The sequence below is a fragment of the Shewanella schlegeliana genome (assembly GCF_016765635.1).
GTDB classification, from domain to species: Bacteria; Pseudomonadota; Gammaproteobacteria; order Enterobacterales; family Shewanellaceae; genus Shewanella; species Shewanella schlegeliana.
The window spans coordinates 57,672-239,978 of sequence record NZ_JAESVD010000009.1; the positions used below are offsets into that span (position 1 = coordinate 57,672).

The window sequence follows — 182,307 nt, forward strand, 5'->3', positions numbered from 1 at the left end:
TCGGTAAAGCTTTGCTTATCTGCCACCGCTTTGAATGCCATAAACCAAGATAACTGCGGTAAGCGGGCACTTGCTGAACTAACTTGAGTTGTATTCATAACATCCTGCGATAGTAATACCAATCAGTATAAAGATTTGGTCGCTCAGCGAGAGTTTAGCGGCACTGAGACAAGGTCATTAAGTGCTCCTGCTTTAATGACATTCACCACATCCATGTGGTTTGCAACGAGTGAAGAGCATAGTTATTCTACGTTTTAGCTCGTTAACGCAGTATCAGAGTCGCTAAAACTCGCCATTCTGGAGCGTTTTTGGCTGCCTACTTCTGCGTTGAATAACTTCACAAGGGGGCAACCATTCTTTCAGTTATTCGCCTTGAATTAGTTTGCCATAAAACGCTCTGAGTAACTCAACTTCTTATACTGATTGGTATGAGCCCTTAGCGCAACCTTGGTGGCTAAGGGCATTGCATGGTTAACCGCTAAAATAACGGTTAACCATATTGATAAACTGATAAACAATGGTGTTAGCAACTAATATTTAGCACTTAGAAGCTGATGCTTAACAGCCCGGCTTAAAGCGTAATACAGTCTCTAAGCGTTGGTCTTTTTGGTACAAGCTGCAATAGCTGTAACCCACTTCTTCAATATTAGTCTGCTGACCTTGAGCAACACTACCGACTTTGGCCACGATGCGCTCAGCGACACTTTCTACACCTTCTTCGGCGCGCATGATACCAGAAGCGTCAATATCTATATCTTCATTTAATAAATATTGGTTACCGCTCACACGGATCACTGGCACGATAGGGTTATTGAAACCTGCGCCGCCGGTTGTCCATAAAATCAGATGCGCGCCCAGTGCCGCAAAGTGCATGCCTGCGCTGCCACATAAATGAGTAGCTTCCGACAGATAGAAACCAGGCGTTGTTGGTTTTTCATGGACTAGATGATTTATCTGTAACACGCCTTGAATTGGACGAGTACCGGTTTTGCTCAGTGCACCAAAAGACTTTTCTTCTAGTGTGGTTAAGCCGCCAACACTGTTGCCAATGCTCATGGTTTCCACTTCTGCGCCATCAACGTGCCAACGAGCTTCTTCTTGGTGAATAAGACGCTCTAATTTATCGGCAACCTCAACACTCACTGCGCGCTGACGTAAAATCGTTTCGCAGCCAACCAGTTCAATAAGCTCACCGGCAATGGCGGTAGCGCCCATATCGACTAACTTGTCGACCGCGCGGCCAACACTTGGGTTAGACGCGATACCAGAACTGGTATCTGAACCGCCACATTTTACCCCAATAATCAGTTCAGAAATCGGCGTTTCAACTCGCGGTGCGGCATTGGCGGCTTGCTGTAGTTGTTGGGCTAACTCTTTACCTTGGTTAATAGTAGCGCGTGTGCCTTGCTGCTTCATGCACACCAATGAAAACGCTGGGCGGCCGCTAACACGGATTGGCGCAGCAACGATTTCAGGATCGATACTGCCACAACCCATCGCCAGTACCAGAACACCGGCCACATTCGGATTATTGCCCGTATGTATCATGGTGTTGATCATCTCTTCGTTACCACCATACATACAAGTGTTGTAGTTAGTGACCACAATACCGTTATCGATACTGTCGGCAATTGCGCGCGCGATGCCGTCGCAACATTCATCAACTGCCATAATCAGTACATGATTACGAATACCCACACTGCCGTCGCTGCGGCCAAAACCCATAAAAGTGCTCATCATGCTTGCTCAATCCGCATCTGTTTAATAATTTCTTCAATGATGTTGTCGGGAATATCTAATCGTTGGCTACGCACATTTTGTACATGGGCCAATTCACCACGAGGGATAGTCATAATGGCAACGCCTACTGGGTAGCTAGCTTTAGTAATCAGCTGCTGGTCGGCGATATCGGTTAATGCCACCTTATTACCAAAAGTAATGGCTTGTAGGCAGGTCACCACATCAATGACTTGGTTATTAGTTGAGATAATTTCTATCTCATCGCCTTTAACGGCATCAACAAGTAGCGTGGCTACGTTGTCGCTAGGGTCGAGCTGAATGGCTTTTTTCATTCTGATTAGCGTAAAATTGTCAGACAATCCTACAATTTAATTGTTTTTTAGTATTTTTCAATCCACAAATAACCATATTGAGCCCTCAAATAGGGTTCGTTTATATGAAATGTGATGCAGCATCCATTTTAGGAGGTATCTCATTTGCTAATAACAGCGCTTATTGACCCTGCGCATGCATGGCTATTTGGAGTCAATCACTACCCAGTGCTCAGGCTTTTTCCTTCAAATAGCTAAAGCGCCCCACACAAGTCACCAGCAAGCAAAACAAGTTAGCAACAGGACTCACACAGCATCAACCTGACCTCAGAAATAACCACATTTAGCTTAATGATTCAGCAATCACAGTAGTAAAAGTCACAAGGTGACCAACCTCTAAGTATTACATTTGCTAATGGCTAAATTAGTTTTTATTGTTGTCACTCAGCATCCATCTCGCTCAAAATCCGCCCGAATAAAAATCCCCTGTGTGGTTTGCGCTAAGACGCAAATCGCACTACCACCTTTGTAAGGATGTAGTCGTGACTGATATAACAGCGGCACCGGTAACAGACGAAACTGTTACCCAGCAATCCCCAGTTCAAAATGATAAAGTTCAAAATGACAAACTACTGATCTCTGTGAGCTTAGCGGTTGTATTTGCTGTAGTCATGATGCTGATCTTTAACCCTGATCAAGTACAAGCTAGCGGTAAGGCGGCTTTTGCAGCATTAACCAATACCTTTGGTTCTTTTATCCAGCTGTTTGCCTTTGCATCTGTATGTACCATGCTGTACATCGCTGTAAGCCGTTACGGCACTATTAAGCTGGGCGAAGGTGCACCTGAATACACCAATATGAGCTGGTTATTCATGTTTATCTGTGCTGGTTTAGGTTCGGCGACCATGTACTGGGCGTTTATGGAGTGGGCTTACTACTACAACGGTATTGGTCTGAACATTGATGCGCAAAGCAACGAAGCGTTACGCACTAGCTTGTCTTACGTGATGTTCCACTGGGGTATTACCCCTTGGGCTATCTATGGTCTTGCGTCTATCGCAATGGCTTACCACTTCCATGTTAACCGTGCAAAAGGTCTTAACCTATCATCGCTAATGGTATCTATCCTTGGCATGAAAGAAGACAGCACGGCTAGCCGTATCATGGGTCGCACGCTAGATCTAATCTTCCTATTCGCGACGTTTGGCGGTCTAATCTTAACCACTACCGTAACGGTAAACACGGTTTCAACTGGTTTCGCTGAGCTGTTCGGCATGGAAAATACCTTCGCATTGAAGACTATCCTGCTAGCACTGATCACCCTAACCTTTACCCTTAGCTCTTACATCGGTATTGCTGAAGGTCTACAAAAAATCGCTCACGCAGCATGTGGTATGTGTTTTGTGTTTGCTGTGATTGTATTGGTGCTAGGCGACACTGGCTTCATCGTTGATTTCTTTGTTAACTCTCTAGGTCTTACTCTAAGCAACTTCGTTGAGATGAGCCTGTTCACTGACGCGACAAATGAAGGCACCTTCAACAAAGATTGGACTGTGTTCTACTGGTTGTACTGGTTCACTTACACACCAGCGGTAGCTATCTTCGTAACCCGTATCTCTAAGGGTCGTACTATCCGTCAGGTGGTATTGGGTCTGATTGCAGGTGGTTGTGCGGGTTGTTGGTTCTTCTTCGGCGCGCTAACTGGCTACTCAGTTGACGCTATGGTTGACGGCGTAGTGAATGCACCAGCTCTACTAAATAGCGCTAATGGCGACATCGCAGTGGCTCAGCTAATTGCTAACCTGCCATTTGGTACTATCTTGTCAGTATTCTACTTCGTACTAATGATGCTATTCCTAGCTTCTCACTTAGATGCGACTGCGTTCACCGTAGCGGCAGTAAGTACTAAGAACCTTAAGCAAGGTCAAGATCCAACTCGTGAACTACGCGTGTTCTGGTGTGTGATGCTAAGTCTGCTACCGCTAGCAATGCTATATATCAATGCGTCGTTAGACACCTTGAAAACAGCGGTAACCCTAACTGCGGCTCCGTTCGTAGTGGTACTGATTCTGTGTATGTACGGCCTAAAGAAATTCCTGTCAAACCACAAGTTTGATGACTGTTCTGAGAAATAAATCATGTTAAAAATTACCGATATTGAAGTGATCCACCTACGCGTACCTGCAATGGATGCCGATTGTGAATGGGGCGAAGACGCCGTCATCGTTAAGGTGCATACTGATAAAGGTATCGTGGGTGTTGGCGAAGCCGACTCTAGCCCGCTAGTGGTTCAGGCTTGTATCGAAGCGCCACAAACAAACTTCTACTGCAACGGCCTTAAGCGTCTGTTGATCGGTGAAAACGCGCTGGAAATTGAGCGTCTGTGGAACAAGATGTACTGGGGTTCTAACTACATGGGTCGTCGCGGTGCTGGCATCCACGCCATTAGCGCTATAGACATCGCCCTGTGGGATATCGCAGGTCAGTTCTACGGCGTGCCAGTGCACACGCTATTAGGTGGTAAATACCGCGACAAGATCCGCTGTTACGGTACCTTCATTCCGGCTGATAAGCCTGAAGACAACGTAGCAATTGTGCAGGGTTTGAAGGACCAAGGCTTCACTAGCATTAAGTTTGGCGGCGGCGTGATGGGCGACGACCCAGACACAGATTACGCTATTGTTAAAGCGGTACGTGAAGCGGCAGGTCCAGAGATGGAAGTGCAGATCGACTTAGCGTCTAAGTGGCACACTTGTGGTCATTCAGCCATGATGGCAAAACGTCTAGAAGAGTTTAACCTGAACTGGATTGAAGAGCCTGTATTAGCAGACAGCTTGATCAGCTATGAAAAGCTATCGCGCCAAGTGTCGCAAAAGATTGCTGGCGGTGAGTCTCTGACTACTCGTTACGAGTTCCAAGAGTTCATCACTAAGTCTAACGCCGATATCGTTCAGCCAGACATCACCCGTTGTGGTGGTATCACTGAAATGAAGAAGATCTACGACATCGCACAGATGAACGGTACTCAACTGATCCCGCATGGTTTCAGCACAGGTATTTTGTTGCATGCTTCGGTTCACTTCTTAGCGGCTTGCGAGCAAGGCACGCTGATGGAGTTTTCGCAAAGCAGCAGCCCACTATTCACTAGCTTAGTGAAAAACCAACTGCAGTTCGACAACGGCTATGTCGCTGTATGTGACGCACCGGGTTTAGGCATCGAGCTAGACGAAGAGTTGATTGCTAAATATCGAGTGAATTAGCACCATGTAAATTAGCATCGTGTGAATTATATCGCTTAATTAATAGCGACTGATTTACCCGCTAAACAACAATGCCAGTAAGTTAAGCTTACTGGCATTTTTTTATCTCTGTTTTTATTATTGGCGGTTTAACATCATTTATAGAACCAAAGAAAAGCTCCTGCTTATGGTATTACTCGTGAGGCCATAATTGGTGCTCTATTGCTATCAACTTCAACATGCCAATTTGTCGCAGTTTATCTCAGGCTGAATCGGCTAAAATTCTCTACTTCTGTGCCACTCAATTAAATAGCTGGGAAACTGGGGCATCTCCAACGGCAGAAAGCCTAAACGTCATAAAAACCGACAATTTTTCATACTCCAAAGCCTTCCTCAAGTAGGTCCAAAACTCGCAAACGTCTATTTCTTCATTTCGATAGTATTGAAGCCGTATTCACGGCACCAGTAGAGCAACGGAGCAGAGTCGAGAGGAGCGGGCAAGAAAGGCTAGATGAGTACGAGAAATATTAACGTTAACGAAAAAAATAGGCTACAACCAACCCAGTTAAATATCATTACTTACGCAAGATGAACACATGCAACATACCAGCAATACAATAATCAGCAGCTGATACAGATATAGGAGGCGAGCACAATACTATGTTTGATATAGTAAAATGCACATCAATAGCAGTTCTTGCTAATGCAATATACGAAGGTTTTGATTATGGAACACAGTCTCAGTGATCTCGTTATTCATTTATTCTCTACGTTTGGAAATATGGTTTGGCAGATATACTGGCCTCTGGCATTTGGCCTGATATTATCATCTTGGATACGTAATATTATACCGGTATCCAGTGTGGTTAAGCACCTAGGTAAAACCAGCCTGACCAGCTTAACCTTAACGACCGTTCTCGGTATGGTGTCATCTTCATGCTCCTATGCCGCCGCTTCACTTTCTCATACCTTACTGGAAAAAAAATCAACAGTAGCCAATGCGATGGCTTTTTTAGTTTCCAGCACCAACTTAATTTTAGAGATGTTTATTGTATTAGTGGCCTTAATGGGCTGGACCTTTTTATGGGGAGAGATACTCGGCGGTCTGATATTAATTGTTACCGTTGGCTTTCTATTTCATCGCTTCTACCCTAAAGATGTTGAACAAGAACTACGTCAACACTTCAATGCTAGTCAACAAGCTACTGCCAACACCGCCATGGATATGTCCAAAATGAAAGAAGGTAGCTGCGGTGCTGACATGGATATGTCCAAAATGAAAGAAGATAGCCACGGTGCTGACATGGATATGTCCAAAATGAAAGAGGGTAGCTGCGGTGCTGACATGGATATGTCCAAAATGAAAGAGGGTAGCTGCGGTGCTGACATGGATATGTCCAAAATGAAAGAGGGTAGCTGCGGTGCTGACATGGGCATGTCGAATATGAAGCAAGGTGGTTCCGGCGCCAATATGTCAGCTCCAGAACCGGTAGCGGGCTTTATGGCAAAAGTATCTAAGTCAGCCGGATTTTTTCACATGGATATTGCCATGATTGGCAAAGAGATCTTAATTGGCGTGGTCATCTCCTCCATTCTTATAGCTATTGTGCCACTCGATGGCTGGCGAAGCTTATTTATCAGCAACGATGTAGCTTTACCAATCTGGCTACACTCAATGATTGATGTCCTTATTGGTATTTTTGTCGCGATGCTTGCTTATGTGTGCTCAGTGGGTAACCTGATTTTGGCCGCAGCATTGTGGCACGGCGGGATCTCGTTTGGCGGGGTCATAGGTTTCATCTTATCGGATGTTTTGACAATCCCGATGATCCGCGTTTATACAAAGTACTATGGCGTTCGTCCTACCAAATGGATCGTAGGTTTACTATTTATCGCCATCTTTTTCACTGCGCTTTGTATCGACGCCATCTTCAATGGCTTCGGATGGATAATAGCCAGTGGCGGCGAACGTACTATTAATCAAGCAGGCTTAGGCTGGAACTTCACCACCATAATGAACCTGCTCTTTATCCCACTCTCTATTTGGTATTACTATTTAGGCAAAAAAACCAACGCTAACATGCATATGAGCATGTAACATTTAGCCTTTATTAACGATAAACCTTGGAGCGAATGTTTCTAATTAGGCAATAAGCCCATAGATACTTCAAGGGATAACTTAACCATAAACCGCCTATTACTCGTCAGTAACAGGGCGGTTTTAAATGATGACTAGGTCACTACGCCTAGGTCTTTAGCTACGCAACTTGCAGCTTATTCGTATCACTCAAGCCACTATATATTTTACCCACTACAAACTCTGCAATTAGGATGGTAAACACAACGGCAAAGAAAGCGACGACGCCATTGAACGGCCCGGAAAATTCAACCTTTTCACCAAACATCACATTTACCGCTTCAAGGATCATAAACTTACTACCCACCAAGATAATGTAGGTGCTGATGCCTCGATATACTTTTACTGCCCTGCCCGGTTTAGCCTTAAAAAAGGCGGCCACTTTATGCTCGGTTTTAATCGACAGTTTAAGTAGCGTCAGCAAAAGTAATGCTGCAACAAGTGAAATGCTAAAGGACTCGATAGAAACCCAGTGCCAATACTCATTAAAGAAATTGAGCACAGTTAAATAAACCAATACCGCTAGGCTATAACCTACAAATCGTTGCTGAGTCATACTTCCTCCACTCTCTTTGCTCGTTGAATGAATAACGTTAAACCGACTGAGGCAGTAACGCTTTTTCGATGTTAAACGCTTCAATGATCTTATTTGCCGAAATATCAATATCCTCTATCGACGTATGATAATTCAGCACAGAGAACAGCATGGTCTTTAAGCCTTTGTAGCCAGATGTTGAGGGATAAAGGTATCCATCTTGCTGCAGTCTATGTACCACACGTGCGGTGAGCTCGTTGCGATACTCCACATCACCTGTGCCAAACTGCGCAGAGAATCGATTCGACACCACATCATTAAGAATGGTAACGCCCTCAACTTCTCTCAAAATATCGGCCATGCGTTTCGCTAGGGCGCAGCAGTTATCTAAATGATTCACAATGCCTTGCTTACCCAGCGACTTAAACGCGGCGTAGACAGGCAGGCCACGGGCGCGTCTTGATGCGGCAATACCAAAATTAATCGCGTTACGATCCGGCTTATCCATGGCATCATTTAGGTAATCCCCCATATTACCGCCGCCCATTGCTGAGGTGATTTTGGCAGGATCTTTTACAATCACCATGCCGCAGTCATAAGGCATGTTGAACCACTTATGGCCGTCAGTATCGATAGAGTCGGCTCGCTCAATCCCTTTCAATAAGTGCTTCTGCTTATCGCTCGCTGCAGCCCAAAGCCCTATCGCACCGTCAACATGCAGCCAAGCATTGCCATGCTTAGCAACCGCGTCAGCTATCTCATCGAAAGGATCGAAGGCACCAGAATCGATACAACCCGCTTGGGCACAAACCAGTGTTGGGCCGCTTATGTCGGCTAACACCCGCTCAAGCTCTTGTGGGATAAGGCGAAGATTATCGTCTGTCGGCACTTTAACTATGGTTTCAATACCCAAACCTATCATTGAAAGCGCGCGCTTAATGGTTGAGTGAATTTGGTCACTCACAACCACATTGACCTGCGGCGCACCATACAGACCTTTGGTGGCCACATCCCAACCCGCATTTTCCAGCAGTGAATTACGCGCAGTAATTAACGAGGTATAAATCGCTTCTTGAGCCCCAGAGGTAAAGCCCACCGCAGAGCCCTTGGTTAATCCCAGCAGCTCTACCATCCATTCGGCTGCCGTTTCTTCGGCTACTGCCATTGCCGGGCTAGATACGTAGTACGGCACATTTTGATCCCAGGCGCTAACTAACCAGTCTGCTGCTAATGCCGCAGGAAAAGTACCACCGATGGCGTAACCAAAAAATCGTGGTCCACCCGATGCGACCAAACCAGCATCGAGCGCATATGCCATTTCATCGATAACCCGTTCTGGTGCTAATCCTTGTTGTGGTAATTCCCCAGCAATCAATTGTCGCAACTGTTGCGATGTGATCTCTTTGGCAACAGGACGCTCATCTAGCGACTCCAGATACGAGGTCGCGTGCTCTAAAGAACGCTCCAGTGAACCGCGGTAATCTTTAAAATGATGTGACATAGTTAATACTCTTCAAGTAGGAATGTCCGTCTAATATACCAGCGATATTTTTATAAAATGGCCATTTGATGACAGTCAGAATAAAAGGTCGTCACTGGCAAAAAGTGCAATATCGCAGATAGTAAAACGGCGCCTAGTTATATGAACTAAGCGCCGTTCCAAGGTGTTTCAGCAGCGATTACAGTGTGTTTTTGTAGATGACACCGTCTTTCATAATCATTTTTTGCTTATTGAGATCAGCAACGCACTCGACGCCTTGCAGTGGATTACCCTCAATAATCAATAGGTCAGCATAAGCCCCCTCAATGACTCGGCCTAACACGCCTTGCTGGTAAGGGTGCTGATAAGTCGACATTTCGAATAAACGTCCGCAGTTCGAAGTCGCCATACGCAAAGCGGTTATCGTGTCAAAGGTGTGCTCAATAGCCGCAAGCTCATTGAGCTGGGTGGCGTGTACGCTGGCTTCACCGACGCAGTCGGTACCAAAGGCGATATTGTCGATCTGATATTTCTTAATCAGTTCGGCAGATTTGAGCATCGCCTTACCTACCCGCTCAGTTTTACGATAGGTCTCTTCGTTAGGTAGCGGGATCTTGCGCTCGGCAATCAGCGACGAGGTAAAGTAGGATGGGATCATCCAAATACCTTTGTCTTTAATGGTTTTGGCAATGTCATCATCCATAATGGTGGCATGTTCAAACGACATCACTCCCGCCTCTGCGGCTCGGCGCATTGCGTCTGCAGTATGGATATGCGCCGCAACATAAGTGTCATAATCCGTTGCCGCCTCGACGGCCGCTTTCATCTCATCGAGGGTAAATTGCAGTGTATCGAGCGGGTCAAAGGTGGATGATGCGCCGCCACCGGCCATGATCTTAATTTGCGATGCGCCCATAAACAGCTGCTCACGCACCGCTTTTAATACTTCAGATCTGCCGTCTGCTACCTTCATTGCGCCGAGCTTCATCATAGGCGAGTCTTCATGCAGGCCGATCCGCTCCTGCGCTTGATTTTGGCGATAATCCGAGTGACCACTAGTTTGAGAAACCGCTGCCATTGATGGCAGAATGCGTGGCCCCTTGGCATAACCATTATCGATACTCTTTTTAAGCCCTAGTGTGTTACCAGCGACATCGCGAATGGTGGTAAACCCGCGCATCAACATCTCTTCAGAAATACGCGCAGAACGAATCGCCACCTCTTCACGGGTCATGGTGTCGATAACATTAAATGGGGCTGACAAGGTAATATGAACATGTGCGTCCATTAGACCCGGCATCACTGTGCCACCTTTGGCGTCTATCACCTCATCCGCAATAGACAAATCGATGCCATCTTGGCGGCTAATTTTACTGATCAAGTTATCTTCAATAAGTACTGCAACGTTCTCTAGCAGTTGGTTATCCGTGCCGTTAAAAACATTTGCGTTGATAATGAGTTTTTTCATCGTTGATTCCTCGGTAGCATTGCTTCACTAAAATGATTTCATCTAACTGATGAACAAATCTTACCAACAGCCTCCTCAATTAAATTGCCATTAAGTGACAACTACAAACTTAACGATTGGTTAATAGCGACAGATTTACAATGCATAGAAATAGAGGATTCAACGAGGAAGGTTCGATATAAACCTATGTAAGAATTTGAACGATGCTTGGCTTAACCCGACTAACAGCAGGTAGAGGTGTTTGATTATTGCCACGACTATTATTCCTAACGAATATGTCGCTGAGAAAAGCGCTTAATTAGGATAAGCGTTTAATATCCTGGGTATGGATACTCTCCTCAGCAACAAAAACAGTTAAGCGATTAAACCGTTAGGCCCCACATATCAAAAGTTTCTCGGCAGAGCTGCTCCCTAAAGTCTGGGTGAGCGATATCGATCAGTGCTCGCGCTCGTTCACGCAGGGACTTGCCTCGCAGATTGGCAATACCAAACTCCGTCACTATATAGTGCACATGGGCACGTGTGGTCACCACTCCAGCGCCTGGCGACAATACCGTGGCGATTCGCGATACCGAGCCCCTAGCTGCAGTGCTGGGTAATGCAATCACTGAGCGCCCCCCTTCTGATAGCCCCGCTCCGCGAATAAAGTCCATCTGCCCTCCCACTCCAGAGTAAATACGCGTGCCCAGAGAATCTGCACAGATCTGCCCTGAAATATCCACCTGCAGCGCTGAGTTAATGGCCATTACATTGGGGTTTTTACGAATGATAGCGGTGTCATTAACCTGTTCGATGTCCATAAAGATCACCGAAGGATTATCGTCAACAAAGTCATATAGTCGCTGGCTACCGAGGGCAAATCCGGTGACAGTTTTTCCTGGATGCACTTTTTTAAAGCGATTGGTGATCACTCCAAGTTCGACTAAGTTAAGCACACCATCGGAGAATAATTCAGTATGTACACCTAGATCTTTATGCTCGGTTAAACATGAGAGTACTGCATCAGGAATTGCCCCAATTCCCATCTGCAGGCAATCTCCATCACGCACTAACTGGGCTACATTTTTACCGATAGCAATACTCGTTTGATCGCTCGCAGATAGAGGGTGTTGCGGCAGTGGCATGCTCTGCTCATAAACAGCAGTAAATTTACTGTAATGGATAAAGCCATCACCGTGAGTTCTTGGCATCTGAGGGTTGATATGAGCAATAATCTTTCCCGCCATTTGACAGGCTGCTAAGGTCGCTTCAACCGAAATCCCCAATGAACAGATCCCATGCTTATCGGGAGGAGAGACTTGAATAATTGCGGTATCGATTGGCTGCTCACCCGAACGAAATAGCTTAGGTACTTCAGAGAGAAAAATAGGCACATAATCGGCATCACCCTGCTGCAATAGCAAACGTGTTGGCAGGCCGCCAAAGAAACAGCGATGTCGTAGGTGCCCCTTAAGCTTTTCATCACTTAATGACTCTGCACATTCGGTATGTAACTGTAATAGAGTAAGATCTTTTTTTGTTAAAGCATGCTCAGCGAGGGCATTGAGTAATAGGGTCGGAGTCGCTCCCATTGAGTGAGTCCATAACGTCTCACCACTCTCAATTAAAGATACAGCCTCTAGAGCACTGCCACAGATAATTGGCGCCATAAATGATACCTAATATGATTAATCTGTTCGCAGTGTATGAGGTTACGTCTTGCTTTAACAGCGTTTAAACACCCAATTAACTTAAGTTTGATCTCATACCAATTACATTAAATATTTAATCAATTCAGAATCGCTCAAGCTTTTCAATTCAAGGCGCATGGACGACAGAATGGTTATTCCCTTATGAGTCAATGCAAAGCAGAAGTGGAATGCTTGAGCGCTTCCCACTGGGTGGGTTTCAAAGCACTGCATGCTGCGCTGGAAATTTTTGATATAGAATAACTATTACCTTCAAGTTCCCAGCTTGCCTTCAGCGCTTTGAATTCCCACTGAATGAACAGATACTTAATGCAATTGGTATTACCAAAATAAAAGCTTAATTCGGTTGCCAAAAAGCAGCCTGAGTCGGTCACTTTCTTAATACTGATGGGGATAAAAAGGGGAAGAACTCCCCTGATTATTTAAGACTATAAAAACTTGCTGAGCACTTCTTGTTGGCTCAGTAAGCTTTGATACAAGGTGAACTGATTAGCAGCACGCTCTAGATTATGGCCTGCATGATGAATTTGAAAATAGACATCACCATTAAGATGATCGGTTAGGAATCTCACCCCAATCATCAAGCAGATCACTCTTGCCCCTAGCCATAAGCTCTTGCGCTCAGCATCAGATAAAACAGAGCCTAACTCACTCAGATAACCTTTGCAGATGGCACCAAAGATAGACTCTCTGACCTGCACTTTATCTAACGCGATTGAGTCTTCCTCTTCAGGGCTACAGAAAGTACGCACCATGTCGCCAAAATCATACATCAGATAGCCTTTCATGCAGGTATCTAAGTCAATAATCGCAAGGCTAGACATGTCTCGTTTATCGAACAACATGTTGTTGATCTTAGTGTCGTTATGACAAATACGGTGTGGCAGCTTACCCTCAAGCTCGGCTAACTCTTGTAAAAGTTCGGTTTGCGACATGACAAAATCGACCCACTGCAGGCACTCCGCAAGGCGTCCATAGCTATCGGCTTCCACGGCTTGAGTCAGTAGTTCGATGCGTCCTGGCAGATGGTGGAAATTTGGGATCACATCCTCTAATAATTCGGCGTCCAGCCCGGACAAGGCCGATGAGAAGTGACCAAATGCCTTAGCCGCCATCTCTGCATCGGCTTCGCAGCCCACCACATCGATGCTATGACTGTGGGGTAGATAATTGATCGCTCGCCAGAATCCATGTTCACCCAGATCAACAAAAAGCTCGCCATCGAGCGTTAGCTCAGGGGAAACCACCTGTAAACGATACTCATCGGCCGCCACTTGACCTTGTAAATGCTGGCTGATCTTATGGGCATTGTTAACCAGAGCCGTCGGTGTTTTAAATACCTCGGTATTGATTTTTTGCAGTACAAATTCTCTATCAACACTAAGAACCAAAAAGGTATGGTTAATATGACCATTCCCTAGTGGTGATATTTTGGCGCTACCTTCGTTAACCCCAAAATGCGACAAAACATTTTGTCTTATAAAATCAATCACCCAACACTCCAGTTATCTCTATATCTCTGCTATCTGGGCTTGATCATCCAGACTTTCCATGCAGCTTAATTATTAAAAAAGGAATTAACTTACTGTTATTTATTTTTGCAAAGCGTCTGCTGTAGCTTTTCTCTTACCCAAGCAACATCTTCTGGATAAGTCACGCCGTACCATGATTCTTGAGCAACGCTAACCTTTACCACCTTGTCAGCCTGAGTAGCTGATGGAGCATCGAGTCGAGCCTGCACCACAGTAGGCAAGTAACACTCGGCTTTGGGATGCTGACCGTTCTGTTCAAGGAACTGACTAAACTGCTGCTCGAGCACCGCGAAAATATCGGGCTTGAAACCCCAGCAGGTCATCGAAACTACGGCATCATCGGCAATTGCTAAACGCTGTTCATCTAACGTACCAGTTAAGCCCGATGGTTCACAGCGAATATCGAGCCATTCGGCGACATCGACAAGTCTCCCCGCCTCAACCTGACATAGACCTCGGTTCACGCCACCATTTTCAGACAGGGTCAAACCGATTGGATAAGCCACCATCATCCAGTCTTCATCGGCTGTCGATAATCCTTCCGCAAGCAAGGTAAAGGCGCTGTCACCATAAAAATCATCGGCATTAATCACCGCCATAGATCCATGGACATGATTTCTAGCGCTCCATAGCGCATGGGCTGTTCCCCAAGGCTTTTGGCGTTGCGCGACATCGGCAAACTCACGTGCCGATGTAGGTAAATCCTCTAATGACTGAATGCAATACTGACAAGAGAAATCGTCGCTAAGCTTACCCGCTAAGGCGTCATCTAGCATGCTGGCTAGCTCAGGTCGAATGACCAAGACCGCACGAGAGAACCCCGCTTTATAGGCGCTCTGTAACGATAGTTCCAACATGGTTTCACCATTTGGACCAAGCTGTGCCAACTGCTTGTCGCCACCAAATCGGCTGCCTAAACCCGCGGCAAGGATCACTAAGGTTAAATCCTGCTTGCTATTACCCATGACTCTCTCTCAAACAATGAATATCTCAAACAACGGCGCTCTCTCAAACGATTAAAGTACCGCCGCGTGATAAGGCGAAGCAGTTTAATGAGTCTATAGGCTAATTTCCAGCGCTATTCGCCTTGAATTAGTTTGCCAAAAAACGTTTTGAGTAGATCAACTTCTTATACTGATTGGTATTATAAATAGGTGCGGAAAGCCGCGACCTTACCAAGAGCGGCTTGGCTACCCTTCAAACTAAAGTTATAACCGCAAAGGCTAACGTTACCGCGCCTCGCCATATCGACAATAATGGCTTCGGTATCTAAAGGAGAGAATCGTGCTTCTGTGCCAGTATCCGCTAGCAAATCAACCATAAGCGGACGATATTCGGTACCATTATTAAAACGCATCAGTGAACAGGTTTTATCGCCCTTTGCTGTGGCCAAAGACCAGAGGTTAACTGGCGACCCCGTTTCTCCGAGCCAGCGCATAATCAACACATCATCTTCAAGCGCCAAGCTAAATCCATCAGGCATCGCCGTCGAGATCCGCTCAGCTTGAGGCGCACTCTCAATCGGATTTTCAGCTAACGCTGCCGTTTCAACTTCAACGTCAGCCTCAGAAGTTGGAATCAGTGACCAGATACTAGCAATCAGCATGACACTAACTAGCACACCAGAGATAGCAAATAACCACTTTTGATTGACCTTTAACACCTGCTGCAACTGAGCCAGATTAAATGTCGTGGTTTTATTTCCTCTTGGTAAAGGCCGCTGACTCGCGCCAGCTCTAGTGTTAATGTCTAAGTTATCGCCTGTATTAGCGTCTAGGTTAGCGCGATAGCCACCCTGAGCGGGCTCAGCTCTATCAGACTCGACTCTTTCAGGGTCTGCAAACTCACTAGCGTTAGCTGCAAAGTTTGGAGGTGTGGCATTCTCGCCGCCTAGGGTCGGCTCGACTCTGACTCGCTGAGCAGTTGTGCGGCTTGCCGCGTTACTTGCAGTCATATCCACAGGCCCTGCATAGCCCTGCACATAATTTGCCCCAGAGGTTGCAGGTAAAATCGCCAAATAACCAATACCTAACCCCGCAATCACCAGCAGTGTCAGCAACAACATCATGTTATGGATATGCACGAGCGTGATCAGCACCAACAAGAATGGCAATAGCGTTAACAAAACAAACTTTGGCGATTTACCGCTATCACGTAATCGACGCATACTGGTTAAGGCCAAGATTGGCATGAGAAACAAGGCCACAAGATATAGGGCTGCAGAGGGGCTAAAAAGCACAACAGCTAACAATAAAACGAAATAAATCAACCCACTGACGGCAGCAAAACGCTGCCCATTATCTAAACCATTAACACACAAAAGCGACTTAAGTTGCATACCCTTCCGACCTTAAATAATAATCTATGACTCGGCTGTTTCCCCCAACTTGATGTTGTAACAGCACCCCATTTCCATGCTCAGGCGAAAGCATAAAAAGTAAAGAAGTAGCCTACCGAATTTACCCCTCAATGTCAGTGTTTTCGGGCAATATAATCATTAAAGATAAATTATTATGGCAGGCGTTCCTACCATAATAATTACTCACAACAGCTGGATTTCCCCTAACTGCGACTAGCGCAAATATCACCCTAGGCTGTATAATGGCTCGCTTAACCTTTTATCGCCCCATTCGAGCTAGTAGCTAGCTCTTATTGGTACAAACATCGGATATGCAGCAAATGACCGCTCGCGGAAACCTATTTATCGTCTCAGCGCCAAGTGGCGCAGGTAAATCATCGCTTATTTCGGCCCTGTTACGAGACCAGCCTGTAGATATGCAAGTTTCAGTTTCGCACACCACAAGGCAACCACGCCCAGGTGAAGAGAATGGTCAACACTATCACTTCGTTAATCAAGACGAATTTAAGAGCTTAATTGCCGATGGCGCTTTTTTTGAGTGGGCAGAGGTCTTTGGTAACTACTACGGCACCTCTCGTGTCACGATTGAGCAGACGCTAGAGAAAGGTATCGACGTATTTCTCGATATCGACTGGCAAGGTGCCCAGCAAGTTAAAAAGTTAATGCCTGAATCAATTGGTATTTTCATTCTTCCACCGTCGAGAACTGAGCTAGAACGCCGCCTGACTGGCCGCGGACAAGACAGCGAAGAAGTGATTGCAGGCCGCATGGCACAAGCGGTTTCAGAGATGTCACACTACAATGAATATGACTTCGTTTTAGTGAACGATGATTTCGACAAGGCACTGGCCGATCTATTAGCGATCATTCGCAGTCAAAGATTAACCTCTGCTAGCCAAATTCATACGCAAAATGGTATGATTAAAGATCTGTTGGCAGGCTAACTGTCTTCATGTACAATTTTGCGTCATTTTTTCAATCGATAAAACACTGGAGTTTCCAAACATGGCTCGCGTAACTGTAGAAGATGCCGTAAACCAAATCGGCAACCGTTTTGATATGATTCTGGTTGCAGCGCGTCGTGCTCGCCAAATCGCTGTGCAGGGTAAAGACCCTATGGTTGAAGAAGAGAACGACAAGCCAACGGTTATCGCCCTGCGCGAAATCGAACTAGGTTTAGTCACAGCTGATACTTTGGATGCCGATGAGCGCCAAACAGTTCGTGAACGTGAAGCAGCTGAAATCGCTGCTGTTGCTGCCATCGCTGAAGGCCGCAACGCTATATAAGGAGTAGAGTCACTTGTATCTGTTTGAAGGTCTCAAGGAGTCTGCGTCAGGTTATTTAGAACCTGAACAGGTAGAATTACTCAAGCAGGCCTATCAGGTGGCGCGTGATGCCCATGAAGGTCAGATGCGCACGAGTGGCGAACCTTATATTACCCATCCGGTTGCGGTTGCCCGCATCCTGGCCGATATGCGTCTCGATCATGAGACGCTTATGGCCGCACTCTTGCACGACACTATCGAAGACACCCCTGTCACCAAAGAAGAACTAGCTGAAATATTCAGTGAGTCTATTGCTGAATTGGTTGAAGGCGTCTCCAAGCTCGATAAGCTCAAATTCCGCGACAAGAAAGAAGCACAAGCCGAAAACTTCCGCAAAATGATGATGGCGATGACCCAAGATATTCGAGTCATCCTGATCAAGCTTGCCGATAGAACCCATAATATGCGCACCTTAGGTGCACTACGGCCCGATAAGCGCCGTCGCATCGCCCGAGAAACCCTCGAAATTTACGCACCGATCGCCAACCGTCTTGGTATTCATAATATTAAGAGTGAGTTAGAGGAGTTAGGTTTTCAAGCCTACTACCCTATGCGATATCGCGTACTTAGAGAGGTAGTGAAAGCCGCTCGTGGTAATCGTAAAGAGCTTATTCAAAGCATTGAAGCTGCAATTAATACCCGTCTTGAAGATACTGGCCTAGAAGGCACGGTAAAAGGACGTGAGAAGAACCTTTATTCCATCTACAACAAGATGCGCAATAAGGAGCTGCAGTTCCAGGAAGTGATGGATATCTATGCCTTTAGGGTCATCGTTGACTCTATCGATACTTGTTATCGCGTCATGGGGGCCATGCATGGCCTTTATAAACCGCATCCTGGTCGCTTCAAAGATTATATCGCTATCCCTAAAGCTAACGGCTATCAGTCGCTGCATACTTCACTTTTTGGTCCTCACGGCGTGCCAGTTGAGATCCAAATTCGTACCGAAGATATGGACCAGATGGCTGACAAAGGGGTGGCGGCTCACTGGCTGTACAAGAAAGGCAGCGCAGCAGAGCAAGGTACGACGACACAAGTACGTGCCCGTAAGTGGATGCAGAGCTTGCTGGAACTTCAGCAGAGCGCAAGCACCTCTTTCGAATTTGTTGAAAACTTTAAGACCGAACTCTTCCCAGAAGAGATCTATGTCTTTACTCCTGAAGGTCGTATTTTAGAACTGCCAGTGGGGGCAACTCCTGTCGACTTCGCCTATGAAGTCCATACCGATGTGGGTAACACCTGTGTCGGCGCTAAAGTTAACCGTCAGGCTTACCCACTGAGTCAACCATTGATCTCCGGTCAAACCGTTGAGATTATTACGGCTAACGGCGCACGCCCAAATGCAGCATGGCTGAACTTTGTGGTGACGGGTAAGGCGCGGGCTAAAATCCGTCAGGTTCTAAAGAGCCTAAAAGAAGACGATGCCGTACTGCTTGGCAAGCGTCTACTTAATCACGCTCTAGGTGAGACTAAACTAGATGGCTTATCTCAAGAGCAGATAGATAAAGTTGTTCACGATACTAAACATGACTCACTCAATTCACTACTTGCCGATATTGGTTTAGGTAATGCTATGAGTATTGTTATCGCCCAGCGACTGCTTGGCGATCAAGTCGATCATGAAGAGCAAAAAGAAGTACCAACCATGTCGATCCGCGGCGCCGAAGGCATGCTAGTAACCTTTGCTAACTGTTGTCGCCCAATTCCAGGGGATGCAGTAATTGCTCATGTCAGCCCAGGAAAAGGCCTAGTGGTTCACATGGAAAGCTGTGCCAATATTCGTGGTTATCAGGGCGAGCCAGACAAGTATATTCCTGTCCAGTGGGATAGCGCAGAAGGCGTTGAATACCAAGCCAACCTTAGAGTTGAGATAGTGAACCATCAAGGTGCACTAGCAAAAATCACCTCAATTGTTGCCGCAGCAGGTTCAAACATTCATAACTTAACCACTGAAGAACGTGATGGGCGAGTATTCCTCATCAATCTACGTATTTCAGTGAGAGACCGAATTCATTTAGCTAACGTGATGCGTCGGATCAGGGTTCTTCCGGAAGTATTACGTACATCGAGAAACCGTTAACTTACTTCAAATAAACAAGGAAAGAGCATGGCAGAAAAGATCATCATCGCAACCAATAAAGCACCCCAAGCGATAGGCACATACTCTCAAGCTGTTAAAGTCGGTAGCACTGTGTATTTATCTGGCCAGCTCCCACTGGTTCCAGAGTCAATGCAGATAGTGAGCGATGAATTTGAAGCTCAGGTTGTTCAAGTATTTGAAAACCTGACAGCGGTTTGCCAAGCGGCAGGCGGTTCTCTTGGTGATATTGTAAAGTTAAATATCTTTATGACTGACCTAAGTAACTTTGCGACGGTTAATGAAATTATGGGTCGCTACTTTGAGCAGCCTTATCCAGCACGTGCGGCTATCGGTGTGAAGCAACTACCGAAAGACTCACTTGTTGAGATGGATGGAGTTATGGAGATCTAATCTCCGCATAACTTTATCAATTGGGCGCTACGGCGCCCTTTTATTATTAAAACGTCTTACTAATTAGAAGCCTATCATGAGTCCTGAACGTTTCGCCCGTATCAACCAGATGCTAGACAACCGCCAACCCGACCTTACCGTGTGCCTCGATACCGTGCACAAGGGTAACAACATCGCCGCCGTACTAAGAACGGCCGATGCAGCAGGCCTACATGAAGTGCATGCTGTCTGGTCCGATATTGAGATGCGCGTTTCAGGTAACACCGCCTCGGGTAGCCAACAATGGGTCAAGACCTGTGTGCATCACAGTATGAAAGATGCGATCAGCGATTTCCGTAATAAGGATATGCAGATCTTAGCCACTACCTTCTCCGATACTGCAGTGGATTTTCGTGAAATTGATTACACTCGCCCAACCGCTATCATCTTAGGCAATGAGCGTGATGGCGTAAGCCCAGAAGGTATTGCGAGCGCCGACCAACATATCATCATCCCAATGATAGGTATGGTGCAGTCGCTCAACGTCTCTGTTGCTGCGGCGCTTATTATGTATGAAGCCCAACGCCAGCGCACTGAAGCAGGCATGTATGGTACTCGTAAACTCGATGAAGCCTACTGCCAAGTGAAACTCTTTGAGCAAGGTCATCCGATTTACGCCAAGGCCTGTCGCCGTAAAAAATTGCCTTACCCAGCGATAGATGAAAGCGGGCAAATTGTTGCCGATGAAGATTGGTGGCAGAAGATGCGCGCCCCTTCAGACTAAGCGTAAAGCTCAATCGAAATACCAGCACTTATACCAATCGATATAAATGCTGGTATTTTTTTATCTAAATTTTTTATCTAAATCATCAGCACTTACACCAAGTGGTATAACCAAGTCCTCTCCTTAGGGTGTTTTATTAAAATTGTAACACCTGTTTGAAAAAGTTTGTCTTAGATCACATTTTTCGCCATACTCATTAATTATACCGTCTGTTAAACGAACGATTAAAACAAAAATAGATAACTAGGCTGAACTGAAATTAACTACTATCAATATGGAATTGCAATGGAATCCTCTATGAAAACCCCGATTGAGATGCTAGAACATTGGGTGGAAAAACAAGGCGATCAAGTTTATCTAAAGCAGCCTATTGAGGGCCAATATAAGACCTTTACTTGGCGCGATGTGCAAACCAAGATGCAGCAGATTGCAGGCGCACTCAGACACCTGGGGTTAAATCCCGGGGATAAAGTTGCCGTACTTTCTAAAAACTGCGCCGAATGGTTTATTACTGACTTAGCCCTTATGCACGGTGGCTATATCAGCATCCCTATCTACCCTACCGCCAATGCCGACACCATTCGCTACACCTTAGAACACAGTGAAGCCAAGGCCATTTTCATCGGTAAGCTAGATTACTGGGCCGACCAAGAAGCCGGCGTTGGCGGTGATATTTTACGTCTCGCCATGCCGTACGACACCATGCCAGCTCAGTATCACTGGGATAAGATGCTCACCTTAGGTCAACCATTAATCGATGCTCCGCTGCCGACTCCTGAGCAGGTAATGACCATCATCTATACCTCTGGCTCAACCGGTAAGCCTAAAGGGGCGATTCAAAACTTTGCCAGTTACGCCTGGACCTGTAATGCGGTTGTGCGCGACCTTAAAACCGATGTTCAAGACAGATTGTTGTCTTATCTGCCGCTGGCGCATATTACTGAACGCGTCGCCATTGAAGGTTCATCCTTCTACTCTGGCAGCAGTGTCGCCTTCGTGGAAAGTCTAGATAGCTTCGTTGCCGATGTGCAGCGCGCAAGACCGACGGTATTCTTCTCGGTGCCACGCCTGTGGAGCCTATTCCAGAAGAATATTATCGATAAGATCGGCTACAGCAAGCTCAACTTCCTATTAAAAGTGCCGATCATTAGCAGCATTGTGAAGCGTAAAATCCATCAAGGCTTAGGCTTAGAGCACTGCCATCTATTAGGTTCTGGTTCGGCACCAATCCCGCCATCACTGGTTGAGTGGTATCACAAGATAGGTCTCGATATCAGTGAGGCTTGGGGCATGACAGAAAACTGTGCCTACTCAATTATCAATCATCCGTTTGATCCCAGAAAGATTGGCTCTGTTGGCCGCGCAGTAGAAGGCTGCGAGGCTAAGCAATCTGATACAGGCGAGCTTTTAGTTAAGAGCCCAGGTTTAATGCAAGGTTATTATAAGCAAGAGGAAGAGAGTGCTAAGTGCTTCGATGAAGACGGTTTCTTCCATACAGGTGATCTCTGCTCTATCGATGATGAAGGTAACGTCAGCATTACAGGCCGTGTTAAAGACAACTTTAAAACCGCTAAGGGTAAGTACGTTGCGCCGGTACCGATTGAGCGCAAGCTCGCACAAGATCCTCATGTAGAGATGATCTGTGTTATCGGCTCAGGCCTGCCCCACCCTATCGCTCTAGTTCAACTGTCTGAAGGTGCGGCAGTGCAACCAAGAGAAGAGGTCAGGCTATCACTTAAAAACACTATCGATACAGTGAATCCACACTTAGAGTCTCATGAAACGGTCGATGCCATTGTCATTGTCAGTGAGCCATGGGATGTAGAGAATGACGTATTAACGCCTACATTAAAGATCAAACGACATGTACTAGAGAAGAAGTTTAGCGACAAGGTTGACGGCATTCGTGGCGGTAAAGTCTGTTGGGAAGATGAAATCTAGCAAAAGCTATAGATTTCTCTCCTAAGACGGCACACTCTTCAGTGTGCCGTTTTTCTATTTTGGACGAAAAACACCCAATTAACTAAATTTAATGATGGATGAACAGTTTTTGATTGCGCAATTTTTGAAAGAAACTATTCTTGCCATCCTTTCAAAGAAATCCAATTTATAGAGTTAATCATGTTTATTTTATTGTCGATACTCGGCGGCTTTTTAATTCTTACTTTAGGTGCAGAAGCCTTAGTAAGAGGCGCGAGCCAAATCGCGCTTAGATTAGGGCTTACCCCTTTAATTATTGGCCTAACCATTGTTGCCTTCGGTACCAGTGCACCTGAACTTGCGGTGAGCGTAAAATCTGCCATCGCCGGAAATAGTGGTATCGCATTAGGTAACGTCATCGGCTCAAACATTGCCAATATCGGTCTTATCTTAGGTATTACAGCGCTTATTCGCCCGATTAAGATTGAGTCTCAGATGGTGCGCCGTGATATTCCAATCATGATTGCTGCGTCGCTATTGTTCTGGAGCCTACTACTCGATGGTGGCTTGAGCTTCTGGGATGGTGCGATTCTATCTGCATTGCTTGTAGCCTACTTAACCTTCAGCTACTTCACTGCAGAGAAACAAACAGACGATGATGTTGAAGATACCAAGCAAAACCCAATGTTATCGGTACTGTTTATCGTAATTGGTATTAGCATGCTAGTTGGCGGTGGTATTTTATTCGTCGATGGCGCAGTTGCTATGGCTCAGTCATTTGGCATTAGTGAAGTCATTATCGGCCTAACGATTGTAGCTATCGGCACCAGCATGCCAGAGCTTGTGACTTCAATCGTTGCAGCGCTCAAAGGTCAGAGCGACATCGCGATTGGTAACGTGGTCGGCTCAAACCTATTCAACATTTTAGGTATTTTAGGTGTTACCGCACTTATTCACCCGATTGTTGGCAGCGAAATTAGTAACCTAGATTGGGTTGCTATGATTGCCTTTGCAGTGATCTTACTGCCATTTGCTTACACAGGCCTACGTATTGGTCGCCGTGAGGCTGCGCTACTTGTACTTGGTTATGTCGTGTACATCGGCTACTTGGTAGCTCAAGTTTAAGCGATAAGTAAAGTGTATTTTAAAGACCTAAATTGCTATCGCAGTTTAGGTCTTTTTTTGTTTCTATCCATCGCTAACCGCCAGACATGTTTCGCCACAGTCACCACTCTTAGCAATTAAATAGCAGCTTGACTCTCAAACGAATAAACGCCAAATTTGCGTAAACCTATAACTCTGATAATATATGTATAAATTTACAGTGTTTGAGCGCTAACAGTTTGCAAAGACTCGATCTTGTTCCGATAACCGATCTCAAAGGCGTTGCCAAGAAAATGGCCGAGAGATTAGCAAAGCTAGGGATTACAACAGTGCAAGATCTGTTGTTTCATCTGCCGCTGCGCTACGAAGATCGTACTCAAGTCTATCCTATCGCCTCACTCTATCCTGGCAGCTACGGCACTATCGAGGCCGTGATTCAGTCCAGCCAAATTATTCAAGGGCGTAAGCGCATGCTCACCTGCACGGTGCGCGATGATACCGGCAGCTTAACCCTACGCTTTTTTAACTTCTCGGTGGCCCAACGTAATGGCCTAGAGATCGGCATGACTATTCGTGCCTACGGTGAAATTCGCCGTGGTAAACACTTTGCCGAAATTATCCACCCAGAATATAAGCTGATCTCACCGGGTGAAGATCTGCAGCTAAGCGACACGCTCACGCCAGTTTACCCCACAACCGAAGGCTTAAAACAAGCAAGCTGGATCAAGCTAACTGAACAGGCGTTGGCGATGTTAGAAAATGGCGGTTTACAAGAGTTACTGCCGCCACACCTGCAGCCAAACAACTTAGATTTAAAGCAAGCACTGCAGATCCTTCATAGACCCAATAATCAGGTATCACTATTTGAGCTAGAGCAAGGCACACATCCAGCGCAGCAGCGCCTGATTCAAGAAGAGTTAATGGCCCACAATTTAAGCATGTTACGCCTACGTCAGCGCAGTAATCGTGACAGTGCGGTAAGCATGCACGCCACAGGTCAGCTATTGAATCCTTTTCTAGCCGCACTGCCCTTTAAACCGACTGGCGCCCAGCAGCGAGTCGTCGCCGATATTACCCAAGACTTAGCCAAAAACGAGCCGATGATGCGCCTAGTACAAGGTGACGTGGGTTCCGGTAAGACCTTGGTCGCCGCCTTGGCAGCATTGCAGGCAATAGAGAGTGGCTATCAGGTCGCCATGATGGCGCCAACTGAGCTACTGGCCGAACAGCATGCCATTAACTTTGCCGCTTGGTTCGAGCCCCTAGGACTAAAAGTCGGCTGGCTCGCTGGTAAACTCAAAGGCAAGGCTAGAGCCCAGTCGTTAGCCGATATCGAATCTGGCGAAGCCCACATAGTGATTGGTACCCACGCTATCTTCCAAGAGCAGGTGGTATTCAATAAGCTGGCACTGATTATTATCGATGAGCAGCATAGATTCGGCGTGCATCAGCGTTTAGGTCTGAGGGAAAAAGGCATTAGTCAGGGATTTCATCCACACCAGTTGATTATGACTGCCACACCGATCCCGCGTACTCTGGCAATGACTGCCTATGCCGATCTCGACACTTCGATTATCGATGAGCTGCCACCGGGGCGAACACCTGTCACTACGGTCGCAGTGTCTGATCAGCGCCGAGAAGAGGTGATTGACCGCGTCCGTAAGGCCGCCATTAATGATAAACGCCAAGCCTACTGGGTCTGTACCCTGATTGAGGAATCGGAAGTGCTTGAGTGCCAAGCCGCCGAAGATACCGCCGAGGAGCTGAAACGAGCGCTACCCGAGCTAAAAATTGGTTTAGTTCATGGTCGTATGAAACCTGCCGAGAAACAGCAGATCATGGCAAGCTTTAAGGCTGGAGAACTCAACTTACTAGTGGCAACGACAGTGATCGAAGTGGGCGTGGATGTGCCCAATGCCAGTTTGATGATTATCGAAAACCCCGAGCGCCTAGGTCTAGCGCAATTGCATCAGCTTAGAGGTCGAGTCGGCCGTGGTGCAGTAGCCAGTCACTGTGTGCTGCTATACAAGGCACCTCTGTCGGCAACGGCTACCAAGAGGCTCGGCGTACTCAGACAGAGCAACGACGGCTTTGTGATTGCTCAGCAGGACTTAGAGATCCGTGGACCGGGTGAAGTATTAGGCACTAAGCAGACGGGAATAGCCGATATGAAGATAGCCGATCTGATGCGCGATCAAGCACTTATCCCCCATGTACAGAAGCTCGCCGCCCACGTTATGCAACAAGCACCCGCGAGTGTGGACCCTATAATTGAGCGCTGGCTCGGCGACCGCGAGCAATTTGTACAAGCGTAAACGACTGCTTTAGTCATCTTTCGAAATTAAATATCCTTAATAGAGCTTCTGCCTATAGACAATCCGTTGGATTTTTGCAGAATGGATTGACGCTATACTTTTATTATTAGTCCTATCACTGCGCGGTAGCAGAGGAGTTAAAATGCAACTCAGTCAAGAAGATAGAATTTCCCCTCAGGAAAAGAGTTCTGGCACTAATGGTCTGGCAATTTTAGCTATAGTTGCTGTTGTGGCACTATCTGCTGGCGGCTACTACTATCTCAGCGGCAATGAAGAAATCGAAGAGCTGCAAGTCATTGCGCCTGTAGTGATCCCAGATCCTGTGCCTGAACAGCCACTTGAAACAGAAGCGGTTCCCGAGCCTGAAGTGATCATAGAGGCAGAACCTGTACAGTTGCCAGAAGTCGATCCCGTTCCACAAGTCGAGCCACTGCCAGCACTGGCCGATAGTGATGAATTCGTTCACCAGAAAGTCACCAATGTTGCCGATGGCATGGCGATTGAACCACTATTGATTGAAGATAATCTCGTGCGTCAATTTGTGGTGTTTATCGATAACCTAGCTCAAGGCGAACTCGCCCGCAAAGTGAGCCCGCTCAAAGCGCCAAACAATAGTTTCACCGTATCGGAGATCGCCAACAAGACCTACATCAATCCTGATAGTTACCATAGATATGATCTCTATGCCGACTTCTTAGCTAGCCTAAATGATGAAGAGTTAGCGAAAACCTATAAGGAGCTGACGCCATTACTGAGCGAAGCATTTGTCGAGCTTGGCTACAACGACATCTCGTTCGATGAACGTATGCAGCAAGCGATTGAGGTGATGTTAGATGCACCGATTATCGAGCAGCCTATCGAGCTAGATGGCGTGAGTGTGAACTACCAGTTTGTCGATCCAAAACTGGAAGCACTGCCCAATGCCCAGAAATTAATGGTGCGCATGGGACCTGAAAACTCACGCAAAGTAAAATCTGCGCTGCGCCGGTTACAGAAGCACCTAAACTAGCCACTCAATCGAGTGAGTTCGTCTCTCGAGAGCCCTGAATTAACAGGGCTCCCTCGCAAATCCAACATTTTCTCACCGATAGCTCACCTTTGAGCGACATCTGTATCGAAAGAGCTTATTAAGCTCACCATTTATGATGTAGAATAGCCGCTCTAAATGACGTTATATTTGACCACTAGCAAACATAATTGCTTTCGTCGGTCAGAAATATCTTTCTACTAGTCAAGGTGATACGAAAGGATATTCGGATTTGAGGCGATGCATTTGAAGTTCAGCATTCTTTCATGGGGCGCATGGTCGCCACAGTACCAACAAGCCAATGAATGGTTAAGTTGGCCAACTATCGCCTCAGACGATTCTGCACTGCAGTCTGCTGTGCCCAAATTGGCTCATGTACCTGCTATGCAACGCAGAAGACTCAGTAAACTTACCAAAATCATCCTTGAAGCCGCCTCTCAGTGCACTCCACCTGAGCAGTGCCGCAGTATTTTTGCCTCGCAACACGGTGAGATTAATCGCACTATCGGCTTACTTAAGGATATCGTTGTCGAGTCACCACTATCACCTACAGGCTTTAGTCAGTCGGTACACAATACCGCCAGCGGCATTTTCAGCATTCTAACGGGTAATCAAGCAGCATCGACCTCCATTGCAGCGGGAAAAAATAGCTTTTCTCAAGCTTTCATCGAAGCCTATGGGCAGCTACACGCCGATCCACAACCGCTGCTATTGGCCTACGCAGATGAGCCTGTGCCACAAGTTTATCGACAGTACTCTTCAGAGCCTGAGTGGCCTATCTCTGTTGCCTTTATGCTTGCTCCAGCAAATTGTCCGCAACCCGCTATAGCAAGCTTAAACTTAACCGCAGACACCCGTGAGCATAAGAGTGACGATGAGCAGCTGAGTTTTGGACTGTTACTCTCATCTATTGCGGCTAAGCAGAATACCTCTGGCTATTTGGCTGGTTGGCACTGGGAGCTAACCTGCAGTGACTAAATCCGTCGCCAATAAGCAGCCGCTAGCGCCAAAATTAACAGGCCTAGCTTATATTCCACGCTGGCTTGGTGGTACCGCCTGCTATATCGCCTTCGGGCTTGGCGGCCTATTGAGCTCGCTTACCATACTACCGATACTTAGGTTTTGGCCCGGCACACCACAGCAGCGGATCGAGCGCGTACAGCGCGCCGTGCATATCATGTTTAAGGGCTTCGTAAAGATGCTAACCTGGGCAGGCGTGATTAACCTCAGCCATGGAGACCTAAGTCGACTTCGTGATGCGAGAGGCATGATAGTCACGGCAAATCACCCAACCTTAGTCGATGTGGTCGTGCTTATCAGTTTAATGCCTAATGCTGGCTGCATCGTTAAGCAAGGACTATGGCGTAACCCCTTTTTACGGGGCGTAGTCTCTTGCGCAGGTTACATCCCTAACCGCGGAGCAGAGCTGCTGTTAGAGGACTGTAAATTGGTTCTTGAGCGTGGCACCAATTTAATTATTTTCCCAGAAGGCACCCGCACCGTCATCGGTGAGAAAATTAACTCCTTTGCACGTGGCGCTGCCAATATAACTCTGCGAACCCATAGCGATCTATTGCCTGTATTTCTGAAAACCAATACTGTTGGACTCAGTAAGCAGCAGGCTTGGTATCAACTACCGAGGCGAACCATAGGCATGCATATCGAAATAGGCGAAACACTGCCCTATTTGCGCTATGATGCCAATGCAGGCGGCGATGCAAAAATGGCACGGCAAATGACTCGTGACCTAGAAAACTATTATAAACAACAATTAGATAGATACTTATGAGCCTAGATAACGAAGTAAAACAACTGATCATCGACTGTCTCGACCTTGAAGACGTCAGCATTGAAGATATTGACTCACAGGCGCCACTATTTGGTGAAGGCCTTGGACTCGACTCTATCGATGCATTAGAGCTTGGCCTTGCCATCAAGAAACAATTTGATGTGAAGATTGAAGCAAACTCAGATGCGACAAAACAGCATTTCTATAGCGTTGCTAGCTTAGTCAGTTTTATTGAGTCACAGCGAGCCTAGGGGGAATTATGCAAAGTCGTGAACAGATCCTTGAAATGCTGACTCAAATCCTCGTAGAAGAGTTCGAGATTGATGCCGAAGATATCACTCTAGAAGCTTCGCTATACGAAGAGCTAGATCTAGACAGCATCGATGCCGTTGATTTGGTGATTAAGCTGCAGCAGATGACGGGCAAGAAGATTAAGCCTGAAGAGTTTAAAGCGGTGAGAACCGTAGATGACGTTGTTACGGCTATCGAAGGTTTAGTTAAAGAGTAATGCGGCTATTCCTGCAAATAGTGACGACCCTTGTGGTGATAGGCTACCCACTGGCGGTCTATTTTGGTCTGCACTATTTGCCAGCAGGCAGCATAGCACTCGCCTTGTGCGCCATTTTAGTCCTACGACTAATGCTGCAGCAGCAAAAATTAAAGGCGCTCATGCTGCCGCTTCTTGTGGGTATAGGGCTGACGGCCGGTAGCTTTATTGCCAAACAAAATCACTGGTTGCTGTTTTATCCTGTGGTAATAAACCTCACCATGTTGGCGCTTTTTGGTTATTCACTAAAACGCGGTCCCAGCATGATAGAGAGACTGGCAAGATTAAAGGAGCCTGAGCTGCCCGATGAGGCGATCGGCTACCTCAAGACCGTCACCCTGATTTGGTGCGGCTTGTTTATCTTTAATGGCACTATGGCGCTTTATACCGCACTCTATACCAGCATTGAAACATGGACGCTTTATAACGGGCTGATCGCCTATCTGCTTATCGGGTCGCTACTGGGTGGCGAATGGTTATACAGAACATTTTGGTTGAAAAAGTCATGACGGATCTACTTAAATCTTGGCTCCGCCAAGGCCCAGCTGCACAGCAGCTAATTAGCTTCAATCATCACGATATCGTGACGGGTTCTGCATTTACCGCCCAAGTCGCCCAGTTACAGCAGCAACTCACAGACTCAGACTCCCAACGCTGGCTGCTATGTTGCGATAGCAGCGACCTGTTTGCCGTTGGATTGTGTGCAGGTTTACTTGCAGGTAAGCAGGTCATACTACCCGCGAACCGACAAGCGGGAACCTTGAGTGAGCTGACCCACGAATTCGATGGCGTACTCTCCGATATGCCCATCTGTGAGGGCAAAGCATTTTTACGTCTCGATAAAGATCTCAACCCAGCCACTAGTGATTGGCCGCAAGCTGACAGCTGGGGCGAACTCGTCCTATTTACTTCTGGTAGCAGCGGTAAACCTAAGCGAGTCGTCAAGTCTATTGAGCAGCTCGATGCCGAAGTGAGCGTACTAGAGCAGACCTTTGCCGAACACCTGCCCCACTGTAGCGTCATCTCCACCGTCTCTCACCAGCATATTTACGGTCTACTGTTTAAGATCCTCTGGCCTCTGGCCGCGAGCCGCCCATTCTTAAGCGATCTGGTCGAATACCCTGAGACCTTAAACTACTATGCCAACCTGTTTCCAAACCTGTGTTTGATCAGTAGTCCTGCGCAGCTTTCTCGATTGCCCGATGCCCTAGATAACGAGCGTCAACTGCGCGCACCTAGCCTGGTATTTAGTTCAGGCGGTCCCTTGAGTTTTGATGCATCCAAAGCCGTGGCGAACTGTTATGGCCAAGCACCGATAGAGGTCTTTGGCAGCACAGAAACTGGTGGTATCGCCTATCGTCGTCAGCACCAGCCTAATGCTGACTGGCAAGCTTTTGCGCCGATTGAGATCCAGCAAGATCCAAGCGATGGCGCCCTACTACTGAAATCGCCCTACCTGCCAGATAGTGAATGGCTAAAGTGCGATGATAAGATTGCCCTGCACGCCGATGGAAAATTTACCCTTCAAGGCCGCTTAGACCGAATTATCAAGGTCGAGGAAAAGCGCCTGTCGCTGGTGCAGATGGAGTCACTATTGGAGAGCCACCCCTATGTGACTAAAGCCGCGCTGGTGATGCTTGAGCAACCTAGAGTGCAGCTCGGTGCTGCCATTGAGCTATCTACTCAGGGGTTAGAGCAACTTGAAGCAAACGGTAAGTTGGCCCTCAATAACCAATTAAAGAATCATCTATTGTCACAGTTTGAGCGGGTCACCCTACCAAGACGCTGGCGCTATGTAGAACAGCTGCCACAGGATCAACAAGGGAAGCGCGTTCAGTCTCGCATGTTAGCCCTATTCGATATCGATAAGTTTAAGAGCAAATGATTAAATCTAAATTGCCCACCATCATCAGTTGCAGCAAAGAGCAAGACTCAGTGACTTGGCGGCTCGATATTGCAGCCGATCTCGACTACTTCAATGGCCACTTTCCAGAGCAACCGGTTCTGCCCGGTGTGACTCAGCTCGATTGGGCAATAAAACTTGGCTGTGAGCATTTCGGTTATCCCATCGATGTCGCAACCTTAGAGGTATTAAAGTTTCAACAGCTTATGCTGCCCGGAACTCAGGTCGATCTCAACGTTAGCCACAATGCGGCCAAGGCTAAACTGACCTTTGCCTACAGCGATGGCGAAAAGCGCTTTGCGTCGGGTCGCATTGCACTCAATGGTGCTCCTAACACGGCGGATGCAAACTAATGCGTCTGGCCCTGATTATTCCCAACTACAATCATCGCGGCGCAATCGAGAAGACATTAGAGCGCCTTGCGGCCTTTGAGCTTCCCTGTTATCTGGTCAATGATGGCAGTGACGATGACACCCGCTTTCTACTTATTGAGCTGGCAGAGAAGTATGATTGGGTGACACTGATCCACCACCCATTTAATCGCGGCAAAGGCGCGGCGGTGATGACAGGCCTGCGCAGAGCCTACGCAGATGGTTTTACCCATGCGTTGCAGGTCGATGCCGATGGTCAGCACGATTTAAACGATATTCCGGCAATGATCGCCCGGGCCGAATCTGCGCCTGAAGCGCTGATCTCAGGACTACCACAATATGACGAATCCGTGCCTAAAGGTCGCTTATATGGCCGCTATATCACCCACTTCTGGGTGTGGATAGAGACCTTAAGTTTCGATATTCAAGACTCCATGTGTGGCTTTCGAATTTACCCTCTGGCGGCAACAGAGAAGCTATTTTTAAGCCACGCCTTAGGCGAGCGCATGGATTTCGATATCGAAGTGCTGGTGCGCCTATATTGGCAAGGCGTCCCCGTTATCCATCTGCCAACACGGGTGATCTACCCCGAAGATGGGGTGAGTCATTTCCAAGGCCTTAAAGACAATGTACGCATCTCACTGATGCACAGCAAACTCTTCTTTGGCATGTTGTTGCACCAACCCAAAAAACTATGGCACAAGTTCACCAGACCCAGTCAAAACAAGCACTGGTCAAGCATGAGTGAGCGTGGCAGTTACTGGGGGATTAAGCTGTTAGCCCAAAGCTACCGTTTTGGTGGGCACTGGCTGTGCCGCGCGATTATGTATCCGGTGATCTGCTATTTCTTTATCACCGGAACCACGGCGCGCACCGCATCGAAGCAGTTTTTAACCCATGTTAAGCACCAGCGTCCTAATCACCCACAGCTAGGTGAGCCACTCAGTTGGCGCGATAGTCTAAAACACTTTTTCGCCTTCGGTAATGCCGCCCTCGATAGGATCGATGCTTGGTGCGATCGCATCAAGCTTGAAGAGGTGGATTTTCCTAACCGCGAGATGCTCGCCAGCGAACTTGCTGCCGGTAATGGCGCCGTATTACTGGTGTCACACCTAGGCAATTTAGAGCTGTGCCGCGCAATCTCAATCCACCAGCGCCAAGTCAAAGTCAATGTCATGGTGCTGACGCAAAACGCCGAGAACTTTAACAGGGTGCTTAAGCAGCTTAACCCCGACAGCTCACTGAATCTTATTCAGGTGACCGAGCTTGGCCCGAGTACCTCGATGTTACTACAGCAAAAGATTGAAGCGGGTGAACTGGTAGTGATTGCCGGAGACAGAACCTCATCTCAAACCACTGGACGGGTTATCTATCAAGAGTTTTTAGGTGAACAGGCCGCATTCCCACAGGGGCCGTTCATTCTGGCAGGGCTGCTCGATTGCCCAGTTTATACCATGTTCTGCCTACGCCAAAATGGTCGATATCATGTTCATCTTGAGCACTTCGCCGATACCTTAAAAGGCCCTAGAGCGGGGCGCGCCGAGAGGCTCGAGCAAGCCGTAAACGAATTTAGCAGTCGCTTGGAGCACTTTGCTCTGAGTGAACCACTGCAATGGTTTAATTTTTATGATTTCTGGCGCAAGGATGAAGAGTTCCAACGTGCCGATGCGCAAAGCAGTAGCTGCAGCAGTAAAGGACAAGCAAGCAAATGACCCAACACAATACCTATAACCTTAGCCAGCAAACCGTTGAGTTTGGCTATAACAGCCTATCGCTTGAAGATGTGGTGGCTATCGCCAAAGGCGCAACAGCTAAGCTAAATCAGACTGAAGAGTATCGAGCCTATATCCAAAAAGGCGCCCAGTTTATCGATAGCTTACTTAAAGAAGAGGGCGTGGTTTACGGCGTTACCACAGGTTATGGCGACTCCTGTACTGTGACTGTGGGCTTAGATTTAGTCCATGAGCTACCTCTTCACCTAACCCGTTTTCATGGTTGCGGCATGGGAGAGATCTTATCGCCGATGCAAGCCCGCGCCGTAATGGCATGCCGACTCAGCTCACTGGCCGTAGGTAAATCTGGCGTGAGTTACGAGTTACTCGCGCGTATCGAAACCCTGCTCAACCTCAACATCACCCCAGTGATCCCTGAAGAGGGTTCGGTCGGTGCCAGTGGTGACTTAACACCACTGTCTTACCTAGCTGCTGTGCTTGTTGGCGAGCGTGATGTCATCTATCAAGGTGAGCGACGCCCAACCAGTGACGTGTACAAAGAGCTGAATATCGTACCGCTTAAGCTACGCCCGAAAGAGGGCTTAGCACTGATGAACGGCACCGCAGTAATGACGGCCCTCGCCTGCCTTGCCTATGATCGCGCTCAATATATGGCACGCCTTGCTAGCCGCATCACCGCTATGGCTTCACTCACACTCAAAGGAAACTCGAATCACTTCGATGACATCCTGTTTGCCGCCAAGCCACACCCAGGGCAAAACCAGATCGCGGCGTGGATCCGTGAAGATCTGAATCATCATATTCATCCACGCAACTCAGATAGACTGCAGGACAGATATTCTATCCGCTGCGCCCCCCATGTGATTGGCGTACTGCAAGATGCGCTGCCATTTATGCGCCAGTTTATTGAGACGGAGCTGAACAGTGCCAATGACAATCCTATTGTCGATGGTGAAGGCGAGCATATCCTGCACGGTGGTCACTTCTATGGTGGTCACATCGCCTTTGCCATGGATGCGATGAAAAACGCGGTGGCCAATATTGCCGATCTGATCGATCGTCAGATGGCGCTAGTGATGGATCAAAAGTTCAATAACGGCCTACCCGCTAATCTTTCTGGTGCTCAAGGCAAGCGTAAGGCGATTAACCACGGCTTTAAAGCGGTGCAGATTGGCGTGTCGGCTTGGACGGCTGAAGCCCTTAAAAACACTATGCCTGCTAGCGTGTTTTCGCGCTCTACCGAATGTCATAACCAAGATAAAGTTAGCATGGGCACCATCTCTGCTCGCGACTGTATGCGCGTACTACAGCTAACCGAACAAGTGGCCGCTGCGGCGCTGCTCGCCATGTCACAAGGCATTCGCCTGCGTATCGCACTGGAGGAGCTCGTGCCGAGCTCGATTACCCCATCGCTGGGTAAAACCTTGGCCCAAGTCGAAGCAGACTTTGAGCTACTGACCGAAGACAGACCATTAGAGCAGACCCTGCGCTCAACGGTGGATAAGATCCAAAATGGCTACTGGGAAGTGTGCAGCTAATGAAAGGCGTTCTACATACTGAACTGGAAGTAGAGATCCCGTTTCATGATGTCGATTTGATGGGCTATAACTGTTGGCATGGCTTACCTGTGCCAAAAGTTGAGCTGACTTCCGAACTAGGAGCCTGCCAATGAAAGGTATCTTATTCACAGAACTGGAAGTAGAGATCCCGTTTCACGATGTCGATTCGATGGGCTATAACTGTTGGCATGGCTTACCTGTGCCAAAAGTTGAGCTGACTTCCGAACTAGGAGCCTGCCAATGAAAGGTATCTTATTCACAGAACTGGAAGTAGAGATCCCGTTTCACGATGTCGATTCGATGGGCTATAACTGTTGGCATGGCTTACCTGTGCCAAAAGTTGAGCTGACTTCCGAACTAGGAGCCTGCCAATGAAAGGTATCTTATTCACGGAACTGGAAGTAGAGATCCCGTTTCACGATGTCGATTCGATGGGGATCACTTGGCATGGTAACTACCTCCGTTACTTTGAACTGGTGCGCTGTAAGCTGCTCGATAAAATCGGCTACGGCTACCGCGCCATGCAAGACTCAGGGTTTAGCTGGCCGATTGTCGACGTACAGATAAAATACGTGCAATCGAGCACCTTCGAGCAGACGGTGATCGTTAAGGCTGCTCTGGTCGAATGGGAAAACCGCCTCAAGATAAATTATCAGGTGGTCGATGCTCAAACGGGTAAGCGTATCACTAAGGGCCACACCATTCAGGCTGCGGTCGATATGCAAACTCAAGAGCTGTGCTTTGTGACGCCTGAGGTCTTCCAGCAGAAGATAGCCCATCTACTGCCCCAGCTATCCAGTAATGAGCAAAGCGAATGAAACGTCTCTTTCCCCTAACACAAGCTCGAGCACTCGCCCTAACACAAGCCCTACTGCTGTCAGTGCTGCTCAGCAGCAGTTACGCGCAAGCTGATACAGACGCCAATTACTCAGAGCTGTTTCAGCATGGGGCGAGCAGTGCAGAGCTAACAAAGCTAACGACCCAGCTATCGCCAAGTGCGCAGGCCAAAGGGGATTTCAGCCAGTATCGCTACCTCAAGGTGCTTAAAAAGCCGTTAGTGAGCCAAGGTGAGTTTGTCTTTGCAAAAGATTTCGGCGTAATTTGGCAGCAAAATACCCCGTTTGCCAGCACACTGATCTTAAAAGATAAGCAGCTTATCCAGATAGACAGCCAAGGCAATATCAACATCAATAACGCCGATCAAGCTGGCAGTGGCAATCAGATGAGTGAGCTGATGCCAAAGCTGTTAAATGCCCTGTTAAGCGGTGATATTCAGCAGTTAGCGCAGCATTTTAGCCTCAGTCTGCAGCTAGACTCGAACGCTGAAGGCCAAGCGCCTCAACAGTGGCAACTGGGGCTAAAACCCACAGACCCATTGCTAGAGAAAGCAATGCCGCAGATGGTGCTGGCTGGCAATGAGCAGATCCAAACTCTGGTGCTGTTTAGCCGTAATGGCGATCGCAGCCGCATCGAATTTTCAGCCATCGATGAAAGCCCATTAACGGCAGCGGACAAACAGCGCTTTAGCCCCGCTCCGTTACCAGAAATATCGCCAAATACCGCCCCTCAGATCGAGGGCAAATAGCCATCATGAAGCCGAGCTTGAATCGATTTCTAAGCCACAATACCGCCAAGTTAAGACTCTTTATTTGGCTAACCCTAATCGCTATTACCTTAGCGACAGGTCTTGTGCTGTGGCAGGGCGGCGCTCGGGTACAAAGCGATATTCTCGCCATGCTCCCCAAGGTGAGTGAAAGCCCTATGACCCAGCGTGCAATGGCACAGGTCGAGCAGCAACTGGCTAACCGTATCTACCTAGGCTTCATTAGTGGCAATGAGCAGTCAGCAATTGATGCGGCCAAGACTGCAATGGCAAAGCTTAAGCTGCCCTCGCAACATAATACGAAAAAAAGTACTCAAAACACGGCTCGAAAAAGTGCCTTTATCGACATTAGCAGCGCCGATATGGCGCAGGCCGAGGCACTAAACCGTTATTACTTTAATCATAGATTTCAGCTACTCACCAATGAGCAGCAGCAACTGCTTGAGCGGGGACAATGGCAGCAGCTCACGCAAGCCGCCCTCGAAAAGCTTTATAACGCCTTTAGTTATGCTAACAGCGACTTGCTGACTCATGACCCACTGCTGCTCTACCCTGACAATCTGATCGCATTGGCACCATCGCAGCAGCTTAGCGTTAAGCAGGGAGTACTGCTCAAGACTATCGCCCCAAAAGCGCTAAACCAGAGTCCAAGATTTGCCGCTATCGTGATGGCTAAAGGCCGCGATAGCGCCTTTAACCCTAACGCACAACAGCTACAACTCTCGGCACTGACAACGGCATTCGATGCGGTAAAGCAGCAAGACAGTGATATTGAGATCATCAAGGCGGGCGCACTATTTCATGCAATGGCGGCAACCGAAAACGCCAAGAGAGAGGTCTCGAGTATCGGCCTTATCTCACTGTTAGGTGTTATCGCCTTGGTCTGGTTCGCGTTTCGCTCCTTTATGCCGCTCACTATCGCCTTGGTCACCGTCAGCAGCAGCTTCCTATTTGCAGTGGTAACAACAACGGCAGTATTTGGAGAGCTACACCTACTGACACTGGTATTTGGCACTAGCCTTATCGGGATCTCAATTGACTACTGTTTTCATTACTACTGTGAGCGTTTAAATCACCCAAGTCATAGTAGCGACCGAGTCATCCAGCAGATTTTTATCGCCATATCACTGGCGCTACTGACCAGTGTTATCGCCTACAGTGCCATAGGCCTCGCCCCTTTCCCTGGGATGCAGCAGGTCGCAATATTCTGCGCCTCTGGCTTAGTCGGTGCCTACTTAACTTTGCTACTAGCCTACCCAACTCTTGCCGCTCGACCATTGCGAGATGGAAATAGGGCCCTAGATTACGCCAGCAGCTATCAAGGCTTTATGCTTAGCCTAATGCCTGCTGGGTCGAGTAAGCGTCTACTGCTAGCAGTTGGAACCTGCGTGTTTATCACCATAGGTTTTACCCAGCTGGCCGCGAATGACGATATCCGCCAACTACAGCATACACCTGCAGATATTCAAGCCGAGGAAGATGAGCTACGCACCCTACTTAGTGGTGGCACCGACAATCAGTTTCTACTGGTGACCGGAGATTCCGAGCAGCAGGTTACCGATGAGCTCGCTCAGTTGGAGCCACTCCTCAAACAAGCTGAGCAAGATAACTTAATAGGTAACCACCTGAGCCTAAGCCGCTTTCTGCCAAGTCAGTCAGCGCAGGAGCGACACTACCAACTACAGGGGCTGATCTATCGAGAGCATTTAGATGAGATCCTTGCCAGCTTAGGCTTAGATCCCAGCATTAAAGGCGCGCTTATAGAGCAATACCAAGCGGCAAAGGGAAACTTCATCACTGCCGATAGCTTATTAAATCATGCTGCGGGCGAAAGTTTTAAGCCGTTATGGTTATCGCCACAAGAGGGCGAAAGCGGTTACGGCGCTATCGTGCTGCTTGGCGGGATCACACAGTTAGAGGCGCTGACTCAACGTTTTGATGCTCTACCTCATGTTGAGTTGGTCGATAAAGTCGGCGATATCTCAACGGTTATGGGCCACTATCGCCAGATTACCTTAGGATTGTTAGCACTAGCGCTACTTATCGCCGGGATCATCTTCACCTTTAGATTTGGCATAAGGCTCGCCGCAGTTGTCGTTGCGGTTCCAGCCCTGTCGGCCCTACTGACCTTGGCCTGCTTAGGCATCAGCCATAATCCGCTAACCCTATTTCATGCATTGGCACTGATCTTAGTCTTCGGCATCGGCATCGACTACAGCCTGTTTTTTGCCGAGTCTAAGCAGCAGACTCGTGGAGTGATGATGGCGGTGTTTATGTCAGCCATGTCGACCCTACTCGCTTTTGGCTTGCTTGCCTTTAGCCAAACACCAGCAATTAATGCGTTCGGCCTAACCCTAATGCTAGGTATTGGCTTTACCTTCTTGCTCTCCCCTTTTATTCAAATTTTTACAAGGAAGTCTATTGATGTCGACTGATCAAGCTGTTCAGTATGAGAGTGAATCTGGTGTAACCGAAGCGGTCGATGTTGCCATTATTGGCGCGGGGCCATCGGGTAGCATTGCCGCTAGCTTGCTACATGCTCAAGGTAAAAAAGTATTAGTGTTAGAGAAACAGCATTTTCCGCGCTTCTCTATCGGTGAGAGCCTACTGCCTTGCTGCATGCAAGTTATCGATGAAGCCAATATGCTTGAGGCAGTCAATCAAGCGGGATTCCAGTTTAAAAACGGCGCCGCTTTTCGCTACCAAGATAGCTACACCAGTTTCGATTTTACCGATAAGTTCACCCCCGGCCCCGGCACGACCTTTCAGGTAGAGCGCGCTAATTTCGATAAACTGCTAGCCGATGAAGCTGTCAGTCAAGGCGTGGAGATCCGTTACGGTCACAGGGTCGAGTCGATAGATTTAAGCGCCGAACCAAGCCTTAGCGTGATTAATGACAAAGGCGAAAAGCAAACCATCAATGCCAAGTTTGTGCTCGATGCCAGTGGCTTTGGTCGTGTGCTACCTAAGCTACTCGGCTTAGAAAAACCCTCGACACTGCCGACTCGAAGCGCCGTGTTTAACCATATTCACGACAACATCACAGACCCAAGCTTTGACCGCAATAAGATTTTGATCAGTGTCCATCCAGATAATCAAGATATCTGGTATTGGCTCATTCCTTTCAGCGATGGTCGCTGCTCGGTCGGCGTTGTGGGGGAGCCTGAACAACTCTCCTCTCTAAGCGGCTACGCTAGTAATGGCTTTAGTGATGAGATCGGCAATAGTGACTTAGATAAAATTCTTAAGACCATGATTAACCAAGAGCCGGGATTAAGAGCGTTACTCGCAGATGCAGAGCTGATAAACGAGTCGGGGCTACTCAAAGGCTACTCGGCAAATGTGAAGACACTAGCTACCGATAAGTTTGCCCTGCTGGGTAATGCTGGCGAGTTTCTCGATCCGGTATTTTCATCGGGGGTAACCATAGCGATGCAGTCTGCATCCATGGCGGCTAAAACACTGATAAGACAGCTGGATGGAGAGCGGGTCGATTGGCAGCAAGACTATGCCCAACCGCTAATGAAAGGGGTCGATACTTTCAGAACCTATGTCGAAGCTTGGTACGACTGTCGTTTCCAAGAAGCGATCTTCTTCGATAAGCCCGACCCGAAAATCAAGCAGATGATCTGCTCAATTCTTGCTGGATATGCTTGGGATGACAACAATCCTTTCGTTAGCGAATCGAAGCGCAGACTCAATATGGTTGTAGAGCTATGTCGAAGTTAACTATAGCGTTAGCCTTTACGGGCCTATGCCTGTTAATTACTGGCTGTAGCCAAACCCTGCAGCGTCAAACCTGTGTCGAACTGGCAGCGGATGTAAGCTACTGCTTAGCGCCTATCACTCAACAAGTCTTGGGAGCTAAGCTCATCGATGATAGCCTTTTGGAAGAAAATCAAACAGCAGTCAGTGCCACTCAAAAGGTCAGCATCCAGACTCAAGATAGCCAACACGAGTTGCTCAGTCAGTTGGAGCTTGAGCCACAGCAGCTCACTCTAGTGGGTCTCGCTCCACTTGGGCAGGCGCTGTTTACCCTCACCTATGATGGTAACACCTTGATCAGTGAGCAGAGCCAGCTACTCGGCGATCAATTTAAGGCAGAATACCTGTTGGCGATTATGCAACTTATCTATTGGCCCGATGCCAGCGTCAACCCGAATTTACAAGGCGCCAAGATGCAGAGCTATGACTGCGATAGCGCTTTGTGTCGCGGGCTATTCTTTGCTAACAATAAGGCTAAAAATGGGACTATTGACTCGGCAGCTGACAAGCAGCCGATAATAGCCATACGCTATAGTAATTTAGACAAGTGGCAGGCTCATGTTAGCCTAAGTATTGATGCTGCAAACTTTAAGTTGAGCATTAGCCCGTTATAAACCTGATTTAGTGGAAATTTAAGTGAACTCAACAACACAAATCGCGATAACCCATTTAGGTTTATGCTGCCCTCTAGGCCAGTCACCGCAAGCAGTGCTCGATAACTTACTCCAAGCCAGTATCGCTGGCATGCAGTGGCGTGACGATCTGCTATTTGAACGCCCAGTGTTGGTTGGCCAAGTCGATGCCGAGCTGCCAGTGATCCCATCAGCCTTAAAGCGGTTTGATACCCGTAATAACCAGCTGACGCTGTTGATTGCTCGGCAGATAGAGCAAGCCGTTGAGCAAGCTAAGGCACGCTACGGATGTGAACGAATCGGTATCATTATCGGCACCAGCACCTCGGGCATTGCCACCGGCGAAGCTGCGCTTAGTGAGTATGAAACTCGCGGCGAATTCGCTAAAGAGTATGACTATGCCAAGCAAGAGCTTGGGGATACGAGCCAGTTTTTGCAGGCCTACTTTGAGTTAACTGGCCCTTGCTATACCGTATCAACTGCTTGCTCCTCTAGCGCCAAGGTCTTTGCCAGCGCCAAGCGCCTTATTGATGCCGAGATCTGTGACATGGTGATTGTCGGTGGTATCGATACCCTGTGTAAGCTTACCCTTAACGGCTTTTACTCACTTGAATCCATATCTAGCGGCCATTGCCAACCCTTTAGCGTTAATCGTGACGGCATCAATATCGGTGAAGGCGGCGCGCTCTTTCTTTTAGAGAAAGTTACCCTAGAGAAGCTTGCTGCTGAAAAAACAGCGCAAGAAGATGAGGAGAAAGCGATAATTCTCAGTGGCATTGGCGAGTCTAGCGATGCCCACCATATCTCGGCACCGCATCCAGAAGGCAGAGGTGCCGTCAATGCGATGCAAGCCGCCCTTACCATGGCAAACCTCAAGCCTGAGCAGATCGATTACCTCAACCTGCATGGCACAGCGACACCAAAAAATGACGCCATGGAGAGCCGCGCCGTACATCAAGTATTTAGCAATAACTTGCCTGCAGCGAGTTCAACCAAACCACTCACGGGCCATACTTTAGGCGCTGCGGGTGCGATAGAAGCGGCGTTTTGTTATCTACTGCTCAGTGATTACAATACTCACCAGCAATTGCCACCGCAGGTGTGGGACGGGGAGCAAGATCCTAACGACCCAAGCCTTCCGCTAGTCACCAAAGGGCAACAGGCCAATATTAATCACGTAATGAGTAACTCTTTTGCCTTTGGTGGCAGTAATGCTAGCCTGATCTTGAGCCGTATCAGCTCAAGTCGCGAAGCGAAAATATAGATAATGACTCAACAGAGACAAACTAAGATGCTTAACGTACCTCAGTGTGATGCAAACAAGTGTGATGTGACTAAGTTCGATGTCACTAAGCTTGCCGAGCAAGAGGTGGAGAAGTTTATTCCCCATCGCCAGCCAATGATCTTAATCAGCCAGCTACTGCACTATAGCCATGATAGCTTGCTGACTCAGACTGATATCTCGGCCTCTAGTCCCTATTTCGATGCCAATCTCAACGGCGTGCCTAACTATGTCGGCATCGAGTATATGGCACAAAGCATCGCGGCACTGGCAGGCGTAGAAGCCCATCTACGCGATGACATTATTCGAGTGGGATTCTTGCTGGGAAGCCGTAAGCTAAAGATGCACATCCCACAATTTGAGCTTGGACAAAGCTATCAAACCCGAGTGACTCGCCTCTACCAAGAGGAATCGGGGTTGGCGGTATTTGACTGCCAAATTTTACATAACCAAGAGGTGGTGGCCGAAGCCAATGTGAATGTATTCCAGCCACAAGACGCCTTAGCCTACATTGCCGAGTCTACTCAGTAATTTATCGATAAAAATACCAAGGTGCAGCGTCCCCACTCAGTCACAACTAGCCCCACAAAGGCAACCACAAACAACAGACTAACTAGGGCGCTACGCAGGGAGCCATAAGATGACAAAAAGAGTATTAATTACCGGTTCAAGCCGCGGCATAGGCAAAGCTATTGCCCTAAAACTTGCCGCCTCCGGCCATGACATTGCGATGCATTTTCATAGCAATCAAACCGCCGCCGATGCCACCAAGGCGGAGCTTGAGCAGTTAGGGATTAAGGTCAGCTGTCTGCAGTTTGATATCGCCGATAGATCCGCAGTCAAACAAGCGATTGAGCAAGATATCGAGCAATACGGCGCCTATTACGGCGTGGTGCTCAATGCCGGCATCAATGCCGACACCGCCTTTCCTGCGATGACAGAGTCGGAGTGGGACAGCGTGGTGCATACCAACCTAGATGGTTTCTATAACGTTATCCACCCAACCGTTATGCCTATGGTACAGGGCCGTCAAGGCGGACGTATTATCACCCTTGCATCGGTATCGGGCATCGCAGGCAATCGTGGTCAGGTTAACTACAGTGCCTCTAAGGCTGGGATTATTGGCGCAACCAAGGCGCTCTCCTTAGAGCTCGCTAAACGTAAGATCACCGTAAACTGCATCGCCCCTGGGCTTATCGAAACGGACATGGTCAGCGATATTCCAAAAGAGATGGTCAACACCATAGTGCCGATGCGCCGCATGGGTAAACCCTCGGAGATTGCGGGCCTAGCAAACTACTTGATGTCAGAAGATGCCGCCTATATCACTCGCCAAGTGATCTCGGTAAATGGAGGCATGATATGAGCCAAGCAGCTTTTCCTCGCCGCGTAGTGATCACTGGCGTTGGCGGTATTTCAGCCCTCGGCCATGATTGGCCAACGATTGCTGACAGCTTGAAAGCACAGAAAAACTGCGTGGTGCGTATGGACGAATGGGACAGGTTTGCTGATCTGCATACCCGTTTAGCCGCCCCTATTACTGACTTTGAAGTGCCAAGCCACTACAAGCGTAAAAAGATCCGCTCCATGGGACGGGTGTCGATTATGGCCACCCGTGCCAGCGAACTTGCACTGATTGATGCTAACTTGCTTGATGATCCTGTGGTGACATCTGGCGCGATGGGCATTGCTTACGGCTCATCCACGGGCAGTACCGATCCTATTATTGCTTTTGGTGACATGCTTAAAGATGGCGATATGTCAGGTGTTACCGCCACCAGCTATATCCGTATGATGGCACACACCACGGCAGTTAACGTTGGGGTTTTCTTTGGCCTAAAAGGCCGAGTGCACACCACCAGCAGCGCCTGCACCTCAGGCAGCCAAGGCATAGGTTACGCCTATGAAGCCATCAAGTATGGCCAGCAAGATCTCATGCTTGCCGGCGGCGGCGAAGAGCTTTGCCCGACAGAGGCTGTGGTTTTCGACACGCTATTTGCCACCAGCACCAAAAATGACACGCCAACCGAGACGCCGCGCCCATTTGATAAAAGCCGTGACGGCCTAGTGATTGGCGAAGGCGCCTGCACGCTAGTCTTAGAGGAGCTTGAGCATGCTAAGACCCGCGGCGCAAAAATCTATGCCGAAATCGTCGGTTTTGGTACCAATGCCGATGGTCTACATGTGACGCAGCCCAATAGTGAAACCATGGAGATCGCGATTCGCTTAGCACTGAAAGATGCAGCCATCGACGCCGATAAGATTGGTTATGTAAATGCCCACGGCACCGCGACCGATCGCGGCGATATCGCCGAGACACAGGCCACGCATGCGGTGTTTGGTGCTGAGCAGCCTATCTCTTCACTTAAGAGCTACACCGGCCATACATTGGGCGCCTGCGGCGCGCTAGAAGCTTGGGTGAGCATAGAGATGATGAACGAAGGCTGGTTTGCACCAACACTGAATCTGACCGATATCGACCCTGAATGCGGCGAGCTGGACTACATCAAAGATGAGATCCGTCAACTTGAAACCGATTATGTGATGAGTAATAACTTCGCCTTTGGCGGCATCAATACATCGCTGATCTTTAAGCGGTTTAAAAGATAGGACCTAGGCATAGTAGGTACTAGGTTCTAGGAAAAGCAGGTTCTAAGATCTTTAAAGCAAAGACGAGTGGCCTGTGGCCTTACGAACGTGACTACGTCACTTACGGAACGCTGCGCTTACGGAAAAGATGGGACAGGCCGAAAAAACTAAGAAGCGGCAAAGATGGTGCTTTTGGCTTTTGCTGTTCCTAGCAGGGCGCAGCCCGTCCTCAAAGCGCAGCGTCCTAGAGCCTAGTACCTTCTTTTTTCTGTAGGTTGGGCTTTAGCCCATCAAGCTTGGTTTTTATAAAGAATTTGTCGGCATAAATGCCGACCTACAGAAAGCCGAAAAGCTAACAAAGACGCTTGCTTTTGCTGTTCCTAGCAGGGCGTAGCCCGTCCTCGAAGCGCAGCGTCCTAGAATCTCGTACCTTGTTTTAAAACGCAGCGCCCTAGAACCTAAATCCTTTTTTATAGCTGATTTTCATTGCTAGTTTTCATGTTCTAGCCATAAATGATTTACATACTAAAACAGCATTAGAAAAAACTTATTGAAATTAATCTAATTAAAGGTTTAAATATCTGCACAAGTTTTGTTCAGCCAAAGAACATTATAAATAGAGGTGGCTATGTTAAACACTCAGATTTCAGAATTATCAACCAAGCCGGCTAGTAGCCAATGCTGGCAGCTGATAGAGGAAGGTGCGATCGTGATCGATGTGCGCTCGCCACAAGAGTTTGCTGGCGAGCATCTGCCACAGGCGATCAATGTACCACTAGATACTTTAGCGACTTGGCTGCACAAAGTTGAAAACCGTCAGCAAGTGTTTGTGCTCTATTGCGGTGCAGGCATTCGCGCGCAAAAGGGCTGCGATATTTTAAAAGCTAATGGCTTAGAGTGCGTGATTAACGGCGGTGCATTAAAAGATCTACTCTGCTGTCAGCCAAAGCGCTAATACCGTTCGGAATAAGCTTACTTGCCCTTACTGACATATAGCCCTGAAAAGCTGGCACATAGCAGATCATTGCAATAGAGTTCGACCTCTAGCCGTACCTTTACACGACGGCCTAAGGACAATTTTGATAGATCGCAATCAGGCCAATTAACCTTAGCAATTGGCTGACTGTCGATGGGGGCGAGATAACGCACATTGGCGTCGGCCAAGACGATATCACCCTCTTGCTCGGCTAGCTTTTGCTGCAACCACAGCATTCCCCACCCCGTTAAGGTCATAAGCGTGTAAATACTGCCTGCAAACATGGTGTTATGCAGGTTTATATTAGGCTCAAGTGGAGCTGAAACCTCGAAAGTCTCACCATCAAATGCCAACGGCGCTATCTGCATAAACTCACTAACAGGTATGGTTTGATGCCAAGTCTGCTGCAGTTGCTGAAGTAAAATGTCATGGTTTGAGATTGTCATCGGCTTATCCAAAATAATCCGCTGCTTACCAGAAAAGCCCTAGACTTGCAGGTTAAAGGTCACTGGACCGTCGTTGACTAAGGAGACTTTCATGTCTGCGGCAAATTGACCAGTTTGGGTGTTAACCCCTTTGGATTTGCAAAAATCGACAAAAGCTTCATAGAGTTCGCGGGCTTGTTCTGGCGTGCCAGCACCGGAGAAACTCGGGCGCAAACCACGGCCCGTATCAGCAGCTAAAGTAAACTGCGATACCACTAACAGGCTGCCACCCGCCTGCTCAAGGTTCAGATTCATCTTGCCATTCTCATCGGAAAACACCCGGTAGCTCATCACCTTAGTGGCCAATTTTTGCATCTTCTCAATGTTATCCTCACGCTCAACACCGAGTAACACCAACAGGCCTTTATCTATCTCACCGATAGTCGCGCCATCAACGACAACTTTTGCTTCACTCACACGTTGAATTAGGGCAATCACGTACAACACTCTCCGATAAAAAAATAAATACTTAAAAAAAGGACCTAGGTCCTAGGACGCTGCGCTTTAAAACAAGGTACTAGGTTCTAGGACGCTTCGCTTCTAGGACGGGCTACGCCCTGCTAGGAACAGCAAAATTGATGGGCTAAAGCCCAACCTACAGAAGAGAGTATGCTTTATCGGCTTTGCCTTTCCTAGAACCTAGCTCTTTCTTAGCTTTTCCTAGCACCTAGGACCTTTCTTAGCTTTCCGATCTTTTCCGTAAGCGCAGCGGTCCGTAAGTGACGCTGTCACGTTCCCGAGGCCGCAGGCCGTTCGTCTTAGCTTTCCCTGCTTTCCGTCTTAGCCTTTCCTAGCACCTAGAATCTTTCTTTGCCTTTCCTAGAACCTTCTTTTAAATCGCCTGCATCACTGGAATTGGCTTAATCACGTCTTCTGAGCCTTTTGGTAGAGACTCACCAACTTGACGCAAACCTTCATCAATCCATAGGATGAAACGACGGATCTCTTCCATAGAAATCGTGTCGACAAAGGTTGCCGCACCTTGTACTTGGATCACCGCACCTTGGTCACGGATAACAAACTTGGCGAAATTTAGCTTTTGGTTCAAGGTGCCGATCATTAGTAGCATCTCTTTGCTACCCACATACTTAGGATGAATGGCGTAGAAGCGATTCATCATGATGCGATCGATACCATCAGGGTTGATACTCGGCTGCAAAATAAACTGGCTGTTATCAAAATTGACCGCCACCCCATTCGGTCCGGCGCGAGATGCCAAATAGCCCTTATTTAACAGTGCTTCTAGTAATTTAGTAGTGGCTTCTTCGTTAGATAAACCACCCAAATCCACACTATCAGGCGCTTTAGCAGCAACTTCTGCCTCAGCTGTTTTTTCAGTTGAAGCACAAGCCGTTAGCCCCATAGTTAAGCCCAGAGTTAAGCCTGCAACAATCAGTTTTTTCATAGCGTCTATATTTCCTTGTTTATTGTTTGGCCATTTCCTGTATGGCATCGATTACCGCTCTGGCCATCTTAACATCGGCTAAAGCATGATACCCACCTTTAATCTCTGTCACTTCGATCAACTGACTCGCCCTAGCTTTAAAGAAATTTTGCAATACTTTAAATGGACAGACCCAGTCCATCTCACCTTGCAGCACACGCGTTTGGCACTGAATCAAAGGTAATTGAACGATGAGTTTTTCAAATGCACCAAAGTACTCATTAGCTACATAATAAAGCTCTATGCTTGCTAGAGACTGACTGAAAGGCACATTGACCTCACCGAGCATACACCCGGGATAGGCTAAAGCCATCTCCCAACTGAGCCAACGCTCTGCTGCAGAGTGACGAACCTCTTGGCACTCATCTTCTAATCTGGAGCGGTAATCGGCGAATAACGCCTTTAAAGGTTGTGGGCTTTTACTGCCTTTAGTAAAGGTTGTATATTCCTCTTTAAACAAACGGGCAGCACCGCTATTACCGTAGAGCCATTCGATGCCAGTGGAATTGGGAACAAACAGCCCCCATAGCACTTGTGAGATCACCCGATTTGGGTAGCATGCCGAATATAACAGGGCCAAGGTGGCGCCAAATGAGCCCCCGGCCAACATCCATTGAGGAACGTTGAGCCAACAGCGAACTCGCTCGATATCGGCCAGCAAACTTGAAAGGTTATTATGCTTAAGCTCTCCACGAGGACGGGAGCGTCCAGCACCTCGCTGATCGAGTAAAATCACCTGATAAATAGACAGATCGAACAGCTTTAACTCTTCAACGCTACAGCCTGCGCCAGGCCCACCATGCAGGTACAGCAGAGGGATCCCCTCGGGATTACCATACAATGCCACATGCAACTGATGACCATCGCCAACATCGATCCAAGTTCGACGAACAGCTTTGGGCAGCGCATTAGGCATTAGCCCTGCCTGTCCCTATCGGCAGACTCGGCCTGTTTATCAGAGGCTGGCTCACTCGTTTGTTCACTCGTTCCCTCGAATTGGCTAGCACTCTGTTTTGGCTCCTGCTCCAACTCCTCAGCCTCGGCAGATACTTTTTCTCGGATCAGCTGACACTCGTGCAGGTACTCGGGCAATCCAGCAGTAATCTCAGCTCCCACCAGCACGATAACCCAAGACACATAAACCCACACAAATAAAATGGGTATTGTTGCTAGTGCGCCGTAAATAGCCTCGTAGCTAGGGAACTGAGTCACGTAGTATGCAAAGCCCTTCTTGCCCAGCTCAAACAACATGGCTGCGACTAGTGCGCCCAGTAGAGCGTGCAGAAACTTAACCTTTTTAACGGGCACCACCATATAAAGCAGTAGGAAAGCCGCGACAGAAAACAGCATAGGTAGGCGCTCTATCAGTATTGGCACCACCCCTGAGAGCTCTGAGGTATTGAACACCTTTAATGACACTATGTAAGATGTTGCGACTAAACTTGCCCCCACTAGCACTGGCCCTAAGGTCAGCACCATCCAGTACATGGAAAAAGAGACCGCAGCCTGGCGCTTCTCTTTAGTACGCCAGATACTATTTAGTGCCTTGTCGATAGCCGAGATCAGCAGCAGTGCCACCACCACTAAGGCGGCGATACCGACGCTGGTGCCCTTAGAGGCATTGGCGACAAATTCATTAATGTAGATCTGCACTGTATCACCGGCGGCCGGCAGAAAGTTATCGTAAACGAACGCCTCTAACTTTTCGCGAATGCCTGAAAAAACTGGAAACGCCGACAACATAGAAAACATCACCGCCACAATAGGCACCAGTGACAACAGGGTGACGTAGGCTAAGTGTCCAGCCTTGATATTGACTTGGTCCTCTTTAAAACGACTGAGTAGATGTAAGAAAAATGCCCAAATGCTCAGTAAAAAAGAACGAACCTGATTTATAACAATCTTATTTTTCACTTGTTACTCTTGATTCTGTTAAAGTTAGTCTTAATCTATTAGACGATAATACTCATTATCTTGGTACAATAAAGCTTATAACCTTCTCTTTACAAGCATAAGGATTGATTTGATGTCTCAACAAGGATCAGCAGGCAATGTTATTGCTGCAATCGCGAGCTTTTTCTTCCCTGGCCTTGGACAGCTTGTTCAAGGGCGTATTTTAGCGGCTTTGCTTTTCTGTGTTATTGCCGTGGTCGGTTATGCCCTGTGGTGGCTTATTGTTCCGGCGATCATTGGCGGTATTGCCCACCTGTGGAGCATTATCGACGCCGCTAAGTATCGTTCAGAGTAACTTTTGAATTTTCAGGGATAAAAGAAGATGAAAAAATTGATCACCACCGCCATTATTGGCACGAGTTTACTATTAGGTGGCTGTCAGAGCGCTTATTACGGTGCAATGGAGAAAGTGGGTTACCACAAGCGCGATATCATGGTCGATCGCGTCGAAGATGCTAAAGAATCACAAGAAGAAGCCCAAGAACAATTCAGCTCGGCGCTTGAAGAGATGCAAGCACTTCTCAACCATGATGGCGGCGATCTAGAGAGTGCCTATAACAAGGCCAAGGACGAATATGAATCGGCGCAAGATGCGGCCGACGATGTCACCAATCGTATCGATAAAGTTGAAGATGTTGCAGAGGCACTATTTGACGAATGGCAGACCGAGATAGGAGAAATCAGCAAGGCCAGCCTACGTCGTAACAGTGAATCTAAGCTCAAAGAGACTCGCCGCGCATATAACCAGCTAGTTAAAAGTATGCGCCGCGCCGAGAGTAAGATGGAGCCGGTACTCGTCGCAATGAAAGACAATATGCTGTACCTGAAGCATAACCTCAATGCTCAAGCCATTGGCGCGATCAAAGGTGAGTTTGCTAGCCTGCAGACTGATATCTCTGGTCTAATTAAAGAGATGAACAAGTCTATCGACGAGTCAAACAAGTTTATTGCCTCGCTAGAAGGTAAATAAACAACCGCTAAAGTGGGGTTCCTGAGCATCATAACTTGGGAACCTAACTTGTGAGCTAGCACATCATTTTCAACGCTATTCCCCTCATTTTTAGATCTCCTCCACAAGCTAAGCGCTCTAGCAGAACTAATCCTCAAACAAAGTTTCACAATAGTATCAATCCTATTTTTACTGACGCTATCTATGAGCTTTATCGAATCCTTAACTCTTGCCTTAGCGCTGACCTATAGCATCAGCCTGCTTTATTGGAGTGGCAAAAAGTGGGGGGCACTAATTACTGGGCTATTAGTTACAGGAGCCATTATTTCCAGCCTGTACTGGCCCCTAATCGCTGCCCTTGCCCTTGCCGTCATCATTATCGGCCTAGTTACCAAGTTTCAGCCTGAAGTCGCTCATGGCGATCTGAGAGCCAATCATCTTCGTGACGGCATACAGCATCTTCTGGCACTTTCAATACTATTGGTTGGTGTACAGTTTGCGGTGAATGCCGCGTTATTAAAATCAGGGATCACCCCATGGCTGATGCGCCCCGATGTCGGTGATGCCTTTCTGCCGATTGCTGGCGGCATCGAGATCAAGGCGATTCTCAGTTTAGGGATCTGGGATCAAAACCACCCTGCAGCAGCAGTCATGTTAACCGTGGTGTTATTAACAGGCCTACTGTGTAAGCGCGCCTTCTGCGGTTGGGCCTGCCCACTAGGGCTTGCTGGTGAATACCTATACAAACTCAGAAAGCGTTTTATCAAGCAGGAACTATTACCACCCGCTTGGATAGACTGGCCGCTACGCATGATCAAATATCTGCTGTTACTGGCCTTGTTATACATCATCATTGGCATGCCAACTCAGAGTATTCCCGGCTATTTAAACAGTAATTATCACAAGATAGCCGACCTTAAGATGGCACTGTTCTTTATTACTCCGGGGCTTGTAACCTTAATCTGTTTTGGCTTTATTCTTGGGCTTGCCGCCTGGCGCCGTCAAGGTTTCTGCCGCTACATCTGCCCTTATGGCGCGCTGCTTGGACTCGTCAGTTTCTTTAGCCCATTTAAGATCCGCCGTAACACTCAGCACTGCTTGATTGAAACCAAAGGGATGAACTGTGATAAGTGCAGCCGTGCCTGCCCGGCTAATATCGAGGTGCATAACCAAATCAACATTCGTTCGGACGAGTGCCAAGCCTGCATGCGCTGTGTATCGGCCTGCCCTAAGAAGGAAGCATTAAACTTTAGCACGCGCAACGGTTGGAAACTCTCTGCCCGCGGTCTCAGCATCATGCTGCTAATCATCATGTTCCTGCTACCGCTTATCGCTTATCTAGGCGGCTTCTGGCACAGCGAAACGCCTGTAGAAGCACGAATGTATTTGATTCAACATCTGGATAAGATTGGGCATTAACGGAAGGTGCTAGGAATAGAAGGTTATAGGAAAGCAGGGAAAGGCTAAGACGGTACAAGACGAACGGCCTGCGGCCTTACGGAACGCTGCGCTTACGGAAAAGATGGAAAAAGCCGGAAAGCTAAGCAACGGCAAAAGCGGTGCTTTTGGCTTTTGCTGTTCCTAGCAGGGCGTAGCCCGTCCTCGGAGCATAGCGTCCTAGGGACTAGCACCTTGTTTTAAAGCGCAGCGTTCTAGAACCTAATCCCTTGTGTGAAATCCAAATAAGCTAATGAATATTCCTCATTTTCATTGTGTTTAAATAATGTACTCAGGTTGATAAACTGCGTCAAAATAGGACATTAAAAGGGTCAACATGGAACTGTCGACACAAACACACTCTCAAGCAGCATCTACATCATCTTCAACAAACTCAACAAAGCGTAACGCCAACCTTGATGCCATTCGTGGCTTGGCGGTACTGGGCATTTTGTTTATCAATATCTACTCTTTTGGTAACGGTTTTTCCGGTTACGTAAACCACGCGGTAATCCCGTGGTATGACACGGCAATAGATATCTTCAATAGCTTTTTTATTGAAGCACGGTTTTTGAGTTTATTCGCGATACTTTTTGGCGCGGGGCTCGCTACTCAATCGGAGAAAATACTCAATTCAAACCAAGCTAACCAGATGAAGTCACGGCTTAAGTGGCTGATGTTATTCGGTGCTTTACATGCCACTTTCATTTGGTTTGGCGACATTTTGTTTGCCTATGGCGTCAGTGGCTTATTAACCCTTTGCTATATTTCACTGTCACAGCAAAAAATACTCCGCAAAGCCGGTCTATTTTGGGCCATAGGCTTAATCAGTTTAATTCTTATGACTGTATTTCTCTCTGAGCCTTTTCCGCTTCGAGAGAGCCCTGAAGCTGCGTTTCAATATCAACTGTGGACAGGCCCATATTTAAGCCAGTTAATTGAACAAGTTATTTTATTCTTAGCTATTGCCGTCACAACCCCTTTAACATCCATGTGGTTTGCCTCGGGACTGATGTTGTTAGGGGTATATCTGTATCGAGCAGGGGGATTTGAGCAAGGCTTTAACCGCAAGCAGTTGTTACGCTTAATCATTGCAGCATTAGTGTTTTCTGGCATAGATAGCTTTTGTAGCTTGTCTAGCTCTGAGCTATTGCAAAACCTCAGCCCGGCGATAGTGGTTTTCAGCGCGCTGCCCACTGCATTAATCTACATCCACATTGTGGTTAAACTATGCCAAAACCGAGCAAACTTCTTCAAACCATTGCAAAATGTTGGTCGCTTAGCCTTGAGCTTATACATTTTGCAATCAATCGTGATATCTCTACTATTTAGATACTTTGCTCCAACGCTGCTATTAGCCTTAGATAGGCCAGGCTATATGGCTATTGCTATTGGTTTTTCACTGATACAGCTGCTGATTGCTAGCCTGTACTTAAAGTATTTTAATCAAGGACCACTAGAGTGGCTATGGCGAGCACTGAGTAGCAGAAAAACGATAGAGCCGAGTAGCAAGCCTATTACTAGTAGCTAGATGTTAGCTCACTAAAGCTAACCGAGGATAGGTAATGGAAACGAGCAATGAAAGCCCCAAGCAGAATAAGGCCTTTGCTTGCATTTGGTTTGTTGCAGCATTGGCGTTAGTGGCCTTAGCGCTGCATTTCGCACTTAATGGTGGGTTACAGTTGGTGCCGAGTTGTCTTGGTCTTGCGGTGATACAGCTCTTTATCGCTCGGCAGAGACTGACTCAATATCAGCTTCCTGAGCAAGAGTTTAAAAAGTTAATACGTAAATCGGGACTTGTGGTAGTTCTAATGTCGAGCTTAGGCGTGGTTTTCTCTTCAAGAGTGAACTAATACTCCATTCTCGACAAACAACACCTAATAAGCAAAAGCCCTGAAGCTGTGGTAGCTACAGGGCTTTTTCATGTTCATCGATGAGCACATTTAGCTCAAGTTAGCACTAGTTAACTTTTTTAGCCTGCTGCTTAATCACTGGCGCAGCAATGGCTTCTTGAGCGCGGATTAATTGCAGCTCATAAGCGCCTTGGTTAAAGGTTTCGAGCAGCACGGCATCAACTGAGGCGTTGGTGCGCTCGAATGCGTCAACAGGGCTAAAACCCGCTTGCAAGTTAGCTAACATCAAGCCACTGATTAAGTCACCCACGCCCACAGGTTGCTTATCAAATTCATATAAAGGACGACAGATTAAGTAACTGCCGGTCTTGGTCACCAACAACATCTCAAACTGTTCTTGGCTAGTGGCAGCTTTAGCAAGGTGCTTCACCACTACCATCTCAAGGCCTTTTTCTAATAAGCACTCACACGCATTTATCACCTCGTCCAGATTATGCAGCTCTCTGTCTGTGAGTGTTTCCAGTTCTAACAGGTTAGGCGCGATAATGTCTGCTTCGGCTAAAGCTTGAGTTTTTAGAAACTCTTGCACGCCCGGCGCAACAATACAGCCCTTCTCTGGGTGACCCATCACAGGATCACAGAAGTAGATCGCCTGAGGATTGAGGGCTTTCATCTTTTTCACGGCAGCGACAATTTCACCACCTTGTTCAGCACTGCCTAGGTAGCCACTGAGGATGGCATCACAGGTTTGCAGTTTACCGATATTATCTAACCCTTGTACCAGCTCGGTGATCTGCCCCGCTGGCATGATCGTTCCCGTCCATCCTTGCACATACTGAGTATGGTTGGAGAACTGCACCGTGTTAATTGGCCACACCTCCATACCTAGGCGACGCATTGGGAATACGGCGCTACTGTTTCCTGCGCAGCCAAATACCACATGGGATTGAATGGATAAGATCCGCTTCATTGGTCACTACCTTTAATTTTATTAGCGATGTTAATAGAGGGCGCTCTATAGCGATTTGTTTATGGCTACTTGAGGTTTTCGAGGATTATACCAATTAGATTCATACCAATCAGTATAAAGTTCTGTTTGCTCGGCGAGAGATTATCGCTTTTGAAGTAAGACCATTAATTGCCGCTGCATTAGTGGCATTCACCACTTAACCAAAGGTGAGCTTAAGAGAGACGAAGGCATTAAAAAAGCCCTTAACGATTAATTAAGGGCTTTATATTCTCATAGCAATTTATACAAGTTATAAGTGATTAATGCTGAACTGAGTAGAAATTGACGCGATTCTTCCCTTCAACCCCATCCAATACCGCAAGCTGACCATTCACTAACGTGATTGCCTGTGGATTGTTAAGCTCGGCAATATTGCTTGCAGCGACAACGCTGTTGCTGGCCAAATCCATGGTCAGTACTTGCTGTGCAGAATGGCTTAGCAAGTAAGCTTTATCATCGATAATGCTAATACCTGTGACATTCGGGTAAGCCTGAGCGTCGATACTAATAATCGCTTCGCTGTTTAGCTCAAAGTCTTTACCGCTTAGGCGTGAAACGACGAAGTTATTACGCTTAGCGACTGGCAGAGTTACCATTAAGTACTCTTGGGTATTCGCATCCCAAGCAACGCTTGCCACGTAGTTGTACTTAGCACGAGCAGTGGAAAAACGGCTACGCTTAAGTTCGCGAACACCATCTGTACCTTCGATAAATCGTCCATAAGTATCGTCAAACTTAACGCTTGGGTCATACTCGACACGAACAAAACTCTTGTGGTCAGCCGTCACTAACACCGAGGTTTCACCATCAAAAGTCACACCTGCTAGGTTCGAAATTTCAGCAGAGAATGCCGCATCAATCTGCACTTTTGCCAAAATTGTTGTTAGCGTTTCATCTAAGAAGTACACCCAGTTATTACTGGTTACGACAGCAAACAGTTTGCTTTGAGGGTTATAGCTCATACCCGTTGCCAAACCGAAGATTTCTGCTGGTAGCTCAACACTGTTAAGTAGGTGAAGTTCTTCACTCGTCGCCACTTTGGTCGCATCATTTTGCGTCATAGTCGCAAAGTTAGGCTTCTCAATCGAGTAGGCTCCACGTGCAGACAACTTTGATAGCTCTGGCCAGTTAGCCGTTGACCAAATGGTTTTCTCTGAATCAAATGTCATACGAACTGGATCGCTTTGACCTATATATGGGAAGGGGCCCGTTTGCGTAAAGGCTTGAACAATGTTGAAAGCAATAATCACTAAGAACACATTTACAGTGACTTTGTTTAGCAAGCTCCATTCACTGCTATCGCTCTTCTCAACAAGCTTATCGCCTTGTAGCAGCATTAATACGCCGGCAAACAGTAAGATAATCGCAAAAACAACAATCACCCACACATAGGTGTGTACACCCAAAATAGCTGGGCCAAAGCCTTGGCCAATATCACGAAGAATATGTGCCGAGCTATGACGATAGCCTGCCCACAGACCATACACGGCAGTAATGATCAACGCGCCAATATACTTTGGCTTTAAGCCGTAACGCATAATGAAAATGGCTATCAGTGATACCAGCACCATAGCTGTACGCTCTTGCCAGCAAAGAATACATGGGGTGTCACCCATGCCAAAACCTAAAATGATACAAGCAATGCCAACAGGCAGAGCGATTAGCGCCAATGCCGCTAATGATACAATTCTATTTACTGTTAATTCATTCATCTTCGTGTTCTCACAAGTTACCGGCAGGTACTAACATGCCCCAAGTGGCGATCAACCAAATCCCCATACTCATTAAAATGCTCAGAGCTAAAAAAATATGCGCCAGCTTCTGCTTGTGAGGTTTAAAAGCAACCAAGAAGCAAGCAATAAAAATTAGGCAAAATAGTAGAAATTCCACGACGTTCTCCAATAGCGTTCACTAGAACTTAATTCAAAAATGCGCTTAGCAAGCCATATATCGGCTCAAAAATGTCTGCAGCATTCGCTGCAATTCTTTGTAGGTTTGCAGTGCAAGTTACTAAAGCGCAGACTAAATTACGGTAAATTGAATTATAAAAATGTGTCGTAACCGCCATACCTCAAAATGAGTATTAGCGTATTCTTATTTTTGCCAACTAGCTTCATTTATCGCTGAATTAGTGAGATTTAACGCTCTGCATCTCATCAAGCCCCCGCTATATTCACACTCCACAACAAGTTGTGAGCCAGAGTTAAAAGCACTGATTAATGTGATTCAAAACAGCAGATTAAATGTTCTCAATACTAGTAGACTGTTACCAAGGATGAGCTAAATACGAGTTTGTGTAGCGTCAAGATAACGCTTAATAGAGAGGCAAATGCCATGAACAAGGTGCAGCTTGAGTCGTTAAGATTAACGCTTGCTAGAACAGCCGAAAAATCTTCAATAGTGGCGATAAATGAGTGAGCCATATTCGAATAGCTTCATAAAAAAGTCGGTGCTTTAGCACTTAAGATTTGAGGTTTAACAAAAAAGCCCTGAACACTTTCATGTTCAGGGCTTTCAAATACTTAACCCGGTTACAGGTTGAAGCTAAACGCGGTCATTACTTACGGTTATGACGCTTACGTTCGTTTTCAGTCAAGTAACGCTTACGAACACGAATGCTCTGTGGAGTTACTTCTACTAATTCGTCATCATCGATGAACTCAAGAGCTTGTTCTAGAGTCATTTCGATATGCGGAGTTAGTACCTGAGCTTCGTCAGTACCAGATGCACGCATGTTAGTTAGCTGCTTACCTTTCAAACAGTTAACTGTAAGGTCGTTAGCACGTGCGTGAAGACCAACAACTTGACCTTCGTATACTTCTGCAGCGTGAGTAATAAACAGACGACCACGCTCTTGTAGACCGAATAGTGCGAATGTTAGTGCTTTACCAGTAGCGTTAGAGATCAATACACCACGTGCACGTTGACCAATATCGCCGCCTTTCAATGGACCGTAGTGGTCGAATGAATGGTAAATTAGACCAGTACCAGAAGTCGCTGTCATGAATTCAGTTTGGAAACCGATTAGACCACGGCTAGGGATAACGAAGTCGATACGTACACGACCCTTACCGTCTAACTGCATGTCCTTCATGTCACCCTTACGAGTACCAAGCTTCTCGATCACTGCACCTTGATGTTCTTCTTGAACGTCAACGGTTAGTGTTTCGAATGGCTCACACATCTCGCCATCGATCTCTTTCATGATAACTTCTGGACGAGAAACGGCTAACTCGTAACCTTCACGACGCATGTTTTCAATCAAGATAGATAGGTGAAGTTCACCACGGCCTGATACGCGGAAACGATCTGGGCTGTCAGTCTCTTCAACGCGAAGTGCTACGTTGTGTACTAGTTCCTGCTCAAGACGCTCAAGGATGTTACGTGAAGTCACGTACTTACCTTCTTTACCAGCAAACGGAGAAGTGTTTACTTGGAAAGTCATTGTTAGTGTTGGTTCATCAACAGACAATGGAGGTAATGCTTCTACAGTTGTAGTTGCACAAACAGTGTCAGAAATCTTTAGCTGACCAAGACCTGTAATCGCAACGATGTCACCAGCGTTAGCATCAGTTACTTCGTGACGCTCTAGACCCATGTAACCTAATACTTGGCCTACTTTACCGTTACGCTTGTTACCTTCAGCATCAATCACTGTTACTTGCTGGTTAGTCTTAACGCTACCGCGCTTAATACGACCAACACCGATAACACCTACGTATGAGTTGTAATCCAGCTGCGAAATCTGCATCTGGAAATCACCTTCAGCGTCAGCATCTGGTGAAGAAACTTTTTCAACGATCGTTTCGAATAGCGGTGTCATATCTTCGCTAACTTCGTCTGGATCTAATGAAGCAAAACCGTTTAGTGCAGAAGCATAAACGATTGGGAAGTCTAGCTGCTCATCAGTAGCGCCTAAGTTGTCAAACAAGTCAAATACTTGGTCGATAACCCAATCTGGACGCGCGCCTGGACGGTCAATCTTGTTAATAACAACGATTGGCTTTAGGCCTTGAGCGAAAGCTTTCTTAGTCACGAAGCGAGTCTGTGGCATTGGACCATCTACTGCGTCAACTAGTAGTAATACTGAGTCAACCATAGATAGAACACGCTCTACCTCACCACCGAAATCGGCGTGACCTGGGGTATCAACGATGTTGATACGGTAATCGTTCCACTTGATGGCAGTGTTCTTGGCCAGAATCGTGATACCACGTTCCTTTTCAAGATCATTTGAATCCATCACCCGCTCAGTGGCTTCTCCTCGAGACTCAAGGGTTCCTGACTGCGCCAGCATCTTATCAACCAAGGTAGTCTTACCATGGTCAACGTGTGCAATAATGGCGATGTTACGTAAATTCTCTAACACGGCTAAACCTCTTACCATCGGTATATAAATAGGGGGGGATTTGCAACTCACTAAAGCCAGTTTAGTATAGTAGTTGCAATAAAAAGCGTGACATTCTACTCTAGCTCGGCGCTATCTCACAGGATTATTTTTAACCAATCGTTAAAAATAACTCTTTCGCATTCATTTTTTTCGTCTTAACGTCCGCTTTTTATACACTTTTTTATAGTTTTCGAAATAAAGCGATTAGAGTCCGACTAAATAATAAACAACGTTTTTTATTGGAACTTTTGCGTTTCCCTAGCTAAATTGCACTGCTTTTCCCTCCGAAACGACTCAAAAAACTCACTGTCTTTAATCTGAATAACACTTATCGAGTATTTGATGCTAATTCCTTGAGTTAGCTCCTATAAAAAAACTAATAGCTTAGTTAATGTGTATCAGTTGTAAGTGAGACGAACGTAAATCAGCTAAGGTCAGGCTGGCATTGCACAACAATGGCGCGTGCACCACATAGATCCACTGAGCGCACCAAAATAGTGCAATAGCAACACCCCCAACCTAGCACACAAACAACTTATTATTACTATTCAGTAGGTTACATTGTTGGCACGAGTCTCGCTATATGAATACCAGAATCGCGTTAAGCGTAAAATATTAAAGATAAAACCAAGGGATAATCCTTTACCCTACTCGGAGACTCTAGAATGTCAGCAGAATCAGTTTTAAAACAACTAGTAGAATTAGAAGTTAAGTTCGTTGATTTGCGCTTTACCGATACTCGCGGTAAAGAGCAGCACGTTACAATTCCAACTCACCAAGTTGATGCTGACTTCTTTGAAGACGGTAAAATGTTTGACGGTTCTTCAATCTCTGGCTGGAAAGGCATTAACGAATCAGACATGGTATTGATGCCTGATCCTGCAAGTTTCGTACTAGACCCTTTCACCGCTGAAACAACAGCGAACATTCGTTGTGACATCCTAAACCCTGGCACAATGACAGGTTACAACCGTGACCCTCGCTCAATCGCAAAGAAAGCGGAAAATTACCTACGCTCTACTGGTATTGCTGACACAGTATTAGTCGGTCCAGAGCCAGAATTCTTCCTATTTGACGATGTGAAATATGGCGCAGACATGTCAGGTTGTTTCTACAAAGTTGATGCAGAAGAAGCTTCTTGGAACTCAGGTACTAGCTATGAAGATGGCAACACTGGTCACCGTCCAGGTGTTAAAGGTGGTTACTTCCCAGTCGCTCCTGTTGACTCTTCGCAAGATATCCGTAGTGCAATGTGTTTAGTACTTGAAGAGATGGGTCAAGTTGTTGAAGCGCATCACCACGAAGTGGCAACTGCGGGTCAGAACGAGATCGCAACTCGCTTTAACACCCTAACACTGAAAGCCGATGAAGTTCAGGTACTTAAGTATGTTGTTCATAACGTTGCTCACGCATACGGTAAGACAGCGACATTTATGCCTAAGCCAATCGTTGGCGACAACGGTAGCGGCATGCACGTACATATGTCACTAGCTAAAGATGGTACTAACCTATTTGCTGGTGATAAGTACGGCGGATTAAGCGAAGCGGCATTATTCTTCATCGGTGGTGTAATTAAGCATGCTCGCGCAGTCAATGCATTCTCTAACCCATCAACAAACTCATACAAGCGTTTGGTTCCACACTTCGAAGCGCCAGTAATGCTTGCTTACTCAGCGGCTAACCGCTCTGCATCTATCCGTATCCCAGTGGTACCAAGTGCAAAGGCACGTCGTATCGAGCTACGTTTCGGTGACCCAGTGGCTAACCCATACTTGGCGTTCTCTGCAATGCTAATGGCGGGCCTTGACGGTATTCAAAACAAGATCCACCCAGGTGAAGCGATGGATAAAGATCTATACGATCTTCCAGCTGAAGAAGCAGCTGAAATCCCAACAGTTGCAACGTCACTAGAAAATGCACTTGAGTGCCTAGATGCTGACCGTGAGTTCCTAACTCGTGGTGATGTATTCTGTAATGACTTTATCGATTCATACATCAAACTTAAGTCTGCAGACGTTGAGCGTATCAACCAAACAACTCACCCAGTAGAATTCGAGCTTTACTACAGCTTGTAATCCTTTGAGTTGACTCGCTGACCAGAATGATTGGTTAGCATTAAAGCCCTAAACAGCAATGTTTGGGGCTTTTTTATTGCCCAATACTGATAGGTATCATATCCAATCAATACTTTTCCAAACCTCAACATCGAATGCATCAACTTCCCACGCTACAAATAAAATCAGTAATTACAATCAATTAAGATATGACATGTTAAGTGTCATATGCCCTTTTTACGCCTGTCACATCCATGACGCCGTCACCGAACAAAATTTATGCTGAACTTGCTCTCATCAAACACTGCTGTCAACATAGCAAGGAGCAAGTATGGAACACTCAAGCACTCGACACGAAATGGACAGTCAAATGGATAGCGTGACAATTACTAATGGCTATTGGTATTACTTCAATGATCAAGATGTACGCATCACCGCTCATGGCTCAGGTTATTCAGGCAAGGAAACCATTTACGTCAATGATGAAGTAGTCAGTGATAAACGTAATTTGGTAAAGATGAACAGCTGTCATAAATTTTGCCATTTGGGCAATGACTATGAAGTGAGATTTAAAGTCACCAGCCTAATGAAGGCCACGGTTGAATGTAGCCTGTATCGCAACAACCAACATCTGGCGACCGAAACCAAAGCCTTTCTCAGCAAGGAGAATCAATCCGTAAAAAAGCAGATATTTATGTGTTTTCTAGCGGGTCTAGTTTTTGGTGGTTTGTTTGTTTTATTTATGGAATCTTTTTCAGGATAAGCACATACATGTCACCACTTTCTAAAGGAGCTAGCGGAGTCAAATATGGAAATTAACCCCATCACGGTCAAAACATTACGGCAAGAAAAAGGCTGGACCCAACAGCACTTAGCCGATGCTTGTGCCATTAGCTTACGTACCGTGCAACGAGTGGAAAAGGAAGGCAGCGCCTCTAACGATACCCTCTTGGGGTTATGCGCTGTGTTTGAAATAGAGCAAAAGAAACTTTTAGTAATCCCAAAACCCACCCACGATCAGATGCAAAAAGTCTCTTTTTACGGCCAATGGTTATTACTGGCTTTAGCAACCTTAATTGGTGGCTGTATTGGCGCTTCTATTATGTATCTTGTGTTGGGCTAATTTTCGTTAGTCAATGCGCGTCTTATCCAAACGCCTTGCAGCTATTCAAAAGTATGCACTGCAACGCGACCATCATCCCCCGCTGCCACTAAGGTATTGCCCTCTATCGCTAAGGTAAAAAATCCCTGAGACTCACCATTGATCAACAAGGGGTGCCAGCTATAACCATGGTCGTGGGAAATATCGGTCGATAGCTTACCTGTTGCGATACAGGTTTCCTCATGACACACCATAGCCGTACGTAGGCCTGGGGTGGTACCGGGGGCTTTATGCCACACATAACCTCTTCTGTAGACCAGGTTAGCATCATGCTTATCACGCTGCTGATAATCACCACCCAACACAAACAGATCACCTAAGGCATTAAATGCTAAGGCGTAACCACCAGCTGTTTGGGTGTCATCATAAAGAGCAACTGGACGCCGACGCCAGTGACTCCCCGAATCAGCGCTACTATAGGCAGAGCTGCTATAGCCACCAGAGGTAAACCAAGCCCTGCCGCGCTTACCCACAATTAAGGTATTGCCACTAGCGGCAAAGGCGACCTCTTTATCTAACAGAGTAGGCAGAGCATCTTTAGCGATGCGCTGCCACGTTTTGCCGCCATCGGCCGTACGCAAAATGACATAACAACCACCAACAGGGTCGCCGAGCAGTAAACCGTTATTGCGATCCCAAAAGGCAATTGAGTTGAAGAAGCCCAGTTCATCGGGATTATCAAACAGAAGCCGCCAACTTAAGCCCTGATTCTCGGTAATATACAGCTTAGATAAACCGCCTTGACCTGCCCCCATCACTATCGCCGTGTTGGCATCGAACACTTCAATGTCACGAAAGTCTGTTAACGGCTCACCTTTAACCGATATATCTAACCAGCTGTTACCACCGTCTTTGGAGATATAGACACGATTATCACTCCCCGTAACCCAAGCCACCCCATCCAGCACCGCGCTGCCCCTAAATGCAGTACTGGGTGTAAGCTTTTGAATATTCCAATCCATGGCTGCTGCACTAAAACAACACAGGCCGAGTAACAGCATGAATGTCTTCATAAAATCCCTTAAAAAAATGCTCCGTAACTACCACTATCGACCAATAAGCCTTGATAGGCAAGCTTGAAAAATAGGCATAATTAACTCACATGCTCTCGATGAAACATCGATAGATTAATTAGCGCACACTAAATAAAGCACAATTAAACAACAAGTTAGCAACAAAAAGTTCTGGACACTGCCTAAACTATATACTAAATTAAAAGTGTGACACAGATCACCATCAAAGTAATAAGGAACCTACTATGAGAAAAACAACAACTCGAGTAGCACTGTTAAGTGCAGGACTACTACTTTCAACGACAAGTCTTGCAGCTATGAGTCCTATTACGGAATGTAATGATTGCTCAAACCAAGCAGCATTGTCGGCGGCAACAGCAGAGAAAAGCGATAGCGTTTATGTGGTAGATTTTGTTAATCGCACCGCGCAGAAATTTGTCACAGACGGCAAAGGTTCCGCATTACTGACTAAGCTATCAGTAGGTGAGTTAAATCATCTCAATCAAGAATTCAATCATCGCAAAGTATATTTAAGAGCTGTAAAGCCTTAATTTAAAAGAAATATAACTGGTATATCAGGCCTTAATAAAGGCCTGTTTTTTTATATACCTTTTATCGAACTCCCGCCGCGATTAGCTCTAGCAACTAACGATACGCCTTAGTCATCGACAGCCCTTTATTACAGACAGAAGGCGCTCGATATCGGCCATATCATTATAAATATGCGGTGATACTCGGATCCCTTCACTACGCAGGTCCACACTAACATTAGCTTGTTGCAACGCTGCTAATACCTGCGGCTGTTTCCCTGCGAAATTTAAAATGAGCGTAGCGCTGCGTTTAGTCTCAAGCCGAGGCGATACCAGCTCAGTCTCAAATTGCTCGGCTACAACATCGATTAGCCATTGATTATGTTCGCGAAGCTTGTGAGAGCCAATTTCGGCAAAGTAACCTATGCTATGAGCCGCAATGACATAAGGGGCTATCGATGGCGTGCCACCCCAAAATTTAAATCCTGTTGGATGATAGCGGAAGTTATGGATATCGAACTCGAAGGGGTTTTCATGGCTAAACCAGCCCACATCTTTAGGCTGACAGCCCTCAATATGCTGTGAGTTAACCCACAAGTAGGCGGCTCCCGGACCACCGCAGAGCCACTTAACACTAGAGCCAATCATAAAGTCAGGTTGCAAAGCCTGTAAGTCTAATGGAACCACACCTGCCGATTGAGCCACATCGATAAGGGTCAGCACATTTTTTGACTTAGCTGTATTTACGATCTCACTCAGAGGCGCTTGCTGGCCCGTGTTGGAATACGCGTGGCTAACAAACACTAAATCCACGTCTGACTCGATCTGTGACCGCCACACTTCGGGGTCCGTTAAGTCTACAGATTTTGGAATAAAGCGTAACTCGCAACTCGAAGGCAGCGCTTTTTTAAGCGCAAACCCCATACTGGGAAAATCAAGCTCGCTCATGAGGATCACAGCCTTATCTGTCTCAAACTGCGGTAACGACATCACCAACTTTGTCAGTGCACTAGAGAGGTTAACCTGAGGACAAAACTCTTCGGCTCTGCCGTTAAATAACTTCGCCAGATTATTGCAGAAGAGGTCGATAACCTTTAACCACGCCTGCCAAGGCTCGACTCCTGATGATTGCCAAGGAGTAAAAAACTGCTCCGCAAATACCTGCTCTGCCGTTTTCAATGGCCGACCAACAGAGTGACTTAACAGGTAACTTCCTGGCACTAAACAGAAATCGTCTTTAAAAGATTGCATGTTACTCAGTCTCCAAACTCGACTTCAGCAATTGAATATCTTCATAGCGAGTACCAATATCACTGCGGTTAGCGGCGGCGCGTCTATCACGTAACTTCTCTAACGAATTAAGCAGCACATCCAACGGCGGGCCACTCGCAGTCACCTTAGACATATGTTGCTGTTCCATAGCCTTAGCAGGTTGGGCAATATACTTGGCCACCAGCTCATTATGATGTTGTATTGCCGTTTCTCCATGCAGAGCGCACACCTCAAGAAATAGCTTAACGTTTTGTTGATACCACGACTCATGGCTTAAGTGCGTCATATTCAATAGCTCATCCATAAAGCTACTGCGGCGCATACAGTCGCGTAATATGGCCTGATCTTCAGGCATCATATAGAGGAACTTATCCACCAACATCTGTGAATAACCAGGCTCATTAGCGCTGCATAATCCGAGCAGCATATCGATTACGTTAATGCCGGCAAAATCCCCTGCATTTGCGCCACGATATACCTGACAGCCCACACGATAGGGCTTGTAATAAGGGCGCACACAATAGAAAAAATCATCGGCATCTAACTGTTGAAATAGGACACGATTTGACTCAATCACATCACGCAGCGCCTGTTTAGCCACTAGGAGTAGATCATAGGCGATGGGATGATCTATGCCTAAGGGCTGGATCTTTAACAGCGCGTCGGCGGCCCGTTTATAGGCCAAAATACCTTTGGTGTTGTAATCGACAAACAGCTTCTCGGCATCGAGATCGGTAAAGCGTTTATACAAACCTTGCTGCGCACGGTTATGAGTCGTGAGATGCGCAGTCGCAAATCTAGGCGTTACGCCAATAGATGCGCCAATATGCATGGCTAGAGCTGATGCCTCTGTCAACGGTGATACTCGCTCCCTCGAAGGTTCGGTGATCTCATGCCGGCGACAAGCAGCCATATATAAGCCTACATTACCCAGCAGATCAAACGCATGGTCAAAACCTTCATCAGTGTTGCCTTCTGCCAACAAGCTAACAATCAGTTCACGGCCTTCAGACTCTAGCTGCGCCTTTAAATCATCACCGACTCCCTCGACGTTGGCACGATCGGCCTGATGACAATAAAGTCGTTCGAGCTTATTATTAAGCTCAACGAATCGGCTACGGATCCAGTAATCGAATGCCTGAGTATTTTGCGTCATCGCCTCTCCTTTCTGCGTTGTAACTATGAGTTAACCTAAATTAGCCTAGCAGCATACGTACGGTGTAAATCATCAAACGAGCCTTAATAACTTCCAATCAAGGTCGAGATCCACTATAAAAAGTCTAGTTGATATTGATTTTCACCATAAGAATAGAAAGGTTGCCAAGATGGATAACAAAGATCGCAATATACTCGCCATATTGCAGCGTCACGGTCGTATCGCGATCTCAGAACTCGCAGCCAGACTGAATATGTCTGATACACCCTGCCTTCGCCGTGTTAGAAAGCTCGAGCAAACTGGCGTGATCAGCGGCTATGCTGCGCAGATCGATCCTAAAGAGGTGGGACTCAATGTGATGGTTTATGCTTTCGTTCGTCTAAAAGAGAACTCGGATCAACACGCGATACTCTTCGAGGAGAGTATGGAAAACTTAGAGCAGGTCATGGAGTGCTCTGTAGTCACCGGCGCTCATGATTACCTATTAAAAATCGTTGCCAGCGATCTACTTAGTTATGAAAGCTTCGTCAAAAAATCCCTAGGCAGCCTAAACTGCATCGCAGGCATCGAATCGACCGTAGTACTAAAGCAGAACTTCTCACGCAGTACGCTGCCGCTATAGTCACATTTTTTACGGTGGATCATCTAACACAGAACCCTCGATTTTAAGGGCTGTTTTAAGGCAATAAAAATCGCTAGATGACTGGTCTACTAAAATTTAAGCAGTATTATTCGACTCAATATCAGTCGGTAAATAGGACAAATTATGTATAGCTTCGATTATTACAACCCAACACATATCAGCTTTGGTGAAGGTAAAATTGCCGAGTTAGATAACTTAATACCACAAGATGCAAAAGTATTAGTTCTGTTTGGCGGTAATAGCGCCAAAAGCACAGGAACACTGGATGAAGTAAAAACAGCCCTTAAACAGCGTAGCGTCGTTGAATTTGGTGGCATCGAGGCTAACCCTACTTACGAAACATTAATGCAAGCTGTAGAAGTGGTAAAACAGCAAGATATCGACTTCCTCCTCGCCGTTGGCGGTGGTTCGGTTATTGACGGTACTAAGTTCGTTGCCGCTGCTGCGCTATTTGATGGTGAACCATGGGATATTCTTTTAAGCTGGGGCGCTAAGGTCACTCAAGCTATGCCGTTCGGCACTGTATTAACCTTGCCAGCAACGGGCTCTGAAATGAACAGTGCTAGTGTGGTCACCCGCAAAGAATTTCAAGCTAAGCTGTCTTTTATGAGCAACCATGTTTTCCCTAAGTTCTCAGTATTAGACCCGAGTAAAACCTTCACCCTGCCCGAGCGCCAAGTTGCCAATGGTGTTGTCGACGCCTTTATCCACATCACAGAGCAATACCTAAACTACCCAGTTAATGCACCTGTTCAAGACAGGTTTGCCGAAGGCTTACTGCAAACCCTCATTGAACTCGGCCCTAAAGCATTAACTGAACCCAAAGACTTCGATGTGCGCGCCAACTTAATGTGGGTAGCAACCATGGCATTGAGCGGTGTTATAGGTAAAGGCGTACCACACGATTGGGCGGCCCACATGATTGGACATGAGATCACGGCTCTGTATGGCATCGACCATGCCCGCACTATCGCAATGGTTTTACCGGGCATGCTTGATGTTCGCCGCGAAGGAAAGCAGGATAAACTCCTCCAATACGCAGATCGAGTCTGGGGAATTAACCAAGGCACTAAAGACGAGATCATTGATGCTGCGATTGCTAAGACCCGTGAATTCTTTGAAAACATGGGGATCAAAACTCGTCTATCGGACTATGAATTGGATAACAGCAGCATCGATGCAATCGTTAGCCAACTTGAAGCTCACGGTATGACGGCACTCGGGGAAAAACAAGATGTTGATCTTGCCATGAGCCACAAAATATTAACCCGAAACCTTTAACTTTTAGCTTAGTTAGCCGACAGTTTAGCGAGTGTCGGCCAATCACTCTACACATAGAAAAGGATAATAGAATGAAGATATTGATGGTACTCACCTCACACGACAAACTTGGCGACACAGGCTTAAAAACAGGCTTCTGGCTTGAAGAGTTTGCCAGTCCTTTTTACCGTTTTAAAGATAGCGGTTTTCAGATCACTTTAGCCTCACCAGCGGGTGGACAACCTCCATTGGATCCAAACAGTGAACAAGCCGATTTTCAAACGGCGGCAACAGAACGCTTCAATCAAGATGAGCAAGCCAAACAACTGTTGGCCACCACTCACGTATTAGTAGACATTGATCAAGCTGATTACGATGCCGTTTTCTATCCTGGTGGACATGGTCCTTTATGGGATCTCACCAACGATGCTCACTCTATCGCATTAATAGAAGCCTTCTATCAAGCTAACAAACCTGTAGGCTTGGTGTGCCACGCGCCGGGGGCACTTAAAAATGTCAAAGCCGCTGACGGTTCACCTTTAGTCGCTGGCAAACAAGTCACTGGCTTTACTAACGGTGAAGAAGCTGCCGTGCAGCTCACCGAAATCGTGCCTTTCCTTGTGGAAGATATGATGCTGGCAAATGGTGCCTTATATACCAAAGGAGATGATTGGGCTAGTCACCTTGCCGTTGATGGCAACTTGATCACAGGTCAAAACCCAGCATCTTCTGAAGTGGTAGCAGATGAGATCATCAAGCAACTGAAGTAGAAATATGACGGCTTATACTAAGCTGTTGAATCTATCCGCAATAGTTTTGATATAGAGCTGTAATACGATAAAAGCTAGCACCTAGGTTAAGCCTAAGACGACAGCAAACAAAAAGCAGCCGACAAGCTGCTTTTTGTTTGCTAATCGCGATATAAGCTTACTAGTTCAACCTAGAGCCCAGTTTACTTACGTAACTGACACATATAATGTTCATCGAAGAACTGCACGCTCGCCTCTCCCTGATGCTCCCAGAACTCAAAGTTACGCCCTTGGTATTTTGCGCCGCTGCCACTGCGCACATTGGTAGCCTGCAGTTGCTGCTCGCCCATTTTCTCACTCGAAAAGGTAAACACCGCAGTAACTGGGTCGAGCTGGGTATAAAATACGGCTGTTATCTGTGGATGCTCACCACAGTCAAAGACTACGGCTGGCGGCACCTCTAGCAATCCACCTTGGATCTGCAGTTCGATCATTCTGCTCTGATAACTGTACAGTGTACACTCACGCACATCTTGCGCCTTCCAGCAGTCGTTACGGCCTTTGATCCAACCTCTCTGCGTCACCTTAGGCTGCTCTGCAGCTGGGATGTTAACCACCGCCGCCTTAAAAACCTGTTCCATTTGTCTATCAAGCTGCGCAAGTTCAACGTCATGACAAATAAGTGTCTCAACCTGCCCCTGAGCCTTAGTGCAATCAAAGCTAGGTAAAGCAGGCTCGGTCACTTGGGATTGCTTTGTTGCAGTAGCTTGCTGCTCGACCACCTTTTGCTTATCCACAGCGCTACAGGCTGTCAGTAAGACTAGGCAGCTTGCCATAATATATTTTTGCATCTGTTTTCCTTTGATTAATCTCATGCGGCCCTAATTCATGACTCTTTTATGAACTCTAATATTTTGAAAATTAGGTAAGATTTACTCTAGCACTAAAGATAGCAAATTTTTATCTGCCATACTTGAGTGTTATCTTCCCCATAATAAAGTCGATGCTTTTTTATGGAAAAACAGCTACTCTTCCAGTGATTACAACCCCGTAACAAAGGACGTCACGATGCGTATTGGCTTAGCTCTATTACTATTATTGGCTGCAACCTTTGCTCATGCGACTATTTATAAATGGGTGGATGAGGACGGTACAGTTCACTTCTCTGACAAACCAGTCAAAAATGCCGAAGTCGTCGAGTTAAAAGAGAATACCCAAAACAATATCAAACTCCCCGAAGTCATCGCCCTACCAAGCATGCAATCTGACACCGACAGTGAAAAGGTCAAATATAAAGTTCAGATTGTCTCTCCCACAGAGGAGGAGAGCATTCATAACAACGAGGGAGATATCACCATTATCGCCAATATTGAGCCGCAGTTATCTTCCGCCCATGAACTGGCTCTGTTTATGGACGGGCAGCAGATTGGCAATACACAGCAGCACGGCATCTTCAAGCTCAACAATATTGATCGCGGCGAACATAGCTTTGTCGTTAAAGTATTGAGTAAAAACGGCAAACAACTTGCATCGACTCCAGTGAGAATAGTATTTCTTCATCGGACGACTATTAATGGGCCTACACATGTTAGACCTCAGCCTAGAGGGAATGAATAAAAGCCCTAGAATAGATTAACTTAGGATTACTTTGATTTAGTCGACATTCCGATGACGTTCGGTTGCAGCTTGCACCACTTTGGTGCACCATGGTGGTGCAATCAACTAAGATGCCTAAGCATCGGCATAATTCGGAGTAGCTAATGGATACCAATTTATTGCTCAATCATTTAGTAACGGCTGTGCTCGTTATCAATGAAGAGCTTGAGTTACTCTATGTCAATACGGCCACTGAGCAACTGCTCGGCGTAGGCAGCAATCGACTCACTGAGCAGCCTCTCCCCGAACACTATCAACTGCTAGGAGTCGAGCCTCAGGTGCTTAAACAAGCTATCTGCGAAGGCCAAGGGCTCAACATTAACACCGTACCGTTAGTGACTATAGATGGCCAGCAACACACTGTCGATATCACTCTGACGCCACTGGAACAGGAGCAAAATCTTGCCCTGATAGAGTTACGTCAAGTTGATCAACAGCGACGTATTCACCAGCAGTTGACCCAAGATGCCCAGCAGCAAGCGGCGCAGTTTTTAGTGCGTAACCTCGCCCATGAAATTAAGAATCCCCTAGGTGGACTGCGTGGAGCGGCACAGTTGTTGTCTCGTGAGCTAAAAGAGCCGGAGCTTAACGAATTTACCGATCTGATTATTGAGCAGGCCGATAGACTACGCAGCTTAGTCGACCGTTTGCTCGGTCCGCAGAAGCCGACACAACATAGCCTGTACAACATTCATGAAGTCATCCAAAAAGTCGTCAAGTTAGTCAACGTCACCTTGCCTAACAATATTGAACTGACTCAGGATTATGACCCCTCGATCCCAGATATCGAGATGGATCCGGATCAGCTGCAACAGGCTATTTTAAATATCGTGCAAAACGCGATACAAGCCCTAGAGCCGAGCGGCGGTAATATTCGACTCAAGACTCGAACACAGCACCAAGTCACCATAGGCACTAAGCGCCATAAGCTAGTACTCATGTTGTCGATTATTGATAACGGTCCCGGCATTCAACCCGATCTGATGGACACGCTGTTTTATCCTATGGTCACCGGCCGTGAGCAGGGCTCAGGTCTAGGGCTCTCTATCGCTCATAACTTTGCCCGTTTGCATGGTGGCCGTATCGATTGTGATTCCACTGTCGGCTACACAGAATTTACCATTACCCTACCCATCAATAGTTAATAAGAGGAAAACACTAGATGACTGAACAAGTTTGGATCCTCGACGACGATAGCTCGATACGTTGGGTATTAGAAAAAGCATTACAGAGCGCCAAATTTAGCAGTGCCAGCTTCGCGGCTGCCGAGTCACTATGGCAAGCATTAGAGATGGCACAACCACAAGTGATCGTCTCAGATATCCGTATGCCCGGTACCGATGGCTTAACACTGCTAGAGCGATTACAGAACCACTATCCGCATATCCCCGTTATCATCATGACGGCGCATTCTGATCTCGACAGCGCAGTGAGCGCCTATCAAGCGGGTGCCTTTGAGTATCTGCCTAAGCCTTTCGATATCGATGAGGCGATTTCACTAGTCGAGCGGGCACTCACTCATGCCAAGGAGCAGTCCTCAACCATCACCACAGAGGAGCCACTAGTCGCCACGCCGGAGATTATTGGTGAAGCCCCAGCAATGCAGGAAGTATTTAGGGCTATCGGTCGCCTTTCTCGCTCCTCGATTAGCGTCTTGATCAACGGCCAATCGGGTACGGGTAAAGAGCTGGTCGCCAGCGCGTTGCATAAACACAGCCCCCGTAAGGGTAAGTCCTTTATTGCCATCAACATGGCGGCGATCCCAAAAGATCTGATTGAATCAGAGCTATTTGGTCATGAGAAAGGTGCGTTCACTGGGGCAGGCAGCGTTCGCCAAGGCCGCTTCGAGCAAGCTAATGGCGGTACACTATTCTTAGATGAAATTGGCGATATGCCTTTAGATGTGCAGACTCGATTACTGCGAGTTCTAGCCGATGGTCAGTTCTATCGTGTCGGTGGCCACTCGCCAGTGCAGGTAGATGTGCGTATCATCGCCGCCACCCATCAAAACCTTGAGCAGCTGGTACAGCAGGGGGATTTTCGTGAAGATCTGTTCCACCGCTTAAATGTCATTCGTGTGCATCTGCCCCCTCTGTCTCAGCGCCGTGAAGATATCCCCCAGCTTGCACGCCACTTCTTGATGATCGCCGCCAAGGAGATAGGTGTTGAACCTAAGGTGCTGACCAAGGAAACCGCCACTAAGCTATCGCAACTGCCTTGGCCGGGTAATGTGCGCCAACTGGAAAACACCTGTCGCTGGTTAACCGTAATGGCATCGGGGCAGGAGATCTTGCCACTGGATCTGCCGCCGGAGCTACTGCAAGAGCCTAAGTTCAGCCCTACCCAATCCAGCGAGAGCGATGACTGGCAAGGCGCACTAAAGCTGTTTATCGACCAAAGACTCAGTGATGGCGATAGCGATCTACTAACCGAAGTGCAACCGGCGTTCGAGCGAATCTTACTGGAAACGGCACTTAAGCATACTAATGGCCATAAGCAGGCAGCAGCTAAGCGCCTAGGGTGGGGCCGCAACACCTTGACCCGAAAATTGAAAGAGCTAGAGATGGATTAACAGCCTTCTCAATAACGACTTGCAACAAAAAAGGAGAACCATAGGCTCTCCTTTTTTACTTCTAAGCTAATAACTAAACCGGATCTTGGTGAATAATCACTTCAGATTCGACAAACTCCTTACGCACCCGTTCGGAGGTCTCGACGGCAATTTTATGGGCTTGATGTAAGCTCAGCTCACCGTCTAACTCAAGGTGAAACTGAATAAACATTGTCTTGCCAGATTCGCGAGTTCGCAAATCGTGGATCCCTTTTACTTGCGGATCGAGTTTAGCTATTTCGATGATCTTTGCACGGGTTTCATCATCTAACTCTCTATCGAGCAGCGATTGCACCGAACGATAAGCTAAACCGATCGCTTGCTGACCAATAAACAGCGCTATCAGCAGTGCGAATAGGCCGTCGGCCCACCACCAACCATACTGAGACAAAACTAATGCCAGCAACACCGCAGCATTTAAGAATAGATCCGACTTGTAATGTAGCGCATCGGCTTCAACCACGGTACTTGAGGTCGCCGCTAAAGCTCTTTTCTGTAGCGTCACCAAGGCTAGGGTTAGCACTATTGCAATAATAGAAACAACCACACCTAAGGTCGCATGCTGCACCTCAACAGGGTTAATCAGACGCTCACCACCATGCAGCAGTAACAAGAAGGCGGAGCCAAGAATAAAGGCTGATTGCGCAAGGGAGGCTAACGGTTCAGCCTTACCATGCCCATAGCGATGATCTTGATCGGCAGGCACGATAGCGTAGCGAATCGCAATAAAATTAACGATTGATGCCAGCGCATCCGCAAAGGAGTCGGTCAAAGATGCCAACATACTGGCAGAACCCGAGTACATCCATGCCGCAAGTTTGATGATAATAAGGGTAAAAGCTGTCGCGACCGCGGCGCGGCTGGCCAGCTTAACCCAGAAATCATATTGGGAAGTGTCATTCATAAAATCTGTTTACTAATAAAGTAAGGGAAACACAGATTCTAAGTCTATAACAAACGAGAGGGAAAAACTGATGATTTCCCTCAAGTTAATACCAATAGGCGTAATCGAAAAAAATAATTAGCCTACAGGGCGAACCATATGGCGTATTGCGCCAGGCTCATTATCGATTGTGATGCTTTTCAAAACGTTGTTTGAATTTCTCCTGCTGCTCCGGTGTCAGCAGTTGGTAGGCTTGGTTTTGCAGCTTCAACATCTCCACCACTCTTTGCTGACGCGCCTCTTGCTTAGCCGCTAGCGCTTGCTTAACTGCCTCTTCGCTGAAGTTAGTCGTAGTAATAAAATCTAGCATCTGTGCCTTTTGTGCCGCACGTTGCTCTTTTGAAGGACGCTTTTGCTTCATCTCATCACGATGAGCGCTAAACAGCGCCTTGATTTCAGTTTTTTGCTCGTCAGTTAGATCTAAGCCACGGAACATTTTACGCATGTCGTGATGTCCACCACGCTCACCTTTCATCTGGTGATAAGCTTTGCCCTCGTGTGAACCGTGCTGACCTTCACCTGCACTAACGCCTGCGGTTAATAATACACTGCTGGCCACTATGGCAAGCAAACCTGCTTTTAACGTATTCTTTTTCATCATGGTAGCCTCAATAATTGTGCTTAGCCCCGCTAAGCTTGCTTTGACGCTTATCAGTTTAGTTGGCTCAATGTAATGTTGGGTTTATATAGCGTAAAACTCTGTAAAGCAGTTTAAATATCCCGCAATGCTTAGATCTTTACGTTGAATTACACTCCTAAACCGCAATTGACATCAAACAGGGTATACTCAGCATAGTAAGAGTAGATAAAAGGGTAAATATGAGCCGTATATTGTTGGTAGATGATGACTTAGGTCTATCTGAGTTGCTTGCACAACTGCTGGAACTTGAAGGTTTCGAGCTAACACTCGCCCATGATGGGCAGGCAGGCCTAGATCTCGCGTTAGAGCAGCAGTTCGACCTTATCCTACTCGATGTCATGCTGCCCAAACTCAATGGGTTTGAAGTATTACGCGCACTTCGCAGTAAGAAGCAGACGCCGGTATTGATGCTAACGGCTCGCGGCGATGAAATCGATCGCGTGGTCGGCTTAGAGATCGGTGCCGATGACTATCTACCTAAGCCATTCAACGACAGAGAACTGGTCGCGCGCATCCGTGCCATTATCCGCCGCACCCATATTCAGCCTAATGAAACGCAGCAAACCACTCATCATTATGGCGATATAAAGCTGGATCCTGCGCGTCAGGAGGTGCATTGCCAAGATCAACTCATCATCCTTACCGGAACCGAGTTCAGCTTACTGTTTGAACTAATTAAAAATACTGGCGAACTGGCAAGCAAAGAGGCGTTAAGCGAAAAAGTACTCGGCAAAAAGCTGATGCCTTTCGATCGTAGCTTAGATATGCACCTTTCTAATCTGCGTAAGAAGATGCCAGAGCGCGATGACGGCCGCCCACGGGTTAAGACCATTCGCGGTAAAGGTTACATCTGGTTACCCTAATGAAGCTTAGACAAGCCCCCAATAATATCTTCGTTAAATTACTACTGGGCTTTTGGCTGTGTAGCTCTTTAATCATCGCCTTGATTGGTTTGCTGCCTCTGTTGCAACAAAACCATGATCAAGCTGAGCTCCCTCCAGCTCTTGAGCGTATGCTTGCGCGCAGCGCTGAGCGAATCGCTAGCAACCCGCAAGTACTCGGCTCAGAAAAACTCAAACATTGGAGTCGCTTCAAAGAGTTTAAGGGGCGTCCTGCACGCATCTATTTAGTCGATGAGTATGGCAAGATCCTCAATAGCCATAAGCAATCTCGCTCACTGAGACGTTTTATGTTGATGGCCGATGAAGCAGGTCATCCGATTAAGCATCAATTTAGAGACGAGCTATTATTCGGCCCTTATAACTTCAATGTTGAAGGCAAGCCCTACAGCCTCTACGGCCGCTTGCCCGAGCACCATCCAAGACCTTGGTTTTTCTTTTTCATCGACAATAAGATCCTTACCTTAAGTATTGCTATTTTGCTATCAGGCTTGCTGTGTGGCTTGTTTGCTTGGCATCTAGGTAAACCTCTGCGTTCACTGAAACGCAGCGCCGACGCTCTTGCCGACGGTGATTTGAGTAGCCGAGTGGATATGGGGACGGTGAAACGTAACGATGAAATTGGCCAACTGGCGCAAGCCTTTAATGGTATGGCTGACTCGGTGGAAGATATGGTCAATAGTCAGCAAAGGCTGATCAGTGACATCTCCCATGAACTGCGTACCCCACTGACCAGACTAAAACTGTCTTTGGCATTGAGTCGTAAAAAAGGCCAGCAAACGCCAGAGATGGAACGCATTGAATATGAGGCTGACCAGCTAGAGCTGATGATTGCCGAGCTACTAGAACTGTCACGAGTAAAACTTAACGCCAATGAGACTAAGCGCAATCTAGAACTAGCAGAAACCTTAAGCCAAGTGTTAGACGATGCCGATTTCGAAGCTCAACAGCAACAAAAACAGCTACATATAGATATCGATGAATCTATCGTGTTACCGCTTTATCCTAGACCCCTATCTAGGGCTGTAGAGAATTTGCTACGCAACGCGATCCGCTACGCCGATACCCAAGTCTCTATTCGGGCCTTAGCTCAAAGCAACAGCATATTGATAGAGATTATCGATGATGGCCCGGGGATCATTGATGAGGCCGACTTAGACGCGATTTTTAAACCTTTTTACCGTCCACAGTCTGCCCGTGAAAGGGAATCCGGTGGCTGGGGCTTAGGCCTAGCGATTGCCAAGGCGGCAATTCAAGCCCATCAAGGCAAGATAAAGGCTGAGAACTGTCAGCCTCACGGATTAAAAATAAGTATCAGTCTGCCTTTTTCAAGCTGAAACAAGGTTAATCATTTGTCGCTTGATGATGACTGATTAAATGGCGACTCAAACGCAATACTTCAGCAGCCGTTTTACCTAAGGTATAACGGCCAGCTAAAGGTTGCTGCTGATTGTAGTTAGATAGCCAGCGACCAAACTCATCATTCAGCTGTGCCAAAGATGCAACGTTATGGCTTTTTAAATAAGGCTCAAAAAACTCATTGTAAGAAAAGGTTTGAAACCTCGCAGCTAAACCATTTACCACTGGACCATTATAGGCACGCATCTGGATATGGTTAATCCTGTTATCAATCAACGCTAAACTATACTCAGGGCTTTTTCTTTCCGAGAACTCTGTACCTCTATCGGTCAAAATACTGTTAATTTCAATATTGTTGTCATGATACCAAGGCAAAACAAACTCTTTCAGAAAGGTAACAACTGCCGCGGAGCTATTATCTTCCATCACAACTGCAATAGTGTATTGGCTATAGCCATCAACAAAACTATGAAGATATAACTGACCTAGTGGTGTGATCACGCCTAAATCATAAGTATCCTGCACGCAGATATCTCCAGGATAGAGGCATTCAAAATTTGAGTCATTAGGAGCTAATTTATAGATCTGCTCTATATGATGCTCATTCGGCTTTAATAACTGATCTTGTTGAAGCTTAGTATGTAAGGCTAATAAGCGATTTTTCTTAGTTTCTAAATTATGTCTCAACCAGATTGTGCGTACGCCGCTAGCTGAAATACAACAGCCTCTAGCAGTCAGTAACTCAGCGACTTTAGCTTGGCCATAATTAGGGTAATCTAACGCAATCTCAATCACCTGCTCTTCAACTTCTTGAGACACTCGATTTTTAATAGCAGGCTTCTTACGAGACAGGTTTTTTAAGCCTCTTTCACCAACGGCTTCATACTGCTTTTTAAAACGATAATAACTGTCCCTGCTATAGCCCATAATTTCACAAGCTTTACTTATACTGCCGAGCTCTGTTGCGAGCTGAAGTAGTGCTAACTTGCTACGGATTTCGTTATTTTTTGCGCTCATAGCTTATCTCATTACACCTAAACTCTAACCAAACACACCATTAGGGGTATATCCTAACAACCTAAACCAAGTTTCACCCATAAAAATACTCACGGCCCAACCTATTACTAGCATTGTAAAACCAAATTTAAAGGTATCACTTAAGCTGTATTGATCAGTTGAATATAGCAACAGTGCAGGCTTACTATTAAATGGCAACACGTATACGTGCTCTATCAGCAAGGCAACAGGAAGCGCCAAGCTCATAATTGAAAAATCAAAGCGCTGTGCAATTCCTATAGCTATTGGCACAAACAGCATGGTTCGCATAGTTTTTGACTGAAATACCAATGAGCTAAATAGCATAGCTCCTGTCAGTAATATATAAAACACACCAAAGGGTGTTGTTTCATCCAAACCAAAATACTCTAAGCTAAAGTTTACCGCCAAATTTGGTAGATCAGTTTGTTTAAACCCGGCTCCTAATGTGTAAGCACCTGCAGAGAACAACAGTAGATGCCAAGGTACATCCACCTGGTTCCAGTTAACCACACCAAGTCTCGGCGCTAAGGCTACAATAGCCCCAATAAAGGCAATAGCTGTTGCACTAATACCATGGTACTTATCGGTCGCCCAGAATATTAAGATAGTTACAAAAATCACCAGAGACTTTACTTCCCTAAAAGAAATAGGCCCCATTTTGGCTAATTCCTCTTTTAAACGATCCATGCCGCCATCAATTTGCGGCAGCCGCTCTTCTGGCGCTAGAGGAAAAAAGATTTTTGTCGCGATCAACCAGCCGATGACAATCATACAAATGACAATCGGTAAGGCCACTATCATCCAATCAGCAAAGAAAAAACTCCCTCCTATTGCCCCCGCAATTAAACTTGCAGCAAGCAAATTAGCACCAGAACCGGTCACAAATGCACCAGCACAAAGATTGATCTGCAACAGATTTTGCAGCACTAAATTTCGGCCAAAATTGTTTTTATTGTTACCGCCTCTAGCGCCATAAACCGCCGCGATCACCATGAATATCGGCATCAAAATAGCAGCCTTCGCGGTTGTCGCTGAGATAAACGCCGACAGCGCAAGATTAATCACCATAAAGCTATAAAAAATGGGAGTGGCACTGGTACCAAAACGACAAATAAACCAAAGTGCAAAACGCTTAGCTGCGCCAGATGAGACCAACATAGACGCCAGGATGAAGGATAAAATATTGAGCCACATAATCGGATGACCTAATTGAGCATAAGCCACTTTTTCTGGCAATACTCCGGTAAGCACCATGGCAATAATTACCATCAAAGAGGTCAGGTAATTAGGAATAGGCTCTGTAATCCATAAGATCACTGCAGTGCAAAAAATGGCAAACATCGCCTGCCCATGCCAGCTAAATAGCACCGCCCCGACGTCTTGAAAATGTTCAGCAGCAGTTTTACTTAACGTACTTGGATCAAAGTTAACCAAAAATGATGCCGGCTCACTTAGCAGCATATAACTAAATACGGCGAGTGCAATCCAGCTTCCCGCTTTAGCAAGCCACTGCTCAAATACGCTTTTACTTCTTATCGGCAGAGTTTCCATTCGATACTGATTCATATCGAGTGGATCGGCACTATTTCCCGCTTCCTCGATTGTCTCTACGCCATCATTGACGGAGGCTTTATTCTTTTTCCCCTCCGACATCTGCAACGATTCGATTGTATTAACATTTCCCTGAGTCATCTTAACAGTGCCCTTCATTAGGTAGTCGTTACATAGACATTACTCGTAAATGTGTTTACAAAACAGGATCCAGATCAACATACGAGCAACTTAGTTTTTACCAAAATAAATCACACTAAAAACAAAAGTTAATAAATATAAAGTTAAACACCTTACAATCAAGTGCTTACCAGCCACGCATTGACCAACAAAAGCACAAAGTGTAAGATTAGGTTGTGACTTTTTTAACAAAAATTGATCTTGATCGGTTTTTTTTATTTTTGAAGTGCGTACTGTAAATGACATACCACCCAAGAAAACTATCGAGGATCGTTTTATGTCAGAACTAAAAATTGGCGAAGTTTCAAAACCACGTTTCGAATTCCGAACTTTTGGTCAGGATTTCACTGAAGCTTCAACACGTATGGCACGCCTTTCTGTTCCTGTACCAGAAAAGGTTTGGCATAGGCAAAGCGATGAAATCTATATCATGTCTCGTACTAATGATCTCAATAACACCAAAATTAGAGATGGCAAAATGGATGTAAAGTCTTACGTTCAAACCGTTGATGGTTTAGAGCAGTGGGATCCTAAGTTAAAAGCTGAGTTCCCTATCAGTGCTGCACAGCTTCTAGAAGAGATCTTTCCTGCATTCATGGTTGAGCAACCAGAACTAAATAAAGAGCAATATAGCTTTGAAGAGTTTCTAGAGCTCATTAATGACCACTCAGATCTACAGGCAGTGAAAATCCACAAAGAACGTTATGGCTACATGGTGAATAACACTATTTGTGAAGTCGCAAACGTACTCGTTAACGGGGCGCGAATCGTCAGCGTGAATAGTGAGTCAACCGAGCTTGAAGACATTCAGCGTACTATCAAAGATCTCAAGTTAGAAGGTGTTGAGAACATTAATTACCTGCAAGCAATTAAGCGTGTTATCGGTATGAAAAACTTACCGCTCGCAAACTAAATAAGGGACTGAATCATGGCACAAGAAATCGAACGCAAATACCTAGTCAACAGTGATGAGTTCAAACAGCAAACTTCACGTTCAGTGCGAATTACTCAAGGCTACTTGAGCAGTGTTCCAGAAAGAACGGTAAGAGTACGCGTCAAAGGAAACAAAGGCTTTTTAACCATTAAAGGTATAGGCAACGAATCGGGAGCCTCTCGATATGAGTGGGAAAGTGAGATTCCGCTACAAGAAGCTAAAGAGTTACTAGAAATCTGTGAGCCAGGCGTAATTGATAAAACTCGATACCTAGTCGAGCATGGAAATCACATCTTCGAAGTTGATGAGTTTTACCAGAGCAACCAAGGTCTCACTGTCGCAGAAGTCGAGCTAACAGAAGAAACAGAAACGGTTAATAAGCCAAGCTGGTTAGGTGAAGAAGTTACCGGGGATCCCCGCTACTATAATTCAATGCTAATGAAGCAGCCTTATACCACTTGGTAAGTGATAATCACATGCTGTCGCTATCGATCGTAGACCAATACCACTTAAATATAAAAGTGGAAATCGATGCCCAAATAAAAAGCGCCAAGGTACAAGTTTATTACTTTTACCCAGCTCCTTTAAGCGATCATAGCGACATATTTTCTCCCACTTTTTTTTACCAAAACCTACTGCAAAAACAATCACTGGTTCGAGCTAAGCCAATCAGTATTGAAACCATTAAAAACGACCTGTTACTCTTGAGGCAATATGCTTATGCCAAGGCGCAAGATAACGCAAAGAAATATGTCACTGCACTATCTAACTTTGTAATTGGAATCAACCAAATACTCCTCAAATTACAGCCAGAGCAACTCACTGTCGTTGCAGAGCTAATAGAGTCATTTCAAGGTATTCATGACAACGAAAGTCAGCTAACTCACCATAAATTATATCTACTTGCTAACCACCAATTAATCTATTACTTCAATCAAGCTTTATTAAAGAGTAAATCTCAAAAAACTAAGGCTGAGCGGGCCTATATCGACCCGTTGCTCACCAAGATTAATCAATATGCTGACACCCACAATTTAAAGCTAACAAGTCGTAGCGATGATGACAGAGAAAAGTTACTACGACGCTTACATATGGGGCGACGTATCATTAATACTCCTTATAAAGTGAGGCGAAAGAAGCTCAAAGGTGGAGCGGTTGCTGAGCAGCTTATTTTTGGATTCGCTGCGGCTTTAGCTATGGCATTTGCCACTGGCGTTGCTTTTGCAACCCAAAAAGCATTTGGCAATTTTTCAACGCCCTTTTTTATCTCTTTAGTACTTTCATATATTTTTAAAGACCGCATAAAAGAACTAGGGCGTAACTATTTAATGGAAAAGTTTTTCTCCCACTTTTTCCAACATCATTATCGCTTTCATGCCAATGATGGCACTCGACTTATTGATATCAAAGAAACCTATTACCGACAACAACAGCAACAGTTGAGTAAATCGATTATCGCGATTCTCAAGCGTGTTAACCATTCGGAAAGAGATCGACTGGATGTCGCTTTTGTTCATCAGCGAAGCTACTTCTCCCAAGCAACAAATAACAAACATAAAAAGTTTTTAGATGAACTGACAATCAACCTAAGCAAATCCTTACGACTCCTACCTAAGGTTATTAGCCCGCACTGGTATGAAAGTGAGTCTCAAATCAAGCAAACTAAAGTCCATAAAGTACACACCATACATCTGGTGATAGTGCTACAGCATAACGGTGAAACACACCACTACCACTATAAACTTTACGTTAGCCGAAAAGGAATGCACAGAATCGAAAATAAAACTTAAAACCAATTACTTATCAAAATAAAAAGGTGAAAAGCAAGTGTATAACCAATGATGTAGCGCTCACTGCAGCATTAAGCTATGACCAGATAAAAACATATCAATCCAGACTAGATACAGCACTTTCTCTACTCTTAGAAAAATACAACATAAAGCCAACATAGCCACACACAACCACCAACACCTAAAAAACAACAAATCCAAACAAGCTGTACGATTTAGTTGCAATTAGTTGACATTGATCATGTTTTTATTCACACACAAAGCATATTCTTAACACATCAAGTTTTAACAATGTTGAACACCAAGCGAATACAATAAGAAGTTACAGAAGGAAGAGTATTATGAACAATAACAAGATGTTTCCAGACTCACCTATTGCGCTAGCAATTTCCGCATCGCTCTTATGTTTTTCATCTGCTGTTATGGCATCTGAAACAGATAAAGTTATGGAACTTGAAGAGCGACTAAACGCACTTGAAATGGAGTTAATTGAGGCAAAAGATGCTGCAAATCAAGTTGACCGCGTAAAGTTCTCTAAAGATTCACCAAGCCCTGAACTTATCTCAAAAGATGGTCGCTCTACCATGGAGTTTAAAGCACGTATTCAAGCTGACTACGTAAAAGCTGATGGCTTATATGATATTGATGGTGAGTATAATGATAAGTTCACCGATGCCAGCATTCGTCGTTTACGCTTTGGTATTGAAGGCTATTTCTCTAATGTTTGGGAATATGAGCTAGAGTTTGATTTTGACGGACTCACCGAAGTCGAAGTAAAAGATGCAAACGTAGTCTATAAAGGTTGGGACGATTCAAGCCTTAAACTTGGTTTTCAAAAGTTTGCATTTGGTATGGAAGCTACTGGTAGCTCAGCCCACCTCGCCTTCTTAGAACGCGCCGCTACTGATGTATTTGCACCAGACCGTGCACTTGGTGTTCAGTGGCGCTATGTAGGCAACAATTATAATTTGCATGTAGGCTACGGCATCACTACTGAAAATGAGTTTTTCTCTACCGAAGATCAAAGTCATTCTGAGATGAATGTTTTCAATGCACGCTTCACAATGGCACCGATTGACCGTAATGGGCACCTACTTCACATTGGTGCAAGTGGGCTCTACATTGACTTAAATGATGATGCAGAAAAAGCCTTACGCTATCGTGCTCGTCCTAATACTAAGCCGACCGAACGCATCATTAATACTGGCAAGATCAAATCTCAATCGGGTACTCACTATGGTGCCGAGCTCGCTTACCAGTACCGCAATTTCCTATTCCAATCTGAATATGTAGGTGCATCGGTTGACCAAACTACAGATCCAAAAGCCAATGTAGATGCTTACTATGCTCAAGCCGTTTATACCATTACTGGTGAACAATGGCGCTACAGTGGCAAAAAAGGCACCTTCAAGACTCCCTCTCCTTCAAACCCTATTTCTACTGGTGGCTGGGGCGCCTGGGAAGTTGCAGCAAGATATGATCTCGCAAACTTTGATGACGTTGATGCCGGTATCGAAGGCGGTAAAAAAACTGACTACGTTATTGGATTAAACTGGTATTTAGAAGATAACTTAAAGGCACAATTGAACTATGTATACACTCAGGCCGACTACGTAGCGCCATATACTGATATCAACGGAGTAGAGCAGTACGACCAAGACGCCAATATTTTCCAAGCTCGCCTACAGTTTGCATTTTAAAGGGAGGAACAGTAATGAGAAATAATTTACTACTGATTGGTGCAATTAACTTATGCCTTAGCGGCAGTGCCTACGCTCTATCACCGGATGCATTTACATCACTGGAGTACCACGTTAATACCGGAGTGGGTAAAACATTACCCTACGGAGCCAATAAGCAAACGGAAGCGTTTAAAAAAACATTTAGTTTTGTTGATTTAGATGATGATATCTCCGTTAAGTTAGTGACTTACATTGATACCCCAGACCGAGCTTTTAAGGCTGATAACATACAAATACGAGTCAGAGAGCATGTAACTAAACCTCGTAAGAGTAAGATTACAGTCAAATTAAGAGCACCAAATCCTGAAGCGTTCGGTGATGTGAGTAACTACAAGAAAGCTGAAATCGACTTTACCAAGGACAAGTCAGCTTACAGTGTTAGCTATGATATTCCTTACTCTCCCGCTGATATTGATGTAAAAAATGTCGACATGGATGCCGTGTTTAAAGTGTTAAAAAGAAACGCTACAGCATGGGAAATTGTTGAGCCTATCTATCAAGAGCATAAGCAACAATTAAAGCAGACTTTAGTGATGAGAACTCACGGCTGGGAAGGCAACTTAAAAGATCCTCGCTTTGATAATTTGGAAATCGATTTCCAATTGTGGACTCCTTATTATCGCAATCCAAGAGTCACTTTCACTGAGTTTTCATTTAAGGGTCACTCAAGTGATAAAACACACCTTGAAGAAGCTTATAACTACCTCTCAGAGGAGGTTAATAAGGTTAGCTTGCCAAGTGAGAATCAAGGCTCCAAGACAACTGCAACCTTTAAGATGTCAAAAGGGTTTAACTAAACCCTAAATCAGGCCAGATACGACTATACCGCTCCCATAGTGGTATCTGGTCTCCCCCTCGCATCACCTACAAAGCCCTCTAACAACAATAAGGAGATACCATGTTTGGTTTTTCTCGGCTCACTTCGCTTCTTTCCCAGAGCGAATCCACAGAAACTAAAGTTTATCTCTTTTTCGACCAAGTAACTTTGTCACATCATAAATCCATGCAGATGTGGAAAAACTACTTAACCTATGGCCCTAAAAGTGTTGAATTTGAAACCGCATTAGCAGAACTTCAAAGCATTGAACACCATGCAGATCTGCTAAAAAGAGAAATAGAACAAACTCTATATCGCAAAACACTTATCCCAGATTTACGATCTGATGTCGCATCCTTGATTGATTTAACCGACCGCCTCATCAACAAACAAGAAACCATCGGCTTACACCTAAGAATTGAACAACCTCATATTCCTTATGAGATAGAAAAAGAGCTGCTTCGTTTTCTCGCCATCGTAGGTGAAACCATAGATCACACATTGTTGTGCGCTAAGAGTTTTTTCACCGATCTACAACGAGTGCAGGAGTACCATACCAAAGTCATTGCGTTCGAAAGTGAAGCCGATCGTTTGTGCACGCGAACCAAAGTACTGCTATTTGAAACAGAGCAGCCTTTAGTCAACAAGATACAGCTACGTTATTTCTGTGATCGCATAGATCAAGTAGCTAATTTGGCCGAAGATATCAGCGACCGTATTGCGATCTACACGCTTAAACGTGTGCAATAGGAGTTAAAAGCTATGGATATCGCAATATGGATTTTTCTCTCTAGTGGTTTATTTCTCGGGTGGTCTCTAGGCGCCAATGATGCCGCCAACGTATTTGGCACTGCCGTTGGTTCAAAGATGGTCAAGTTCTCAACGGCGGCCGTTATCTGCTCGGTGATGGTTATTCTCGGTGCGGTGATAAGTGGAGCCGGAGCCTCACATACGCTAGGTGCCTTGGGCAAAGTATCGGCTCTTGGCGGCGCATTTACCGTGGCACTCTCTGCAGCAACCACTGTTTATTTTATGACAAAGTCTGGTTTGCCGGTATCAACGGGGCAAGCAATAGTCGGTGCCATTATCGGTTGGAACTTGTTTAGCGGTATGAAAACAGACCCTGACACGCTGACAAAAATTTTAAGTACATGGGTGCTATGCCCAATACTCGCCGCCATCACGGCAGTTATTCTTTTCAAGTGCGTATCGGTCGCTATCAAACACATCCGCCCAGGACTCTTCCAATTAGACAACTGGACCCGTATCGGCCTAATTGTCGCTGGCGCCTTCGGTTCATATAGCTTAGGAGCAAACAATATTGCCAATGTGATGGGGGTATTTGTATTGAGCACCCCTATCGATCCAATGGAGCTATTTGGCATCTCATTTAGCCCCGCGATGCAGCTATTCTTTATTGGTGCGGTCGCTATCAGCATAGGTGTATTTACTTACTCGAAGAAAGTCATGCTTACCGTCGGTGATAACCTGATTGCAATGACCCCTATCACCGCCTGGGTTGTGGTTATGGCTCACTCTATCGTACTGTTTATTTTCTCATCACAAAGCTTATCAAACGCTTTTGTCAGCATAGGTTTACCCGCTATCCCCCTAGTGCCAGTGTCTAGCTCTCAAGCGGTTATCGGTGCTGTTATTGGTATCGCGCTTCTAAAACGTTTACCCATTCAGTGGAAGGTGCTTCTAAAAATTATTGTGGGCTGGATGATTACCCCTGTCATGTCAGCAATCGCATGCTTTATCGGATTATTCATTATTCAAAACCTATTCAATCAGGTTGTCGTATAGCTTTGAGCGGCAACGATGATATAGAGAGCAGCAAGAGGGCTTATGAAGTTACGTCTTAGATTCAACATACTCCTCATACCAATGGTGGCAATTGGTTTCATCGCAATCGCCTTTACAACGATTAATATAAGTCTTAACGCCTTAGAACAAGCGTCAACAAACGCCATAAAGAGTAACAGTGCATTACTGCAAAAAAATATCGAAACATGGATAAATAGTCAGTTAGCGACGATAAATGCGCTATCAAATAGCCCATTTATCTCTATGGCACTCAACGAGCCTTCACTTCGCCAAGCAGCCTCTGAACATTTACAAGCCATAGCCGACCAAGTTGGTGCTCGTAACGTCGCACTGCTGGATGAGCAACATATTGCTATTGCCGCGAGCAACCCTAAACGATTAGGTAAAAGTTATTCAAAAATGAGTTACATAGGCCTAGCCTATCAAAATAACCAAGCGGTCATATCTGACCCCGTAAAAAGTCGTGTTGATGGCAAGTTATTAGTCACCATTGCGGTAAAAGTTGCTGCTAACGGCTTACTTTTTATGAGCGTTCCACTAGATAACTTCTATCGAGATCATGTGGATATTGGAAAAATAGACAGTAACAGCAACTCGTTTATTTTATCTCGCGAATGCCAATTCATCGCACATAGAGCAATTAGCTCTCTAGTAGAAAGTCAGCATAATTTGGAGGACTTATGCCAAACCAACAATCAACTCATCGAGTTTACAGAGCAAGGAGAGAGTTACTTAGGCTGGGTAAAACAGGATCCCGTTAGCGGCTGGAAAGTGATTAGCTCAGTGAAAGAACAAGCAATTAAAGCTAACCAAAACCAGTTAGTCGTCACAAGCAGTATTGTTGCTATAGTCGCTATTATCATTATTTCGCTATTAATTTTTAAACTAGTCAACCTGATAACCCAAGGTCTAGGTACAGTTTCCACAGCCATTACCGATCTTTCAGTGGGAGACATTGAGGTAAGCCATTTAGATAGTAGCGCTTGGCTGAAGTTACTCCATAGAAAAGATGAATTGGGTCATATTGCTAATGCGCTTTCTAAGCTAATCGATAATCAACGCCAGCAAGTTAATACCGCAGAAACCATCGCCCGTGGCGACCTATCTTGCCAAGTCACATTAGCCGGTGACAAAGATCTGCTCGGACACGCATTAACCAAAATGCTCAACCACCTTTCTACGCTTGTGCACTCTGTGAAAACTTGCTCAGATGCGATTCAGCAAACCTCTACTGCGCTAAACGCAGATGGCACTTTGTTGTCAAAAGGCTCAGGCCATCAGCTAAGCCTAGTTTCATCTATGAGCTCAGCACTCCATGAAATTGAAAGCCAAACCCAAATCACCGCTGGATCTTCAGAGAGCATGAATACGCAAGGAGCCGAGACCCTTAAGCAAGCGAATGCAGGCCATGAACAGATGCAATCACTGCTTTGCTCACTCGAAAGCATTAATCATTCAGGCAGTGAAATCGCCAGTATCATGAATGAAATCACCAATATCGCCGAGCAGACTAACTTAATCGCCCTCAATGCAGCGATTGAGGCTGCACGAGCTGGAGAGTTTGGCCGAGGTTTCTCTGTGGTCGCAGATGAAGTTCGTAGCCTAGCTAACCGCACAGCAACGGCAGCTTCCAAAACCATAAAACTGGTCGATAACTCGCTAGATAAAATGTCACAAGGAAATGATATTGCAGAAAAAACAGAAGCCAAATTTGATCATATTATGAGGCAGATTAACGACTCAACCAAGCAACTCGCTTCTATCGCCTTAGGCAGTAAAGAACAAGCCGATGCCACCTCTGAACTCACTCACAACCTCGCCAAGATAGAAGGGGTTAGCCTAGATTTAACAAAAATTTCAGATAAGGTTGCCGCGCAATCATCACAGCTAAACCAACTAAGTAAACATCTCACAGATGACTGTAAAAAATTTACTCTGTGAGATTATCAGCCTCTAATGAACAGTTATAGCAAACCATACTTTTAAGCTTAAGCGGCGTGTGCTGCAGGCTCAAGCTCGGCAAGCCAGCAGGCATAATCCGCCTGCTTGGGAATACGTTTATCTGAGTGGCCCATCAACTGCGCTAATGCGTAGCTAAATTGATAGTACAGGCTTGCATCATCATACTGTTTGCCAGCATCGTCACAGTTAATTAAGGCGCCGCGTAGATAGTTAGCCACTAACTCGGCACGGTTAAAGCCTTCAACTACGCCTACAGCCTTGATTAAGTCATTATTCCACTGAATATACTCACCATAAACCTGCTCAAAAGCAGCGCGATTATCATCGGTTACCTGAGCAAGCAACTCAGGGTTCGGCATCACCCGGGAAATGATAAACCTGTCGTATAACAGCTCATCCCTTAAGCCCCAGCAATGATGCATCAAGAAGCGCGTTAAACAGTCACTATATTGGCTGTTATCCACAACCGCGCGTTCAAGACGCTTGCGGTAGTGAGCTGTCGCCACAGCCACAACTAAATCTGCCTCTGAGGGAAAATGATTGTAGATGGTGCCTTTAGAGATCTGGCTAGCCTCTACTAGATGAGAGCGCCGCAAATCAAAGCTCTTATGCCCTCGTAAACAACGCTCGGCGATATCGGTTAAGTAGCTTTCTCGTTGCTGCCAGTTACTCATGTCGACCTCTTCACAAATCTAACAATCAATTGAAATTCAGTTCACATTCATAAAGTAGCAGCCTAGGCGCTGAGGGGGTATTGAGTAATACTGATACCACTATGAATAAACTCAATAGCCCATGTTAAAAATCGAACTATTAGAGAGCTTCATTGCGGTCGTCGAGTGTGGCAACTTATCTAAAGCTGCCGAAAAACTATGCCGAACACAATCAACTATAAGCTTGCAAATCAAGAAGCTAGAGGAAAGTGTTGGCCAGCCTTTGTTGTTAAGAGACAACAAAGGGGTCACCATGACCGAGTCTGGAAAGACGCTACTCAACTACGCCTATAAGATGCTGCAACTCAGTTCTCAAGCTATTGACGAGCTAAAAGATTGTCAAAACCGTGAAGTCATACGACTCGGGGTACCGACTGACTACATCAATCGTTACCTTGGCAGTTGCCTGTTAGAGTTTATTCGTGAATTTACCTGTATCGAATTAGTCATAGATACCGACGTCAGTGGCAATCTCTATAAACGGCTTCACAACGGTGAGTTTGATGTCATTGTCGCGACCCATTGGCAGGCTCCAGCAGCTGGTCACGGCGAGTTACTGTTTGAGCGCCGCTTTCATTGGGTGGCAGCTAAAGGTGGCAGCGCCCATAAACGCGAAACTGTGCCTATGGCGCTATATCCTGAAAACTGTCCAATCCGTGCCCAAGTCTTTGCTAATCACCAGATCTCAATGCGCCCCATGAGTGTTCTACTATCGACACCTTCACCCGCAGCCATGTGTATGGCGGTGGAGAATGATCTGGTGATCGCCCCGATTGCCGAATTTCGTATCAGCGATAAGATGCAGATCATCGATCCAATTGAACACAATATTCCGCCGCTTCCCACCTTCAACGAGTCACTGTATCTCAACCCAGAAACTCAAACGGAAGCGACTAATCAGCTGATCAACTTGATTAAAGCCAATGCGCTGGAACTGGGTGAAGTACCCCAAGTATATCTACAGGGCTAAATGAACTTTTAATGCGCAAACAAAAATGCCAACCCTATGGTTGGCATTTTGCTATCGAATTTCAACCTAAGTAACACTCACTAGAAATAGTAAGCTAAGTTGATATTGAAGCGATGATCCCAATCATCATCAGTTTGAGCTAAGCCCAAGCTGTTACCGCCAAGCCAAAGCACGTTCTTCGCCATGTAGTGATCCACATACACAAAGACGGGACCATAAGATAATGACACACCTGTGGAATTAAGTATGGAATCGTCAAATGCTTCAAAATCTGGCTGCACCATACTGAAATCGTTATACAGAGTTAAGTTGCCCCAAGAGGTAGCGATACTTTTAGACAGATTAGCGGTATAGATATTGCCTTTACTCGCAACCTCATAGAAGCCATCAAGCATGCCCATACCTATCTTATTCGGATCGATTTTGCCGTCATCATATTGGTCAAAATCAAATGCTAAATACTGGGCTTGGAAACCCCATCCGTCATAATTCATATCAAGATGCACAGCATAATTTAACGTGTCACCGCTTTCACCAAACTCAGAGTTATACAGCTGACCATACTCAATTGAAGCACCGATAATCGTAGTTAAATCACCGCTGTTAAGGGTAAAACTTTGACGACCAGCAAAGGTGTTAGTCTCTTCGTTGTTATAGGTGATATCACCTACGGTTCCCTTAGCCACAGTGCCAGCAAAATCCCTATGGTCAGTGGTGCCATAAACGGCATTTTTAATGAATGCGACTTCGGTTAAAGAGCTGCCATTTTGATATTGAGCGCTCACGCCAAGACCGTAATCATCCTCAAAGCCCATATAGTAGTTTAGGCTGTACCACCAGCTATGAGACGCGTAGCCCTTATTACCAAAGGGTTTACTTATCGCACCACCGCTGATTGTTAAGTCTTCATTGGCATCCCAATAAGCATAACCATATTTTAAGTGATCATAACCATCATAAAATCGATATTCGGCTTTAACCCCAATATCATTCCATTTATCTGAAAACGTAATAGATAATAAATTAAAATCAAAATCCCCAAGTTTATCTTTTGATGACTCTGAATAGTCACTATAACTATAATTAGCCCTCACCGAACCACCAATTTCTAAATCATCGGCAATAACAGGCTGACTCGCTATAGTAATAAAGACTGACAGCGGTAATACTAGATTCAACTTTTTCATTAGATACATCCCTTCCAACTTAAAATTAAATATAAATCGCACTAATAACTTATGCACTTGCTCTTGCTCTTGCTCTTCGAATATTAATGCAACTTATATATTATTATATTTATATGCGGTAGCTATTCCCTACCGCTTATATCAAAATTACCATTTCAGCTTAGTAAGATCGCACTGGATCACTTCTCCCCGCTTAGCAGGGGTACCAGGATTTTTAGCCGATTCACATAATAAGGTGGTGCCATAATCATTGCGTTTATCATGGGCATTACTTCTTGCCCAAACTGAGACAATTGCGCGCTCCTCAGGATTGGCTTCACAACTGCCATCGACGTCAAATGCGTGAATCGTATTTTGGTGGAAATAGATTAATGGATCTTGCTCACGACTTCCCGACAGCCACATAGTCTGCGAATTGTGCTGGCCTTCATCAAATTGGACACGACGGATCTTATCGTCCTCTTTAACAGTTTTAACCAGTGGTGAGTCTTCACGTATAGCCATTGTTTTAAACTGATTAGTACACGCAGGTATACGCATGTTGTAGTACATTTCAGAGATCGCATGGTTATGGAACGGATACAGGGTATCCACCGACTGTACAGTCATACCGACCTCAGCTCCGACCTTATCACCATTGATCTCATCAATACGCAACAAGCCCCAATGACCGAAGATCTCGGCATAGGCATAACCACCACGAATATTGTTGAAGTTCTTATCGTTACGCTTGCTCTCTTCGGCGTACATAGGGAACCAACCTGCCGCAGCCCAAAGGTTTGGCAGTGAGTTGGCACTAATGTCATAGGGGAAAACGGCTGGCATTTTCACTTCATCGCCAGTCACCATCTTATAAAAGTTTTTAGTAAAGCTTTTGCCGTACTGCTTCACCTGCTTGTCACTTACTTTCTGATCAAAAAATTCTTCAAATGTGGTGCGCTTAAAATGTTGAGCAACCGGAGAGTTCTTGGTTAGCTCGCCACCGGGATTATAAATCCAACTCACATCTTCACGCGCACCGAAACATTTCTTTGCTTCATCGGCATTATTGAGCACCTGATAGATATTTTTAACCATCAACTTCATGTCGCGTCGGTCCATCACACACATATGTTGGCCGCCTTCGGTTGAGTCCACCATCGCGCTATCAGAGTTTAAGCAACCACTAGCCTGATCGTTCGTCAATGCCGCGGCGTAGGCCTCAAGGTAGTTTAGGGTTTCATCCCATAAGATATCGACATACTTTTGGTCTTTATCACTATATTGAGGAGAATCACCTAAACACTGAAATTGTGCATTATTAATATCATTCTTATCGAGAAAATCAGGAATATCTGCGGCCACAACACTATTTGATAAAAGTAATGTAGCTAACATGACTTTACTATTCATATATCACCATCTTGATTAATTTATAATTTTAAACTCAAGCTAATAATATATTTGGAACGATTTCCAAAAATGGAATGAACACAAACTTTACCCATACAATGCGATTACTCGTCACATAAACAGAACAAAGTTAAATAATTAAATACGGCGTAATTCATTTAACAAAAAAGCCCTGCAGTTTCATTGCAGGGCTATACATATATTTAAACAATTTGCAGGGAGTTCAAAATATATAAAAAGGACCATAATTAAGGGAGTTATGGTCCGTACTCATTATTTAGTGTGGTTGAGATGAAACCACACTAAATATAATTGAGTTAATGTTACTTCTTAAATTTATCAAACTTAAACGTATGACAGTTGCTACATAGTGGTTGCTTAGTACCATGTTCGCTATGGCATTCTTGGCAAGGAAGCTCTTTGCCATAGTGCAAGTTGTTATGTGGATTCTGCCACTTATCTTCTTCACTACGTGCAGTTTGCTCTGCTAAATCATCAACATCATGACACTGTAAACAAGCCTGATCCGATGGGAACTGCTTAATGCCATTGTCATGACATGTTTTACAATCTTTTCCGATCACTTCTTTATGGTGGTCACGTATTTCTACAGCTTGTGCAGACAAGGTTAGTAGGCAACCAAAGGTTAGCGCTAATATCGCTTTTAATTTACTCATCGCTCATTCCTCTTATTATCTGGCAAATTTAGGCTTTCATGACACTGCGTGCAGCAGTCATACCCATCACCATGCATTCAGGAATTGAGCAACTACCTAAACGGCTCACACCATGAATACCACCACACACTTCACCGGCTGCATATAGGCCAGGAATTGACTGCCCCGTGAAGCTGTCTTTCACTTCGGCCTTAGTGTTGACCTGCACACCACCTTGGCAATAGTGTACTTTTGGCCATAAGCGAACCACGGTAAATGGTGCTTCAATGTACTTGTCTTTCGCCTTAGTCATGTTCTTGCCAAACTGCTTGTCATCACCGGTCTTAACGTACTCGTTGTACTCAGCAATTTGTGCCTTAAGCGGCGCTAATGGCACATCAAAATGCTTAGCCAATTCTTCAACAGAGTCGAACTTCCAACCTACGTTGTACTTGATCACTTTCTTGGTATTTGGATGCTTCTTAGAATCCTTGTAGCTGGTGATCAAGATAGGAGGCAATGCGTTACCTTTCTCGTCACGGCAAGCAAGCTCTGCATCGGCGCGAGTCTTACGGTCAGCAATTTCGTTCATGAAACGCTTACCCGTTAAACGGTTAACAGCCATTGAATGCGGGAAATTGTAGATTGAGTAGTTAGACACATAACCAAACCCACCTTCATCTGGCGACGCCCAAGGACCTGACTGGATGTGTGCTAGATGCACTGGAATAGCCCCTAAGCGGAACATCTCGTACATACCTTCACCCGTTGCACCCGGTGCGTTAGTACAACCTACTTCAGATGTCAGTGTCGGATCTTGCGCCATACGCAGATCAATGTTTTGCGCAAAACCACCTGTAGCCATAATCACGCCACGTTTAGCGCGGATATTAATCACTTCGCCTGGTTGCTCTTCACCGAAATGATAGTTCTGACGCATTTTCACGCCAACCACTTCGCCTTTATCACCCACTAAGAAACCTTCGAACTTAGCGCGGTTATGGGTATGAACGCCTAACTTACGGCACTCATGCAATAGAGGCTGAGTGATACCCGCACCACAGCTCACTGTTGTTTGGTAGGTACGTGCAACTGAGTGACCACCTAACTGCTGTAGGTATGGGTGATATTCAGAACCTGCATCTAATGTCATCTGCAATGCTTCTACCGCATGCTCGGCAACATGGCGAAGTAGCGCTTCATCGGCAATACCACGACCAGATTTAAGCTGGTCGTTAACCATACGATCAACAGAGTCCTGTACACCTTCTTGCTTCTGCATTGGCGTACCAGGGGCTGCAAATAGGCCACCATTGATTGCTGAGTTACCGCCAAAATATGACATCTTCTCGAAGATATGCACGTCTTTTGCGCCTTTACGCGTCGCTTCAATCGCCGCCGCTAATCCCGCAAAACCCGAACCGATAATTAGGACTTCTACTTCTTTGTCCCATTTTACGCCATCCGCTTTCTCAGAAACGGCCAATGCTGGTGCAGCCATTGCTACGCCTGCTGCAGCTCCGAATCCTTTAATGAAATTACGGCGTCCTAGCAGATCTTTATTACTCATCTGTCATCACCCTATTAGTTTTATTAGACGCAATAATCATAGGGCTGGAATTGATTCCAAAACGGGAGTTACACAAGGGTTTATTTAAAACAATAAAATAACATCACCAAACTCAAAGCTAGATCCAATGTTTAGGTTTTTTACTACTTTAGGAGTATTCTGGAACCAGTTCCAAACGCTGACAGATAGCAAACTATCAAGCATCAACACCAATACACCTCTGACTTAACACTGTTTTATTTGATTTATTCAATTAACCAGAAAATACAAACGAGATGACATACAAGGCTCCTTGTCGACACTGCACCTAAAGGTTAACCCTTTGTAAAAAACAGATTATTAAACAACCTCAGCACAATGTTTCCTTGCTCAAAATAAAGTGCAGTGTTATTGGATAATATTTTCGGCTTACAGACTTCTATGCCATCATTACGTCTTAAACACGATTTACTCTGTCATTACCCTGAGGTTAGCAAGTAAAGGACATTATGGAATTAGAAGAGATCTATCGCCAAGATCTAAGCCTGTTGATCGCGCTACAGATCTTGGTCGAAGAGCGTAGTGTCACCCAAGCGGCTAAGCGTTTGCACCTAAGCCAATCGGCCACTAGCCGTATTCTTGCGCGCCTTCGGGAGATGCTCGATGATCCGCTGTTTTCTCGTGTTGGTCAGCAGCTCGTGCCGACCTCGTTCGCACTTGAGTGCTACCAGCAGTTGCGTCAACCCACGGGGCAGTTGATTGAGCTATTAACTCCCAAGGCGTTTGTGCCCGAAGAGTGTCAGCAACAGTTTTCAATCGCCGTAACCGATTATGCTATGCAGGCGTTAATCCCTTTTATTCTGCCTATCATTTACCAACAAGCACCACAGATCCGACTTGAGATTGTGCCGGTACAGCAAAAAGAGTTACAGGCACAGCTCAGTGTAAAAGGGGCCGATATGGCCATCTGCCGCGCCATTGGACAAACCGGAAATTTACAGCAGACCTTTCTCGGCAAGGTGGGAGTCAGCTGCTTACTGTCACCCAATCATCCGCTGGCGAATAGCGATATCACCCTAGAAGATTATCTGCACTACCCCCATGCAACAATTGCCATTAGCGACGGGGTGAAGGCGTTGCTCGATGATGCCATTAGCCAGTATCCGCCACGCACCGAGCTACTAAGAACCCCACACTTAGATACTGCGCTGGCACTGCAGTCGGTTAATCCGCTGATTATTACCCTGCCGGAAGGCATGGCTGAAATGGCCGCGCAGCGACATAAACTGAAAGTGAAACCGCTGCCCTTTAAGCTTCAAAGCTTAGATTACAACCTGTTTTGGCATTCTCGCTGCGATCAAGACAAAGCACAAAGGTGGCTACGTGAAGAGATAGCAAATGCGATCAAAGAATTGTTGTCACAGACGCCGCAAAACCTGTAATGAATTAGGTTTTCCTAAAACCTAGGCCCTAGGACGCTTCGCTGTGAGGACGGACTACGCCCTGCTAGGAACAGCAAAGACTAAAACAGTACCTTTGCCGCTTCTTAGCTTTTTCGGCTTTTCCATCTTTTCCGTAAGCGCAGCGTTCCGTAAGGCCGCAGGCCGTTCGTCTCAGCTTTAAAAGAAGGTCCTAGATCCTAGGACGCAGCGCTCCGAGGGCGGGCTACGCCCTGCTAGGAACAGCAAAGACTAAAACAGTACCTTTGCCGCTTCTTAGCTTTTTCGGCTTTTCCACCTTTTCCGTAAGCGCAGCGTTCCGTAAGGCCGCAGGCCGTTCGTCTCAGCTTTAAAAGAAGGTCCTAGATCCTAGGGCGCTTCGCTGCGAGAGCGGACTACGCCCTACTAGGAACAGCAAAGACCAAAAGCACCACCCTTGCCGCTTTTTCGGCTTTTCCGGCTTTGCTTTCCCTAAAACCTAGGACCTTTCTTAGCTTTTCCTAGCACCTGCTTATAGCTGTACTAATACTCGTCCTGTGACTTGGCCTTTGATGATGCGCTGTGCAAATTCAGGCACCTGCTCGAGCGAAATCGTCTCACAAGCATCTTCAAAGTAGCTAGCAGGCAGTAAATTCAGTACCGCTTCCCATGCTGCTTGACGCTTCTCAAATGGGCAAGCAACCGAGTCAACGCCTAGAAGGTTCACGCCGCGTAGGATAAATGGCATCACAGTTGTTGGCAGTGCAAAGCCGCCCGCCAAACCACAGATTGCAGCTGCGCCGCCGTAATTCATCTGCGCCAGCGCAGTAGCCAATACCTTGTTACCAACGGTATCAACCACACCAGCCCAGCGCTGCTTTTCTAACGGACGCGCATCGACTTCAAGTTCACTGCGGTCGATCACTTCGCTGGCACCAAGTTTCGTCAGTAGTGCACCGTTTTGCTCGACGCGACCAGAGCTTGCCACCACGCGATAACCTAACTGCGCTAGCAAGGTCACCGCAACAGAGCCCACGCCACCACTGGCACCAGTGACTAATACATCACCGTCTTCAGGCTTAATTCCCGCTTGTTGCAGCGCTTGTACACACAACATCGCAGTTAAACCAGCAGTACCAATCTGCATCGCTTTAGCGGCGTCACAATTAGCTGGCATTGGCACCAGCCAATCGGCTTTAACACGTGCTCTTTCGGCTAGACCACCCCAGTGGTTCTCACCTACGCCCCAACCGGTAAGGATAACCTTGTCACCCGCCTTATAACGCTCGTCACTTGACTCAAGCACTGTACCCGCAAAATCGATGCCCGGAACCATAGGGAAGTTACGGATAATTTTGCCGACACCGGTAACCGCTAAACCATCTTTGTAGTTCAGAGATGAACATGAAACATCTACCAACACTTCGCCTTCAGGCAAGTCCGCCTCGGTGATTTGGCGAACATTCGCCAGTGTTTTCTTTTCTTCTTGGGTCAAAACAAGTGCGTTAAACATGACAAGTTCCTATTTAAACTGATGAGAGAATCATAGGCCATAAACAACTATGAATGAAGTGCATATTTTGCATAGAAACAATGCACAGAAATCATAACAAGAAAGTATCCAAGGCCAGCGCAGAACATAACCTGAAATTAATCAAATACCTCAGCAAAATGCTACTCGACTTTCTTCCTATACCCCCGTGGCCATTTTATCTACTACACTGAATTGTCGCATAAAAAACAGACAAGGAATTGTGAGCATGATCTATAACAAACCAGGAAGCGTCGGCGCTATTATTAATTTCAAACCTCAGTACCAAAATTTCATTGGCGGTAAATGGACTAAACCCGTTAATAACCTTTACTTTGACAACGCTTCCCCCATCGATGGCCAAGTGTTCTGCCAAGTACCTAGGTCAGGCTCAGTTGATATTGAACTGGCACTCGACGCCGCCCACGAGGCCAAAGCCAGTTGGGGCAAAACCTCGGTGACAGAGCGCGCCAATATACTGCTAAAGATCGCCGATCGAATCGAGCAAAACATTGAGCCGCTAGCGATTGCCGAGAGCTGGGATAACGGCAAAGCGGTACGGGAAACCTTAGCGGCCGACCTACCGCTTGTCGTTGATCACTTCCGTTATTTTGCCGGCTGTATTCGCGCCCAAGAGGGCAGCGCCGCCGATATCGATGCCAATACCGTCAGCTACCACTTTCCCGAACCATTGGGGGTTGTTGGCCAGATCATCCCATGGAACTTCCCGCTGCTGATGGCCGCGTGGAAAATTGCCCCAGCGATGGCTGCGGGTAATTGCATCGTACTCAAACCTGCCGAGCAGACGCCAGCTTCTATTCTGGTACTAATCGAGCTTATCGAAGACCTACTGCCAAAAGGCGTGCTCAATGTGGTTAACGGCTTTGGCACAGAGGCGGGCCAAGCTCTGGCCACCAGCAAGCGTATCGCTAAACTGGCCTTTACAGGCTCAACCCAAGTCGGTCAGCATATTTTAAAGTGTGCCGCCGAATCGTTAATTCCATCGACCGTCGAGCTTGGTGGTAAGTCACCCAATATCTACTTTGCCGATGTGATGGATCATGAAGATGAATATCTAGATAAAGCGGTTGAGGGCATGCTACTGGCGTTCTTCAACCAAGGCGAGGTCTGTACTTGCCCGTCACGGGCATTAATTCACGAGTCGATTTACGATAAGTTTATCGCCAAGGTGATTGAGCGCTGTAAAACAATTAAACAGGGCAACCCACTCGATACCGACACCCAAGTGGGCGCACAGGCCTCACAGGAGCAGTTCGATAAGATTTTAAGCTATCTAGACATAGGTAAAGATGAGGGCGCTGAGGTGCTGATTGGCGGCAACATATGTAAGCTTGAAGGTGAACAAAGCCAAGGTTTTTACATTAAACCGACCATCTTAAGGGGCACCAACGACATGCGGATCTTTCAAGAGGAGATCTTCGGTCCGGTGATCTCAGTGACCACCTTTAAAGATGAAGCCGAAGCCTTAGCCATTGCCAACGATACCGAATACGGTCTAGGTGCTGGCGTATGGACTCGCGATATGAACACCGCTCAGCGCATGGGGCGCGGCATACAAGCGGGACGAGTATGGATTAATTGCTATCACGCCTACCCGGCTCACGCCGCCTTTGGTGGCTATAAGAAGTCCGGCATCGGCCGTGAAACCCACAAGATGATGCTAGATCACTATCAAAATACCAAGAACCTACTGATCAGCTACGATGCGAATCCATTAGGCTTCTTCTAACCTAGCTTGTATCTCCAATAGACAAAATAATTGCAGATGCGGCAAGGCGACAAATGAATGCAGCCCCATGAGCTTAGCCTCCTAAGATAGTCCGCTAAGATACACTGCCAAGATAGTCTGCTAAGTAATTGGGGGGAATACGAGTCGTCAACACTGCAATCTCTTCAAGAAAGAAGGGGGAATAATGCAGACTGGCAGTTTCCATCGCTAGCCTGCATTATCCCTCCCTAAACCGTATCGCCAATCGGCTCACTTTTCAGCAAGTTGAGAGCTTTAGCTTCGGATTTCCAAACTGGAAACCATTGTTTGTCGGCTTTTCACTATAAGAATGCTTGTGTAGCACCTTAAACTATATCCATATAATATTAGTGGATAGTGCCCCATGACCATTGACAACAGATTTGCCCAAATCACTCGTGACCCTAACCTCTCACCAAAGCAAAAATCGAACTTCCTCGCCCTAGAAGCGGAAGCGAGTCTGCCCTATATGGCGATCTCCGATGCCGTAATCGAGGCCAAAGAGAGCGGTATTATCTGTGACATGTTCGAAGGTAACGCGCCATTCAAACCAAGATATGTACTACCCGACTACGCCAAGTTTCTGCAAAACGGTTCTGAGTATCTAGAGCTAAGCCCGGCGCAAGACTTAGATGAAGCGCTCAATGCACTGACAATCATCTATCACCATGTGCCATCGGTCACTAATATTCCTGTGTACTTAGGTCAGCTAGACGACATTCTACTGCCTTTCTGCCAAGGGCTAGAACCTGAAACAATCTACCGCAAATTAAAGCTATTCTGGATCATGCTAGACCGCACCCTACCAGATGCCTTTATGCACGTGAATATTGGTCCGACTGACAACATAGTGTGTCGCACGATTTTACGCGTCGATGCTGAGCTTAAGCAGATAGCGCCAAATCTGACCTTTATGTACGACCCACAGATCACCCCTGACGAGTTACTACAAGTTGCCGCCAGTAATATTTGTGAGTGCAGCAAGCCACATATCGCCAACTACCCATTGCATGCCAATAGCTTCGATGAAAAAGGTTTTGGTATCGTCAGCTGTTATAACTCGCTACCACTTGCGGGCGGTGCTAACACCTTAGTCCGCATCAACCTAAAAGAGGTGGCATTAAAGGCCTGCGGTGTAGACGACTTCTTTAACCAAGTGCTGCCACACTATTGCCAGCTGACCTATGAACTAATCGAGGCGCGCGCTAAGTTTTTGCATGAGGAGTCTAACTTCTTCAACAGCTTCCTCGTTAAAGAAGGTCTGATCGAAGAGTCGCGTTTCGCGCCTATGTTTGGCATTTACGGCATGGCTGAGGCCGTCAATATTCTGCAGGGCACGCCTAGCAACGACTATGGACATAATTCGGCGGCCAATGAACTGGGGCACAAGATCTCAAAAGCTCTCGACGCAATAGTGAAATCAACTCAGGTGAAATATGGCTACAACGGCCTAGCCTTATTGCACTCACAGGGCGGCATTAGCATAGATCGAGATGTCACGCCGGGAGTACGCATCCCTTACGGCACCGAACCTAATCCAATTGCTCACATTCAAGCCCTCGCCGAGCATCACCAGTATTACACCTCGGGCATTAGCGACATTCTCACCATAGATGAGACCATTAAAGCCAATCCAGAGGCGATGATGCAGCTGTGTAAAGGCGCTTTAAGCTTAGGCTTTCGCGAGTTTACCGCTAACGTGGCCTCAAATGACCTCGTGCGCGTAACTGGTTACATGGTAAAGCTGTCAGATATTGCCAGTTTTAAAGCACAAGGCTCACGTACCAACACCACATGGTTAGGCGCAGAGGCGGCGCAAAATACTAAGATTTTAGAGCGCCAACCTCGCGTAGTGGCAAATGAGCATGCGCCGGTATACGCCAAATAACGGTCAGGTAAGCGATTAGTAAAATAAGTTTGATTCAGGATGTAGAGCAAAAAGATGGGCAGAATCGCCACCGTAAACCAAATCATCCCCTTCTCTTGTGTTGATGGACCAGGCAGCCGCTTGGTCATCTTCCTACAGGGATGTAATTTTAACTGCAAAAATTGTCACAACCCGTACACCATAGATATGTGCGACAGTTGCGGCGACTGCGTGGTCACCTGCCCTGTTAATGCGCTCAGCTTGACCATAGATGAACAGAGAAAGCCTAAGATAGTCTGGGACAGTGACAAATGTACCCAGTGCGACATCTGCTTAACTACCTGCCCTAAGCAATCTAGCCCTAAGACACGCCAATACAGTGTGCCGCAGATGCTGGAATTGCTCCGCAGCCAAGTGCACTTTATCAACGGCATCACCGTCAGCGGCGGCGAAGCCACCCTGCAACTGCCGTTTATCATAGAGCTGTTTCAAGCTATTAAGACCAGCGAAGATTTAGCCCATTTAAGCTGTATGATCGACAGTAACGGATATTTAAGTGAAAGTGGCTGGCAACAAGTGATGCCCTACCTAGATGGCGCAATGATCGATCTAAAATCCTGGCAAGAGCACACCCATAGTTATATTACCGGCCGAGATAATCACCGTGTATTTAGCAGTTTAAAAATACTCGCCGCAGAGGGGAAGCTATATGAAATACGCCTACTGTATATTCCGAAGATCAGTGATATCGACAGTGAAGTTAATGCCATAGCAGGTTATTTAACCCAGCTACCCGCAAGTGTAAGAGTCAAGCTCAACGCCTTTCAACACCACGGGGTGACTGGCGAAGCGCTTAATTGGCCAACCTGCACAGAAGCACAGATGCAGCAGTTAGCCGCACAGTTGTCGCAGCGTGGGGTGGGAAATTTAGTTTTACCAACTGTGTATTTGTAGGCTTTGAGCTAAGCCTAAGGTTGTAGCTTTTGAAGCTAAAGCATCCGAACCTTTGCTCCACCAATTCTTAGGCTGAATCTGATGTATCTTCCGACATCAGTGGTTCCAATGGCCTGCGGCCAGCGTATGTGCAGACACTGCCGCGACACGCAGCAAGTCCATCCATGGAAGCTCGGCCATGACGTCCATGTCATGGACGGTCACGGCCGTATCTACACCAAGTTAGAAAAGCGAAATCTTTAACTCACTGCGTATATTTCGAGTGGGGAAAATCTAAAGCGATGAACCTTTAATTTATCGATGCTTAGGCAGCATTTGATGTAGCTTCCGACATAGCTGGTTCCAATGGCTTGCAGCCGGCGTATGTGCAGATACTTCTTAGGCACGCTACAAGTACGTCCATGTAAGCTCTACGATGGCATCCATGCCATCAAAGGCCTAAGCCGCATCTACACTGGGTTGTAAAAGCATTAAACCAGCACTTCGGCGTATCTAACTAAAAATTAATTACCTTCGAAGGCGTCTTAGTAAACCTTTATAGTCCGTTTGATTCCTTTCAATTTCCTTATTATTTTCAAACCTCAAAATATTGAAATCAGAAGTATCGCCACACCCGTGATATGAGTTAGCCAAACCACGTGCATCATCAAAAACCTTAAGAGTTTTTTCAAATTCTTGTAGTACTTTGTTTTGTTCTTTAGATGATAAGAAACTTAAGGAAAAATTCATTAACCTAATAAAACTGTCCCTTTCATCAAGGTAACACTTCTGTAAATCTGAGTAGTCTTTTTCGGAATTAGCATATACAACATTCTGAATATAACCTTCTAAAAAGCTATCAAATGATTCATATAGTGCCCTCAACTGCGTTTCTAAATTGACTATTGCTTTGAACTTCTCTGCGTGATCAAACTGACTTTTCCATGTACGGAGAGCATATAGTGCAATAAGCATGGTAGATACGGCTATAACAACACCACCAACTGAGGATAGAGCTTGTATCCAAGCGAGGGTTTCTTCTGTTGAAGCATCATATGAAACTCCTATGGCAATCCCAAGCATCACAAAGAGCACAGCCAACAGGCTACCGCTAATAAGGAATATAGTTTTCAAATAGGTTCAACCTTTACAAAATGTAAGCATAGACTAAATGGTGGCTATTTATTATCAAACAACTACCTTTCAAAACCTAATTAAAGTTATTGATTAGTAAGTCTTAATTAAGTATTCACCACTCACAGAGAACACCTATGCCCCATCGGAGTTGCCGAAGTGCGTTGGAATAAATTGCGTGATGCCGACATGGATGTCGGCGTAGCTTTCGCGGGGCAGGATGCCCCATCGGAAGCGTTAGCAATTTATCCATAAGCATGAGGATCAACAACTTCGTCGGGGCGGCAGGGGTGATCCAAGAGGGGATTGCTGTTGATCCCCTCTTGGCCGAGTGTGAGCTGGAAGCTAACGACCTTTATCAAACGAAGTTTGATGGCTTAAGTTCAGGCGCAGCCTGATAAGTGAAGTTGTTAGACGAAGTCTAGCTTTAATGCTCAAGTGCAACTTGATTAAATTGCATCGGCAATACCAAAACGCAAAGCAAAAAAAAGCACCCCTGTGGGATGCTTTTTTGTCTTTTTGCCTAACATGAATACAGACTTGTTAGGCTTTTCTAAGTTACCCGAGGGTAACTCAATGGGTATCCGATAATGTACGCAAGAGTCGGATTGAAAAGTAGTTCGGTCGAAGCTTCTAATAGCAATGCCTCAGCTCTGTCGAATCCGGCCCAGCCAGCGGAGCTAGCTAATGTCGAACTCCCAGTCGATTGAGTCTTCGCTATATCAATGAACTCTCCGACCTAAACCGCTGAGTTCAAGTTAGCAAAAAAATGTGACGCGCGTCAACATTTTTATCTTATAAATTTAAATACTGTTTAACATTTGCTCTAGAAACAATAATTCTGCTGATAAATAACCCAGCAGATCAATACAACATAATTCACTAATGTTGAATTGATTAGCCCAAGATTAAACCCTCGTTATTTAGTTGTTTGGTTTAACCTAAACAACCAATAACGGCTCAGTGTTATTAAACACTAAATCGACTCTTAAGCTCATTTAAACTCAGCTTGAGTAAACTCCAGCAACTGTTCATACAACCACCGCAAAGCGGGATCATTCATACTCTGCTTATGCCATACCAAGCTATAAGCCACCTTGCCATAATCGAGTGGCATCGCCTTAGTCACCAGCCCTTTCGCCTGAAAAGCAGTTTCCGCCCAACGCCGCGAGCTGGTAAATAGCAGTTCACTGTGATGACACAGTAACGCTGCACTACCAAAATCTGAAACCGAGATCGGTACCGCGCGATTACGCGACTGCTGCGCTAACTGCATCTCAAAAAATGGCACATTCAGATCGGAGTCGCTAATGCTGATATGACTGAAACTCAGGTAATCATCGATAGAGATCTGCGCCTGACTCGCCAATGGATGCTCTGGATTCATCAGACACACCATTTCATCGTTAATTAACGTCTCCCACACCAACTCCTGGCGAGAGATCGGTGGCTGACTCCTATCATGGGGTAACACAATAAAGTCCAAGCTGCCTTTGACTAATCCATCGAAGCCAATGCTCTCTTTAGCGAAAATATCTAAACGGATATTAGGCGCGAGCGTCAACATATGGGCCATAAATTTGGCCGCTAACAACTCAAAGGTACTCTCACGCATCGCCAATGAGAAACGCCCCTTATAGTCTGCGGGGTTAAACGCCTCTTGGGTTACCAGCTGATTCATATCATTGATGATTTGATGCACACTGGGGCCAAGTCTGCGGGCTAATGGCGTGGCCACCAGCTTGTTACCATGGCGGTAGAACAGCTCATCATCGAGACTCAGCCTCAGCTGACTCAGGGTTTTACTCACCGATGATGGGCTTAGACATAAACGCTCGGCGCTGGCGGTCACACTCAGGGTGTCGAGCATCACATGCAAGGTGATCAAGTGCTTCATGCTGATCCGAGAAAGTTTAGCGAGATCCATAAGTCTGCCTAAGAGAGTCGTCTATTCGTAAACGGGAATATAGACGCAAATCTCTTCAGGGTATATTGCTAAGACCAATATTCACGAGAGTCATCGCATATCGCTCACACCTTTATCGCCAGCGAACGCTAACAACATCCGTTTTCCGTGTTCGATTTTTTGCCGTATAATCTCGGCTCACCAATTTTTAGGTAGGCCAGCATGTTCCATATCGCGCTTTACGAACCCGAAATCGCTCCAAATACCGGTAATATCATCCGCTTAATCGCTAACAACGGCTGCAAGCTGCATCTGATTGAACCGTTAGGCTTCGATTTGGAAGATAAAAAACTACGCCGCGCGGGATTAGACTATGCCGATCTTGCCAATGTGACCCACCATAAGAACTTCGAGGCGTTCCTTGAAGCGATGGACGGCAAGCGCATCATGGCCTGTACCACTAAAGGCAGTCGTCCGCACTCAGAGCTGACTTTTAAGCAGGACGATGTGTTGCTATTCGGCCCAGAAAGCCGTGGCCTACCCGCCGATATTATCGATTCGATTCCAACTGAGCAGCGTCTGCGTATTCCTATGATGTCCACCAGCCGCAGCCTCAATCTGTCAAATGCCGTAGCGATTATCAGCTATGAAGCATGGCGCCAGTTAGATTACGCCGGCGTATAAAGTTCCTGACATAATGCTAAAAGCTATCCGTCCATAGGCTCGTTTCTGTCATAACTGTTCCAGACATAAAGCCAAAAGCTGGCCATCCATGGGCTCGTTTCTGACATAAATGTTCCAGACATAAAGCCAAAAGCTATCCATCCATGGGCTCGTTTCTGACATAAATGTTCCAGACATAAAGCTAAAATCTGGCTATCCATGGGCTTTTGCCATCAATGTTCCAGACATAAAAAAGCCGCGTTAGTCGCGGCTTTTTTATAACTAAATCCATTTACCTTTATCTCTTAACCAGCTAGCTCCTGTTAGGTTCGCCATCCTTGGCAAGGGTTCTTAAACTTTAGAACTCGTAACCTACAGCTAGGTTGCCTTGGACATCGCCACGACTGCCAGCTGACTTAGAGATACCCGCGCGGATAACGACTGCGTCAGTTGCACGATAGCCCATACCAATGGCAACGGCTTTCTTGTCACTGGCGAAACCTAGACCCACACCCACTTGCACTTTACCCACACCGTATGGCTGAGGTAGACCCGATAATGCGTTGGTCATAGCAGCGTTTTCATTCATGTAATCTTGGAAGCCATCAATACGATTTTCAAGCGCTTCAATCTTCTTGCTGTTTTCCTCGATAGCCTTGGTATTGGCATCAATACGGCCATCTAAACGCGCAACCTGAGCCGCACCATCACCACGGATTGCACGGTCTTGCTTGCTGAGCGTGTCAAAAAACTCTTTCAAAGCTGCATCTGTATCCACCTTCGATACCGCCTCAGCAATTGCCTTCTCGGCAACCTTAGCCACTTCAGCTTCAACAGCCTTTGCTGTGTCAGCATCGATCTCGACATTGCTCACTGCGTCTTCTATCGCCTTGTTTGCCGCGTTATTAGCAATTTGATTAGCTTCTGCACGCGCCGCTTTCAGATCGTCATCGGTAATCACTGTGCCACCACTGTTCTTAGCCGCTTCAACTTCTGCAGCAACGTCTGCAATGCGCTGACGGTTTTCACCAATATGTTCATGGTTTTGGCGAGTTTGCTTTTGAACCACAACCATAGCTTGTTGCGCTTCTTTGAAGTCACCATCAAGGTTTTGGAATTTAGTATCAACGTAGTCTTGACCTTTAGCTGCTAGGTCTTTGTAAGCCCCCTCGCCCTTAGCTAATGCGTCATCGTAAGCTACCTGACCGTCTTTGCGGATCTGGCTGTCGTCATAGCCCTTCTCAGCAACTTCATCGATACGCTTATCTAGACGCGCCGCTTCATCTGCACCCGAGTTGGCAAGATGGCTCATACGTGAATCAACACCTTTGCTTAAACCACTTAATGCCTGCTCTGCATCTTTACGCAATGCTGAATCATCAAAAGAGATATCATCGATACGCTTATTAAGACGCGCCGCTTCATCAGCACCCGAGTTGGCAAGATGGTTCATACGTGAATCAACACCTTTGCTTAAACCACTTAATGCCTGCTCTGCATCCTTACGCAATGCTGAATCATCAAAAGAGATATTATCGATACGCTTATCGAGACGTGCCGCTTCATTAAAGCCTGCTTTAGTCATGCTGTTTAGCGCCTGCTCTGCATCTTTACGGATTGAGTTATTCATCTTCACACGTTCAATTTCGCCTGTGCGTTGGACACCATTAGCCACCGACTCTAGCTTCGCCACTTCACGTGCGCCTTCAGCACGCAGAGAATTATAAGCAACCTCACCTTTATCAGCTAAAACCTCATGTTCTAGCTTAAGATCGGTAATTGCGTGGAAATTTTGACTAACTCCCTTAAATAGATTATCTACATCTTTATTTACGTGAGCAGCATACTCTGATGCTTCTCGTCTTAGTTGAGTATCGTCATAACCATCACGATTAATTCTGTCGATACGCTTATCGAGGCGTGCCGCTTCATTAATACCAGCTCTAGCCATGCTGTTTAGTGCATGGGCGCCGTCTTTACGCAATGCTGAATCATCAAATGCGATATCGTCGATACGCTTATCGAGACGAGCCGCTTCATTAAAGCCTGCTTTTGCCATGCTTTTTAGTGCTTGAACACCGTCTTTACGCAATGCTGAATCATCAAAAGCGATATCATCGATACGCTTATCTAGGCGAGCAGCTTCATTAAAACCAGCTTTAGCCATGCTGTTTAATGCCTGAACGCCGTCTTTACGCAATGCTGAATCATCAAAAGCGATATCATCGATACGCTTATCTAGGCGAGCAGCTTCATTAAAACCTGCTTTAGTCATGCTGTTTAGTGCTTGAACGCCATCCTTGCGAAGCACTGAATCATCAAAAGAGATATCATCGATACGCTTATCGAGGCGTGCCGCTTCATTAAAGCCAGCTTTTGCCATGCTGTTTAGTGCTTGAACACCGTCTTTACGCAATGCTGAATCATCAAAAGCGATATCATCGATACGCTTATCTAGGCGTGCCGCTTCATTAAAGCCTGCTTTAGTCATGCTGTTTAGTGCTTGAACGCCATCCTTGCGAAGCGCTGAATCATCAAAAGCAATATCATCGATACGCTTATCAAGACGTGCCGCTTCATCAGCACCAGAGGTATAAGCCGAATTTAGACGAGTATCGACATCAGCAGATAGATCCTGCATACGTGTTTGCACTGAGCTATCTAAGCTTTGTAGGCGAGAGTTAACAAACTCTCGTCCATCAGCGCGAAGCTGAGCATCATCAAACTTGTCAGTATTGATAGAGTCAATGCGCTCATCAAGACGAGCGGCTTCATCTGCACCAGAGGTATAAGCCGAATTTAGGCGAGTATCGACATCAGCAGATAGATCCTGCATACGTGTTTGCACTGAGCTATCTAAGCTTTGTAAGCGAGAGTTAACAAACTCTCGTCCATCAGCGCGAAGCTGTGCATCATCATAGCTATTGCTTGCAACTTCATCGATACGCTTTTCTAAACGAGCAGCTTCCATCTCACCAGATCTATGCAAGCTATTAGTTACCGACTCAAGGTTAATTAGTGACTCTTGGTGGCTCTCTACTACGTCAGCCATCGCATCAAAGTTGCCATTGATTTGATTGATGTCATTGCGACTTTGAGTTGCCTCATACTCAAGCTTCATAATATCTTTATCTTGCCGATGAGTGACTTCGTAAATAAAGTCGATGTCACCTTTATTTTCTTTAACTTGGCGCTCAATTGAGCTTGCTGCATTTGCTAGATTAATAGACAGAACAGATAAAACAGACAAGGCGATGATTGATTTTTTCACAGTAAAATACCCTAGTTGGTGTTAATTCCTGTGAAGCATTTTGTGGATTTGGTGATTACTAAACATCACTAAGAGAGTTAAGAAAGTTAGTATTAAAAACCAGCACTAACAGAAAGCCCCCACCTTTTCACTAGCAAGCTTAACTTTGGTGGTTTGAAACTGAGATTGGGATTTGGATTGGGATTGCAGAGCCATTGGAGATTGAGCTTCACTGACTGATATAGAGCCGCCTGATGGCTAGTCGGTGGCTCCAGACACAAGCCAAAAACAGCCCATCCATGGGCTCGTTTCTGACATAACTGTTCCAGACATAAAAAAGCCGCGATAGTCGCGGCTTTTTGCTGTGTATATTTAAGCGTTTACAGCACTAATCGAGCTAACTCTAATAGAGCCTAGCCACCAAAACCGACTTCGGTGATATCAACCTGCTTAACCTTACCATACTCTTTGGCAATCGGCGCTATCTTGGCCGCATTACCTATGATGACAAACTGTAGGTTCTGCTTCGGGAAGTAAGTGTCGATGAGTCGCTTTGATTCCTCTAGCGTTAAGCCATCCACCTTAGCCTGAAACTCATTGATAAAGGCATCGTCAAAACCATACAGGTACATATCTGTCATCAGTCCTGCAAGTTGAGCGCTGGTCTCATACTTAGGCGGGAACTGGCCCTTCACGTAGGCTTTAGCTGAGTCCAAGGTGGCTTGATCTAACCCCTGCTGCCACAGCCTTGCGTAGGTCTTCAGTGCAAGGTCGATGGTTTCCTTGGTGGTTGCCGTCTTAGTAAAGGTGCTGATCTTAAAAGTACCTGCGGCAGAGTAGGCACTAAAGCCTGAACGCGCACCATAGGTTAGACCGGCATTGACGCGTAACTCATCATTTAGCCATGAGGTAAAGCGGCCACCTAAGATAGTATTGACCACTGTGAGCCCAACAAAATCTGGGTTATCACGGCGAATGCCCATACCGCCAATCAAGAAGGTAGTCTCGATAGCATCAGCTTTATCCACCAGCAACACATCGGCCTCATCCAACTTAGGTAGACCTTTTGACAGATCGACTAAGGTGACAGGCTCAGAGTCTTGCCAATCTGCGAACAGACTTTCTAGCTTGGCCTGCATCTGTGCAGGTTCAAAGTCACCCACCACGCTAATGGCGGTATTCGATGGCTGATAGTAGCTCTTATGGAAAGCGCGCAGCTGCGCAATAGTAAGCTGTGCTAACGAATCACTGTTACCCGAAGTGGCATTACCGTAGGGATGCTCACCGAAAACCTGCTTATCGAAGTAGCGACTGATCACCGCTCGCGGGCTCTCTTTCGATTGCGATAAGCCGGCGATTTCTCGCTGGCGCAACTTATCGAACTCAGTGGCGTCAAAATCTGGCGCAAGCAACATATCCTTGATTAGCGGCAGCATCTTGTCAGCGTCTTTCGCCATAAAGTTAGCACTGATATAACTGCCCTCTTTACCGGCACCACTGCTTAAGCTTGCCCCTAAGAAATCCACCTCTTGCTCTATCTCAAGCTTGCTCTTACCGCCAGCACCTAGCATCAAGCCTGCAGCGGTCATCTCTGCGACACCTGAAGTGGTGTCGTTGACGGCTCCCGCTCGAACTATAGCGTCCACAGTGATGAGTGGCACTTCACGCTGGGGCATCATATATACGGTTAAGCCGTTAGAAAGCGTTATCTTTTGATAGGCAGGAACACTAAAGCTGCCAGTATCGACTGACTTGGGTGCATCTGTGACGGCGCAGCCAGTGAGCGCCAGTGTTCCCGCAACGGCCATCGCCGTGAGCAGCTTCTTTGATTGCAGCAGGGCTGCCGAGGTGCTTAGGGTTGAATTACACTTTCTCATTGGTCAGCCTCCTCGGTTGCAGCCAGTACGGCAACGGTGCGATTTGCACGTTTCAGGTAAGTTTGCGCCACACGCTGAATATCTTGCGGCGTCACCTTGTTATAGGCCTCAGGTGCGTTAAACAGCTTGTCGTAACTACCAAAGAACAACTCATAGGTGCCTATGGTATTGGCCTTACCGTTGATTGTTTCCATGGCGCGATAAAAGCCCATTAGCTTGATATTTTTTACCTTCTCAAGCTCCTCTTCAGTTACACCGTCGCGAGCAATGCGATTGATCTCACTGATCATCGCATCTTCGAGCTCTGGCGCTGTCACACCAGGGTTCGCAACGCCCATCACGTAAAACAGGTTAGGGTCGAATGACATCGGCATATAGGTATCGACTTCGATGGCGACCTGCTTGTCGATTAGGCCTTGATACATGCGTGAGCTGTTACCCGTGGTCAAAATTGATGACAGTAGATCCAGCGCATAATAGTCGGCATTTGAGGTGGCCGGAATATGGTAGCCCAGCATCACATTAGGGGTACTTACCGATGCCTTTTGTACGAAGACGCGGCGCTCACCTTTTTGTAACGGCTCTACGGTTTTCACCTCTCTTGGAGGGGCTTGTGCAGGAATGGGGGCAAAATATTTATCGGCTAATTTCTTCACGTCGGCCAGCTTCACATCACCGGCAATCACTACAACGGCATTGTTCGGTGCGTAATAGGTTTTGTGGTATTGGGTCAAATCCTCTAACGTCCAAGCGGCAATATCTGACTCATGACCGATAACCGACCAGCTATAAGGGTGCGCTCTAAAGGCGGCGCCTTTAAGCTCTTCTTGCAATACACGCCAGTTAGAATTTTCCAGCCCGGTTAATCGCTCTGAGGCCACGACACCACGCTCACTCTCGACCATCTGCTCATTGATATCGAGGTTCTCGATACGATCGGCTTCGAGATCAAAAATGGTTTCAAGAGCATTGGCAGGGAACCAGTCGGTATAGACGGTGAGGTTCTCGGTGGTATAGGCGTTGTTTGCCCCGCCCGCAGCTTCCATGGTGCGGTCGAACATCTTAGGGCCATATTTCTTCGAACCGTTAAACATCATATGTTCGAAGAAGTGGGAGATCCCGGTGATCCCCGGCACCTCATTGCGTGAACCCACCTTCCAAAAAAGGTACATATTGGCGTTAGGTATTGAGCTATCTTCCAGTACCATGATCTTCATGCCGTTATCCAAAGTAAAACTCTGGATATCTTTGGCCTGCGTTGCTTGTACCATTGGCGTCGCTAGTAGCAGGCCAATAGACAGTATCAACGCCTTTGTATAGCGTTTCATTATTCGCTCCTTGTTTAAGCACCCTCGCCATCAAAAAATGGCGGAATGTCATTCCCCGATCTTGACTCTGAACGGCAGTGATTAGCACTGTGCGATCATTAACCACAATAAAATCTGTTAACATCAAAAAGCAAATTGTCATGAAAATCAAATGAACAGTGACAAACATTTGTAAGCTCTGGTTAATCAGACATAAGACGAGTAGCATGCTAACTTCAATTACGCTTAGTATAATTTCGCTTTATAACCTATTTCATTGACCGAAGGACGCTTATGTCATCAGAAAAGGATTTCAGCACATTAGATAATCTCGCCTGCAATACTGAGGTGCATCTACAACTGCTGACGCCGACAAAAACCATACGTCTTCGCAGTCGCTTAATCGGTGTGGATCCCGGACGTGCAGTGATCTTAGCCCATGGCAATGATAAGGCTTGGCGAGGTTCGAGTGCGTTTATCACCGACAAGCAGAGCGTAATAATTAGGGTGGTCAATAGCGATGAACAAGATGCCAGTATCTTAGCCTTTAGAAGTAATATTCACCAAATTATCACAGTGGTTGGGCGCTGGATTGTCATCCGCTACCCAAAAGAGCTGCAAACGGTCTCCCTCAGGCAGCACTCACGCATTCCAATCAATATATGCGCCAGCCTTACAACGATAGACTCAGATGAGACCATTTCGACAGGCTACCTAAGGGATATCTCCATTAAAGGAGGAGCCTTTGTCAGCGAGGCGAGAGGTCACTTTAACGTCGATAGCCAATATCGACTTAAGATGGATTTCAATGGCGAGGAGGAGAGTATCTCTATCACCATCAAAAACCAGCAAGAGCTGGATCCCTCTTCAAGACTCGCTCAATATGGGTTTACGCTCGATGCCGATGAAGAAAAGAGCGAACGCTTGGTGCAGCAAATCATCTTGCAGCACCTAAACCAGTAACCACTAGCGATTCAAAGGGTTAGGCCCCTCTAAGCAGTCACACTCAAGAGCGACTTAAACACTGAAAGTGCTTAGCTTACTGTGCTAAAAACACCTGTTCTATCTCATGTAGCAACTGCGGCGACTTAAGCTCGGTTTCCCCTGTCATCAAGAAGGAGAAGTTCTCTGCGATGATCTCTTCGGGATGAATAATATAGTTAGTATTGCGGCCGATCTGGTTAAAGAAGCCTTTAAATTCAGATACCTTTACAATTTGTGCATCATTAGGATCATAAGCTGCCATATTAGGCTGCTCATCACTGCCGATAACCACGAACATGAACTCGAGGTAATCGAAAAACTCACCGCCCCTCTCTAAGCTGTATTGCTTGTCATCTGAGTACAGAATCGGCACCACCCAGACCATTTTCCCCTGGTAACTGACCCTGATGGCAAAGTCATTAATCGGTGCATCTGGGTTGGTTATTTTTTGCTTAGCAACCGATGTGGGGAAAACGATTTCCCCCACAGGATAGAAGCCGATCGCTTGATAAAGCTTTCGCTTCATTTCAGGATTGAAGCGAGAGTATATATGTAATAATTCATGGGCGATTAAGCCTGGCAGCCTTGGCTCGTTGGCAAGCTGCTTCTGCTGCAGCACGATAGCCTGCCCACGAGTATAAGCGGCGCCGCCCTCCTCTAGCCCAGTCGTCTTAATAAACTCAATGGGCATAGGTAACACTACTTTCAATGCCTTCAGCTTAGGTTGAAGCAGGGCAAATGCTTGTGTCACTGCAGCGCGCTCTTGGGGCGTCCAATCTAAGGTTTGATCAGCGACAAAGGCTAAGTAATCAGGCTTACTCGGACTATCTTCTCGCTTCATCCTTGAGGCCATATCAAATTGGCTGATCCCACGCACGAAATCATCCTCTTGAGTCAATACTTCGGCTGCAACGTCTTTACTCAAGAAGCTAATCGCATCATGGCTTGCGGCTAGGGCGGCGCTCGATAGCGTCACGCTCAAACAGATCCACAGCGAGTAGATAAATGTCCATCTTGTTATTCTCATGTCGTTCATTCCTTTGTCTATTACTTATCGCAAACACTCACGCCGCAAGCCAACACCATTAAGGCTTACAAACTTAAGGTTTGGTAAACAGGACTACATCATTACCCAGTACTTCAAGTGTCCAGCCGTAATGCTGTGCTATCCACTCGAAAGTTGCCGTTGAGTAAAAGCGAATATGTGTTGGATCGCCTTTATAATGCCAGCTGCTGAAAGCCTCAAGATCGCCTGCACGCTTAGTCATAATCACCAGTATACCGCCCGGCTTTAACAGGCTGTCTAATGTCGCTACTAAGGATTGAGCATCTGCGACATGCTCAATCACTTCAGTGATAGTGACGAAATCATATTGCTGCTGCAGCTTTTGAGGCTCGTTACAATAATAGAGATCATAATTATCAACTTTAATGCCCTTTTCTGCCGCCATCACACTGATTGTGGGCCCAGGGCCGCAGCCAAAATCCAGGCCCTCGGCATCTTGCGCCACTCGCTCTAAAACAGGATCCAGTGCCCTTGATAAAAATTTACGGTAGCCGAGATCATCAGGATTATTTTGATGCTGATCGTAAACCGCTTTTTCCTCCTCGCTGTTGAGTAGGAAGCTGTCTGGAACACTGACCAGCTGGCAATTATCGCAGCGCTGATACTCTCTAAACTTATCTTGATGGAAAGCCTGTAAACTAGGCTGCTGACACAGGGGACAAATACTCACTGGATATTCCTAACTCTACTCATTGCGTAATAATTAACTATTTAAAAGGTTTGGGGATTTTACGTTCGCGACTTGCCGCTTCCTTGGCTTCCCGCAAATACTTCGCTTGGCGAGACTCCCGCTGGTTAAATTGCTTCTGTGCCTTCTCTCTTTGCTCGCTTTCCCAATCACCAGATTCCTGTCTTTCGAGCACTTTCTTCTGTCGCTCCTCAGTCTGCTTCGCAGCATCACGAGCTTTTTGCAGCTGTTCGCTCTCGACCCGCAACTTAGCTTTTTCCGCTTTTTCTGACAAAGCGTCGGCACGATTCGTTGCAGGCTCCGCTGCAATCGACTCAAGACTGACCAAGGTCGTCATAGTCATCAGCAATACGAGTGGGAGCGATCGGATATGTCTCATGGCCACTTTCATTCCTTTTCATAAGAGGCTTATCTATATCGCCTATTTTAACCAATTCATTCACATTGACACTGCCTTTTGTTCAACGCTTTAGAATATTAGCCTTTTAATTTATAAATAGTTTGTAAGTTCAAATAGTTAAATCGAACCCTATCCATCAATTATTAAAGATAAGTTCAAGTCTATTCTTGCAGATTAATATTTTTTTTTATGTAAATGTTCTCTAGATTCAATTTTGTTACATCTTGATTGTGCAAAGCGTCAAATAAAGGTATTTTTGACGCCAAACCGACTAAACTATATCAAAATAATTACTTTAACTGTCGAAGTAAGAGTTATTTACCTCTAGAGATGTCATGCCAAAAGGGAAGAGTGTATGAGTGCGTTAACCTGGTCTAAGTTGTACCCACGTGTATCTTCTGCAGATCCGGCACTATACGAACAACTCTCACACTGGAAAAACCAATCGGAATCCACGGCAGTAGCTATCCTACGGGGGCAGCACTTTCTGGCTGCAACGCCGGCCGCACTCAGTTATTTTGAAAGCCTAGAACAAAACTTTATTCACGCCACCCCCTTCGATTTCTCTCCTAGACTGCAATCTTCAGGAAGAAGCAGCGTCGAATATGGTCTACAGATGATAAAAAAGGCGGCCAAGGGCGAAGTAGTCTCATTCAATTGGCTACATATGAGCCAGCAAGGTAAAGAGCTCCCCACCCTGTTAACCCTCTATCCAGCACTGCTCGATGGTGACCAGATATTACTGGTCTTTTTTAAACCCATGGATAGACGAAAACGTAGCCGAGCGAGCATCAGTAATGGCTTTGAAACCCTGCCAAAAGAGCTGATGTCGATAACCTTAGAAGACAGCGCCGAAGCGGTTTATATCACTAATGAAGACAATCAAATATTGGCTGTTAATAAGGCTATGTGTCGGATTTGTGGTTATAGCGCTGAACACTTACTTGGCAAAACGCCGCTAGAGCTTAAGCTAGAGCTACAACAAAAAAGCTCAGTGCCAGACACCCCTTTAAAAGGAACCGGAAGCTGGCAGGGTGAAGTTAAAAAGTGTCGCTCCGACGGCTCTACCTTCCCTGCATGGCAAAGTTGTCGACGGATCTACGCAGACAACACTGTGTTTTATGTCAATTTATTCAGTGATATTAGTGAGAAGAAGGCACTAGAAGCCAAGCTGACCCAGCAAGCCATGTATGACAAGCTGACAGGGCTGCCAAATCGTTTTCACCTGATCCAGCTGCTCAGTAAAGCGATCAATAACATCAAAAAATCTCCAGAGATGATTGGAGCCTTGATGTTCTTAGATCTCAATGGCTTTAAGAATATTAACGACAGCTTTGGCCACTCCACTGGAGATAAGGTGCTGCAACTAGTGGCAGCTCGCCTCGAAGCCTGCTGTATCGAGAATGCCGAAATAGCCCGTCTAGGTGGTGATGAGTTCACTCTAGTCCTTCCCCTATGCCATAACAGAGAAGAGATAGAAGCCTTCTCTGAACAGATATTGTCATTGTTTGAGGCACCATTCGAAATTAATGGCCAGAAATTCTATCTAGGTACCAGCATAGGGATTTCGTTATTTCCACAGCAAAGTGACGAGCCTAATCAACTGTTAAGCATGGCCGATACCGCTATGTATTCAGCAAAGAAGAGTCCAAACCATATTCGTTTCTATAACGCGACCATTCGTGAGGCCGCAGAGAAGAAGCTGCATACGCTAAATGATCTGCGTCATGCCCAAGGGCTTGGACAGTTTAGCCTAGCCTATCAGAGCATTATCGATTTAGAGTCTAATGACATTGTGGCGGTTGAAGCGCTACTACGTTGGACTCAAAATAATGGCGAGATAGTTGAAGCACAAGACTTTATCCCTCTATTAGAGGAAGCGGGTCTAATGGTTAGTATTGGCCAATGGGCGTTAGAGCAAGCTTGTATACAGATGCAGCAGTGGCAGCAAGAGTTTGACCCCCAGCTTAAGATCAGCGTCAACATTTCACGCTCACAGCTGGAGCACCCAGACTTTATTCCCATGCTTAAAGGGCTACTTGCCCGCACTCAGTTGCCTGCTAACACATTGATTATTGAGATCACAGAAAGCGCGCTTATTCATCGACCTAAATTTATGGCAAATGTTTTAGCCCAGTTAAAAGAGATGAATATTAGCATCGCAATAGATGACTTTGGCGCGGGGCTATCCTCCTTGAGCCGACTCAGCAGCTTACCGCTAGATAGCCTGAAAATCGATTCCGCTTTTGCCCAACGCCTAAACACTAATCAAGGCCAAAAGCTTTGTAAGGCCATAATGCAACTAGCACAAACCTTAGAGATAGATGTTGTTGTCGAGGGGATAGAGACGCAATCTCAACGAGACCTGCTATTGAATTTAGGTAAAGGAATGGGTCAGGGTTATTTCTTCGATAAACCCGTGAAAGCTGAAAGCTTTACACTTGATCTACTTAGTCCAATCTATGATACCCAACAGGCCCGCTACCGAGTATCAGGAAGGTAGCTACGCCAGCACTCTGAATGGATTATTCAGTGTCGCCCCCTGCAAAAGCTGTTGCCGGCGTAGCCCCAATCATCACCATAAGATGATGGGCTTATTAAACCCTATTCGCTGAAAAATTAGCGTGATATCAACGGCGTTTTTCTAAGGAATAAACAACTTAAATCACAAAAGTTTATACCAAAATGTAACTAAATTTTTTCAGCTTCAAACATCGAATAAAAAAACCACTATTTTAAATAAAGCTTATCGATATCGAGCCCGAACATCGGCAGGCATAGAAGCGAGCCTTTGTTCTACCATGGCACTTAAGGCATTCGTTAAAGGTGCAATATTTTGCTTTTCATCGATTGCCTTAAGCATCATGGCTACCGCTTCTAGCGTCGACAGACTATCACTGCGACTCGCCTTACGAATGGTGTAGTTTGAAGCCGAATCCAGATCCAAATGTAATGCAGGGTAAGCCTGTAACCATGGGTTAAGTTGCAGCAATTTATAAGCTTTACGCCAAGTGCCATCGAGAAAAAGTAGTATCACCTCTTCCTCAACCTGAGTCTCGTTTGCCGATACACTCGTGTCTGACGGATAAACTAAATAAACAGGCTTTTTCGACTGCGCTAATTGTTCACGCAAGGTGGTAAAATCATCTTCGGTTTCACCCACCACCACTTGAGTATTTGGAATAACCAACTCTAACAGGCGCACACTATTCTTGGCATGGCCCACTTCGCTTGGGTCTTGCAAAATAATCAGCTCAGCCTTGACCTGCATGGTTTCAATACTGGCGCACAGACACGCATTTTGCGGATAATGACAGTTTGGACAAGTTGGACGGGACACAAAACCTCAATAGATTCTCAGATATTACCGTTGAAGTTTAGCCCACCCGAATAGCAAATAATATTCGTATTTTTGAGTTGATAAAAAAAGCCTGCAGAGATGGTTAGTCAATGCAGGCTAAGGGTGTTTCAGGGTGAAACAAAGTTAACTTTTACTATCTACAACTGGCTGCATTCGCAAACCAGCCTAATAAGCGTGCTGCTCTTGATGCCAATGATCAAACTTTGGCATCGCCATCATGGCGAGCAACGCGAGTGCACCTACGCCCATCAAAAGCGCTACGGCATAAGGGGCCGATAGACCCGTTTGCTGCACTAGTGCCGTCAGCAATGAGGCGCCACTCATCTGAATGAATCCAAGCATCGCCGTTGCCGTACCTGCTCTCTCACCAAAGGCTGACAGCGCCATACTGGTTGCAGGCCCTAGTAGCAGAGCAAAACCGATACATAGCAGCATCATAGGTAGCATATAACTATAGGCAGCCATCAAGCCTGACTGTGGCCCAACAAGCTGAACGATAACTTGAGTCACAGCAGATACCAGCATCAGAGCTAACGCTGCAATCACGGTTGGTCGGTTACCTAGCTTCTTAATCACTAGAGGCGCAGCAAAACAGGCGATGATATTCACCACAGCATTTAAGGCAAACAGACCGCTGAAAGTTAACTCTGACACGCCAAGGTGTCCGATGAGCCACACTGGCGCATAAGAAACATAGCTCAGAATCGCGGCCATACCCGCCATACAAGCGATGGCGTAAAACAGGAAGTGCGGCTCAGTGATCACTGGCTTATAGCGTGCCCAGCGATATAGCGGCCCATCACTCACGGTATTTTGTGGACGAGTCTCTGGTAAACGTAGGCTCACTAAAGCCAGAATCACTAGACCATACAGTGCCATAAAAATGAAGTTTGAACGCCAACCAAACTGCAGGGCTAACATACCGCCTAATGTCGGTGCTAAAGCTGGAATAATACAGATCATGCCGTTTAGGTAGCTGTAGTAACGTGCGCCCTCTTTTGGAGAGAAACAGTCGCGCACCGCACTAAACACCACTATCGAGGTCGAGCATGCCGCGAGGCCCTGCATCACACGCGCGATTTGAAGCCAGTGAAACTCCACGGCAATAGCGGCCAATAGGCTACTTGCCATGTAAAACATGATGCCACCGATGGCAACGGGACGGCGACCGTAGCGGTCAGCCAATGGGCCGATGAGTAACTGCCCCGTGCCCATCGCAAATAAGAAAAGCACTAGTGTCGATTGGATCTCACTCGCTGACACTGAAAATTCTGCCGCCATTGCAGGCATAGAGGGCAGATAAATATCGATAGCCAAAGGACTTAAAATCACCAAGGGCAATAAAATAGGTAACAAACTACGGCGCATGATCTTTCTCAAAATTAGGAAAACAGCGCTATAGTAATCAAACTAAGGTATGAACAGAAATGATATTATTTCCATTATGAATTTCCACTGAGGAATATCTTTGAAACTTGATAATCTCGCGCGTATCGATCTAAACCTGTTAGTTATCCTGCAAGTACTACTTGAAGAGGAGAGTGTCACCCGCGCCGCTAATCGCCTACATGTCAGCCAGTCGGCTCTAAGTAAAAGTTTAAATCGGCTAAGAGAAACTCTAGGTGATCCGCTCTTTCTGCGTACCGCTCATGGGCTCAAGCCTACGGCGCACGCAATACAGTTAGGTAAGTTGCTGCCCCAAAGCCTACAAAGCCTGTATCAACTGACACTGCCACCCAGCTTTACGCCTCATAACAGCAGCCGCCAATTTTCATTTGCCATGGTAGAGAGCGCCTACGAGACCCTGCTGCCTAACTTCATCGGCACATTACTTAATCGCGCTCCCAATCTTAAACTTGATAGCTTTGTATGGAGCGAAAACTCTCTACAGGCGATTCAACAGGGACAGATTGATTTTGGTATTGCTGGGCGTGAACTGCATCCGCAATCAGCCTTTCAAGTAGATAGGTTGCCTGAAGGCATCGCTCACCAAACTCTGTTTACCGATCATCAGGTGTGCTTAGTGCGTCAAGATCACCCTATTCTCTCAACCGTCACTGCTGGGCATTGGGACCTGAATATCTACTTGCAGATGTCCCATGTACAGGTTCGATGTGAAGGCAATGATTGGTGGGCACTGGATTATCATCTGGCCGATTTAGGCCATCACCGCCGCTTAAGTACCATAGTGCCCGACTTCTATGGCGCTGCCAGTGTTTGCGCCCATAGCGACCTGATCTTTACCCTGCCCGCCAGTTTTGCCCAGCACGCTAAGAAACTTTACCCTTTAGTGGAGTTAACACTGCCAATTGAGTTCATTCCACTGGCCTACGTATTACTCTGGCATGAGCGCAGCGCGGAGGATCCGGGGCATAGATGGGTAAAAGAGATCATCTGCGAGAGTGTAGCCAAGGCGTTCTCAGCTAGTTAAAATTGATACGCGTTAAATTAGATTAACCTTTATTAACGTGATCTTGGTTCAAATAGTCGGCAGTATAATCCAACAACTAGCACATAATACCGAACAGAAGGCGCAGTGGTTCAGCCTGCATTCATCTTATTCGTGTAAGCTAGCATTAAGATATTCTGGAGAATTTATGATTTATAGCCAATTTCAACACAATCCGATGCAAAATCGATTTTCTGGCACCCGTGGCTGGCTAGCATTCGTTATCGGTTTGGCGTTTATGACATTAGCCTTAGTCGCTCTGCCATTTTTACTGCTATTTGGCGCGATTACTTTCGTAGCGCTGAGCCTATTTGGACGCGTATTTTTAAAGCGTCAGCTTGCACGTTTTCAAAAGCAGCAGGCCAATCAAGAGGTTCAATATAGTGAAGAGTTTCAGGAAACAATTTATAAAGAAGCACCGACCTCTGCACCACGCCAAGGCCGCACCTTCGAACATAATCCTAACGAGCCCGTTTAATCTGGCTCGTTAAAGCTAAATCAGCATATCAGACGCGTTTAGAGGTCTAGACAATAGACTTTCGAAGCGCGTCCATTTTTGCGCTTGAGTTTGAGCTTGCGATTCAACCCAGGCCGCAACCGCATCTTCACCAACGCTATAGTTGATCACATAAGAGCGATTACGCTCATAGAACTGAACTCGCTGTTTTGCACGAGATTCTGGATAAAGTGCGCCATCGATTAGCATTTCCTCTGCCGTTGCGGCATCGACCTTATTATCGGTTAAACATTGGCTAACGTAATTCTCATAGTAACCCAACTTTTTAACCAACTTTAATACTCGGTGGAATAGAGGCAGATCGCCCTGTAAACCCGCCAGCGGCATCAATACATCACGCTCAAACGCAATCACCTCTTCATCAGATAAGATAAGACTCAAGGCATAATTTGCGCTACCTTCTGACAAGTAGGAGATGGGGCTGTACAAAGGATAGATTGAATATTCTAACCACTGCTTAGCTTTCACCAACCTCTGCTCTTGCAAGAGATTAAATACATGGTGACCCGGATAGCCTTCATGTGATGCTAACTCAAGATAACGCTCGATCCCCAGAGGCTGATCCTGGTTTAACTGGATCAGGCTATGAAAATCGCCTTTGTACCAGTTATATGCGGTCCACACCTTATCGTTGACATACTCAATCTCAAAACTTTCGTTTTCAGGTAGCTCCATATGCTGCTTGGTGCGTGTTCGTGCCATTTCGACCGAAGCCGAGAAGACCTCAGCGGCTTTATCTTTAGGGACAATAAACTGCGCTTTAAACTGGTTATAGCGGTCGGTCAGAGAGCCCTCGCCAGGCAATAAGGCATCGATTTCAGTAAGCACTTGTCGATGCTCAAGCAGGGAGTACTCGGCCAGCTGGCAATCATATAAAGCCACAGCTTCTTCGTTGAAGCTACACTTCTTGTCCTGCAGGAAATCTAAATATGCGCTAATAGACAGCCACTGTGTCTGAAGAAAATGATGCCGTTCAACTAAATCAAGAGCACTAAGCTCGTCCGCCATTAGCTTTAAAATCTCACAGCCCTGTTGATGCTGATGCTGAAGCTCTGCCAACGGTTGCCAATAGGTTTGTTTTTGCCACTCTTCAGGTCCATAGTAAGCATCAACATAATAGCAATCGTGCTGTCCGACGGCTAAAACGAGCTTAATGTAGCGCTCTGCAAACTGATTAAGGGCTTGCTGTTGTGCTTCATACGATAAGGGGTTAGCACAGGCTTGCTCAACTTGTTCAGGATCAAAGTGTGACAAAAAAGACTCCTAGTGGGTAAATGAGAGTCAAACTTACAATATTTGCATATATTATACAATATTTAGCGCTTGAGAAAAATTGATTAACTAGTCATCAAGCTGAAATGAAAGAGAGAAAGGCACTACAGCCTAAAAGTGAGATATCAGTAAACTGAAACAAGCTAATTTTCAATAAGAAAATTGCCCATGTTTACCTTAGCGAGTCAAACATAAGTGCTAGACTCGCTTAGTAACTTACCATCATAACCGCATCGTTATTCTGAGATTTGCGGTTCACTAAGTAGTTCTGCCGCCTTGTTTAATGACACTCGCTCTTGAGGCGATTCAGTCATCCCCAGCACAGTATCGACCTGCAGTGCCAGTGACTGCCATAGAGGTAAAATAACCTCCAATTCTGTTGGGTTAGCCCGCTCTCGCGCCATCTTAAGGAGTGCAGCAGCAGAAACGACATCGATCCGCCCCAAAATACCATCGGCAAGGGCGATACTCAGCTCGATCATCGCCGGAACGCTGTGGCCATACTTAATCACTTCTCGAAGGTAAGTTTCTGCCTGCGACAGATCTTGTCCCATCGCACCGTCATCATGCAGCATCTCCTGTGCGCAAGATAGCATGGCATCGACCTGACCCAGCTCCGCAGCCTCAGCCATCCAATAGGCACTCTTAATCGCATCCTGTTTGCAGCCTTCACCACGCGCCAACATCAAGGCGAGATGGTACTGGGCATGGGGGAACCCTGCCTGAGCTGCGCGATGAATATACTTATAGGCACTCTCTAAATCATCCTGTTGATAATAGAGTACACCTAAATTCGCCATCGCCTCCGACTGCTCAAGCTTAGCCGCAGCGCTAAGGTATTTCTGAGCTAGACTCGAGTCGACAGCAAAGTGCTTACTGCCCACTAAATAGAAATAGCCTAACAACGCCATCGCATTCGCGACACCAGCATCGGCGGCCTTGGCAATTGCCAGCTCTCCGGCTACCACATCGGCCTCGCCACTATAACCATGGATCAGTGATACGCCATGCTCGTACAGGGCATTTAAATTTTTATCCGCAGCTTGAGCAAACCAATAACTCGCCTGTTTAAATGATGCGGTAGAACGCTCCTCTACCGCCTCTTCTCGACTATCCTGTAGCGCCAGCTCCTGCTCACGCTGCATCAAAGCACGAGTCTTTAACGACATGCCAACGAGATACTGAGAGTCAGGATCTCGTTCCATGACCGCGCGATAACAGAGATCACGCCCCGCTAAAGAGTCGAAATCTTCGAAGTAATATTCAGGCTTATCTTGCTGAGTCACGCTAACAAACAGTGACTCCACTAAGGATAAAAGCTGCTTAATCGAGCGCTCACTTAACTGCTGTAACTGCTCGGGTGTGAGGTGGTACTTTTCCGGGTGGGCGCCGCGGTTGCCATCGGCTCTAAGCTTATGCAGTGCGCGCGTAGTCTTAACATCGATGAGTCGACGCTGATTTAGCTGCTCGATACGGTCATACAGATTAGGGCTATCGAAGCGCACCTTTTTAGGCTCAGCAAGCAGGCTAGTAAGCTTATGACTAAAACTGCGCACATGCAGCAGCGCCTGAGTCGGTACATCTTTTACATAACTTTTGGCCTTGCGATAATCCTCGCCCAATTCGGCAGAGAACTGATTGACGAACTCAATATCGTTCAACAAGACGTTTACCCCTAATCAAGAATAACCTTTAATTTATAGATAACAGACTAGGCTTGCAGCTCACACAAGTGCGTAGCTGCAAAGCTAGAGAGTAGCCTCTATGGAGCAGAGTTACTCTTCGTTTTGGATGTTGCCTGGTGTTTCTGGCGTTGGACGCGACACCATATAGAGGCGGAAAAGTGCAACGTTCACGAACAGACCGAAAAACGCCACGATAACCTCACCAACCAACTGCACTGGAAGACCACCGAGTTGAGTCAGTTGCGCTAACATACCGCCAAATAGCGACAATGGAATATATAGCAGTAACACCACGACAGTCTTAAGAGCGATAGGACCACTAAAACTGAAGCTACGTTTAATCGCTTCCATCGGTGTCAGACGCTCGACCACAACCATAAAGTTAACGAATGCCAGACGCGCGAATAGATAGAGGGATATAAAAATACCAATTATCATCAAGTTAACGTTAACTGCAGCCAAAATCATAACTGGTGCAAGTATCGCAAGGCCAGAGAAAACACCGGCTAGAAGCAGTGCGGGTACAAAGTTTAAACTGGTTTTCAAGATCATGGCATTTGATGGGCTATGACCCTGAGAGCGGATCTCTAAAAATAGCGTTAACGCCGCAATCAAGAACGAAAACACCAACAGTAGTACCATCATGGCAACCATGTGGCTGGTACCAAATTGAGGATTTTCAAGATCGGCGCTGCTAATCTCTAAGCTTAGCCATAGCTGTATACCAACCTGAATAAATAAAATTGGCACTAACATAAACGCTAACTGACTAATATTGTTTCGAAAAAAATTAAAAGCTTGAGTCAATATTGCTGACAATGGCATAGGGTTTTCCAAAAGATAAAATTCAATAACACGAGTTAAAGCTAAGGATACCCAAGTTTATAAATTAATGCACAATTGAAATCACCAATTCCGTGCTCCATAGAAACAAAATAATGAAAAGAAATTGTTAAAAACGCTAGAATGAGCAATTATTGAGAGATTAGATGATACAAGGATAGCCGCAATGAAATTAATGACTGCAACCCTGCTTACCATGACCGCGCTTTTGAGCATGCCGACAAATGCAGGGATTTTGGACCAATTAAGCCAAGCGGCTGAACCGACCAAAGAGCAATCGCAACAGACTCAATCGAGTGACTTAGTCGGTACAGTTATGTCTCAACTTGGTCTAAGCCAGACACAAGCAGAAGGTGGATTGGGTAGCCTACTGTCACTGGCACAAAGCTCTTTGGGAAGTAGCGAGTTTAGCTCGATAGCCGATTCAATTCCCGGTATCGATGGGCTACTAGATGCGGTTCCAAAACTTGATAACGATTCAGGCATGTCAGGACTACTTTCAAAAGCGGGCGGACTTGGAGAGTCTCTACAGGGTGGTGCCATGGTTTATGATGCCTTCGAACAATTAGGGATCTCCAAAGAGCTCGCGGCGCCGATGATCGATATCGTTAAAGGCTACTTAGATACCAATGGTAGTGCAGGTACATCCGAACTACTGATGCAAGGTTTAAACTCCATTTTATAATCCTCTGTTTTTCCCTTCTCAGTCACCTACTTAGTGTTAGCCCTGACTGAGAAGGAACTCTTTGCCATAATTAGGTTCTAATAATCTGTAATTACCATAAGGTTTAGGAGCCGACATGATCGCTAAGCTCAAACAGTTTTTCGCGAACCCACAAGCCCACCTCTCTGATGAGGAACGCGCAGAGCATTTAAAACTTGCTGCCGCTAGCTTATTGCTAGAGGTAGTGATGGCAGATGAAACTATGTCAGAGCAAGAAGCCAAGCTACTACCGAGTTTATTGACAACGACCCTAAATTTAGCCAGCGATGATGTGCATGGCTTGGTTCACGATGCTAAACAATCGCAGCAAAGCTCCACCTCACTGTACGAGTTTACCGAAGCGATTAATGACAACTTCGACATCCACCAAAAGCAGCAGCTTATCCTCGCTATGTGGCGCTTAGCCTATGCCGATGGTCACTTATGCCAGTATGAAGACCAGATCATTCGCCGTACGGCAGAGCTGCTCTACCTGCGCCACAGTGAACTTATTCAGATGCGTAACATTGCCATGGAGCAGCAAGGTAAGCCCTCATAGTCAGCTTAACGTTAAATTCAGGTACGTAGAAACAAAGAGGCCACCTTGAAAGATGGCAAACCCATTTGGAGGTTGGGTACTTGGCGATAACCGCTAAGTCATAGAAAGTGGCGTCCTGCCCAGAAGCGTCCTTGCGGTGTATGAAGTAGTTTTCACTACTCTTTATTTATAGCCTTATATCTATACTAGGGTTGGTGACAGCTAGTGCAACTACCGCTAGCAGGAGATGCTTCGTGCACTACGTGGCAGTCACTACAAGTGATGACCCCATCATGCTGTTTATGCGCATCTCCCTCTAGTTCCTTCATTGACCCATGACAACTGATACAGGTTTCATTCTCATAGGCCATATCTGATGATGGCGCACCATCTTGGTGGCATGATTCACAACCTGCCATTTCAGTGTGTGAATCTGCAACCGAGGTTGCTAAAACAGCACCAGAAAAGCTCAACAACACTGTTAATCCTAAAACTTTAAGCATGTTCAAACCCTCAATAGAGTAATTAAGCTACTGTCATTTGCCCGGTATAAAGAATGAAATTACGCAGTAACAGCACACCAATTAAACTGCAGCTCGCAGTAATAGCCACGTAAGAGAACTTACGCTTAGAGGACGCCTTCATAAACAAATTAAAGGCCAGTGGCATACTCAGACCAACAACGACAATACCGGCCCAGAAAATCCAACCCCAGAAGCCCTCACCTATTGCCGTTAATGCGGCAACTTGGCTCTGACCACCTGTTAGGATTAAGCCTGCGAAGAAGGTAAATATCAGCACAATTTCGACTAAAATCATTGGGATCTCAATATTGTGGATAAAATGCACCTCCTTACCATCAGGGTTACCATTAAGTAATACACCACCAAGTAACGTCCCTGCTGCCCCCGACGAAAGCCCGGAGACCAAAAATAATAAAGGCAGAACCGGATTATTTAACATTGGATAGGTCGTTAATGCCGATAGCAAGAAACCAGTATATGCACCTAATGACAAAGCCAATATCACCAAGAAGCCAGTAATACTTGCTTCGTGTTTAGCGATGGCATTAAATAACTTGTCAACAATCAGCCAACGCCCCTGATTCCAGTTCAGTACAGGCTCCTTAAAGACACAAGCTAGCCAAGCAAATAGCGCAACCTGATATACCATCAATACGCCGACCCCGACTGACATCACAGAGGTTGGGTTATAGAAGAGAAGAATTTTCCAAAAATCAAACGGTTTAGTTAAATCGATAACCAAAATACCCAGTCCTGCAAATACCGCCAGAGGAGCGATAAGACACGCCGCCTGAACAAAGCCAGACTTATAGGCATCAGTCCCTAATTTGAAGTGCTTTAGCAACACAGCAAAACAGATAGCCCCCGCCGATACCCCCGCAAGAAATAGATAGATGGCAATCGGCCAGTGCCAAATTAGGCTGTCAAAATGGAATGGGCTCATAGCTCTATCTCCCCGCTTTGTGATGCAATACGAAACACTTTCGGTCTGGTTCCTAGATCGGTTTTACTACGATAACTAGGAGTAGATTTAAGTACTTGTACAACTTGAGACTGTGGATCAGTGATATCACCAAAGGTTAGTGCTTTTGTTGGGCAGGCACTCACGCAAGCAGGTAAGCTGTTCTCTTTAAGGCGAGTCTCTTTACAAAAGTCACACTTATCAGCAGCCTTGGTTACTGGGTTTATAAATCGCACTTGATAAGGACAAGCCGCAATACAATATTGGCAACCTACACACTTCCATTCATCAACGCAGACAATCCCCGTTTTAGGATCTTTATAAGCCGCCCCCGTAGGGCACACTTTCACACAAGGCGCATCATCGCAATGCTGGCAAGAGATGCGTGTAAAATGGAATTGCTGATTAGGATACTCACCAAATGGCCCTTCGCGCTTTATCTCTAATCGATCTACGCCTTCAGGCACTTGGTTAACTTCACGACAAGCGATAGAGCAAGCATCACAGCCAATACACTTAGTTTCATCATGTACTAAAGCGTATTTACAAGCTGGTTCGACATTGGTAGCTGAAGTGCTTTTTGCCCTGGCTAGAGTGAATCCTGAGGCACCAACCACTGCAATACACGCACCCTTTAAAAATAACCTTCTAGAATTAGACATCTTAATTCCCCTAATCATTTAGTCGCATGGCAGCTAACACACAATTTACTGCGATCTTGAAATGACACATCCACCATAGGATCTGTATTGGAATGCAGCGTGTGGCAACCCGCACAATTAACCTTGTTAGAGTGAGCGTCATGGGTCCAATCATGCAGAGCTAGCACATCGTGAGCATGACACTTCAAGCAGCTTTGAGTTTGAGTGGCCGCATCTGCTGTTGATTTGTGGCTAAATCCAATCAGGTTTGACGCTTTTCTAGGGTGACCCCCTTTCTCTCCATGGCAATCCTGACAGCGGATATCCAAAGCATCATTTGCATGGACACCATGCATTATTCCATTGCGCTTATGGCACATGATGCATTGTTTGTTTTTATTAATTTTTAATTCATCTGCAACGGCCTGAATAGAAACGGTCGAAGCCGCCACTACAACTAAAATGCTAATCAGCATCTGAGCGACGTATTTAAAGAATCTGGACATGGGTTGTCCTCACATTGCTAAGTGATAAAATAAATAAAGTAGGAAAAAGGTGTTGTAACGGCTGTTACAACACCGGATGAGATTAAGCGACTAACGAACTCTTGAGCAGGGTTTCATCACAATCATTCTTAGCCAAGTGAAGCACTTTCACTCCCATTTGGGCTAATGTGGTATCGATGAAGCGGTTGTTTTCTTCTGAGTTATGCTGCGGATCAGTGATAACTAACTTTACAGTTGAAGACTCACTATCCACTAATACATAGTCGAGATGACAATCTCGCAAGTAGCTATGAGCATCTTGCTCTTTTTCATTCTTGTCTACATCACAAAGACTATCTAACGTTGTACCATATAGTACGTTGTACTTACCGTTTACTAATGTATTTAATTTATTGATGAAACTGCCAGCTTGACTCTCTAACGAGTTTGGCTTTAATTTGATATTTGATGCTACAAATTCAGTTGATTTGAAGAATTTTATGCATGTCATTGCAAATACTACCAATACAAATGGCACAACAAGAAACAATACGAAGTATATGAAAGCATAACTTAAAATTACAGACGCACTCATAACGACCTCCAAACTTACATTTTAGTTATTTAAAGTTATTTTTAACGCCTAATCAGTATTGTGATTAAAGCTGACTCAAACCTTGATTCAAATCAATTATAGAAATAAATAGATTTTATTAATGATTAAAATCAAAACCAAATCTAATTAACTAAATGGAAAACTTGGAATTTCAGAAAAAACAATATCTAAAATACGAAAACAATTCTTTTGAAAATATAAAATACAGAATATTAAATATAAAAAAACATAAAACAGTGTAAGCAAATGTAAAACAACAAAAATAACCACAGTTATCAGATACAGCTTGCACAACCACCAAAACCAAACAAAAACAATCAGTTATACACCAACTACGCATTCAGCAATCACTGTTAAAAAATAATAACCAAACTAAAGCAATTTATTCTCAATGAGATATGCTTAAATTGTATTTTTAAAATTTGACATACGAATAACTCACCAAACAATAGTAAAACTTTATTTGAAAATAGCAAAATAAAATTAGTATAAAATTTTTAATTTAGTTATTATCGAATTCAGCATTTAATCATTAACAGGTATTTAAAATGAGAGATATAAGTCTTAGTGACCTGGATTTATTAAGCATAAATATTTTCGTTAATCTATATGAGAATAAATCTGCAACCTTTGTCTCTCATAAGTTAAATGTGCCTGCTCCAAAAATTAGCCGATGCTTGAAACACGCAAGAGAAATTTTCGGTAATGAGCTCTTTATTCGCAAGAAGCATGGCTTAGTACCCAATGAGTTTGCAGGTAAAGTCTACCCAATTGCAAAAGAGATTGTAGAATGCTCAAGATGCCTTCAGAAGCTAAACAATATCAATGAGTTAATTCAGTCTCGTCATTTTGAAATCCTAGCCCCTGACTTGATCTCATACCCTTTCCCTAAAGTACTGCTAAGTGCTATCAAGAATGCAGGTAAAGATATTAGCTTCAATATTTCACCTTGGACTAAGAACTCCGTCACTGACATCATTAGTGGTGAGGCAGACCTCGGGCTATGTTGTAGCAAAATGCTAGACAACATTAAAGATCGCGATAACTCACTCAACGCGATCCCGTTAAAGAAACTCAATAAACTATTCTTAGTTTGTCATCATGAGCACCCCATCTTAAAAGAAGAGATCACATTAGAATCCATCGCTCAATACCCATTTATTAACAGTAATATGGGTAACTCGGAAAAAGAGCTTAGCCCTTACCAGGAGTTTTGCTTATCACAGCACATTAAGCTAACGACAGAGATGAGCTTAACGGGTTTAACAGGCTTGTTTGAATACTTACGCTCTAGTCAAGGTATCGCCCTACTTCCGTACAGCTCAATATTCACTATGATTAACAACTGTCCCGACCTACATGCCTGCCGCTTATCCGATGTGGAGTCAGAGCGACTATACATGCACGTTAAAGAACCAAATCTTTATCTTGTCTATAGTGATAATAACGAAGAGCCAAACCTACACTGGCTTGCCTCTGAGGTAAGGGGATTAGTAGAGCAGTTCTTACACTGATAGTTAGAATGTAAGCTAAGGGTTAATAAAAAAGAGTGCATTGCACTCTTTTTTATTAATTAGAATTTAGAGCCTCGTTTTTGCCGTTCATATAATTCTTGTGCAAGCGCGAGTTTTTGCTGCAGCAATTTTGATAATGCCTTGGAAAATTCACTCTCATGAGATTGATGATACTGTAAGTAGTACCTGTAACTTTCACGATCACGGTTAGGAAATAACACCTGATTATAAAAATCGGTAACATCGACATAATCAATATCGTTACGAGTATTGAAGTAGAGATAAGAGAAAACTGAGGCGGTCCAACAAACATCATCCGTCTTAGCAAGATGATTAAGTGCCATCGCTAGACTCGTCGTTTTAAAGCTCACCTTAATATCTAAGTTTCGCTTTTTTGCATAGCCTTCAAACCAGTGCTCGACCAATCCCACTTTTGAGTAATTGATAAATACCAGTTTATTATCCAGTAAGTTGTTAAGCGTCAGTTCTTCTTGCTGAAACAATGGGTGGTTTTTCTTCGCAGCCAAGAAGAAGTAGCGTACATCACCAAGCTTAATGTTCTTCACCGACTCTGATAACTTAGAGTTTACGGTAATCGCGTAGTCAATCTTTCCCTGCGCCAATAACTCTTGAACGTTATCACTCCAAGGCTGGATACTCACCGACATTTCTCGCCCAAGACTTTGACAAACTTCAGTGATCGACTCGACTAAAAACCCGGCCAAATGCTCCTGCGCAGCGATGACTAATCGATTGTTATCTGCTGAGTAGCTGGTTATTTCCACCATCTCCTCATAGCCCTGCACGATAGATTTAGCAATTGGGTATAGCCTGTCAGCCATCAGGTTTGGCTCAACACCGTATTGGCGTCTTACAAACAGTTCATCGTGGATCACTTCACGCATATTGCTGAGGGCACGGCTCACTTTAGGTTGAGTAGTATTAAGCTTTTGGGCAACTACAGAGCCATTTCTGAACTCAACTAACCCAACAAATACCTTAAGTGTGAAGTAATCTAACTTAGCAAGTTCCTTGCGCATTCGTCTATTGCCTACAACATAGCTTTAAAAGTCATTATAATTCAGCACTATAACACTGAAAAATAAACAATTTTGTTACGCCTATCACATCTATACCCATTAATAGGTATATACGATTAAAACCCTGCTTACCTCTAAAAAAGCCTCGCCACAGAAAACCCAAGAAGGATCATACTCCTTTGCTCCAAAGCGAGTTAAACTAAGGCTATCAATGATATGGTACTCATCTATGCAAACTGAACACACTGCTGAACTAAACCTGCTTTGGGGAACTTTAATCTTAGAGGAGTTAGCTCGTTTAGGCGTTAAACATGTCTGTATGGCCCCCGGCTCTCGCTCAACCCCACTGACTCTTGCCGCAGCACAGCAAACCAAGCTAAGCCAGCACCTGCACTTTGATGAGCGCGGACTCGGTTTTATGGCGTTAGGTTTAGCCAAAGCCAGCCGAGCACCAGTTGCGATCATTACCACTTCAGGCACCGCGGTGGCCAATCTTTATCCAGCAATCATTGAGGCTTGGCTGACCCATGTGCCATTGATTGTATTATCGGGCGATCGACCGCCAGAGCTCATCGACTGTGGCGCCAATCAGGCCATCATTCAACCGGCTATCTTTGCCCAATATGCTAAGCAGCTTAACCTGCCCACGCCTGACTTGAGTATCGCCCCTCAGGCGCTACTGAGTCTGTTAGATGAAGCTGTATGTAATCAGTCGCAACCGATTCATATCAACTGCATGTACCGCGAGCCCTTGTATCCCAATGAGCCCAAGGTCGATTTTGAACATTACCTCGCGCCAGTTAAGCAGTGGCAACAGCAAACCACTCCCTATAACCAGTTTGCCGCACTAAGCGCGAGTCAAATGCCCACCTCAGATGCCCTTGCTCGCTTCGTTCACGGTAAAGGTGTGATAGTGGCGGCGACTCTAGCGCCAGAGCAAAATCCTGAGCAGCTCATCAATCTGGCGCAGAAGCTTGGCTGGCCAATTGTTACCGATGCCCAGTCGCAGCTTAGACAAAATACTGGCGCCATTGGTAATATAGATCAGCTACTGCATCAGCCAAAGTCGAAGGCACTGTTAGCCCAAGCGGAGCGAGTCATTGTCTTTGGCGGCCGCATTCTCTCTAAACGCCTTATAGGCTATCTCAATGAGCAGGACTGGAAAGACTATTGGCAGGTATTGCCACAGCAGCAAAGACTCGATCCGAGCCACAAGCCTAAAAAGGTATGGATGGCGACAGCAGAGCAATTTGCCTCATTGAGCTGGCCAAGATCGTCTCAAGCGAATTGGGCGCTCAACCTTGTACAATTTAATGATGAGCTAGAGACCCTCTACCAACAACAAATTGATCATGCTGAGTTTGGTGAGGCGCAGACCATTCGCGCTATCGCTAAGAGACAAACCAATGAGCAGCAACTGTTTATCGGCAACAGCCTGCCAGTGCGTCTGTATGATATGTTTGCGCCTATCACCCCCTCTAGCGCCAATGTATTCACAAACCGCGGCGCATCGGGTATCGACGGCTTGTTGGCAACCGCCTGCGGCGTAGCAGTTGCAGAGGGTAAACCAACCACCCTGATTATTGGTGATATCTCAGCACTGCATGATCTGAACTCATTGGCGATTGCCCGCAGCGTAACGAGCCCGCTAGTGATCGTTATTCTCAACAATGATGGCGGCAATATCTTTAACTTACTGCCCGTGCCTAATGAGCAGCTCAGAACCGATTACTACCGCCTTGCACACGGACTAGAATTTGGCTTCGGTGCAGCGATGTTTGGCCTAGCCTACAATCAGGTGGACTCTTTAACTGATTTTATTGAGTCCTATGAGTACGCCATGACCTACTCTGGCCCTTCAGTGATTGAAGTTAGCGTCGCTCAGAATCAAGCCAGTGAGCAGATTGCTCAGATAGCAAGTTGGGTAAAACAAGGCTGATGTTAAGCTACCGCACGATAGGGAAATCAGGCGCACCATGTGTGGTGTTTCTACATGGATTCTTAGGCAGTAAAGAGGACTGGAATGAGATCATCGAGCAGCTAGCCGATGATTTCTTCTGCATCAGTATCGATCTGCCCGGCCATGGTGGTAATGGAATCAACGATAACAGTAGTTTAAAGCTGCCAACTCCGGGTTTTAACCGCTGCGCCGAGCTTGTTCACACCACGCTAAAACAGCTTAATATCAGCCAGTATCACTTAGTGGGTTACTCACTCGGTGGCCGTATCGCACTACATTTGGCGCGTCTCTACCCACAGGCACTACAGAGTCTGTGCTTAGAGTCCTGCCATCCAGGGCTGCAAAATGCTGATGATCGAGTCGCACGTCAAGCCAATGATCGAGACTGGGCCGATAAACTCGCAAACTTGCCTATCAAGGAGTTTTTAAGCCTTTGGTATCAACAAGCGGTGTTTAGCGATTTAACCCAGGCAGAGCGGAAACAGCTTATCCATAAGCGCGCCAATAACAGCGCGATGGCACTGCTCAATTGCTACCAAGCAACGTCATTAGCCGAGCAGCAAGACCTTTGGGATACTCCAAGCCTGTTACCAATTAGCAGCCACTTTATTGCTGGTCATCAAGACCAAAAATTTATGGCGTTAGCCAAACGCTGGCAGCAACAACAGCCACTATCACTACACTGCATCGAAGCCAGTGGCCATAATGTGCATCTCGCGGCGCCAGAGGCTTTTACAGAGCAACTCAAAACCATTTTTGCATCGAACTCTAACTTCTAACTAGACAGTGAGCACTCCATGACCGTGACTCTACAGCAAGCAAAGCCATTAGCCTTAACTCAGTTGGGCCTGTATCAGTTTGCCATCGACTTAGATAAGCCACTGCCTGTTGGCAAACAGCGTATTGAGCAACGTAGCGGACTCGTGCTGGTCGCCCAGACTGAAGAACGACAGGAGTGGGTAGAGATCTCACCGCTTTGCGGCGTCGATAACCAAGGTGAAATAATCACAGGTTTTAGCCAAGAATCGCTCGAAGAGGTAAGTCAGCAGCTACTGACTATACTGCCACAATTACAGCAGCAACCTATCGATTGTTTACTCGAACATGCCGAGCAGAGCACTCAGCCTTCGTTGGCTTATGGTTTAAGTCTTATGCATGCCAAGCTCATGGGGAAGCTCGACGGGCACAGCTTAACTGCGCGCACAGTGCCGCTTATCTATCGCCAAGCAGATGAACCACTGAGTCTTGTGGCTAGTAGAGTTAACGCTCTGCCAGAGACCACCCTAGCAGTCAAAGTGAAAGTAGCCCAAGACTCCTTAGAAGATGAGCTGCAGCTGATCCATCAGATCTTAGCTATTCGCCCTAAGCTCAAGCTGCGCCTAGACGCTAATCGCGGCTTTAGCCTAGAGCAAGCCATCGAGTTCGCCGCCTGTGTGCCACTCGAGAGCATCGAGTACATTGAGGAACCTTGTCAAAACCCACAAGACAACTGTACTTTCTATCAAGCCATTGAGATGCCTTGGGCGCTAGATGAATCCCTTAATCACCCAGATTATCAATTTGAGATGCTGCCGGGATTACGAGCGCTGCTCATCAAGCCGACCCTATTCGGTAGCCTAGAAAAACTGCAGCAGCTAATTGATACTGCAGCAGAGCATGGCGTACGTACTATTTTGAGCTCAAGCTTAGAGGCAAGCCTAGGTATTGAGGCCATAAGCCGACTGGCACAGATCTTCACCCCCGATGAAACTCCCGGCATAGATACACTCGGTGCCTTTAACCAAGATCTGCTAGTAAGTTCAGGCAAAGACCACTGCCTAAAATTGGCAGCGTTAACGCCGTTATTCATTCTAAAGTAAAACAGCTAATTCTGAGTGCCTGACTCTGACGGGCTTACTCTGGCGCTCGCCCCTAACGGGCTACAATGACAGGCAGCCCAGCCATTAAGCAGGAGCCACCCAGATCAAATGACGGATAACAGCATGCAAACTGAAACGCTCTCTCCTATCCATCAAGCCGCACAGCGCAGCAGCGCAGCGGTGGCTTATCGATTTATGGGGCAAAGTGTTAGTTACAGCGCTCTCAGCCAAGGTGTTATCGCTTTAGCCGAGCAGTTATCTGCCATGGGGCTAAAACGCGGAGACCGTTTGGCTTGTATCGCCCATAACAGTCCGCAGCTACTGCAGCTGTACTGGGCATGTGTCGACAGCGGCATCATCTTTTGCCCCGTCTCGCCGCGCTTTGCGACTCAACAGGTCATCGAGTTGATGCAGACCCATAGCTATCATCACTATTGGCTTGCAGCTGACAACCCAGCGGACTCGACACTGATCCAAGCGTTAAATCATCAAAACCAGTTTGAGGCAGTGACTCTAGATTTTACCCGCCAAAGCCAGCAGCCAGCACCAGCCCTTGAACCTCACACCGCCGTTAACGCAATTCTCACCTCTGGCAGCAGCGGCACACCCAAAGCGGCAGCTCATAGCCTAGCGAACCATATCGCCAGCGCCGCAGGTTCGAGTGAGTTAATCAAACTGACAAAGGACGACAGCTGGTTACTATCACTGCCACTGTTTCATATTGGCGGACTCGCTATCTTAAACCGCTGCGCCCTTGCAGGCGCCTGCGTGGTATTTGAAGACAAGAGTCTATCTTTAGCCGAGCAGCTAATTCGAGATAGAGTCAGCCACCTCTCTCTAGTAAGCGCCCAGTTACAGCAACTGCTCAATGCAGATGGGGAGAATGAGGGGCAAAGCGACTGTTTAAGCCAAGTCAAAGCCATGTTACTGGGCGGCGGCGCAATTTCAGCCGATCTATTGGCAGAGTTAGCCAAACACAAGATTAAGGCTTTCACCAGCTACGGCATGACAGAGATGGGATCGCAGATCACCACAGGTATCGCCCGCACAGACGGCTCCAGCGGCAAGCTGTTATCGGGACGAGAGTTGAAGATTATTGACGGAGAGATCTGGGTAAAAGGCGAGTGCCTGTTTCTTGGGTATTTAACCGCTGATGGATTTAATCTACCACTGGATAAAGACGGCTGGTTCTACACCAAAGACTTAGGCCACTTTGATGAAAACGGCAACCTCTGCATCGACGGCAGAGCCGATAACATGTTCATCAGCGGCGGCGAAAACATCCAACCCGAAGAGATAGAAACCGCATTAAAACTGCATCCATTAATCAGCGATGCCATTGTTTTCCCTGTAGCTGACGCCAAGTTTGGCAACTTACCAGCAGCCATTCTTAAACTGGTGAGTGGCACCAGCAATGACCAAGAGCAGTTACCCTCGGAAGCCGAGTTAACCGAGTTTCTAGCGATCAAAATCGCCCGCTTCAAGCGACCAAGGAGTTATTACCCTTGGCCAGAGGTCAGCAGCGCAGGGATTAAAGTTATCCGCAAACAGGTGATTGCCGCAGTTAAGCGTTAGGGTCTGCCTTAATATGCTTTTTCAATGAAACTCCAAATGCACTCAACAACTTAATACTCCAAAATCAAATAAAAAGTAACTGTACCTAATGCAAAAGCTTAGCTATGCCTTACTTTCCACACAGACTTTACAAAATAAACGCCCAAAAGGGGTGAGAACTGCATAATGTAAAAACAGTTCCGGTCTATTCTTTGAGCTACTTATCAAATCTTCTAGCTTGGACTTTATTCGAGAATCATTTTTTAATAATTGATATTTATCAGTTTCAGCCATTGCTAACAACCTCGGAATTTCAATTAATCCTAATCGTGAGAGATTCGTAAGGTATGACTGCGTAAGTTCTTTATTTTCACATCCTGATTGGCTACCCAATGTTGATATATTTTCATGCAAGGTACAATGTGACTCATTTGAATCGTCATATAACCTGATATCAACTAATGGTTGTGTAGCCTCTTTTGCAAAAAACGAAATTATTTTTGCTTCATCAGGGCAGAGATTTCTTATTATTTCAACAAAACCTGGATGTGCACCTTTTGCTGTTTCTGTGTCCATTGATGAGGCTAGTAAATTTGCATAAAGGTCGCTCAATGATTCTTTATGTCCTGTATATCTCAATGACTCTAAGGCTGGACCTGCGACAGACAAATCAGGAGTTTGAATGCGCTCAGTTGGGGTATCAACCAATTTTTTAGTAACTTTCTTAGTTACAAACTCCTCAATTTGTTCAAATCCCCATACAGCCCCCTTTAATGGCATCAAAGCCACATTCACTACTCGTCCTACAGTGTGTAAAGCTTTACCTGTTTCTTGGGCTATTGGCTGTATTGCATCCTGATAAATAGGAACTTCTTTAACAAGGTTGGCAACAGAATTTACTTTTTCTGCAAAATTACTTGATTCACTTTCTGACATTCAATATGTTCCTTCAAAACATAATATTTTTATAGAGCACGTGCGTGTGTATTTGGCAAAGCGTACATACACATGTAATAAACCTATTATTACTGACCCACAAATCTGAAGCCATTGATTATTAAGCACTCTAGCAAATTGCTGTTGATAAAACGAGCACAGTAAACCGACAAAATACGCATTCCCCCTCCCCTAAAGCGGTGAACCTTTGCTTCATCAACTCTTAGGCAGCACTCGATGTGCCTTTCAACATTGCGGTTCCAATGGCCTGCGGCCAGCGTATGTGCAGATACTTCCGTGACACGCAGCGAGTCCATCCTTGGAGGCTCGGCCATGACGTCCATGTCATGGACGGTCACGGCCGTATCTACACTGATTTAGCAAAGCGTAATACTTAGGTTTTTACGCTTCCATTTAAATACAAAACATATCTAAACGCCTGACTTTGGAAACCTACAGAAAACACCAGTTCCCCATCGAAGTTGCCGAAGTACGTTGGAATAAATCACGTGATGCCGACATGGACGTCGGCATAGCTTTCGCGGGGCAGGATGCCCCATCGGAAGCGTTAGTGATTTATCCATAAGTATGAGGATCAACAACTTCGTCGGGGGCGGCGGGGAGATCCAAGAGGGGGTTGCTGTTGACCCCTTCTTGGCCGTGTGTGAGCTGGAAGCTCACGACCTTTATCAAGCGAAGCTTGATTGCTTATATCTTTAAGCCCCTATGTGGGATGGAATCCCACGACTTTGGTCAGGCGCAGCCTGATGCCTTAAATGACCTTTTATCAAACGAAGTTTGATTGATACAGAATTACCTGCAAGTCTAGGTAAACTCTAGACATAAAAAAACCTGCTAAAAAGCAGGTTTCATTTATCGCTAAAGCCATTGAAGCCACAATGGAAACTAGGCTTCCATACAGCCTTTAAGCTTAATCATTGCATTCTTTTCCAACTGTCTGATGCGTTCAGCAGACACTTGGTAAGTTGCTGCTAAATCTTGCAGTGTGGTCTTGTCTTCATCTAACCAACGCGCTTTAAGAATATGTTGGCTACGCTCATCAAGGGTCTTGATGGCCGATAACAGACGCGCTTGGTTATTCTGTTCCCAGTTGTCACTTTCAACTTGAGACGCTAAATCTGATGATTGATCTTCAAGGTAATGCATAGGTGCATAATCATGTTCATCATCATTGTCGCTAGCGAGATCGAAGGCAGGATCTTGCGCCGCCATGCGTGATTCCATCTCGGTCACGTCGGCTTTCGATACACCTAAACTGTCGGCAACCATGCCCACTTCGCTATCGCTGAACCAACCTAGACGAGTCTTAGCTTTACGAAGATTGAAGAACAACTTACGTTGCGCCTTAGTGGTCGCAACTTTAACGATACGCCAGTTTTTCAGCACATATTCATGGATCTCAGCTTTAATCCAATGCACGGCAAACGATACCAAGCGAACGCCCACATCGGGGTCGAAGCGCTTAACCGCTTTCATCAAGCCGATATTACCTTCTTGAATCAAGTCTGCTTGTGGTAAGCCGTAACCCGCATAACCTTTGGCGACATGCACGACGAAACGCAGGTGCGACATAATCAACTGTTTCGCAGCCTGTAGGTCACCGGTCTCCTGTAGACGCTTCGCTAGCTCATATTCTTTATCGGCTTCCAACATCGGGATGTTGTGTGCTGAATGAACATAAGACTCGAGGCTTCCACTACTCTGAGGAACCATCAGTGCCATTGTTTGCGTTTGATCTGTCATTTACGCTCCTACTACTTTCTTACAAAGGTCTAGCTAAAATCTACGTTCTACCCCATTCATTGCTGAGATGGACTGTGAACTATCGACTAATTGACAAAATATGTCAACCATCCGCTTTATCTAATATGAATCGATACTCATTATAGACGGGTAGAATCTTACACCTAGTTATAGGCAAGGCAAATGAAAAAAAGTTCACCTTTTAAGCATTGCCGTCAGTTTATGTTGGCTCTATCGCTCTTAAGTGTTGCCGTACCGAAAGGTAAGATCCTAACCAACCTAAGAATGATGCTAGCAATACTAGCTGACCCAGCTCAGCAATGGAGAGGGACTCCATCTGTAATTGACTACCATATAGGCCTAACAGCTCAGCCAAAGCGGAATCAAGATACCAAACCAATAGATTGATGATGATCCAGGCGAGTATGCCGCCGATGATTCCGTACCAGATCCCAGTATAGAGGAAAGGTCGCTGAATAAAGGCTTCGGTTGCACCAACTAACTTCATCACCTCAATTTCGGTGCGGCGATTCATAATCGCTAGGCGAATGGTGTTACCAATCACCAGTACCACCGCGAGCACTAATAGAGCGGCAATCGCCAGTACGGTACGCTCTAATAACTTCACCACCGCTTGCAGACGCTCTAACCATTCAATATCTAACCGACCAAAGCTAACCTCGGGCTCCTGCTCTAATTTTCGTAGCAGCTCTCTGGCGCCAGCGGGGCTTGAATATTTAAGACTTGGGGTAACCATCACCACAGCCGGTAGCGGGTTAGAGTCTAAATAAGATAGCGCCTCACCAAAACCTGACAAACGCTGAAACTCCTCTAGCGCCTGATCGCGATCGATATAATTGACATCACTCACCTCAGGGTAAACCTTTAGGCGGGTGATCAAGCTCTGGATCACCGTGTCGCTGCGTCCCTCATCGATAAATAGCGAAATTTCTGCGGCGCTATTCCATGACTCGGTAATGGTCTCGGCATTTTTAACCAATACCTGCAGCGCTGCAGGTAAGCTTAGGCTAACACCGAGGACGGCCATGGTCATGATAGATGACACAGGGTTACGCCATAGCTCCCCCATACTCGCCATTGCATGTTGAATATGGCGGATGAAAAACATCACGATACGACCGGAGATAGGTAATTTACTGCGATTTAACTGAGGCTGCTTGCTCATGATTTATCCTCAGAAGCTGCCAAGGCTATCTTGGCTATTGAGCTCTTCGGCTCCTAAGACTCGGCCCTGCTTAAGCGTTAAGGTGCGGTATTTCATCCGCGCGATAAGTCCCAGATCGTGGGTTGCGATAAGCACGGTTGTGCCTGAGTCGTTGAAGGTCTCAAACAGACGTAAAATATCCATCGACAACTTAGGATCTAAGTTACCCGTTGGTTCATCGGCAAGTAGCAGTGGCGGCTTATTCACAATCGCGCGGGCAATACCCACCCTCTGTTGCTCACCACCGGACAACATAATAGGATTATGTCGCTCTTTGCCATAGAGGCCGACCATATCGAGCGCGCCAGCTACACGTTTGCGGATCTCACCAATAGAGAAACCTTCGATCATCAAGGGTAACGCGACGTTATCGAACACGCTCTTGTTCATCAATAGGTGGTGGTTTTGGAAGATCATCCCGATATCACGACGTAAATAAGGCACCTGCGAGCGGGTCACTTTAGCGATATCGTGACCATTAATCGAAACGCGACCACCGTTAGCTCTCTCGATAACAGTGATCAGCTTGAGCAGCGTACTCTTACCTGCGCCGGAGTGGCCTGTTAAAAAGGCCATCTCACCACGCTTTAGATGGAAACTCACATCCGATAGGGCTTTTTGCCCTCCGGGATAGACTTTACTTACCTGCTCAAATCGAATCATTAATTAGATTTCTTGTTAGTTGGCGATATCGCATCGAGTATGCTGTTTAGATTATCTTCTATAAGCTAACGCTATTTAACGTCTTTGTCGTCTTTTGTCTGGCTAAACAAGGCTTCGATGAAGTCTTTCGCATCAAAAGTACGTAGATCATCGATCTGCTCACCCACGCCGATATGACGAATAGGGATGCCAAACTTATCGGCGATAGCAAAGATCACTCCGCCCTTAGCCGTGCCATCTAGTTTACTGATAGTGATACCCGTTACCCCTACAGCCTCTTGGAATAGCTGCGCCTGGCTAATCGCATTCTGCCCCGTGCTCGCATCTAGAGTTAGCATTACTTCGTGCGGTGCTGTCTCGTCTTGCTTTTGCATCACGCGCACGACTTTCTTCAACTCGTCCATCAAGTGTGCTTTGTTCTGCAAACGGCCAGCGGTATCGGCAATTAATACATCCACATTACGGGCACGCGCCGCTTGAAGTGCGTCAAACAGTACCGAAGCGCTATCTGCACCCGTATGCTGAGCGATAACAGGAATATCGTTACGTTGACCCCAAACCTGTAACTGCTCAACCGCTGCCGCGCGGAAGGTGTCACCCGCAGCTAACATGACTGACTTACCTTGGGCCTGATATTGCTTAGCCAGCTTACCGATAGTGGTGGTTTTACCCACACCGTTAACACCGACCATTAAGATCACAAATGGGCCATCGGCATTTTCAGGCACTAAAGGGATAGAGACAGGATCGAGTGTCTTTTGCATCTCTTCACGTAACAGCTCGTAAAGTGCTTCACCATCTTTTAGCTGCTTACGGCTTGCCTGCTCGGTGAGACTCTTAATCAGACGCGTTGTCGTTTCGACACCGACATCGGCAATTAATAGCTGCTCTTCTAGCTCTTCGAATAGGTCATCATCGATCTTCTTACCACTGAATAAACCGATAAAGCCACTACCAATGCTCTCACTGGTACGCTTAAGACCACGCTTAAGACGAGCGAAAAGTCCCTCTTTTACCGGCTTAGCCTGTGGCTCCGGCTGTTGCTCTTCCGCTGCTTGTTCTGCTGCTTTTTCAGCTTCAAGACGTTCAGCCTCTAGGCGCTCCTGTTCGATGCGATCGGCTTCAGCCTGTTCTGCCGCTACTCTTTGGGCTTCGGCTTGCTCAGCTGCAATACGCTCAGCTTCAACTCTTTGGGCTTCAGCTTGCTCTGCTGCTATACGTTCTGCTTGCTCTGCCGCAATACGTTCAGCTTCTGCTTGAGCCGCCTGTTCTGCCGCCAAACGAGCCTGTTCAGCTACCGCTTCTGCCGCCACTCTTTCGGCTTCGATACGCGCAGCTTCAACTCTTTGGCCTTCGGCCTGCTCGGCTGCGACTCTTTCAGATTCGAGACGTTCAGATTCGAGACGTTCTAACTCAAGACGCGCAGCTTCTGCTTGAGCCGTCTGCTCTGCAGCCAAACGAGCCTGTTCAGCTGCCGCTTCAGTCGCGACGCTTTCGGCTTCGATACGCGCAGCTTCGATTCTTTGGGCTTCGACTTGCTCGGCCGCCAAACGAGCCTGTTCAGCTACCGCTTCTGCCGCCACTCTTTCGGCTTCGATACGCGCAGCTTCAATTCTTTGGGCTTCGGCCTGCTCGGCTGCCACTTTCTCAGATTCGTGACGTTCCGATTCAAGACGTTCTGACTCAAAACGCGCAGCTTCTGCTTGAGCCGCCTGCTCTGCCGCCAAACAAGCCTGTTCAGCTGCCGCTTCAGTCGCCACTCTTTCGGCTTCGATACGTTCTGCTTCCGCCTGCTCCGCAGCTAGGCGCGCTTCTTCAGCAAGCCTTTCAGTTTCAGCCTGCTCGGCTGCCGCTCTTTCAGACTCAAGACGTTCAAATTCAACACGCTCAGCTTCTGCTTGAGCCGCTTGCTCTGCAGCTAACCTCTGAGCCTCTGCTTGTTCAGCCTCAATGCGTGCAGCTTCGGCCTCTTCGGCAGCAAGACGCTCCGCTTCAACTCTTTCAAGTTCAAGCTTTTCAGCTTCTAATTTCGCCGCTTCTACAGCCTGCGCTTCTTCTTTAGATTTATCCTTGCGGAACCAGGAAAAAAAACCTTTCTTTGCCATGTGTTATACCGGTGCTCAAATAGCTGTACATAAATGCATTAGGGTGGAGGACGTTATATCAAAAACCAGCTCAAATTACGCTGATAAAAACAGCAAAAAAGCCATTCAGACGGATTCTCATCACTGCTTTTTACCTTTTAGCTGTGCTTTGATATAAAATAACGACCTAAATTCAGACGGCATAGTCTACCACTTTCTTTCATTAGGCAAAATCACGAGGACACCATGGTCAAAAAAAGACCTTCTAGCGGTCAAGTTAGGATTATTTCAGGCCAATGGCGCTCTCGAAAGCTGCCCATTCATGATCTCGAAGGGCTGCGCCCAACCACAGATCGCGTCAGAGAAACCCTATTCAACTGGATCGCTAACGATATTCGCGGTGCTCGCGTACTCGACTGCTTTGCAGGCAGTGGCGCGTTAAGTCTAGAGTCACTGTCACGATACGCCAGTTACGCAAAAATTTTTGAACTACAGGCTCAAGCAGCAAAACAGCTTGTAGCGAATCTTGCCACGCTCAAGTGTGATAACGCCGATGTCATCAAGGGTGACAGCCTAGCTTTACTTGCCAATAAGCCAAGCGAAGGCTTCGATCTGGTGTTTATCGATCCACCTTTTAGAAAGTCACTGGCAGAGAAGAGCATTAGTCTTATCGATCAGCATCATTGGCTTAACGACGATGCACTGATCTACGTAGAAACCGAGAGTGAAATCGCCATGCTAACCGTACCGGCGAGCTGGAACTTGCTTAAAGAGAAGAAAGCGGGCCAAGTGATCTATCGTTTATATCAATATTCAGCCGAGCCAGTGCTCGATGAAACGACAAGTGACACCGAGGAAACCAACTAAATGAAAGCTATGCTAGTTCTAGGTAAAATTGTTACCGCATTCGCCTGGTTAATGATGCTATATAACTTAGTCGTTCCATTTGAGGGCAATGTATCAGTGATCCTCAACATCCTGTTGGTGATGACCATCTTTATGCACTGCTTTCAGACGTTCATATTCCACACGCTATTTAACACCCTGCTGCCACTGAAAAAATCAGATTATCTGCAGGTATTCCTTTTCGGCGTATTCAGCCTACTGCAATATCGCAAGCAGGTTATGGACAAACAGGCTCAAGGCTAGGTTCTAGCCAAAAAGGCACTAGATTCTAGGGCGCTACGCTTCGAGGACGGGCTACGCCCTGCTAGGAACAGCCAAAGTCAAAAGCACCATCTTTTCCGTCTCTTAGCTTTCCCGGCTTTTACCGGGCTTTGCTTTTCCTAGGAGCTACGACCTAGATTCTAGGACGCTTCGCTGCGAGGGCGGACTACGTCCTGCTAGAAAGAGCAAAAGCCAAAAGCACCACCCTTGCCCTTCCTTTGCTTTCCGGCTCTACCGTCTTAGCCTTCCCTAACTCCTAGAACCTAGGACGCTGTGCTTCTAGGGCGGACTACGCCCTGCTAGGAAGAGCAAAAGCCAAAAGCACCGCCCTTGCCCTTCCTTTGCTTTTCCAGCTCTACCGTCTCAGCCTTTCCTAGCTCTTTGCTTTTACCGTCTCAGCTTTCCCTAGAACCTAGGACGCTACGCTTCGAGAGCGGACTACGTCCTGCTAGGAAGAGCAAAAGCCAAAAGCACCACCCTTGCCCTTCCTTTGCTTTTCCAGCTCTACCGTCTCTGCCTTTCCTAGATCCTTGCTTTTATCGTCTTAGTTTTCCTCGGACCTAGCACCTGCTTTTACCGTCTTAGCTTTCTCTAGAACCTAGGACCTATCTCAGCTTTCCCTAGCACCTTCTTTAAGCTTAAAAACAAAAAAGCCCCTATTAAGGGGCTTTTAGCGATTTAACTTGCTGCTTAGAGCAGTCTGGTTAACTCATGTGGCTAGGCTTATGCCTGAGCATTATCCCTTAGGATAAACGTGAGCAACACCTTTGTGACAGTCTACACAAGTCTTACGCTTATCTTCAGCTTTCTTGAAGTTGTTAGCGTGCATTCTCTTCGCCATCTTCTTCATAGACTCAGGCTGGTTCTCGTAGATACGAGTGTGACAGTGCTTACAGTTAGCAGAGTCATTGCCTTTGAAATACTTAAGCGCTAGATCAGCTTGCTCTTTACGGTTTTCATCCAACCACTCTTGAGTGTTGAAACCATCGATAGTTAGGTAACCATATAGATCTTTAGATACGATGATCTTCTTAACTAGGTACTTAACTGGGTTGTGTGGAAGGTGACAATCTTGACATTGTACCGTAACACCAGCGCTGTTGCCGCCATGAGGCGAAGCTAACACTTCATCTTTCAATGAGTGGTTGCTGTGACAGCTCATACAGAACTCATCTGTACTCGTTGCGTGTAAAGTTTGCTGTGTAGCAAAGTAGCCAACAACACCGACAACGACACCGATAATCAGCAATGCCAGAATCGAAATTTTTGCGCTAGGTTTAAATAGTGCTCGCCAGTTCATCACTCATCTCCAAGTATTTAATTTTTATACCGATGTAAGTTAACTTCATCGCTATTTATTTGATCATTATAAACTAGAACCTACTCATTGATCTGGAACTAAAAGTGCAAAATGAGACATGGCTCTAAATCTGTCTTTGGCGCCAACTCCAGCCTATATTATATGCACTATTGCTAAACCTACGCTAAAGTATTGATTATCGCAAGGTTAATAACTTATCGACTTGATATTAGTGTGGTTTAAATTATTTAATTTGAAATTCTTTTAGATGTAAAAGTGAGGTGGGAAACAGGTCTAAAATCAAAAATTTTATGATTTTTGCAACTTTTCCGACAAAGCGCAGGTCTAGTTAATTATATCGACATTGTTACATAACTTAAGGTTAGGCATGCGCAAGCAAGTTATCTATTTAGCATTTTTTATCGCATTGATTGGACAGTTTATTCTGTCTCCTGCGATGGCTATGCCTAAATTTTTGCATGCCAGTTCACACGCATCTCAACATATCAAATCGCACGCCTCGCTGGAGCAAAGCAAAGCTCTAGCCGCTAATACTTCATCGGCTCAGCATGCCACTGACTCTCTATTGGCTGACTCTCAAATGAACTGCACATCTAAGATGCCCAATTTAAATTTGGCTAACATTGACTGTGACGCTCTATGTGAAATGTTAGGCGCCAGTGACTGTATATCCAGCTGTGTCTCGGCCCCCGGTATTGTAGAGCAAGAGCAATTAATGCTTATCGCTCAAAGTTCAATGGCCAGCCTACAAACGGCTTTTTGGTCTCTACAAACAGCGGAACTCTCGTCCATCAATCCCCCTCCCATCAGCTTACTCGCTTAATCGCAGGTGTAACTACTTCTTTAGTTCATATTTATGGCACTGAAGTCAGTTACAACTAAAGAGTAAAACAAATTAAACAATCCACGCCTTTGGCTATCAATTCAATACTGATAGTCGGCGAGGCTATCAGTCTCAGCGTATTTTTATTGGCCTTAATGGTAGTAAACAAGGAAAAACTAGAGCCTTGCCTACCAGTCTTAGCCCGTGTACTGATCGCCATATTCATTATCTGACTTTGTTTGGAGTTTATTATGAAAAAATTTATCAGCGTAATCGCATTATCAATCGCAAGTTTCGTATCTCAAGCTGCATCAGTGGCATTTCCTGATTCGATTGAAGTACTAACCGTTAATGGATTAGGTAACGTCGATAGCCGTTACCTAGAATTAGATCAAGGGCAGAATTTGATTGAGCTGCAGTACCGCGATCTATTCGAAACCAATGCAGATGATTCAAACTGGGTGAGATCAGAACCGCTTTACCTCTATATCGATCTTGAAACGGCTGCTAACTATAAGGCGTTCACACCGAACATCTTGTCTGAAGAAGATGCCTATCAGTTCATCGATAACCCTAGTATTAAGCTCAATGATGGTATGGGTAGTGAAAAACAGGTAAGCCTAATGACTCATGGACAGTTGATGGCGAAATTACTTCTATCAAAACAGTAATATAATAGTCAAAATCCTTATAAGTTTGGCATATTGAGTAGATGAATTTGTGAACTTTATCAATGTGCCACTCTTTTCCTATGGTAGACTAATCACTGCTTATTATTTGGAAACATCATGCTTAGCATAATCCGTCGTCATACATTACTAGCATTTACGCTGCTCGCTTTGTTGAGCCAGCTAGTGCTATCTAATGGATCGCTGATGGTACCTAGTGCAATGGCGGATGAAATGCCAATGATGAGCATGCAAGACGGAACTGAATGTCATCAAGTTCAAATGGATGAAGACACTCATTGCTGCAATTCTGACGAGCAAATGCAAATGCTTCCCGGCAGCTCTAAGCATTGCTGCAACGGCAACGGAAACTGCCAGAGCGACTGCAACCACTGCTTGGTTATTTCAGTAACAGGAACCCTGTTTAGTGTGTCACCTTGGTCAGGTTTCAACGCTTCCGAAATTGCATTGGCCACTCCTATGCCTCATTTCCACTCTATTTCATTGCCACAAGATTTAAGACCCCCAATCGCGTAAACCAAGGCGCTACGCCCCTATGCGAATATCTCTTTGTCAAAAAAGAAAACAAATTAATCTTAATCAGCAATTATTTAAGCCGTTAATTGTTCTGCTGCTCATATTAAGCACAGGCATTCGGCCATCTATACGATGGAGTTGAGTTATGAAAACCCTTATAAGTTTAGCCTTATCAGCCCTGTTACTTCTGTCTTGGACCGGTACAGCATCAGCAAATGAGCATCATCATGGTGCCCATAAAAACCAACACGCTGTACAAAGCCAAGATTATGCTTGCCCTATGCATCCTGAAGTGACGGGTAGCAAAGGTGATTCTTGTCCTAAATGCGGCATGGACTTAGAAGCAGCTAAAACTGCGACTAAAGGCCACGCTAAAAACTGTGACTCTTGCCCTAATAAAGAGTCGTGCCCTAATAAAGCTAAAAAGCACCACCAGCATATGAGCAAGCATACCCATGCCTGCCCTATGAACCCAGCTATTACAGGTCAAGCAGGCGACAGCTGCCCTAAATGCGGCATGGACTTAGAACCTATTGCAAAAGCCGATAACGCTAAAAACTGTGATTCTTGCCCCAATAAAGAGTCGTGCCCTAATAAAGCTAAAAAGCACCACCAGCATATGAGCAAGCATACCCATGCCTGCCCTATGAACCCAGCTATTACAGGTCAAGCAGGCGATAGCTGCCCTAAGTGTGGAATGGATCTAGAACCTATCGCTACTGGCGACAAGGCAACTAAATCTGCTCACAAGCATCACTAATATTTAGGGTGGAGATAAGGCATTATGAGTTTATTTAAGATAAAGAAAATGCACCAAACAGCGGTCTGCGCCTTAAGCCTCGCTTTGGCTGCGACCCCGCAGCTGGGCTTTAGCCAGACAGTGCCTGCCGATAAGCAACAGGCACAGACTCATCACCATGAGTCCAATCAAGATGATTCCAACTACTACTGCCCTATGCATCCAGAGGTGACGAGTCATGAGCCTGGTCGTTGCCCTGAGTGCAAGATGTTCCTCGTTAAAGATGAGGAAACCACACATCTACACGATGACCACAGCGCTGCCGTCGAAAACTACTACTGCCCTATGCACCCAGAGGTGACGAGCCACGAGCCCGGTCGCTGCCCTGAGTGCAAGATGTTCCTCGTTAAAGATGAGGAAACCACACATCTGCACGACAGCCACAGCGCTGCCGTCGAAAACTACTACTGCCCTATGCACCCAGAGGTGACGAGCCACGAGCCCGGTCGTTGCCCTGAGTGCAAGATGTTCCTCGTTAAAGATGAGGAAACCACACATCTGCACGACAGCCACAGCGCCGCCGTCGAAAACTACTACTGCCCTATGCACCCAGAGGTGACGAGCCACGAGCCCGGTCGCTGCCCTGAGTGCAAGATGTTCTTGGTAAAGGAGGAGGAAGAGGAAACTCTCTCTGATGAGCATGCTGACCATAACCACACTGCTCAATCGATACCATCAACAGAGCAGTCTCAAGCAGATAAGATATTAAACCAACCTAAGCCAACGCTCGCCCCTGCAGCCCAGAGCAGCGGTGATGGTAATCTCAAATATGTCTGCCCAATGCACCCCCATGTCGTCTCTGATGTTCCCGGCAGCTGTCCAATTTGCGGCATGGATCTTGAGAAAGTCACCATAGGTGGAGTCGGCGAGGAAGTTGTCGTTGGTGTATCTGGTGGCATGCAGCAAGCCTTGGGTATGCGCAGCGAGCAAGTGACCAAAGGCACTCTATGGAAGCTAGTGAAAACTATCGGCACAGTGGAGTATAACGAAAACGCCATCGGCCATAGCCACACCCGCGTTAACGGCTGGATTGAAACCCTAATGGTGCATAACGTCGGCCAGCGAGTGAAGAAAGGTCAACTACTGTATGAGCTCTATTCTCCAGAGCTGATTAATGCTCAAGATGACTATATGCAAGCCGTAAACTACCTAAAACAAGATAAAGAACGTGGCCAAAGCTTGCTACGTAAGGCACGCCTACGTCTTGAGTTACTCGGAGTGAGTTCAGCCACAATCAAGCAGCTAGAGCGTACAGGAAAGACTATCTATCGGGTGCCATTCTATGCCGAGCAAGACGGCTTTATCAGTAAGCTTACAGTACGTCATGGCATGTATGTCCAGCCAGGTGACACCCTGTTTGAGATCGTCGACTTAAGCAGTGTATGGGTGATTGCCGATGTGTTTGAAAATGAGCAGAGCTGGCTTGAACAGGGCCGTCCCGTGGAGGTCACCTCTGCGGCTCAAGGCTTATTCGACCTCGAATCGACCATCGACTATATCTATCCAGAACTCGACCCTGTATCTCGTGCAATGCGAGTGCGGATCAAGTTAGACAATCCCGATAAACTGTTAAAGCCTGGCACTTTGGTCGATGTGAAACTCTTCGGCGGCCCTAAGCGAGAAGTACTCGCTATTCCAACCGAAGCGCTGATCCTCACGGGTCGCGAGAACCGTGTCGTAGTGCAGCGTGATGATAACCGTTTTGCTTCAGTGCCAGTCAAGGTCGGCATGATTGCTCAGGGCAAGGCCGAGATTATTGATGGCCTAACCGTTGGCGACAGGGTGATTGTTTCGGGTCAGTTTTTATTGGACTCAGAAGCGAGTATCCAAGGCAGCTTACAGCGCTTAAGTGGTAGCAATAGTAGCGAAAACAGTAGCGCTGCTAGCGATCCACACGCGAACCACTAATCGGAGACTGATTATGTTAGAGAGAATTATCAGCGCCTCGATTAAACAGCGGGCGATGGTGTTAGTGCTTACTGCGGTGATAGCCTTAATCGGCTATCAAGCGATGCGCATGACACCCCTGGATGCACTGCCGGATCTATCTGATGTGCAGGTTATTGTCAAAACCTCCTATCCAGGGCAAGCACCGCAGCTAGTGGAAGATCAGATTACCTATCCGTTATCTACCGCCATGCTGGCAGTGCCCGGGGCTAAGACCGTGCGTGGTTTCTCCATGTTCGGTGACTCCTATGTCTACATTATTTTCGAAGACGGTACCGACATCTATTGGGCACGTTCACGGGTTTTAGAGTACCTCTCTCAGACTCAGGGACAATTACCTGACAGCGTCACGCCAACCTTAGGTCCAGATGCCTCAGGTGTGGGTTGGGTGTTCCAATACGCCTTAGTCGACCGTAAAGGCAAGCATGACTTAGCTCAGCTACGCTCTTTGCAGGATTGGTTTTTAAAACTTGAGCTACAAAGCGTCGAGGGCGTGTCTGAAGTGGCCACGATTGGCGGTATGGAGCAGTCCTATCAAATCATCGTCGATCCCCATAAGTTAGCCCTATATCAAATTGATTTGATGACGGTAAAAAATGCTTTAGATAACTCAAACAGCTCTACCGGCGGCTCGGTAATTGAGATGGCTGAAGCCGAGTATATGATCACCTCCACGGGTTATCGCCAAACCTTAGCTGACTTTGAGGAGATCCCGCTAGGTATCGTATCTGAATCAGGCACACCGGTATTGATGAAAGACGTGGCGCAGCTGCGTACCGGCCCAGCCGCACGCCGTGGTATTGCCGAGCTTAACGGTGAAGGCGAAGTGGTCGGCGGTATCGTTGTCATGCGCTACGGTGAGAACGCTCTCGCGACCATCAACAATGTTAAAGAGAAGCTCAAAGAGATAGAAAATGGCTTACCCGACGGGGTTGAGTTAGTGATCACTTACGATCGCTCTGAGCTTATTCTTAATTCGGTGGATAATCTCAAGCACAAAGTATTAGAAGAGATGCTTGTGGTCGCAGTGATCTGCTTGATCTTCCTGCTCCACGCTCGCTCAACATTAGTGGCGATCATCTCACTGCCGATCTCGATTCTCATCAGCTTTATCGTGATGAACATGATTGGCGTCAATGCCAATATCATGAGTCTAGGCGGTATCGCTATCGCCATCGGTGCGGTGGTCGACGCCGCTATCGTGATGGTGGAGAACACCCATAAACACCTAGAACACTATCGAGAACAACATGATGGTGCCACGCCAAAGGGTGAGGCCCATTGGGAGTTGGTGCGCAAGGCATCGGTTGAAGTGGGGCCAGCGCTGTTTTTCAGCTTGCTGATCATCACTCTAAGCTTTGTGCCCGTATTTGCTCTAGAAGCGCAAGAGGGACGACTATTCCATCCGCTAGCTTATACCAAGACCTTTGCCATGGCGGCGAGTGCGATATTGGCTATCACCTTGATCCCGGTATTAATGGGCTATTTCGTTCGCGGTAAGATCCCAGATGAGCGAAAAAACCCGATTAGCCGATTTTTAATTGCGATATACGAACCGACACTACGTCTGGTACTACGCTTCCCCAAAGTCACCATCTTATTGGCGCTGCTGACGCTCGCTAGTGCGATTTACCCTATGACTAAGATGGGTAGCGAGTTTATGCCAGAGCTTGAAGAGGGCGACCTACTCTACATGCCAACGACCCTTCCGAGTGTTAGTGCGGGTAAGGCGGCGGAGATCTTGCAGCAAACAGACCGACTGATAAAAACTGTGCCTGAAGTTAAGCGGGTATTCGGTAAGGTCGGTCGCGCCATGACGGCAACAGATCCGGCTCCACTGACCATGTTAGAGACCACCATCATGCTTAACCCAAGGGACACTTGGCGTGAAGGTATGACACTGGAAGGCATTATTGCAGAGCTGCAGAAAACCGTAAAAGTGCCGGGAATGACCAATGCCTGGGTGCAGCCGATCAAAACCCGTATCGATATGCTTTCAACAGGAGTGAGAACCCCTGTTGGCATTAAGATCTCTGGTGCCGACATCGATGAGTTACAGCGCATCGGCACAGAGATCGAAGCCGTGGTCAGCAAATTGCCAGGAACAGCATCGGCCTTTGCCCAGCGTACCAGTGGTGGTCGTTATATCGATATTGAGCCCAACCTTAAAAATGCCGCCCGTTATGGAATGACCCTCAAAGACATTCAAGACGTGGTGCAGATGGCGATTGGCGGCATGCAGGTGGGGCAATCGATTCAGGGTCAGGAACGCTATCCGATCAATATCCGCTACCCAAGGGAGTTACGCGATAGTATCGAAAAACTGGAAGATCTGCCTGTACTAACCAAGACGGGTAAATATCTCCCCCTAGGTAACCTCGCTAACATCACCATCAGCGATGGTGCACCTATGCTTGCCAGTGAAAACGGCCGTTTGATCAGTTGGGTATTTGTCGATTTGAAAGATATCTCTATCGGCGAGTACATCACTACAGCTAGGGCTGCGCTAGATGAACAAATTAGCTTACCGCCACGCTACAGCTATAGTTTTGCTGGCCAATATGAGTATATGCAGCGAGTAGAAGCCAAAATGCAGCTGGTTGTACCGTTAATGTTAGCGGTTATCTTCATGCTACTGATGATGACCTTTAGTTCATTTATACAAGCGTCAGTGATTATGCTGAGTCTACCCTTCTCACTCGTAGGTAGCGCTTGGTTACTCTACTTCTTGAACTTCGACTTCTCGGTAGCGGTATCTGTGGGAATGATTGCACTGGCGGGCGTTGCTGCTGAGTTCGGTGTGGTGATGCAGGTTTATCTCAATAACAGCATCAGGGACCGTAAGCTCGCTGGAAACTTCAATAAACGCAGCGACTTAAGCGAAGCACTTATTCATGGCGCGGTTATGCGTATTCGTCCTAAGGCAATGACGGTAGCCACCATCTTCTTCGGACTACTGCCAATCATGTGGGGCAGCGGTACGGGCAATGAGGTGATGCAAAAGATTGCAGCCCCGATGGTAGGCGGCATGGTCACAGCACCACTGCTGTCGCTATTTGTGATCCCTGCGATCTACCTACTGATCTATGGACGTAAGCTCGTTAAGGACTAAGTGAGACCCTAGGTTAAAAGGCTTAATTAGCAGCGCTACCGCTGCTAATTAAGCATATTCCGGTGATTAACCACCTGACTCACTGACCACTCGACCAGAGCTCAATAGTCGCTGCGCTTCTCGTTCATCACGATCCCGCTGCGCTTGCGTGGTACATTTACGCACTGGCATACGCGATCCTGTCACTGTTATTTTTTCACATCGGTAACCATTATTTTTAGCGCTGGTATTTGTTTGTGCCTCAGCTCCGCCCTCGGCTGCTTCATTCGTTGAGCCACAGGCTGATAGCAGTATCACTGTTGCCGATAGTCCTACCCATTTCAGTTTCTTCAACATTATTATCTCCATGGCCAAAAGCCTTTTATTTTTTGTGCAAAATACATACTGAACAACCAAGCTATCAAACACGCTTTAAATAAAAAACAGCAAGATACAAACTGATACCAATCAGTATAAAAAGTTGCTCTAGCCAGAATGTATTTTTTAACTCCCCCCATGGCATATAGATAAGGTATGGCAACCCTTATGAAATACATTCAGCAAAAAAAACACGCCGATTGGCGTGCTTTCAACTCAATATAGGTGTGTTATTTAACTCACCATACGCAACTCAATAATCGAAAAGAAGCCACCATCAGGATCGTTAATCACCGCAAAACGGCCCACATTCGGGATATCGGTTGGCGGCACACAAACCTTGCCACCAAGTTGCTCAACCTGCGCCGCTTTGTCATCACAGCTTTCAACGGTAAAATAAAGCATCCAATGGGCAGGCAAATCACCCCACTCTTCAGTCATCGCCATCATGCCGCCGATATCCTGCGCTCCGACTTGCCACTCGGTATAATCCATCCCTTCGATATGACTATCTCTTGTTCCCCAGCCAAAAATATGGGGATAAAACCTCTTTGCCTCCTGCGGTTCTCGACAGGCTAACTCTACCCAGCAGAGTGTGTGAGCCTCGGCTGCGCGCTGAGCCCCCAGATGATTTTTAGCTTGCCAAAGTGCAAACCTCGCGCCCTCTGGATCTTGGACAATCGCCATGCGTCCAGCCTCACCGACATCATGGGGACCAATCACCAAGGTACCACCCGCTCCGATGACATCAACTAACGATGAATCAAGATTTTCAACCGCAAAATACACAGTCCACTGGGTGGTATCACCATTAGCCACCATCTCTTCTGGCAACTGATACATGGCCCCAATATCATCACCATCGATCGCTATCATGCTATATATTCCCTGCGGAATCGGCATATCGATAATCTCCCAGCCAAATAGGCTGCTATAAAACTGCTTGCTTGCACTGATATTCAGAGAGGCTAACTCAATCCAGCATGGCTGGCCTTGAAAATATTGGTCAACTTTCATCACGGGTTCCATCACTAACGCCATCCTAATCCTTTGAGTTAAGACCGATTTGCGCCAGCTGTCCAACTATCACCGGTAAATGATGCAAACCAGACTGAGTGATCGATTAAATTAGCTAGAAACACAAGCGGTGGAAAATGGGATAGGTTTGATCTTGTGGGCTATAATCTAGATCCAGCCATCATCAAGGAGGAGTGTGAGTGCCTGTATTAGAGCGAAGCCTACGATACCTCTTTGCCCCAATTGTTCTCGCGTTCATTGGTATCACCATGATCCAACAGTTGACGGTAACATGGCAGGAATGGCTACCTAAGTTTGACGAGCTACCCTATTACCTTTTAACGCTTTCAGCAGTACTCGCACTGCAATTTAACTGTGGGCGCATTAGCTACTTATCGATACTGTTACTGATCTATTACTATCTTAGCCAATCCGCCCCACCAGCCATATTTGACCAAGACCAGATCTTTCTTGCTGGTACGCTAATCATCACTTTTTTTGCTGTCAGCAAGGATAGAAGCCCATTTTCAATCCATATTTTCAAAGTCTTATTGGGGGTTTCTCTTTGCTTTGCGATTGCTTTTGCCTGGAAGACAGGTGCTTCTGGGTTGGCATCCTTTAACATTAATCAGCTGCCGAGTACGCTTAACTTGATCGCCTCCCTGTATCTACCCGTTGGGATCTCCTGCATAGTGATCAGCATCTATACGGTTTGGCACGCAACAGGAACCAACTCATCCATTGCGCTGACACAGTTTATTTGGCTATTTCACTTCTACCTTCCCAATGAATTGTCACTCGCCATCCTGCTATCTATGCTAGCTGCCGCGTATCTGTTCTCCATGCTGTTCGCGCTCTATGCGCTAGCCTATAAAGATGAATTAACCGGGCTCGCCTCCCGACGAGCCTTAAATACCATGGCATTATCTCTCAATAACCATTACAGCCTAGCGATGGTGGATATCGATCATTTCAAACGCTTTAACGATACCTATGGCCACGATGTTGGCGATCAGGTGTTGCGTTTAGTGGCAAAAAAACTGAGTAAAGTGAAAGGCGGTGGGCAGGTCTTTCGTTACGGCGGAGAGGAGTTTACGATTGTGTTTGAAAACAAAGATATTGAGTTAGTACTTCCATACCTGGAGGAGATTAGACAAAAAATCGATCATTACGATATCGTACTGCGTAATGAAGGCCGTAAGCTCACTTCAAAGTCAGATAGGGAAACCACCCACAAGCCTAATCCAAAAGTTAATATCACCATCTCAATTGGCGTTGCCGAACAACATGGTGAAACCTCATTTGAAAACACCCTTAAGCGCGCAGATGAAGCATTATACAAAGCGAAGAATAACGGAAGAAACTGTGTATTTGCCTAAGTTACGACAACTTGGTTAGCAGCAAACAAACTGAGCTGTAGACTAGATGAAGATGACCCCAAGTTTTTAAGCTTGGGGTTATCTTTATTGAGCTAGATTAGATGGAATAGAAGTAGTAGATTTGCGACTTCATTCTTATCACGATGCCGCGGATCACATCTAAGAAAGCTAGAAACTCTATCGGCTTAGTACCAGATATCCATGCAAGACCCACAGAACCAACAGGAATATCGTAATCACCGGTTTCGGTCAGTTTTAGCCTGACAAAATGGTGCTTATTATTGAGGTTTTGCCCAGTAGTTTGCCTAACATTGTCATCTAAAGCCACCAAGCGCCCTTGCGCCTCACCTGTCGCTTCAACGATACCTTCGACTTCGGCACTAAACACCTTTCCGGGGTAAACCGCAGAGGCAAACTCGGCCATCTGACCCACCTTAACATTGCGAATGGCCTGATGATTCACCCGCATCAATACGTACTTTTCATTGGTGTACATCTGCATACGTGGTGCCACTCCAACATACTGACCTTCACGCATGATGAAGTTGGTCACGTAGCCATCGGTTGGCGCATAGATCTTAGTGTTATCTAGATTCCACTGAGCCTGTGCCACATTCTCATGTTCGCTATTGAGATCCGATTGACGACTCTCTACCGCAAGACGGGATTTCTCGATATTTAGCAGCGCCGTATGCTCTGCCATCTCAGCCTTCTCTATTTGAGTCGAGTAGGTTTGCTGCTGCGCCTTAGCGAGATCCACTGCCGTTTGCTGCTCATCTAACTGGCTCTTGGTGATAGTGTCTGGTACCACACGATTCTGCTCAATAAAGCGCGCCAGTGTCTTCTGTTTCCAAGCCAAATCTTTCGATGCTGCATCGAGCTGATTCTTAGTAATACTGACATCGGCTAGAGCGACTTCATGCTGCTTAAGCGCAAGCTTTACATCTTCATTTGCCAGCGACAGACTCACTTTTGCAGTTTCCTGCGCCACCAATGCCTTATTTAGCGCAATTTGATAAGGCTCGGCATCGAGGTCATAAATTAGCTGGTCAGCCTCAACCTTCTCATTAGGCTGAACATAGATATTCTCAACTTTACCGCGGATCTGAGAGTTTGCCGGACGCAGCTGAATATGGGGTGATTGCACTACGGAGCCGCCAGAGAGATCCATCGGGGTATAATTAAGCAGACCCACCCAGACAAACATCAACCAGCCCGTACCACCTAAGTAGGCAAACGCTTTACTATAGGTATTCCAAGGCATACCTACTAGGCGAAGTAGATAAATAAACAGTGCCCATACCGCTAAGCCTTCAAGCATTGGTTTGCTCCTCTTTTACTGCCGAATCATTCGTTGTCGCTTGCGGCTCTTGCTCTCGCCATACATCTCTGATCCTGCGCAGCGCTTTCTCTCCATCGACAAAGGCAACGATTACCGCAATAACCCATACCCAATGCCAAATAAAACCTATCCAGGTAAGTGCGGTGATAAGGCCTATCTGGTGATGCTGCTCTTTATGCGCCTTATTGATTGGTAACTCATGGATCTTCCAAAATCCAAATGCCGCCGCAGCAACCGTCGCCACCATCACCACGGCAGCAACACCATGCAGGGCCGTATCAACGCCTGTATCTACAAATGGCATACTGAACAAGCTCATAGGAATAAACCTCAAAAAAGTGTTTTGGCTGCGTAGTTTGCCTTTTCTTTTCATCACCACAAGACGAGCCACACTTATGTATCAATTACCACCAATTTATGATTCAATTAGGTCGCCACAAGCTTAGGATATTCACCATGTTGCTCAACACAGCTTTTATTCGCTCTTGCTATGTCGCTCCTGTATTGGAGGGGGTTGAAGCTCATTATGGCGTGACGGCTAATGACTTAAGCATCCCGAAGTTGCTGCTTCAAGATAGGATGACACTGATCCCTTTTACAGAAGTGTCGAAGTGGTTCGAACAGATTGAAGAGCTAACTGGTGATACGGACTTTATGGTGAAGATCCAGAGCTACCTGACCCTAGCAAAACTAGAGGTTCCTAGTAATTGGTTCTTAAGCGCTCCCGACCTAGCAATGTCTTTTAGGCGCATCAACCATGGGATCTGCAGCTTTCAGTCTGGCGCGAGTTACTACGCTCAACAATCAGGGAAGATCTTAAAGTGGTGCTACAACAACGCTTTCGTTAAGGGAAAGGCACGCTCTCACGACTCATTAAGAGTGGCCTTTACCCTATTTAACGCCATTAAAAATTATGCAGGCAACGACTACTGTCCGCGCAAAGTACAACTGAGTGGCCCCCCGATTCAGCAAAAAGAAACGGAAGCACTATTTGGCTGCCCTGTATCTTGGAATGCACCGCAAACTGAATTATGGCTAGGCATAGATAGCCTGTTGATGTTCACTGACGATTACACCTATATCCCAGAGCCTCTCACCACATCAATACCATTGTCTCAGCTAGAGAAGTACCTAAATATGCCGCAACCAACAGATCAACCTAAGGTTCTGTATGAGATGGTGAATTATTCTCGCTATTACGGCTTACCTAGCGTCGATGCGGTGGCAGCCCTGTTTGGAGTTTCACGGCAACAGTTGCAAAGACGATTACAGAAACTGGGGTTCACCTTTACCTATTTGTCTGGGTATATTCTGTGTAATCAAGCGATTAAATATATGCTGGAGGGAATGAGTATAGCTGAAATTGCGACGCGCTTAGGTTATGCCAACTCCCACAGTTTTAGTCGCTCATTCAGCCGTTTTCGTAGGCAAACACCAACCCAGTATCTGAATAAGCTTAAGCTAGAAAGTAAACAAACCAGCTTCTAAATTTGTGCTAGAAAGCAAAAAGCCTCTTTAAAAAGAGGCTTTTTTGATTGGCTCACAGTTAACGGCTAACCGTATAGCGGTAGCATATCCGCCATCGCCAACAAGTGGCATGCAGCAGTAATAACGCCAAACAAGATCACTATGGCGATCACTACGTTACCGCCAGGCACTTTATAACTAGTGCTATCTGGATACATAACCCTGACCTTATAAGCCATCATCGCTGGTACAATTGCCGCCCAAATAGTGGCAGCCAATGCCGCAAAGCCGATAGCAATGAGGAAGCCATTTGGAAATAGCAGACCGAGCAAGGTAGGCGGTAAGAAGGTCACCGCTGCAGTCTTTAGTCGGCCAGTGCGTGACTCATCGAATCCAAATAGATCCGCCAGATAATCAAACAGACCTAAGGTCACCCCCAAGAAAGACGAGGCTACGGCTAAGTTAGCAAACAAAGTTAGCATGGTCGTTAGCCAATCACTGGTTATCACGCCAGACAGAGCGTTCACTAGTACGCCCATGTTACCGCCCTGCTCTATGATGCCAATAAAACCAGTTCTTGAGATATTACCCATGGTCGCAACAAGCCAGCAGATATAGATAACCAGCGCTATCCCGGTACCAATCACTATAGCTTTGATAATGGTGCGGTGATCTTTACCGTAATATTTAACTAAGCTAGGCACGTTACCATGATAGCCAAAGCTCACTAGACCAAAGGGCAGTGCAGCCAGCATATAGGGCAGATACTTGTTTTCCCCATCTGGGCTAAACAGCTTCACCGACTCAACATCGAGTAATAGGTTACCCACTGCGAGGAAGAAGGTAATGATCATACCGCCCAGCATTACAGTGGTAATTCTATCAACTGCCTTGGTACTGATTATGACTATCGTCGCCAATACACCAGCGAACACCAATCCGGCAACGCTCTGCGGTAAATTAATCCCTAGCCCTTCAAGGCTATGATTAACGATAGAGCCACCGCCACTGATATAGGCATAGGTCAAAATATACAGAACAAACGCAATAGACAGGCCATTAACGATACGCCAGAACTGGCCTAAAGTAGCCTTAGTCAGTGTATCGAAGCTCGCTCCAGGCTCGAAGTGCAAGTTAGTTTCAAGCAGCATTAGACCCGATACCAACATACAAAACCACACACCAGCCATCATCACTAGCGAGTAACCGAACCACATCCCAGCGCCTACAACAGGTAAAGAAAACATACCTGCGCCGACAGCCGTACCCGCGATAATCATGGCGCCACCTAACAGCGACTTACCTGCAGCCTTGTTTTTGGCTGCATTCATATGATTTGCCATTAAGCCTTCTGCTCCGCATGCACACTATCTACAATAGTTTGTCTCACGGACGAGCGTAATAGTAGATTCGCTCTCTCTTTTATACGTTTGATATCACTACACCCTGGGTTATCGGCTAGGTAACCTAGCTCTTTCAATTTAACACTCAGCGTAGCGTATAGCTTCTTGTCATAGAACTCTGGTGCAGTAATACCGTGAAGTGCACCCAATCTTTGCGCCAAACGGTGGCTGTCTTTCTCGAGTTCAGAACGTTCAATCTCAGGCTTCATTTCCAGTAGATTAAACAAGATGGCGTAGCGCTGCATGGTTTCACCAATCGTGCCCGAAAGGAGCAGCAGTTGGTTTACTTTGCTTTCAACCACTTCAAAGCTACCATTTTCAATCACTAGCCCCTGTGCCACAAGAATATCGAGGATCTGATTACTGTATAGGCTCGGATCTTGGATCCCCATAAACAGCTCAGCCTCAAGCAGCGGGTAGAAATCGTTAACGAAACTAATCACATCGTCACGATTGCAGTTTTCTTTGCGTAATAAACATGCCGCGATTAACGATGGTACAACCATCAAGTGAATAATATTATTACGATAGTAAGTCATAGTGATCGCAATGCTTTGATCAATTGAGATAATATCGCCTAGTGGATCACTTTCAATCTGCAGCTTCTTAAGCTCTAAGCCTTGAGAAACTAAATCATGGCCACTGCCTTCTGGTACCGAGGTATATTCGGTATATGGCAGCTCTTTTAATAGAGTGAGATAGAGATCTAACTGCTTCTCTAACTGGGTACGCTCCAGCGCATTTTGCTCTGAAGCCAGCAACACCATACTGGTTAAGGTCACCGAGCTCACTGCCGCAGCATCGTTGATGTTGGTCATCACACGATTAGCAAGTGTATTAACCACAGGTGTTAACCAAGTCGGCTTCTGCTCAGGTTCTTTGGCTAACTCTTCACGCCAATCTGGTGCCTGCTCGTTAAGGAAGCTATGCAGGGTGATAGGCTTACCAAAGTTAACGTAGCCTTGACCAAAATTACCTAACTTGCGAATAGCACCAAAGACTTGCCAAACAGACTCTTTCTTTTTCTTCTTACCACTCAACTCTTTATGGTAAGTCGCCACTTCCATAACATGGTCATAGCCAAGATAAACCGGAACCAGCGTCACCGGGCGCTCAACGCCACGCAGCACGCTGTTCAGGGTCATCGCCAACATACCCGTTTTGGGCGCAAGCAAACGCCCCGTACGCGAACGACCACCTTCAGTGAAGTACTCTACCGAATAGCCTTTGGTGAATAACTGATCTAAATACTCGCGGAACACGGCGGTATATAGCTTATTGCCACCGAAGCTACGACGGATAAAGAAAGCGCCACCACGACGGAACGCTGGACCCGCAGGCCAGAAGTTCAGGTTAATCCCGGCTGCAATATGCGGGGGCACCATGCCTTGATAATAGAGAATATATGACAGTAACAGGTAGTCCATGTGACTACGGTGACACGGCACATAAACGATCTCATGACCATCATGATGTAGCTGTCTGATCTGCTCGGCACCTTTAATATTGATGCCTTTATAGAGCTTGTTCCAAAGCCAAGTTAAGAAACGCTCGGCGATACGCACTAAGCTGTCCGAGTAGTCTGCTGCGATCTCGTCTAGATACTCCATCGCCTTAGCGCGAGCTTCCTCTTCGGAGATCTTCTTGCTTGCCGCTTCCTCTTTAATTGCTTTGGTAATCGATTCAGATTTAAGTAAAGCGTGGAATAGCGCCTGACGCTTAGGCAGTTGTGGCCCTGTCATCACTTTACGTTGGCGCTCAAAATGCACTCTTGCAACGCGAGCAAGTTTCTGTGCAATGCGCTTGTCAGTGCCGTGTTCATCGGCCATGTAGCGCAATGAAACCGCGTTTGAAAACTGCACGAAGTTATGACGCCCCAAGAACAGAATCATCAGGCACTTGCGTAACCAAGTTGGGTTTTGGCGCTCAAGTACCGCGGCGCGCATGGTGTCATCTTCTTTACCCGGAGTACGACCCCAGTACAAGCTGACAGGCACCAGCTGAATATCTAATTCGCGGTTTTGCTTATGTACGCTAAGTAGTCTTTTGAAGCAATCTACGTACTGCTCACCGCCTTCTCGCTGGCCAAAAAGTGGCTTACCGCCCTCTAAGCAAACGACTCGCGGCGCCTTGATGCCATTAACCTCTAGCTCCTCATATGGGCTAGGCAGGCCAAGCTTTGCTGTCATTTCGCTAAGCGCAGCAATATCACTGACCGACTCAGTCTTCATCACATAAGCTAACGGCTTGCTTGGATCAAGATTGAGATCATCAAAGGGATCGTGAGGCACAACGATAGTGTGAACTAATTTACGCTGGAGCCAGCGTAAAGATTTAAACCAAAGAGAGTCTTGTTTGGACATGATTTATATGCAATGTTAGTCGCTTCTAATAAGGCGCTAGAATACCAGATATTGAAACAGTTTGCGCTACTCTCTTAACTCACTCGATAATCACAGCAGTATATTTATAGAACAAAGACTTAGTTAGATTAACTGAAAAAATCTGTTACGGACCAAGGATTAAATCGCGTTAATTGCCGCTTAATTAAATCAAGGTTTCTAAGCCAATAACCTCAAACTTAACTTAGAGTTAGCTAAGCATCACCGTGAGTGAACTCCTCAGTCGAAAGCGTAATCCTAGCAAGAAATATGGATTTATTGCTGCTCAAAAGTACCAAGCAAGTTGTGCATATAGTGATAATTCAAAACTAATGTACTGACCGTCACCAACCTTTAACCCACCATATTCGGTTCCATCGGCTCCAATTGGCACGGTAAGCGCCGTAGTTAAGCGAAGATCATCACTCAAACTATTCTGGCTAAGTAGCTGATACAGTGCCGAAGTATCCGAAGCATTATAAAAAAGGTTCTGCGATACCGACCAAAGTGGCGTCATCTCGATATAAAGACTACCAGTAAGATAGTGCCGCGCTAAGTTATACAGCTCACCGCGCTCTATCTTGGCCACCAGCTCAGGATGCTGTAACAAGGACTCGGGACTATAATCACCATCACTAATACCTAGGCCATTGTAGAAGTACTCAAGGGTTCCGGTCATATTCTTCTCAAAACCAATCCAAGAATAGCTCCAGTTACTAACCAGAGAGAGGTAATCTTGCTCTCCCCAAGTCGCGACCAGATCCGTTGCCCAAATAGCCCCACCGATACTGATGATGCTAGAGACACCTGCGACAGTATCGTCATAATGCTCGGCCAGCAAGAGGTCGTACTCATGTACGAAATCGATGAAGCCATGGTATTTAAGCGCTAGAGTGGCGACATCTGCAGTGACATCGGAATCACCATTTCGGCGGATAACATAGGCCGCCTGCAAGTCACTGCCATCTTGCAGTAGATGCTGCCCATACACCATGTCATCGCCAGTTTTATACTCCTTGTCGAGCGAGGCGGGGTCGAAAGGGTTGACGAAATCCATCGGATTAAAAAACAAACCATTGCCCCAAGTAATGGCTTGCCGACCAAGCTTGATGACATTGTTATCCGTCTGGTAGCTGATGATAGCTCTATCTAAACGCTGAAGCATCACAAAGTCTCTATGCTCTGAAATGGGATGGGTCAGATTAAATAGCCGCTGCTCATCATTTATCACTGAGCCTAAGCCAAGATACTCCTCAGCCAATGGCATCGCTTGAAAGCGATGTTTACCATAGCCTGCCAGCAGTTGGTAGTCGACCTCGGCTAACCAGCCTGATTGCCAACGCCCCCCTAAGTGATAACGAAGCTGCGCGGTTTGATTGAGTTGATGCTGGCCATAACGTGTTTGATAAACACTAGAATCTGAAAATGTATAGCCGTCATATTCATACTTTAAATGGCCGTGATGCTCTATTTCGGCAGCCACTAGAGTAAAGGGAAAACAGCAGAGTCTAAAAAGATAGACCAAGCAATGACTCTTATGTCTTAACGAAAGTTTATCGACTCGCTTACTGCAACCCGCTTTGGCCATGGTTCAGTCTCAACTCCTTGTGTCGGTAACGATTTTACCATCAACCATATAGATATGACGGCGACAGTAGTCAAACACCTGCGCATCATGGGTGGCAATTAAAAATGTGATGCCATGCTGACGATTAAGTTGGGTAAACAGCTCCAATAACTGTGCCGATGTCTTGCTATCCAAGTTTGCGGTCGGTTCATCGGCTAAGATCAACACAGGTTTCGATACAATAGCTCGAGCAACGGCTACCCGCTGCTGTTGACCGCCGGAAAGCTGTGCAGGTCTTCTCGACTCAAGCCCGGTTAATCCCACCTCAGCCAAGATCTCCTGACAGCGCTTTTGCCGCTCTGTTGCAGCAACGCCTTGTAACTGCATAACAAACTCGATGTTTTCCCGTACGGTTAAAACCGGAATAAGGTTATAGGCCTGAAAAACAAAGCCTATTCGCTGCAAACGAACATCAGCGCGCTGTGACTTTGTCAGTCCGGTAATTTCAACATCCCCCACATAAACAGTGCCGCTATCGGGTTCATCTAGACCGCCAATCGCATTAAGCAAGGTGGTTTTTCCAGAGCCCGATGGGCCTGATAACACCGTCATCTCCCCTTGCTTAATCGTTAATGAAACATGATTTAAACCATAGATTGTCTGATCACCCTGCTGGAATGTTTTGACCAGTCCCTTACAAACTATGTTGCTCATTGATTACCTTCTTATCTCTTGTGTTTAACTAACCTATGCTGCGGTATTAATCGACTCAATGGGGTTAGAACGTGCCGCCTTAATCGCTGGCCATAGACTAGTAATAATTCCCAGCACCATAACGATAATATTCGCCGCGATAACATCTTGACTGTAGATCACTGGATATAGCGTGGTATCCATGCCAGCCATTGCCAGTCCATCGGCGATAGAGGAAAGATCGACTCCAGCTGACAAAGCGTTAGCGGTGAGCAGTGCCAAAACATCGCCGAAAATCAATCCGGTAATCAGTAGCAGAACAGCCTCTATCACAATCATTAAGATAACCGCCTTAGACTGTAATCCCAGCGCCAAAATTAAACCTATCTCCTGCTGACGCTCAAATATCGACATCAATAAGGTGTTGGCTAAGCCAAAACCGAGCACACAAAAGACGATAACGATAAAAATAATAATGTAGCTATTCATCAAGTCAGATATGGCCGCAAGATAACCATTGAGTTCACGCCAAGTCGCAACGTCATAGCTATCATCGATAGCTCCTTCAAGACTCGAAACCACCAGCTCTAATGGCTGGTTAGCATCGGTAAACAGCGCAATCTCGGTCACCTTTCCCTGCATATTAAGCAGCTTTTGAATAAAGCCCTTACCCGCATAGATGGTCGCTAACTCCTCCTGCTCCGTCGGTTTGTGATAGATCCCAACCACACGAGCTCCCGACTCGGCAATCTCATTATCGACATCCTGCAAGGTAATCACGACTCGCTTATTGAGCTCAGTCTTAAGACGCGTTGCCATTTTCTGGCCAATGACGATACCGTTATCCTCACCATCCTTGAGCATTCGCCCCGCCACCAGCTCAAGCTCACTGACGGTAAAAGGCTCTTGCTGCGGCGCTATAGCAATTAACTGAGAACCGAGTGTCACACGCTCACTGGCGAGCATCACCGGAGAGCGTACCCTAGAGGCCCACTGGGTGATCCATGATTGATTAAGTTGCTGCAACAAAGCGTCTGTAGGCTCTGGAATATGATTCATGACATTCTGATCATTGAGAAAATCACGCTGATGAAGCTGGATCTCTCCCGGCAGATTATTTAGTGAAGTCTGATTCATGCCATCGACCATGCCACGTAGAAATGCCGAAACCACTATCATGGACCAAACCCCAAAGCTGACCGCTAACAGCAGAATTAAAGTACGCCTACCGTTGCGCCAAAGGTTACGCCATGCCAAAACAAATAGAACAGGGTTAAAAAAGTGTCCCATATTACTTACTCTGCATCGCACTAATTGGCTCAAGGCCTAAGGTTTTAAATGCTGGGTAGATAGACACCAGCACCGAACCTATGCAGACCACCACAGGCCCAATCAGTACAGAAAGTGGCGATAACAATGGATATATTCGATCGCCGATCCCAAATTGCGCCCCAATATCCCCCATACCCGGTAGCGCAATACCAACTAGACTAAAGTAACCCGCCACAACGCCCCCCAACAGAGCACCGAGCAACATACCTATGATGCCCATCATGAGGGTTTCGATTAACACCTGTGTAAATAGCCGACTCGGTTTCGAACCAATTGCCAGCATGATGCCAAACTCTTTGGTGCGCTCTAGCACGGCCATCAGCTGGGTATTCATCACCCCTAAAATCACCAATAACACCAACACCGCATACATGATGACGGCACTGGATAGATCCGCTTCGATCCCCTGCTTAATCCCGGGGTTAAGCTGCTGCCAATCATGTACAGTTAACTTAGGCTCTGTTTGCATAAGGGCTTGCAGTTGTCGCTGGTAAAAACTCACTTGTGACATAGAGGGCGCGTTGATACTGACTAGAGAGACTTGATTGGGCATCTCAAAGAGTCGCTGAAACGTCGCCATGGAGATTTGCGATACCGTACGATCCAGCTCATTAATTCCGGTACTGAAGATCCCAACCACCGATAACACACCAGCGGCGAATCCCCCCTCCATGGTTGAGCCCATTACAGTGAGCTCATCACCGACCGTGACCTGTAAATTTTTAGCAAGACGCTCCCCTAGAACGACTTGGTTATTATCACCAGCTTCTAAGTAGTGACCGTAAATGATCTGCTGCGGAATGATCGAAGCCAGACGTTCCTTATCAGGAGCGACGCCATTGACCAGCATACCAACGCTTCGCTGCGCACTGGCGGCTAACAAAAAGCCACTACTACGGGGGATCACATCGAGCTCAGGAAACTCTTGCTCTATCCTTGCGATTAAATGGCTGCTATCGAGAATGCGTTTGCGCAGTTCAGGTTCATCTAGATAGCCCTGCTGATTAATCTGCAATTGGCTGGAAAAGATCCGCAGAGTATTTTCGATCATCATCGGGTAGGTACCAGCTTGAAGAGTGATCATAAAAACCAGAAGGCTATTACAGAAAATCATCGCGCCAAGGGTTAGCCAAGTACGGCGCTTATGCTGCCAAAGGCTGCGCCACGCCAATAAAATTTGGCCACTCATCAGCGGGGATTTCTTAGGTTAGAGAGGGTAAACATATAGTCAGGCAGAGTGATATCGAAGCGTACGTTCTGATTGCGGATCTCGGTCCACTCTTCGGCCTTCTCAACCTGAGACATACGGCAACGCATGGCAACGCTTCGATGACCAACAGACTCGATATCACCGCACTCCATGGCTTTTACTAGCTTGTCATCTTGATCCCAGAACTCCTGACGCAACATCACCCAGTCATCCCTAAGCAAGGTGATCTGCTTACCCCACACCACAGGGGCTGACTCATGGGGAATAGACTCGATGGTGTATACCCTATACCCATCAAGCTCATCAGTGGCAATTAAACGATGTGAATAGTCCTCCAGCAGCTCGGTAGTACGACTGACATCTTTATTGGAAAAGTCACTGCCCATCCAGCTTTGATTCATCATCGAGGATGGGACTTTAATGACCCGATTAATTTTCGGTGAATAACTCCACATCTGCTTGTCATCGATAAGAAAGGCATTACCCGCATCGACCTTTGGCTCAGTAATCCTAACTAATGACTTCTTGTCTCCCTCGGTCCAGCCTTGCACCGTCATTGAGCGTTCCCAGCTAGGACGATGGATCACCATGGTCAACAGACTCGAAGAGGTTAGCCCTCGCCAATTATCCATCGCTTTTTGGATCATCTCATGAGCGGAGACTTGGTTAGATTCTTGGTCAACATCTTGAGCTGAGTCTTGAACGAGTTCTTGTGTAGAAAGCTGAGTAATGTTTTCTGTTGATTCAGCCTTATCTGAGGCGATAGTGGAAACCATCAGAGCTAGCGACAACATCAAAGCATTAGCCAGCCAGAGTAGAACCGACTTCAGACGATTTAAAGCAGAATCATTGCTAGCTAATCGACCCATAGCGCTGCTCTCGTAAAACGATTTGAGTTAATAATAGCCTAGTTTAAAAAATCTAAATTTTTATTGATCTTACATAAACATCAAGAGAGAAAATGATGAGTTCTCTCCTGCTGGATTTTTCAGTTTCAAACTAGAACCCACAACTCAAAAAACAATATAACTGGTTATTACTTGCACTCAAAAAATTACTGTATATACTGACAGGTACTGTATAGAAAGACAGGGTTAACAATGAGACCACTTACACCGCGCCAAGCAGAAATTTTAGAACTAATTAAACGTAATATTGCTGATACAGGTATGCCGCCAACCCGCGCCGAGATCGCAAGACGTTTGGGTTTTAAATCAGCCAACGCTGCCGAAGAGCATTTAAAAGCTTTAGCTAAAAAGGGCTGCATTGAAATTATGCCAGGCACGTCTCGTGGCATTAAGTTGACCCAAGAAGATACCGAAGACGCTGATTTAGGCTTACCGCTCATCGGCCAAGTCGCGGCAGGCGAGCCGATCTTAGCCCAAGAGCATGTTGAACAACACTATCAAGTCGATCCAGCCATGTTCAGACCTTCAGCAGACTTCCTGCTTAGAGTCCGTGGTGACAGTATGAAGAATATCGGTATTCTCGAAGGCGATCTGTTGGCGGTACATAAGATCCAGCAGGCTCGCAACGGCCAAATCGTAGTGGCTCGTGTCGAAGATGATGTCACAGTTAAGCGTTTTGAGAAGAAGGGTAATAAAGTTTTCCTTCATGCAGAAAACGAAGAGTATTCACCGATTGAAGTGGATCTAGCAAACCAAAGCCTAAGTATTGAAGGTTTAGCCGTTGGTGTGATCCGTAATGGAGACTGGCAATGAACAAACTATTAGGAGTTAGCCCGCGTCATCCGGGGCTTTGGCAAGACATACCGTCAACAAGCATGAGCGCAAGTTCAGGCAATGAGATCACCACTATGGTGACGCAAACTCAAGGCCGTGATGAACTAACACAGATCAGTGCTCAACTTTCACAGCTAAGCCAACAAGGCCGCTGGATTGTGCTCATCAGCCCTCCTAATATTGGTTACAAACAGATGCTAGCAGCAGCTGGAGTGAGAATGGACAGAATTTTATTGGTTCATGCTAAAGATGAAGTGGAAACACTTTGGGCGATGGAGAAAGCGTTAACCAGCGGTACCTCTAGCGCGGTGATCACTTGGACTAATTCATTAGATGCACGCGACACTCGACGTCTACAAATCGTTGCCAAAAGCGCACGAGCAGCCGGCATTATTATTGAAAGTGCTAATGAGAATGCGAGTAGTCACTTACCCGTTTGCACAATGAATATGCAGGATAGTGCTTTTGGTCAAGCCGCCCTGTTCGGTGCCGTTCACTAACGAAGCTGTCAGCCCACCTTTCTAATACATTATTTTTTTACTATTAAAGACATTTTACCTAAGGCTCTCAATCGAGAGCTTTTTTATTGCCTATAATAAGAAAATGAATCAAAAAGTGATCTTGATCAATATTTAAACACCAAGTAGTGTAAGAACTGATAACAACGATATTTTGTTATATCCGAGCGATTTAGTCGTTGGTCTGGCTCCACGGATTAAAGTCCAACTGGAAGCTTAGACTAAGATCGGCCTGATATATTTCAGCCGTAAGTGCCAACGTGGTAACACCAAGAGTGAGAAACACTGAAATACAATAGCCATAATCGAGATAACATTTATCACGACTCGATTGGCAAGCCACTCGCGCACTTTGAAGTCATCGTTGCTTTTTTGGGAACTGAAGAGTTTACATAGAGCAGAGACATACTGTGTGACTCTTCTTTGTCTTGTCGACAGAGGAGAAGTCTAGTGAAGCAATTGTTGTATAGTGTGCTGGCGTTGCTATTTACCCCTGCACTTTTTGCATCAGAAATGCCACTCAATATGACAGAGGGTGTAACGGAGATCAGTGGTCGGGTTTATAGCCTACATATGGTTATCCTTTATATCTGCTGCGTGATTGGCATCGTTGTTTTTGGCGTAATGTTCTATGCCATGATCAATCACCGTAAATCTAAAGGCGCTGTAGCTGCCAATTTTCATGAAAGTACTAAAGTCGAGATCCTCTGGACTCTAGTCCCTTTTATCATCCTAATCGTCATGGCCATTCCAGCAACTAAAACGTTAATTGCGATGGAAGACCCAAGTAACGCCGACCTAACCGTCAAGGTTACTGGCTCCCAGTGGAAATGGCATTACAGCTATTTCGATCAAGATGTCGAGTTCTTCAGTTTACTATCCACCCCACAAGATCAGATAGATGGCGATGCCACCAAGGGCGAGCATTACCTGCTTGAGGTAGATAAGCCGTTAGTGTTACCCATCAACCGTAAGGTCCGTTTCTTGATGACGTCCGAAGATGTTATTCACTCTTGGTGGGTCCCCGCTTTCGCCATCAAAAAAGATGCTAACCCAGGTTTTATCAATGAAGCTTGGACTCGTATCGACAAACCCGGCACCTATCGAGGCCAATGCGCCGAGCTATGTGGTAAAGATCATGGCTTTATGCCGATTGTTGTAGAAGCACTATCGGAAGAGGACTTCGATGCTTGGCTCATCGCCCAGCAACAAGAGGCAAGCAATGCTGAAGCGGCGGCGAAGGCTGCGCTATCACAAACCTTAACCATGGAAGAGTTGATGGCTAAGGGGGAGCAAGTCTACCTTGCCCGCTGCGCCGCCTGTCACCAGCCCAATGGTGCAGGCCTAGCAGGGGTCTTCCCTTCCCTCATTGGCAGCCCGATTATCAAGGGACCAGCTCAGCTTCATATCGATATTGTGTTGAATGGTAAATCTGGCACTGCCATGCAGGCGTTTTCAAAGCAGTTAACAGCAACTGAAATTGCTGCGGTAGTGACCTATGAACGTAACGCTTGGGGCAATAATTCCGGTGATACGGTTCAAGCCGCCGACGTAAGCTCAGATACAACTACACCAGCTACATCAGTAGGTTCAAGCGCTGCCATCCCATCGACTTTACCTGCAACCTTACCAGAGGTTAAACAAGATATAGCCTCAGAAACCCAAACTGATGACGAGGTAGCTAAAGAGCTTACAACGGGCTCTTTAAGTGATTTAGCCATGAACGAACTCATTACCATGGGTGAAAAAGTCTATATGGCTAACTGTGCGGCTTGCCATCAAGCGACGGGGATGGGCCTCCCTCCAGCTTTCCCATCATTAGTGGGCAGCCCTATCATCACGGGGCCTATAGCAGACCATCTTGATATTGTTATTAATGGCAAATCTGGTACGGCTATGCAGTCATTTAGCGCAGTGCTGACACCACAACAGATTGCTGCAGTGGTGACGTATGAACGTAATGCATGGGGTAATAACTCTGGTGATACGATTCAAGCTTCTGAAGTGGATGGTCACGGAAAGTAAGGGATTAACATGAGCACAATTACACAAGACTCACCAGCCGCTCACGACGATCACCATGATGACCAACATCATGGGGCGCCAAAAGGCGTTATGCGCTGGCTTTTAACCACTAACCATAAAGATATCGGTACTCTCTATCTGTGGTTCAGCTTCATCATGTTCCTCACGGGTGGCGCAATGGCCATGGTGATCCGTGCAGAACTGTTTCAGCCAGGATTACAGTTAGTAGAGCCTAACTTTTTTAATCAGATGACCACGGTTCACGGTTTGGTCATGGTATTTGGTGCGGTGATGCCCGCCTTTACCGGCTTGGCCAACTGGTTAATTCCCATGATGATAGGCGCGCCAGATATGGCGCTGCCTCGCATGAATAACTGGAGCTTCTGGATCCTACCATTTGCTTTTGCGATTTTACTGAGCTCACTGTTTATGGAAGGTGGTGGCCCCAATTTTGGCTGGACCTTCTACGCACCACTATCGACGACTTATAGCCCCGACAGTACTGCGCTATTTGTGTTTGCGGTACACATTATGGGGATAAGCTCCATCATGGGTGCCATCAATGTGATCGTGACCATCGTTAACATGCGGGCACCAGGCATGACCTGGATGAAATTGCCACTATTTGTATGGACCTGGTTAATCACCGCATTCCTACTGATTGCAGTTATGCCAGTGCTCGCAGGCACAGTGACTATGGTGCTGACCGATAAATACTTTGGTACTAGCTTTTTTGATGCCGCTGGTGGTGGCGACCCAGTGATGTTCCAGCATATTTTCTGGTTCTTCGGCCACCCCGAAGTTTACATCATGATCCTACCCTCTTTCGGTATCATCTCTGCGATTGTACCTGCCTTTAGTCGCAAACGGCTGTTTGGTTACTCCTCTATGGTGTATGCCACAGCCAGTATCGCAATCTTGTCATTCTTAGTTTGGGCGCATCACATGTTTACCACCGGTATGCCTGTATTTGCCGAGCTGTTTTTCATGTACTGCACCATGTTGATTGCGGTTCCGACCGGGGTAAAAGTATTTAACTGGGTCGCTACTATGTGGAGAGGCTCTATTACCTTCGAGACCCCCATGCTGTTCGCTATTGCCTTTATTATCCTGTTTACCATAGGCGGATTCTCTGGTCTCATGCTGGCTATCGCGCCTGTTGATTTCCAATATCACGATACCTACTTCGTAGTGGCCCATTTCCATTACGTTTTGGTTTCAGGAGCGGTCTTCTCCATCATGGCTGGCGTCTATTATTGGCTCCCAAAATGGACTGGCAACATGTATAGCGAAACCTTGGGACGCTGGCATTTCTGGTGCTCGGTGATTTCAGTCAACATTCTATTTTTCCCTATGCATTTCTTAGGGTTAGCAGGTATGCCAAGGCGAATTCCCGATTACGCCATCCAGTTTGCCGACGTCAATCAGATAGTATCGATTGGTGGTTTCGCTTTTGGACTTTCTCAGCTGATCTTTTTGGCTGTAGTGATTAAGTGCATTCGCGGTGGAGAAAAAGCCCCTGCGAAACCATGGGAAGGCTCTGAGGGACTAGAGTGGACGATTCCAAGTCCGGCCCCCTATCACTCATTCAGCACCCCGCCCGAGGTGAAATAAAGATGTCAAAGTTTAAGCGTAAATCCAATAGGCAACTGATCATAGTGCTAATTATTGGCGCTGTGGGCATGTTTGGCTTTGGTTTTGCGCTTGTTCCTTTATATGACGTGCTGTGCGATGCGCTCGGTATTAACGGTAAGACCCAAAGTACCGCTAGTGTTTACCAGTCTGTCGTAGTAGATGAAAGCAGAACCGTAACTATTGAGTTTATGTCACAAGTACAAAGCGATATGCCTTGGACATTTACGCCACAGGTCAACACTATGCAAGTGCATCCTGGTGAACTTATTCGTACACACTTCGTTGCCACGAATATATCTGGACAGCACATTATAGGACAAGCTATTCCGTCGGTCTCTCCTGGGCAGGGGGCAGCTTATTTTAATAAGACTGAGTGCTTCTGCTTCAATCAACAGGTGTTAAAGGCTAATGCTGCAGCCGAACTACCCCTCATCTTTTTTGTGGATCCACAATTACCGGAATCCATATCGACCTTGACCCTCTCTTATACCCTCTACAACATCACCGATAAAGGCTATGTCACAGATATTGCCAGCAATGCTGTAGAGCAAGGAGCCGAACAATGACAACAGAATCTAAACACGAAAATTACTATGTACCCGCACAGAGCGCCTGGCCGATTATTGGTGCAGTAGGTCTATTTCTAATTGCCTTTGGCGCTGGCAGCTATGTTTCTGAATTAAACAGCCAAGGTGGTTTTGGCGGATATATTTTGCTGGCAGGTATTGCGGTCATTATTTTTATGATTTTTGGCTGGTTTAGAACAGTTATCGCCGAATCAATGGCGGGACTCTACTCCAAACAGATGGATCGCTCATTTAGACAGGGAATGAGTTGGTTTATCTTCTCAGAAGTCATGTTTTTTGCCGCCTTTTTCGGTGCACTATTTTATGCCCGAATCATTGCAATACCTTGGCTTGGCGGCGCATCAAATAATGCCATGACCCATGAGGTGTTATGGCCAATGTTTGAAGCGGCTTGGCCTTTACTAACAACCCCTGATGGCAGTCTCACCCAAGCGATGGACTGGACAGGTTTACCGCTCTACAACACCTTAATCCTTCTAACCTCATCGATAACATTACATTTTGCTCACGTTGGATTAGAAAAAAATAAGCGCACCGCATTAACTGTTTGGCTAGCGATAACTATCTTACTTGGGGTGGCGTTCTTGTATCTGCAAGTTGAAGAGTATGTCCATGCCTACCAAGAGATGGGACTAACTTTAAATTCAGGTATTTACGGAAATACCTTTTTCTTATTAACCGGCTTTCACGGTATGCACGTCACCTTAGGAACCGTATTTCTTATGGTGCTGTTTATACGAGTACTAAAAGGGCACTTTACCCCAGACAAGCATTTTGCTTTTCAGGCCGGTAGTTGGTATTGGCACTTTGTTGATGTGGTCTGGCTCTGCCTATTTATTTTCGTGTATGTACTCTAACACCATTGTTTCAGTTGCTAAATTAAAACACTCACTAGTAGGGTCTAGAGTTAGGCGTAATTGCTCCAGTCCCCAGTGCCAGCAGTAGTAACAGTACAACCAGTACGGAGAAGATGACTCGGCGTCCTAGATATTGGCTCATCGGTACGCTGGCTTCTCCTTTAACCATAATCCATAGAGCCCGGCCCAAATTAAACAGTATGAATAGCACTAGCAGTACTAAGAGCAACTTAAAGATAAACAAAGCAGACATGGCGCATCCTCGCGTTAGATTAAATCTTGCTTGGTTATTTATTGTGCTTTCTACTGTGATAGTGTTTTCTATTTTGGTCAAGTTAGGCTTTTGGCAGCTAGAGCGAGCACAATACAAGGCTGATTTGCAGCAAGCACTCAGCCATAGACAATCAGCTGCGGCTCTTAGTTACTCTCGACTACTTGACCTTTCGAGGCTGCAAGCTATTAACGGCTTTAAACTGCAAGCCTCAGTGACCCCTATATCGCAAGATATTTTCCTGCTCGATAATCAAGTCTATCAAGGCAGAGTTGGTTACTTGGCTCTACAGGCGCTGAAGGTTAATGAGTCTAATCTCTGGTTGTTAGTCGAGTTGGGTTTTGTCCCAGCGAGCTTAGACCGTAATGAGCTGCCAAAGGTTGAGCCAATCATAACCCCATCCGAATTAGTAGGACGGGTATACCAAAAGCAGATCAACCCTATGAGCTCTGAACTAATGGCTGAAGCCAGTTGGCCTAAACGAATCCAAAATCTAAATATTTCGCAACTATCAGAGCTAATCGACCGACCATTAGCCAACTTTGTATTACAGCCAAATAGCATTAGCAATAGCGACTATCCGCATCCTTGGCAACCCATTCCCTTGTCGTCACAAAAACATCAAGGTTATGCCGTGCAATGGTTTTCGATGGCGGCCGTCTTCAGTTTAATCATGGGGTATCTCTTTTTTAAGAAGATAAAACAAAGAGATAACAACTAAATCATTAAGACTATTGCGAAGGCAGAACAGACGCTGTAGGTTAGAAATTAAGCGCCCTAGCCGTTAAGGGGACTTAACTATCATTGAATGAGATAAATTTTCATACATTGCTAACACCCAGATTTTACTTTTGTTTTCAGTAGAATCGACACATTTGATCATCAAGGTGAAGCAAGATTAAGAGGAGATAGAATGAACTCCCCCAAAAAGAACGGCAACAAAACACTTATCCTATTATTACTGGCCTTTATCCTACCTGTGGTCGCTGCCAAGCTTGTCCTCAGTTTCGACCTGTATAATGGTGGCGCAACTAATCAGGGGCAACTGCTGGCTACTGATGTTAGTTACCAAAGCCTTAAAATGGACAATCCCAAGCCCCACGAATGGCAGCTGGTTTATCTCCTACCCCGTCATTGCAATGCCGTTTGCCAAGACCGACTCTATATTTTACAGCAGAGTCATACTGCGCTGGGGCGTAATCAAAATCGAGTCCATACAATAGTGATGGTTGACGAACACAGCGACACATCGGCGCTAGCGGACTTTAACGTTATTACCGCTACGCCCTCACAGCAGCTCAGCCAAATGCTAGATCAGCAGCAACTTGTCATTATCGATCCACTCGGCAGCTTAGTAATGAGCTATCCAGTTGCGGAAGGTCATCAAGCGCAGATTATGCAGGGAAAAGCCTTAGTCTCCGACCTTCGAAAGCTTCTTAAGCTGTCGCGGATTGGCTAAGGAGACTTTTTGAATATACTGATTAAGTCGATACTAAAGATAACCTTAGTTTTTACCTTATGTGTAATTATGATGGGGGCTTACACTCGCCTATCTGATGCGGGTCTTGGTTGTCCAGACTGGCCTGGATGTTATGGCTTACTTAAAGTGCCCACTGCAGAGCACGAATTGAATCAAGTTAAGCAGGCCTTTCCTGAGCATATGGTGGAGACAGAGAAAGCCTGGCTTGAGATGATCCACCGCTATATTGCAGGCACCTTAGGCTTACTGGTTTTGCTAATTTTAGTGCTCAGCCTTAAAACTCGTGACGCCCCAAAGAAGTTACCCTTGTTTATCGCAGCGCTTATCATCTTTCAAGCGGCACTGGGCATGTGGACCGTCACTATGAAGCTGATGCCCATTATCGTCATGGCCCATTTGCTCGGTGGCTTCGCACTGTTCTCACTACTTTTACTACTCTATCTACGCAATAAACCATTGCGTATTCCAGGTGGCGACCTACCTGCGCGCAAACTCGCTGGCTTTGCCGCCATTTGTATTGGTGTGCTGCTACTGCAAATTATATTGGGTGGCTGGACCTCATCAAACTATGCGGCACTGGCTTGCACATCTTTGCCTTTTTGTGAGGGAAACTGGGTAGATAACTTAAACTTTGCTAAAGCCTTCTCCCCCTTCCAAGGGGATCACGCAAGCTTTGAGTTTGGGGTATTAGATTACCCCGCGAGAATGACCATCCATGTGGCGCATCGCGTGGGAGCTATCATCACTAGTATCATGTTGTTATATCTAGCTTTTAAACTCATTCGAACCGCAAAATCCAGCACGATACGCAATGCCGCTTGGCTGCTTGCCACACTAGTTGTCGTTCAAGTGATACTTGGGATCTCAAATGTTGTGCTGCACCTTCCCCTAAGTATCGCCGTATCCCATAACGCTGGTGCAGCCTTATTGTTACTGACCTTAGTGTTTATCAACTACGCCCTATGGCGCAAAGCATAGCGAGGTGTCACTTATGCCAAAACCCATCGCACTTTCAACCACAACCTCAACGGCACAGGTCCAATGGCGAGCCTATTATGAGATGACCAAACCTAAGGTCGTAGCACTAATGCTACTCACTGTATTGGTGGGTATGTGCTTGGCCGTTCCAGGTATCGTACCAGTGCAGCCCTTAATTGCAGGCATGGCAGGAATAGGCATGATGGCGGGATCTGCCGCCGCCTTTAATCATCTGATCGATCGCCGTATCGATGGCTTAATGGCACGAACCTATAACCGTCCATTACCTAAAGGACGGGTGTCGATTGCTAAAGCTGCTACATTTGCCTCTTTGCTCGGGACGCTGGGTTTTGCGATCCTCTACACCTTAGTCAATCCGCTCACCGCATGGCTTACGTTTGCTAGCTTAATTGGTTATGCCGTTATCTATACCGCCTACTTAAAACGAGCGACACCGCAAAATATCGTTGTTGGAGGCTTGGCCGGGGCTATGCCCCCTTTACTTGGCTGGACGGCTGTAACCGGAGAGTTCCATGGAAATGCATTGCTACTAGTGATCATCATCTTTGCTTGGACGCCTCCACATTTTTGGGCATTAGCTATTCATCGCAAAGCTGAATATGCCAAGGTCGATATCCCTATGTTACCCGTCACCCATGGCGTTGAATTCACAAAGACCTGTATCTTTCTCTACACAGTGCTACTCGCTATCGCTTGCTTGCTACCAGTCTTAGTTGGTATGTGTGGCCCCCTCTACCTCATTAGCTCTACACTGCTCAGCACAGGCTTTATCTATAAGGCCTGGCAGCTAAAATTCCATGAACAACAAGGTATGGCAATGAAATTATTTAAATTTTCCATCTATCACCTTATGCTGCTGTTTATTGCGCTGCTAGTCGATCATTACTTGTGGGCTTAACTGGGGAGAATTGATAATGAAACTCTCTTGGCTCATTGCAGCCGGTTTACTCATGGCTGCGGGCGTGTATGCAAGTTTTCAGCTCAATCAAAGCAAAGCGCTAGCTCTGCAAACCAGTTTTGAATATCCCGTTCCGCAGCCCTTAGCCCCCTTTACTTTGACCGATCAACAGGGTAATAGCTTTACCAATGCCGATCTTCAGGGGAAGTGGAGTCTATTTTTTATCGGATACACCTCCTGCCCCGATGTTTGTCCAACAACGATGGGAAAGCTCAGCTCCGCCTACCCAAAACTAAGTCAAGATACTGAACTACAAGTGGTTTTTATCTCTGTCGACCCTAAAAGAGATTCAAGGGAAATACTGGAAAGCTATATCCAGTTCTTTAATCCTGAGTTTATTGCACTAACCGGAGAGCATAGTCAGCTGTTTCCAGTGACTCGTAGTTTAGGCTTTGTTTACGCCATGATAGGAGACGATTCAGACTATCAAGTGGATCACAGCGCCTCATTCGCATTAATTTCCCCTAAAGGAGAGAAGATCGCCATTATCAAACCAAAATCAGATAGCCCAGGCAAATTACCACAAATAAAAAATAGTGACTTAGTCCATGACGTCAATGCCTTAATCACTAAACATTCCCGCTAAGAAGTTCCAAACGCAAAAAAGCCCGCTACATCGTAGCGGGCTTTTTCGTGTATTTGGCGCCTGGAAATGACCTACTCTCACATGGGGAGACCCCACACTACCATCGGCGATACTGTGTTTCACTTCTGAGTTCGGAATGGATTCAGGTGGGACCACAGCTCTATGGTTTCCAGACAAATTTG

General features: G+C 46.2%; 169 protein-coding genes and 1 rRNA gene (1 of these 170 cut by a window edge). 100 read left to right on the forward strand and 70 right to left on the reverse strand.

Going from position 1 to position 182,307, the window contains the following annotated elements:
- From JMA39_RS15370 to JMA39_RS15380, 3 genes are all read right to left on the reverse strand, one after another.
- On the reverse strand, nt 1-98 hold the 5' end (the start) of the coding sequence (locus JMA39_RS15370) for a LysR substrate-binding domain-containing protein (protein WP_202722741.1). 808 nt of this gene lie to the left of the window's left edge; only the first 98 of its 906 coding nucleotides appear in the window; the start codon lies at nt 96-98; its stop codon lies beyond the left edge, outside the window.
- 460 nt (nt 99-558) lie between these two features.
- On the reverse strand, nt 559-1,740 hold the full coding sequence (locus tag JMA39_RS15375; protein ID WP_202722742.1) for a UxaA family hydrolase: 1,182 nt from the start codon (nt 1,738-1,740) through the stop codon (nt 559-561).
- The gene (locus JMA39_RS15380; RefSeq protein ID WP_202722743.1) at nt 1,737-2,072 is read right to left on the reverse strand and encodes an SAF domain-containing protein; all 336 of its coding nucleotides are present in this window, start codon (nt 2,070-2,072) and stop codon (nt 1,737-1,739) included. The genes JMA39_RS15375 and JMA39_RS15380 overlap by 4 nt, the downstream gene beginning before the upstream one ends.
- Nucleotides 2,073-2,593: 521 nt before the next feature.
- Here JMA39_RS15380 and JMA39_RS15385 point away from each other — a divergent pair.
- From JMA39_RS15385 to JMA39_RS15395, 3 genes are all read left to right on the forward strand, one after another.
- Nucleotides 2,594-4,186: a BCCT family transporter gene (locus JMA39_RS15385; protein WP_202722744.1), complete on the forward strand. Its 1,593-nt coding sequence runs from the start codon at nt 2,594-2,596 to the stop codon at nt 4,184-4,186.
- Nucleotides 4,187-4,189: 3 nt separating this feature from the next.
- The gene (locus JMA39_RS15390) at nt 4,190-5,311 is read left to right on the forward strand and encodes a mandelate racemase/muconate lactonizing enzyme family protein (protein WP_202722745.1); all 1,122 of its coding nucleotides are present in this window, start codon (nt 4,190-4,192) and stop codon (nt 5,309-5,311) included.
- Nucleotides 5,312-6,017: 706 nt separating this feature from the next.
- Complete coding sequence (locus JMA39_RS15395) at nt 6,018-7,388, forward strand: permease (protein WP_202722746.1); 1,371 nt, start codon at nt 6,018-6,020, stop codon at nt 7,386-7,388.
- A gap of 160 nt (nt 7,389-7,548) precedes the next feature.
- Here JMA39_RS15395 and JMA39_RS15400 read toward each other — a convergent pair whose 3' ends face one another.
- The 7 genes from JMA39_RS15400 to JMA39_RS15430 form a co-directional block, all read right to left on the reverse strand.
- Nucleotides 7,549-7,983, reverse strand: a complete 435-nt coding sequence (locus JMA39_RS15400; RefSeq protein ID WP_202722747.1) for a hypothetical protein — start codon at nt 7,981-7,983, stop codon at nt 7,549-7,551.
- A gap of 37 nt (nt 7,984-8,020) precedes the next feature.
- Nucleotides 8,021-9,463 (reverse strand): pyridoxal phosphate-dependent decarboxylase family protein, encoded by a 1,443-nt coding sequence (locus JMA39_RS15405; RefSeq protein ID WP_202722748.1) that lies wholly within the window; start codon nt 9,461-9,463, stop codon nt 8,021-8,023.
- A 178-nt stretch (nt 9,464-9,641) separates the two neighbouring features.
- Nucleotides 9,642-10,910, reverse strand: a complete 1,269-nt coding sequence (locus tag JMA39_RS15410) for a metal-dependent hydrolase family protein (protein WP_202722749.1) — start codon at nt 10,908-10,910, stop codon at nt 9,642-9,644.
- A 362-nt stretch (nt 10,911-11,272) separates the two neighbouring features.
- On the reverse strand, nt 11,273-12,559 hold the full coding sequence (locus JMA39_RS15415; protein ID WP_202722750.1) for an acetyl-CoA hydrolase/transferase family protein: 1,287 nt from the start codon (nt 12,557-12,559) through the stop codon (nt 11,273-11,275).
- A gap of 467 nt (nt 12,560-13,026) precedes the next feature.
- Nucleotides 13,027-14,091, reverse strand: coding sequence for a phosphotransferase enzyme family protein (locus tag JMA39_RS15420; protein WP_202722751.1), 1,065 nt, complete (start codon nt 14,089-14,091; stop codon nt 13,027-13,029).
- 95 nt (nt 14,092-14,186) lie between these two features.
- A complete protein-coding gene (locus JMA39_RS15425) occupies nt 14,187-15,095 on the reverse strand; it encodes a nucleotidyltransferase family protein (protein ID WP_202722752.1) in 909 nt (302 codons plus the stop codon).
- A gap of 179 nt (nt 15,096-15,274) precedes the next feature.
- Nucleotides 15,275-16,468, reverse strand: coding sequence for a DUF805 domain-containing protein (locus JMA39_RS15430; RefSeq protein ID WP_202722753.1), 1,194 nt, complete (start codon nt 16,466-16,468; stop codon nt 15,275-15,277).
- Between the two features lie 341 nt (nt 16,469-16,809).
- On the opposite strand from JMA39_RS15430, the gene gmk reads away from it, so the two are divergent.
- The 31 genes from gmk (at nt 16,810) to JMA39_RS15585 (ending at nt 46,163) form a co-directional block, all read left to right on the forward strand.
- Nucleotides 16,810-17,433: a guanylate kinase gene (gmk, locus tag JMA39_RS15435; RefSeq protein ID WP_202722899.1), complete on the forward strand. Its 624-nt coding sequence runs from the start codon at nt 16,810-16,812 to the stop codon at nt 17,431-17,433.
- Between the two features lie 61 nt (nt 17,434-17,494).
- The gene (rpoZ, locus tag JMA39_RS15440) at nt 17,495-17,776 is read left to right on the forward strand and encodes a DNA-directed RNA polymerase subunit omega (RefSeq protein WP_012275521.1); all 282 of its coding nucleotides are present in this window, start codon (nt 17,495-17,497) and stop codon (nt 17,774-17,776) included.
- A 13-nt stretch (nt 17,777-17,789) separates the two neighbouring features.
- The gene (gene spoT, locus JMA39_RS15445; RefSeq protein ID WP_202722754.1) at nt 17,790-19,895 is read left to right on the forward strand and encodes a bifunctional GTP diphosphokinase/guanosine-3',5'-bis pyrophosphate 3'-pyrophosphohydrolase; all 2,106 of its coding nucleotides are present in this window, start codon (nt 17,790-17,792) and stop codon (nt 19,893-19,895) included.
- Nucleotides 19,896-19,922: 27 nt separating this feature from the next.
- Nucleotides 19,923-20,306, forward strand: coding sequence for a RidA family protein (locus JMA39_RS15450; RefSeq protein ID WP_202722755.1), 384 nt, complete (start codon nt 19,923-19,925; stop codon nt 20,304-20,306).
- Between the two features lie 76 nt (nt 20,307-20,382).
- Entirely contained in the window at nt 20,383-21,069 is a 687-nt protein-coding gene (trmH, locus tag JMA39_RS15455) for a tRNA (guanosine(18)-2'-O)-methyltransferase TrmH (RefSeq protein ID WP_202722756.1), read from the forward strand.
- Nucleotides 21,070-21,354: 285 nt separating this feature from the next.
- Nucleotides 21,355-23,010, forward strand: coding sequence for an AMP-binding protein (locus JMA39_RS15460; protein ID WP_202722757.1), 1,656 nt, complete (start codon nt 21,355-21,357; stop codon nt 23,008-23,010).
- A 180-nt stretch (nt 23,011-23,190) separates the two neighbouring features.
- Nucleotides 23,191-24,114, forward strand: a complete 924-nt coding sequence (locus JMA39_RS15465) for a calcium/sodium antiporter (RefSeq protein ID WP_202722758.1) — start codon at nt 23,191-23,193, stop codon at nt 24,112-24,114.
- 218 nt (nt 24,115-24,332) lie between these two features.
- Nucleotides 24,333-26,408: an ATP-dependent DNA helicase RecG gene (gene recG, locus JMA39_RS15470; protein ID WP_202722759.1), complete on the forward strand. Its 2,076-nt coding sequence runs from the start codon at nt 24,333-24,335 to the stop codon at nt 26,406-26,408.
- 142 nt (nt 26,409-26,550) lie between these two features.
- A complete protein-coding gene (locus JMA39_RS15475; RefSeq protein ID WP_202722760.1) occupies nt 26,551-27,417 on the forward strand; it encodes a DUF3014 domain-containing protein in 867 nt (288 codons plus the stop codon).
- A 258-nt stretch (nt 27,418-27,675) separates the two neighbouring features.
- On the forward strand, nt 27,676-28,413 hold the full coding sequence (locus JMA39_RS15480) for a beta-ketoacyl synthase chain length factor (protein WP_202722761.1): 738 nt from the start codon (nt 27,676-27,678) through the stop codon (nt 28,411-28,413).
- On the forward strand, nt 28,406-29,224 hold the full coding sequence (locus JMA39_RS15485) for a lysophospholipid acyltransferase family protein (protein WP_202722762.1): 819 nt from the start codon (nt 28,406-28,408) through the stop codon (nt 29,222-29,224). The genes JMA39_RS15480 and JMA39_RS15485 overlap by 8 nt, the downstream gene beginning before the upstream one ends.
- On the forward strand, nt 29,221-29,475 hold the full coding sequence (locus JMA39_RS15490; RefSeq protein WP_202722763.1) for a phosphopantetheine-binding protein: 255 nt from the start codon (nt 29,221-29,223) through the stop codon (nt 29,473-29,475). The genes JMA39_RS15485 and JMA39_RS15490 overlap by 4 nt, the downstream gene beginning before the upstream one ends.
- Nucleotides 29,476-29,483: 8 nt before the next feature.
- Nucleotides 29,484-29,732 (forward strand): acyl carrier protein, encoded by a 249-nt coding sequence (locus JMA39_RS15495; RefSeq protein ID WP_202722764.1) that lies wholly within the window; start codon nt 29,484-29,486, stop codon nt 29,730-29,732.
- Entirely contained in the window at nt 29,732-30,280 is a 549-nt protein-coding gene (locus JMA39_RS15500; RefSeq protein WP_202722765.1) for a COG4648 family protein, read from the forward strand. The genes JMA39_RS15495 and JMA39_RS15500 overlap by 1 nt, the downstream gene beginning before the upstream one ends.
- Nucleotides 30,277-31,656 (forward strand): AMP-binding protein, encoded by a 1,380-nt coding sequence (locus tag JMA39_RS15505; protein WP_202722900.1) that lies wholly within the window; start codon nt 30,277-30,279, stop codon nt 31,654-31,656. The genes JMA39_RS15500 and JMA39_RS15505 overlap by 4 nt, the downstream gene beginning before the upstream one ends.
- Entirely contained in the window at nt 31,653-32,027 is a 375-nt protein-coding gene (locus JMA39_RS15510) for an ApeI family dehydratase (RefSeq protein WP_202722766.1), read from the forward strand. The genes JMA39_RS15505 and JMA39_RS15510 overlap by 4 nt, the downstream gene beginning before the upstream one ends.
- Nucleotides 32,027-33,757: a glycosyltransferase family 2 protein gene (locus JMA39_RS15515; RefSeq protein ID WP_202722767.1), complete on the forward strand. Its 1,731-nt coding sequence runs from the start codon at nt 32,027-32,029 to the stop codon at nt 33,755-33,757. Before JMA39_RS15510 ends, JMA39_RS15515 begins: the two co-directional genes overlap by 1 nt.
- Nucleotides 33,754-35,316 carry an HAL/PAL/TAL family ammonia-lyase gene (locus JMA39_RS15520; protein ID WP_202722768.1) on the forward strand — a complete coding sequence of 521 codons (1,563 nt, stop codon included), beginning with the start codon at nt 33,754-33,756 and terminating at the stop codon, nt 35,314-35,316. Before JMA39_RS15515 ends, JMA39_RS15520 begins: the two co-directional genes overlap by 4 nt.
- Entirely contained in the window at nt 35,316-35,450 is a 135-nt protein-coding gene (locus tag JMA39_RS21340; protein WP_269154451.1) for a hypothetical protein, read from the forward strand. Before JMA39_RS15520 ends, JMA39_RS21340 begins: the two co-directional genes overlap by 1 nt.
- A complete protein-coding gene (locus tag JMA39_RS21345) occupies nt 35,447-35,581 on the forward strand; it encodes a hypothetical protein (RefSeq protein ID WP_269154452.1) in 135 nt (44 codons plus the stop codon). Before JMA39_RS21340 ends, JMA39_RS21345 begins: the two co-directional genes overlap by 4 nt.
- Nucleotides 35,578-35,712 carry a hypothetical protein gene (locus JMA39_RS21350; protein ID WP_269154452.1) on the forward strand — a complete coding sequence of 45 codons (135 nt, stop codon included), beginning with the start codon at nt 35,578-35,580 and terminating at the stop codon, nt 35,710-35,712. The genes JMA39_RS21345 and JMA39_RS21350 overlap by 4 nt, the downstream gene beginning before the upstream one ends.
- Entirely contained in the window at nt 35,709-36,155 is a 447-nt protein-coding gene (locus JMA39_RS15540) for an acyl-CoA thioesterase (RefSeq protein ID WP_202722769.1), read from the forward strand. The genes JMA39_RS21350 and JMA39_RS15540 overlap by 4 nt, the downstream gene beginning before the upstream one ends.
- Complete coding sequence (locus tag JMA39_RS15545) at nt 36,152-36,922, forward strand: outer membrane lipoprotein carrier protein LolA (RefSeq protein ID WP_202722770.1); 771 nt, start codon at nt 36,152-36,154, stop codon at nt 36,920-36,922. The genes JMA39_RS15540 and JMA39_RS15545 overlap by 4 nt, the downstream gene beginning before the upstream one ends.
- Before the next feature lie 5 nt (nt 36,923-36,927).
- The gene (locus tag JMA39_RS15550) at nt 36,928-39,375 is read left to right on the forward strand and encodes an MMPL family transporter (RefSeq protein WP_202722771.1); all 2,448 of its coding nucleotides are present in this window, start codon (nt 36,928-36,930) and stop codon (nt 39,373-39,375) included.
- Nucleotides 39,365-40,669, forward strand: coding sequence for an NAD(P)/FAD-dependent oxidoreductase (locus JMA39_RS15555; protein WP_202722772.1), 1,305 nt, complete (start codon nt 39,365-39,367; stop codon nt 40,667-40,669). The genes JMA39_RS15550 and JMA39_RS15555 overlap by 11 nt, the downstream gene beginning before the upstream one ends.
- Nucleotides 40,657-41,319 carry a DUF3261 domain-containing protein gene (locus JMA39_RS15560; protein WP_202722773.1) on the forward strand — a complete coding sequence of 221 codons (663 nt, stop codon included), beginning with the start codon at nt 40,657-40,659 and terminating at the stop codon, nt 41,317-41,319. Before JMA39_RS15555 ends, JMA39_RS15560 begins: the two co-directional genes overlap by 13 nt.
- A gap of 22 nt (nt 41,320-41,341) precedes the next feature.
- Nucleotides 41,342-42,601 (forward strand): beta-ketoacyl-[acyl-carrier-protein] synthase family protein, encoded by a 1,260-nt coding sequence (locus tag JMA39_RS15565; protein WP_202722774.1) that lies wholly within the window; start codon nt 41,342-41,344, stop codon nt 42,599-42,601.
- A 27-nt stretch (nt 42,602-42,628) separates the two neighbouring features.
- Complete coding sequence (locus tag JMA39_RS15570) at nt 42,629-43,150, forward strand: ApeP family dehydratase (protein ID WP_202722901.1); 522 nt, start codon at nt 42,629-42,631, stop codon at nt 43,148-43,150.
- A 109-nt stretch (nt 43,151-43,259) separates the two neighbouring features.
- Nucleotides 43,260-43,985, forward strand: coding sequence for a 3-ketoacyl-ACP reductase FabG2 (locus tag JMA39_RS15575; RefSeq protein ID WP_202722775.1), 726 nt, complete (start codon nt 43,260-43,262; stop codon nt 43,983-43,985).
- Complete coding sequence (locus JMA39_RS15580) at nt 43,982-45,229, forward strand: beta-ketoacyl-ACP synthase (RefSeq protein ID WP_202722776.1); 1,248 nt, start codon at nt 43,982-43,984, stop codon at nt 45,227-45,229. Before JMA39_RS15575 ends, JMA39_RS15580 begins: the two co-directional genes overlap by 4 nt.
- A gap of 607 nt (nt 45,230-45,836) precedes the next feature.
- On the forward strand, nt 45,837-46,163 hold the full coding sequence (locus JMA39_RS15585; protein WP_202722777.1) for a rhodanese-like domain-containing protein: 327 nt from the start codon (nt 45,837-45,839) through the stop codon (nt 46,161-46,163).
- A gap of 17 nt (nt 46,164-46,180) precedes the next feature.
- Here JMA39_RS15585 and JMA39_RS15590 read toward each other — a convergent pair whose 3' ends face one another.
- The 5 genes from JMA39_RS15590 to JMA39_RS15610 all read right to left on the reverse strand — a co-directional run bounded on the left by JMA39_RS15590 (nt 46,181) and on the right by JMA39_RS15610 (nt 50,027).
- Nucleotides 46,181-46,630 carry a thioesterase domain-containing protein gene (locus JMA39_RS15590; RefSeq protein WP_202722778.1) on the reverse strand — a complete coding sequence of 150 codons (450 nt, stop codon included), beginning with the start codon at nt 46,628-46,630 and terminating at the stop codon, nt 46,181-46,183.
- A 39-nt stretch (nt 46,631-46,669) separates the two neighbouring features.
- Nucleotides 46,670-47,107: a D-aminoacyl-tRNA deacylase gene (dtd, locus tag JMA39_RS15595; RefSeq protein ID WP_202722779.1), complete on the reverse strand. Its 438-nt coding sequence runs from the start codon at nt 47,105-47,107 to the stop codon at nt 46,670-46,672.
- A gap of 394 nt (nt 47,108-47,501) precedes the next feature.
- On the reverse strand, nt 47,502-48,074 hold the full coding sequence (locus JMA39_RS15600; protein ID WP_202722780.1) for a M14 family metallopeptidase: 573 nt from the start codon (nt 48,072-48,074) through the stop codon (nt 47,502-47,504).
- A 19-nt stretch (nt 48,075-48,093) separates the two neighbouring features.
- Entirely contained in the window at nt 48,094-49,029 is a 936-nt protein-coding gene (locus JMA39_RS15605) for an alpha/beta fold hydrolase (RefSeq protein ID WP_202722781.1), read from the reverse strand.
- A complete protein-coding gene (locus tag JMA39_RS15610) occupies nt 49,029-50,027 on the reverse strand; it encodes a virulence factor BrkB family protein (protein ID WP_202722782.1) in 999 nt (332 codons plus the stop codon). Before JMA39_RS15610 ends, JMA39_RS15605 begins: the two co-directional genes overlap by 1 nt.
- 112 nt (nt 50,028-50,139) lie before the next feature.
- Here JMA39_RS15610 and JMA39_RS15615 point away from each other — a divergent pair, with 112 nt between their 5' ends.
- From JMA39_RS15615 to JMA39_RS15635, 5 genes are all read left to right on the forward strand, one after another.
- Entirely contained in the window at nt 50,140-50,361 is a 222-nt protein-coding gene (locus JMA39_RS15615; protein ID WP_202722783.1) for a hypothetical protein, read from the forward strand.
- A gap of 27 nt (nt 50,362-50,388) precedes the next feature.
- Nucleotides 50,389-51,036, forward strand: coding sequence for a DUF2959 domain-containing protein (locus JMA39_RS15620; RefSeq protein WP_202722784.1), 648 nt, complete (start codon nt 50,389-50,391; stop codon nt 51,034-51,036).
- 183 nt (nt 51,037-51,219) lie between these two features.
- A complete protein-coding gene (locus JMA39_RS15625) occupies nt 51,220-52,434 on the forward strand; it encodes a 4Fe-4S binding protein (RefSeq protein ID WP_202722785.1) in 1,215 nt (404 codons plus the stop codon).
- A 355-nt stretch (nt 52,435-52,789) separates the two neighbouring features.
- Nucleotides 52,790-53,983 (forward strand): DUF418 domain-containing protein, encoded by a 1,194-nt coding sequence (locus JMA39_RS15630; protein WP_202722786.1) that lies wholly within the window; start codon nt 52,790-52,792, stop codon nt 53,981-53,983.
- Between the two features lie 34 nt (nt 53,984-54,017).
- A complete protein-coding gene (locus JMA39_RS15635; RefSeq protein ID WP_202722787.1) occupies nt 54,018-54,305 on the forward strand; it encodes a hypothetical protein in 288 nt (95 codons plus the stop codon).
- A 106-nt stretch (nt 54,306-54,411) separates the two neighbouring features.
- Here JMA39_RS15635 and pdxY read toward each other — a convergent pair whose 3' ends face one another.
- From pdxY to typA, 3 genes are all read right to left on the reverse strand, one after another.
- Nucleotides 54,412-55,275, reverse strand: a complete 864-nt coding sequence (pdxY, locus tag JMA39_RS15640) for a pyridoxal kinase PdxY (protein WP_202722788.1) — start codon at nt 55,273-55,275, stop codon at nt 54,412-54,414.
- A 299-nt stretch (nt 55,276-55,574) separates the two neighbouring features.
- Nucleotides 55,575-57,026, reverse strand: coding sequence for a disulfide bond formation protein B (locus JMA39_RS15645; RefSeq protein ID WP_202722789.1), 1,452 nt, complete (start codon nt 57,024-57,026; stop codon nt 55,575-55,577).
- Nucleotides 57,027-57,871: 845 nt separating this feature from the next.
- On the reverse strand, nt 57,872-59,683 hold the full coding sequence (gene typA, locus JMA39_RS15650; RefSeq protein WP_202722790.1) for a translational GTPase TypA: 1,812 nt from the start codon (nt 59,681-59,683) through the stop codon (nt 57,872-57,874).
- 686 nt (nt 59,684-60,369) lie between these two features.
- On the opposite strand from typA, the gene glnA reads away from it, so the two are divergent.
- The 3 genes from glnA (at nt 60,370) to JMA39_RS15665 (ending at nt 62,881) form a co-directional block, all read left to right on the forward strand.
- Nucleotides 60,370-61,779 carry a glutamate--ammonia ligase gene (glnA, locus tag JMA39_RS15655; RefSeq protein ID WP_202722791.1) on the forward strand — a complete coding sequence of 470 codons (1,410 nt, stop codon included), beginning with the start codon at nt 60,370-60,372 and terminating at the stop codon, nt 61,777-61,779.
- A gap of 310 nt (nt 61,780-62,089) precedes the next feature.
- Complete coding sequence (locus JMA39_RS15660; RefSeq protein ID WP_237732857.1) at nt 62,090-62,521, forward strand: hypothetical protein; 432 nt, start codon at nt 62,090-62,092, stop codon at nt 62,519-62,521.
- Nucleotides 62,522-62,566: 45 nt separating this feature from the next.
- Nucleotides 62,567-62,881 carry a helix-turn-helix domain-containing protein gene (locus JMA39_RS15665; protein ID WP_202722792.1) on the forward strand — a complete coding sequence of 105 codons (315 nt, stop codon included), beginning with the start codon at nt 62,567-62,569 and terminating at the stop codon, nt 62,879-62,881.
- A 41-nt stretch (nt 62,882-62,922) separates the two neighbouring features.
- On the opposite strand, the gene JMA39_RS15670 is transcribed toward JMA39_RS15665, so the two are convergent.
- The gene (locus JMA39_RS15670) at nt 62,923-63,933 is read right to left on the reverse strand and encodes a WD40/YVTN/BNR-like repeat-containing protein (RefSeq protein WP_202722793.1); all 1,011 of its coding nucleotides are present in this window, start codon (nt 63,931-63,933) and stop codon (nt 62,923-62,925) included.
- Nucleotides 63,934-64,178: 245 nt separating this feature from the next.
- On the opposite strand from JMA39_RS15670, the gene JMA39_RS15675 reads away from it, so the two are divergent.
- Entirely contained in the window at nt 64,179-64,484 is a 306-nt protein-coding gene (locus tag JMA39_RS15675; RefSeq protein ID WP_202722794.1) for a hypothetical protein, read from the forward strand.
- 111 nt (nt 64,485-64,595) lie between these two features.
- Here the strand turns inward: JMA39_RS15675 and JMA39_RS15680 are convergent, their stop codons facing one another.
- Both JMA39_RS15680 and JMA39_RS15685 read right to left on the reverse strand, forming a co-directional pair.
- Nucleotides 64,596-65,714 carry an aminotransferase class V-fold PLP-dependent enzyme gene (locus JMA39_RS15680; RefSeq protein WP_202722795.1) on the reverse strand — a complete coding sequence of 373 codons (1,119 nt, stop codon included), beginning with the start codon at nt 65,712-65,714 and terminating at the stop codon, nt 64,596-64,598.
- Nucleotide 65,715: 1 nt separating this feature from the next.
- On the reverse strand, nt 65,716-66,891 hold the full coding sequence (locus tag JMA39_RS15685) for a PrnB family protein (RefSeq protein WP_202722796.1): 1,176 nt from the start codon (nt 66,889-66,891) through the stop codon (nt 65,716-65,718).
- Between the two features lie 169 nt (nt 66,892-67,060).
- Here JMA39_RS15685 and JMA39_RS15690 point away from each other — a divergent pair, with 169 nt between their 5' ends.
- From JMA39_RS15690 to JMA39_RS15700, 3 genes are all read left to right on the forward strand, one after another.
- The gene (locus JMA39_RS15690) at nt 67,061-67,513 is read left to right on the forward strand and encodes an Lrp/AsnC family transcriptional regulator (protein ID WP_202722797.1); all 453 of its coding nucleotides are present in this window, start codon (nt 67,061-67,063) and stop codon (nt 67,511-67,513) included.
- A 144-nt stretch (nt 67,514-67,657) separates the two neighbouring features.
- Nucleotides 67,658-68,815 carry an iron-containing alcohol dehydrogenase gene (locus JMA39_RS15695; RefSeq protein ID WP_202722798.1) on the forward strand — a complete coding sequence of 386 codons (1,158 nt, stop codon included), beginning with the start codon at nt 67,658-67,660 and terminating at the stop codon, nt 68,813-68,815.
- Nucleotides 68,816-68,886: 71 nt separating this feature from the next.
- On the forward strand, nt 68,887-69,564 hold the full coding sequence (locus JMA39_RS15700) for a type 1 glutamine amidotransferase domain-containing protein (protein WP_202722799.1): 678 nt from the start codon (nt 68,887-68,889) through the stop codon (nt 69,562-69,564).
- A gap of 182 nt (nt 69,565-69,746) precedes the next feature.
- On the opposite strand, the gene JMA39_RS15705 is transcribed toward JMA39_RS15700, so the two are convergent.
- Nucleotides 69,747-70,394, reverse strand: coding sequence for an MliC family protein (locus JMA39_RS15705; protein WP_202722800.1), 648 nt, complete (start codon nt 70,392-70,394; stop codon nt 69,747-69,749).
- Nucleotides 70,395-70,611: 217 nt separating this feature from the next.
- Between JMA39_RS15705 and JMA39_RS15710 the strand changes: the two genes are divergently transcribed.
- The 3 genes from JMA39_RS15710 to glnG all read left to right on the forward strand — a co-directional run bounded on the left by JMA39_RS15710 (nt 70,612) and on the right by glnG (nt 73,771).
- Entirely contained in the window at nt 70,612-71,160 is a 549-nt protein-coding gene (locus JMA39_RS15710; RefSeq protein ID WP_202722801.1) for a DUF4124 domain-containing protein, read from the forward strand.
- A 143-nt stretch (nt 71,161-71,303) separates the two neighbouring features.
- Nucleotides 71,304-72,344 (forward strand): nitrogen regulation protein NR(II), encoded by a 1,041-nt coding sequence (gene glnL / locus JMA39_RS15715; protein ID WP_202722802.1) that lies wholly within the window; start codon nt 71,304-71,306, stop codon nt 72,342-72,344.
- A gap of 17 nt (nt 72,345-72,361) precedes the next feature.
- The gene (gene glnG / locus JMA39_RS15720) at nt 72,362-73,771 is read left to right on the forward strand and encodes a nitrogen regulation protein NR(I) (RefSeq protein WP_202722803.1); all 1,410 of its coding nucleotides are present in this window, start codon (nt 72,362-72,364) and stop codon (nt 73,769-73,771) included.
- 73 nt (nt 73,772-73,844) lie between these two features.
- Here the strand turns inward: glnG and fieF are convergent, their stop codons facing one another.
- The gene (gene fieF / locus JMA39_RS15725; protein ID WP_202722804.1) at nt 73,845-74,714 is read right to left on the reverse strand and encodes a cation efflux pump FieF; all 870 of its coding nucleotides are present in this window, start codon (nt 74,712-74,714) and stop codon (nt 73,845-73,847) included.
- A gap of 160 nt (nt 74,715-74,874) precedes the next feature.
- On the reverse strand, nt 74,875-75,354 hold the full coding sequence (locus tag JMA39_RS15730) for a Spy/CpxP family protein refolding chaperone (protein ID WP_202722805.1): 480 nt from the start codon (nt 75,352-75,354) through the stop codon (nt 74,875-74,877).
- A gap of 218 nt (nt 75,355-75,572) precedes the next feature.
- Between JMA39_RS15730 and JMA39_RS15735 the strand changes: the two genes are divergently transcribed.
- Together JMA39_RS15735 and JMA39_RS15740 are read left to right on the forward strand one after the other, a co-directional pair.
- Nucleotides 75,573-76,256 (forward strand): response regulator, encoded by a 684-nt coding sequence (locus JMA39_RS15735; protein WP_202722806.1) that lies wholly within the window; start codon nt 75,573-75,575, stop codon nt 76,254-76,256.
- Nucleotides 76,256-77,629: an ATP-binding protein gene (locus JMA39_RS15740; protein ID WP_202722807.1), complete on the forward strand. Its 1,374-nt coding sequence runs from the start codon at nt 76,256-76,258 to the stop codon at nt 77,627-77,629. Before JMA39_RS15735 ends, JMA39_RS15740 begins: the two co-directional genes overlap by 1 nt.
- A gap of 7 nt (nt 77,630-77,636) precedes the next feature.
- Here JMA39_RS15740 and JMA39_RS15745 read toward each other — a convergent pair whose 3' ends face one another.
- Both JMA39_RS15745 and JMA39_RS15750 read right to left on the reverse strand, forming a co-directional pair.
- Nucleotides 77,637-78,668, reverse strand: a complete 1,032-nt coding sequence (locus tag JMA39_RS15745; RefSeq protein WP_202722808.1) for a helix-turn-helix domain-containing protein — start codon at nt 78,666-78,668, stop codon at nt 77,637-77,639.
- A 24-nt stretch (nt 78,669-78,692) separates the two neighbouring features.
- Nucleotides 78,693-80,399 carry an SLC13 family permease gene (locus JMA39_RS15750; protein ID WP_237732858.1) on the reverse strand — a complete coding sequence of 569 codons (1,707 nt, stop codon included), beginning with the start codon at nt 80,397-80,399 and terminating at the stop codon, nt 78,693-78,695.
- Between the two features lie 298 nt (nt 80,400-80,697).
- Between JMA39_RS15750 and JMA39_RS15755 the strand changes: the two genes are divergently transcribed.
- From JMA39_RS15755 to JMA39_RS15790, 8 genes are all read left to right on the forward strand, one after another.
- A complete protein-coding gene (locus JMA39_RS15755) occupies nt 80,698-81,333 on the forward strand; it encodes a hypothetical protein (protein ID WP_202722809.1) in 636 nt (211 codons plus the stop codon).
- A 15-nt stretch (nt 81,334-81,348) separates the two neighbouring features.
- Entirely contained in the window at nt 81,349-81,819 is a 471-nt protein-coding gene (locus JMA39_RS15760) for a CYTH domain-containing protein (RefSeq protein WP_202722810.1), read from the forward strand.
- An 11-nt stretch (nt 81,820-81,830) separates the two neighbouring features.
- On the forward strand, nt 81,831-83,144 hold the full coding sequence (locus JMA39_RS15765; RefSeq protein WP_202722811.1) for a hypothetical protein: 1,314 nt from the start codon (nt 81,831-81,833) through the stop codon (nt 83,142-83,144).
- 341 nt (nt 83,145-83,485) lie between these two features.
- On the forward strand, nt 83,486-84,844 hold the full coding sequence (locus JMA39_RS15770; protein WP_202722812.1) for an OprO/OprP family phosphate-selective porin: 1,359 nt from the start codon (nt 83,486-83,488) through the stop codon (nt 84,842-84,844).
- Between the two features lie 14 nt (nt 84,845-84,858).
- Nucleotides 84,859-85,683: a hypothetical protein gene (locus JMA39_RS15775; protein WP_202722813.1), complete on the forward strand. Its 825-nt coding sequence runs from the start codon at nt 84,859-84,861 to the stop codon at nt 85,681-85,683.
- Between the two features lie 101 nt (nt 85,684-85,784).
- The gene (locus JMA39_RS15780) at nt 85,785-86,453 is read left to right on the forward strand and encodes a DUF47 domain-containing protein (RefSeq protein WP_202722814.1); all 669 of its coding nucleotides are present in this window, start codon (nt 85,785-85,787) and stop codon (nt 86,451-86,453) included.
- Nucleotides 86,454-86,465: 12 nt separating this feature from the next.
- Nucleotides 86,466-87,509 carry an inorganic phosphate transporter gene (locus tag JMA39_RS15785; RefSeq protein WP_202722815.1) on the forward strand — a complete coding sequence of 348 codons (1,044 nt, stop codon included), beginning with the start codon at nt 86,466-86,468 and terminating at the stop codon, nt 87,507-87,509.
- 42 nt (nt 87,510-87,551) lie between these two features.
- Nucleotides 87,552-89,471: a methyl-accepting chemotaxis protein gene (locus JMA39_RS15790; RefSeq protein WP_202722816.1), complete on the forward strand. Its 1,920-nt coding sequence runs from the start codon at nt 87,552-87,554 to the stop codon at nt 89,469-89,471.
- Nucleotides 89,472-89,518: 47 nt separating this feature from the next.
- Here the strand turns inward: JMA39_RS15790 and JMA39_RS15795 are convergent, their stop codons facing one another.
- Nucleotides 89,519-90,166 (reverse strand): TetR/AcrR family transcriptional regulator, encoded by a 648-nt coding sequence (locus JMA39_RS15795; protein ID WP_202722817.1) that lies wholly within the window; start codon nt 90,164-90,166, stop codon nt 89,519-89,521.
- A 121-nt stretch (nt 90,167-90,287) separates the two neighbouring features.
- On the opposite strand from JMA39_RS15795, the gene JMA39_RS15800 reads away from it, so the two are divergent.
- Nucleotides 90,288-91,175: a LysR family transcriptional regulator gene (locus JMA39_RS15800; protein WP_202722818.1), complete on the forward strand. Its 888-nt coding sequence runs from the start codon at nt 90,288-90,290 to the stop codon at nt 91,173-91,175.
- Between the two features lie 80 nt (nt 91,176-91,255).
- Here the strand turns inward: JMA39_RS15800 and JMA39_RS15805 are convergent, their stop codons facing one another.
- The 4 genes from JMA39_RS15805 to JMA39_RS15820 form a co-directional block, all read right to left on the reverse strand.
- Entirely contained in the window at nt 91,256-92,362 is a 1,107-nt protein-coding gene (locus JMA39_RS15805; RefSeq protein WP_202722819.1) for a hypothetical protein, read from the reverse strand.
- Between the two features lie 147 nt (nt 92,363-92,509).
- Nucleotides 92,510-93,754: a cupin domain-containing protein gene (locus JMA39_RS15810; protein WP_202722820.1), complete on the reverse strand. Its 1,245-nt coding sequence runs from the start codon at nt 93,752-93,754 to the stop codon at nt 92,510-92,512.
- A 323-nt stretch (nt 93,755-94,077) separates the two neighbouring features.
- Nucleotides 94,078-94,431 carry a cytochrome c3 family protein gene (locus tag JMA39_RS15815; protein ID WP_202722821.1) on the reverse strand — a complete coding sequence of 118 codons (354 nt, stop codon included), beginning with the start codon at nt 94,429-94,431 and terminating at the stop codon, nt 94,078-94,080.
- A gap of 28 nt (nt 94,432-94,459) precedes the next feature.
- On the reverse strand, nt 94,460-95,980 hold the full coding sequence (locus JMA39_RS15820) for a flavocytochrome c (RefSeq protein ID WP_202722822.1): 1,521 nt from the start codon (nt 95,978-95,980) through the stop codon (nt 94,460-94,462).
- Nucleotides 95,981-96,468: 488 nt separating this feature from the next.
- Here JMA39_RS15820 and JMA39_RS15825 point away from each other — a divergent pair, with 488 nt between their 5' ends.
- The gene (locus tag JMA39_RS15825) at nt 96,469-97,401 is read left to right on the forward strand and encodes a LysR family transcriptional regulator (protein ID WP_202722823.1); all 933 of its coding nucleotides are present in this window, start codon (nt 96,469-96,471) and stop codon (nt 97,399-97,401) included.
- 508 nt (nt 97,402-97,909) lie between these two features.
- Here the strand turns inward: JMA39_RS15825 and acuI are convergent.
- Nucleotides 97,910-98,890: an acrylyl-CoA reductase (NADPH) gene (gene acuI, locus JMA39_RS15830; protein ID WP_202722824.1), complete on the reverse strand. Its 981-nt coding sequence runs from the start codon at nt 98,888-98,890 to the stop codon at nt 97,910-97,912.
- A 247-nt stretch (nt 98,891-99,137) separates the two neighbouring features.
- Here acuI and exaC point away from each other — a divergent pair, with 247 nt between their 5' ends.
- The 3 genes from exaC to JMA39_RS15845 all read left to right on the forward strand — a co-directional run bounded on the left by exaC (nt 99,138) and on the right by JMA39_RS15845 (nt 103,497).
- The gene (gene exaC, locus JMA39_RS15835) at nt 99,138-100,658 is read left to right on the forward strand and encodes an acetaldehyde dehydrogenase ExaC (protein WP_202722825.1); all 1,521 of its coding nucleotides are present in this window, start codon (nt 99,138-99,140) and stop codon (nt 100,656-100,658) included.
- 382 nt (nt 100,659-101,040) lie between these two features.
- Nucleotides 101,041-102,564 (forward strand): YjjI family glycine radical enzyme, encoded by a 1,524-nt coding sequence (locus JMA39_RS15840; RefSeq protein WP_202722826.1) that lies wholly within the window; start codon nt 101,041-101,043, stop codon nt 102,562-102,564.
- A gap of 54 nt (nt 102,565-102,618) precedes the next feature.
- A complete protein-coding gene (locus JMA39_RS15845; protein WP_202722827.1) occupies nt 102,619-103,497 on the forward strand; it encodes a YjjW family glycine radical enzyme activase in 879 nt (292 codons plus the stop codon).
- 507 nt (nt 103,498-104,004) lie between these two features.
- On the opposite strand, the gene JMA39_RS15850 is transcribed toward JMA39_RS15845, so the two are convergent.
- Nucleotides 104,005-104,610 carry a hypothetical protein gene (locus JMA39_RS15850; RefSeq protein ID WP_202722828.1) on the reverse strand — a complete coding sequence of 202 codons (606 nt, stop codon included), beginning with the start codon at nt 104,608-104,610 and terminating at the stop codon, nt 104,005-104,007.
- 257 nt (nt 104,611-104,867) lie between these two features.
- Between JMA39_RS15850 and JMA39_RS15855 the strand changes: the two genes are divergently transcribed.
- On the forward strand, nt 104,868-105,008 hold the full coding sequence (locus tag JMA39_RS15855; RefSeq protein ID WP_202722829.1) for a hypothetical protein: 141 nt from the start codon (nt 104,868-104,870) through the stop codon (nt 105,006-105,008).
- 596 nt (nt 105,009-105,604) lie between these two features.
- Here the strand turns inward: JMA39_RS15855 and JMA39_RS15860 are convergent.
- Nucleotides 105,605-106,537 (reverse strand): LysR family transcriptional regulator, encoded by a 933-nt coding sequence (locus tag JMA39_RS15860; protein ID WP_202722830.1) that lies wholly within the window; start codon nt 106,535-106,537, stop codon nt 105,605-105,607.
- Between the two features lie 201 nt (nt 106,538-106,738).
- On the opposite strand from JMA39_RS15860, the gene trmL reads away from it, so the two are divergent.
- Nucleotides 106,739-107,200 carry a tRNA (uridine(34)/cytosine(34)/5-carboxymethylaminomethyluridine(34)-2'-O)-methyltransferase TrmL gene (gene trmL / locus JMA39_RS15865; RefSeq protein ID WP_202722831.1) on the forward strand — a complete coding sequence of 154 codons (462 nt, stop codon included), beginning with the start codon at nt 106,739-106,741 and terminating at the stop codon, nt 107,198-107,200.
- 337 nt (nt 107,201-107,537) lie between these two features.
- Here the strand turns inward: trmL and JMA39_RS21430 are convergent, their stop codons facing one another.
- The 3 genes from JMA39_RS21430 to JMA39_RS15880 form a co-directional block, all read right to left on the reverse strand.
- Complete coding sequence (locus JMA39_RS21430; protein WP_202722832.1) at nt 107,538-110,450, reverse strand: YadA C-terminal domain-containing protein; 2,913 nt, start codon at nt 110,448-110,450, stop codon at nt 107,538-107,540.
- 392 nt (nt 110,451-110,842) lie between these two features.
- Nucleotides 110,843-112,237, reverse strand: coding sequence for a M16 family metallopeptidase (locus JMA39_RS15875; protein ID WP_373316325.1), 1,395 nt, complete (start codon nt 112,235-112,237; stop codon nt 110,843-110,845).
- A 65-nt stretch (nt 112,238-112,302) separates the two neighbouring features.
- Nucleotides 112,303-113,634 (reverse strand): M16 family metallopeptidase, encoded by a 1,332-nt coding sequence (locus JMA39_RS15880; protein ID WP_202722834.1) that lies wholly within the window; start codon nt 113,632-113,634, stop codon nt 112,303-112,305.
- Nucleotides 113,635-113,907: 273 nt separating this feature from the next.
- On the opposite strand from JMA39_RS15880, the gene JMA39_RS15885 reads away from it, so the two are divergent.
- Nucleotides 113,908-114,576, forward strand: a complete 669-nt coding sequence (locus tag JMA39_RS15885) for a PilZ domain-containing protein (protein ID WP_202722835.1) — start codon at nt 113,908-113,910, stop codon at nt 114,574-114,576.
- Between the two features lie 76 nt (nt 114,577-114,652).
- Here the strand turns inward: JMA39_RS15885 and JMA39_RS15890 are convergent, their stop codons facing one another.
- The 3 genes from JMA39_RS15890 to JMA39_RS15900 form a co-directional block, all read right to left on the reverse strand.
- Nucleotides 114,653-115,624, reverse strand: coding sequence for a hypothetical protein (locus JMA39_RS15890; protein ID WP_202722836.1), 972 nt, complete (start codon nt 115,622-115,624; stop codon nt 114,653-114,655).
- 73 nt (nt 115,625-115,697) lie between these two features.
- On the reverse strand, nt 115,698-116,333 hold the full coding sequence (locus tag JMA39_RS15895) for a class I SAM-dependent methyltransferase (protein ID WP_202722837.1): 636 nt from the start codon (nt 116,331-116,333) through the stop codon (nt 115,698-115,700).
- Nucleotides 116,334-116,370: 37 nt separating this feature from the next.
- Nucleotides 116,371-116,730 (reverse strand): hypothetical protein, encoded by a 360-nt coding sequence (locus JMA39_RS15900; RefSeq protein ID WP_237732859.1) that lies wholly within the window; start codon nt 116,728-116,730, stop codon nt 116,371-116,373.
- Between the two features lie 376 nt (nt 116,731-117,106).
- Between JMA39_RS15900 and JMA39_RS15905 the strand changes: the two genes are divergently transcribed.
- Nucleotides 117,107-119,254, forward strand: a complete 2,148-nt coding sequence (locus JMA39_RS15905) for a sensor domain-containing protein (RefSeq protein WP_202722838.1) — start codon at nt 117,107-117,109, stop codon at nt 119,252-119,254.
- Between the two features lie 243 nt (nt 119,255-119,497).
- Here JMA39_RS15905 and JMA39_RS15910 read toward each other — a convergent pair whose 3' ends face one another.
- Both JMA39_RS15910 and JMA39_RS15915 read right to left on the reverse strand, forming a co-directional pair.
- Nucleotides 119,498-120,091, reverse strand: coding sequence for a tRNA-uridine aminocarboxypropyltransferase (locus JMA39_RS15910; RefSeq protein ID WP_202722839.1), 594 nt, complete (start codon nt 120,089-120,091; stop codon nt 119,498-119,500).
- Between the two features lie 186 nt (nt 120,092-120,277).
- Nucleotides 120,278-121,480, reverse strand: coding sequence for a multidrug effflux MFS transporter (locus tag JMA39_RS15915; protein WP_202722840.1), 1,203 nt, complete (start codon nt 121,478-121,480; stop codon nt 120,278-120,280).
- A gap of 100 nt (nt 121,481-121,580) precedes the next feature.
- Between JMA39_RS15915 and JMA39_RS15920 the strand changes: the two genes are divergently transcribed.
- Entirely contained in the window at nt 121,581-122,543 is a 963-nt protein-coding gene (locus tag JMA39_RS15920; protein WP_202722841.1) for a LysR substrate-binding domain-containing protein, read from the forward strand.
- 166 nt (nt 122,544-122,709) lie between these two features.
- Nucleotides 122,710-123,039 (forward strand): hypothetical protein, encoded by a 330-nt coding sequence (locus JMA39_RS15925; protein WP_202722842.1) that lies wholly within the window; start codon nt 122,710-122,712, stop codon nt 123,037-123,039.
- Between the two features lie 15 nt (nt 123,040-123,054).
- Here JMA39_RS15925 and JMA39_RS15930 read toward each other — a convergent pair whose 3' ends face one another.
- From JMA39_RS15930 to JMA39_RS15940, 3 genes are all read right to left on the reverse strand, one after another.
- Nucleotides 123,055-124,332 (reverse strand): hypothetical protein, encoded by a 1,278-nt coding sequence (locus JMA39_RS15930; protein ID WP_202722843.1) that lies wholly within the window; start codon nt 124,330-124,332, stop codon nt 123,055-123,057.
- Between the two features lie 254 nt (nt 124,333-124,586).
- Complete coding sequence (locus tag JMA39_RS15935; RefSeq protein ID WP_202722844.1) at nt 124,587-126,014, reverse strand: DUF4145 domain-containing protein; 1,428 nt, start codon at nt 126,012-126,014, stop codon at nt 124,587-124,589.
- Between the two features lie 111 nt (nt 126,015-126,125).
- Entirely contained in the window at nt 126,126-126,860 is a 735-nt protein-coding gene (locus JMA39_RS15940) for a hypothetical protein (RefSeq protein WP_202722845.1), read from the reverse strand.
- Between the two features lie 184 nt (nt 126,861-127,044).
- Here JMA39_RS15940 and JMA39_RS15945 point away from each other — a divergent pair, with 184 nt between their 5' ends.
- Together JMA39_RS15945 and JMA39_RS15950 are read left to right on the forward strand one after the other, a co-directional pair.
- On the forward strand, nt 127,045-127,563 hold the full coding sequence (locus tag JMA39_RS15945; RefSeq protein WP_202722846.1) for a DUF2780 domain-containing protein: 519 nt from the start codon (nt 127,045-127,047) through the stop codon (nt 127,561-127,563).
- A 115-nt stretch (nt 127,564-127,678) separates the two neighbouring features.
- Nucleotides 127,679-128,140 carry a tellurite resistance TerB family protein gene (locus tag JMA39_RS15950; protein WP_202722847.1) on the forward strand — a complete coding sequence of 154 codons (462 nt, stop codon included), beginning with the start codon at nt 127,679-127,681 and terminating at the stop codon, nt 128,138-128,140.
- 185 nt (nt 128,141-128,325) lie between these two features.
- On the opposite strand, the gene JMA39_RS15955 is transcribed toward JMA39_RS15950, so the two are convergent.
- From JMA39_RS15955 to JMA39_RS15975, 5 genes are all read right to left on the reverse strand, one after another.
- Entirely contained in the window at nt 128,326-128,622 is a 297-nt protein-coding gene (locus tag JMA39_RS15955; protein ID WP_202722848.1) for a cytochrome c3 family protein, read from the reverse strand.
- A gap of 22 nt (nt 128,623-128,644) precedes the next feature.
- A complete protein-coding gene (gene nrfD / locus JMA39_RS15960) occupies nt 128,645-129,586 on the reverse strand; it encodes a cytochrome c nitrite reductase subunit NrfD (RefSeq protein WP_202722849.1) in 942 nt (313 codons plus the stop codon).
- The gene (locus JMA39_RS15965; protein WP_202722850.1) at nt 129,583-130,266 is read right to left on the reverse strand and encodes a 4Fe-4S dicluster domain-containing protein; all 684 of its coding nucleotides are present in this window, start codon (nt 130,264-130,266) and stop codon (nt 129,583-129,585) included. Before JMA39_RS15965 ends, nrfD begins: the two co-directional genes overlap by 4 nt.
- 14 nt (nt 130,267-130,280) lie before the next feature.
- A complete protein-coding gene (locus tag JMA39_RS15970) occupies nt 130,281-130,751 on the reverse strand; it encodes a multiheme c-type cytochrome (protein WP_202722851.1) in 471 nt (156 codons plus the stop codon).
- Nucleotides 130,752-130,833: 82 nt separating this feature from the next.
- Nucleotides 130,834-131,325: a DUF2726 domain-containing protein gene (locus tag JMA39_RS15975; protein ID WP_202722852.1), complete on the reverse strand. Its 492-nt coding sequence runs from the start codon at nt 131,323-131,325 to the stop codon at nt 130,834-130,836.
- Nucleotides 131,326-131,894: 569 nt separating this feature from the next.
- Between JMA39_RS15975 and JMA39_RS15980 the strand changes: the two genes are divergently transcribed.
- Nucleotides 131,895-132,860 carry a LysR family transcriptional regulator gene (locus JMA39_RS15980; RefSeq protein ID WP_202722853.1) on the forward strand — a complete coding sequence of 322 codons (966 nt, stop codon included), beginning with the start codon at nt 131,895-131,897 and terminating at the stop codon, nt 132,858-132,860.
- Between the two features lie 59 nt (nt 132,861-132,919).
- On the opposite strand, the gene JMA39_RS15985 is transcribed toward JMA39_RS15980, so the two are convergent.
- Complete coding sequence (locus JMA39_RS15985) at nt 132,920-133,900, reverse strand: LysR family transcriptional regulator (RefSeq protein WP_202722854.1); 981 nt, start codon at nt 133,898-133,900, stop codon at nt 132,920-132,922.
- A 229-nt stretch (nt 133,901-134,129) separates the two neighbouring features.
- Between JMA39_RS15985 and menD the strand changes: the two genes are divergently transcribed.
- The 4 genes from menD to menE all read left to right on the forward strand — a co-directional run bounded on the left by menD (nt 134,130) and on the right by menE (nt 139,294).
- A complete protein-coding gene (gene menD / locus JMA39_RS15990; RefSeq protein WP_202722855.1) occupies nt 134,130-135,839 on the forward strand; it encodes a 2-succinyl-5-enolpyruvyl-6-hydroxy-3-cyclohexene-1-carboxylic-acid synthase in 1,710 nt (569 codons plus the stop codon).
- Nucleotides 135,839-136,639 carry a 2-succinyl-6-hydroxy-2,4-cyclohexadiene-1-carboxylate synthase gene (gene menH / locus JMA39_RS15995; protein ID WP_202722856.1) on the forward strand — a complete coding sequence of 267 codons (801 nt, stop codon included), beginning with the start codon at nt 135,839-135,841 and terminating at the stop codon, nt 136,637-136,639. Before menD ends, menH begins: the two co-directional genes overlap by 1 nt.
- A gap of 18 nt (nt 136,640-136,657) precedes the next feature.
- Nucleotides 136,658-137,719 (forward strand): o-succinylbenzoate synthase, encoded by a 1,062-nt coding sequence (gene menC, locus JMA39_RS16000; RefSeq protein WP_202722857.1) that lies wholly within the window; start codon nt 136,658-136,660, stop codon nt 137,717-137,719.
- A gap of 123 nt (nt 137,720-137,842) precedes the next feature.
- On the forward strand, nt 137,843-139,294 hold the full coding sequence (menE, locus tag JMA39_RS16005; RefSeq protein ID WP_237732861.1) for an o-succinylbenzoate--CoA ligase: 1,452 nt from the start codon (nt 137,843-137,845) through the stop codon (nt 139,292-139,294).
- Between the two features lie 102 nt (nt 139,295-139,396).
- On the opposite strand, the gene JMA39_RS16010 is transcribed toward menE, so the two are convergent.
- A complete protein-coding gene (locus JMA39_RS16010; protein WP_202722859.1) occupies nt 139,397-140,209 on the reverse strand; it encodes a DUF4393 domain-containing protein in 813 nt (270 codons plus the stop codon).
- Between the two features lie 239 nt (nt 140,210-140,448).
- On the opposite strand from JMA39_RS16010, the gene JMA39_RS16015 reads away from it, so the two are divergent.
- Nucleotides 140,449-140,607 (forward strand): hypothetical protein, encoded by a 159-nt coding sequence (locus tag JMA39_RS16015; protein WP_202722860.1) that lies wholly within the window; start codon nt 140,449-140,451, stop codon nt 140,605-140,607.
- Between the two features lie 47 nt (nt 140,608-140,654).
- Nucleotides 140,655-140,795, forward strand: a complete 141-nt coding sequence (locus tag JMA39_RS16020) for a hypothetical protein (RefSeq protein WP_202722861.1) — start codon at nt 140,655-140,657, stop codon at nt 140,793-140,795.
- A 320-nt stretch (nt 140,796-141,115) separates the two neighbouring features.
- On the opposite strand, the gene rpoH is transcribed toward JMA39_RS16020, so the two are convergent.
- The 4 genes from rpoH to ftsY form a co-directional block, all read right to left on the reverse strand.
- Entirely contained in the window at nt 141,116-141,973 is an 858-nt protein-coding gene (gene rpoH, locus JMA39_RS16025) for an RNA polymerase sigma factor RpoH (RefSeq protein WP_202722862.1), read from the reverse strand.
- Nucleotides 141,974-142,193: 220 nt separating this feature from the next.
- Nucleotides 142,194-143,159 (reverse strand): permease-like cell division protein FtsX, encoded by a 966-nt coding sequence (ftsX, locus tag JMA39_RS16030; protein WP_202722863.1) that lies wholly within the window; start codon nt 143,157-143,159, stop codon nt 142,194-142,196.
- Between the two features lie 9 nt (nt 143,160-143,168).
- Nucleotides 143,169-143,861, reverse strand: coding sequence for a cell division ATP-binding protein FtsE (ftsE, locus tag JMA39_RS16035; RefSeq protein ID WP_202722864.1), 693 nt, complete (start codon nt 143,859-143,861; stop codon nt 143,169-143,171).
- Nucleotides 143,862-143,932: 71 nt separating this feature from the next.
- Nucleotides 143,933-145,966 (reverse strand): signal recognition particle-docking protein FtsY, encoded by a 2,034-nt coding sequence (ftsY, locus tag JMA39_RS16040; protein ID WP_202722865.1) that lies wholly within the window; start codon nt 145,964-145,966, stop codon nt 143,933-143,935.
- Nucleotides 145,967-146,191: 225 nt separating this feature from the next.
- Here ftsY and rsmD point away from each other — a divergent pair, with 225 nt between their 5' ends.
- Both rsmD and JMA39_RS16050 read left to right on the forward strand, forming a co-directional pair.
- Nucleotides 146,192-146,812, forward strand: a complete 621-nt coding sequence (gene rsmD / locus JMA39_RS16045) for a 16S rRNA (guanine(966)-N(2))-methyltransferase RsmD (RefSeq protein WP_202722866.1) — start codon at nt 146,192-146,194, stop codon at nt 146,810-146,812.
- Complete coding sequence (locus JMA39_RS16050) at nt 146,813-147,094, forward strand: DUF1145 domain-containing protein (protein ID WP_202722867.1); 282 nt, start codon at nt 146,813-146,815, stop codon at nt 147,092-147,094.
- 754 nt (nt 147,095-147,848) lie between these two features.
- On the opposite strand, the gene JMA39_RS16055 is transcribed toward JMA39_RS16050, so the two are convergent.
- A complete protein-coding gene (locus JMA39_RS16055) occupies nt 147,849-148,412 on the reverse strand; it encodes a NapC/NirT family cytochrome c (RefSeq protein ID WP_202722868.1) in 564 nt (187 codons plus the stop codon).
- A 388-nt stretch (nt 148,413-148,800) separates the two neighbouring features.
- Here JMA39_RS16055 and JMA39_RS16060 point away from each other — a divergent pair, with 388 nt between their 5' ends.
- The 6 genes from JMA39_RS16060 (at nt 148,801) to JMA39_RS16085 (ending at nt 156,319) form a co-directional block, all read left to right on the forward strand.
- On the forward strand, nt 148,801-149,256 hold the full coding sequence (locus JMA39_RS16060) for a hypothetical protein (RefSeq protein WP_202722869.1): 456 nt from the start codon (nt 148,801-148,803) through the stop codon (nt 149,254-149,256).
- Between the two features lie 251 nt (nt 149,257-149,507).
- The gene (locus tag JMA39_RS16065) at nt 149,508-149,927 is read left to right on the forward strand and encodes a DUF2057 family protein (protein ID WP_202722870.1); all 420 of its coding nucleotides are present in this window, start codon (nt 149,508-149,510) and stop codon (nt 149,925-149,927) included.
- A gap of 117 nt (nt 149,928-150,044) precedes the next feature.
- Nucleotides 150,045-150,461 (forward strand): hypothetical protein, encoded by a 417-nt coding sequence (locus JMA39_RS16070; protein WP_202722871.1) that lies wholly within the window; start codon nt 150,045-150,047, stop codon nt 150,459-150,461.
- 145 nt (nt 150,462-150,606) lie between these two features.
- Complete coding sequence (locus JMA39_RS16075; RefSeq protein WP_202722872.1) at nt 150,607-151,221, forward strand: heavy metal-binding domain-containing protein; 615 nt, start codon at nt 150,607-150,609, stop codon at nt 151,219-151,221.
- A gap of 24 nt (nt 151,222-151,245) precedes the next feature.
- Nucleotides 151,246-153,168, forward strand: coding sequence for an efflux RND transporter periplasmic adaptor subunit (locus tag JMA39_RS16080; RefSeq protein WP_202722873.1), 1,923 nt, complete (start codon nt 151,246-151,248; stop codon nt 153,166-153,168).
- Between the two features lie 13 nt (nt 153,169-153,181).
- Nucleotides 153,182-156,319 (forward strand): efflux RND transporter permease subunit, encoded by a 3,138-nt coding sequence (locus JMA39_RS16085; RefSeq protein ID WP_202722874.1) that lies wholly within the window; start codon nt 153,182-153,184, stop codon nt 156,317-156,319.
- A gap of 66 nt (nt 156,320-156,385) precedes the next feature.
- Here the strand turns inward: JMA39_RS16085 and JMA39_RS16090 are convergent, their stop codons facing one another.
- The gene (locus JMA39_RS16090) at nt 156,386-156,655 is read right to left on the reverse strand and encodes a hypothetical protein (protein ID WP_202722875.1); all 270 of its coding nucleotides are present in this window, start codon (nt 156,653-156,655) and stop codon (nt 156,386-156,388) included.
- 255 nt (nt 156,656-156,910) lie between these two features.
- On the reverse strand, nt 156,911-157,693 hold the full coding sequence (locus JMA39_RS16095) for a VOC family protein (RefSeq protein WP_202722905.1): 783 nt from the start codon (nt 157,691-157,693) through the stop codon (nt 156,911-156,913).
- Between the two features lie 200 nt (nt 157,694-157,893).
- On the opposite strand from JMA39_RS16095, the gene JMA39_RS21435 reads away from it, so the two are divergent.
- Nucleotides 157,894-159,072, forward strand: coding sequence for a GGDEF domain-containing protein (locus JMA39_RS21435; protein WP_202722876.1), 1,179 nt, complete (start codon nt 157,894-157,896; stop codon nt 159,070-159,072).
- A gap of 97 nt (nt 159,073-159,169) precedes the next feature.
- Here the strand turns inward: JMA39_RS21435 and JMA39_RS16105 are convergent, their stop codons facing one another.
- Both JMA39_RS16105 and JMA39_RS16110 read right to left on the reverse strand, forming a co-directional pair.
- Nucleotides 159,170-160,393: an HlyD family secretion protein gene (locus JMA39_RS16105; protein ID WP_202722877.1), complete on the reverse strand. Its 1,224-nt coding sequence runs from the start codon at nt 160,391-160,393 to the stop codon at nt 159,170-159,172.
- A complete protein-coding gene (locus JMA39_RS16110) occupies nt 160,386-160,733 on the reverse strand; it encodes an MFS transporter (protein ID WP_202722878.1) in 348 nt (115 codons plus the stop codon). Before JMA39_RS16110 ends, JMA39_RS16105 begins: the two co-directional genes overlap by 8 nt.
- Nucleotides 160,734-160,870: 137 nt before the next feature.
- Between JMA39_RS16110 and JMA39_RS16115 the strand changes: the two genes are divergently transcribed.
- Entirely contained in the window at nt 160,871-161,902 is a 1,032-nt protein-coding gene (locus JMA39_RS16115; RefSeq protein ID WP_202722879.1) for an AraC family transcriptional regulator, read from the forward strand.
- A 65-nt stretch (nt 161,903-161,967) separates the two neighbouring features.
- Here the strand turns inward: JMA39_RS16115 and mtr are convergent, their stop codons facing one another.
- The 7 genes from mtr to JMA39_RS16150 form a co-directional block, all read right to left on the reverse strand.
- The gene (mtr, locus tag JMA39_RS16120; protein WP_202722880.1) at nt 161,968-163,224 is read right to left on the reverse strand and encodes a tryptophan permease; all 1,257 of its coding nucleotides are present in this window, start codon (nt 163,222-163,224) and stop codon (nt 161,968-161,970) included.
- A complete protein-coding gene (gene plsB, locus JMA39_RS16125; protein WP_202722881.1) occupies nt 163,224-165,647 on the reverse strand; it encodes a glycerol-3-phosphate 1-O-acyltransferase PlsB in 2,424 nt (807 codons plus the stop codon). Before plsB ends, mtr begins: the two co-directional genes overlap by 1 nt.
- A gap of 304 nt (nt 165,648-165,951) precedes the next feature.
- Nucleotides 165,952-167,253: a hypothetical protein gene (locus tag JMA39_RS16130; protein ID WP_202722882.1), complete on the reverse strand. Its 1,302-nt coding sequence runs from the start codon at nt 167,251-167,253 to the stop codon at nt 165,952-165,954.
- Between the two features lie 9 nt (nt 167,254-167,262).
- Nucleotides 167,263-167,946: an ABC transporter ATP-binding protein gene (locus JMA39_RS16135; RefSeq protein WP_202722883.1), complete on the reverse strand. Its 684-nt coding sequence runs from the start codon at nt 167,944-167,946 to the stop codon at nt 167,263-167,265.
- 33 nt (nt 167,947-167,979) lie between these two features.
- Nucleotides 167,980-169,215: an ABC transporter permease gene (locus tag JMA39_RS16140; protein ID WP_202722884.1), complete on the reverse strand. Its 1,236-nt coding sequence runs from the start codon at nt 169,213-169,215 to the stop codon at nt 167,980-167,982.
- Between the two features lies 1 nt (nt 169,216).
- Nucleotides 169,217-170,446 (reverse strand): ABC transporter permease, encoded by a 1,230-nt coding sequence (locus tag JMA39_RS16145; protein WP_202722885.1) that lies wholly within the window; start codon nt 170,444-170,446, stop codon nt 169,217-169,219.
- Entirely contained in the window at nt 170,446-171,336 is an 891-nt protein-coding gene (locus JMA39_RS16150) for an outer membrane lipoprotein-sorting protein (protein ID WP_202722886.1), read from the reverse strand. The genes JMA39_RS16145 and JMA39_RS16150 overlap by 1 nt, the downstream gene beginning before the upstream one ends.
- A gap of 231 nt (nt 171,337-171,567) precedes the next feature.
- Between JMA39_RS16150 and lexA the strand changes: the two genes are divergently transcribed.
- From lexA to JMA39_RS16180, 6 genes are all read left to right on the forward strand, one after another.
- Nucleotides 171,568-172,188, forward strand: a complete 621-nt coding sequence (gene lexA / locus JMA39_RS16155) for a transcriptional repressor LexA (protein WP_202722887.1) — start codon at nt 171,568-171,570, stop codon at nt 172,186-172,188.
- Nucleotides 172,185-172,709, forward strand: coding sequence for a cell division inhibitor SulA (locus tag JMA39_RS16160; protein ID WP_202722888.1), 525 nt, complete (start codon nt 172,185-172,187; stop codon nt 172,707-172,709). The genes lexA and JMA39_RS16160 overlap by 4 nt, the downstream gene beginning before the upstream one ends.
- Nucleotides 172,710-173,177: 468 nt before the next feature.
- Nucleotides 173,178-174,752 carry a cytochrome c oxidase subunit II gene (coxB, locus tag JMA39_RS16165; protein WP_202722889.1) on the forward strand — a complete coding sequence of 525 codons (1,575 nt, stop codon included), beginning with the start codon at nt 173,178-173,180 and terminating at the stop codon, nt 174,750-174,752.
- Nucleotides 174,753-174,761: 9 nt separating this feature from the next.
- The gene (gene ctaD, locus JMA39_RS16170; RefSeq protein ID WP_202722890.1) at nt 174,762-176,366 is read left to right on the forward strand and encodes a cytochrome c oxidase subunit I; all 1,605 of its coding nucleotides are present in this window, start codon (nt 174,762-174,764) and stop codon (nt 176,364-176,366) included.
- Nucleotides 176,367-176,368: 2 nt separating this feature from the next.
- Complete coding sequence (locus JMA39_RS16175; protein ID WP_202722891.1) at nt 176,369-176,953, forward strand: cytochrome c oxidase assembly protein; 585 nt, start codon at nt 176,369-176,371, stop codon at nt 176,951-176,953.
- Nucleotides 176,950-177,831, forward strand: coding sequence for a cytochrome c oxidase subunit 3 (locus JMA39_RS16180; protein ID WP_202722892.1), 882 nt, complete (start codon nt 176,950-176,952; stop codon nt 177,829-177,831). The genes JMA39_RS16175 and JMA39_RS16180 overlap by 4 nt, the downstream gene beginning before the upstream one ends.
- 34 nt (nt 177,832-177,865) lie before the next feature.
- Here the strand turns inward: JMA39_RS16180 and JMA39_RS16185 are convergent, their stop codons facing one another.
- Nucleotides 177,866-178,084 (reverse strand): DUF2909 family protein, encoded by a 219-nt coding sequence (locus tag JMA39_RS16185; RefSeq protein ID WP_202722893.1) that lies wholly within the window; start codon nt 178,082-178,084, stop codon nt 177,866-177,868.
- Between JMA39_RS16185 and JMA39_RS16190 the strand changes: the two genes are divergently transcribed.
- The 5 genes from JMA39_RS16190 to JMA39_RS16210 all read left to right on the forward strand — a co-directional run bounded on the left by JMA39_RS16190 (nt 178,083) and on the right by JMA39_RS16210 (nt 182,125).
- On the forward strand, nt 178,083-178,823 hold the full coding sequence (locus JMA39_RS16190) for an SURF1 family protein (protein ID WP_202722894.1): 741 nt from the start codon (nt 178,083-178,085) through the stop codon (nt 178,821-178,823). The genes JMA39_RS16185 and JMA39_RS16190 overlap by 2 nt on opposite strands.
- Before the next feature lie 192 nt (nt 178,824-179,015).
- On the forward strand, nt 179,016-179,561 hold the full coding sequence (locus tag JMA39_RS16195; protein ID WP_202722895.1) for a hypothetical protein: 546 nt from the start codon (nt 179,016-179,018) through the stop codon (nt 179,559-179,561).
- Between the two features lie 15 nt (nt 179,562-179,576).
- Nucleotides 179,577-180,560 carry a COX15/CtaA family protein gene (locus tag JMA39_RS16200; protein ID WP_202722906.1) on the forward strand — a complete coding sequence of 328 codons (984 nt, stop codon included), beginning with the start codon at nt 179,577-179,579 and terminating at the stop codon, nt 180,558-180,560.
- A gap of 13 nt (nt 180,561-180,573) precedes the next feature.
- Entirely contained in the window at nt 180,574-181,479 is a 906-nt protein-coding gene (gene cyoE / locus JMA39_RS16205) for a heme o synthase (protein ID WP_202722896.1), read from the forward strand.
- Between the two features lie 16 nt (nt 181,480-181,495).
- Nucleotides 181,496-182,125: an SCO family protein gene (locus JMA39_RS16210; RefSeq protein WP_202722897.1), complete on the forward strand. Its 630-nt coding sequence runs from the start codon at nt 181,496-181,498 to the stop codon at nt 182,123-182,125.
- A 58-nt stretch (nt 182,126-182,183) separates the two neighbouring features.
- Here JMA39_RS16210 and rrf read toward each other — a convergent pair.
- Nucleotides 182,184-182,299, reverse strand: a 5S ribosomal RNA gene (rrf, locus tag JMA39_RS16215).
- Nucleotides 182,300-182,307: the final 8 nt, after the last annotated feature.

Excerpts from the sequence above, each read along its gene's own strand:
- JMA39_RS15375 (WP_202722742.1), bottom strand. The coding sequence starts at position 1,740 with ATGATGAGCACTTTTATGGGTTTTGGCCGCAGCGACGGCAGTGTGGGT.
- JMA39_RS15380 (WP_202722743.1), bottom strand. The coding sequence starts at position 2,072 with ATGAAAAAAGCCATTCAGCTCGACCCTAGCGACAACGTAGCCACGCTA.
- JMA39_RS15390 (WP_202722745.1), top strand. The coding sequence starts at position 4,190 with ATGTTAAAAATTACCGATATTGAAGTGATCCACCTACGCGTACCTGCA.
- JMA39_RS15395 (WP_202722746.1), top strand. The coding sequence starts at position 6,018 with ATGGAACACAGTCTCAGTGATCTCGTTATTCATTTATTCTCTACGTTT.
- JMA39_RS15400 (WP_202722747.1), bottom strand. The coding sequence starts at position 7,983 with ATGACTCAGCAACGATTTGTAGGTTATAGCCTAGCGGTATTGGTTTAT.
- JMA39_RS15405 (WP_202722748.1), bottom strand. The coding sequence starts at position 9,463 with ATGTCACATCATTTTAAAGATTACCGCGGTTCACTGGAGCGTTCTTTA.
- JMA39_RS15410 (WP_202722749.1), bottom strand. The coding sequence starts at position 10,910 with ATGAAAAAACTCATTATCAACGCAAATGTTTTTAACGGCACGGATAAC.
- JMA39_RS15415 (WP_202722750.1), bottom strand. The coding sequence starts at position 12,559 with ATGGCGCCAATTATCTGTGGCAGTGCTCTAGAGGCTGTATCTTTAATT.
- JMA39_RS15425 (WP_202722752.1), bottom strand. The coding sequence starts at position 15,095 with ATGGGTAATAGCAAGCAGGATTTAACCTTAGTGATCCTTGCCGCGGGT.
- JMA39_RS15430 (WP_202722753.1), bottom strand. The coding sequence starts at position 16,468 with ATGCAACTTAAGTCGCTTTTGTGTGTTAATGGTTTAGATAATGGGCAG.
- gmk (WP_202722899.1), top strand. The coding sequence starts at position 16,810 with ATGACCGCTCGCGGAAACCTATTTATCGTCTCAGCGCCAAGTGGCGCA.
- rpoZ (WP_012275521.1), top strand. The coding sequence starts at position 17,495 with ATGGCTCGCGTAACTGTAGAAGATGCCGTAAACCAAATCGGCAACCGT.
- JMA39_RS15450 (WP_202722755.1), top strand. The coding sequence starts at position 19,923 with ATGGCAGAAAAGATCATCATCGCAACCAATAAAGCACCCCAAGCGATA.
- trmH (WP_202722756.1), top strand. The coding sequence starts at position 20,383 with ATGAGTCCTGAACGTTTCGCCCGTATCAACCAGATGCTAGACAACCGC.
- JMA39_RS15460 (WP_202722757.1), top strand. The coding sequence starts at position 21,355 with ATGGAATCCTCTATGAAAACCCCGATTGAGATGCTAGAACATTGGGTG.
- JMA39_RS15465 (WP_202722758.1), top strand. The coding sequence starts at position 23,191 with ATGTTTATTTTATTGTCGATACTCGGCGGCTTTTTAATTCTTACTTTA.
- JMA39_RS15475 (WP_202722760.1), top strand. The coding sequence starts at position 26,551 with ATGCAACTCAGTCAAGAAGATAGAATTTCCCCTCAGGAAAAGAGTTCT.
- JMA39_RS15480 (WP_202722761.1), top strand. The coding sequence starts at position 27,676 with ATGCATTTGAAGTTCAGCATTCTTTCATGGGGCGCATGGTCGCCACAG.
- JMA39_RS15490 (WP_202722763.1), top strand. The coding sequence starts at position 29,221 with ATGAGCCTAGATAACGAAGTAAAACAACTGATCATCGACTGTCTCGAC.
- JMA39_RS15495 (WP_202722764.1), top strand. The coding sequence starts at position 29,484 with ATGCAAAGTCGTGAACAGATCCTTGAAATGCTGACTCAAATCCTCGTA.
- JMA39_RS15500 (WP_202722765.1), top strand. The coding sequence starts at position 29,732 with ATGCGGCTATTCCTGCAAATAGTGACGACCCTTGTGGTGATAGGCTAC.
- JMA39_RS15505 (WP_202722900.1), top strand. The coding sequence starts at position 30,277 with ATGACGGATCTACTTAAATCTTGGCTCCGCCAAGGCCCAGCTGCACAG.
- JMA39_RS15510 (WP_202722766.1), top strand. The coding sequence starts at position 31,653 with ATGATTAAATCTAAATTGCCCACCATCATCAGTTGCAGCAAAGAGCAA.
- JMA39_RS15515 (WP_202722767.1), top strand. The coding sequence starts at position 32,027 with ATGCGTCTGGCCCTGATTATTCCCAACTACAATCATCGCGGCGCAATC.
- JMA39_RS15520 (WP_202722768.1), top strand. The coding sequence starts at position 33,754 with ATGACCCAACACAATACCTATAACCTTAGCCAGCAAACCGTTGAGTTT.
- JMA39_RS21340 (WP_269154451.1), top strand. The coding sequence starts at position 35,316 with ATGAAAGGCGTTCTACATACTGAACTGGAAGTAGAGATCCCGTTTCAT.
- JMA39_RS21345 (WP_269154452.1), top strand. The coding sequence starts at position 35,447 with ATGAAAGGTATCTTATTCACAGAACTGGAAGTAGAGATCCCGTTTCAC.
- JMA39_RS21350 (WP_269154452.1), top strand. The coding sequence starts at position 35,578 with ATGAAAGGTATCTTATTCACAGAACTGGAAGTAGAGATCCCGTTTCAC.
- JMA39_RS15540 (WP_202722769.1), top strand. The coding sequence starts at position 35,709 with ATGAAAGGTATCTTATTCACGGAACTGGAAGTAGAGATCCCGTTTCAC.
- JMA39_RS15545 (WP_202722770.1), top strand. The coding sequence starts at position 36,152 with ATGAAACGTCTCTTTCCCCTAACACAAGCTCGAGCACTCGCCCTAACA.
- JMA39_RS15550 (WP_202722771.1), top strand. The coding sequence starts at position 36,928 with ATGAAGCCGAGCTTGAATCGATTTCTAAGCCACAATACCGCCAAGTTA.
- JMA39_RS15555 (WP_202722772.1), top strand. The coding sequence starts at position 39,365 with ATGTCGACTGATCAAGCTGTTCAGTATGAGAGTGAATCTGGTGTAACC.
- JMA39_RS15560 (WP_202722773.1), top strand. The coding sequence starts at position 40,657 with ATGTCGAAGTTAACTATAGCGTTAGCCTTTACGGGCCTATGCCTGTTA.
- JMA39_RS15570 (WP_202722901.1), top strand. The coding sequence starts at position 42,629 with ATGCTTAACGTACCTCAGTGTGATGCAAACAAGTGTGATGTGACTAAG.
- JMA39_RS15575 (WP_202722775.1), top strand. The coding sequence starts at position 43,260 with ATGACAAAAAGAGTATTAATTACCGGTTCAAGCCGCGGCATAGGCAAA.
- JMA39_RS15580 (WP_202722776.1), top strand. The coding sequence starts at position 43,982 with ATGAGCCAAGCAGCTTTTCCTCGCCGCGTAGTGATCACTGGCGTTGGC.
- JMA39_RS15585 (WP_202722777.1), top strand. The coding sequence starts at position 45,837 with ATGTTAAACACTCAGATTTCAGAATTATCAACCAAGCCGGCTAGTAGC.
- JMA39_RS15590 (WP_202722778.1), bottom strand. The coding sequence starts at position 46,630 with ATGACAATCTCAAACCATGACATTTTACTTCAGCAACTGCAGCAGACT.
- JMA39_RS15600 (WP_202722780.1), bottom strand. The coding sequence starts at position 48,074 with ATGAAAAAACTGATTGTTGCAGGCTTAACTCTGGGCTTAACTATGGGG.
- JMA39_RS15605 (WP_202722781.1), bottom strand. The coding sequence starts at position 49,029 with ATGCCTAATGCGCTGCCCAAAGCTGTTCGTCGAACTTGGATCGATGTT.
- JMA39_RS15615 (WP_202722783.1), top strand. The coding sequence starts at position 50,140 with ATGTCTCAACAAGGATCAGCAGGCAATGTTATTGCTGCAATCGCGAGC.
- JMA39_RS15620 (WP_202722784.1), top strand. The coding sequence starts at position 50,389 with ATGAAAAAATTGATCACCACCGCCATTATTGGCACGAGTTTACTATTA.
- JMA39_RS15625 (WP_202722785.1), top strand. The coding sequence starts at position 51,220 with ATGAGCTTTATCGAATCCTTAACTCTTGCCTTAGCGCTGACCTATAGC.
- JMA39_RS15630 (WP_202722786.1), top strand. The coding sequence starts at position 52,790 with ATGGAACTGTCGACACAAACACACTCTCAAGCAGCATCTACATCATCT.
- JMA39_RS15635 (WP_202722787.1), top strand. The coding sequence starts at position 54,018 with ATGGAAACGAGCAATGAAAGCCCCAAGCAGAATAAGGCCTTTGCTTGC.
- pdxY (WP_202722788.1), bottom strand. The coding sequence starts at position 55,275 with ATGAAGCGGATCTTATCCATTCAATCCCATGTGGTATTTGGCTGCGCA.
- JMA39_RS15645 (WP_202722789.1), bottom strand. The coding sequence starts at position 57,026 with ATGAATGAATTAACAGTAAATAGAATTGTATCATTAGCGGCATTGGCG.
- glnA (WP_202722791.1), top strand. The coding sequence starts at position 60,370 with ATGTCAGCAGAATCAGTTTTAAAACAACTAGTAGAATTAGAAGTTAAG.
- JMA39_RS15660 (WP_237732857.1), top strand. The coding sequence starts at position 62,090 with ATGGAACACTCAAGCACTCGACACGAAATGGACAGTCAAATGGATAGC.
- JMA39_RS15665 (WP_202722792.1), top strand. The coding sequence starts at position 62,567 with ATGGAAATTAACCCCATCACGGTCAAAACATTACGGCAAGAAAAAGGC.
- JMA39_RS15670 (WP_202722793.1), bottom strand. The coding sequence starts at position 63,933 with ATGAAGACATTCATGCTGTTACTCGGCCTGTGTTGTTTTAGTGCAGCA.
- JMA39_RS15675 (WP_202722794.1), top strand. The coding sequence starts at position 64,179 with ATGAGAAAAACAACAACTCGAGTAGCACTGTTAAGTGCAGGACTACTA.
- JMA39_RS15680 (WP_202722795.1), bottom strand. The coding sequence starts at position 65,714 with ATGCAATCTTTTAAAGACGATTTCTGTTTAGTGCCAGGAAGTTACCTG.
- JMA39_RS15685 (WP_202722796.1), bottom strand. The coding sequence starts at position 66,891 with ATGACGCAAAATACTCAGGCATTCGATTACTGGATCCGTAGCCGATTC.
- JMA39_RS15690 (WP_202722797.1), top strand. The coding sequence starts at position 67,061 with ATGGATAACAAAGATCGCAATATACTCGCCATATTGCAGCGTCACGGT.
- JMA39_RS15695 (WP_202722798.1), top strand. The coding sequence starts at position 67,658 with ATGTATAGCTTCGATTATTACAACCCAACACATATCAGCTTTGGTGAA.
- JMA39_RS15700 (WP_202722799.1), top strand. The coding sequence starts at position 68,887 with ATGAAGATATTGATGGTACTCACCTCACACGACAAACTTGGCGACACA.
- JMA39_RS15705 (WP_202722800.1), bottom strand. The coding sequence starts at position 70,394 with ATGCAAAAATATATTATGGCAAGCTGCCTAGTCTTACTGACAGCCTGT.
- JMA39_RS15710 (WP_202722801.1), top strand. The coding sequence starts at position 70,612 with ATGCGTATTGGCTTAGCTCTATTACTATTATTGGCTGCAACCTTTGCT.
- glnL (WP_202722802.1), top strand. The coding sequence starts at position 71,304 with ATGGATACCAATTTATTGCTCAATCATTTAGTAACGGCTGTGCTCGTT.
- glnG (WP_202722803.1), top strand. The coding sequence starts at position 72,362 with ATGACTGAACAAGTTTGGATCCTCGACGACGATAGCTCGATACGTTGG.
- fieF (WP_202722804.1), bottom strand. The coding sequence starts at position 74,714 with ATGAATGACACTTCCCAATATGATTTCTGGGTTAAGCTGGCCAGCCGC.
- JMA39_RS15730 (WP_202722805.1), bottom strand. The coding sequence starts at position 75,354 with ATGATGAAAAAGAATACGTTAAAAGCAGGTTTGCTTGCCATAGTGGCC.
- JMA39_RS15735 (WP_202722806.1), top strand. The coding sequence starts at position 75,573 with ATGAGCCGTATATTGTTGGTAGATGATGACTTAGGTCTATCTGAGTTG.
- JMA39_RS15740 (WP_202722807.1), top strand. The coding sequence starts at position 76,256 with ATGAAGCTTAGACAAGCCCCCAATAATATCTTCGTTAAATTACTACTG.
- JMA39_RS15745 (WP_202722808.1), bottom strand. The coding sequence starts at position 78,668 with ATGAGCGCAAAAAATAACGAAATCCGTAGCAAGTTAGCACTACTTCAG.
- JMA39_RS15750 (WP_237732858.1), bottom strand. The coding sequence starts at position 80,399 with ATGAAGGGCACTGTTAAGATGACTCAGGGAAATGTTAATACAATCGAA.
- JMA39_RS15755 (WP_202722809.1), top strand. The coding sequence starts at position 80,698 with ATGTCAGAACTAAAAATTGGCGAAGTTTCAAAACCACGTTTCGAATTC.
- JMA39_RS15760 (WP_202722810.1), top strand. The coding sequence starts at position 81,349 with ATGGCACAAGAAATCGAACGCAAATACCTAGTCAACAGTGATGAGTTC.
- JMA39_RS15765 (WP_202722811.1), top strand. The coding sequence starts at position 81,831 with ATGCTGTCGCTATCGATCGTAGACCAATACCACTTAAATATAAAAGTG.
- JMA39_RS15770 (WP_202722812.1), top strand. The coding sequence starts at position 83,486 with ATGAACAATAACAAGATGTTTCCAGACTCACCTATTGCGCTAGCAATT.
- JMA39_RS15775 (WP_202722813.1), top strand. The coding sequence starts at position 84,859 with ATGAGAAATAATTTACTACTGATTGGTGCAATTAACTTATGCCTTAGC.
- JMA39_RS15780 (WP_202722814.1), top strand. The coding sequence starts at position 85,785 with ATGTTTGGTTTTTCTCGGCTCACTTCGCTTCTTTCCCAGAGCGAATCC.
- JMA39_RS15785 (WP_202722815.1), top strand. The coding sequence starts at position 86,466 with ATGGATATCGCAATATGGATTTTTCTCTCTAGTGGTTTATTTCTCGGG.
- JMA39_RS15790 (WP_202722816.1), top strand. The coding sequence starts at position 87,552 with ATGAAGTTACGTCTTAGATTCAACATACTCCTCATACCAATGGTGGCA.
- JMA39_RS15795 (WP_202722817.1), bottom strand. The coding sequence starts at position 90,166 with ATGAGTAACTGGCAGCAACGAGAAAGCTACTTAACCGATATCGCCGAG.
- JMA39_RS15800 (WP_202722818.1), top strand. The coding sequence starts at position 90,288 with ATGTTAAAAATCGAACTATTAGAGAGCTTCATTGCGGTCGTCGAGTGT.
- JMA39_RS15805 (WP_202722819.1), bottom strand. The coding sequence starts at position 92,362 with ATGAAAAAGTTGAATCTAGTATTACCGCTGTCAGTCTTTATTACTATA.
- JMA39_RS15810 (WP_202722820.1), bottom strand. The coding sequence starts at position 93,754 with ATGAATAGTAAAGTCATGTTAGCTACATTACTTTTATCAAATAGTGTT.
- JMA39_RS15815 (WP_202722821.1), bottom strand. The coding sequence starts at position 94,431 with ATGAGTAAATTAAAAGCGATATTAGCGCTAACCTTTGGTTGCCTACTA.
- JMA39_RS15820 (WP_202722822.1), bottom strand. The coding sequence starts at position 95,980 with ATGAGTAATAAAGATCTGCTAGGACGCCGTAATTTCATTAAAGGATTC.
- JMA39_RS15825 (WP_202722823.1), top strand. The coding sequence starts at position 96,469 with ATGGAATTAGAAGAGATCTATCGCCAAGATCTAAGCCTGTTGATCGCG.
- acuI (WP_202722824.1), bottom strand. The coding sequence starts at position 98,890 with ATGTTTAACGCACTTGTTTTGACCCAAGAAGAAAAGAAAACACTGGCG.
- exaC (WP_202722825.1), top strand. The coding sequence starts at position 99,138 with ATGATCTATAACAAACCAGGAAGCGTCGGCGCTATTATTAATTTCAAA.
- JMA39_RS15840 (WP_202722826.1), top strand. The coding sequence starts at position 101,041 with ATGACCATTGACAACAGATTTGCCCAAATCACTCGTGACCCTAACCTC.
- JMA39_RS15845 (WP_202722827.1), top strand. The coding sequence starts at position 102,619 with ATGGGCAGAATCGCCACCGTAAACCAAATCATCCCCTTCTCTTGTGTT.
- JMA39_RS15855 (WP_202722829.1), top strand. The coding sequence starts at position 104,868 with ATGAGGATCAACAACTTCGTCGGGGCGGCAGGGGTGATCCAAGAGGGG.
- JMA39_RS15860 (WP_202722830.1), bottom strand. The coding sequence starts at position 106,537 with ATGGATCTCGCTAAACTTTCTCGGATCAGCATGAAGCACTTGATCACC.
- trmL (WP_202722831.1), top strand. The coding sequence starts at position 106,739 with ATGTTCCATATCGCGCTTTACGAACCCGAAATCGCTCCAAATACCGGT.
- JMA39_RS15875 (WP_373316325.1), bottom strand. The coding sequence starts at position 112,237 with ATGGCCGTTGCGGGAACACTGGCGCTCACTGGCTGCGCCGTCACAGAT.
- JMA39_RS15880 (WP_202722834.1), bottom strand. The coding sequence starts at position 113,634 with ATGAAACGCTATACAAAGGCGTTGATACTGTCTATTGGCCTGCTACTA.
- JMA39_RS15885 (WP_202722835.1), top strand. The coding sequence starts at position 113,908 with ATGTCATCAGAAAAGGATTTCAGCACATTAGATAATCTCGCCTGCAAT.
- JMA39_RS15890 (WP_202722836.1), bottom strand. The coding sequence starts at position 115,624 with ATGAGAATAACAAGATGGACATTTATCTACTCGCTGTGGATCTGTTTG.
- JMA39_RS15900 (WP_237732859.1), bottom strand. The coding sequence starts at position 116,730 with ATGAGACATATCCGATCGCTCCCACTCGTATTGCTGATGACTATGACG.
- JMA39_RS15905 (WP_202722838.1), top strand. The coding sequence starts at position 117,107 with ATGAGTGCGTTAACCTGGTCTAAGTTGTACCCACGTGTATCTTCTGCA.
- JMA39_RS15915 (WP_202722840.1), bottom strand. The coding sequence starts at position 121,480 with ATGCGCCGTAGTTTGTTACCTATTTTATTGCCCTTGGTGATTTTAAGT.
- JMA39_RS15925 (WP_202722842.1), top strand. The coding sequence starts at position 122,710 with ATGATTTATAGCCAATTTCAACACAATCCGATGCAAAATCGATTTTCT.
- JMA39_RS15940 (WP_202722845.1), bottom strand. The coding sequence starts at position 126,860 with ATGCCATTGTCAGCAATATTGACTCAAGCTTTTAATTTTTTTCGAAAC.
- JMA39_RS15945 (WP_202722846.1), top strand. The coding sequence starts at position 127,045 with ATGAAATTAATGACTGCAACCCTGCTTACCATGACCGCGCTTTTGAGC.
- JMA39_RS15950 (WP_202722847.1), top strand. The coding sequence starts at position 127,679 with ATGATCGCTAAGCTCAAACAGTTTTTCGCGAACCCACAAGCCCACCTC.
- JMA39_RS15955 (WP_202722848.1), bottom strand. The coding sequence starts at position 128,622 with ATGCTTAAAGTTTTAGGATTAACAGTGTTGTTGAGCTTTTCTGGTGCT.
- nrfD (WP_202722849.1), bottom strand. The coding sequence starts at position 129,586 with ATGAGCCCATTCCATTTTGACAGCCTAATTTGGCACTGGCCGATTGCC.
- JMA39_RS15965 (WP_202722850.1), bottom strand. The coding sequence starts at position 130,266 with ATGTCTAATTCTAGAAGGTTATTTTTAAAGGGTGCGTGTATTGCAGTG.
- JMA39_RS15970 (WP_202722851.1), bottom strand. The coding sequence starts at position 130,751 with ATGTCCAGATTCTTTAAATACGTCGCTCAGATGCTGATTAGCATTTTA.
- JMA39_RS15975 (WP_202722852.1), bottom strand. The coding sequence starts at position 131,325 with ATGAGTGCGTCTGTAATTTTAAGTTATGCTTTCATATACTTCGTATTG.
- JMA39_RS15980 (WP_202722853.1), top strand. The coding sequence starts at position 131,895 with ATGAGAGATATAAGTCTTAGTGACCTGGATTTATTAAGCATAAATATT.
- JMA39_RS15985 (WP_202722854.1), bottom strand. The coding sequence starts at position 133,900 with ATGCGCAAGGAACTTGCTAAGTTAGATTACTTCACACTTAAGGTATTT.
- menD (WP_202722855.1), top strand. The coding sequence starts at position 134,130 with ATGCAAACTGAACACACTGCTGAACTAAACCTGCTTTGGGGAACTTTA.
- menH (WP_202722856.1), top strand. The coding sequence starts at position 135,839 with ATGTTAAGCTACCGCACGATAGGGAAATCAGGCGCACCATGTGTGGTG.
- menC (WP_202722857.1), top strand. The coding sequence starts at position 136,658 with ATGACCGTGACTCTACAGCAAGCAAAGCCATTAGCCTTAACTCAGTTG.
- menE (WP_237732861.1), top strand. The coding sequence starts at position 137,843 with ATGCAAACTGAAACGCTCTCTCCTATCCATCAAGCCGCACAGCGCAGC.
- JMA39_RS16010 (WP_202722859.1), bottom strand. The coding sequence starts at position 140,209 with ATGTCAGAAAGTGAATCAAGTAATTTTGCAGAAAAAGTAAATTCTGTT.
- rpoH (WP_202722862.1), bottom strand. The coding sequence starts at position 141,973 with ATGACAGATCAAACGCAAACAATGGCACTGATGGTTCCTCAGAGTAGT.
- ftsX (WP_202722863.1), bottom strand. The coding sequence starts at position 143,159 with ATGAGCAAGCAGCCTCAGTTAAATCGCAGTAAATTACCTATCTCCGGT.
- ftsE (WP_202722864.1), bottom strand. The coding sequence starts at position 143,861 with ATGATTCGATTTGAGCAGGTAAGTAAAGTCTATCCCGGAGGGCAAAAA.
- ftsY (WP_202722865.1), bottom strand. The coding sequence starts at position 145,966 with ATGGCAAAGAAAGGTTTTTTTTCCTGGTTCCGCAAGGATAAATCTAAA.
- rsmD (WP_202722866.1), top strand. The coding sequence starts at position 146,192 with ATGGTCAAAAAAAGACCTTCTAGCGGTCAAGTTAGGATTATTTCAGGC.
- JMA39_RS16050 (WP_202722867.1), top strand. The coding sequence starts at position 146,813 with ATGAAAGCTATGCTAGTTCTAGGTAAAATTGTTACCGCATTCGCCTGG.
- JMA39_RS16055 (WP_202722868.1), bottom strand. The coding sequence starts at position 148,412 with ATGAACTGGCGAGCACTATTTAAACCTAGCGCAAAAATTTCGATTCTG.
- JMA39_RS16060 (WP_202722869.1), top strand. The coding sequence starts at position 148,801 with ATGCGCAAGCAAGTTATCTATTTAGCATTTTTTATCGCATTGATTGGA.
- JMA39_RS16065 (WP_202722870.1), top strand. The coding sequence starts at position 149,508 with ATGAAAAAATTTATCAGCGTAATCGCATTATCAATCGCAAGTTTCGTA.
- JMA39_RS16070 (WP_202722871.1), top strand. The coding sequence starts at position 150,045 with ATGCTTAGCATAATCCGTCGTCATACATTACTAGCATTTACGCTGCTC.
- JMA39_RS16075 (WP_202722872.1), top strand. The coding sequence starts at position 150,607 with ATGAAAACCCTTATAAGTTTAGCCTTATCAGCCCTGTTACTTCTGTCT.
- JMA39_RS16080 (WP_202722873.1), top strand. The coding sequence starts at position 151,246 with ATGAGTTTATTTAAGATAAAGAAAATGCACCAAACAGCGGTCTGCGCC.
- JMA39_RS16085 (WP_202722874.1), top strand. The coding sequence starts at position 153,182 with ATGTTAGAGAGAATTATCAGCGCCTCGATTAAACAGCGGGCGATGGTG.
- JMA39_RS16090 (WP_202722875.1), bottom strand. The coding sequence starts at position 156,655 with ATGTTGAAGAAACTGAAATGGGTAGGACTATCGGCAACAGTGATACTG.
- JMA39_RS16095 (WP_202722905.1), bottom strand. The coding sequence starts at position 157,693 with ATGAAAGTTGACCAATATTTTCAAGGCCAGCCATGCTGGATTGAGTTA.
- JMA39_RS16105 (WP_202722877.1), bottom strand. The coding sequence starts at position 160,393 with ATGCTTGAAGGCTTAGCGGTATGGGCACTGTTTATTTATCTACTTCGC.
- JMA39_RS16110 (WP_202722878.1), bottom strand. The coding sequence starts at position 160,733 with ATGAGCTTGTTCAGTATGCCATTTGTAGATACAGGCGTTGATACGGCC.
- JMA39_RS16115 (WP_202722879.1), top strand. The coding sequence starts at position 160,871 with ATGTTGCTCAACACAGCTTTTATTCGCTCTTGCTATGTCGCTCCTGTA.
- mtr (WP_202722880.1), bottom strand. The coding sequence starts at position 163,224 with ATGGCAAATCATATGAATGCAGCCAAAAACAAGGCTGCAGGTAAGTCG.
- plsB (WP_202722881.1), bottom strand. The coding sequence starts at position 165,647 with ATGTCCAAACAAGACTCTCTTTGGTTTAAATCTTTACGCTGGCTCCAG.
- JMA39_RS16130 (WP_202722882.1), bottom strand. The coding sequence starts at position 167,253 with ATGGCCAAAGCGGGTTGCAGTAAGCGAGTCGATAAACTTTCGTTAAGA.
- JMA39_RS16135 (WP_202722883.1), bottom strand. The coding sequence starts at position 167,946 with ATGAGCAACATAGTTTGTAAGGGACTGGTCAAAACATTCCAGCAGGGT.
- JMA39_RS16140 (WP_202722884.1), bottom strand. The coding sequence starts at position 169,215 with ATGGGACACTTTTTTAACCCTGTTCTATTTGTTTTGGCATGGCGTAAC.
- JMA39_RS16145 (WP_202722885.1), bottom strand. The coding sequence starts at position 170,446 with ATGAGTGGCCAAATTTTATTGGCGTGGCGCAGCCTTTGGCAGCATAAG.
- JMA39_RS16150 (WP_202722886.1), bottom strand. The coding sequence starts at position 171,336 with ATGGGTCGATTAGCTAGCAATGATTCTGCTTTAAATCGTCTGAAGTCG.
- lexA (WP_202722887.1), top strand. The coding sequence starts at position 171,568 with ATGAGACCACTTACACCGCGCCAAGCAGAAATTTTAGAACTAATTAAA.
- JMA39_RS16160 (WP_202722888.1), top strand. The coding sequence starts at position 172,185 with ATGAACAAACTATTAGGAGTTAGCCCGCGTCATCCGGGGCTTTGGCAA.
- ctaD (WP_202722890.1), top strand. The coding sequence starts at position 174,762 with ATGAGCACAATTACACAAGACTCACCAGCCGCTCACGACGATCACCAT.
- JMA39_RS16175 (WP_202722891.1), top strand. The coding sequence starts at position 176,369 with ATGTCAAAGTTTAAGCGTAAATCCAATAGGCAACTGATCATAGTGCTA.
- JMA39_RS16180 (WP_202722892.1), top strand. The coding sequence starts at position 176,950 with ATGACAACAGAATCTAAACACGAAAATTACTATGTACCCGCACAGAGC.
- JMA39_RS16190 (WP_202722894.1), top strand. The coding sequence starts at position 178,083 with ATGGCGCATCCTCGCGTTAGATTAAATCTTGCTTGGTTATTTATTGTG.
- JMA39_RS16185 (WP_202722893.1), bottom strand. The coding sequence starts at position 178,084 with ATGTCTGCTTTGTTTATCTTTAAGTTGCTCTTAGTACTGCTAGTGCTA.
- JMA39_RS16195 (WP_202722895.1), top strand. The coding sequence starts at position 179,016 with ATGAACTCCCCCAAAAAGAACGGCAACAAAACACTTATCCTATTATTA.
- cyoE (WP_202722896.1), top strand. The coding sequence starts at position 180,574 with ATGCCAAAACCCATCGCACTTTCAACCACAACCTCAACGGCACAGGTC.
- JMA39_RS16210 (WP_202722897.1), top strand. The coding sequence starts at position 181,496 with ATGAAACTCTCTTGGCTCATTGCAGCCGGTTTACTCATGGCTGCGGGC.